This is a genomic window from Pseudomonas rustica (genome assembly GCF_018336155.1).
Lineage (GTDB): Bacteria > Pseudomonadota > Gammaproteobacteria > Pseudomonadales > Pseudomonadaceae > Aquipseudomonas > Aquipseudomonas rustica.
Genome location: NZ_JAGYHF010000010.1, coordinates 1 through 230,686 on the forward strand (window position 1 = coordinate 1; position 230,686 = coordinate 230,686).

194 protein-coding genes, 4 tRNA genes and 3 pseudogenes are annotated in these 230,686 nt (G+C 59.2%); 116 read left to right on the forward strand and 85 right to left on the reverse strand.

The window, feature by feature from the left end:
- Positions 1-230 precede the first annotated feature (230 nt).
- On the forward strand, positions 231-2,123 hold the full coding sequence (mrdA, locus tag KFS80_RS19380; RefSeq protein WP_053122139.1) for a penicillin-binding protein 2: 1,893 nt from the start codon (positions 231-233) through the stop codon (positions 2,121-2,123).
- 12 nt (positions 2,124-2,135) lie between these two features.
- Here the strand turns inward: mrdA and KFS80_RS19385 are convergent, their stop codons facing one another.
- Positions 2,136-3,095, reverse strand: a complete 960-nt coding sequence (locus tag KFS80_RS19385; protein ID WP_212545611.1) for a LysR family transcriptional regulator — start codon at positions 3,093-3,095, stop codon at positions 2,136-2,138.
- A 155-nt stretch (positions 3,096-3,250) separates the two neighbouring features.
- Here KFS80_RS19385 and KFS80_RS19390 point away from each other — a divergent pair, with 155 nt between their 5' ends.
- The 3 genes from KFS80_RS19390 to KFS80_RS19400 are packed head-to-tail and all read left to right on the forward strand — an operon-like array spanning position 3,251 to position 6,230.
- A complete protein-coding gene (locus KFS80_RS19390) occupies positions 3,251-4,552 on the forward strand; it encodes an MFS transporter (protein ID WP_212545612.1) in 1,302 nt (433 codons plus the stop codon).
- A complete protein-coding gene (locus tag KFS80_RS19395) occupies positions 4,549-5,304 on the forward strand; it encodes a class II aldolase/adducin family protein (RefSeq protein ID WP_212545613.1) in 756 nt (251 codons plus the stop codon). Before KFS80_RS19390 ends, KFS80_RS19395 begins: the two co-directional genes overlap by 4 nt.
- Positions 5,301-6,230 (forward strand): 2-hydroxyacid dehydrogenase, encoded by a 930-nt coding sequence (locus tag KFS80_RS19400; RefSeq protein WP_212545614.1) that lies wholly within the window; start codon positions 5,301-5,303, stop codon positions 6,228-6,230. The genes KFS80_RS19395 and KFS80_RS19400 overlap by 4 nt, the downstream gene beginning before the upstream one ends.
- On the opposite strand, the gene KFS80_RS19405 is transcribed toward KFS80_RS19400, so the two are convergent.
- Positions 6,224-7,159 carry a LysR family transcriptional regulator gene (locus KFS80_RS19405; RefSeq protein ID WP_212545615.1) on the reverse strand — a complete coding sequence of 312 codons (936 nt, stop codon included), beginning with the start codon at positions 7,157-7,159 and terminating at the stop codon, positions 6,224-6,226. The genes KFS80_RS19400 and KFS80_RS19405 overlap by 7 nt on opposite strands.
- A gap of 159 nt (positions 7,160-7,318) precedes the next feature.
- Here KFS80_RS19405 and KFS80_RS19410 point away from each other — a divergent pair, with 159 nt between their 5' ends.
- The 3 genes from KFS80_RS19410 to KFS80_RS19420 all read left to right on the forward strand — a co-directional run bounded on the left by KFS80_RS19410 (position 7,319) and on the right by KFS80_RS19420 (position 11,061).
- Complete coding sequence (locus KFS80_RS19410) at positions 7,319-8,629, forward strand: MFS transporter (protein ID WP_212545616.1); 1,311 nt, start codon at positions 7,319-7,321, stop codon at positions 8,627-8,629.
- Between the two features lie 22 nt (positions 8,630-8,651).
- Positions 8,652-9,881 carry a Zn-dependent hydrolase gene (locus KFS80_RS19415; protein ID WP_212545617.1) on the forward strand — a complete coding sequence of 410 codons (1,230 nt, stop codon included), beginning with the start codon at positions 8,652-8,654 and terminating at the stop codon, positions 9,879-9,881.
- Between the two features lie 154 nt (positions 9,882-10,035).
- Positions 10,036-11,061, forward strand: coding sequence for a histone deacetylase family protein (locus KFS80_RS19420; RefSeq protein WP_212545618.1), 1,026 nt, complete (start codon positions 10,036-10,038; stop codon positions 11,059-11,061).
- 116 nt (positions 11,062-11,177) lie between these two features.
- Here the strand turns inward: KFS80_RS19420 and KFS80_RS19425 are convergent, their stop codons facing one another.
- Positions 11,178-11,582 carry a lysozyme inhibitor LprI family protein gene (locus KFS80_RS19425; RefSeq protein ID WP_053122119.1) on the reverse strand — a complete coding sequence of 135 codons (405 nt, stop codon included), beginning with the start codon at positions 11,580-11,582 and terminating at the stop codon, positions 11,178-11,180.
- A gap of 51 nt (positions 11,583-11,633) precedes the next feature.
- Positions 11,634-11,924, reverse strand: coding sequence for a hypothetical protein (locus KFS80_RS19430; protein ID WP_156316170.1), 291 nt, complete (start codon positions 11,922-11,924; stop codon positions 11,634-11,636).
- Positions 11,925-12,066: 142 nt separating this feature from the next.
- Here KFS80_RS19430 and KFS80_RS19435 point away from each other — a divergent pair, with 142 nt between their 5' ends.
- Positions 12,067-12,555, forward strand: a complete 489-nt coding sequence (locus KFS80_RS19435; RefSeq protein ID WP_212545619.1) for an SRPBCC family protein — start codon at positions 12,067-12,069, stop codon at positions 12,553-12,555.
- Positions 12,542-13,357, forward strand: coding sequence for an aminoglycoside phosphotransferase family protein (locus KFS80_RS19440; protein ID WP_212545620.1), 816 nt, complete (start codon positions 12,542-12,544; stop codon positions 13,355-13,357). The genes KFS80_RS19435 and KFS80_RS19440 overlap by 14 nt, the downstream gene beginning before the upstream one ends.
- Positions 13,358-13,677: 320 nt before the next feature.
- Here the strand turns inward: KFS80_RS19440 and acnA are convergent, their stop codons facing one another.
- On the reverse strand, positions 13,678-16,419 hold the full coding sequence (gene acnA / locus KFS80_RS19445; protein ID WP_053122114.1) for an aconitate hydratase AcnA: 2,742 nt from the start codon (positions 16,417-16,419) through the stop codon (positions 13,678-13,680).
- Positions 16,420-16,641: 222 nt separating this feature from the next.
- On the opposite strand from acnA, the gene rlmM reads away from it, so the two are divergent.
- Both rlmM and tusA read left to right on the forward strand, forming a co-directional pair.
- On the forward strand, positions 16,642-17,715 hold the full coding sequence (gene rlmM / locus KFS80_RS19450) for a 23S rRNA (cytidine(2498)-2'-O)-methyltransferase RlmM (protein ID WP_212545621.1): 1,074 nt from the start codon (positions 16,642-16,644) through the stop codon (positions 17,713-17,715).
- A 169-nt stretch (positions 17,716-17,884) separates the two neighbouring features.
- On the forward strand, positions 17,885-18,136 hold the full coding sequence (gene tusA, locus KFS80_RS19455) for a sulfurtransferase TusA (protein WP_025111044.1): 252 nt from the start codon (positions 17,885-17,887) through the stop codon (positions 18,134-18,136).
- A gap of 134 nt (positions 18,137-18,270) precedes the next feature.
- Here tusA and KFS80_RS19460 read toward each other — a convergent pair whose 3' ends face one another.
- Positions 18,271-19,680, reverse strand: coding sequence for an MATE family efflux transporter (locus KFS80_RS19460; protein ID WP_212545622.1), 1,410 nt, complete (start codon positions 19,678-19,680; stop codon positions 18,271-18,273).
- Positions 19,681-19,887: 207 nt separating this feature from the next.
- On the opposite strand from KFS80_RS19460, the gene pdxB reads away from it, so the two are divergent.
- Positions 19,888-21,033, forward strand: a complete 1,146-nt coding sequence (gene pdxB / locus KFS80_RS19465; protein ID WP_212545623.1) for a 4-phosphoerythronate dehydrogenase PdxB — start codon at positions 19,888-19,890, stop codon at positions 21,031-21,033.
- 171 nt (positions 21,034-21,204) lie between these two features.
- On the opposite strand, the gene KFS80_RS19470 is transcribed toward pdxB, so the two are convergent.
- A complete protein-coding gene (locus tag KFS80_RS19470) occupies positions 21,205-21,384 on the reverse strand; it encodes a PA1571 family protein (RefSeq protein WP_053122106.1) in 180 nt (59 codons plus the stop codon).
- A gap of 258 nt (positions 21,385-21,642) precedes the next feature.
- On the opposite strand from KFS80_RS19470, the gene KFS80_RS19475 reads away from it, so the two are divergent.
- A complete protein-coding gene (locus KFS80_RS19475) occupies positions 21,643-23,430 on the forward strand; it encodes an ABC transporter transmembrane domain-containing protein (RefSeq protein ID WP_212545624.1) in 1,788 nt (595 codons plus the stop codon).
- Between the two features lie 127 nt (positions 23,431-23,557).
- Positions 23,558-23,887 (forward strand): Fic family protein, encoded by a 330-nt coding sequence (locus KFS80_RS19480; protein WP_338109619.1) that lies wholly within the window; start codon positions 23,558-23,560, stop codon positions 23,885-23,887.
- Positions 23,888-23,998: 111 nt separating this feature from the next.
- On the opposite strand, the gene KFS80_RS19485 is transcribed toward KFS80_RS19480, so the two are convergent.
- On the reverse strand, positions 23,999-25,927 hold the full coding sequence (locus KFS80_RS19485) for a transglycosylase SLT domain-containing protein (RefSeq protein WP_053122100.1): 1,929 nt from the start codon (positions 25,925-25,927) through the stop codon (positions 23,999-24,001).
- A 214-nt stretch (positions 25,928-26,141) separates the two neighbouring features.
- Between KFS80_RS19485 and KFS80_RS19490 the strand changes: the two genes are divergently transcribed.
- A complete protein-coding gene (locus tag KFS80_RS19490; protein ID WP_053122098.1) occupies positions 26,142-28,064 on the forward strand; it encodes an ATP-binding cassette domain-containing protein in 1,923 nt (640 codons plus the stop codon).
- A 190-nt stretch (positions 28,065-28,254) separates the two neighbouring features.
- Here KFS80_RS19490 and KFS80_RS19495 read toward each other — a convergent pair whose 3' ends face one another.
- Positions 28,255-28,692: a universal stress protein gene (locus KFS80_RS19495; protein ID WP_053122097.1), complete on the reverse strand. Its 438-nt coding sequence runs from the start codon at positions 28,690-28,692 to the stop codon at positions 28,255-28,257.
- A gap of 102 nt (positions 28,693-28,794) precedes the next feature.
- Here KFS80_RS19495 and KFS80_RS19500 point away from each other — a divergent pair, with 102 nt between their 5' ends.
- The 7 genes from KFS80_RS19500 to KFS80_RS19530 all read left to right on the forward strand — a co-directional run bounded on the left by KFS80_RS19500 (position 28,795) and on the right by KFS80_RS19530 (position 37,206).
- A complete protein-coding gene (locus KFS80_RS19500; protein ID WP_053122096.1) occupies positions 28,795-29,232 on the forward strand; it encodes a hypothetical protein in 438 nt (145 codons plus the stop codon).
- A gap of 528 nt (positions 29,233-29,760) precedes the next feature.
- Complete coding sequence (gene fadB / locus KFS80_RS19505) at positions 29,761-31,908, forward strand: fatty acid oxidation complex subunit alpha FadB (protein ID WP_212545625.1); 2,148 nt, start codon at positions 29,761-29,763, stop codon at positions 31,906-31,908.
- A 32-nt stretch (positions 31,909-31,940) separates the two neighbouring features.
- Positions 31,941-33,116, forward strand: a complete 1,176-nt coding sequence (gene fadA / locus KFS80_RS19510; protein ID WP_053122093.1) for an acetyl-CoA C-acyltransferase FadA — start codon at positions 31,941-31,943, stop codon at positions 33,114-33,116.
- 99 nt (positions 33,117-33,215) lie between these two features.
- Positions 33,216-33,452 carry a DUF1653 domain-containing protein gene (locus KFS80_RS19515; protein WP_007910467.1) on the forward strand — a complete coding sequence of 79 codons (237 nt, stop codon included), beginning with the start codon at positions 33,216-33,218 and terminating at the stop codon, positions 33,450-33,452.
- Between the two features lie 114 nt (positions 33,453-33,566).
- Positions 33,567-36,197, forward strand: coding sequence for a type I DNA topoisomerase (topA, locus tag KFS80_RS19520; RefSeq protein ID WP_053122091.1), 2,631 nt, complete (start codon positions 33,567-33,569; stop codon positions 36,195-36,197).
- 144 nt (positions 36,198-36,341) lie between these two features.
- Positions 36,342-36,866 (forward strand): DUF6586 family protein, encoded by a 525-nt coding sequence (locus tag KFS80_RS19525; protein ID WP_053122089.1) that lies wholly within the window; start codon positions 36,342-36,344, stop codon positions 36,864-36,866.
- Positions 36,867-36,972: 106 nt separating this feature from the next.
- Complete coding sequence (locus KFS80_RS19530) at positions 36,973-37,206, forward strand: hypothetical protein (protein ID WP_008082203.1); 234 nt, start codon at positions 36,973-36,975, stop codon at positions 37,204-37,206.
- 97 nt (positions 37,207-37,303) lie between these two features.
- On the opposite strand, the gene sulA is transcribed toward KFS80_RS19530, so the two are convergent.
- Complete coding sequence (gene sulA, locus KFS80_RS19535) at positions 37,304-37,777, reverse strand: SOS-induced cell division inhibitor SulA (protein WP_053122087.1); 474 nt, start codon at positions 37,775-37,777, stop codon at positions 37,304-37,306.
- Between the two features lie 10 nt (positions 37,778-37,787).
- The gene (gene lexA, locus KFS80_RS19540; protein WP_053122085.1) at positions 37,788-38,396 is read right to left on the reverse strand and encodes a transcriptional repressor LexA; all 609 of its coding nucleotides are present in this window, start codon (positions 38,394-38,396) and stop codon (positions 37,788-37,790) included.
- A 229-nt stretch (positions 38,397-38,625) separates the two neighbouring features.
- Between lexA and KFS80_RS19545 the strand changes: the two genes are divergently transcribed.
- From KFS80_RS19545 to KFS80_RS19560, 4 genes are all read left to right on the forward strand, one after another.
- On the forward strand, positions 38,626-39,333 hold the full coding sequence (locus KFS80_RS19545) for a TetR/AcrR family transcriptional regulator (protein ID WP_019648307.1): 708 nt from the start codon (positions 38,626-38,628) through the stop codon (positions 39,331-39,333).
- Between the two features lie 158 nt (positions 39,334-39,491).
- Positions 39,492-40,502 (forward strand): beta-N-acetylhexosaminidase, encoded by a 1,011-nt coding sequence (nagZ, locus tag KFS80_RS19550; protein WP_212545626.1) that lies wholly within the window; start codon positions 39,492-39,494, stop codon positions 40,500-40,502.
- A 12-nt stretch (positions 40,503-40,514) separates the two neighbouring features.
- On the forward strand, positions 40,515-41,252 hold the full coding sequence (locus KFS80_RS19555; protein ID WP_053122081.1) for an S-methyl-5'-thioinosine phosphorylase: 738 nt from the start codon (positions 40,515-40,517) through the stop codon (positions 41,250-41,252).
- Between the two features lie 9 nt (positions 41,253-41,261).
- The gene (locus KFS80_RS19560) at positions 41,262-44,555 is read left to right on the forward strand and encodes a DEAD/DEAH box helicase (RefSeq protein ID WP_212545627.1); all 3,294 of its coding nucleotides are present in this window, start codon (positions 41,262-41,264) and stop codon (positions 44,553-44,555) included.
- 170 nt (positions 44,556-44,725) lie between these two features.
- Here the strand turns inward: KFS80_RS19560 and KFS80_RS19565 are convergent, their stop codons facing one another.
- Genes KFS80_RS19565 through mfd form a run of 3 tightly spaced genes read right to left on the reverse strand, consistent with a single transcriptional unit; the run spans position 44,726 to position 51,454 of the window.
- Positions 44,726-47,416: a DEAD/DEAH box helicase gene (locus tag KFS80_RS19565; RefSeq protein WP_212545628.1), complete on the reverse strand. Its 2,691-nt coding sequence runs from the start codon at positions 47,414-47,416 to the stop codon at positions 44,726-44,728.
- A gap of 11 nt (positions 47,417-47,427) precedes the next feature.
- The gene (locus KFS80_RS19570; RefSeq protein WP_212545629.1) at positions 47,428-47,994 is read right to left on the reverse strand and encodes a CsiV family protein; all 567 of its coding nucleotides are present in this window, start codon (positions 47,992-47,994) and stop codon (positions 47,428-47,430) included.
- 10 nt (positions 47,995-48,004) lie between these two features.
- Positions 48,005-51,454: a transcription-repair coupling factor gene (mfd, locus tag KFS80_RS19575; RefSeq protein ID WP_212545630.1), complete on the reverse strand. Its 3,450-nt coding sequence runs from the start codon at positions 51,452-51,454 to the stop codon at positions 48,005-48,007.
- Positions 51,455-51,808: 354 nt separating this feature from the next.
- Here mfd and KFS80_RS19580 point away from each other — a divergent pair, with 354 nt between their 5' ends.
- Positions 51,809-53,272, forward strand: a complete 1,464-nt coding sequence (locus tag KFS80_RS19580) for a glyceraldehyde-3-phosphate dehydrogenase (protein ID WP_008082184.1) — start codon at positions 51,809-51,811, stop codon at positions 53,270-53,272.
- A 222-nt stretch (positions 53,273-53,494) separates the two neighbouring features.
- On the opposite strand, the gene tcuC is transcribed toward KFS80_RS19580, so the two are convergent.
- Complete coding sequence (tcuC, locus tag KFS80_RS19585) at positions 53,495-54,796, reverse strand: MFS transporter (protein ID WP_212545631.1); 1,302 nt, start codon at positions 54,794-54,796, stop codon at positions 53,495-53,497.
- Positions 54,797-54,869: 73 nt separating this feature from the next.
- Between tcuC and KFS80_RS19590 the strand changes: the two genes are divergently transcribed.
- Both KFS80_RS19590 and sthA read left to right on the forward strand, forming a co-directional pair.
- The gene (locus KFS80_RS19590; RefSeq protein ID WP_212545632.1) at positions 54,870-55,919 is read left to right on the forward strand and encodes an FAD:protein FMN transferase; all 1,050 of its coding nucleotides are present in this window, start codon (positions 54,870-54,872) and stop codon (positions 55,917-55,919) included.
- A gap of 197 nt (positions 55,920-56,116) precedes the next feature.
- Positions 56,117-57,511, forward strand: a complete 1,395-nt coding sequence (gene sthA / locus KFS80_RS19595) for a Si-specific NAD(P)(+) transhydrogenase (RefSeq protein ID WP_038362239.1) — start codon at positions 56,117-56,119, stop codon at positions 57,509-57,511.
- A gap of 42 nt (positions 57,512-57,553) precedes the next feature.
- On the opposite strand, the gene KFS80_RS19600 is transcribed toward sthA, so the two are convergent.
- Together KFS80_RS19600 and KFS80_RS19605 are read right to left on the reverse strand one after the other, a co-directional pair.
- On the reverse strand, positions 57,554-58,276 hold the full coding sequence (locus KFS80_RS19600; RefSeq protein WP_008087738.1) for a glycerophosphodiester phosphodiesterase: 723 nt from the start codon (positions 58,274-58,276) through the stop codon (positions 57,554-57,556).
- A gap of 14 nt (positions 58,277-58,290) precedes the next feature.
- Positions 58,291-58,872, reverse strand: coding sequence for a PilZ domain-containing protein (locus KFS80_RS19605; protein ID WP_212545633.1), 582 nt, complete (start codon positions 58,870-58,872; stop codon positions 58,291-58,293).
- A 94-nt stretch (positions 58,873-58,966) separates the two neighbouring features.
- On the opposite strand from KFS80_RS19605, the gene KFS80_RS19610 reads away from it, so the two are divergent.
- From KFS80_RS19610 to KFS80_RS19620, 3 genes are all read left to right on the forward strand, one after another.
- On the forward strand, positions 58,967-60,217 hold the full coding sequence (locus tag KFS80_RS19610; protein ID WP_053122066.1) for a lipoprotein-releasing ABC transporter permease subunit: 1,251 nt from the start codon (positions 58,967-58,969) through the stop codon (positions 60,215-60,217).
- Entirely contained in the window at positions 60,210-60,908 is a 699-nt protein-coding gene (gene lolD / locus KFS80_RS19615; RefSeq protein WP_420851054.1) for a lipoprotein-releasing ABC transporter ATP-binding protein LolD, read from the forward strand. The genes KFS80_RS19610 and lolD overlap by 8 nt, the downstream gene beginning before the upstream one ends.
- Before the next feature lie 63 nt (positions 60,909-60,971).
- On the forward strand, positions 60,972-62,216 hold the full coding sequence (locus KFS80_RS19620) for a lipoprotein-releasing ABC transporter permease subunit (protein WP_053122062.1): 1,245 nt from the start codon (positions 60,972-60,974) through the stop codon (positions 62,214-62,216).
- Positions 62,217-62,336: 120 nt separating this feature from the next.
- Here KFS80_RS19620 and KFS80_RS19625 read toward each other — a convergent pair whose 3' ends face one another.
- Together KFS80_RS19625 and KFS80_RS19630 are read right to left on the reverse strand one after the other, a co-directional pair.
- Complete coding sequence (locus tag KFS80_RS19625; protein WP_212545635.1) at positions 62,337-63,683, reverse strand: heavy metal sensor histidine kinase; 1,347 nt, start codon at positions 63,681-63,683, stop codon at positions 62,337-62,339.
- A complete protein-coding gene (locus KFS80_RS19630; RefSeq protein ID WP_212545636.1) occupies positions 63,683-64,363 on the reverse strand; it encodes a heavy metal response regulator transcription factor in 681 nt (226 codons plus the stop codon). The genes KFS80_RS19625 and KFS80_RS19630 overlap by 1 nt, the downstream gene beginning before the upstream one ends.
- Positions 64,364-64,527: 164 nt before the next feature.
- Here KFS80_RS19630 and copI point away from each other — a divergent pair, with 164 nt between their 5' ends.
- Positions 64,528-65,055: a copper-resistant cuproprotein CopI gene (copI, locus tag KFS80_RS19635; RefSeq protein WP_212545637.1), complete on the forward strand. Its 528-nt coding sequence runs from the start codon at positions 64,528-64,530 to the stop codon at positions 65,053-65,055.
- A 61-nt stretch (positions 65,056-65,116) separates the two neighbouring features.
- Positions 65,117-65,947 carry an NADPH-dependent 7-cyano-7-deazaguanine reductase QueF gene (gene queF, locus KFS80_RS19640; protein ID WP_159814267.1) on the forward strand — a complete coding sequence of 277 codons (831 nt, stop codon included), beginning with the start codon at positions 65,117-65,119 and terminating at the stop codon, positions 65,945-65,947.
- 144 nt (positions 65,948-66,091) lie between these two features.
- Here queF and KFS80_RS19645 read toward each other — a convergent pair whose 3' ends face one another.
- Together KFS80_RS19645 and KFS80_RS19650 are read right to left on the reverse strand one after the other, a co-directional pair.
- The gene (locus tag KFS80_RS19645) at positions 66,092-66,355 is read right to left on the reverse strand and encodes a DUF4404 family protein (protein WP_053122053.1); all 264 of its coding nucleotides are present in this window, start codon (positions 66,353-66,355) and stop codon (positions 66,092-66,094) included.
- Between the two features lie 109 nt (positions 66,356-66,464).
- Positions 66,465-67,085 carry an HAD superfamily inactivated hydrolase PcrP gene (locus KFS80_RS19650; RefSeq protein WP_212545638.1) on the reverse strand — a complete coding sequence of 207 codons (621 nt, stop codon included), beginning with the start codon at positions 67,083-67,085 and terminating at the stop codon, positions 66,465-66,467.
- Positions 67,086-67,281: 196 nt separating this feature from the next.
- Between KFS80_RS19650 and KFS80_RS19655 the strand changes: the two genes are divergently transcribed.
- A complete protein-coding gene (locus tag KFS80_RS19655) occupies positions 67,282-67,971 on the forward strand; it encodes an MlaA family lipoprotein (RefSeq protein WP_053122049.1) in 690 nt (229 codons plus the stop codon).
- Between the two features lie 53 nt (positions 67,972-68,024).
- Here KFS80_RS19655 and KFS80_RS19660 read toward each other — a convergent pair whose 3' ends face one another.
- A complete protein-coding gene (locus tag KFS80_RS19660) occupies positions 68,025-68,324 on the reverse strand; it encodes a PilZ domain-containing protein (protein ID WP_212545639.1) in 300 nt (99 codons plus the stop codon).
- Between the two features lie 273 nt (positions 68,325-68,597).
- On the opposite strand from KFS80_RS19660, the gene rssB reads away from it, so the two are divergent.
- The gene (rssB, locus tag KFS80_RS19665) at positions 68,598-69,779 is read left to right on the forward strand and encodes a two-component system response regulator RssB (RefSeq protein WP_053122045.1); all 1,182 of its coding nucleotides are present in this window, start codon (positions 68,598-68,600) and stop codon (positions 69,777-69,779) included.
- A complete protein-coding gene (gene rssC / locus KFS80_RS19670) occupies positions 69,779-70,261 on the forward strand; it encodes an anti-sigma factor antagonist RssC (RefSeq protein ID WP_042560140.1) in 483 nt (160 codons plus the stop codon). Before rssB ends, rssC begins: the two co-directional genes overlap by 1 nt.
- 213 nt (positions 70,262-70,474) lie before the next feature.
- Here the strand turns inward: rssC and tal are convergent, their stop codons facing one another.
- Together tal and KFS80_RS19680 are read right to left on the reverse strand one after the other, a co-directional pair.
- Entirely contained in the window at positions 70,475-71,401 is a 927-nt protein-coding gene (gene tal, locus KFS80_RS19675) for a transaldolase (protein WP_053122043.1), read from the reverse strand.
- Between the two features lie 202 nt (positions 71,402-71,603).
- Complete coding sequence (locus KFS80_RS19680; RefSeq protein ID WP_212545640.1) at positions 71,604-72,560, reverse strand: cellulase family glycosylhydrolase; 957 nt, start codon at positions 72,558-72,560, stop codon at positions 71,604-71,606.
- A 292-nt stretch (positions 72,561-72,852) separates the two neighbouring features.
- Here KFS80_RS19680 and KFS80_RS19685 point away from each other — a divergent pair, with 292 nt between their 5' ends.
- From KFS80_RS19685 to KFS80_RS19720, 8 genes are all read left to right on the forward strand, one after another.
- Positions 72,853-73,293, forward strand: coding sequence for a low molecular weight protein-tyrosine-phosphatase (locus KFS80_RS19685; RefSeq protein WP_053122039.1), 441 nt, complete (start codon positions 72,853-72,855; stop codon positions 73,291-73,293).
- A 39-nt stretch (positions 73,294-73,332) separates the two neighbouring features.
- Complete coding sequence (locus tag KFS80_RS19690) at positions 73,333-75,561, forward strand: polysaccharide biosynthesis tyrosine autokinase (RefSeq protein ID WP_212545641.1); 2,229 nt, start codon at positions 73,333-73,335, stop codon at positions 75,559-75,561.
- Between the two features lie 40 nt (positions 75,562-75,601).
- Positions 75,602-76,684, forward strand: a complete 1,083-nt coding sequence (locus KFS80_RS19695) for a glycosyltransferase family 4 protein (protein WP_053122031.1) — start codon at positions 75,602-75,604, stop codon at positions 76,682-76,684.
- Between the two features lie 15 nt (positions 76,685-76,699).
- Complete coding sequence (locus KFS80_RS19700; RefSeq protein WP_212545642.1) at positions 76,700-77,812, forward strand: polysaccharide pyruvyl transferase family protein; 1,113 nt, start codon at positions 76,700-76,702, stop codon at positions 77,810-77,812.
- On the forward strand, positions 77,809-79,041 hold the full coding sequence (locus tag KFS80_RS19705) for an MATE family efflux transporter (RefSeq protein ID WP_212545643.1): 1,233 nt from the start codon (positions 77,809-77,811) through the stop codon (positions 79,039-79,041). Before KFS80_RS19700 ends, KFS80_RS19705 begins: the two co-directional genes overlap by 4 nt.
- Positions 79,032-80,135: a hypothetical protein gene (locus tag KFS80_RS19710; RefSeq protein ID WP_053122025.1), complete on the forward strand. Its 1,104-nt coding sequence runs from the start codon at positions 79,032-79,034 to the stop codon at positions 80,133-80,135. The genes KFS80_RS19705 and KFS80_RS19710 overlap by 10 nt, the downstream gene beginning before the upstream one ends.
- A 12-nt stretch (positions 80,136-80,147) precedes the next feature.
- Positions 80,148-81,194, forward strand: a complete 1,047-nt coding sequence (locus tag KFS80_RS19715; RefSeq protein ID WP_212545644.1) for an acyltransferase family protein — start codon at positions 80,148-80,150, stop codon at positions 81,192-81,194.
- Between the two features lie 207 nt (positions 81,195-81,401).
- The gene (locus KFS80_RS19720) at positions 81,402-82,532 is read left to right on the forward strand and encodes an SGNH/GDSL hydrolase family protein (protein WP_212545645.1); all 1,131 of its coding nucleotides are present in this window, start codon (positions 81,402-81,404) and stop codon (positions 82,530-82,532) included.
- A 111-nt stretch (positions 82,533-82,643) separates the two neighbouring features.
- Here the strand turns inward: KFS80_RS19720 and KFS80_RS19725 are convergent, their stop codons facing one another.
- Together KFS80_RS19725 and galU are read right to left on the reverse strand one after the other, a co-directional pair.
- Positions 82,644-83,054: a mannose-1-phosphate guanylyltransferase gene (locus KFS80_RS19725; RefSeq protein ID WP_212545646.1), complete on the reverse strand. Its 411-nt coding sequence runs from the start codon at positions 83,052-83,054 to the stop codon at positions 82,644-82,646.
- Between the two features lie 35 nt (positions 83,055-83,089).
- The gene (gene galU / locus KFS80_RS19730; RefSeq protein WP_042560129.1) at positions 83,090-83,923 is read right to left on the reverse strand and encodes a UTP--glucose-1-phosphate uridylyltransferase GalU; all 834 of its coding nucleotides are present in this window, start codon (positions 83,921-83,923) and stop codon (positions 83,090-83,092) included.
- A gap of 389 nt (positions 83,924-84,312) precedes the next feature.
- On the opposite strand from galU, the gene galE reads away from it, so the two are divergent.
- The 6 genes from galE (at position 84,313) to KFS80_RS19760 (ending at position 90,516) form a co-directional block, all read left to right on the forward strand.
- Complete coding sequence (gene galE, locus KFS80_RS19735; protein ID WP_212545647.1) at positions 84,313-85,329, forward strand: UDP-glucose 4-epimerase GalE; 1,017 nt, start codon at positions 84,313-84,315, stop codon at positions 85,327-85,329.
- A gap of 233 nt (positions 85,330-85,562) precedes the next feature.
- Positions 85,563-85,799, forward strand: a complete 237-nt coding sequence (locus KFS80_RS19740; protein WP_007910552.1) for a hypothetical protein — start codon at positions 85,563-85,565, stop codon at positions 85,797-85,799.
- Between the two features lie 90 nt (positions 85,800-85,889).
- A complete protein-coding gene (locus KFS80_RS19745; protein ID WP_212545648.1) occupies positions 85,890-87,005 on the forward strand; it encodes a polysaccharide biosynthesis/export family protein in 1,116 nt (371 codons plus the stop codon).
- A gap of 12 nt (positions 87,006-87,017) precedes the next feature.
- Entirely contained in the window at positions 87,018-87,683 is a 666-nt protein-coding gene (locus KFS80_RS19750; RefSeq protein WP_159815505.1) for a YjbF family lipoprotein, read from the forward strand.
- Complete coding sequence (locus KFS80_RS19755; protein WP_159815504.1) at positions 87,680-88,441, forward strand: capsule biosynthesis GfcC family protein; 762 nt, start codon at positions 87,680-87,682, stop codon at positions 88,439-88,441. Before KFS80_RS19750 ends, KFS80_RS19755 begins: the two co-directional genes overlap by 4 nt.
- On the forward strand, positions 88,438-90,516 hold the full coding sequence (locus KFS80_RS19760) for a YjbH domain-containing protein (RefSeq protein ID WP_053122006.1): 2,079 nt from the start codon (positions 88,438-88,440) through the stop codon (positions 90,514-90,516). Before KFS80_RS19755 ends, KFS80_RS19760 begins: the two co-directional genes overlap by 4 nt.
- 466 nt (positions 90,517-90,982) lie before the next feature.
- On the opposite strand, the gene KFS80_RS19765 is transcribed toward KFS80_RS19760, so the two are convergent.
- The 3 genes from KFS80_RS19765 to KFS80_RS19775 all read right to left on the reverse strand — a co-directional run bounded on the left by KFS80_RS19765 (position 90,983) and on the right by KFS80_RS19775 (position 94,434).
- Entirely contained in the window at positions 90,983-92,377 is a 1,395-nt protein-coding gene (locus tag KFS80_RS19765) for an undecaprenyl-phosphate glucose phosphotransferase (RefSeq protein ID WP_053122004.1), read from the reverse strand.
- 389 nt (positions 92,378-92,766) lie between these two features.
- Positions 92,767-93,417: a winged helix-turn-helix domain-containing protein gene (locus tag KFS80_RS19770; RefSeq protein ID WP_212545649.1), complete on the reverse strand. Its 651-nt coding sequence runs from the start codon at positions 93,415-93,417 to the stop codon at positions 92,767-92,769.
- 279 nt (positions 93,418-93,696) lie between these two features.
- Positions 93,697-94,434 carry a winged helix-turn-helix domain-containing protein gene (locus tag KFS80_RS19775; RefSeq protein ID WP_212545650.1) on the reverse strand — a complete coding sequence of 246 codons (738 nt, stop codon included), beginning with the start codon at positions 94,432-94,434 and terminating at the stop codon, positions 93,697-93,699.
- A gap of 572 nt (positions 94,435-95,006) precedes the next feature.
- On the opposite strand from KFS80_RS19775, the gene KFS80_RS19780 reads away from it, so the two are divergent.
- On the forward strand, positions 95,007-95,840 hold the full coding sequence (locus tag KFS80_RS19780) for an undecaprenyl-diphosphate phosphatase (protein ID WP_212545651.1): 834 nt from the start codon (positions 95,007-95,009) through the stop codon (positions 95,838-95,840).
- A gap of 49 nt (positions 95,841-95,889) precedes the next feature.
- Here the strand turns inward: KFS80_RS19780 and dusA are convergent, their stop codons facing one another.
- Entirely contained in the window at positions 95,890-96,885 is a 996-nt protein-coding gene (gene dusA / locus KFS80_RS19785; protein ID WP_212545652.1) for a tRNA dihydrouridine(20/20a) synthase DusA, read from the reverse strand.
- A 321-nt stretch (positions 96,886-97,206) separates the two neighbouring features.
- Positions 97,207-97,521: a thioredoxin family protein gene (locus tag KFS80_RS19790; RefSeq protein ID WP_212545653.1), complete on the reverse strand. Its 315-nt coding sequence runs from the start codon at positions 97,519-97,521 to the stop codon at positions 97,207-97,209.
- 632 nt (positions 97,522-98,153) lie between these two features.
- Between KFS80_RS19790 and KFS80_RS19795 the strand changes: the two genes are divergently transcribed.
- Complete coding sequence (locus KFS80_RS19795; protein WP_159815499.1) at positions 98,154-98,516, forward strand: DUF6124 family protein; 363 nt, start codon at positions 98,154-98,156, stop codon at positions 98,514-98,516.
- A 45-nt stretch (positions 98,517-98,561) separates the two neighbouring features.
- Here KFS80_RS19795 and KFS80_RS19800 read toward each other — a convergent pair whose 3' ends face one another.
- Positions 98,562-98,930, reverse strand: coding sequence for a DUF7079 family protein (locus tag KFS80_RS19800; RefSeq protein WP_212545654.1), 369 nt, complete (start codon positions 98,928-98,930; stop codon positions 98,562-98,564).
- A gap of 16 nt (positions 98,931-98,946) precedes the next feature.
- Complete coding sequence (pseH, locus tag KFS80_RS19805; RefSeq protein WP_212545655.1) at positions 98,947-99,498, reverse strand: UDP-4-amino-4,6-dideoxy-N-acetyl-beta-L-altrosamine N-acetyltransferase; 552 nt, start codon at positions 99,496-99,498, stop codon at positions 98,947-98,949.
- Positions 99,499-99,634: 136 nt separating this feature from the next.
- Between pseH and KFS80_RS19810 the strand changes: the two genes are divergently transcribed.
- Positions 99,635-99,850 (forward strand): hypothetical protein, encoded by a 216-nt coding sequence (locus KFS80_RS19810; protein ID WP_212545656.1) that lies wholly within the window; start codon positions 99,635-99,637, stop codon positions 99,848-99,850.
- A gap of 186 nt (positions 99,851-100,036) precedes the next feature.
- On the opposite strand, the gene KFS80_RS19815 is transcribed toward KFS80_RS19810, so the two are convergent.
- The 5 genes from KFS80_RS19815 to KFS80_RS19835 all read right to left on the reverse strand — a co-directional run bounded on the left by KFS80_RS19815 (position 100,037) and on the right by KFS80_RS19835 (position 104,980).
- The gene (locus KFS80_RS19815) at positions 100,037-100,822 is read right to left on the reverse strand and encodes a transporter substrate-binding domain-containing protein (RefSeq protein ID WP_212545657.1); all 786 of its coding nucleotides are present in this window, start codon (positions 100,820-100,822) and stop codon (positions 100,037-100,039) included.
- 138 nt (positions 100,823-100,960) lie between these two features.
- Positions 100,961-101,641, reverse strand: a complete 681-nt coding sequence (locus tag KFS80_RS19820; RefSeq protein WP_212545658.1) for a SinI family restriction endonuclease — start codon at positions 101,639-101,641, stop codon at positions 100,961-100,963.
- Between the two features lie 211 nt (positions 101,642-101,852).
- Positions 101,853-102,698 carry a copper resistance protein B gene (locus KFS80_RS19825; RefSeq protein ID WP_212545659.1) on the reverse strand — a complete coding sequence of 282 codons (846 nt, stop codon included), beginning with the start codon at positions 102,696-102,698 and terminating at the stop codon, positions 101,853-101,855.
- 11 nt (positions 102,699-102,709) lie between these two features.
- On the reverse strand, positions 102,710-104,407 hold the full coding sequence (locus KFS80_RS19830) for a copper resistance system multicopper oxidase (RefSeq protein ID WP_212545660.1): 1,698 nt from the start codon (positions 104,405-104,407) through the stop codon (positions 102,710-102,712).
- 102 nt (positions 104,408-104,509) lie between these two features.
- Positions 104,510-104,980 (reverse strand): hypothetical protein, encoded by a 471-nt coding sequence (locus KFS80_RS19835; RefSeq protein WP_159815491.1) that lies wholly within the window; start codon positions 104,978-104,980, stop codon positions 104,510-104,512.
- A gap of 165 nt (positions 104,981-105,145) precedes the next feature.
- On the opposite strand from KFS80_RS19835, the gene KFS80_RS19840 reads away from it, so the two are divergent.
- A complete protein-coding gene (locus tag KFS80_RS19840; RefSeq protein ID WP_212545661.1) occupies positions 105,146-105,811 on the forward strand; it encodes a ribonuclease T2 in 666 nt (221 codons plus the stop codon).
- 312 nt (positions 105,812-106,123) lie between these two features.
- Complete coding sequence (locus tag KFS80_RS19845; RefSeq protein WP_212545662.1) at positions 106,124-107,692, forward strand: sensor domain-containing diguanylate cyclase; 1,569 nt, start codon at positions 106,124-106,126, stop codon at positions 107,690-107,692.
- 156 nt (positions 107,693-107,848) lie between these two features.
- Here KFS80_RS19845 and KFS80_RS19850 read toward each other — a convergent pair whose 3' ends face one another.
- Positions 107,849-108,148, reverse strand: coding sequence for a hypothetical protein (locus KFS80_RS19850; protein ID WP_159815834.1), 300 nt, complete (start codon positions 108,146-108,148; stop codon positions 107,849-107,851).
- A 187-nt stretch (positions 108,149-108,335) separates the two neighbouring features.
- On the opposite strand from KFS80_RS19850, the gene KFS80_RS19855 reads away from it, so the two are divergent.
- Positions 108,336-108,776: a carboxymuconolactone decarboxylase family protein gene (locus KFS80_RS19855; protein WP_053121963.1), complete on the forward strand. Its 441-nt coding sequence runs from the start codon at positions 108,336-108,338 to the stop codon at positions 108,774-108,776.
- A gap of 150 nt (positions 108,777-108,926) precedes the next feature.
- Here KFS80_RS19855 and KFS80_RS19860 read toward each other — a convergent pair whose 3' ends face one another.
- The 3 genes from KFS80_RS19860 to KFS80_RS19870 form a co-directional block, all read right to left on the reverse strand.
- Positions 108,927-110,522, reverse strand: coding sequence for a DHA2 family efflux MFS transporter permease subunit (locus KFS80_RS19860; RefSeq protein ID WP_159815833.1), 1,596 nt, complete (start codon positions 110,520-110,522; stop codon positions 108,927-108,929).
- A complete protein-coding gene (locus KFS80_RS19865) occupies positions 110,519-111,628 on the reverse strand; it encodes an HlyD family secretion protein (protein ID WP_212545663.1) in 1,110 nt (369 codons plus the stop codon). The genes KFS80_RS19860 and KFS80_RS19865 overlap by 4 nt, the downstream gene beginning before the upstream one ends.
- Before the next feature lie 96 nt (positions 111,629-111,724).
- Positions 111,725-112,489, reverse strand: a complete 765-nt coding sequence (locus KFS80_RS19870; protein WP_212545664.1) for an AraC family transcriptional regulator — start codon at positions 112,487-112,489, stop codon at positions 111,725-111,727.
- 98 nt (positions 112,490-112,587) lie between these two features.
- Between KFS80_RS19870 and KFS80_RS19875 the strand changes: the two genes are divergently transcribed.
- The 4 genes from KFS80_RS19875 to KFS80_RS19890 all read left to right on the forward strand — a co-directional run bounded on the left by KFS80_RS19875 (position 112,588) and on the right by KFS80_RS19890 (position 117,988).
- Positions 112,588-113,715: an MFS transporter gene (locus KFS80_RS19875; protein WP_212545665.1), complete on the forward strand. Its 1,128-nt coding sequence runs from the start codon at positions 112,588-112,590 to the stop codon at positions 113,713-113,715.
- Between the two features lie 184 nt (positions 113,716-113,899).
- Positions 113,900-114,391: a sigma-70 family RNA polymerase sigma factor gene (locus KFS80_RS19880; RefSeq protein WP_212545666.1), complete on the forward strand. Its 492-nt coding sequence runs from the start codon at positions 113,900-113,902 to the stop codon at positions 114,389-114,391.
- Positions 114,392-114,479: 88 nt separating this feature from the next.
- Positions 114,480-115,463, forward strand: a complete 984-nt coding sequence (locus KFS80_RS19885) for a FecR family protein (protein WP_212545667.1) — start codon at positions 114,480-114,482, stop codon at positions 115,461-115,463.
- Between the two features lie 98 nt (positions 115,464-115,561).
- Positions 115,562-117,988: a TonB-dependent siderophore receptor gene (locus KFS80_RS19890; RefSeq protein WP_212545668.1), complete on the forward strand. Its 2,427-nt coding sequence runs from the start codon at positions 115,562-115,564 to the stop codon at positions 117,986-117,988.
- Positions 117,989-118,144: 156 nt separating this feature from the next.
- Here KFS80_RS19890 and KFS80_RS19895 read toward each other — a convergent pair whose 3' ends face one another.
- The gene (locus KFS80_RS19895) at positions 118,145-119,296 is read right to left on the reverse strand and encodes an MFS transporter (RefSeq protein ID WP_053121948.1); all 1,152 of its coding nucleotides are present in this window, start codon (positions 119,294-119,296) and stop codon (positions 118,145-118,147) included.
- A 246-nt stretch (positions 119,297-119,542) separates the two neighbouring features.
- Here KFS80_RS19895 and KFS80_RS19900 point away from each other — a divergent pair, with 246 nt between their 5' ends.
- A complete protein-coding gene (locus KFS80_RS19900) occupies positions 119,543-120,523 on the forward strand; it encodes a diaminopimelate epimerase (protein WP_212545669.1) in 981 nt (326 codons plus the stop codon).
- Positions 120,524-120,782: 259 nt separating this feature from the next.
- On the opposite strand, the gene KFS80_RS19905 is transcribed toward KFS80_RS19900, so the two are convergent.
- The 6 genes from KFS80_RS19905 to KFS80_RS19930 form a co-directional block, all read right to left on the reverse strand.
- On the reverse strand, positions 120,783-121,430 hold the full coding sequence (locus KFS80_RS19905) for a carboxymuconolactone decarboxylase family protein (RefSeq protein WP_053121944.1): 648 nt from the start codon (positions 121,428-121,430) through the stop codon (positions 120,783-120,785).
- 115 nt (positions 121,431-121,545) lie between these two features.
- Positions 121,546-122,781 (reverse strand): cytosine deaminase, encoded by a 1,236-nt coding sequence (gene codA / locus KFS80_RS19910; RefSeq protein ID WP_053121942.1) that lies wholly within the window; start codon positions 122,779-122,781, stop codon positions 121,546-121,548.
- 15 nt (positions 122,782-122,796) lie between these two features.
- Positions 122,797-124,068, reverse strand: coding sequence for a cytosine permease (gene codB / locus KFS80_RS19915; protein WP_212545670.1), 1,272 nt, complete (start codon positions 124,066-124,068; stop codon positions 122,797-122,799).
- A gap of 240 nt (positions 124,069-124,308) precedes the next feature.
- Positions 124,309-125,121 (reverse strand): alpha/beta fold hydrolase, encoded by an 813-nt coding sequence (locus tag KFS80_RS19920; RefSeq protein ID WP_212545671.1) that lies wholly within the window; start codon positions 125,119-125,121, stop codon positions 124,309-124,311.
- Between the two features lie 206 nt (positions 125,122-125,327).
- Positions 125,328-125,684 carry a 6-carboxytetrahydropterin synthase QueD gene (gene queD / locus KFS80_RS19925; RefSeq protein WP_007915588.1) on the reverse strand — a complete coding sequence of 119 codons (357 nt, stop codon included), beginning with the start codon at positions 125,682-125,684 and terminating at the stop codon, positions 125,328-125,330.
- A gap of 85 nt (positions 125,685-125,769) precedes the next feature.
- The gene (locus KFS80_RS19930; protein WP_212545672.1) at positions 125,770-126,849 is read right to left on the reverse strand and encodes a patatin-like phospholipase domain-containing protein; all 1,080 of its coding nucleotides are present in this window, start codon (positions 126,847-126,849) and stop codon (positions 125,770-125,772) included.
- Positions 126,850-127,093: 244 nt separating this feature from the next.
- Between KFS80_RS19930 and KFS80_RS19935 the strand changes: the two genes are divergently transcribed.
- From KFS80_RS19935 to KFS80_RS19950, 4 genes are read left to right on the forward strand one after another with little or no spacing between them, the layout of a single operon-like run.
- On the forward strand, positions 127,094-127,402 hold the full coding sequence (locus KFS80_RS19935) for a PepSY domain-containing protein (protein ID WP_053121932.1): 309 nt from the start codon (positions 127,094-127,096) through the stop codon (positions 127,400-127,402).
- Positions 127,402-127,713, forward strand: coding sequence for a PepSY domain-containing protein (locus KFS80_RS19940; protein WP_053121930.1), 312 nt, complete (start codon positions 127,402-127,404; stop codon positions 127,711-127,713). Before KFS80_RS19935 ends, KFS80_RS19940 begins: the two co-directional genes overlap by 1 nt.
- A gap of 3 nt (positions 127,714-127,716) precedes the next feature.
- On the forward strand, positions 127,717-128,385 hold the full coding sequence (locus tag KFS80_RS19945; protein ID WP_053121928.1) for a response regulator transcription factor: 669 nt from the start codon (positions 127,717-127,719) through the stop codon (positions 128,383-128,385).
- Entirely contained in the window at positions 128,382-129,695 is a 1,314-nt protein-coding gene (locus KFS80_RS19950) for a sensor histidine kinase (RefSeq protein ID WP_212545673.1), read from the forward strand. Before KFS80_RS19945 ends, KFS80_RS19950 begins: the two co-directional genes overlap by 4 nt.
- 746 nt (positions 129,696-130,441) lie before the next feature.
- Here the strand turns inward: KFS80_RS19950 and KFS80_RS27340 are convergent.
- Both KFS80_RS27340 and KFS80_RS27345 read right to left on the reverse strand, forming a co-directional pair.
- The gene (locus tag KFS80_RS27340) at positions 130,442-131,197 is read right to left on the reverse strand and encodes a methyl-accepting chemotaxis protein (RefSeq protein ID WP_420851058.1); all 756 of its coding nucleotides are present in this window, start codon (positions 131,195-131,197) and stop codon (positions 130,442-130,444) included.
- A 102-nt stretch (positions 131,198-131,299) separates the two neighbouring features.
- A pseudogene (locus tag KFS80_RS27345) lies at positions 131,300-132,826 on the reverse strand (PDC sensor domain-containing protein); the annotation flags it as partial.
- Positions 132,827-133,143: 317 nt separating this feature from the next.
- Here KFS80_RS27345 and KFS80_RS19960 point away from each other — a divergent pair.
- The 3 genes and pseudogenes from KFS80_RS19960 to KFS80_RS27355 all read left to right on the forward strand — a co-directional run.
- On the forward strand, positions 133,144-134,463 hold the full coding sequence (locus KFS80_RS19960) for a Na+/H+ antiporter family protein (protein WP_212545675.1): 1,320 nt from the start codon (positions 133,144-133,146) through the stop codon (positions 134,461-134,463).
- Between the two features lie 201 nt (positions 134,464-134,664).
- Positions 134,665-135,441, forward strand: a pseudogene (locus KFS80_RS27350) (cache domain-containing protein); the annotation flags it as partial.
- A gap of 312 nt (positions 135,442-135,753) precedes the next feature.
- Positions 135,754-136,347 (forward strand): annotated as a pseudogene (locus KFS80_RS27355) (methyl-accepting chemotaxis protein); the annotation flags it as partial.
- 207 nt (positions 136,348-136,554) lie between these two features.
- On the opposite strand, the gene KFS80_RS19970 reads toward KFS80_RS27355, so the two are convergent.
- Entirely contained in the window at positions 136,555-137,490 is a 936-nt protein-coding gene (locus KFS80_RS19970; RefSeq protein ID WP_212545676.1) for a LysR family transcriptional regulator, read from the reverse strand.
- A 112-nt stretch (positions 137,491-137,602) separates the two neighbouring features.
- Here KFS80_RS19970 and KFS80_RS19975 point away from each other — a divergent pair, with 112 nt between their 5' ends.
- The 3 genes from KFS80_RS19975 to KFS80_RS19985 all read left to right on the forward strand — a co-directional run bounded on the left by KFS80_RS19975 (position 137,603) and on the right by KFS80_RS19985 (position 139,696).
- A complete protein-coding gene (locus KFS80_RS19975) occupies positions 137,603-138,088 on the forward strand; it encodes a DMT family transporter (RefSeq protein ID WP_053121916.1) in 486 nt (161 codons plus the stop codon).
- Positions 138,088-138,546, forward strand: coding sequence for a DMT family transporter (locus KFS80_RS19980; protein ID WP_212545677.1), 459 nt, complete (start codon positions 138,088-138,090; stop codon positions 138,544-138,546). Before KFS80_RS19975 ends, KFS80_RS19980 begins: the two co-directional genes overlap by 1 nt.
- 982 nt (positions 138,547-139,528) lie before the next feature.
- The gene (locus tag KFS80_RS19985) at positions 139,529-139,696 is read left to right on the forward strand and encodes a metallothionein (protein WP_081730276.1); all 168 of its coding nucleotides are present in this window, start codon (positions 139,529-139,531) and stop codon (positions 139,694-139,696) included.
- Between the two features lie 23 nt (positions 139,697-139,719).
- On the opposite strand, the gene KFS80_RS19990 is transcribed toward KFS80_RS19985, so the two are convergent.
- Both KFS80_RS19990 and KFS80_RS19995 read right to left on the reverse strand, forming a co-directional pair.
- Entirely contained in the window at positions 139,720-139,995 is a 276-nt protein-coding gene (locus KFS80_RS19990; RefSeq protein ID WP_053121912.1) for a hypothetical protein, read from the reverse strand.
- A 37-nt stretch (positions 139,996-140,032) separates the two neighbouring features.
- Positions 140,033-140,260 carry a DUF6555 family protein gene (locus KFS80_RS19995; RefSeq protein ID WP_053121910.1) on the reverse strand — a complete coding sequence of 76 codons (228 nt, stop codon included), beginning with the start codon at positions 140,258-140,260 and terminating at the stop codon, positions 140,033-140,035.
- Positions 140,261-140,396: 136 nt separating this feature from the next.
- Between KFS80_RS19995 and KFS80_RS20000 the strand changes: the two genes are divergently transcribed.
- The 3 genes from KFS80_RS20000 to KFS80_RS20010 all read left to right on the forward strand — a co-directional run bounded on the left by KFS80_RS20000 (position 140,397) and on the right by KFS80_RS20010 (position 142,566).
- Positions 140,397-141,170 (forward strand): AraC family transcriptional regulator, encoded by a 774-nt coding sequence (locus tag KFS80_RS20000; protein WP_212545678.1) that lies wholly within the window; start codon positions 140,397-140,399, stop codon positions 141,168-141,170.
- A 235-nt stretch (positions 141,171-141,405) separates the two neighbouring features.
- Positions 141,406-141,579, forward strand: a complete 174-nt coding sequence (locus tag KFS80_RS20005) for a DUF1427 family protein (protein ID WP_082341460.1) — start codon at positions 141,406-141,408, stop codon at positions 141,577-141,579.
- A gap of 30 nt (positions 141,580-141,609) precedes the next feature.
- A complete protein-coding gene (locus KFS80_RS20010) occupies positions 141,610-142,566 on the forward strand; it encodes a quinone oxidoreductase family protein (protein ID WP_212545679.1) in 957 nt (318 codons plus the stop codon).
- A 146-nt stretch (positions 142,567-142,712) separates the two neighbouring features.
- Here KFS80_RS20010 and KFS80_RS20015 read toward each other — a convergent pair whose 3' ends face one another.
- Both KFS80_RS20015 and KFS80_RS20020 read right to left on the reverse strand, forming a co-directional pair.
- Positions 142,713-143,060, reverse strand: coding sequence for a DUF6124 family protein (locus tag KFS80_RS20015; RefSeq protein ID WP_212545680.1), 348 nt, complete (start codon positions 143,058-143,060; stop codon positions 142,713-142,715).
- A 293-nt stretch (positions 143,061-143,353) separates the two neighbouring features.
- Positions 143,354-144,322, reverse strand: a complete 969-nt coding sequence (locus KFS80_RS20020; RefSeq protein ID WP_212545681.1) for a nucleoside-specific channel-forming protein Tsx — start codon at positions 144,320-144,322, stop codon at positions 143,354-143,356.
- 526 nt (positions 144,323-144,848) lie between these two features.
- Here KFS80_RS20020 and KFS80_RS20025 point away from each other — a divergent pair.
- The 3 genes from KFS80_RS20025 (at position 144,849) to mnmH (ending at position 157,797) form a co-directional block, all read left to right on the forward strand.
- Positions 144,849-155,372, forward strand: a complete 10,524-nt coding sequence (locus KFS80_RS20025) for an autotransporter-associated beta strand repeat-containing protein (protein ID WP_212545682.1) — start codon at positions 144,849-144,851, stop codon at positions 155,370-155,372.
- A gap of 287 nt (positions 155,373-155,659) precedes the next feature.
- The gene (selD, locus tag KFS80_RS20030; RefSeq protein WP_212545683.1) at positions 155,660-156,694 is read left to right on the forward strand and encodes a selenide, water dikinase SelD; all 1,035 of its coding nucleotides are present in this window, start codon (positions 155,660-155,662) and stop codon (positions 156,692-156,694) included.
- Positions 156,694-157,797 carry a tRNA 2-selenouridine(34) synthase MnmH gene (gene mnmH / locus KFS80_RS20035; protein WP_212545684.1) on the forward strand — a complete coding sequence of 368 codons (1,104 nt, stop codon included), beginning with the start codon at positions 156,694-156,696 and terminating at the stop codon, positions 157,795-157,797. The genes selD and mnmH overlap by 1 nt, the downstream gene beginning before the upstream one ends.
- Positions 157,798-157,907: 110 nt before the next feature.
- Here mnmH and KFS80_RS20040 read toward each other — a convergent pair whose 3' ends face one another.
- Entirely contained in the window at positions 157,908-158,582 is a 675-nt protein-coding gene (locus tag KFS80_RS20040; RefSeq protein ID WP_053121884.1) for a hypothetical protein, read from the reverse strand.
- A 342-nt stretch (positions 158,583-158,924) separates the two neighbouring features.
- On the opposite strand from KFS80_RS20040, the gene KFS80_RS20045 reads away from it, so the two are divergent.
- Together KFS80_RS20045 and hemB are read left to right on the forward strand one after the other, a co-directional pair.
- Entirely contained in the window at positions 158,925-159,623 is a 699-nt protein-coding gene (locus KFS80_RS20045) for a glutathione binding-like protein (protein ID WP_212545685.1), read from the forward strand.
- Between the two features lie 225 nt (positions 159,624-159,848).
- On the forward strand, positions 159,849-160,823 hold the full coding sequence (gene hemB / locus KFS80_RS20050; protein WP_053121880.1) for a porphobilinogen synthase: 975 nt from the start codon (positions 159,849-159,851) through the stop codon (positions 160,821-160,823).
- A 125-nt stretch (positions 160,824-160,948) separates the two neighbouring features.
- Here the strand turns inward: hemB and KFS80_RS20055 are convergent, their stop codons facing one another.
- Both KFS80_RS20055 and KFS80_RS20060 read right to left on the reverse strand, forming a co-directional pair.
- Entirely contained in the window at positions 160,949-162,484 is a 1,536-nt protein-coding gene (locus KFS80_RS20055) for an FAD-dependent monooxygenase (protein ID WP_212545686.1), read from the reverse strand.
- Between the two features lie 616 nt (positions 162,485-163,100).
- Positions 163,101-165,305: a TonB-dependent receptor gene (locus tag KFS80_RS20060; RefSeq protein ID WP_212545687.1), complete on the reverse strand. Its 2,205-nt coding sequence runs from the start codon at positions 165,303-165,305 to the stop codon at positions 163,101-163,103.
- 271 nt (positions 165,306-165,576) lie between these two features.
- Here KFS80_RS20060 and KFS80_RS20065 point away from each other — a divergent pair, with 271 nt between their 5' ends.
- Positions 165,577-166,668, forward strand: coding sequence for a DUF1615 domain-containing protein (locus KFS80_RS20065; protein ID WP_212545688.1), 1,092 nt, complete (start codon positions 165,577-165,579; stop codon positions 166,666-166,668).
- Between the two features lie 70 nt (positions 166,669-166,738).
- Here the strand turns inward: KFS80_RS20065 and KFS80_RS20070 are convergent, their stop codons facing one another.
- The 4 genes from KFS80_RS20070 to KFS80_RS20085 form a co-directional block, all read right to left on the reverse strand.
- Positions 166,739-167,179: a hypothetical protein gene (locus KFS80_RS20070; protein ID WP_212545689.1), complete on the reverse strand. Its 441-nt coding sequence runs from the start codon at positions 167,177-167,179 to the stop codon at positions 166,739-166,741.
- Between the two features lie 213 nt (positions 167,180-167,392).
- Positions 167,393-168,085: an anti-sigma factor gene (locus tag KFS80_RS20075; RefSeq protein WP_212545690.1), complete on the reverse strand. Its 693-nt coding sequence runs from the start codon at positions 168,083-168,085 to the stop codon at positions 167,393-167,395.
- Positions 168,082-168,618: a sigma-70 family RNA polymerase sigma factor gene (locus KFS80_RS20080; protein ID WP_212545691.1), complete on the reverse strand. Its 537-nt coding sequence runs from the start codon at positions 168,616-168,618 to the stop codon at positions 168,082-168,084. The genes KFS80_RS20075 and KFS80_RS20080 overlap by 4 nt, the downstream gene beginning before the upstream one ends.
- A 144-nt stretch (positions 168,619-168,762) precedes the next feature.
- Positions 168,763-169,284 (reverse strand): DUF3455 domain-containing protein, encoded by a 522-nt coding sequence (locus KFS80_RS20085; protein ID WP_053121866.1) that lies wholly within the window; start codon positions 169,282-169,284, stop codon positions 168,763-168,765.
- Positions 169,285-169,485: 201 nt separating this feature from the next.
- On the opposite strand from KFS80_RS20085, the gene KFS80_RS20090 reads away from it, so the two are divergent.
- Entirely contained in the window at positions 169,486-170,109 is a 624-nt protein-coding gene (locus KFS80_RS20090; protein ID WP_212545692.1) for a glutathione S-transferase N-terminal domain-containing protein, read from the forward strand.
- Positions 170,110-170,248: 139 nt separating this feature from the next.
- Here KFS80_RS20090 and KFS80_RS20095 read toward each other — a convergent pair whose 3' ends face one another.
- Positions 170,249-170,689, reverse strand: coding sequence for a CBS domain-containing protein (locus KFS80_RS20095; protein ID WP_053121863.1), 441 nt, complete (start codon positions 170,687-170,689; stop codon positions 170,249-170,251).
- Positions 170,690-171,054: 365 nt separating this feature from the next.
- Between KFS80_RS20095 and KFS80_RS20100 the strand changes: the two genes are divergently transcribed.
- On the forward strand, positions 171,055-173,415 hold the full coding sequence (locus tag KFS80_RS20100; RefSeq protein ID WP_212545693.1) for a DNA polymerase II: 2,361 nt from the start codon (positions 171,055-171,057) through the stop codon (positions 173,413-173,415).
- On the opposite strand, the gene KFS80_RS20105 is transcribed toward KFS80_RS20100, so the two are convergent.
- The 3 genes from KFS80_RS20105 to KFS80_RS20115 all read right to left on the reverse strand — a co-directional run bounded on the left by KFS80_RS20105 (position 173,380) and on the right by KFS80_RS20115 (position 176,264).
- A complete protein-coding gene (locus KFS80_RS20105) occupies positions 173,380-173,850 on the reverse strand; it encodes a DUF1810 domain-containing protein (protein ID WP_053121859.1) in 471 nt (156 codons plus the stop codon). The genes KFS80_RS20100 and KFS80_RS20105 overlap by 36 nt on opposite strands.
- Positions 173,851-173,875: 25 nt before the next feature.
- Positions 173,876-174,697 carry an aldo/keto reductase gene (locus KFS80_RS20110; RefSeq protein WP_212545694.1) on the reverse strand — a complete coding sequence of 274 codons (822 nt, stop codon included), beginning with the start codon at positions 174,695-174,697 and terminating at the stop codon, positions 173,876-173,878.
- A gap of 418 nt (positions 174,698-175,115) precedes the next feature.
- Positions 175,116-176,264, reverse strand: coding sequence for an aldose epimerase family protein (locus KFS80_RS20115; protein ID WP_212545695.1), 1,149 nt, complete (start codon positions 176,262-176,264; stop codon positions 175,116-175,118).
- Positions 176,265-176,601: 337 nt separating this feature from the next.
- Between KFS80_RS20115 and KFS80_RS20120 the strand changes: the two genes are divergently transcribed.
- The 3 genes from KFS80_RS20120 to KFS80_RS20130 all read left to right on the forward strand — a co-directional run bounded on the left by KFS80_RS20120 (position 176,602) and on the right by KFS80_RS20130 (position 179,732).
- Positions 176,602-177,351 (forward strand): hypothetical protein, encoded by a 750-nt coding sequence (locus KFS80_RS20120; protein WP_212545696.1) that lies wholly within the window; start codon positions 176,602-176,604, stop codon positions 177,349-177,351.
- A 169-nt stretch (positions 177,352-177,520) separates the two neighbouring features.
- Positions 177,521-178,735: an MFS transporter gene (locus KFS80_RS20125; RefSeq protein WP_053121850.1), complete on the forward strand. Its 1,215-nt coding sequence runs from the start codon at positions 177,521-177,523 to the stop codon at positions 178,733-178,735.
- Positions 178,736-178,946: 211 nt separating this feature from the next.
- Positions 178,947-179,732, forward strand: coding sequence for a sulfite exporter TauE/SafE family protein (locus KFS80_RS20130; protein WP_053121848.1), 786 nt, complete (start codon positions 178,947-178,949; stop codon positions 179,730-179,732).
- Positions 179,733-180,047: 315 nt separating this feature from the next.
- On the opposite strand, the gene KFS80_RS20135 is transcribed toward KFS80_RS20130, so the two are convergent.
- Complete coding sequence (locus tag KFS80_RS20135; RefSeq protein ID WP_212545697.1) at positions 180,048-180,518, reverse strand: GNAT family N-acetyltransferase; 471 nt, start codon at positions 180,516-180,518, stop codon at positions 180,048-180,050.
- Positions 180,519-180,726: 208 nt separating this feature from the next.
- Here KFS80_RS20135 and KFS80_RS20140 point away from each other — a divergent pair, with 208 nt between their 5' ends.
- Positions 180,727-181,293, forward strand: coding sequence for a DUF4174 domain-containing protein (locus KFS80_RS20140; RefSeq protein WP_212545698.1), 567 nt, complete (start codon positions 180,727-180,729; stop codon positions 181,291-181,293).
- 115 nt (positions 181,294-181,408) lie between these two features.
- On the opposite strand, the gene KFS80_RS20145 is transcribed toward KFS80_RS20140, so the two are convergent.
- The 3 genes from KFS80_RS20145 to ampC form a co-directional block, all read right to left on the reverse strand.
- A complete protein-coding gene (locus tag KFS80_RS20145; protein WP_212545699.1) occupies positions 181,409-184,987 on the reverse strand; it encodes an ATP-binding protein in 3,579 nt (1,192 codons plus the stop codon).
- 3 nt (positions 184,988-184,990) lie between these two features.
- Entirely contained in the window at positions 184,991-185,614 is a 624-nt protein-coding gene (locus tag KFS80_RS20150) for a response regulator transcription factor (RefSeq protein WP_159815634.1), read from the reverse strand.
- Positions 185,615-185,999: 385 nt separating this feature from the next.
- Positions 186,000-187,154, reverse strand: a complete 1,155-nt coding sequence (ampC, locus tag KFS80_RS20155; protein WP_420851059.1) for a class C beta-lactamase — start codon at positions 187,152-187,154, stop codon at positions 186,000-186,002.
- A 172-nt stretch (positions 187,155-187,326) separates the two neighbouring features.
- Between ampC and KFS80_RS20160 the strand changes: the two genes are divergently transcribed.
- Positions 187,327-188,199 carry a LysR family transcriptional regulator gene (locus KFS80_RS20160; RefSeq protein WP_212545701.1) on the forward strand — a complete coding sequence of 291 codons (873 nt, stop codon included), beginning with the start codon at positions 187,327-187,329 and terminating at the stop codon, positions 188,197-188,199.
- A gap of 219 nt (positions 188,200-188,418) precedes the next feature.
- Complete coding sequence (locus tag KFS80_RS20165; RefSeq protein ID WP_053121836.1) at positions 188,419-188,649, forward strand: hypothetical protein; 231 nt, start codon at positions 188,419-188,421, stop codon at positions 188,647-188,649.
- Positions 188,650-189,017: 368 nt separating this feature from the next.
- Here the strand turns inward: KFS80_RS20165 and trhP are convergent, their stop codons facing one another.
- Positions 189,018-190,355 (reverse strand): prephenate-dependent tRNA uridine(34) hydroxylase TrhP, encoded by a 1,338-nt coding sequence (gene trhP, locus KFS80_RS20170; RefSeq protein WP_212545702.1) that lies wholly within the window; start codon positions 190,353-190,355, stop codon positions 189,018-189,020.
- A 193-nt stretch (positions 190,356-190,548) separates the two neighbouring features.
- Between trhP and KFS80_RS20175 the strand changes: the two genes are divergently transcribed.
- On the forward strand, positions 190,549-191,610 hold the full coding sequence (locus tag KFS80_RS20175; protein WP_159815807.1) for an AI-2E family transporter: 1,062 nt from the start codon (positions 190,549-190,551) through the stop codon (positions 191,608-191,610).
- Here the strand turns inward: KFS80_RS20175 and KFS80_RS20180 are convergent.
- The 3 genes from KFS80_RS20180 to KFS80_RS20190 all read right to left on the reverse strand — a co-directional run bounded on the left by KFS80_RS20180 (position 191,607) and on the right by KFS80_RS20190 (position 192,665).
- Positions 191,607-191,789 (reverse strand): hypothetical protein, encoded by a 183-nt coding sequence (locus KFS80_RS20180; RefSeq protein ID WP_212545703.1) that lies wholly within the window; start codon positions 191,787-191,789, stop codon positions 191,607-191,609. The two genes, KFS80_RS20175 and KFS80_RS20180, sit on opposite strands and share 4 nt — an antisense overlap.
- A 103-nt stretch (positions 191,790-191,892) precedes the next feature.
- Positions 191,893-192,087, reverse strand: coding sequence for a hypothetical protein (locus tag KFS80_RS20185; RefSeq protein ID WP_053121828.1), 195 nt, complete (start codon positions 192,085-192,087; stop codon positions 191,893-191,895).
- Between the two features lie 224 nt (positions 192,088-192,311).
- Complete coding sequence (locus KFS80_RS20190; protein WP_212545704.1) at positions 192,312-192,665, reverse strand: hypothetical protein; 354 nt, start codon at positions 192,663-192,665, stop codon at positions 192,312-192,314.
- 257 nt (positions 192,666-192,922) lie between these two features.
- Between KFS80_RS20190 and KFS80_RS20195 the strand changes: the two genes are divergently transcribed.
- Both KFS80_RS20195 and KFS80_RS20200 read left to right on the forward strand, forming a co-directional pair.
- Positions 192,923-193,741, forward strand: a complete 819-nt coding sequence (locus KFS80_RS20195; protein ID WP_053121824.1) for a shikimate 5-dehydrogenase — start codon at positions 192,923-192,925, stop codon at positions 193,739-193,741.
- Positions 193,742-193,943: 202 nt separating this feature from the next.
- A complete protein-coding gene (locus KFS80_RS20200) occupies positions 193,944-194,462 on the forward strand; it encodes a cupin domain-containing protein (RefSeq protein WP_212545734.1) in 519 nt (172 codons plus the stop codon).
- A 137-nt stretch (positions 194,463-194,599) separates the two neighbouring features.
- Here KFS80_RS20200 and KFS80_RS20205 read toward each other — a convergent pair whose 3' ends face one another.
- Positions 194,600-195,247: a YceH family protein gene (locus KFS80_RS20205; RefSeq protein WP_159815548.1), complete on the reverse strand. Its 648-nt coding sequence runs from the start codon at positions 195,245-195,247 to the stop codon at positions 194,600-194,602.
- Between the two features lie 126 nt (positions 195,248-195,373).
- Between KFS80_RS20205 and KFS80_RS20210 the strand changes: the two genes are divergently transcribed.
- On the forward strand, positions 195,374-195,883 hold the full coding sequence (locus tag KFS80_RS20210) for a DUF1993 domain-containing protein (RefSeq protein ID WP_053121818.1): 510 nt from the start codon (positions 195,374-195,376) through the stop codon (positions 195,881-195,883).
- A 317-nt stretch (positions 195,884-196,200) separates the two neighbouring features.
- Here the strand turns inward: KFS80_RS20210 and sstT are convergent, their stop codons facing one another.
- Positions 196,201-197,430: a serine/threonine transporter SstT gene (gene sstT, locus KFS80_RS20215; RefSeq protein ID WP_212545705.1), complete on the reverse strand. Its 1,230-nt coding sequence runs from the start codon at positions 197,428-197,430 to the stop codon at positions 196,201-196,203.
- Between the two features lie 337 nt (positions 197,431-197,767).
- Between sstT and KFS80_RS20220 the strand changes: the two genes are divergently transcribed.
- On the forward strand, positions 197,768-198,931 hold the full coding sequence (locus tag KFS80_RS20220; RefSeq protein ID WP_212545706.1) for an MFS transporter: 1,164 nt from the start codon (positions 197,768-197,770) through the stop codon (positions 198,929-198,931).
- Here KFS80_RS20220 and nhaR read toward each other — a convergent pair.
- Positions 198,926-199,825 (reverse strand): transcriptional activator NhaR, encoded by a 900-nt coding sequence (gene nhaR / locus KFS80_RS20225; protein ID WP_212545707.1) that lies wholly within the window; start codon positions 199,823-199,825, stop codon positions 198,926-198,928. The genes KFS80_RS20220 and nhaR overlap by 6 nt on opposite strands.
- 234 nt (positions 199,826-200,059) lie before the next feature.
- On the opposite strand from nhaR, the gene KFS80_RS20230 reads away from it, so the two are divergent.
- A complete protein-coding gene (locus tag KFS80_RS20230) occupies positions 200,060-200,302 on the forward strand; it encodes a hypothetical protein (RefSeq protein ID WP_212545708.1) in 243 nt (80 codons plus the stop codon).
- A gap of 30 nt (positions 200,303-200,332) precedes the next feature.
- Positions 200,333-201,082 (forward strand): TerC family protein, encoded by a 750-nt coding sequence (locus tag KFS80_RS20235; RefSeq protein ID WP_053121808.1) that lies wholly within the window; start codon positions 200,333-200,335, stop codon positions 201,080-201,082.
- 170 nt (positions 201,083-201,252) lie between these two features.
- Here the strand turns inward: KFS80_RS20235 and KFS80_RS20240 are convergent, their stop codons facing one another.
- A complete protein-coding gene (locus KFS80_RS20240) occupies positions 201,253-201,420 on the reverse strand; it encodes a hypothetical protein (protein WP_212545709.1) in 168 nt (55 codons plus the stop codon).
- Positions 201,421-201,654: 234 nt separating this feature from the next.
- On the opposite strand from KFS80_RS20240, the gene KFS80_RS20245 reads away from it, so the two are divergent.
- The 3 genes from KFS80_RS20245 to KFS80_RS20255 all read left to right on the forward strand — a co-directional run bounded on the left by KFS80_RS20245 (position 201,655) and on the right by KFS80_RS20255 (position 202,841).
- A complete protein-coding gene (locus KFS80_RS20245) occupies positions 201,655-202,326 on the forward strand; it encodes a peptidase C39 family protein (protein WP_212545710.1) in 672 nt (223 codons plus the stop codon).
- An 89-nt stretch (positions 202,327-202,415) separates the two neighbouring features.
- The gene (locus KFS80_RS20250) at positions 202,416-202,622 is read left to right on the forward strand and encodes a DUF6021 family protein (RefSeq protein ID WP_053121804.1); all 207 of its coding nucleotides are present in this window, start codon (positions 202,416-202,418) and stop codon (positions 202,620-202,622) included.
- A gap of 12 nt (positions 202,623-202,634) precedes the next feature.
- Positions 202,635-202,841 carry a hypothetical protein gene (locus KFS80_RS20255; protein ID WP_212545711.1) on the forward strand — a complete coding sequence of 69 codons (207 nt, stop codon included), beginning with the start codon at positions 202,635-202,637 and terminating at the stop codon, positions 202,839-202,841.
- 207 nt (positions 202,842-203,048) lie between these two features.
- On the opposite strand, the gene pbpG is transcribed toward KFS80_RS20255, so the two are convergent.
- Complete coding sequence (pbpG, locus tag KFS80_RS20260) at positions 203,049-203,987, reverse strand: D-alanyl-D-alanine endopeptidase (protein WP_159815552.1); 939 nt, start codon at positions 203,985-203,987, stop codon at positions 203,049-203,051.
- A 230-nt stretch (positions 203,988-204,217) separates the two neighbouring features.
- A complete protein-coding gene (gene folD, locus KFS80_RS20265; RefSeq protein ID WP_053121798.1) occupies positions 204,218-205,072 on the reverse strand; it encodes a bifunctional methylenetetrahydrofolate dehydrogenase/methenyltetrahydrofolate cyclohydrolase FolD in 855 nt (284 codons plus the stop codon).
- A gap of 276 nt (positions 205,073-205,348) precedes the next feature.
- On the opposite strand from folD, the gene KFS80_RS20270 reads away from it, so the two are divergent.
- From KFS80_RS20270 to KFS80_RS20315, 10 genes are all read left to right on the forward strand, one after another.
- Positions 205,349-205,425, forward strand: a tRNA-Arg gene (locus KFS80_RS20270).
- A gap of 32 nt (positions 205,426-205,457) precedes the next feature.
- Positions 205,458-205,533 (forward strand) — tRNA-His (locus KFS80_RS20275).
- 57 nt (positions 205,534-205,590) lie between these two features.
- Positions 205,591-205,675, forward strand: a tRNA-Leu gene (locus tag KFS80_RS20280).
- Positions 205,676-205,750: 75 nt separating this feature from the next.
- A tRNA-His gene (locus tag KFS80_RS20285) sits at positions 205,751-205,826 on the forward strand.
- Between the two features lie 400 nt (positions 205,827-206,226).
- A complete protein-coding gene (gene tig / locus KFS80_RS20290) occupies positions 206,227-207,537 on the forward strand; it encodes a trigger factor (protein WP_053121796.1) in 1,311 nt (436 codons plus the stop codon).
- A gap of 92 nt (positions 207,538-207,629) precedes the next feature.
- Positions 207,630-208,265: an ATP-dependent Clp endopeptidase proteolytic subunit ClpP gene (gene clpP / locus KFS80_RS20295; protein WP_007951559.1), complete on the forward strand. Its 636-nt coding sequence runs from the start codon at positions 207,630-207,632 to the stop codon at positions 208,263-208,265.
- Between the two features lie 112 nt (positions 208,266-208,377).
- On the forward strand, positions 208,378-209,661 hold the full coding sequence (clpX, locus tag KFS80_RS20300; protein WP_053121794.1) for an ATP-dependent Clp protease ATP-binding subunit ClpX: 1,284 nt from the start codon (positions 208,378-208,380) through the stop codon (positions 209,659-209,661).
- A gap of 163 nt (positions 209,662-209,824) precedes the next feature.
- Positions 209,825-212,221 (forward strand): endopeptidase La, encoded by a 2,397-nt coding sequence (gene lon / locus KFS80_RS20305; protein WP_053121792.1) that lies wholly within the window; start codon positions 209,825-209,827, stop codon positions 212,219-212,221.
- Positions 212,222-212,369: 148 nt separating this feature from the next.
- Positions 212,370-212,642, forward strand: a complete 273-nt coding sequence (locus KFS80_RS20310; RefSeq protein ID WP_008077714.1) for an HU family DNA-binding protein — start codon at positions 212,370-212,372, stop codon at positions 212,640-212,642.
- 230 nt (positions 212,643-212,872) lie between these two features.
- Positions 212,873-214,729 (forward strand): SurA N-terminal domain-containing protein, encoded by a 1,857-nt coding sequence (locus tag KFS80_RS20315; RefSeq protein ID WP_212545712.1) that lies wholly within the window; start codon positions 212,873-212,875, stop codon positions 214,727-214,729.
- Between the two features lie 598 nt (positions 214,730-215,327).
- Here KFS80_RS20315 and KFS80_RS20320 read toward each other — a convergent pair.
- Positions 215,328-216,533, reverse strand: a complete 1,206-nt coding sequence (locus KFS80_RS20320) for an MFS transporter (protein WP_212545713.1) — start codon at positions 216,531-216,533, stop codon at positions 215,328-215,330.
- Positions 216,534-216,651: 118 nt separating this feature from the next.
- Between KFS80_RS20320 and KFS80_RS20325 the strand changes: the two genes are divergently transcribed.
- The gene (locus KFS80_RS20325; RefSeq protein WP_212545714.1) at positions 216,652-217,560 is read left to right on the forward strand and encodes a LysR family transcriptional regulator; all 909 of its coding nucleotides are present in this window, start codon (positions 216,652-216,654) and stop codon (positions 217,558-217,560) included.
- Between the two features lie 84 nt (positions 217,561-217,644).
- Positions 217,645-218,520: a DUF2242 domain-containing protein gene (locus KFS80_RS20330; RefSeq protein ID WP_212545715.1), complete on the forward strand. Its 876-nt coding sequence runs from the start codon at positions 217,645-217,647 to the stop codon at positions 218,518-218,520.
- Between the two features lie 590 nt (positions 218,521-219,110).
- Here KFS80_RS20330 and KFS80_RS20335 read toward each other — a convergent pair.
- From KFS80_RS20335 to KFS80_RS20345, 3 genes are all read right to left on the reverse strand, one after another.
- Positions 219,111-220,151, reverse strand: a complete 1,041-nt coding sequence (locus tag KFS80_RS20335) for an AraC family transcriptional regulator (protein ID WP_212545716.1) — start codon at positions 220,149-220,151, stop codon at positions 219,111-219,113.
- A gap of 3 nt (positions 220,152-220,154) precedes the next feature.
- Entirely contained in the window at positions 220,155-221,285 is a 1,131-nt protein-coding gene (locus KFS80_RS20340; RefSeq protein ID WP_159815340.1) for a carbon-nitrogen hydrolase family protein, read from the reverse strand.
- A gap of 100 nt (positions 221,286-221,385) precedes the next feature.
- Positions 221,386-222,306 (reverse strand): LysR family transcriptional regulator, encoded by a 921-nt coding sequence (locus KFS80_RS20345; protein WP_053121776.1) that lies wholly within the window; start codon positions 222,304-222,306, stop codon positions 221,386-221,388.
- Between the two features lie 151 nt (positions 222,307-222,457).
- Here KFS80_RS20345 and speB point away from each other — a divergent pair, with 151 nt between their 5' ends.
- The 5 genes from speB to KFS80_RS20370 all read left to right on the forward strand — a co-directional run bounded on the left by speB (position 222,458) and on the right by KFS80_RS20370 (position 230,564).
- Complete coding sequence (gene speB / locus KFS80_RS20350; RefSeq protein ID WP_212545717.1) at positions 222,458-223,456, forward strand: agmatinase; 999 nt, start codon at positions 222,458-222,460, stop codon at positions 223,454-223,456.
- A gap of 23 nt (positions 223,457-223,479) precedes the next feature.
- Positions 223,480-224,988, forward strand: coding sequence for an aldehyde dehydrogenase family protein (locus KFS80_RS20355; protein ID WP_212545718.1), 1,509 nt, complete (start codon positions 223,480-223,482; stop codon positions 224,986-224,988).
- A 109-nt stretch (positions 224,989-225,097) separates the two neighbouring features.
- Entirely contained in the window at positions 225,098-226,666 is a 1,569-nt protein-coding gene (locus KFS80_RS20360; protein ID WP_053121770.1) for a purine-cytosine permease family protein, read from the forward strand.
- A 2-nt stretch (positions 226,667-226,668) separates the two neighbouring features.
- On the forward strand, positions 226,669-228,357 hold the full coding sequence (gene betA / locus KFS80_RS20365) for a choline dehydrogenase (RefSeq protein ID WP_212545719.1): 1,689 nt from the start codon (positions 226,669-226,671) through the stop codon (positions 228,355-228,357).
- Positions 228,358-228,524: 167 nt separating this feature from the next.
- Positions 228,525-230,564, forward strand: coding sequence for an NADPH-dependent 2,4-dienoyl-CoA reductase (locus KFS80_RS20370; protein WP_159815334.1), 2,040 nt, complete (start codon positions 228,525-228,527; stop codon positions 230,562-230,564).
- The last annotated feature ends 122 nt before the right edge of the window (positions 230,565-230,686 follow it).

The following is a 230,686-nucleotide window of genomic DNA, read 5'->3' on the forward strand; positions in this document are numbered from 1 at the left end:
AAGATTAAATTCCGAAACCCCAATTGCGAAAGCAGTTGGGGTTTTGTTTTGCCCGCAGGAAAAGTTTTCACGACGCGTTGGGACCGTTCCAACCGTCGCAAGACCTTGCCATTGGAGAAAAACGTTCTGAAGTGACCGGGCAGTTTTTGGTATGGTGCAGCTCGTTTTTTAACGGACTGATGTCATGCCCAAGGAACGGCATTAATTTATGTCAAAGAGTTGCTGTAGAAATGCCTGAACCTATCCCGATCAAGGATCACGAAAAAGAGACACGTCTGGTCAACAAACGGTTGATCGCCTGTGCTCTTTTCGTCTTTGCAGTCAGCTGTGCTCTGGTGGTGCGCCTGTACATCCTGCAAGTGGTCGAGTTCGATTACCACTCGACCATCTCCGAAAACAACCGCGTCCACGTCTTGCCGATCCCGCCCACACGCGGCCTGATCTACGACCGCAATGGCGTGTTGCTGGCTGACAACCGTCCCAGTTACAACCTGATCATCACCCGCGAACGCGCCACCGACGTCAATGAAGAGCTGAATGAGGTCATCAACCTCCTGCACCTGCCAGCCGAAGACCGCACGGTGTTCGACAAGGCGATGAAGCAGTCGCGTCATCCGTTCACGCCGGTGACACTGTTCTATGAATTGACCGAAGAACAGATCGCCGTTCTGGCAGTTAATGAGTTCCGCCTGCCCGGGCTCGATGTTGAACCGCAGTTCGTCCGCCACTACCCACTCGGTGCGCATTTCGCCCACTCGATCGGCTACGTCGGCCGTATCAACGAAAAAGAATCCAAGACCCTCGATTCGGTCGAATACCGCGGCACGCAATCCATCGGCAAGACCGGCATCGAGCGTTTCTACGAAGCCCAGCTGCACGGCCACGTCGGCTACGAAGAAGTGGAAACCAACGCCCAGGGCCGAGTGCTGCGTGTACTCAAGCACACGGATCCGGTACAGGGTAAAAACATCGTTCTGAGCCTCGATGTTCACCTGCAAGAAGCCGCTGAGGCGGCACTGGGTGATCGTCGCGGTTCCGTAGTAGCGCTCGACCCGGCTACCGGTGAAGTGTTGGCCATGGTCAGTAACCCGAGTTTCGACCCGAACCTGTTCGTGACCGGCATCAGCTCCAAGGAATATTCGGCGCTGCGTGATTCTATCGACCGGCCGCTGTTCAACCGCGTGCTGCGCGGCCTCTACGCGCCGGGGTCGACCATCAAGCCGGAAGTGGCTATCGCCGGTCTCGATGCTGGCGTCGTGACGCCGCAAACCCGCGTCTTCGATCCGGGTTACTACCAACTCCCGGACTTCGATCACAAGTACCGCAACTGGAACCACAGCGGCGACGGCTGGGTAGACATGGACGCCGCGATCATGCGTTCCAACGACACCTACTTCTACGACCTCGCGCACAAGCTTGGCATTGATCGCCTGCACGACTACATGGCGATGTTCGGCCTTGGCGAAAAAGTCTCGCTGGACATGTTCGAAGAGTCGCCCGGTTTGATGCCGTCGCAAGCCTGGAAGCGCGCCACCCGCCGCCAAGCCTGGTTCCCGGGTGAAACCGTGATCCTCGGTATTGGCCAGGGCTACATGCAAGTCACGCCGCTGCAACTGGCTCAGGCCACAGCACTCATCGCCAACAAAGGCGTGTGGAACCGTCCACACCTGGCGAAAACCGTCGATGGCGTTGCGCCGGTCGATGAGAACCCGATGCCGAACATCCTGCTCAAAGACCCGCGCGATTGGGAACAGGTCAACCACGGTATGCAGATGGTGATGCACGATGCGCGAGGCATTGCTCGTGCAGCAGCGGCCGGTGCGCAGTACCGCATCGCTGGCAAGAGTGGTACGGCGCAGGTGGTGGCGATCAAGCAGGGTGAGCGTTACAACCGCGAGAAAACCCTCGAGCGCCATCGCGACAACGCCTTGTTCGTCGGCTTCGCGCCGGCCGAGCATCCGAAAATCGCGATTGCAGTGATGATCGAAAACGGTGAGGCCGGTGGCCGAGTTGCAGGTCCTGTGGTGCGGCAGATCATGGACGCCTGGCTACTTGATCAGGATGGCCATCTCAAGCCGCAATACGCGGCGCCAGCCAAGGCGCCGGGCGATCCGCACGTTTGATCGATTACAGCTTCACAGCACAGGCTCACGCAAGCTGAGCATGTGCTGGAAGCTGTCGAGGAACACGGTCTCGGCCTGAGTCATCTTCTGCTCGCGATTCCACAGCAGCTCGATATCGAAATCCACTACGCCGTCCTCCGGTGGTAACCGCCAGAGCAGACCTTGCTCGACATCGCGCCGCACCAAGTGCGTCGGCAGACAACCGATGCCGAATCCGGCGCAGATCAATCGGTATATCTCTTCAAAACTGGTGGAAGACGCCACGATCTTGCCGGTGAACCCTTGCTGATCGCGAAACAGCGTCAACGGCGATAGATTGCCGCCGAGCTGATCACTGGTGAAGCTGACGAAGTTCTCCGCCGCCAATTCCTCAAGCGACAGATTCTGTTGCCCGAACAACCGATGGCGCTGCCCGCAAAAGTACGCGTAGGTCTCGCGAAACAACACCCGCCGTTCAAGCCGTGGTTGCGCGAGACGACATAGGCCAACGCCCACCGTGGCAGTTTTTTGCAGCAGTGAACTGATGATGTTCGAGCTGCCCATCACCTCGACTTCCAGCTCGATTTTCGGATGGGTTTCATGGAAGTCAGCCAGAAACTCATCGTAGTGCCGCGCCTGCACACCGCTGACCGTGAGGATGCGGATCTTGCCGACCACGTCATCATGGCGATGCTCGATGACTGTACCCAGTCGTGAAATATCGCCATAAATATCCGCCGCGATACGCAGGACTTCCTCGCCGGTTTCGGTCAGATCGAAGCGCCGTCCGCTGCGCGCAATCAGCACACATTCCAGTTGTTCTTCGAGACGTTTCAACGCCTGACTCACCGCCGATTGGGTGATGTGCAAGCGCGCAGCGGCGCGGCTCATGCTGCCTTCCTGGCCGATTACAAGGTAGGTGCGCAGCAGATTCCAGTCCAGCCGATCATTGAGAAAGCGCCGACCGACCCAAGGGTTGGAAGAGGACATCAAACACTCCATGTAGTAGCAGAGCTAATACTAGCGTTAAGTTTTTGAAAATTGACTAATCCTGTCACGGAAGCGATAAAGCCCACAAGCGCCACAGAGCGTGACCGTCAGCCGCCTGAAACCTGCCCAAAAAAACGATAAATACACAGGGTCCTTGCATGCACACCACCGCTCAGCCGCGTCGCGCCGCGGCCGCTGCCTTCATTGGCACGACCATCGAATTCTACGATTTCTACATCTACGCCACTGCCGCCGCACTGGTGCTTGGGCAAGTGTTTTTCCCCAGCGAAGATCCGGTCACCAGCACGCTCGCAGCCTTCGGCAGCTTCGCCGTCGGCTTCATCGCCAGACCGATGGCCGGGATGGTTTTCGGTCATTTGGGCGACCGTCTCGGGCGCAAGAAAATGCTTCTGGTGACGATGGCGCTGATGGGCCTGGCGACTGCCGGTATCGGCTTGCTGCCGAGCTATGCCAGCGTCGGCATATGGGCGCCGATCGGTTTGATCGTGTTGCGCCTGATCCAAGGGATTTCCGTTGGTGGCGAGTGGGGCGGGGCAGTGTTGATGGCCAGCGAACATGCGCCGGCCAAGCGCAAAACCTTTTACGCATCCTTCGCTCAACTCGGCAGTCCTGCCGGATTGTTGTTGGCCTTGATCGCCCTCCGCCTCGTCACTTCGCTGGAGCCGGAAGAGTTTCTCGCCTGGGGTTGGCGTCTGCCGTTTCTCGCCAGTGGCGTGCTGATGATGGTTGGTTTGATGATCCGTTCCGGCGTGCATGAATCGCCGGAATTCGCCAAGGCCAAAGAGAACAACGAAACCTCGAAATACCCGGTGAAAGACGTGATCCGTCAGTGCTGGCGGCAGATTCTGTTCGCGGCGGCTGCGGTGACCATTGGCTCGGCCGGGTTCTTTTTCACCAACACTTTCATGATCACCTACGTCACCCAATACCAGGGCATTTCGCGGGCGACGATTCTCGACTGCCTGTTTCTGGTCACGGTGATTCAACTGCTCTCGCAACCGCTGTCGGCGCTATTGGCCGAACGCATTGGCGAAGGCCGCTTCCTGACGCTGGTTGCGTTGCTGTGCATGGTCACGCCATACCCGATGTTCCTGCTGGTCGGCACGCAAAACATCTTGCTGATGACCCTCGGCATCGCCGTCGCGGTGGTGATCCTGTCGGCGCTGTACGCAGTGATTGCCGGCTACATGACTCAGGCCTTCCCGGTGCATCTGCGCTACTCGGGGATTTCCATCGCCTATCAATTGAGCTGCGCGCTCGCCGGCGGCACCACGCCTTTGATCGGCACGCTGCTGGCCAGCAAATTTTCCGGGCAATGGCTGCCTCTGGCGGTGTTCTTCACATTGCTCTCGACCGTGTCGCTGATCGGTGTCTGTGGCCTCGCTCGGCTGCGTGCCGCGCCGGTCGTTCTGCATTCCAACAAAGAGGTGTATTCGTGAGTAAACCTGCCCACATCGATCCGATCGAATGGCAAGCCCGCTGTGAGCTCGCCGCGCTGTATCGCTTGATCGCGCATTTCCGCATGACCGACTTGATCGACACGCACATCACCCTGCGTATTCCGGGGCCGGAGCATCATTTTCTGATTAACCGCTACGGGGTGATTTTCGACCGCATGCGTGCTTCGGATCTGGTGCGCATCGATCAGGATGGCAACATTGTCGACCCTGAATATGCGGGTCATCGGGTCAACGCCGCAGGCTTCGTCATTCACTCGGCGATCCACATGGCGCGCCCGGATCTGAACTGCGTGATCCACACGCACACCGCCGCCGGGATGGCCGTCGCTGCGCAAAAACAAGGCTTGCTGCCGATCAGCCAACACGCGCTGAAGTTCTACGGAAAACTCGCTTATCACACCTACGAAGGCATCGCGCTGTCGCTGGATGAACGCGAGCGTTTGATCGCCGACCTCGGCCCGCACCGCGCGATGATTTTGCGCAATCACGGTTTGCTGGTTGGTGGCTCGGGCGTGGCTCAGGCCTTTCAGGAAATCCACTTTCTCGAGCGCGCCTGTCAGGCGCAAGTGCAGGCATTGGCCGGTGGTTCGGAGCTGCATTATCCGTCCCACGAAGTCTGCGCGCACACCTCTGAACAGTTCGACCGCGATGAACAGGACAACATCATCGACCTGGCCTGGGCGGCCGCTTTGACCCTGATCGAATCCCAGCGCGAGTCTTATCTGTCATGAGCACCGTTGCACTGTTGTCCCGCGACTTGCTGTTGCTCGAGCAATTGCAGGCTGCGTTTGCACGCAGCGCGCCGCACCTCACGGCAGTGCCGGCCGATGACCCGCGAGCGCTTGATGCACAGATCGCGGCGTGCTGGTTTCCGCTGCCGGGCAGTCTCGCCGCGTTGCCCAATCTGCAAGTGATTCACTCGGTGGCTGCCGGTATCGATCATCTGGAGCACGATCCGTCGTGCCCGGATCTGCCGGTGTGCCGGGTGGTCGATCCCGGTCATCGGCAAGGCATGACCGAGTATGTGCGTTGGGCGGTGATTCACTTTCACCGGGGATTTGATCAGGTGCTGCAACAGCAAAAACGCCAGCACTGGGAGCGCCCGCAGCAACGCCCGGCGAGTCAATTCAGGATCGGGATCATGGGCCTGGGATCGCTCGGCAGCGCCATCGCCGAAGATCTGGCTAACGCGGGTTACGACGTTCGCGGCTGGGCGCGAAGTACCAAGGATCTGCCGGGTGTGCAGACCTTCGCCGGCTCGAAACCCTTCACGGCGTTTTTGCACAACGTGGAGCTGCTGATCAACCTGTTGCCACTGACCCACGAGACGCGCGGCATCCTCAATCAAACCGCGTTAGAACACCTGGCCAACGGCGCAGCACTGGTCAATGTCGGACGCGGCGCACACCTGAATATCGAGGATCTGCAACAGGCGCTGCAAACAGGGAAACTGCGCGGCGCGCTACTCGATGTCTTCGATCAGGAACCGTTACCCAGCGACCATCCACTCTGGACAACCGCCGGTGTAACGATCACCCCGCACATGGCCTCGGCAGCTTCCCACAACTGTATCGCCGAGCAGATCGCGGAGAACTTCCGACGACTGAATTCGGGGGAAGAGCTACTCAACAGCGCCGACAGAACGCTGGGTTATTGATCCGCCAGGCACGCCTGCAAGCGTTCGATAAACAGCGTCTCGGCGCGGCTCATGCGCTGGTCGCGGTTCCACAGTAAATGGATGTCGACATCGGCAATCCCTTCGTGAGGCGGCAGTCGCCAGAGCAATCCCGCCTCAACGTCGGCCGCCACCACATGCTCCGGCAGACAACCAATCCCGAACCCGGCGATCACCAGTCGTCGGACTTCCTCCAGGCTCGGCGAGGACGCGACGATGCGTCCGCTGAAACCCTGCTGATCCCGAAAAATCGTCAACGGCGAGAGCATTCCGCCAATTTGGTCGCTGGTAAAACTGACGAAATTCTCGCGCTGCAAATCGCCTTCGCTGACGTCCTCGCGACCGAACAATTCATGGTGCTTGCCGCAGAAAAACGCATAGCGCTGCCGCAGAAACAAACGCTGTTCGAGACGCGGTTGCGGGCGGCGATTGAGGCTCAGGCCGAGGGTCGCGGTTTTCTCCTGCAAGGCGCTGACGATGTCGGAACTGCGCATCACATCGACTTCCAGATCCACCCGTGGGTACTGGCGATGGAAGTCGGCAAGAAAGTCATCGAAGCGCTCGGAAAAGATCCGGCTGATGATCAACAGGCGCACTTTGCCGATCACTTCGTCGGCCGGTTGTTCGAGCAATCCGCCGACTTGTGAGACCTGTCCGTAAATCTCGCCAGCGAGTTCGAAGATCTGCTCGCCGACTTCGGTCAGGGCAAAGCGCGGGCCACGCCGGGCGATCAGTTGCCGACCGAGTTGTTCTTCCAGACGCTTGAGTGCCTGGCTCACCGCCGGTTGCGTCAGGTGCAAACGGGCGGCGGCGCGGCTGATGCTCAGTTCCTGACCGATCACGCGGAAGGTGCGCAACAGGTTCCAGTCCAGACGATCATTCAGCAAACGTTGTACATCGCGCTCAGCCATCGTGGCCTCGATTATAAGTTGGCGTAATAGTAAGAATAATAAATAGAAAATTGACTAATCATAGCCCCGGGACGATAAATCACTCCCAGACAGGCACCGCCAGAGTGCCTCGCCCCAGCGTTTTCCTCCTGCCAAAAAAACAATCAAAGGAGCCCGACCATGAAGCCCCAAGCTTCCAACCAGCCGCGCCGTGCGGCAGCCGCTGCCTTTATCGGCACCATGATTGAGTGGTACGACTTTTACATCTACGCCACCGCCGCCGCGCTGGTGTTCGGCGCGTTGTTTTTCCCTTCCGATGATCCACTGTTCAGCACCATGGCCGCCTTCGGCACCTTCGCCGTGGGCTTTTTTGCGCGGCCGTTGGGCGGGATCATTTTTGGCCACATCGGCGACCGCATCGGCCGCAAGAAATCGCTGATCATCACGTTGCTGATGATGGGCGTGGTCACCGTGTGCATCGGTCTGCTGCCGACCTACGCCCAGATCGGCGTGGCCGCGCCGGTGCTGCTGATTCTGCTGCGCGTCGTCCAGGGTATCGCCGTCGGTGGCGAGTGGGGCGGGGCGGTGTTGATGGCCGGCGAACACGCGCCGAAGGGCCGGCGCAACTTCTTCGCGTCCTTCGCCCAACTCGGTAGCCCGGCGGGTTTGATCCTCTCGCTGCTGGCATTCAGCGCGGTGACCCGTTTGCCCGAGGAAGACTTGATGAGCTGGGGCTGGCGTCTGCCGTTCCTCGCCAGTGCGTTGTTGCTGCTGGTCGGTCTGGCGATTCGTCTGGGCGTGAATGAGTCGCCGGAGTTCCTCGCCAGCCGCGAGAAAGCGAGCAAGGAAACCCGTAAGGAACAAGCGCCGGTGATGGAGGTTCTGCGCACCGCGTGGCGCCCACTGTTGCTGTGCATCGGCGCCAATACGCTGGGCATCGCTGGAGTGTATTTCACCAACACCTTCATGATCGCCTACACCACTCAGCAACTGGCGCTGCCGCGTTCGTTGATTCTTGAATGCCTGTTCGTCGTTGCGATCATTCAGTTTTGCATTCAGCCGCTGGCGGCATGGACGGCGGAGAAGATCGGCGCCACGCGGTTCCTGTGTCTGGTGTCGTTGCTGGCGATGGCCTCGCCGTATCCGATGTTTGTTCTGGTGAGTTCGGCGCAGGCGCCGCTGATCATTCTCGGCATCGCACTGGCGGTGGTGTGCATGGCGTCGTTTTACGCGGTGATCGCCGGGTACGTCAGCGGCATGTTCGAGACCCGCGTGCGCTACACCGCGATTTCGCTGGCCTATCAGATTTGCGGCGCGGTGGCCGGTGGTCTGACGCCGCTGATCGGCACCATGCTCGCGCACAAATTCACCGGTCAGTGGTGGCCGCTCGCGGTGTTCTACAGCCTGATCGCTGCGGTTTCGCTGATCTGCGTGTTGTCCCTCGCACGCCGCCATGCCAGCGCTCATCGCGCGGAAGTGGCCTCAATCTAATCTCGGATTCCAGGAGCACCTCATGTTGAAGATCAATGGCGAACGCCTGTGGGCGAGCCTGATGGCGATGGCCGAAATCGGCGCAACCGCACGCGGTGGCAGCTGCCGTCTGGCGTTGAGCGATGAAGACAAAGCAGGCCGCGAACTGTTCGCCCACTGGTGCCGCGAGGCGGGCATGACGCTGAGTGTCGATGCCATCGGCAACCTGTTCGCCCGCCGCCCAGGCACCGATCCGAACGCGGCGCCAGTGATGATGGGCAGCCACCTCGACACCCAACCGGAGGGTGGCCGCTTCGATGGCGTTTACGGCGTATTGGCCGGTCTGGAAGTGGTGCGCTGCCTCAATGACCAGAACATCAAAACCCGCAAACCGCTGGAAATCGCGGTGTGGACGAATGAGGAGGGCGCGCGGTTTACCCCGGCGATGTTCGGCTCGGCGGTGTTCACCGGGATCATGGATTTGCAGGCCGCACTGGCGGTGCGCGACGCCAACGGCATCAGCGTTGCCGAAGAGTTGCAGCGCCTCGGTTACGCCGCTGACCGTGCCTTGGGAGGTGCGGTGGATGCCTATTTCGAAGCGCACATCGAGCAAGGCCCGATCCTTGAAGACAACGCGAAAAGCATCGGTGTGGTCACCGGTGGCCAAGCGATCCGCTGGCTCGATGTGCGCGTCGAAGGCATGGCCGCGCATGCCGGCACCACGCCGATGCCGTTGCGCAAGGATGCCTTGTACGGCGTGGCACGGATGATTCAGGCGATTGAAGAACTGGCGGCGGATTTCGCTCCCGAAGGGCTCACCACTGTGGGCGAACTGAGCATCAATAAATCCTCGCGCAACACCATTCCCGGGCTGGTGAATTTCACCGTCGATTTGCGTCATCACCGTGACGACGCTATCGCCGCGATGGAACAACAAGTGCGCGCACGTTTGCAGGCGATTGCTGATGCGCGGGGGTTGAGCGTGACGATCACCCCGCACTGGATCAGCCCGGCCACGCCGTTCGACGCCGATTGTGTGGCGGCGGTGCAATCGGCGGTGGATGCGCTGGGCTACGCTCAGCAATCGATTGTCAGCGGCGCCGGGCATGACGCGATTCTGCTAGCGCGATACTGCCCGACCGCGATGGTGTTCATTCCGTGCGTCGGCGGCCTGAGCCATAACGAGGCCGAAGACGTGCTGCCTGAGGATGTGCGCCAAGGCACCGATGTGCTGCTCAACGCCGTCCTGGCCCGCGCTGAAATATCCCGGTAATCCCCAATCTCCATGTGGGAGCGGGCTTGCTCGCGATGGGGCCGTGTCAGCCACCATCAACGTCAAATGACAGACCGCTATCGCGAGCAGGCTCACTCCTACAGTTGAAATCGGTCATTTTGAAGATTTGTATTAACTGACAGGAATCCATCCCATGCGCAGTTTTTTCCACCCAGAACAATTGCTCCACCATCCACGCAGCTACTACTCCCGTGGCCAGATGCGCACGCCGCAGGAAGTCCCCGAACGCGCGCAGCGTCTGGTGCAGGCCGCGCACAATCTGGGCTTCAACGTCGAGCAACCGACCGACGCCGGACTCGCGCCATTGCTCGCGGTACACGGCGCGCCGTACCTGACATTCCTTCAGGAAGCCCACGCCCGATGGAAGGAAATCCCCGAAGACTGGGGCGATGAAGTCATGTCGAACATCTTCGTCCGCGAACCCAATGCCCTGCGCGGCATCCTCGCGCAGGCCGCACGCTATCTCGCCGACGGCAGTTGCCCGGTCGGCGAGCAGACCTGGCGTTCGGCGTACTGGTCGGCACAAAGCGCAGTGGCGGGCGCGCAGGCGTTGATCGATGGCGAACCGGCGGCGTACGCGCTGTGCCGCCCGCCGGGACACCATGCGCGTGCCGAAGCCGCCGGTGGTTTTTGCTATGTGAACAACGCGGCGGTGGCGGCGCAGGTGTTGCGTGACAAGTTCGCCAAGGTCGCGGTGCTCGATACCGACATGCATCACGGTCAGGGCATTCAGGAAATATTCTACGACCGCGATGACGTGCTCTACGTCTCGGTGCATGGCGATCCGACCAACTTCTATCCGGGCGTGGCCGGGTTTGCCGAAGAACGCGGTGCGGGCGCGGGGGAGGGCTTCAATCTCAATCTGCCGATGGCGCATGGTGCGAGTGAAGCGGATTTCCTTGGGCAACTGGATGTGGCGTTGGCGGCGGTGCGTAAGTTTGGTGCCGAGGTGCTGGTGCTGTCATTGGGGTTCGATATTTATGAGCTGGATCCGCAGAGCAAAGTGGCGGTGACGCGTGAGGGGTTTGCCACCTTGGGTGAGCGGATTCGCGAGCTTGGGTTGCCGTGTTTGATTGTGCAGGAGGGTGGATATCACCTGGAGAGTCTTGAGGATAATGCTCGGGCGTTTTTTGTGAATGGTGAGGTTTGGCAGATCTGATATTTGGGTTGTTTGACCGATAGTCTTCGCGAGCAAGCCCGCTCCCACATGTTGAAATGCATTCCAATGTGGGAGCGGGCCTGCTCGCGAAGAGGCCCTCACAACCGCCGCAAAACTCAGGCCCCCGGCACCGGGCAACTCATGTCACCTTCCTCACACTTCAAATACTCCTTCAGCGCCTCAACCCGCACGTTGGTCACACTCGTCAGGCAATTGCTGTAAATCAACGGATACACACTCCCGCCCGTCACCCCGGATGCCGAAAACTTGCACTCCGCATCACGAAACCCGACCCACGCCCGCTGCGCGCTGACCAAAAGCTTCTTCGCATCAGGGTTGTCCTTCAAGCGTCCGGTAATCTGCTGATACACCGTGTTCAACTCTTTATCCGCCGCTTTGAAATCCTGCCCGGCGCACTGATTCATCGTCGCCTGATCGCTGGCGTTGGCGCAGTCGACGGCGGCGTGGGCGAGGGAGGGGAACAGGAAGGGGGTCAGGGCTAGCAACAGGCGTGGGGACATTTGCGGTCTCACTTTTGGTATCAGGAATGCCACGCATTGTAGCGATCAAGATTAACTGCCGCTGTAACCGCGCAGGCGCATGCAGTCATTGGTCAGGTCGATCTGTTTCTCAGCCACCACAATGCCATCGCCCACTCCGGCACCGACTGCCGCTGACATGCTTTTGTCCGACGGGGCGCTGCTGTAACTGGCGGTTGCCGATTTGGCCTGGTATTGGCACTCGGCTTTATCGTGATCGATGGTCGCTTGGGTCGCACCGGGTTTGCTCCAGTGATCCACGGAAGTCACGCAAGCGGACAGCGCCAGCAAGGCAGTCCACAGAACGAGGTGCATTAGCCGCATGTCGGTCTCCCGATATCCGTTGGATTGACCCTTGAGTCTAGACGCAACTTCGCGTGGCACCGGTGACCAAATAGCTCCTTGATACAACTTCACATTGGACATGTGGTCATACAAGCCTAGTGTTCAGAACAGGAGGTGACGTATGAAACCAGTACCCAATAGTTTCGAACGCAAGATTTCGCTGAAGGCGCCGCGTTCTCATGTCTGGCGTGCATTGGTCGACGCCGAGGCGTTTGGCCAGTGGTTTGGCGTGGCGCTGGAGGGCAGGCGGTTTATTGCCGGTGAATGGACGCAAGGGCAGGTCACGTATCCGGGTTATGAACACGTGTTGTGGAATGTGCTGATCGAGCGGGTCGAGCCGCAGCAGTTGTTTTCGTTTCGCTGGCACCCGTATGCGGTGAATCCGAAGATCGACTATTCCCAGGAACCGACCACATTGGTCAGGTTCGAGCTGCAGGATTACGAGGACGGCACACTGCTCAAGGTTTCCGAGTCAGGTTTCGCGCATATCCCCGATATTCGCCAGAAAGAGGCTTATTTCATGGACAGCCGCGGCTGGGAGGAGCAACTGAGCCGACTGGAACAGTTCCTGACCGAAAGTGCCAAGGCCCGAGCGCGTGACGGTGGCTGACATTTTCCAACCGTGGCTGCAGCGTTGGTCATTGGTGCCGGACGGCGAGCCGATCATCACTCTCGGCAGTCTTTTGCTGCCGGTGCGCCACGGCGATACCCCGGCGATGCTCAAAGTGGCGATGGATGCCGATGAAAAAATCGGCAACCATCTGATGTCCTGGTGGGACGGCAATGGCGCCGCGCAGGTGCTGGTGCATCACGAGGAAGGCTTGCTGATGGAGCGGGCCATGGGCCGGCGTTCGCTGATGCACATGGCGCTGAATGGCGAGGACGACGAGGCCAGCCGGATTCTGTGTGCGGCGCTGGAGCGGCTGCATGCACCGCGCGCGACACCACCGCCGCCGTTGGTGGAGCTGGGGCCGTGGTTTGCTTCGCTGCGAATCGCTGCGGCCCAGCATGGCGGTCTCTACGGCTTAAGCCTGGAAACGGCAGAAACATTGCTCGCCAACCCGCAAGACGTGGTGGTGTTGCACGGCGACATGCATCACGACAATGTGCTGGATTTCGGTGAGCGTGGCTGGTTGGCCATCGACCCGAAGCGGGTCACGGGCGAGCGCGGTTTTGACTACGCCAATTTGATCTGCAATCCCGATCTGCCCTCAGCCACCAATCCCCAACGTTTTCGCCGACAGCTTGAGGTGATAACCGACGCCGCCGGGCTGGATCGCCAAAGACTGCTGCAATGGGTGCTGGCGTTCGCCGGATTATCCGCCGCATGGTTTTTGGAAGATGACGCACTCGAGCAGGCCTCAGGGCAGCTGAAAGTTGCGCAGATCGCCACTTCCATGCTCGACGCCTGACACGTCTAAGGGTTTTCGGAAGGGTCGCTATGGCGAATGTCCTACACGCGATGGTAGCTATGTCGACTATTGCCGATTGGATCCCACGGTTAATCTAGCCACATCAACTGAGACACAGGGAGTGTTTCAGGATCACGGATGATCGACCATTTGCAAGGATCGCTGCCGACAGGGAGTCGATAATGGTCTTGGGAAAAACCCGCTTCGGCGGGTTTTTTTTTGCCCTGTAGGAGCTGCCGCAGGCTGCGATCTTTTGATCTTGATCTTAAAATAAGATCAAAAGATCGCAGCCTGCGGCAGCTCCTACATGGGGTTCAGCGTTATGAGGCGATTAGTTGGCGCAGGACGTAATGCAGGATCCCTCCCGACTTGAAGTACTCCACCTCATTCAATGTATCGATCCGGCACAGCACCTCAATTTTCTCCTGACGCCCATCTTCGCGCGTAATCACCAACGGCAAATTCATCCGCGGCGTCAGTTCAACCCCGGTCAAACCCTTGATCTCAAAAGTCTCCTTGCCCGTCAGATTCAGACTCTTGCGGTTCTGATCAAGCTTGAACTGCAGCGGCAACACGCCCATACCCACCAGATTGGAACGGTGAATCCGTTCAAAACTCTCGGCAATTACCGCTTTCACGCCCAGCAGATTCGTACCCTTGGCCGCCCAGTCACGACTTGAACCGGTGCCATATTCCTGCCCGGCAATTACCACCAGCGGCGTGCCCGAAGCCTGATATTTCATGGCCGCGTCGTAAATCGCCAGTTTCTCGCCGGTCGGAATGTAGATGGTGTTTCCACCTTCTTCACCGCCAAGCATCTCGTTACGAATACGGATGTTGGCGAAGGTGCCGCGCATCATCACTTCGTGATTGCCGCGCCGTGAGCCGTAGGAGTTGAAGTCCCGCGGTTCTACGCCTTTTTCACGCAGATACTCGCCGGCGGGGCTGTCAGCCTTGATGTTGCCGGCGGGGGAGATGTGGTCGGTGGTCACCGAGTCGCCGAGCAACGCCAGAACGCGAGCGCCTTTGACGTCTTTGATTTCCGGCAACGGCCCGGAAATGTCGTCGAAAAACGGTGGATGCTGGATATAAGTCGAATCGTCCTGCCAGACATAGGTGGCGGCTTGCGGCACCTCGATGGCTTGCCATTGCTCATCACCGGCGAACACCTCGGCGTATTCCTTGTGAAACATCGCGGTGTTGACCTGGCTGACCGCGTCGGCAATTTCTTTGCTGCTTGGCCAGATATCTCGCAAGTACACCGGATTGCCTTGCTTGTCCTCGCCCAGCGGTTCGCTGCTGATGTCGCTGCGCACGCTGCCGGCCAAGGCATAGGCGACCACCAGCGGCGGCGAGGCCAGCCAGTTGGTTTTCACCAACGGATGCACACGACCTTCAAAGTTGCGGTTGCCGGACAGCACCGAGGCGACGGTGAGATCGGCTTTCTGGATGGCTTTTTCAATCGGCTCGGGCAACGGCCCGGAGTTGCCGATGCAGGTGGTGCAGCCGTAGCCGACCAGCGAAAACCCGAGCTGGTCGAGGTATTGCGTCAGCCCGGCAGCCTTGTAGTAGTCGGTAACCACTTTCGAGCCCGGCGCCAGCGAACTCTTCACCCATGGCTTGCGGGTCAGGCCTTTTTCCACGGCTTTTTTCGCCAGCAGACCGGCCGCCATCATCACGCTCGGGTTGGAGGTGTTGGTGCAGGAGGTTATTGCCGCGATCACCACCGCACCGTTTTTCAGACGATAGGTGTGGCCTTCGTATTCATATTCGGTTTCGCCGACCAGATCGGCATTGCCCACCGCCACGCCACCACCGCCCTCACTTTCCAGGCGTCCTTCATCTTTACTGGTGGGTTTGAATTGCAGATCGATAAAGTCGCTGAAGGCTTGCGGCACATTGGGCAGCGACACGCGATCCTGCGGACGTTTCGGCCCGGCCAGACTCGCTTCGACGCTGCCCATGTCCAGCGCCAGGCTATCGGTGAACACCGGTTCCTGACCGGGCAGACGCCACAGGCCCTGAGCCTTGGTGTACGCCTCGACCAGTTTCACCGTTTCCGGCGGACGCCCGGACAGACGCAGATATTCCAGCGTCACGTCGTCGACCGGGAAGAAACCGCACGTCGCGCCGTATTCCGGGGCCATGTTGGCGATGGTCGCGCGGTCAGCCAGCGGTAAGTCAGCGAGGCCGTCGCCATAAAATTCGACGAATTTGCCGACAACACCTTTCTTGCGCAGCATCTGCGTAACCGTCAGCACCAGGTCAGTGGCGGTGATGCCTTCTTTTAGTTTGCCGGTCAGTTTGAAGCCAATCACTTCCGGAATCAGCATCGACACCGGTTGCCCGAGCATCGCCGCTTCCGCCTCAATCCCGCCGACGCCCCAGCCGAGTACGCCGAGGCCGTTGATCATGGTGGTGTGGGAGTCGGTGCCGACCAGTGTGTCCGGGAAGGCATAGGTGCGGCCGTCTTCATCCTTTGTCCACACGGTGCGGCCGAGGTATTCAAGGTTGACCTGGTGGCAGATGCCGGTGCCCGGCGGGACTACGCTGAAGTTGTCGAAGGCACTCTGGCCCCAGCGCAGAAAGGCGTAACGCTCGCCGTTGCGCTGCATTTCGATATCGACGTTCTGCTCGAACGCGCTCGGCGTGGCGAATTTGTCGACCATTACCGAGTGGTCGATCACCAGATCCACCGGTGACAGCGGGTTGATCCGCTGCGGGTCGCCGCCGGCCTTGGCCATCGCCGCGCGCATGGCGGCGAGGTCGACCACGGCGGGAACCCCGGTAAAGTCTTGCATCAATACGCGGGCAGGGCGGTACTGGATTTCCCGATCGGAGCGACGCTCCTTGAGCCACGCGGCAATCGCCTTGAGGTCAGCGCCGGTGACAGTTTTTTCATCTTCCCAGCGCAGCAGGTTTTCCAGCAGGACTTTCAACGACATCGGCAGCTTGTCCAGATCGCCCAAGCTTTTGGCGGCATCCGGCAGGCTGAAATAGTGGTAGGTCTTTTGGTCAATCTGCAGTGTTTTGAGGGTCTTCAGACTATCGAGGGACGGCATTACGATCACTCCTTTGAATCCGCACGGCTACGGATTGAGGGGACGGGCAGAGCTATCAACGTAGCCCTGTTTTCATTAGCTGGCTAATAACTGGACTCTATGGGCAAGTCCAAGGTTCCGACATCGGCTATCATGCGCCGGTTTTCGTGACAGGCTTTGCTTCAACGCAAGGCTTGAGCATCGCGCAGGGGCCGAATGATCGCCCGCTGCCCAGGAGTAAGAATGAACACCCTATTCATGCATTGCCGGCCAGGCTTCGAAGGCGAAGTCTGTTCGGAAATTTCCGACCTCGCCGCCCGGCTCAACGTGGCCGGTTACGCCAAGGCCAAAGCGGCCACTGCCTGCGCCGAGTTTGTCTGCACCGAAGAAGACGGCGCCGAGCGCCTGATGCGCGGCCAGCGTTTCGCCGAGCTGATCTTCCCGCGCCAATGGGCGCGCGGCGTATTTATCGATCTGCCGGAAACCGACCGCATCAGCGTGATCCTTGCGCACATGGCCGATTTCCCGGTGTGCGGCAGCCTGTGGCTGGAAGTCGTCGACACCAACGATGGCAAGGAACTGTCGAACTTCTGCAAGAAATTCGAAGGCCCGCTGCGTAAAGCGCTGACCGGCGCCGGCAAACTGGTCGACGACGCGAGCAAGCCGCGCCTGTTGCTGACCTTCAAAAGTGGCCGAGAAGTGTTTCTGGGTATGGCGGACGCTGGCAACTCGGCGATGTGGCCAATGGGCATTCCGCGCCTGAAGTTTCCGCGCGAGGCACCAAGCCGTTCGACGTTGAAGCTGGAAGAAGCCTGGCACCACTTTATCCCGCGTGATCAGTGGGAAGATCGTCTGCACAGTGACATGACCGGTGTCGACCTTGGCGCGGCGCCGGGCGGCTGGACCTGGCAACTGGTCAATCGCGGCATGCTGGTGACGGCGATCGACAATGGCCCGATGGCTGAAAGCCTGATGGACACCGGTCTGGTGCAGCATTTGATGGCCGACGGTTTCACCTTCAAGCCCAAGCAACCGGTGGACTGGATGGTCTGCGACATCGTCGAAAAGCCTGCGCGTAACGCGGCGATGCTCGAAGAGTGGATCGGCGAGGGGCATTGCCGCGAAGCGGTGGTCAACCTGAAGTTGCCGATGAAGCAGCGTTATGCCGAAGTGAAGCGCTTGCTTGAGCGCATCGCCGATGGCTTCAAGGCGCGCGGGATCAAGGTCGATATCGGCTGCAAACAGCTGTACCACGACCGCGAAGAAGTGACCTGCCACCTGCGCCGTCACGACATCAAAAAAACCAAATCCCGCTGATTCTCCCTGTAGGAGCTGCCGAAGGCTGCGATCTTTTGATCTTGTTTTTGAAGATCCAGATCAAAAGATCGCAGCCTTCGGCAGCTCCTACATAGGGTGCGGTTTAACGCTATAGATGACCGAACACCCGGCATTGCGCGACAATGCCGGCCAGTTTCAGGAGTAAATCATGAGTGAAATGATCGATACCCCGGTCGACGGCACCCTCGACGCCACCGGCCTTAACTGCCCGGAACCGGTAATGATGTTGCACCAGCACATCCGTGACCTGGTGCCCGGCGGCCTGCTCAAGGTGATTGCCACCGACCCCTCGACCCGTCGCGACATCCCCAAGTTCTGCGTGTTTCTCGACCATGAACTGGTCGGCCAACACGAAGAGGCCGGCACGTATCTGTACTGGATTCGCAAGAAACACGCGTAACCGCCAGGCAAACGCAAAACCAAATGTGGGAGCGGGCTTGCTCGCGAATGCGGTGTACCAGTCACCATGAATATCGACTGTTACACCGCATTCGCAAGCAAGCCCGCTCCCACATTTTTACCTTGCGTCAGGCCTTAACCTGCCGAACGACTGATCCGAATACGCTTGCGCGCACTGCGCGTCAGGCGGATCGACAACATCAACGCCGCGCAGCTCAGGCCGACGATCAAACCCTGCCACAACCCGCTCGGGCCGCGCGGCTCGCCGAGCCAGTCGGTCAGGCCGAGGGCGTAACCCACCGGCAAACCAATGCCCCAATACGCAAACAGGGTCAGAATCATGGTCACCCGAGTGTCCTGATAACCGCGCAGCGCGCCGGCGGCAGTAACCTGAATCGCATCGGAAAACTGGAACAGCGCCGAGTACACAATCAGCATCGCCGCAATGTGAATCACCGTCGGGTCGGCGGTATAAATCGCCGCAATTGGCTCGCGCAGTAACAACATCATGCTCGCCGACAAACAGGCGTAGGCCAGCGCGGTGCCCATGCCGACGCCAGCAGCAAAACGCGCTTCACGCGGCTCTTCACGGCCCAATGCCTGACCGACCCGTACAGTCACGGCCATGCCCAGCGAATACGGAATCATGAACACCAGCGAGCTGACGTTCAGCGCAATCTGATGCCCGGCCACCACCGTGGCGCCGAGGCTGCCGATCAACAGAGCGATCACCGCAAAGATGCTCGATTCGGCGAACACCGCAATGCCAATCGGCAAACCAATCGCCAGTAAACGCTTGATCACCGCCCACTGAGGCCAGTCGAAACGGCTGAACAGTTCGCTCGAACGATAGGCCGGCGCCCAGCGCTCATAACCGGCCAGACCCAGCGCCATCACCCACATCACGATTGCCGTGGCCCAGCCGCAGCCGATGCCGCCCATCGCTGGCACGCCGAAGTGGCCATAGATGAAGATGTAGTTCAGCGGAATATTCAGCGCCAGACCGCACAGACCCAGCACCATCGCCGGGCGGGTTCGGCCGATGCCGTCACTGGTGCAACGCAGCACGTGATAAAACGCCACCGCCGGCAAACCACTGGCGATGCCGTGCAGGTATTGCATGCACGGGCCGATCAGCTCCGGGTCGACCTTCATCAGGTGCAGCACTGGTTCGGCGGCCACCAGCATCGCAGTCGCAATCAGGCCAACCACCAACGCCAGCCACAACGCCTGACGCACGATCGGGCCGATCTCGCTGTGCTTGCCGGCGCCAAAGCGCTGGGCGACTTTCGGCGTGGTGGCGAGCAGGGTGCCGGTCATTAACAGAAACACCGGCACCCAGATCGAGTTGCCCAGTGCCACTGCCGCCAGATCCTTGGGCCCGACGCGCCCGGCCATCACCGCATCGACGAAGCCCATGGCCGTGGTCGCCAGCTGCGCGATGATGATCGGCATCGCGAGGGCGAGCAGGTTTTTGAACTCCAGACGAATCCGCGCGGGGCGGGTCAGGGAGACGGCGACAGGTTGGTCAGTTACAGAATTCACAGGCAAAGCGTCCACAAAGGTTGATGCGCAAGGCGCCGCATTCTACGCCGCTGACGTTACAGTCAGGAAAAATCCTCTGTTGCGGATTTGTAATCGGGTAGGAGCTGCCGCAGTCTGCGATCTTTAGGTTTTTAAGATCACCATCAAAAGATCGCAGCCTGCGGCAGCTCCTACAGTTAAACTGCCGATCCGCCCAAGGAGCCCGCCATGCTGATTGTTGCCGACGAAAATATCCCGCTGCTCGATGCCTTTTTTGCCGGTTTCGGCGAAATCCGCCGGGTGCCGGGCCGTTCCATTGACCGTGCGACGGTCGAGCAGGCCGATGTGTTGCTGGTGCGTTCGGTGACCAACGTCAACCGTGCGCTGCTTGAAGGCAGCAAAGTGCGTTTTGTCGGCACTTGCACCATCGGCACCGATCATCTGGATCTGGAGTATTTCAACGAGGCCGGTATCACCTGGTCCAGCGCACCCGGCTGCAATGCCCGGGGCGTGGTCGACTATGTGCTCGGCAGCCTGATGACCCTCGCCGAAATCGAGGGTGTCGATCTGACTAAACGCACTTACGGGGTGATCGGCGCCGGTGAGGTTGGCGGGCGCCTGATCAATGTCCTCAAGGGCTTGGGCTGGAACGTCAAAGTCTGCGATCCACCGCGTCAGGCAGCAGAGGGCGGCGATTACGTCAGCCTCGAACAGATCATCGAGCAGTGCGACGTGATCAGCCTGCACACCCCGTTGACCCGCAGCGGTGACGGCGCGACCTGGCATCTGTTCGATCAGCAGCGTTTGCAGCAACTCAAACCCGGCACCTGGCTGATCAACGCGGCGCGCGGCCCGGTCGTGGATAACGCGGCCCTGCGCGAAGTGCTGCTGGAACGTGAAGACCTGCAAGCAGTGCTGGATGTCTGGGAAGCAGAACCAGAAGTCGATGTCGAACTGGCCGAACTCTGCGTGCTGGCAACACCGCACATTGCCGGCTACAGCCTTGATGGCAAGCAACGCGGCACGGCACAGATCTATCAGGCGTACTGCGAGTTCATCGGCCAGCCTGCGAGCATCCAGCTCAGCGACTTGCTGCCGGCACCGTGGTTGTCGGAAGTTTCCCTGCACGCTGACAGCGATCCGTCGTGGGCGTTGGCGATGTTGTGCCGTGGCGTGTACGACCCGCGCCGCGACGATGCGGATTTCCGCCGCAGCCTTGTAGGCAACGTCGTTGAGCAGCGTGCGGCGTTTGATATGTTGCGCAAACAGTATCCGGTGCGGCGCGAGATTGAAGGGCTGAAAGTGCGGATTGAAGGGGCGTCGCCAGTGTTGGCGAAAATAGTGGCGGCGCTGGGTGCAATCGCAATCCCGTAACCTCACATAACCCCTGTAGGAGCTGCCGAAGGCTGCGATCTTTTGATGTTGTTTTTTACAAGCAAGATCAAAAGATCGCAGCCTTCGGCAGCTCCTACACGATCCGTCGGCGAATCCCAGCCAGAAAAAACCCGGCCAAAATGGGGCCGGGTCAGGAAGACGGTGGCTATATCACTCTTGTTCGGCAGGCTTGACCAATCGCTTCTCCAGTTCGCTGCACGCTTGCTGGATCATGTCTTCAGTGATCGGTACTTCACGCCCATCCTTATCAATAATCGAGCAACCCAGAGGTTGGCCGGGCTTGGTGCGGATCACTTCAATCTTGTCATCGCTGCTGTGTTGCAAGGACATGGCCTGTCTCCTCATCAGGTTATTCGCCAAGGTTAAAACTGCCACGTGACCGGGCTGTTACAACGCCCTGCGGTCTGTCGGCGGCGGCATCTCCACTCAAACAGAAATGACCGCTCGTCTCAACCCGAACTTTAGACCAATAGCCTCTAGGCTCTAGTCGTCACGGGCATATTTAACCTGACTCATTGTGATTTACAGAGTTCCACCCCATTTCAATGACTAGGCTGGCCCTATTCATCTGCGCAGATGTGAACCCGAATGATCTCGATGCTTTCCTCCCGACACCGACGCGCCCTGCGTCTGACCAGCCATTTTCTTGTGCCCTATCGTTGGCAGGCCTTTGGCGCGCTGCTCGCATTGATCGTCACTGCCGGCATTACCTTGTCGATGGGGCAGGGCATCAAGCTGCTGGTCGATCAGGGTTTCATGACCCAGTCGCCGCATTTGCTCAACCAGTCGATTGGCCTGTTCATGCTGTTAGTGGTCGGACTGGCGATCGGCACCTTTGCCCGGTTTTATTGGGTGTCGTGGATTGGCGAGCGGGTTGTCGCGGACATTCGTCGACAGGTGTTCAACCACTTGGTGTACCTGCATCCGGGGTTTTATGAGGACAATCGCAGCTCGGAAATCCAGTCGCGCCTTACCGCTGACACGACATTGCTGCAGTCGGTGATCGGCTCGTCGCTGTCGCTGTTTCTGCGCAATCTGCTGATGGTCATCGGTGGCGTCGTGCTGCTGTTCATCACCAACCCCAAACTCACCAGCATCGTGGTGATCGCGCTGCCGCTTGTAGTCGCGCCGATCCTGATTTTCGGCCGCCGTGTGCGCAATCTGTCGCGCCAGAGTCAGGATCGCATTGCCGACATTGGCAGTTACGTCTCCGAAACCCTTGGCCAGATCAAAACCGTGCAGGCCTACAACCATCAGGTGCAGGACGAGCAACGCTTTGCCTCAACGGTCGAGCAGGCCTTTGAAACGGCGCGTAAACGCATCTTCCAGCGTGCGTGGCTGATTACCCTGGTGATCGTGCTAGTGCTCGGCGCGGTCGCGGTGATGTTGTGGGTCGGCGGCATGGACGTGATCGCCGGGCGAATTTCGGCGGGTGAACTGGCGGCGTTTGTGTTCTACAGCCTGATCGTCGGCAGTGCTTTCGGCACACTGAGCGAAGTGATCGGCGAGCTGCAACGCGCTGCTGGCGCTGCCGAACGCATCGCCGAACTGCTGCGCTCGGAAAATATCATCCAGCCGCCCACCTCCGGGTTGGTGACGTTGCCTGAGCGCGTGCGCGGCGAGCTGGAGCTGCGGGATGTGCGTTTTTCCTATCCCTCGCGTCCAGAAAGCTACGCCGTCGATGGCTTGAATCTGACCGTCCGCGCGGGCGAAACCCTGGCGCTGGTAGGGCCGTCCGGCGCCGGGAAATCCACGGTGTACGATTTGTTGCTGCGATTTTACGACCCGCGCGAAGGACAAATTCTCCTCGATGGCGTGCCCTTGACCCGCCTCGATCCTCTGGATTTGCGCCGCTGCTTCGCCCTCGTCTCGCAAACGCCCGCGCTGTTCTTTGGCAGCGTCGAGGAAAACATTCGTTATGGCTGCCCGACGGCCACGCTGGAGCAGGTCAAGGAAGCCGCGCGAATCGCCCACGCCCACGATTTCATCGAACAAATGCCAGACGGCTACCAAACCCACTTGGGCGACGGCGGCCTCGGTCTTTCCGGCGGCCAACGCCAACGTCTGGCCATCGCCCGGGCGCTGCTGGTGGACGCGCCAATCCTGCTGCTCGACGAAGCCACCAGCGCCCTCGACGCGCAAAGCGAACACCTCATCCAGCAAGCCTTGCCGAGCCTGATGCACAACCGCACGACGCTGGTGATTGCGCACCGTTTGGCCACAGTGAAAAACGCCGACCGGATCGCCGTGATGGATCAGGGCAAATTGGTCGCGGTAGGGACACATCAGGAATTGATTGCCAGTAATCCGCTGTATGCACGGCTGGCGGCGTTGCAGTTTAGTGATGGTCAGGAAACGTCTAAACAACACCTATGAATGATGAGCGCCCGTAGAAAATGTTTGGAGGGGACATGAGTGGTTACCAACCGCCGTTGAACCTGAACACTCGAATGGTTGCTGTGATCGCTAACATCAGCGAGCAAATCGGTCGGAAGCGGATCGGATGGCCGAATCGACACCCTTCGTCGAGTACATGCTTCAAGCCTTAAGTCTTGCGCTGCAAGAAGCAATCAGCAATGAGCCTTCAACCGACCAAGTAACCGACCAAGTAGCGATGTTGCTCGGCGTATTTGATGGGGCTGATCAACTGAGCGTAAACGAGCTCATGAGTAGCCTCGGGCTGGCTCACAAGGCAACCTTTCGCGCGAACTATCTGAAACCCGCACTGGCTATTAAATTGATTGAAATGACCGACCCCGATTCGCCCAGGAGCCCAGTACAAAAGTATCGCCTGACTGAACGGGGCAAAACGACAGCCCCCACATTCAGGTAGGAGCTGCCGAAGGCTGCGATCTTTTGATCTTGCTCCAAACAAAATGCCCGCATTTTCATGCGGGCATTTTTTTCAGGTCAAAAGATCGCAGCCTTCCGCAGCGCCTACAGGTCATTGGTCGTCGAAGTAGCGCTCATGCCAATCCACCAGCGGCTGTGGCGAGTTGAGTTTCTGCCCGTAGATCACCGAGTACGACAGAACGTTTTGCACGTACTGGCGGGTTTCGTCGAACGGGATGCTTTCCACCCAGACGTCGAAGCTCAGGTGATCGGCGCCGCGCAGCCATTGGCGCACACGACCGGGGCCGGCGTTGTAGGCGGCGGAGGCGAGGACGCGGTTGCCGTTGAACTGGCTGTGCACCTGGCTCAGATAAGCTGCGCCGAGCTGGATGTTTTTGTCCGGATCGAGCACTTGTTGCGGCGAGGCCAGCGGAATGCTGAATTTGCGCGCGGTTTCCTTGGCGGTGGCTGGCATCAGTTGCATCAGGCCGCTGGCGCCGACGCCGGAGCGGGCGTCGTCCATGAAGGCGCTTTCCTGACGAGTGATGGCGAATACCCAGCTTGAATGCAGGCCGCGCACCTTGGCTTCACGTACGAGAGTTTCGCGGTGGGCCATCGGGAAGCGGATGTCCAGGTCGTCCCAATACTGCGCCTGACTGATGGTGCGGATCGCCGGGAAATACCATTTCAGGTCATAAGCCAGTTTTGCCTGCGCGACCATTTCGTCACGATTGAAATGACGGCTGACGTGGTACCACTCGCGGCGACCGTCGACGATCTGCCCGCGCGCATGGAATTCCAGCGCACGGCGTACGCCAGGCGTGTTGCGCACCTTGTTGATCAGCGCCTGGCTCAGCACCAGCGGCTTGTTGTTCAACGAATACGGCGATTGCGAGCGGTCGGCGGCGAGGAAACCGTAGAAGTCACGTTCACGCGCCAGATTTTTGTACAGGGTCTGTGCTTCCGGGTTCTGCGGTTGCGCCAGTTCCAGACTGCGCGCCTGCCAGTAACGCCAGCGGTTGGTGGTGGCCAGATCCTGCGGCAGACGTTTGGTCAGTTGGTAAGCATCGTCCCAACGCGCCAGACGCAACAGCAGACGCAAACGCCATTCGGACACGGTGTTGTCACGCAGTTCCGGGTCGTATTTGGTCATCACGTCCAGCGCGCGGCTGTCGAAACGCCGGGCCAGGGTCAGGCCGATTTCCCGGGCGATCGCGACTTTTTCATCGCGGGAGAAATGCATGCTGCTGGCGTAACCGTCGAGCAGCGCCATGGCCTTGTCCGGATCCTGACGGGCGAGGCGGCGCAGGCCGAGGCTGACCACGTCGGACATCGGCTCATCCGCTGGAGTGAAGCGCGACGGTTGGTTGAGCAGCTCGGGTTTCTGCGCGACATCGACCAGCAACCGCCCGCGCGGGGCGAGGGTGGTCAGGCCGTTAACGAGGCTGTTGGCGAGCGGATAGTTGCGCGCCTGAGCGGCGAGTTTGGTGCGCTCCCAGCGTTTCTGTTCGGTCAACTGGCCGTCAGCGGCCCAGATGCCGAACAGCGCATCACACGCGGCGGGCTGCGATTTGCCGGTCAGCCAGAGCTTGTCGGCATTGGCATAACCTTCGGATTTTTTGTCGTGGGTGATCTGGTACTGCGCATTCAGGCAGTCCAGTTCGGTGAAGTTGAGCTTCGGGTCGTAGTACTTGACGAAGGTCGCCCAGTCGCCACGGTCGGCGAGCCAGCGCAACCAGCGCAGCTTCATCCAGTTGGCCTGGGGCAGGTCACCGTGCTCGGCGAGAAATTTCTCGATTTCCTCGTTGCTTGCGCTTTTCAGGCGCGCGGTCAATTCGTCGTAAGCCAGATACGGTTCCAGCGGATAATCGGCCAGGGCCTGGCTGTAACGGAAATACGGGCCGGTGTCGCCTTTCGCCAAGGCGCGCTTGGCTTCATCGTAATACTGGCGTTGGGTGGACAGATCCACCGCCTGGGCGGATTGAACGGCAGCGGCGGTAAGTAGCAAGCAGGACAAAACACTGAAAAGGCGACTGCGCATGAGACATCCGGGCAGAGAAATCATGACAAGTGCCGACCTCGGTCAGCACTGAATTGTCTGTAGCTTAGCCTTTTGCCAGCGAGCGGCGAAAGCTTTGCGGGCCTCGCAGCACAAGTTCGCAACAATTGTTGTGCAGAGTGCTTCGACAGACAAATTGCCGGCCTGCTGGAGCCCTAAGTCAGGTAGAATGCGCGCCCGGTTTTTGGAGAAGCTCATGACCCTGCTCAAATTCAGCGATGTGTCCCTTGCGTTCGGCGCTATGCCGTTGTTGGACAAGGTGTCCTGGCAGATCGCCCGTGGTGAGCGGGTGTGCATCATCGGCCGCAACGGCACAGGCAAGTCCAGCATGATGAAGCTGGTCAAGGGCGATCAAAAGCCTGACGACGGCTCCGTGTGGCGTGCCCCCGGTCTGAAAATCGGCGAATTGCCGCAAGAATTGCCAGTGGCCGACGATCGGACGGTGTTCGACGTGGTCGCTGAAGGCCTGGATGGTGTGGGCGCATTGCTCGCCGAGTACCATCATTTGGCGCAGAACTGCGTCACTGAAGAAGACCTGAACAAGCTGATGCACGTTCAGCAAGACCTCGAAGCCCGTGATGGCTGGCGCTTGCAGACGTTGGTCGACAGCACCCTGAGCCGCCTGCAACTGCCGGCCGACAAGACCCTCGCCCAGTTGTCCGGCGGCTGGCGTCGTCGCGTGCTGCTGGCGCAGGCGCTGGTGTCCGAACCGGATCTGCTGCTGCTCGACGAACCGACCAACCACCTGGACATCGGTGCGATTGCCTGGCTCGAAGAAGCGCTGAAAGATTTCCAGGGCGCCGTGCTGTTCATCACGCACGACCGTTCCTTCCTGCAAAACCTTGCCACGCGCATCCTCGAACTGGATCGCGGCGGCCTGATCGACTGGAACGGCGACTACGCCAGTTTCCTCGTGCACAAAGAAGCCGCGCTGGCCGCTGAAGAAACCGCCAACGCGCTGTTCGACAAGAAACTGGCCCAGGAAGAAGTCTGGATCCGCCAGGGCATCAAGGCGCGCCGCACCCGTAACGAAGGCCGCGTCCGCGCCCTGAAAGCTTTGCGCGTTGAGCGCAGTGAGCGTCGTGAGCGCACCGGCAAGGCCAATATTCAGTTGGACACTGCCGACAAGTCCGGCAAGCAGGTGATGGTGCTCGAGAACGTGAGTTTCGCTCACCCGGGCGGCCCGTTCCTGATCAAGGATTTCTCGATGGTGCTGACGCGCGGCGACCGTATCGGTCTGCTCGGCGCCAACGGTACCGGCAAGACCACGCTGCTGAAACTGATGCTCAGCGGTCTGCAACCGACCAGCGGCAAAGTGGAAGAAGGCACGCGGATCGACGTGGCCTACTTCGATCAGTTGCGTCATCAACTGGATCTGGAAAAAACCGTTATCGACAACGTTGCCGAAGGTCGCGACTTCATCGATATCGACGGTCAGAGCCGCCACGTCCTGAGCTACCTCGGCGACTTCCTGTTCAGCCCGCAGCGTGCCCGCACGCCGGTCAAGGCGCTGTCGGGTGGTGAGCGTGCGCGTCTGTTGCTGGCCAAACTGTTCAGCAAACCAGCCAACCTGCTGGTGCTCGACGAACCGACCAACGACCTCGACGTGGAAACGCTGGAGCTGCTTGAAGAAGTGCTGCTGACGTTCAACGGCACCGTGCTGATGGTCAGCCACGACCGGGCATTCCTCGACAACGTGGTCACCAGCACCCTGGTCTTCGAAGGTGAAGGCAAGGTGCGTGAATACGTCGGTGGCTATCAGGACTGGATCCGTCAGGGCGGCTCGCCGCGTCTGCTGGGCGTGACTGAAAGCAAATCCGGCAAGGCTGACCTGAATTCGGCAGTGGTAACGGCTGAGCCGGCTGCGGTGGCTGAACCTGCCGCTACCGCCCCGGCGGCCAAGAAGAAGCTGAGCTACAAGCTGCAGCGCGAGCTGGAAGCGTTGCCGGGCGATATCGACGCCAAAGAGCAGCAGATCGCTGCGGTGGAAGCTGAAATGGCGGATGCCGGTTTCTATCAGCGTCCTGCGGCTGAGACGGCCAAGGTGATTGCTTCTTTGGAGCAGTTGCACGCTGAGCTGGATGCGTTGATGGAGCGTTGGGCCGAGCTGGATGCCTGATTGATCCCGTAACAAAAAAGCCCGGCGCTCAGTGATGAGCGCCGGGCTTTTCATATGTAATGCGATCTATCGGTCTACGCAGATCAAATGTGGGAGCGGGCTTGCTCGCGAAAGCGGTTTAGCATTCAACATGTCTGTCGACTGTTATAACGCTATCGCGAGCAGGCTTACTCCTACAGGGTGCAGTGTTTCAGCGTTTGACCAGGTGGACGGCGAGCACATCGCAAGGCGCACCGTGCAGTACGTCGTTCGCAGTGGAGCCGAGCAACAAGGCCAGACCATGACGACCATGGCTGCCAACCACAATCAGATCGCATTGCTGTTCCTTGGCGAAGTGGTGGATTTCCTGACGTGGCTGGCCATAGGTCAAATGGCAGTTGGCGCCTTCGAGCTCGGAGTATTTGAGCTTCAGGCGCTCCAGGCGCTCCTTGGCCTGATCGAACTGCTGTTGTTGCAGTTGTGACAGATCCATCGGCACGTCGCCGCCGAACGCCATGGCCATTGGTTCGACAATATGCACCAGCGACAGCTTGGCACCGTTGCTCACCGATAGCTCGCGGGCGCGGTGAATCACAGGGTCGCACTCTTCAGTCAGATCTACGGCGACCAGGATATGGGTGTAGGGCATGAGGTGCTCCTCGTGACGGTTCAATATTGTTAAGTATGGCTGGTTTCAAGCGCATTGGTTCCGAAGTGGAGCAATGGCTCATCAAAAATCGGGAGTAGAGATATGACGGTCTGGTTGGTGGTGTCAATCCTGTTGGTGGTTTTGAGTCCGCTGGCGTGGTTGCGTCCATCGCGTGCACAAAGCGGTCGCATCGCCCTGCGCATGGAGGCGCGCCGCATCGGTCTGGCCATGCAACTGGCGCCTCAGGAGTGGCCGCACTGGATGGCGCAAGAGCCGCCGAGCCCGTGCGCGCAATATCATCGGCCGCGCCGTGGCAAGCAGCCGGCGTGCTGGACGTATTGGCAGAAATCGCCGGGTGCGTGGGTCAATCAGTGGCAGGAAGCCTGCGAAGATCCGGCGCTGCTTAATCATTTCGAAAAGTTGCCGGGCAACGTTTTCAAAGTCGAAGCCGACAAGCAGATGATCGCCTTGTATTGGGGTGAGAAGGGCGAAGCCTCGGTTTTGCTGGATATCGACGCGACTCTGAAAGCGCTGGCATGACGCACGGACTTTTCCCACTGCAACGGTGGGGATCGTCCGTCAGACGCGCATTAAAAAGCCCGACATGATTCATCGGGCTGGGTTGGCCAGGCAGGCCGGTAAATCTTTTTACAACGAATCTCGCTTGCAGCGCTCAGCGCTTTTCCCTGTAGTCCAGCCAGCGTAGCCTGTTAAACAAGGCTCGGCGCTAATTAGGGCGACTTTTCTAACTATTGATTCTATGAATGGCTTCTTATGCAGGCGCGTGTTGCCGGTCTGCGTGGTGCGGAAATGACCGCAAAGTCGCATTTCAACCCGTATTTTGGGCGATTGACAATTGTCGGAAATTCCGTGAAGGTGACGTACCCAAATCAAACGGGCGTATGAATTGAGCGTTTGTCTTACTGACCGCTCCTACAGAATCCCGACTATCGCGTTGGCGGGTGTGCCGGGTGAATGGGTATCAGCAGTGACGAAGAAGCGTCCTGCCAAACCATTCGCTTGCGTCCGACGTGTACTGTTCAGCTTCCATATCGTGGAGATCAGTTGATGATTTACGAAGGTAAAGCCATCACGGTTAAAGCTCTTGAAAGTGGCATCGTCGAATTGAAATTCGACCTCAAGGGTGAGTCCGTCAACAAGTTCAACCGTCTTACCCTGAACGAACTGCGTCAGGCCGTAGACACCATCAAGGCAGATGCTTCGATCAAGGGCGTGATCGTCAGCAGTGGCAAGGACGTATTCATCGTCGGCGCCGACATCACCGAATTTGTCGAGAACTTCAAGCTGCCGGATGCCGAGCTGGTTGCTGGCAATCTCGAAGCCAACAAGATCTTCAGCGATTTCGAAGACCTCAATGTTCCAACCGTAGCGGCCATCAATGGCATCGCTCTGGGCGGCGGTCTGGAAATGTGCCTGGCGGCTGACTATCGCGTCATGTCGACCAAAGCCAAGATCGGTCTGCCGGAAGTCAAACTGGGCATCTACCCAGGCTTCGGCGGCACCGTGCGTCTGCCGCGCCTGATCGGTGCCGATAACGCTATCGAGTGGATTGCCTCCGGCAAGGAAAACCGCCCTGAAGACGCGCTGAAAGTCAGTGCCGTCGACGCTGTGGTTGCTCCGGAAAAACTGCAGGAAGCGGCTCTTGAGCTGATCAAACGCGCCATCTCCGGCGAGTTCGATTACAAGGCCAAGCGTCAGCCGAAGCTGGATAAGCTCAAGCTGAACGCCATTGAACAAATGATGGCTTTCGAAACCGCCAAAGGTTTCGTTGCCGGTCAGGCTGGCCCGAACTACCCGGCGCCGGTTGAAGCGATCAAGACCATCCAGAAAGCTGCGAACTTCGGTCGTGACAAGGCTCTGGAAGTCGAAGCTGCCGGTTTCGTCAAACTGGCCAAGACCTCTGCTGCGCAGAGCTTGATCGGTCTGTTCCTGAACGATCAGGAATTGAAGAAAAAGGCCAAGGCCTACGACGAAATCGCCAAAGACGTGAAGCAGGCTGCCGTACTCGGCGCAGGCATCATGGGTGGCGGTATCGCTTATCAGTCGGCCTCCAAAGGTACGCCGATCCTGATGAAGGACATCAACGAGCACGGTATCGAGCAGGGTCTGGCCGAAGCCGCCAAATTGCTGGTTGGCCGCGTTGATAAAGGTCGCATGACCGCTGCGAAAATGGCTGAAGTCCTCAACGGCATTCGCCCAACCCTGTCCTACGGCGACTTCGGTCACGTCGATCTGGTTGTCGAAGCTGTTGTCGAGAATCCGAAGGTCAAGCAAGCCGTATTGGCTGAAGTTGAAGACAAGGTCAAAGAGGACACCATCCTCGCGTCCAACACGTCGACCATTTCCATCAGCCTGCTGGCGAAAGCCCTCAAGCGTCCGGAAAACTTCGTCGGCATGCACTTCTTCAACCCGGTGCACATGATGCCGCTGGTGGAAGTGATCCGTGGCGAGAAGTCGAGTGAGCTGGCTGTTGCCACCACTGTTGCTTACGCCAAGAAAATGGGCAAGAACCCGATCGTCGTCAACGACTGCCCGGGCTTCCTGGTCAACCGCGTACTGTTCCCGTACTTCGGCGGTTTCGCCAAACTGGTCAGCGCCGGTGTGGACTTCGTCCGTATCGACAAGGTCATGGAAAAATTCGGCTGGCCAATGGGCCCGGCATACCTGATGGACGTGGTCGGCATCGACACCGGTCACCACGGTCGTGACGTAATGGCTGAAGGTTTCCCGGATCGCATGAAGGATGACCGTCGTTCGGCCATCGACGTGCTGTACGAGGCCAAGCGTCTGGGTCAGAAAAACGGCAAGGGCTTCTACGCCTACGAAGCCGACAAGAAAGGCAAGCAGAAGAAAGTCGCCGATCCGTCGGTACTCGAAGTGCTCAAGCCGATCGTTTACGAGCAGCGCGAAGTCACTGACGAAGACATCATCAACTGGATGATGATCCCGCTGTGCCTGGAAACCGTGCGTTGCCTGGAAGACGGCATCGTTGAAACCGCCGCCGAAGCCGACATGGGTCTGGTCTACGGTATCGGTTTCCCTCCATTCCGTGGCGGTGCACTGCGCTACATCGATTCGATCGGTGTTGCCGAGTTCGTTGCCCTGGCTGACCAGTACGCTGATTTGGGCGCGCTGTACCACCCGACCGCGAAGCTGCGTGAAATGGCCAAAACCGGCCAACGGTTCTTCGGTTAAGCGTCCCAACTTTTGAGCGAGAGTGAAATTTTATGAGCTTGAATCCAAGAGACGTCGTGATTGTCGACTTCGGTCGTACTCCGATGGGCCGCTCCAAGGGCGGCATGCACCGCAACACCCGCGCCGAAGACATGTCGGCGCACCTGATCAGCAAACTACTGGAACGCAACGTCAAGGTCGATCCGGCGGAAGTCGAAGACGTGATCTGGGGCTGCGTCAACCAGACCCTGGAGCAGGGCTGGAACATCGCGCGCATGGCGTCGCTGATGACCCAGATCCCGCACACTTCGGCCGGCCAGACCGTCAGCCGTCTGTGTGGCTCGTCGATGAGCGCGCTGCACACTGCTGCGCAAGCGATCATGACCGGTAACGGTGACGTGTTCGTGGTTGGTGGCGTCGAGCATATGGGCCACGTGAGCATGATGCACGGTGTCGATCCGAACCCGCACATGTCGCTGTACGCGGCGAAAGCCTCGGGCATGATGGGTCTGACCGCTGAAATGCTCGGCAAAATGCACGGCATTACTCGCGAGCAGCAAGATGCTTTCGGCGTGCGTTCCCACCAGTTGGCCCACAAGGCCACCGTGGAAGGCAAGTTCAAAGACGAAATCATCCCGATGCAGGGCTATGACGAGAACGGTTTCCTGAAACTGTTCGACTATGATGAAACCATTCGTCCGGAAACCACCCTGGAAAGTCTGGCGGCCCTCAAGCCTGCCTTCAATCCAAAGGGCGGCACCGTGACTGCGGGTACTTCGTCGCAGATCACCGATGGTGCTTCGTGCATGATCGTGATGTCGGCGCAGCGCGCACAAGATCTGGGTATCCAGCCAATGGCGGTTATCCGTTCGATGGCAGTGGCAGGTGTGGATCCGGCAATCATGGGCTATGGTCCAGTTCCGGCAACACAAAAAGCCTTGAAGCGTGCCGGTCTTGGCATCAACGATATCGACTTCTTCGAGCTCAACGAAGCTTTCGCTGCACAGGCTCTGCCAGTGCTGAAAGATCTGAAAGTACTCGACAAGATGAACGAGAAGGTTAACCTGCATGGCGGCGCGATCGCCCTGGGTCACCCGTTCGGTTGCTCCGGTGCCCGTATTTCCGGCACCTTGCTGAACGTGATGAAGCAGAATAGCGGCACCTTCGGGGTAGCCACTATGTGCATTGGTCTCGGCCAAGGCATCTCCACCGTCTTCGAACGCGTTTAAGCGTCTCGTCGATGGAAGCCGGGGCCAAGTGCCCCGGTTTTTGTTTTTCTGGATTTATTTTTGTTTTTATTTTGAAAAAATTTGAGTGAGGGCCAAAACATGCCGATACAACCTGGGCTCTACCAACATTACAAAGGTCCGCAGTACCGTGTATTCAGTGTTGCGCGGCATTCGGAAACCGAAGAAGAAGTGGTCTTTTACCAAGCCCTGTATGGCGATTACGGCTTTTGGGTACGCCCCTTGAGCATGTTTCTCGAGTCGGTCGAGGTTGACGGCGAGCAGGTGCCACGCTTTGCTTTGGTGCAGGCCGAACCGAGCCTTTTTTCCAAGGCGTAAGGCGAGTGCGCACAGAACCCTGTGCTTGACCTCACCTTGTATCAACTATATATAGCGGTGCCGCGTCAGGCGCCAACCGCCTTTCACTTCTAGAATTCAGGAATTTTCTGATCCATGGGCAAATCGCTGGTCATTGTGGAATCCCCGGCTAAGGCCAAGACCATCAACAAGTATCTGGGTAACCAATACGTGGTGAAGTCGAGTATCGGCCATATCCGAGACCTGCCCACCAGCGGTTCGGCTAGCGCCAGCAAAGAGCCAGCCGCCAAGCGCGGCAAGGCTGCTGCGGGCGAAGGTCCGGTGCTCTCGCCGAAAGAGAAGGCGCGCAAGCAGCTCGTCTCGCGTATGGGTGTCGATCCCGATCATGGCTGGAAAGCCAAGTACGAGATCCTCCCGGGTAAAGAGAAGGTCATCGAAGAGCTGCGCCGGCTCGCCAAAGATGCTGACACCATCTATCTCGCAACCGACTTGGATCGCGAGGGGGAAGCCATTGCCTGGCACCTGCGCGAAGCCATCGGTGGTGACGACAGCCGCTACAAGCGCGTGGTGTTCAACGAAATCACCAAGAAGGCGATTCAGGAAGCGTTCTCCAAGCCGGGCGAGCTGGACATCGATCGTGTCAACGCTCAGCAGGCGCGTCGGTTCCTCGACCGCGTTGTCGGTTACATGGTCTCGCCGCTGCTGTGGGCGAAGATCGCCCGTGGCCTGTCCGCTGGCCGCGTGCAATCTGTAGCCGTGAAGCTGGTCGTGGAGCGTGAGCGCGAAATTCGTGCGTTCAACCCGGAAGAGTATTGGGAAGTGCATGCCGATCTCGGCACCACCAAAGGCTCGACCGTGCGTTTCGAAGTGGCTCGCGAAAAAGGCGAAGCCTTCAAGCCGCTGAACGAAGCCCAGGCCACGGCCGCGCTGGAAAAGCTCAAGGCTTCCAGCTACAGCATCGTCAAACGCGAAGACAAGCCGACCAGCAGCAAGCCTTCGGCACCGTTCATCACGTCGACCCTGCAACAGGCTGCGAGTAACCGCCTGGGCTTCGGCGTGAAGAAAACCATGATGATGGCCCAGCGTTTGTATGAAGCCGGCTACATCACGTATATGCGTACCGACTCGACCAACCTCTCGGCCGATGCCGTGACGATGGCGCGTGCTTACATCGAAGACGAGTTCGGCAAGAAGTACCTGCCGGAAACGCCGAACGTCTACAGCAGCAAGGAAGGCGCACAAGAGGCTCACGAAGCGATTCGTCCTTCCGACGCCAACACCATTCCAAGCAAGCTGGCGGGCATGGAGCGCGATGCAGAGCGTCTCTACGAGCTGATCTGGCGCCAGTTCCTGGCTTGCCAGATGCTACCGGCCCAGTACCTGTCGACTACCGTCAGCGTCGGCGCTGGCGATTTCGAGCTGCGCGCCAAGGGCCGCATCCTCAAGTTCGACGGTTACACCCGTGTCATGCCGCAAATTGCCAAGCCGGGCGATGATGACGTTCTGCCTGATATGGCGCAGGGCGACGTGATGAAGCTGATCAAGCTCGATCCGTCGCAGCACTTCACCAAGCCGCCGGCGCGTTACTCCGAAGCCAGCCTGGTGAAAGAAATGGAAAAACGCGGCATCGGTCGTCCTTCGACTTATGCGGCGATCATTTCGACCATTCAGGATCGCGGTTACGTGACCCTGCACAACCGTCGTTTCTATTCGGAAAAGATGGGCGACATCGTTACCGAGCGTCTGTCGGAGAGCTTCTCGAACCTCATGGACTACGGTTTCACCGCCGGCATGGAAGAGAATCTCGATGACGTGGCACAGGGCGAGCGCGACTGGAAAAACGTGCTGGACGAGTTCTATGGCGACTTCAAGAAGAAGCTCGAAGTAGCCGAGAATCCGGAAAACGGCATGCGTGCCAACCAGCCGGTGATGACCGACATTCCGTGCACGACCTGCGGCCGTCCGATGCAGATTCGTACCGCATCGACCGGCGTGTTCCTCGGCTGCTCGGGCTACAGCCTGCCGCCGAAAGAACGCTGCAAGGCCACCGTCAACCTGGTGCCGGGCGATGAAATCGCTGCGGACGATGAGGGCGAGTCGGAGTCGCTGGTACTGCGCGGCAAGCATCGTTGCCCGATCTGCAGCACAGCGATGGACGCTTACTTGCTCGACGAGAAGCGCAAGCTGCACATCTGCGGTAACAACCCGGATTGCGCTGGCTACGAAATCGAAGAGGGCAGCTATCGCATCAAGGGCTACGAAGGTCCGAGCCTGGAATGCGACAAGTGCGGCAGTGAGATGCAACTCAAAACCGGCCGTTTCGGCAAGTTCTTCGGTTGCACCAACCCCGAGTGCAAGAACACCCGCAAACTGCTGAAAAGCGGTGACGCGGCGCCGCCGAAGATGGATCCGGTGAAGATGCCTGAGCTGAAATGCGAAAAGGTCAACGACACCTACATCCTGCGCGACGGTGCCTCCGGCCTGTTCCTCGCGGCGAGTCAGTTCCCGAAAAACCGCGAGACCCGTGCTCCGCTGGTGATCGAGATTGTGCCGCACAAGGACGAAATCGATCCGAAGTACCACTTCCTCTGCGACGCGCCGAAGAAGGATCCTGATGGTCTGCCAGCGGTTATTCGCTACAGCCGCAAGACCAAGGAGCAATACGTGCAGACCGAAGTCGACGGCAAGCCTACCGGTTGGAAGGCTTACTACGACGGCGGCAAGTGGACGGTTGAAGACAAGCGTACGAAGGCCAAGGCCGAGTAAGCGTTAGTCCGATACTGAAAAGGCCGCATGCAAACCCTCGGGTTTTCATGCGGCCTTTTTGTTTTCTGCTTGCGGTGGGATCGGCTGATCCACGACACTGTCCGGCCTGTGTGAAGCAATTATTTCGTTGTGGAGAGCGCCGTCATGGCTCACGAACTCTATACCCGTACCAATCAGAAGATCTATTTCGCCGGCCTGTCGCTGGAAGCCCTGGCTCGCGCTGAAGAAGGGCGGGCGATGAATTCTCTGGCGCTGATTCAGGCCGGGCGTGAATCGGCGTTGTTCCACCTCTATGGCGCCCTGTTGGGCCTTTGTCATGAGATTGCTGGCTTCTATCGTCTACCTCAGGCCAATGCGCCACGGGCAGAGATGCTGTTGACGCGCGAAGTGCTGGAGTCGATAGCGATTCCCGAAATGGCTGAAATGGTCGAATTGGCGGGTAATCCTGAAACCTGGCTGGCGAAATTGTTGGCGGCGCATTCGGCACTGTTTCAGCCTCCGCGGGTGCCGCATAAGCCGAAGGGCGACGTGACCCAGCCGCTGATTCAGGCGATCAATCTGGATGAAGAAGAGGCGCCAGAAGAGTTGAGCCGAGAGGAGCTGGAGAGCTGGCGGCAGAATCTGAAAGGCTTGGCGATTCGTTTTCGTGAAGGATTGAACGAGTGCTGAGACTGATTGACGCGGTGGCAATCTGAAACATGCTGCTGGTCAAGATCCCGAGCGAATCCTGAATGATGTCTATATAATCCCTGCCTTTCGTGGAGAACAGACCTATATGCCAACGTCCTTTCTAGAGATTGTCGAGTTACCAGACGGCCGAATCGAACTGCGCAGGGCTGAGGACGAAGGTTCTTTGGTGACTCTGGATTTCTCCGAGGATGCCAAGACTTTCCTTCAGGGTCAGCACGTGGAAATCGCCAAGGCGATGTTGAGCGTCGGCGTGCAGATGGCCGGCCGGATGATTGAAGGTGAGTTTGATAAGGAAGAGGGGCCACGGGTTCTTCACTGATCCCTGCCTGCTTTTCGTTTTTATCGGTACCGCTTCAGATCGGCTTCTCTGTCCTTGGAGAAGCCCTGCGCTTCACACAGCGCATTTCACCTGCGAATCAACCCAAGCGAATGTTCAGGCTTTGAGCGTCGCCCGTGCGGGCCGCGCTGATCAGTTGCTGACGTGAGGTTGTGTTCAGCGGGTTGAGCCAGGTCACCACTGTGTGACTGCGGCCCAGACGCAATGCCTCGCACGCCAACTGCTGAGCACTTTGCGTGCCGCGCGGTTGCAGCAGCAGAATACGTTCGCGGTTCAGGCCGGCATCGCGCAGCCAGGTTTGTGTCAGGCTGGCAGGCGGCGCGATCAGCGTCAGCCAGCGAGCGTCCTGATCCTCGCTCAATTCGCGAAGGATCGGGGCGAGCAGGTTCAGGCAGTTCCCGGCCGCACCGCGCAGAGACAGCTCACTGAATACTTCAGGTTCGGCATTCCATTCACGCTCGACCACTTCCTTGAGGATCGGCGCCATCGGTTGCGCCAGAAACGCTTCGAATAAAGGCAGTTGTGTTTGCTGAGGTGTGTGTGGGAACTGCATAAAGCCTCCTTTAGCGGCGGATAACGCCGACACTCAAGCCTTCGATCACCAGTTCCTGATCTTTCAGGTCGACTTCGATAGGGGCGAACTCAGGGTTTTCGGCCATCAGCCAGACTTTGCTGCCTTCACGCTTGAAGCGTTTGACGGTCACTTCATCGCCGATACGGGCGACAACCACCTGGCCATTGCGCGCTTCGCGGGTGGTGTGGACGGCCAGCAGATCACCGTCGAAAATGCCGATGTCCTTCATGCTCATGCCGTGCACGCGCAACAGATAGTCGGCACGCGGGTGGAAGAAGGCGGGATTGATGTTGCAGGACTCTTCGATGTGCTGCTGAGCGAGGATCGGCGCACCGGCAGCGACACGGCCAATGACCGGCAGGGTAGAGTCGTCAGCCTTGGCTTCGAAGCCAGGGATGCGAATGCCACGAGAGGCGCCCGGGGTCATTTCGATGGCGCCTTTGCGGGCCAGCGCCTTGAGGTGTTCTTCTGCCGCGTTAGGCGACTTGAAGCCCAGTTCCTGAGCGATTTCCGCACGGGTTGGCGGATAACCGTTGTCTTCGAGGCAACGTTTGATAAAGGCCAGAATCTCGGCTTGGCGTGGCGTCAGCTTTAGCATAATGATCGCTCTGTCTTTTTATACAGTGACTGGGATTATATACAGTGAAACGCTCTTGGCAATGCCCGTTTTTTTGCCTGCCGCCGGACGGTCGGCAGCACTGCTTATAAAAGCGTCGGGCTTGTGTGGTTAAATAGCTGACCGACCATTCCCAAAACGAACTGGCAGGCTTGACAAGGCATAGGCTGAAACGTATGTTTCAAACAAGTGTTTGTCAGGCGGAGTAGCCATGGCCCAGTCGGAAACCGTTGAACGCATTCTTGATGCTGCCGAGCAGTTGTTCGCGGAGAAAGGTTTCGCGGAAACCTCATTGCGTTTGATCACCAGCAAGGCTGGCGTCAACCTGGCAGCAGTGAACTATCACTTCGGTTCGAAGAAGGCCCTGATACAGGCGGTTTTCTCGCGCTTCCTCGGGCCGTTCTGCCTCAGCCTCGATAAAGAGCTGGAGCGCCGTCAGGCCAAGCCTGAGAACAAGCCGACCCTCGAAGAACTGTTGGAAATCCTCGTCGAGCAAGCCCTCGTGGTGCAGCCACGCAGCGGTAACGACCTGTCGATTTTCATGCGTTTGCTCGGCCTCGCGTTCAGCCAGAGCCAAGGCCACTTGCGCCGTTATCTGGAAGACATGTACGGCAAGGTATTCCGTCGCTACATGTTGCTGGTCAACGAAGCCGCGCCGCGTATTCCACCAATTGAACTGTTCTGGCGCGTGCACTTCATGCTCGGCGCTGCGGCGTTCAGCATGTCCGGTATCAAGGCGTTGCGGGCGATTGCCGAGACCGATTTCGGCGTTAACACTTCCATCGAACAAGTCATGCGCCTGATGGTGCCGTTCCTCGCCGCGGGCATGCGCGCAGAAACCGGCGTCACCGACACGGCCATGGCCACCGCGCAACTGCGTCCGCGCAGCAAGTCAACGCCGGTCGCCGCCAAGGTTTAACCGCGCACGGGTGGGCGCGGCAGCTTGTATCCGCTAAGCTAGCCGCCCATGCCGACTCTCGTTCTGAACCCGATCCAAACAGAAATTGCCGACCTGCCGAGCACTGCTCACGGTAGCGATTTTCTGCGCATCGGGTTTTTCGTTTTCAAGGAATCTCTATGACTGCTGGCCTGCAAGGCTCGTTGATGGTGGACGTCGCCGGTACCTGGCTGACGGCCGAAGATCGCCAATTGTTGCGTCAGCCCGAAGTGGGCGGCCTGATTATTTTCGCCCGTAACATCGAACATCCGCGCCAGGTGCGTGAGCTCAGCGCCGCGATCCGCGCGATTCGCCCGGATCTGCTGCTGGCGGTGGATCAAGAGGGCGGTCGTGTGCAGCGTCTGCGTCAGGGCTTCGTGCGCCTGCCGGCCATGCGTGCCATCGCCGACAACCCGGATGCCGAATACCTCGCTGAACAATGTGGCTGGATCATGGCCACCGAAGTGCTGGCGGTCGGCCTCGACCTGAGTTTCGCCCCGGTACTCGATCTCGATTACCAGCGCAGCGCCGTGGTCGGCACCCGTTCCTTTGAAGGCGATCCCGAGCGCGCCGCAGTCCTTGCCGGGGCATTTATTCGCGGCATGAACAGCGCGGGCATGGCGGCCACCGGCAAGCACTTCCCTGGTCACGGTTGGGCCGAAGCCGATTCCCACGTGGCGATCCCGAATGACGAGCGCAGCCTCGACGAGATCCGCGCCAACGACCTCGTGCCGTTCGCCAAACTTAGTAAGCAACTGGCCGCGATCATGCCGGCGCACGTCATCTATCCGCAGGTCGATTCGCAGCCAGCCGGTTTCTCCCGCCGCTGGTTGCAGGACATCCTGCGCGGCGAGTTGCAGTTCGACGGCGTGATCTTCAGCGACGACCTGTCGATGGCCGGCGCTCACGTGGTCGGCGACGCCGCCAGCCGCATCGAAGCCGCATTGACTGCAGGTTGCGACATGGGCCTGGTGTGCAACGACCGCGCCGCTGCCGAACTCGCCCTTAGCGCCGCGCAACGGATGAAGGTCAAGCCCTCCGCCCGAATCGCTCGTATGCGCGGTCAGGCCATTGCCAGCACCGAATATCGCCAGGATCCGCGCTGGCTCACCGCCATCGGCGCGCTCAAAGACGCTCAACTGATCGATTAAGGATTTTTCGTTATGACCGTTTACGCAATCATCGGTGGCACCGGCCTGACTCAACTCGAAGGCCTGAGCATTCGCCAGTCGCTGGCAGTCGACACACCTTACGGCGCGCCATCGGCCGAAGTGCAGATCGGCGAATACGCCGGCAAGGAAGTGCTGTTCCTCGCCCGTCACGGCCACCCGCATCGCTTCCCGCCGCACAAGGTCAACTACCGCGCCAATCTGTGGGCGCTGAAGCAGGCCGGCGCCGAAGCGATCATCGCGGTGAATGCCGTCGGCGGGATTCATCCGGCGATGGGCACCGGGCATTTCTGCGTGCCACATCAGATCGTCGACTACACCAGCGGCCGCGAGCACACCTATTTCGCCGATGATCTGGAGCACGTCACCCACATCGACTTCAGTTTTCCCTACAGCGAACCGCTGCGTCAGCAATTGATTGCCGCCGTGGCTGCTGAAGGTTGCGAGTTCAGCGACCAAGGCGTTTACGCCTGCACCCAAGGCCCGCGTCTGGAAACCGTGGCCGAAATCGTGCGTCTGGAGCGCGATGGCTGCGACATCGTCGGCATGACCGGCATGCCGGAAGCCGCGCTGGCGCGTGAGCTGGATCTGGATTACGCCTGTCTGGCGCTGGTGGTGAACCCTGCGGCGGGCAAGACCACTGAAGTGATCACCATGGCCGAGATCGAGCAGGCGCTGCATGACGGCATGGGTAAGGTGAAGTCGACATTGGCGCGGGTGTTGGCCGGCTAAGGGCTGCCCATGAGCGTTTTCATCGAGCGGCTCAAGTCGTCGGCCTGGACTCAGGAATTCACTAGCAGCGCGCTGGCCAAGGCTCGCGCTTATGCCGCCGATGATCGAGTAGAGATCATCGAGATCGATGACAGAAAGATCGAGGCGTTCTGCGTCGGTTCGCAAGATCAGGCGTATGAACAAACCATTTACCTGTCCGAAGATCGGCTGGGCTCCGTCAGCTTGCGTTGCCTGTGCACCTGTCCTGTCGCTATCGACTGCAAGCATTGCGCTGCGGTGCTTTATCACCTGCAGGGCAGTGATCATAGTGCGTCTGAAAGTGACGCACAGATCCCGCTGGGTCGGGCGCTGGAACATTGGCTTTCGACAATTCCGGTGCCGGCCAAGCCCGCCGTAGAGGGCGCGCAAACCGCAGGCACGCGCCTGTTTTACAAGCTCAAGCCAACGTCAGTGAGCGGCAAGTGGCTGCTCGATATTTTCAAGGTTTCCCAGCTCAAGAGCGGCGAGTTACGCGAAGTCAAACCGATGTATTCGCTGGCGGAAATGCTCATGCGTCAGCCCGGCTACCTGTCCGAGCTGGATCTGCGCGTCGCCAGGCTGCTGGTTGCCATGCACTCGCACCACGCCTATTACAGCGGCTATCCGCTGGAAGGCAGCAGCGGCGCCGAACTGCTGGACATGCTCCTGCGCACCTCGCGGCTGTTCCTCGATTTCGAAGATCTGCGCCCGTTGGTGGCGGGGGCGAAACGCACCGGCCAGTTCGCCTGGGCCGAACAGGCCGACGGCGGCTTCCGCGCGCAGTGGAGCAGTGCCGAGGCTGCGCAGGAAACTGTGCTGGCGCTGGAGCCGCTTTATTACCTGGATCGTGATCAGCGGCAGATTGGCCCTCTGTTCAATGAACTGGAAGAAAAACTGGCCAGTCATTTGACGCTGGCGCCGGACGTTCCGGCGCGTCAGGCCATGCAGTTCAGCCATCGCATGAGCACCGCAACGAGAATCCCGCCGCCACACCAACTGACCGAACGAGTCATCGACGACGTACTGCCGCAGCCACAACTGACCCTCGTCAGCGGTCGGGAGCGCTCGCGCTGGGAATACGTTCTGGAGCACCGCGCCGCCCTGGTGTTTACCTACAACGGCCAGCCGACGGTGGATCGCAATCCGGAAGTGATGATCCTCAACGGCACCGAAACCCAGCGCATTCAACGCCAGCCTGCGGTGGAAAAGCAGCTGCGCCAGATCCTGCAAAAGCACGGCTTCAAGAAAGCCACCCGCAAGAGTTCGCTGGATCGTCGCGGCGAGATGTTTACCTTGCCGGATGATTCCGCCTGGCTCGGGTTTATGCACGAAGGGCTTGCCACCCTGCGCGCCTTGAACTGGCAAGTCGAGATTAGTGACGGCTTTCATTTCAATGTACAGCCAGTCGAGCATTGGTACGCCGAGGTCGAAGAAGAGGCTGGGCATCAGTGGTTTGATTTGCAATTGGGTATCGTCGTCAATGGCCAGCGCTACAGTTTGCTACCGATCCTTCTGCACTTGTTGCGCACCCAGCCGCGCTTGCTTGACCCGGTCAATCTGGCACAACGCAGCGATGATGAAAAACTCCTGATCGAACTGAAGCCCAGCGGCTTTGGTGACTCTTCGGGCGCCAAGGTCGCGCTGCCGCTGAGTCGGGTCAAACCGCTGATGGCGACGCTGGGCGAGTTGTACCTGGGCGGTCATCAGGGCGATGCACTGCGCTTGAGTGTCCCGGATGCCGCGCGCTTGAGTATGCTCGATGGCGTACCGCTGGATTGGCAGGGTGGCGAGCGGCTGCGCACCTTCGCCAAGCGATTGCAGAATTCCAGTCACACCCACGTCGCTGCGCCGGCCGGTCTTAACGCGCAACTGCGCCCGTATCAGCTTGAAGGCCTGAACTGGATGCAGACCCTGCGCGAGCTTGAGGTCGGCGGCATTCTCGGCGATGACATGGGGCTGGGCAAAACCCTGCAAACCCTGGCGCATCTGCTCACGGAAAAACACGCCGGTCGCCTCGATTGCCCGGCTCTGGCGGTGATGCCGACCAGCCTGATTCCAAACTGGCTCGACGAGGCCGAGCGATTCACCCCGCAGTTGAAAGTATTGGCGCTGCACGGCACGGGACGGCAGAAAGATTTCGCTAATCTGGCCGAGTACGATCTGGTGCTGACCACTTACGCGTTGCTGCCGAGGGATCTCGAGGTTCTACAGCCGCAGCTGTGGAGCGTGCTGATTCTCGACGAAGCGCAGAACATCAAAAATCCGATCAGCAAAGCGGCGCAAGCGGCCCGTGATCTGCAGGCCCGTCAGCGCTTGTGCCTGAGCGGCACGCCATTGGAAAACCACTTGGGCGAGCTGTGGTCGCAGTTTCATTTCCTCATGCCCGGCTGGCTTGGCGACAGCAAATCCTTCAATCGCGATTACCGCACGCCAATTGAAAAGCACGGCAATGTTCAGCGCATGCAGCACCTGACGGCACGGATCAAGCCGTTTTTGTTGCGTCGCAAAAAGGATCAGGTCGCCACCGAGTTGCCACCGAAAACCGAAATCGTCCATTGGGTCGATCTCAGCGACGGCCAGCGCGATGTCTATGAAACGGTTCGCGTCGCAATGGACAAAAAAGTCCGCGACGAGATTGCCCGCAGTGGCGTGGCGCGCAGTCAGATCATCATTCTCGATGCCTTGCTCAAGCTGCGGCAGGTTTGTTGCGACTTGCGCCTGATCAAGATGCCAATGACAGCCAAGGCACTGCGTTCCGGCAGTGGCAAGCTGGTCAGCCTGATGGAAATGCTTGAAGAGTTGCTCGGCGAAGGTCGCAGAATCCTGCTGTTCTCGCAGTTCACCTCGATGCTCGCTTTGATTGAGGAAGAATTGCAGCAACGGGACATTGCCTATTCGCTGCTGACCGGCGACACCACGGATCGGCGCACGCCGGTCAAGGATTTTCAGGGCGGCAAGGTGCCGCTGTTTCTGATCAGTCTGAAGGCGGGCGGTACCGGTTTGAACCTGACTGCTGCGGACACGGTGATCCACTTCGACCCGTGGTGGAACCCGGCAGTGGAGAATCAGGCCACCGATCGCGCGTATCGCATCGGGCAGAACAACCCGGTGTTTGTTTACAAGCTGATTGCCCGTGGCACGGTGGAGGAGAAGATACAGGCGTTGCAGCAGGAGAAGGCCGCGTTGGCCGGGGCGGTGCTTGAAGGTGGGACGACGGGTGGCTGGAAGCTTGAGCAGAGTGACATCGAGGCGTTGTTTGCGCCGTTGCCTGTTTCCAAGAGTTGAGCCTGGGTTTTAACTGTTAGACCGAGGTGCCCCTATTCGCGAGCAAGCCCGCTCCCACATTGGATCTGTGGCGTTCACCAATCCAGTTTTTACAGGGATCTTGTGAATGCCAAAATTCTAATGTGGGAGCGGGCTTGCTCGCGAAAGCTATCTAACAGGCGACAAAAATCTTAACGCTTATCGAGCTTATCCGGCAGCGGCGCAAACAGCGCTTCAATATCATCACTCTGCAACTTCCAGTCCCCAGCCCTACGCCCATCCAGCACGCCTGCCGCCAAGTCGGATTTTTCCTTTTGCAGGTGCTGAATCTTCTCTTCCACCGTGCCCCGAGCAATCATCTTGTAAACGAATACCGGTTTCTCCTGACCAATTCGATACGCCCGATCCGTCGCCTGATTTTCGGTCGCCGGGTTCCACCACGGGTCGTAGTGAATCACCGTGTCCGCTTCCGTCAGGTTCAGACCAACACCACCGGCCTTCAGGCTGATGAGAAAAATCTGACGCTTACCGCTCTGGAATTCCTTCACCGGTGTACGCCGATCGCGGGTCTGGCCGGTCAAAAGCGCGTAGGAAACATTACGCTTTTTCAGCTCTTGCTCGATCAAGGCCAGCATCGAGGTGAACTGCGAAAACAGCAAAATCCGCCGTCCTTCCTCGAACAACTCCTCAAGCATTTCCATCAAGCTGTCGAGCTTGCCTGAGGTGCTGCCGCGAGCGGGCAGGGTGGCATCGTTGACCAAGCGCAAATCACAGCAAACCTGACGCAGCTTGAGCAGCGCCTCAAGAATGATGATCTGACTGCGCGCCACGCCTTTGCGGGTGATCTCGTCGCGGACTTTCTTGTCCATCGCCAAACGCATGGTTTCGTACACATCGCGCTGCGCTTCGTTGAGATCGACCCAATGGATGATCTCGGTTTTCGGCGGCAGCTCGGTGGCGACCTGCTCTTTGGTGCGGCGCAGCAGGAACGGTTTTATCCGACCGTTGAGGTGCTGAAGTCTGACCTCACTGCCGCGCTTTTCAATCGGCACACGGTAATCGGCGTTGAAGCTTTTCACGTCGCCGAGCCAGCCCGGCAGCAGGAAGTGAAACAGCGACCACAGCTCGCCCAAGTGGTTTTCCAGCGGCGTACCGCTCAGGCACAGACGCTGGCGTGCGTTGAGCTCGCGCGCGGCTTGAGCGGCTTTGCTGTTCGGGTTTTTGATGTACTGCGCCTCATCCAGCACCAATACATGCAGCGGCTGCTTGGCCAGACGTTCGACGTCTTTGGGCAGCAGCGCGTAGGTGGTGAGGATCAGGTCGAAATCGGCCAGATTATCGAAATGCTTTTTGCGCGTGGCCCCGTACAGCGCGACCACTTTCAGCTGCGGGGTGAAGTGTGCCGCCTCATCCAGCCAGTTTGGAATCAGACTGGTCGGCATCACCACCATGCACGGGCGATCCAAACGTCCGGCATTTTTCTCGCTGAGAATATGCGCCAGGGTCTGTAGGGTTTTACCCAAACCCATGTCATCCGCAAGAATCCCGCCGACTTCCAGTTGCCGCAGCGATTGCATCCAGCTCAGGCCTTCGAGCTGATACGGGCGCAGCGTCGCGTTCAGTCCTTCCGGTGCTTCAGCGCTGAAATCACGAATGTCGCGCAAGCGTTGAGCAAACGTGCGGATCTGCTCGCCACCCTCCCACAGCAGGGGCAGGCCTTCCAGAGAATTGAGTCGTGTCGCGTCGGCCTTGCTCAGGCGCAGGGTGGTTTCGCCCGGCTCCTGCAAATAGAACTCGCCGAGCGTCATCAGCACAGGTTTCAACCGACCCAGCGGCAATGCCACCTGCAGCGGCCCGTGCTCGATATTGCGTTGCGGCACGTTGACCAGAATCAGCTCGTCATCGCGACGGCGCGCAAGGCGTTCCGGATTGAGAATTTCGGCGTGCGAGCGCATCAGGTTAAGCAGGATCGGCAGCAGACTCAGGCGCTCACCGTTGACGATGATCCCCAGTTCCAGATCAAACCAGTCACGCTCCGGCGCCTGCTCGACCGTGGCGTACCAGTCATCCACGGCAGTCAGGTCAAAGCCAAACTCCTCGTCGATCTGCAATTCCCAGCCTTGGGTGCGCAGCTTCGGCAAATCGTTGAGGGTAAACGTCAGCCAGGCGCTGTCGTTGACCATTTCATACAGCTCGCCCGCGCTTTCCGGCAGCGCTTTGCTCTGGCGGGTAGCAATACGAAAGCCGAGGATTCGTAACTGTTCGCGGTAGGACTGTTCGACTTCCGGATGGCGTTTTATCCGCAGGGTCTGGGTTTCCTGACGGATCAGGATGTCGCTGTTTTTCTGCCCGCTGACGTACTCATCCAGATAGCTGAACGACAGCGCCGCGCGGTGCTGAATGTAGCGCTGCATCTTGCCGTTGCGCGGTTCGAAAGCGCTGAACTCGACACTGGCCAGCCACAGGCGCGGCATCGGCTGCACATTGTCGACCAGCACTTGCGGCGGTGCTTTAGGGCCACGATTCTCCAGCACGGCTTGAAGTTTCTCCAACAGCTCGGCGTCTTTGGCAGCGGCGGGGTAGTCGAGGGTTTCCTGCACTTTCAGCAACACTGCCGCGCAATGTTTGCAGTTGCTGCGAACCGGGCAGGTGCAGCCGGCATCGACCAGCAGCAGAGTGCCTTTGGCTGACTCGCGAAGATGAATCGTCTGACGGTAAACGTTACCGCCAGAGCCTTCGCAACTGGCGGTGATCGTTGCATCGCCGACCTGGGCGATGCGTACCCGGTTTTCCAGGGCGTAGCGGCGGCCACGCTCCAAGCTCTGTTCCTTGAATCGGCTGACCCAGGAGGGCGCCAACGGTTTACTCAGCGGCGGGTTCATAAGGACTTCGATCAGTCCGGAATCGCTTCAGGCGCTTCCCGTGGCGCAGGCGCGGTCAGGGAAGTGATCTTGATCAGCAGCGCCAGATGGCCGTTGTCGAGATAGTTGAGTTGGCCGTTCTTGGTGTGGCTGTCCTGTTTCAGGCGTTCACTGGCGGTGACCAGGCCATTGGTGTCGATCTGATTGACCCAGAAATCGGCAGCGACGTCAGTGAAGCGCCCGAGCTTCATCTCCAGCGTGCCCTCGATCGGGAACTGGCCGTATTGCTCCTGACCGTCGCTGACCGCGACTTTCGCCGGTGCTTCGCCGAGGGTTTGCTGCCAGGCCTTGTGCATCAGGACTGTGTAGTCGCCACTGGCGGTGAGTTTAGTCACCACGTCATTCAGTGCCGGGGTGCGCTTGCTGTCGTCGGCCAAACGCTGGGCGCCGGCGGCCCAGTCTTCCGGCGCGGCACGGCTGACGATGGCCGGCACGGCGTTCTGGCGCACCAGAATCATTTCGACCTGATACAGGTCATCGGCAAAAACCGAAGGTGCTACCAGGGTGAGTAGCAAAGTCAGCGAGCGAAACAGGCGCATGCGGCGTCCTTTAAACAGATTTCGGGAGGAGGCGCTCAAACAGCGCCTCTACAGTATTAAAGCGCTCTTCCGGGCGTTCCATCGGCACCTGGAACTTGAACATCGTGGCGCCTTCGAATTTGTAGCGTTTTGGCTGGCTCTGAATCAGCTTGATCAGTGTCATCGGATCGACCTGCGTCTGCGCTTCGAACTCGATGCGCCCACCTTGCGGGCCGCCATCGACTTTCTTGATGCCCAACTGCTCAGCCTGCAACTTCAACGCCGTGATGCGCACCAGATTTTTCGTCGGTTCCGGCAACAAGCCGAAACGGTCGATCATCTCGACTTGCAGATCCTTCAAGCCTTCCTCGTCGGTCGCCGAAGCAATGCGCTTGTACAGAATCAGGCGCGCGTGAACATCCGGCAGGTAGTCTTCCGGAATCAGCGCCGGCACCCGCAAATTGACCTCCGGGCCACCGCCGAGCGGTTGATCGAGGTTCGGTTGCTCGCCCTTGCGGATCGATTTCACCGCGCGTTCGAGCATTTCCATGTACAGCGTAAAACCGACGGCTTGAATCTGCCCGCTCTGGCCATCGCCAAGCAGTTCGCCGGCACCACGGATTTCCAGGTCGTTGGTCGCCAGCACGAAACCGGCACCGAGATCCTGAGTATTGGCGATCGCTTCCAGACGCTTTTCCGCGTCCGAAGTGATTTGCTGGCGCGGCGGTGTCAGCAGGTACGCATATGCCTGGTGGTGACTACGGCCAACGCGACCACGCAACTGGTGCAGTTGCGCCAAGCCGAATTTGTCAGCGCGCTCGATGATAATGGTGTTGGCGCTCGGCACGTCGATGCCGGTCTCGATGATGGTCGAAGCGATCAGCACGTTGAAGCGCTTGTGATAGAAGTCGCTCATCACCTGTTCGAGTTCGCGCTCGCGCATCTGTCCGTGGCCGATGCCGATACGCGCTTCCGGTACCAGTTCGGCGAGGTCGGCGGCGCATTTCTCGATGGTTTTCACATCGTTGTGCAAGTAGTAAACCTGGCCGCCGCGCAGCAGTTCGCGGAGCAGGGCCTCTTTGACCGTGCTCTTGTTCTGCTCCATGACGAAGGTGCGCACCGACAGGCGTCGCGCCGGCGGTGTGGCGATGATCGACAGATCGCGCATGCCCGACACCGCCATGTTCAGCGTGCGCGGAATCGGCGTGGCGGTCAGCGTGAGGATGTCGACTTCGCTGCGCAGGGCCTTGAGCTGTTCTTTCTGACGCACACCGAAACGGTGCTCTTCGTCGATGATCACCAGCCCGAGGTTTTTGATTTTCACGTCGTCGGACAGCAACTTGTGCGTGCCGATGACGATGTCGATCTTGCCTTCCGCCAGATCGGCGATCGCTGCGTTCACTTCCTTGGCCGATTTGAAGCGGCTCATCACTTCCACGCTCACCGGCCAGTCGGCGAAGCGGTCGCGGAAGCTGTTGTAGTGCTGCTGGGCGAGCAGGGTGGTCGGCACCAGAATCGCAACCTGGCGGCCACCGTGGACGGCGATGAATGCCGCGCGCATGGCCACTTCAGTCTTGCCGAAACCGACGTCGCCGCAGACCAGACGATCCATCGGTTTCGGCGCGAGCATGTCGGCGCGCACGGCTTCGATGGTGGTTTGTTGATCCGGGGTTTCTTCGAACGGGAAACCGGCGCTGAACGTCGCGTAATCGGCTTTCGGGTCGGCGAACGCATAACCTTCGCGAGCGGCGCGGCGAGCATAGATGTCGAGCAACTCAGCGGCGACGTCACGTACCTGTTCGGCGGCTTTGCGTTTGGCTTTCTGCCAGGTTTCCGAGCCGAGACGGTGCAGCGGCGCTAGCGCATCATCGCTGCCGGTGTAGCGCGCGATCAGATGCAGGTTGGCCACCGGCACGTAGAGCTTGGCGTTTTCGGCGTATTCGAGGGTAAGGAATTCGGCGGCTTGATCGTCGATTTCCAGAATCGTCAGGCCGAGGTAGCGACCGACACCGTGATCGATGTGCACCACCGGCGCGCCTTCGCGCAGTTCGGTGAGGTTTTTGATCACTGCGTCGTTGTTGCCGTCGGCACGCTTCTCGCGACGGCGACGCTGCATGACGCGTTGACCGAACAGCGGACTTTCGGCGACCAGTGCCAGCGCCGGATCATCCAGCATCAGGCCTTCGTCGAGCGGGGCAATGGTGATCGCCAGACGATCCTTGCTCGCAACAAAGTCCGGCCAGCTGTCGACAGTTTTTGGTCGCAGCTTCAGACGTTCGAGCAACTCCAACAGGACTTCGCGACGGCCCGCGGATTCGGCGGTGAACAGCACGCGTCCGGGGAACTCATCGAGGAAGCCAGCCAGCGCGGCCAGCGGTTGCGTGGCTTTGGCTTCGATCGCCAGATTCGGCAGGGCTTGCGCGGGGAAGCGCTCGCGACCAGCGCCGCTTTCGACGTCTTGCTGACTGGCAACCACACGCGGCCAGCTCTTCAGACGGGCGAAGCAGTCTTCCACCGGCAGGAATAATTCGGCGGGTGGCAATAAAGGACGCGATGGATCGACGCGGCGCTCTTCGTAACGGTTGCGTACGTCGTTCCAGAAATTCTCCGCCGCTTGCTCGATGCCCGGCAGCGAGAACACTTGCGTGTCTTGCGGCAGGTAATCGAACAGCGTCGAGGTTTCGTCGAAGAACAGCGGCAGGTAGTACTCGATACCGGCCGGGGTAATTCCGCTGCTCAGATCCTGAAAGATCGGGCAGCGACGGAAGTCGACGTCGAAACGCTCGCGAAAGCGCGCCTTGAAGCGGGTGACTGCGTCTTTCTGCAACGGGAATTCACGCGCTGGCAGCAGCTTGACCGAGTCGACCTTGTCGATGGAGCGCTGGTTTTCCGGATCAAACGTGCGCAGGGTTTCGATTTCGTCATCGAACAGGTCGATGCGATACGGCAACTTGCTGCCCATCGGAAACAGGTCGATCAGCGCGCCGCGCACGGTGAATTCGCCGTGCTCATACACCGTGTCGACGTAGCGATAGCCGCTGGCTTCGAGCCGCGAGCGCATCTGCTCGACGTCGAGCTTCTGACCGACATCCAGCACCAGGCTGCTACCGAGCAGGAATTTGGTCGGCGCCAGACGGTGCAGGGCGGTGGTGATCGGCACCACCAACACACCGTGTTCCAGTTCCGGCAGCCTATATAAGCTGGCAATGCGCTGGGAAATGATGTCCTGATGCGGCGAGAACAGGTCGTAGGGCAGGGTTTCCCAGTCGGGGAAATGCAGAACGGGCAAATCCGGGGCGAAGAAACTCAGCTCCTGTTCCAGTCGTTCAGCACTCTGGCTGTCGGCGGTCAGTAGCAGGGTGAAGCGCTTGGCAGCGCTGGCAGCCTCGGCAATCGCCAGACTGAGGGCAGCGCCGGGCAAATTGCCCCAATGCTGTTTACCTGCCTCGGCAGGGAGTTGCGGTAGACGCAGAACGGGCACGGAAGGTTGAGCTCCAGGCTTTGCGACAAAGTCGGTAATTGTAGCGGCGTCGGGTGTCGCCTGTCAGTTGCAGACTACGTCTATCTTCACTGTTTTGGCGAAATGTAGTGGTAACCATAAAAACGAGCACTTTTTTAGTGGTTATGTAGTGCCGAAATTGGCTCGTGTTACGGAGGGTTACAGACATCGTCTAACAGTCGACGAAAAATTGACTGCGCTGGAAGCCGCGTATTTACTGGGCTGGCGCGGGGCGTGATTTTTTTGAAAGGAATTTTGTTACCGATTTCGCGACAAGCGCGCATTGCTGAATGAGGTTGTGGGCGGCATAATGTAGCCCCTTTTTTCTGCCCCTACATGTGGAAGGTTACCGTGACTCAGAAGCCCGACCAGTGTCTTGGTGAATGGATCGACCGTGAAGCACTCGCAGAAGCGATGATCCCGCTTATCGGTCAGCTCTACCGCAATAACAACGTGGTGAGCTCGATCTATGGCCGCAGCCTGATCAACCAGTCTGTCATCGCGATTCTCAAAGCTCACCGCTTTGCGCGCCACCGTTCTTCCGACGACAGCGAACTCTCCGTCCACGAAACATTCCCACTGCTTAAGGCCATGAGCGAGCTCAAGCTCGGCGCGGCTTCGGTAGATCTGGGCAAGTTGGCGTTCAAATTCCGCAACGAAGGCAACGGCCGCAGCGCCGAGCAATTTGTTCGTGAAGAAATGGCTGATGTGGTTGGCCAGCAAAACGCTTCCGCACGTAAAGGCACCGACGTTGTGCTGTACGGCTTCGGTCGTATCGGCCGTCTGCTGGCGCGCATCCTGATCGAGAAAACCGGTGGTGGCGACGGTCTGCGTCTGCGTGCCATCGTCGTGCGCAAAGGCGCCGACAACGACCTGACCAAACGCGCCAGCCTGCTGCGTCGCGATTCGGTACATGGTTCGTTCAACGGCACCATCACCATCGACGAAGAAAACAACACCATCACCGCCAACGGTAACCTGATCCAGGTGATCTACGCGAAGAACCCGACTGAAGTGGATTACACCCAGTACGGCATCAAAGACGCGCTGCTGGTGGACAACACCGGTGTATGGCGTGACGCTGATGGCCTGGGCCAGCACTTGCAGTGCCCGGGTATCGACCGCGTTGTTCTGACTGCGCCAGGCAAAGGCAAGCTGAAGAACATCGTTCACGGCATCAACCACGGTGAAATCACCGCTGATGACAAGATCGTCTCCGCTGCTTCCTGCACCACCAACGCCATCGTGCCGGTGCTGAAAGCTGTGAATGACAAGTTCGGCATCATCAACGGTCACGTCGAAACCGTTCACTCGTACACCAACGACCAGAACCTGATCGACAACTTCCACAAAGGCGATCGCCGTGGTCGTAGCGCCGCGCTGAACATGGTGATCACTGAGACCGGTGCTGCCACCGCTGCTGCCAAGGCCCTGCCTGAGCTGGCCGGCAAGCTGACCGGTAACGCGATCCGCGTTCCAACGCCGAACGTGTCGATGGCCATTCTCAACCTCAACCTTGAGAAAGCCGCCACCCGTGAAGAGATGAACGAGTACCTGCGCTACATGGCGCTGCACTCCGATCTGCACAAGCAAATCGACTTCGTCAATTCCCAGGAAGTGGTTTCGACCGACTTCGTGGGCTCGCGCCACGCCGGTGTGGTCGACGCTGAAGCGACCATCGTTCAGGACAACCGCGTTGTTCTGTACGTCTGGTACGACAACGAGTTCGGTTACAGCTGCCAGGTTATCCGCGTGATGGAAGACATGGCTGATGTGAATCCGCCAGCGTTCCCGCGCTAAGCGATAGCTGCACATGAAAACGCCCCGACTTTGGTCGGGGCGTTTTTGTTTGGGGAAGATCAAAAGATCGCAGCCTTCGGCAGCTCCTACAGGAGATCGCATTTGATTCTGTAGGAGCTGCCGAAGGCTGCGATCTTTGCTTTACGCCCTCTTCGGGAGCAAGCCCCCTCCCACAATTGGAATGCATTCTCCTGTGAGAGGGGGCTTGCTCGCGATGGCGTTCTATCGGGCGCCGCCAGGGATGGCTGCTTGCGCCGTGCGCAGTTCATGCTTGTTACCACGAAACAGCACCAACGTTGCAATCAACCCGAGTACCGCCGCGCCACTCAGCCAGATCCCCGGCGCAGCCTTGTTATCCAGCACATGAATCAGGTACGTGCACGCCGCCGGGGTAAACCCGCCGAACGTCGCCGTCGCCAGGCTATAGGCCAGCGAGAACCCGGTTGTACGTACTTCCACCGGCATGATCTCGGTCAGCGCCACCACCATCGCGCCGTTGTACGAGCCGTACAGGAACGACAACCACAATTCGACGATCAGCAAATGGCTGAAGCTCGGATTCACCACCAACCACGACAGCGCCGGGTACGCGGTCAGAGTCGCCAGAATAGTCGCCGCCAGCAGTAGGGGTTTACGTCCAATCTTGTCGGACACCGCACCCATCACCGGCAGCCAGAAGAAGTTCGACAGCCCAATACACACCGTCACCAGCAACGCATCGAAGTCCGACAAGTGCAGCTCGGCCTTGCCGAAGGTCGGGGTGTACGCGGTGATCAGATAGAAGGAAACCGTAGTCATCACCACCAGCGCCATGCCAGCGATAACGATGCCAAAGTTCTGACCGATCGAGCGGACAATTTCCCGCAGGGTAGGGCGATGTTTCCGCGCCTGGAATTCCGGGGTTTCTTCCAGCGAACGACGAATGACGAAGATCACCGGCACAATCATGCAGCCGATCAGGAACGGCACGCGCCAGCCCCAATCACCCATTTGTTCCGGACTCAGCCAATGATTGAGGCCGACGCCGAGCAAACCGGCGAACACCACCGCCGCTTGTTGGCTGGCGGACTGCCAACTGACGAAAAAGCCCTTGCGGCCCGGTGTGGCGATTTCAGCCAGATACACCGACACGCCGCCCAACTCCACGCCCGCCGAGAAACCTTGCAGCAAGCGGCCAAACAGCACCAGCAAAGGAGCGGCAACGCCGAGGGTGGCGTATCCCGGAACACAGGCAATCAGCACCGTACCGGCGGCCATCAATGCCAGCGTGATGATCAAACCCTGGCGACGGCCATGACGGTCAATGTAGGCGCCGAGGAAGATCGCCCCCAGCGGTCGCATCAGGAAACCGGCACCAAAAGTCGCCAACGACAGCATCAGCGAAGCGAAGGCACTGTCAGTCGGGAAGAAGGTTTTGGCGATGGCCGTGGCGTAGAAGCCGTAGACCATGAAGTCGAACATTTCGAGGAAGTTACCGCTGACAACGCGAAAGATCGCTTTGCCTTTGCCCGTGGAAGTGGACATTTTTAGATACTCTTTATTGGATTTTTAGAAGCGCGTTGCATCCGTTGGGAGCGAGCGGGCCCTTTGATTCATAATGGCCGGCGCTGTTTTGCGGGGAGATGAAGAATTGTTCACTGGACGGTTTGTAGGGTTCGTGGTTTTAGCGGCTTTTTTGGCGGCCTGCGGCGAGGGTGAGTCGATGGAAAGCTTTGGCGGGCCAACCATGGGCAGCACGTATTCGATCAAGTACGTGCGTCATGCGGGTGATGCCGATTCCGCGCAAGTTCGCAGTGAAGTAGAAGGGATCCTCGCCGAAGTCGACCAGCAGCTGTCCACTTACCGCAACGATTCCGACATCGAACGTTTCAACGCTTTGCCCGCCAATAGCTGTCAGACAATGCCCGCGTCGGTACTCGAATTGATCCGCGTCGGCGAACAACTGTCAGCGCAAAGCGAAGGTTCCTACGACCTCACCGTAGAACCGCTGATGAATCTCTGGGGCTTCGGCCCGCAAGGTCGCGAAGAGAAAGTCCCCGATGCTGCCGCACTGGCCGAGGTGATGCAGCGGGTCGGTCATCAGCATCTGCACATCAATGGTGATCAGTTGTGCAAGGACGCGGCAGTCGAGGTCGACTTCAATAGTATCGCCGCCGGTTATGCCGTCGACACCATCGCCGCAAGGCTCGACGCGCTGGGCATCCACGATTACCTCGCCGAAGCCACCGGCGAACTCAAGGCAAAAGGCAAAAAGCTCGACGGCTCCCCGTGGCGCATTGCTCTGGAAGAACCCCGCGACGATCAACAGATCGCCGAGCGCATCATTGATGTCGACGGCTACGGCGTTTCGACCTCTGGCGACTACCGCAACTATTTCCTGCAGGACGGTCGGCGCTATTCCCACACCTTCGATGCCCGCACCGGCGCACCCGTCCTACACGACTTGGCCTCAGTCACGGTAATTCATCCTTCAGCGTTGATGGCCGATGGACTATCGACGCTGTTGCTTATTCTCGGCCCCGAAAGGGCTATGGACTATGCCGAAAAACATGACATCGGTGCATTCTTGGTGATTCGTGCCGATACAGGTTTCGTCATCCGCACCAGTCCGGCGTTCGAACGCCTCAGTGGCAAAAAAACTGACTGAGAACAATACGAAAGCTGGCGTTGTAGTGCAGGCAAAAGTAGCCTACGACGCGACCAAGGGTTAATGTGCGCGGCGTTGACGCTTCTATAGACTGTGTCCGGGTTCTTGATTGACCCCCAATTGTTCCTTCGCGCCGCCGTTCGGCGTGATTTAGCCGTAGGTGCTGCTGGCACCGCGGCCTGTTCTGAGGAGTACGCATGGCTGTCTACAACTACGACGTGGTGGTACTGGGTTCCGGCCCGGCGGGAGAAGGCGCGGCAATGAACGCCGCCAAAGCAGGGCGCAAGGTCGCGATGGTCGACAGCCGTCGTCAGGTCGGCGGCAACTGCACCCACCTCGGCACCATCCCGTCCAAGGCACTGCGTCACTCGGTGCGGCAGATCATGCAGTTCAACACTAATCCTATGTTCCGGGCGATCGGCGAGCCACGCTGGTTCTCCTTCCCGGACGTGTTGAAAAGCGCCGAGAAAGTCATTTCCAAACAAGTCGCCTCGCGCACCGGCTATTACGCCCGTAACCGCGTCGACGTGTTCTTCGGCACCGGCAGCTTCGCCGACGAGCAAACCATCGAAGTGGTCTGCGCCAACGGCGTGGTCGAAAAACTGGTGGCCAAGCACATCATCATCGCCACCGGTTCGCGTCCTTATCGCCCGGCCGACATCGATTTCCACCACCCGCGTATCTACGATAGCGACACCATCCTCAGCCTCAACCACACCCCGCGCAAACTGATAGTTTACGGCGCTGGCGTGATTGGTTGCGAATACGCGTCGATCTTCAGCGGTCTGGGTGTACTGGTTGAGCTGGTCGATAACCGTGGTCAGTTGCTGAGCTTCCTCGACTCGGAAATCTCCCAGGCGTTGAGCTACCACTTCAGCAACAACAACATCACTGTGCGCCACAACGAAGATTACGATCGCGTTGAAGGCGTCGACAACGGTGTGATCCTGCACCTCAAATCCGGCAAGAAGATCAAGGCCGACGCCTTGCTCTGGTGCAACGGCCGTACCGGCAACACCGACACGCTGGGTCTGGAAAACATCGGCGTCAAGGTCAATAGCCGTGGCCAGATCGAAGTCGACGAGGCTTACCGCACCTGCGTACCGAACATCTACGGTGCCGGTGACGTGATCGGCTGGCCGAGCCTGGCCAGTGCCGCCCACGACCAGGGCCGTTCGGCCGCTGGCAGCATCGTTGATAACGGTAGCTGGCGCTTCGTGAATGACGTGCCGACCGGCATCTATACCATTCCGGAGATCAGCTCGATCGGCAAGAACGAGCAGGAGCTGACCCAGGCCAAAGTGCCGTACGAAGTCGGCAAGGCGTTCTTTAAGAGCATGGCGCGTGCGCAGATCGCCGGCGAGCCGCAAGGCATGCTGAAGATCCTGTTCCACCGTGAAACCCTGGAAGTGCTGGGCGTGCACTGCTTCGGTTATCAGGCGTCGGAGATCGTCCACATCGGTCAGGCGATCATGAGCCAGCCGGGCGAGTTGAACACCCTGAAGTACTTCGTCAACACCACGTTCAACTACCCGACCATGGCTGAAGCCTATCGGGTAGCGGCGTACGACGGCCTCAACCGGCTTTTTTGACGGGCTCCGGCCGGTGGCCTGAGCCGGCCGGGGAGACCGATTTCAGCAATTCTCGAGCGTGGCAGTGGCCAAACCGGGAAAGTCTGTAATCAGGCTGTCAACGCCGAAGTCGGCGAGTCTGCGCATCAGCGCAGGCTCGTTGACGGTCCACACCGACACATGCAGCCCCTGACGCTGCGCCTTCTGCAGGCGTTCCGGCGTACACAGCGTCCAGTTCAGCGCAAGAATCTCGCAGCCGTAACTAGCCGCGACCTTCAACGGGTCGAGCCAGGCGTATTCGGCGACCAGTCCGCGTGACACATCCGGCACCAGATCCAGCGCCGCTTTCAGCACTTCCCGCGAACTCGAGGTGATCGTCACCTTGTCGAGCAGGCCATGTCGCTGAGCCATTTCACGAATCGCCAGCACCGTGGTTGCGGCGCGCGTGCGTGAAGCGCTTTTCACCTCGAGCTGCCAGTGCTCGAAATCGCATTGCTCGAACAATTCTTCCAGCGTCGGAATCGGGCATGGCTTGATCCAGCCCGGGCCACCCTTGCGCGCGTCGTAAGTCACCAGTTCGGCGGCGGTGTGCTCGACGACTTTGCCGCGCCGATCCGTGGTGCGCTTGAGGGTCGGGTCGTGGATGACCATCAACTCGCCGTCCTTGGACAGGTGCAGATCGAGTTCGCAACGGCGCACGCCGTGCTTGAGACATTCCTGAAAGCTGCTCAGGGTGTTTTCCGGTGCTTCGCCCTTGGCGCCGCGGTGGCCGTAGATGAGGGTCACGGTTCTTCCTTAAATTAAATGCCTGATTCGTTCTGTTCGCGGGCCAGACGTCGTTCCTGGGCCTGCTTCTGCAAGATATAGCGGGCGAGCAATTGGCGCTGGGCATCGGTCAAGTGTTCGAACTCGGTGCCGACGTCGAATCCGTTGCCCTTGGGGTCGCAATGGGTGACGCGGGCGCGCAGCAGCAGCCCCAGCGCTTGCGGCATCAGCACCAGTTTCACCGACACGTGGGCACCAGCGGCGATTGGTGTCGGGTGCTGAAAGTCGATCCCGCCTTCGGAAATGATCACCGGTTGCGGCTCGCCGATCTGGCCGAGCACGGTCAGGGCGACCACCTGGCTGAGCAGGTCGATGCGTTTGTTCTGGGATTTCAGGAACGCGGCGATGGCGCGGTCGCGCTCGCTGATCTGGCGCAACAAGTGCTGCGACTCGAATTCGCTCAGGTGCAGTTCGCTGAGCAGGTTGAACAGCGGGGAAGCATCCTGCAACACTTCCTGGCCTGCGGCTTCGGGAGCGGACAGGGGCCGAATTTCCAGTGCGATCGTGTCCTCGATACGGTAGTATTCGCGGCGATCTTCTTCATCTAATGTCGACATGGCGAACCCATGGTAGCGGCGGTGGGCTGAGTGTAAAGCTGGTTATCGACCCCCGCCACAAGGACGTTCCTTTTCCCTCCGAACAAGCCCCGACATGTTCAGACCTCTCTTCGTATTTATCGGCACGCGTTATACCCGTGCAAAGCGTCGCAATCATTTTGTGTCATTCATTTCCCTGACTTCGATGATCGGGCTCGCCCTTGGCGTGGTCGTGATGATCGTCGTGCTGTCGGTGATGAATGGCTTCGATCATGAGATGCGCACACGCGTGCTGGGCATGGTGCCCCACGCGACCATTGAATCCACTGAGCCGATCAACGACTGGCAAAGCCTGGCCACCAAGGTCAAGCAGAACCCGCAGGTGACGGCGGTTGCGCCGTTCACCCAGATGCAGGGCCTGCTGACCAACAACGGTCAGGTCTCCAAGGTGTTGCTCAATGCCATTGACCCTGCGCTCGAACGCAAAGTGTCGATCATCGACAACTTCATGAAGCAGGGCAAACTCGACGATTTGACGCCGGGCAGCTTCGGCATCGTCATCGGCGACAAGGCCGCGACCAAGCTGGGCGTCGGCATCGGTGACAAGGTCACCTTCGTCGCGCCGGAGGTCAGCGTGACCCCGGCCGGGATGTTCCCGCGCATGAAGCGCTTCACCGTGGTCGGCATTTTCCATGTCGGCGCCGGCGAGCTCGACGGCTATCTGGGCGTCACCAACCTGCAGGATCTGGCGAAGATGCACCGCTGGAAGCCTGATCAGGTGCAGGGCATCCGCCTGAAGTTCGACGATCTGTTCCAGGCACCGCGTGTGGCGTGGAACATCGCCCAGCAACTTGGCGAAGACCATTACTACGCTCGCGACTGGACGCGCACCCACGGCAATCTGTATCAGGCGATCCGCATGGAAAAAGCCATGATCGGCCTGCTGTTGCTGCTGATCGTCGCCGTTGCCGCGTTCAACATCATTTCCACGCTGGTGATGGTGGTCAACGACAAGAAGGGCGACATCGCCATTCTGCGCACCTTGGGCGCAACGCCGGGCACGATCATGCGCACGTTCATGGTGCAAGGCACGGTGATCGGTGTAGTCGGCACGGCGATTGGCGCGGTGGTCGGGATTTTCGCGGCGCTCAATGTCAGCGCGGCGATTTCGGCACTGGAAGGGCTGATCGGCCACAAATTCCTTAATGCTGACGTGTATTTCATTGATTATCTTCCGTCGCAGGTGCAGAGCCAGGACGTGGTCATGGTCTGCGCGGCGGCGTTGGTTCTGAGTTTCCTCGCCACCCTGTATCCAGCCTGGCGTGCCGCGCGCACCCAGCCGGCGGAGGCGCTACGTTATGAGTGAGTCGGGCATGAGTGAACAAGCAATCTTGAGCTGCCGCAACCTGGGCAAATCCTACGAGGAAGGCCCGGAGTCGGTAGAAGTGCTGGCCGGTCTGCAACTGGAGTTGCACCCGGGCGAGCGTGTGGCGATTGTCGGCACCTCGGGTTCGGGCAAAAGTACTTTGCTCAACCTGCTCGGTGGACTGGATACGCCGACCAAGGGCAGCGTCTGGCTCGACGGTGAAGAATTGTCGGCACTGAGCGAGAAGAAGCGTGGCCTGCTGCGTAACCGCGCGCTCGGTTTCGTTTACCAGTTCCACCATTTGCTGCCGGAATTCACCGCGCTGGAAAACGTCTGCATGCCGCTGCTGATCGGCAAGACGCCGATCCCGGAAGCGCGTCAGCGTGCGACCGCTTTGCTGGAGCGCGTCGGCCTCGGCCATCGCCTTGAGCACAAACCCTCGGAACTGTCCGGTGGTGAGCGTCAGCGTGTCGCCATCGCTCGCGCTCTGGTGAACAAGCCAGGCCTGGTGATGCTCGACGAGCCGACCGGCAACCTCGACTCCCACACCGGGCAGGGCATTCAGGATTTGATGCTGGAACTCAGCACCTCGATGCGCACCGCGTTCCTGGTGGTGACTCACGACATGAACCTGGCCCGCCAGATGGATCGCGTACTGCACCTGCAAGAAGGTCGCCTCACGCCTATCTGATTGGTTGAAACCCGACACCTGAAAAGGCGTCGGGTCTTTTATTTTTATACGGTGCCCCAGCGAATGTTCAGACCGTTATCGATCTTTATCGGCACGCGCTATACCCGCGCCAAGCGCCGCAATCGCTTTGTTTCGTTCATTTCGATGACCTCGATGATCGGCCTCGCCCTCGGCGTGCTCGCAATGATCGTGGTGTTGTCGGTGATGAACGGCTTCCAGCGCGAAATGAGCTCGCGCATCCTTGGCATGGTGCCGCACGCGACCATCGTTGGCGTCAAGCCGATTGATGACTGGCAGCCAGTGGCCGCCGCCGCGATGAAAAATCCCGAAGTGACTGCCGCTGTGCCGTTCACCGAAATGGAAGGCATGCTCTCCTATAAAGGCATGATGCAGCCGATCCAGATCAGCGGCGTCGATCCTGCGCAGGAAGGCAAGGTCTCGATCGTTGCCCAGCACATCGTGCAGGGCCGTCTCGATGCGTTGAAACCGGGCGAGTTCGGCGTGGTGATCGGTGAAATCACTGCGCGACGTTTCCGTCTCAACGTCGGCGACAAAATTACCCTGATCGTCCCGGAAGTCAGCACCGCGCCGGGTGGCATCACCCCGCGCATGCAACGGCTGAACGTGGTCGGCGTGTTCAAGGTTGGCGCTGAACTGGACGGCTCGATGGGCCTGATCCATGTCGCCGATGCTGCGACCATGCAGCACTGGGAACCGAATCAGGTACAGAGCGTGCGTCTGGCAGTCAAAGACCTGTACGCGGCGCCGAAAGTCTCCGCAGACATCGCCGCCAGTCTGGGCGCCGAGTTCAAGGCTGATGACTGGACGCACACTCAGGGCAGCCTGTTCAGTGCGATGAAAATGGAAAAAACCATGATTGGCCTGTTGCTGCTGATGATCGTCGCGGTGGCGGCGTTCAATATCATCGCGACGCTGATCATGGTGGTGAACGACAAGGGCGCGGACATCGCGATCCTGCGTACCATCGGCGCGACGCCCCGGCAGATCATGGCGATTTTCATGGTGCAGGGCACGGTGATCGGCATTGTCGGTACGATCATTGGCGGCGTGTTGGGCGTGATTGCGGCGTTGAATGTCAGTCAGATCGTCGGCTGGATCGAGCGAGTCAGTGGGCAGCACATCTTTAGCTCTGACGTGTACTTCGTCAGCAATCTGCCGTCGGAATTGCAGGGTGGGGACGTGCTGTTGATCTGCTCGGCGGGTTTCATTCTGAGCTTTCTGGCGACGGTGTATCCGGCGTGGCGAGCGGCGAAGATCGAGCCGGCTCATGCCCTGAGATATTCGTAAGCGATCCCAAGCTCGTTCCCACGCTCTGCGTGGGAACGCCTCAACGGACGCTCCGCGTTCGGCTCTGGAAGGGACGCGGAGCGTCCCCGGGCGGCATTCCCACGCAGAGCGTGGGAACGATCAGCTTCGAGGCAACTCAATCACAAACCGCGTCCATCCCGCCTCTGATTCGCAACGAATCTGCCCCCCATGCGCGCGAACGATCGACTGAGTAATCGCCAACCCCAACCCCGCGTGCTCACTGCTGCCTTCCTGCCGCGCCGGATCGGCCCGATAAAATCGGTCAAACAGCCGTGGCAACAACTCCGCAGAAATCCCATCCCCAGTGTTTTCAACCGAAACCCGCACAGCACCCGGTAATTCAGCGATCCGCAAACTCACTGAGCCCGCCGCCGGGGTAAACCGCAACGCGTTATCCAGCAAATTCGACAAGGCCCGCCGCAACATATTGCGATCCCCTTCGATCTGCGCGTTACCCTCACGGCTCAGCGTGACGCCGGCGTCCTCCGCCAGCGGCGCAAAAAACTCCAGCAACACATCGGTCTCATCCGCCAATTCCAGCGGCTCACGCTTGGGCATCAGCAAACCGTGGTCAGCCTTGGCCAGGTACAACATGTCGTTGACCAGTTGCGCCATCCATTGCAGTTCTTCGAGGTTGCTGTGCAGCGCTTCGCGGTAGTCCTCGATCGGCCGAGGGCGGGTGAGGGTGACTTGGGTGTGAGTGAGCAGGTTCGACAGCGGCGTGCGCAGCTCATGGGCGATGTCAGCCGAGAACGCCGAGAGTCGCTGAAACGAATCGTCGAGACGGCCGAGCATGGCGTTGAAGCTGTGGGCCATTTCCGCAAGCTCTGGCGGCATTTGCGCTTCCGGCAGTCGGGCATTCAGCGATTGTGCAGAAATCCCACGCGCCACCGCGCTCATGCGCCGCAATGGATGCAATCCGCTACGCGCTGCCCACGCGCCGAGCAACGCCGTGGCCAGTGCCGAGAGGCCGACGGTCAGCCAGATCAAATGCTGCATGCGTTGCAGGAAATGTTGGTGATGGGTGATGTCGAGCAACAGGCTCAAGTGCGGCGAATCGGCTTTGTCCGGGTAGAGCGGGGCATTGAGCACGCGGTAATCGGTGCCGTCAGTGCTGATCGTCGACAGCCCGTTTTGCGACGGCAAATCCTTGGGGATCTGCGTCGAACTGTCGTACCAGCGTTGGCCGTCAGCACCGGTGATGCGCAGCGACAAATCGGCCTGACGGCTGAGCTCATCCGCCAGTCGCGCTTCACGCTGAGCCGGCTGAACGTCCTGCAGCGCGCGGCGCAGGCCAATCAGTTTGCCATCCAGTTGTTGCTGGTCGAGCTCAATGAAATGCGCCTCGCTGGCGCGGTTGAACAGCACCCCGGCGAACAGCGAGACCACCGCGGTGCAAGCGGCGAACAACAATGCCAGGCGCGAACTCAGGGACAAACGGCGCATCAGACGCTGCGCTCTTCAAGCACGTAACCCATGCCGCGCACGGTGTGGATCAGTTTCTTGGGGAATTCGTCGTCGATTTTCAGACGCAAACGGCGGATCGCCACTTCGATGACATTGGTGTCGCTGTCGAAATTCATGTCCCAGACCTGTGAGGCGATCAGTGATTTCGGCAGCACTTCGCCTTGGCGACGCAGAAGCATTTCCAGCAGGGCGAACTCTTTGGCGGTCAGGTCGATGCGCTGGCCGCTGCGTTCTACACGACGGCGGATCAGATCCAGACGCAAGTCGGCGAGTTGCAGACTGGTTTCCTGTGGCGTGGCACTGCCACGACGCAACAGACTGCGCACCCGCGCCAGCAACTCGGAGAAGGCGAACGGTTTGACCAGATAATCGTCAGCACCGAGTTCGAGGCCGTGAACCCTGTCCTCCACCGCGTCTTTAGCCGTGAGAAAAAGTACCGGTGTGTCCAGTCCGGCACTGCGCACCGCTTGCAGAATCTGCCAGCCACTGCGACCGGGCAGCATCACGTCGAGGATCAGCAGCGCATAATCACCGCTCAATGCCAGTTGCTGGCCGCTGTTGCCGTCGGCCACCAGTTCGGTATTAAACCCGGCCTCGGTCAGGCCCTGTCGCAGGTATTGGCCGGTTTTCGCTTGGTCTTCGACGATCAACAGTTTCATGGGCGACTCGGGTTATTCGGGGATGATTCAGTGAAGGCTTTATACCGTGAGAGCACGCGTGAGGCGCCAACCTGACAAAGTTGTAATCTGCCTGTCAGGTTGATGCCAGTGCGGGCCGGCTAAAGTTTCCCACAGGCTGAACCTTATCTTGTTGGAGAACGATCATGTTTTTACGCCAATCCCTGGCCTTGTGTTTGTTGGCGTTGAGCTCGCCGGTATGGGCGGCCCCCGCGCACACCTACGACTTCGGGCAGCCAGCGCCCGCCGCCAAAGCCACGCGCAGTGTTGAAGTGGTGCTGAACGACATGTCGTTCGACCCCAAGGCGATTCAGGTCAAGGCCGGTGAGACCGTTCGTTTTGTGCTGGTGAATAAAGGCCAGTTGCTGCACGAATTCAACCTCGGTGACGCAGCGATGCATGCCAAACACCAGCAGGAAATGTTGCAGATGCAGCAAAGCGGCATGCTTTCGCCTACCGGCATGAAAGAAATGTCCCACGACATGGCCGGTATGGATCACGCCGCGATGGGCCACGGCATGAAGCATGACGACCCGAACAGCGTGCTGGTTGAACCGGGTAAAACAGCGGAATTGACCTGGACGTTCAGCAAGGCGACGAGCCTGGAATTTGCCTGCAATATTCCGGGGCATTATCAGGCGGGGATGGTGGGTAAGTTGACTGTCAGTCAGTAACCACTCAAAGCCGCGCGCAAAGGCTGGTAGAATCCGCTGATTCTTCAGTCAGGTTTCCGCCATGCATCCCGCAGCCGAACATTCGCCGCTGGGCAAGTCCAGCGAATACATCGCCACTTACACGCCGTCCTTGTTGTTCCCGATTCCGCGCACTGCGAAGTGGGCGGAGCTGGGCCTGACCGCCGAGACCCTGCCTTATAAAGGTGTGGATTTCTGGAACTGCTTCGAGCTGTCGTGGTTGTTGCCGTCGGGCAAACCGGTGGTGGCGATTGCCGAGTTCAGCATTCCGGCGGATTCGCCGAATATCATCGAGTCGAAGTCGTTCAAGCTGTACTTGAACTCGTTGAATCAGACGCCGTTTGCTGACGTCGCCACGCTGGAAGCGACGCTGGTCAAGGATCTCTCGGCCGCTGCCGGGAAACCTGTGGGCGTGCGGGTGCGCAGTTTGAAAGACGTTGAAGCCGAAGGCGTTGTGGCGTTGCCGGGCGTGTGCATCGATGATCTGGATATCAGTGTCAGCAACTATGAGCATCCGCGCCCGGAGTTGCTGCGTTGCGATGAGTCGCGGATCGTCGAGGAGACTGTTTACAGTCATCTGCTTAAATCGAACTGCCCGGTGACCAGTCAGCCGGACTGGGGCACGGTGGTCGTGGAATATCGCGGCTCGGCGCTGGATCACGCCAGTTTGCTGGAGTACATCGTGAGTTTCCGTCAGCACTCGGACTTTCATGAGCAGTGTGTGGAGCGGATCTTTCTTGATCTGCAGCGACTGTTGAAGCCGGAGAAGCTGACGGTGTTTGCGCGGTATGTGCGTCGTGGTGGTCTGGACATCAACCCGTATCGCAGCACTGAAAGCGTACAACTGCCGAACGACCGGCTCGTGCGACAGTAAGATCAAAAGATTGCAGCCTTCGGCAGCTCCTACCTTTGGAATGCACTCCCCATGTAGGAGCTGCCGAAGGCTGCGATCTTTTAAATGTCAGAAATGAAAAAGCCCTGCCAGTGATGGCAGGGCTTTTTTATGTATCAGGGGAAATCAGATTCCCATGCTACCCAGCGCATTGACGATATTGCGCAGGGTGCCGGCGATGGCCGGGTGTTCGACTTCGAAGCGCTCGACCGCCAGGTTCACGCCATCGGCGATGCTGGCGTCCTGAGTAGCGTTCTCCAATTGGATTTCAGACTCGATTTGCGCCATCAACACGCGCAGATCTTCACGTTCGGCTTCCGACAGTGGCGGATTCTGCTCCAGTTGCTCGCGCAGGGTTTCGAGCTGTTTTTGCAGTTCTTGGGCCGGCATTGGTGTTTTCCTTTTATCGAGAGGCACTGGCATTGACCGCAGCCGCGCGCCAAAGGTCTGTGGCTGACCTTTAGATTAATCCACTCTCGTTCAAACTGCATGATCCCGATCAGGGCTTTTCGCCTTTGAGGCGGCGCAGGCTGATGTCAGCGAGGCAGGTGTCGAGCTCGCCCAAGTGATCGATCACTGAATGCACGCCAAGCCCGAACAATTGCACCGTTGCTTTGCCCCGCAGTTGTTCGCGTTCTTTTTGCGTCAGCGCTTGCCATTCACTCGGCGCCAGACCGCACAGTGAACCGCAGGAGGCGAGGCCGATCGTCCATAACCCGGCGTTCAGCCCGGCTTGCAGCAAACGAGGTTCGCCGCTGACCAGCACGCAGCCATCGAGCCGATCGACGTTGAGTCCCATCAATGCTTGCCAGCAAGCATTCGGCGCAGGCCATGGATTGTTTGTTGCTGAATGTTGCGAAGGTTTGATCCACTCCGGTAAAGCGGCCGACAGCGGTTTCGCGAGGGCAGGGGGCAGCTCATCGATCCATGCGCAGGGGATTTTACGGCGCTGCAGGCTGAGCAGGCTATCGAGTGCGCCGGGAGTTGTTTCAGCGTGCTCCGGGTCGCTGCCGCCAAGCTGCCGCGCACGTGCGCCGAAATCCACCAGACAGCCACTGAGCCCGAACAGCACGGCGGTCAGGCTGGGTGTGGCGAGCGGTAAGGTTTCGGCCTGTGACATGGAAGCGTCCCTGAAATAGCGTCAAGGCTAGGGCGCGACAATGACAGTTGGATGACAGGGCTTGCGGAAGGGAATGAAGGAAACTTCCTACATACAGTCTCATGCCAGACTGCCCAAAATGCCGATTGCGCTTATACTAGCGTTCTTACGCGTGGCCTCAGCTGCCCGTGCCAGAATCAAATCCAAGGAGTTTTCTATGCGCTGGAGCAATCCTCTCGCTCAGCTTTGTGTATGCGCCAGTGTCATGCTGGTTCCGTTCGCCGCCAACGCTGCGACGGAAGAAGACCCTTGGGAAAGCGTTAACCGTCCGATCTTCCAATTCAACGATTTCGTTGATACCTACGCGCTGAAGCCGCTGGCACAGGGTTATCAGTTCGTGACGCCGCAGTTCGTTGAAGACGGCATCCACAACATGTTCCAGAACGTTGGCGACGTCACCAACCTGGCGAACAACATTCTGCAAGCCAAACCGGCTGCCGCTGGCGTTGATACGGCGCGTCTGATCTTCAACACCACTTTCGGTCTGCTCGGTTTCTTTGATGTCGGTACGAAAATGGGCCTGCACCGCAGCGACGAAGATTTCGGCCAGACCCTCGGTTACTGGGGCGTGAGCAGCGGCCCGTACGTGATGCTGCCGTTGATGGGCCCGAGCACCCTGCGTGACGCGCCGTCCAAGTACGTCGACAGCTTCACCGGCATGTATCGCTACATCGACGACGTCCCGGCGCGTAACTCGATCTTCGGTCTGAACATCGTCGACACCCGCGCCAGCCTGCTGTCGAGCGAGAAGCTGATCAGCGGCGACAAGTACACCTTTATCCGCAACGCTTACCTGCAGAACCGCGAGTTCAAGGTGAAAGATGGCCAGGTTGAAGACGATTTTTAATCTCGACCTGTAGAACAAGAAGGCGACCCTCGGGTCGCCTTTTTTGTGTGCGCTTATTTCATCTTCAAAATGGTCAGGCCGAGCTTCTGAGCGCCGCCATCTTGTGCGCTGACCCAGACCACTTCGGTCTCGGCCTCAAGGCCCGTGAGCGCTGCATGGTCGGAGTCGATCCGCACGCGCAAACGGTCGCCGACCGCGAATTGTCTGGGTGCTTCGACCTGCATTCCACTGCTCGAGAGGTCGATGCACACCCCTGAAACCTCATCACCCTCATGAATCAACACGACATCGGCATCGACTCGCATGCGGATGAAATCGCGCTTTTCGCTGTAGTCCCGACCGGTTTGACTCATGCCTTCGTCCTTCCATTGGGTTACGGTTTGAGCTGTTCTTATAACTCCCAGTGATTTGACAAGTAAAGTCGTCAAGCGACCATCGGCGCATGCTTGAAACGCTCTGCGGATGGGAGTACCGTCTGCGCCTTAGAAGGGCACCTCTGAAGTAACTGCGTTTCGGCCTATGCTCGAAAGCGGTGCAACAGAGAGGCTAGAAAGCGAATCCAGTAGTCCGCGCAGGGTTGTTACCTTGCCCACTACGCCAACCTAATTCTGGCGCCGTTTGCCCACATGCCAAAAACCAGTGCCACGCTGCTGATAATCGATGATGACGAAGTAGTGCGCGCGAGCCTCGCGGCCTATTTGGAAGACAGTGGTTTCAGCGTCCTGCAGGCCAGCAACGGCCAACAGGGTCTCAAGGTATTCGAGCAAGAACAGCCCGATTTGGTTATCTGCGATCTGCGCATGCCGCAGATGGGCGGACTCGAATTCATTCGCCAGGTCACCGAGCGTTCACCGCAAACGCCGATGATTGTGGTATCGGGTGCCGGCGTGATGAACGACGCGGTCGAGGCCTTGCGCCTGGGCGCGGCGGATTACCTGATCAAGCCTCTCGAAGATCTGGCCGTGCTCGAGCACTCTGTGCGCCGGGCCCTCGATCGTTCGCGTCTGCTGCTGGAAAACCAGCGCTACCGCGAGAAGCTGGAAAAGGCCAACCGTGAGCTCGCCGCCAGCCTGAATCTGCTCCAGGAAGACCAGAACGCCGGTCGCCAGGTGCAGATGAACATGCTGCCGGAAAGTCCGTGGAGCATCGACGAGTTCAAGTTTGCCCACCAGATCATCCCGTCGTTGTACCTGTCGGGTGATTTTGTCGACTATTTCCGCGTCGACGAGCGCCGGGTTGCGTTTTACCTGGCGGATGTTTCCGGGCATGGCGCCTCTTCAGCCTTCGTCACGGTGCTGTTGAAGTTCATGACCACGCGCCTGCTGTTCGAATCCAAGCGCAACGGCACATTGCCGGAATTCAAGCCTTCAGAAGTCCTTGGTCATATCAACCGGGGGCTGATCAGTTGTAAGCTGGGCAAACACGTCACAATGGTCGGTGGAGTCATCGACGAGGAGACCGGTTTGTTGACCTATAGCATCGGCGGTCATCTGCCTTTGCCAGTGTTGTACACGCCTGACAGTGTTCGTTATCTCGAAGGGCGCGGTTTGCCGGTGGGCCTCTTTAATGAAGCCACCTATGAAGACCACGTGCTTGAGCTGCCGCCGACGTTCAGCCTGACGCTGATGTCCGATGGCATTCTGGATCTATTGCCAGAACCCACGCTCAAAGAAAAAGAAGCTGCTTTGCCCCAACGGGTGAAGTCGGCGGGCGGCAGCCTGGATGGTCTGCGGCAAGTGTTTGAATTGGCCACGCTAGGGGAGATGCCGGATGATATCGCCCTGTTGGTGTTGAGCAGGAATCTTTAATGAGTACCGGTAGAATCCAGTTCGCCGAGCAGGACGGCACCTTCGTCCTGAAATTCGTCGGTGAAGTTCGCCTGACCCTGTGTTCGGCGTTGGATGCGACTATTGAGAAAATCTTCACCGCGCTGAATTTCAACGCGATCGTGATCGATTTGACCGAAACCCGCAGCATCGACAGCACCACCTTGGGCTTGCTGGCCAAACTGTCGATCCTGTCGCGGCAAAAGGTCGGCCTGCTGCCGACTGTCGTGACCACCCACGATGACATCACCCGTCTGCTGCAATCGATGGGGTTTGAGCAGGTGTTCAACATCGTCAACCACCCGGTGCCATGCCCGGAGTGCCTGGACGACCTGCCGGATCAGGATCAGTCGGAAGAAGTGGTGCGGATCAAGGTGCTGGAAGCGCACAAAATCCTCATGGGCCTGAACGATTCCAATCGTGAAGCGTTTCATGACCTGGTAAATGCTCTCGAAAGGCATTGATAGTTTGAGCTGAGGGTAGGGCGGCTGGCCCTATCGCGAGCAGGCTCACTCCTACAGGGTTCTTCATTAGCCACATAATCGCGATCACTCCACAGATCCCCTGTAGGAGTGAGCCTGCTCGCGATAGCTTCCGCAAGAACACCGAATATTTCCCAGCCATAAAAAAGGGCGAACCCTCACAGGTTCGCCCTTTTTGCATTTCAAACAATCAAATCACAGCTTAGCCTGCAACAGCGCTTCAAGCTTCTCCTGGTCGCGAGCAAACTGACGGATGCCTTCAGCCAGTTTCTCGGTGGCCATCGCGTCTTCGTTGGACAACCAGCGGAATTGCGCTTCGTTCAGGCTCTGACGGGCTTCACCGGCGTGACCTGGGGCCAGTTTGCGCTCCAGCTTGCCGTTATCCGCTGCCAGTTTGTCGATCAGATCCGGGCTGATGGTCAGGCGGTCGCAACCGGCCAGTTGCTCGATCTGATTGAGGTTACGGAAGCTCGCGCCCATGACCACGGTCTTGTAGTCATTGGCTTTGTAGTAGTTGTAGATGCGCGTGACCGACTGTACGCCCGGATCATCGGCGCCGGTGTAGTCGTTGCCGTTGGCCTTTTTGTACCAGTCGTAGATGCGGCCCACGAATGGCGAGATCAGGAACACGCCAGCGTCGGCGCAAGCTGCGGCCTGAGCGAAGGAGAACAGCAGGGTCAGGTTGGTCTGAATGCCTTCTTTTTCCAGCACTTCTGCAGCGCGGATGCCTTCCCAGGTCGAAGCGATCTTGATCAGTACGCGGTCGCGGCCAATGCCGGCCTTGTCGTACAACTCGATCAGGCGATGCGCGCGCTTGAGCACAGCGTCTTTGTCGAACGACAGGCGTGCATCCACTTCGGTGGAGATACGGCCCGGGATTACTTTAAGAATTTCCTGACCTACCGCGACGCCAAAACGGTCGCTGGCCAGGCCGACATCGCCCTTGCAGTCGCTGACGCAAGCGTTCAGCAACTCGGCGTAGCCGGAAATGGCCGCGGCTTTGAGCAGCAGGGAAGGGTTGGTGGTGGCGTCGACCGGTTTGACTCGGGCGATCGCTTCGAAGTCGCCAGTGTCGGCCACTACGGTGGTGAATTGTTTGAGTTGTTCCAGCTTGGAAGTCATGGGCGTGCTCTATCCTATGGGTCTGATGACATTACCCGAGCGCTGACGGTCACTCAAGGGCGTGGACGTGTATCGATGGCCCCTGCGGCAACAACCTGAAAACGATTGTTTGAAAGGTGGGGCGGGCTATCGATGAATACGATGCCAAAACAGCGCACAGGTTCAAAGCAACCGACCTGCGTACAGATCGGTTGCGCACGGACTACTCAGCGTTCAACAAAGATTCAACCGACAATCGCGCCGGTTTCGGCTGACCGTCAGAGGTCAACAGGCCGAAGTTCTTCTCGCGATCGTTACTGCCGGAATCACTGTTCTTCCATTCATAGATAGACGTCAGCGGGATCTGCAGTTTTTTAACATCGCCAATAAAGGCGTTGATCTTGCTCGCCTGACCGTCGGCGCCACCATTAGAGCTGAGCGCTGAGACACCCCACTCACTGATAACCCCCGGCAAATGGAAATTCTGCTGAATGAATGCCTGCGCGCTGCTGATCTGTGCGGCAGTCATGCCATACGGGTGATACGACACCGCGCTCAGGCATTTCGGGTATTCGCTGACGATGCGGTTCAGCGCCACGGTGGACGCGGAACCGGCGGTCGGCGGCCGCGCGAAGCCATAACCCACCAGTGGCGTCGCCGGCGGCTTGCCCTGCAACGTCTTGCACACCGAACTCATGAACGGCACGAACGTCGTGTCGAAATTGCCCGTCGGCCAGTAGGTCGGCAGATCCGGCTCGTTCCACAGCTCAATCGCCACCAGTTGCGCGCTGTAGGACGTTTCCAGGCTTGTCACAGCATTGGCGAACGCTTCGCCCGCCGTCGCCAGTTCGCTGCCTGACGAGGCAGGCAACGGCTTGATCGCACGCACCGTCAACAGCACCGGCAACCCCGCTGATCGCGCCGCCGCAAAGGCAGCGCTGACCTGCTGCTGATAGGCCTTGGCGCTCAGGCTGTCGCTCCACACACCGAAGCGCACAAAACTGAACCCGGCCGCTTTGATCTGCGCGGCATCGGCGGCGGTGAAGTTCTGGATCTTCACCTGCACGCCGATGGTCTTGGCGGGGAGGTTAGGGAACAGTTCACTGGCGTGAACCTGACTGGTGGCACCGAGCAGCGCCAACGTCAGCGCGCCAAGTTGTTTCAGAGGTGTCGATTTCATGTCTGCTCTCCCGAAGAGAAATGACAACTACGAAGAATGATCTCTTTTCTCAATTTTCGAGTGAGGTGATGGCACTTAGTGCGCGAATGTTATTTTTTGTCGGAAAACAATCAGCCGAAAATCACAGTTATTTTTAGTCCGCTAATAGTGGTTGGGCGCCTTTAAAACGCTGTGGTACTTAATGCTCCAGTACTAACAGGGCGATTCTATTTCTGAGTGCAGAAAGATCCACAGGGTTCATTGCAATCCTTTGGCATGTTGGCCGTTTGACATTACCCGGGAAAGTAAAACCTTGTTCAGAAAGATCCTTGTTGTGTGCGTGGGCAATATTTGCCGCAGTCCGACGGCAGAACTGTTGCTGCGTAACGCGCTGGCCTCGTCAGCGATCACCGTCACCTCCGCAGGCCTTGCGGCGCGGGTCGGCGAGGGTGTCGAAGCGTCGGCGCGTCAGGTGCTCGAAGATCACGGCCACAGTGCCGAAACGTTCAAGGCCCGGCAACTGACATCAGACATCGTCAATGAATCAGACCTGATTCTGGTCATGGAAAAACAACACGTTAATCAAGTACTGAAGATTGCCGCGCACGCGAGGGGCAAAGTGTTTCTGCTTGGCAAGTGGCAGAGCGAGCGCGAAATACACGATCCGTATCGTCAAGGTAAAGCCGCTTTTATCCATGCGCATGCATTGATTGAAGATGCAGTTAGTTCATGGGCGCAGCGCCTCGGGCATTGACGAATATTCTTCAGAACAGTGAATGGTAAGAACAGACTTATGCAGTTACCGTCCGTAATCGGCACCCGTGACAATGATCAAGACAGCATTGATCTGCTCGGCATCTTTGGCAGCCTGATCGATCAGAAATGGTTGATTGGCGCGCTCACCGGCGCGTTTATGGTCACCGGCATTGCCTATGCGGTTTTGGCCACGCCGGTGTATTCGGCGAACGCGCTGGTGCAGGTCGAACCGAAAAAGAACGACATGCTCGGTTTTTCCGACCTCAACAGCATGCTCGGCGGCCAATCGCCGTCGGTGACCGAGATCGGCATCATCAAATCCCGCGCAGTGATCGGCAAAACCGTCGACGACCTGCGCCTGGACATCGACGTCAGCCCCAACACCTTTCCGCTCATCGGCGGCTTTCTCGCCCGGCGTTATCGCGGCGAAACCGACAGCAGCGTCGCCGCGCCGCGTTTCGGCCTGAACAGCTACGCCTGGGGCGGTGAGCGGCTGGAGTTTGCCCGGCTCAATCTGCCGAAAGAACTGCTCGGCAAAAAACTCACGCTGATCGCTGGCGAACAACATCGCTTCCAGTTGCTCGATGACAACGACAACCTGCTGGCCGAGGGCGCGATGGGCGAAGCCTTTGCGCAGGATGGCGTGGAAGGCTTGATCACTCAATTGCAGGCCAATCCCGGCACGCGTTTCGAAGTGGTGCGCAATCCGCGCATCGTGACGATTCAGGGTTATCAGGATGCACTGGATATCTCTGAACAAGGCAAAGAGTCGGGAATCATTCGTCTGGCCCTCGCCAGTGCCGACGCGCCTGAAGCGGTGAAGATTCTCAACAAGATTGCCTCGCTCTACGTCGAGCAAAACGTACGCCGTACCTCGGCGGAAGCGGCGCAGAGTCTGGCCTTCCTGCAAAGTCAGTTGCCGCAGGTCAAACGTGATCTGGCCAAGGCCAGCGATGCCCTCAACGCCTATCAGACCCACGGCAAAACCGTGAACATTTCCCTGGAAACGCAATCGGTGCTGGGTCAGTCCGTGGCGCTGGAAACGCGGATTTCCGAGCTGAAAATGCAGCAGGCGGAAATGGATCGCAAGTTCACCAAACAGCACCCGGCCTATCGCGCGTTGATGAGCCAGATCGGTGAGCTGACCCAGCAGCAGAAGTCGCTGGAAGGCAAAGTCCAGGACTTGCCGGCCACCCAGCAAGAACTGCTCAACCTGACCCGCGATGTCGAAGTCGCCTCGCAGATCTACACGCAGTTGCTCAACAAATCCCAGGAGCTGGACATCGTCCGCGCCGGTGCGGTGGGCAACGTGCGTCTGGTCGATACGGCGGACGTTGACCTGACCAGCCCGGTCAAACCGAAGAAAGCCTTGATCGTGCTGATCGCCACATTCTTCGGCGCCTTCGTCGGTGTCGCGCTGGTGCTGCTGCGCAAATCCCTGAGCCGTGGGCTGGAAGGCCCCGAAGCCATCGAGCAACTCGGTTTGCCGGTGTACGCGTCGATTCCCTACAGCGCGCTGCAACAGGAAGAGGACAACAAAAAGGGCCGCGCCCGCGATGGCGTCGACAAACCGGCGTACCTGTTGGCGCTGCGTAATCCGACCGATCTGTCGATCGAGTCGATCCGCAGCCTGCGCACTTGCCTGCACTTCGCCGGGCTCGATTCGACCAACAACCGCATCATGATTTCCGGACCGAGCCCGCAGGTCGGCAAGACCTTCGTCTCGTCCAACCTCGCCGCAGTCATGGCCTTGAGCGGTCAGCGCGTGGTGCTGATCGATGCCGACATGCGCAAAGGGCATCTGCACAAAACCCTCAACACACCGATCAGCAACGGTTTGTCCGACCTGCTGGTGAAGCGCTGCAGCATCGATCAGGCGATCAACAAAGTCGAAGTCGACAACCTGCATTTCATCAGTCGCGGGCAGGTGCCACCGAATCCGTCCGAGCTGTTGATGCACGCGAACTTCCGCGAATTGCTCGCGCAACTCAGCGAGATGTACGACGTGGTGATCATCGATACGCCGCCGCTGCTGGCGGTGACCGATGCGGCGATTGTCGGCCGTGAAGCGGGCATCAGCCTGATCGTCACGCGCTTCGGGGTGAACCCGGCCAAAGAGATCGAGCTGACCATCCGCCGCTTCGCGCAGAACGGTATCGAGTTGAAAGGCGCGGTGTTCAACGGCGTCGAGAAGCGTGCCGCGAGCTACTACGGCAACGGCGGCTACGGCTATTACAACTACGAATACGCGTCCGACAAATCCTGAGTTTTGGCGATTGTCCTTTCCTGTTTGAAGTGGGTGAGTTGTGAAAAAAATACTGCACGTGGCAGAGACGATCAAAGGTGGCGTCGCAACCGTTATTCGGACGATTTCGGCGTCGCCGGAAGGCGATGCGGCCGACTATGAGTTGGTGTATCTGGTGCCGGAGGATCAGGCCAAAGAACTGCACGGCATCGGTGCGCAACAGATCCGCACCTTCCCGCGCACCGGGCGCAATGTGCCGTCGTTGCTGCGTTTCGCCTGGCGTCTGACGCAAGTGCTGCTCAAGGAAAAACCCGATGTGGTGCATTTGCACAGCACCTTTTCCGGGGTGATTGGCCGCTGCGTCTGCGTGCTGTTGCGTCCGTGGCGCAAACCGAAAATCGTCTACTGCCCGCACGCGTTTTCGTTTCTGATGGAAAGCTCGCCAATCAAGCAGAAGGTCTATGCGTGGATCGAGCGCGTGCTGCAAAAGGTCACCGACGTGATCATTTGCGTCAGCCAGTACGAACTCGATAAAGCCGCGCGCTTCGGCATCGAGCGCAAACGCATGAAGCTGATCTACAACGGCATTCATCACAAGGACGACGCGCCGAAAGCCGCGAGTCCCGAGCCGATTCATCTGCTGTTTGTCGGCCGTCTCGATTACCAGAAAGGCTTCGACGTGCTGCTCAAGGCCTTCGCCAATGTGCAGCGCAACGACCTGAAACTGACGGTGGTCGGCAGCGCGGTCAACGAGGATTCGGTGGAGTGTCCGCCGATGGATTCGGTTGAATACCTGCCGTGGGTCACGCCGAGCGAAGTGCAGGCGCTGTACCAGAAAGCCGATGCGTTGATCGTCCCGAGTCGTTGGGAAGGCTTCGCCATGGTGCCGCTGGAAGGCATGGCCATGGGGCTGCCGGTGATCGCCAGCAATTGCACCTCGCTGCCTGAGCTGGTCACGCACGGCGTGTCGGGCTACGTGTTTCCGTCCGGTGATCACCAGGCGCTGGCCGATGTGTTGGCGCAAATCCAGAAGCCGCGCTTGCTCGATCTCGGCAGCGAAGGGCGCAGCATCGTCCGCGAGCGTTTCAGCGCCGCGTTGATGATTCGCCAGACCTACGACCTGTATCGCGCTCCCACTTTTTAAGTAGAACTCAAGCATATGAACGTAACGATTTTGCATGGCTACAGTGCGTCCAACTCCGGTGACGGCCTGCTCGTCGATCTGGCCATTGCCTTGGTGCAGCGCAACTTTGGCGACGACACCGCGATCAGCGTGGTCGCCTCCGATCCGGATTCTTTCAGCTATCTGCCGCACCCGCGTTTCGACGCGCCGGTCATGGCGGCCAAGGGTCTGGGCCGGGTCAAGCAAGCGGTGTTTCTCAATCAGTCCTACGCCGGGTTGGCGGATCTGTTGCAGAAAACCGATCTGATCGTCGGCGTTGGCGGCGGCTACATGCGCTCGAAAAGCGCTTTCGAACACATCAAGTTGAAGCTCGGCCACGCCAAGCAACTGGAGACCGCGATCCTCAGCAAAGTGCCGTCGGTGTACCTGCCGCAAAGCATCGGCCCGTTCCATGGCGAGAGCAGCAAGATCGTCGAGCATTACGCCAACGCTGATGCGGTGTTCGTGCGTGACAACCGTTCCTCGGCGATTTTCGACGCTTGCGAAAACGTCTACCGCGCGCCGGATCTGGCGGTGCAATCGCTGGCGAGCAAAATCCTCCAGCAACCGAAGTTCACCCGTTGCGCTGCGTCGCCAGCCACGGTGTGCGTGGTGCTGCGCAAACCGCCGGAGTGGAGCAAGGACAAGAAGGTCGCCTACGTGGCCAATCTGAAGTTGCTGCTGCAACGCCTGAAGCAAAAAAGCAAAGTGGTCTGCGCCGTGCAGAGCGCTGTTCGCGGCAACGATGACGGTGCGTTCTATCGAGAACTCGGCATCACTGAAGACTTGTTGTCATTGAAGGCGACCATCGCTAAATACCAGCCCGATCTGGTGATTTCCGTACGTCTGCACGGCGCGATCGAATCGCTGCTTTCCGGCGTGCCGGCGTACCACATCAGCTATGAGCGCAAAGGCTTCGGCGCCTATCAGGACATGGGTGTCGAGGATTGGGTGATCAATGGCGGCGACATCGATGTCGACACCATCATCAGCACGGTTTACGCGCCGAACGCGCTGTCGAATTTCGGCCAGCGCCTGACCGATACCTGCCGTGAAATCGAAGCGAAAACCGTGGCCATGGACGAGATCATCAAGGGTGTCGTTCGATGATATTTCGGCTGCTGCTTCGCGGCGGAGCTTTGGGCGCGAAGTTTTTGCTGGTGTTGGCGATCACCCATTACCTCGGTTATGAGGCGCTGGGTTTTTACGGTGTGGTGGTCGCCGCGTCGTTGATCGCCTCGAAGTTTTACAGCGTCGGTTTCAGTTCCGAGATCAATCGCTTGATCAGCGTCGGCGGAAGTTCGCGCCGCGTGGTCGACAAGGTTTTGCTGTTGTACCTGGCGGTGGGACTGCTGCTGTCGGTGGTGACGGTGCTGATTTATTCACTGTTCCAGACCGTTGAAGCGACGGCGACGCTGATCCTCTGCGTAACCCTGGTTTTGCTCACCGAGCACCTGTCGTTCGAGATCAACTCGTTCGTGTTTTCCGCACAAAAAGCCACGGCCGGCGCACTGCTGTTTTTCATCAAGACCGGTCTGTGGGCGGTGTTGGCGGTGGGCGGGATGATGCTCGGCTGGGTGTCGGGGATTGCCAGTGTGTTGTGGTTGTGGGTCGCGGCGAATGTGCTGGTGATCGTCGCCGGATACTTGATCGTAGTGAACGTGCACAAGGGCCGCGAGAGCTCGACGCTGGCGACGGGTGCGGTGTGGAAGGCCGGGTTGCCGTTCTATCTCGGCACCGGTTTGATCGCGCTGAGTCAGTACGCCGAGCGTTTCCTGATCATCGATCTGGAGCCGTACGCCAGCCTCGGCAAATATGTGTACGCGTGGTCGGCGGCGAACACCTTGCAAGCCTTGTCGTATGCGGTGGTCGCGGTGGTTGGCATTCCGGTGTTGGCCAAGCGGTTTCAGGCCGATCAGCAGGCGTTTACGGTCAAGCAGTTGTTCGTCAATAAATGGGTCATGCGTTCGCTGGTGGTGTCAGCGGCGGTGGCGGTGGCGATTTATCTGTTCTTCAACGTGGTGCTCGATTACGTCGCCACCAACGTGCCGCGTCCGGACAATGCGATTCTTGGCGTGTTGATCTTTTCCTTCGCTTTGCGGGCGATTGGCGACATCGTCTGGGGCGGTTTGATTGCCTCGAAAAACAGCCGTGTCTCGCTTGCCAGCGCGGCGATCTGCCTGCTGGTTTCGGTGCCGGTCAGCTATGTGTTGATCAAGCATTATTCGATTTACGGCGCGGCGTGGGGCAATGTCTTCGCGATCATCGTGCAGCTCGGCGTTATTGCTGTTTTGACGCGCGTGACCGCTGCGAAAAAGGCTGCCGTGTCATGGGCCTGAAGCTGCCGTGCATCGAGTTTCGCGGCAAGCGACTCGATTCGTATGTGTCGTTCCTGATTCTGTTCACCGGGCTGTTTTTGTCGGTGGCCATGCCGCTGCTGATCCCTCGCGATCCGGGGCCGGATGCGATGACCTTGTGGTCGTCCTACGCGCGCGCCGACAACTGCAACTTCTGGAATCCGTTCTCGCCGGATCGCTCGTCCTACGAGTGTTCGGCATTCCTGCTGCGGCCCACCGGGATCAACCTGACCAATGCCTGGGCCTATGGCATGTTCTGCAATTTTTTCCTCACGGCGATACCGGTGGTGGTGTTCCGGCGCATGCCGCTGGCGATCTTCGGCACCCTGTGTCTGTGGGGCATCGTCCGCTCGTTTTTCCTTGAGAACCTGACCAAGGAAATCATTGTGTCGGTGGCGGTGTTGAGCATTTTGCTCAGCTCGCTGACGCGCAAATATCGTGGCGGATTCTTTCTCTCGGCAGTGATTTACGGCGTGCTGATTCGGCCCTACTGGATTCTGTTTTCACTGTCGTGGGTCGGCGTCTGCGTGATGAAAAAGTACGTATCACGCACGACTTTCTTCCTGATGTTGTTCCTGTTCTATCTCGCGGTGGCCATGGCGATTCAGCTGGCGCTGGGCTTCCCGGTGTCGTCGATTCGCGCCAGCAACAACGAACTGCGCACGGCGGGCGAGGAGGGCTCGAAGTCGCTGATCGTCTCGTGGCTCACCGGCAGCGACTTCGTTTCGCAAGCGCTGGACTCGATGATCATCTTCTTCCGCTTGTCGTTCCCGGTGGAGCTGATTCTGCTGTCCGGGCCGGGGCAGGTGATCTTCGTGGCGTTGATGATCATGACCGCGCTGCTGCTGTTCAAAGTCATCACTTCGACCGATTACAAAGGCGCGCCGATCCAGACCAAACCCAAGGAACTGATCGCGATTCCGCTGGCGTTTCTGTTGGTGCAGGGTTTGTTCGAGCCGGACTTCGGCTCTTTCGCCCGGCACTTTTCGATGGTGGTGCCGGTGCTGTTCGTGGGGCTGGGCTTGATGCTGCGGGCGAACAAACCGGTGCAGGTTGAATCAAGAATTCTGAATTGAGGCAGGTGCTTTATGTCGAGCAAGAAAAAGTCCCTGGAGATTGAAACCCTGCGCGGTCTGGCGTGCCTGCTGCTGGTGCTTTACCACGTCATCGGGCCGTTGGGCGGCGGGTTGAAGATCGATATCGGCTCGCCGTTCCGGGTGATCGCCGACTCGATGGTGTACGTGCGCATGCCGCTGTTCACCTTTATTTCCGGGTATATCTATTCGATCTACAAAATCCGTGGCAACGACTTTTCCGCGTTTTTCAGCGGCAAGGTGCGGCGCCTGATCGTGCCGTTGTTTTGCGTCGGTGTGCCGTTTTCGGTGCTGCAAGCGGTGGGGCCGGGAGTGAACAAGGACGTCGGCGTGATCGACGCGTTGCTGTCGTTCTGGGTGCCGATCAACCACTTCTGGTTTTTGCAGGCGGTGTTCATCATTTTCATGTTCGTCGGGTTGTTGGAATGGCGCGGGATGCTGCGTTCGGCGACGCGCTTGTATGGGTTGTTCGCGTTTGCGGCGCTGTTGTTTTTGCTGCCGCCGTTCAAGCTTGATGCGTTCGGGATTAACGGTGCGATCTACCTGCTGCCGTTTTTTGTTGCGGGGATGATCGGGCAGGAGAATGTCGAGGCGCTGAAGCAACGTTTCGCGATGATCGGGCCGGTGGTGTTTGTGCTGATTTCGCTGACGTTGCTGTATGTGGCGGCGCTGGATCGTGAGCTGATTGTTGATCGCCGCAGCTTGATTGGTTTGACGGTGGGGTGTGTGTCTTGCTTTGCGTTGTTGTCGAGTGGCATGCGCTCGAAGGCGTTGACCTGGTTGGGTGGGTATTCGTATGCGATTTTTCTGTTTCATGTGCTGTTTGCGGCGACGTCGCGGGTGGTGCTGGGGCGGTTGGGTGTGAAGGATGAGAGCCTGCTGGTGTTGGGTGGGTTGAGCGTTGGGCTGCTGGGGCCGGTGGTGTTGTCGATGGTGTTCAGCCGGTTTAATTTCACCTCGGTGTTGTTTCTTGGTGAGCGTGCGGCGGTGAAGAAACCTGTGGCGGTCATTGCCCCGGTGGTGCCGGTTCAGAATAGCTAGAAGCTTCGCGAGCAGGCCCGCTCCCACAGTGGATATCGAGATCTCCTGTAGGAGCTGCGGCACGCTGCGATCTTTTGCTGTTGCTTCTAAAGATCAAAAGATCGCAGCGTGCCGCAGCTCCTACAGGGGGATTTGGGTATGACGCCGATCCAGTGTGGGAGCGGGCTTGCTCGCGAAGGGGCCCTTACGGACGGAAGGAAATTTTGCATGTTGGCAGTGAATGACGCTCAACCCGTTGCAGCGTCGGTGGTTGAGGTGGGTGATGCGCGTGAGCGTTTTGCCCAGTGGCGTGAGGGCAAGGCCGGCAAGGTGTTGTCGGTCTCGGTGATCGGCGACAGTTACAGCGCCGGCCAGGATTTCTATCTGAACAAACTGGTGCAGCGCGTGGCCGGGGAAGTAGGTTTTGCCGGGCCTGGCTATGTCGGCTTCAATCACGGCGCTGCGCTGGGCGGCACGCATTTCAAATACACCCGCAGCAGTGAAAAATACTTCGGCGGGGACTGGACGGTTTCAGGTCTGGGCCAGGCGAGTCCGGACAGCCGCACGGTGAAGGGCCGGCCAGGTGCATGGCTGCAAGTCGACGCCAGCCCGACACCTGCGATCAACACCGCCGTTACTCAGGCTAAATTGCTTTACCTGGGCAATGGCGAACCTGCCGAGATCCGCTATCGCTGGTCAGCCTCAGAAGATTGGCAGCCGATGACGTTGGCAGGTTCTGGCGTTCAGGAAGCAACCCTCTCGGGTCTTCCGGCAGCAGCAGACTGGTCATTCAAACTGGAAGTTACCAAAGGCACGCCAACCCTGTTCGGCCTGTGGATGAGCAACGATCAGAACGGCGTGCGCGTCTCGAAACTCGCAGCGTCCGGCGCTGCATCCGCTGACTTCTATCACAACGATGCGCAATGGCAGACCCAGTGGAAAGCCGCTGTGTCGAAGATCCCTGCCGATGTTTACCTGATTATGCTCGGTGGCAATGATCAGGGGTTTGGCGTTAAACCCGCGCAGTATCTGCAGAACGTTCAAGGTCTGGTGGGCATGCTTCGCGAGATTCAACCGGCGGCGAGTATCAACCTGATCATGCGTCAGGACACCACACGTTCGAGCGCTTATCCGATGTCGGCGTATGCGCAGGTGCTTGAGCCTTGGGCGCGGGAGCAGCGGTTGGGTTACGCCAACCTGCAATGTGCATTCGGCCCTGACGTGAAGCGCTACGCTGCTGCGATGATCGGCCCGGACAAGATTCATCCGCTGCCGGCAACGGGCGGGAAGGTGATTGCGGATTACTTCTTCGGCTGGATCACTGGCGCCAACAATCGCTGCGCCGCCGCCCCACAATGATCGTTCCCACGCTCTGCGTGGGAATGCATCCTGTGACGCTCCGCGTCATCCGGCGCAGGGACGCGGAGCGTCCCGGGCGGCATTCCCACGCGGAGCGTGGGAACGATCAGGTCAGTCTTGCGTGAAGGCGTCGACTTGTTCGAGCAATTCCGCAAGCTTCTGCGGCATCAACCGCGCATCACAACGGGTTTCCACGTTGATGATGATCGCCGGGTCGTTGCAGCAAATCCGCACGCGGAAGCGCCAGTCGCTGAAGATCACTTTCAGCCCATCAGTGTCATCCATCTCCAGCGCCTGCTCGCCATAGCGCTTTTTCAAATGCGCGAGCAGCGGATACGGATCGCGCAGCGGCCGGCGAATATCCCCGGACGCCGGGAACACGCCAATCCGCTCCACCAGCAAAATCGTGCCCAGCCAGGTTTCGTTGGCGCTGGGCAACGGCTGATGGCGTGACAACCAACTCATCACCCCGAGGTTGCCCACCTCGCGTTCAATCTCTACGGAATGTTGTGCAATGTTCATGGTGGCCTGCCTGAAATGAAAAGGAGGGAGCCGTCTCAGCGGCCCTTGAGGTAGACGTTTTCGTAGCAGAAATTGGTCGCCTGCAAGTAACCCTCGGCGTCGCCGCAGTCGAAGCGCAGGCCCTTGAATTTGTAAGCCAGCACGCAGCCGTTCTGCGCCTGTTTCATCAACGCGTCGGTGATCTGGATTTCGCCGCCCTTGCCCGGTTGGGTGTCGGCGATCAGGTCGAAAATGTCCGGCGTGAGGATGTAGCGACCGATGATCGCCAGGTTCGACGGTGCGTCTTGCGGCGCCGGTTTTTCCACCATGTTGTTGACGCGGTAGATGCCGTCGGAAATCAGCTCGCCGGCGATGACGCCGTACTTGTGGGTCTGGTCGGCCGGGACTTCCTGAATCGCGACGATCGAGCAGCGGAATTTCTTGTACAGCTGAATCATCTGCGTCAGCACGCCGTCGCCTTCAAGGTTCAGGCACAGGTCGTCGGCCAGTACCACGGCGAATGGCTCGTCGCCAATCAACGGGCGACCGCTGAGGATCGCGTGGCCGAGGCCCTTCATTTCCACCTGACGGGTGTAGGAGAAGGTGCAGGTGTCGATCAGCTCGCGAGTGCCGGCCAGAAACTTCTCTTTCTCGGTGCCGCGAATCTGATGTTCAAGTTCGTAGCTGATATCGAAATGGTCTTCCAGCGCACGCTTGCCCCGGCCGGTGACGATGGCCATGTGTTGCAGGCCAGCGTCCCGTGCTTCTTCAACGGCGTATTCGATCAACGGCTTGTTGACGATCGGCAGCATCTCTTTCGGCATGGCTTTGGTGGCCGGCAAGAAACGCGTGCCGTAGCCGGCAGCGGGGAACAAACATTTACGAATCATAAAAGTATCCTGGACAGTCATGGAACACAGGCGACGCATGCAGGCCATTACTTCGGTCTGCAAGTTTCAATGATGATTGAAGGCTTACTTTAATACCTGAGTCAGGTTATTAATGGCAATTGTTCATGGGGATAAAAGCCGACAATGTTATGAGATGTCGGTGAGTGCGTGATTAGTTATTTTTAGTCGGTATCTGTTGATAGTGATTCGTGCACTTGCAGTGCTAATAAGTAGCGGGCAATACAGTGTGACCTGCAAAAATATTTATTGCCAGTCATTGAACTAGTTTTGTTTTCGGTTGTTGTCGTTCGTTTGTGTGGATTGCGACACATATCCATGCAGTCGGGCTTGACACGCTACTTGGCATTTATCAAATGACGGATCGCGCCATGAAGATTCTCGTGACCGGCGGTGCCGGCTATATCGGTTCGCATACCACACTTGCGTTGCTGGAAGCAGGTTATGAAGTTGTTGTGCTGGATAATCTTTGCAACAGCAGCGATGCGGCGTTGCATGCCGTAGAAGCCATCTGCGGCAAGAGTGCCTGGATGATTCGCGGCGATGTCTGTGATCGGGCCTTGCTCGACCGGATTTTCCGCGAACACAACATTGAGGCCGTGCTGCATTTCGCCGGTCTCAAGGCCGTGGGCGAAAGCGTGCGCAAGCCGCTGGAGTATTACGAAACCAACGTCAGCGGCAGCATCACGCTGTGTCAGGCAATGGCGGCGGCGGGGGTGTTTCGTCTGGTGTTCAGCTCGTCCGCCACGGTGTACGGCGAACCCGAGCAGATGCCCATTCGCGAAGATTTTCCTACCGGCAATCCGACCAATCCCTACGGCCAGTCCAAACTGATCGTCGAGAACGTGTTGCGCGACCTCAGCCAGGCCGAACCGCGCTGGAGCATCGCTTTGCTGCGCTACTTCAACCCGATCGGTGCCCACGACAGCGGGCAGATGGGCGAAGACCCCAACGGTATCCCCAACAATCTGGTGCCTTACATCAGTCAGGTCGCGGTCGGCAGCCTTCAAGAGCTGTCGATTTTCGGTAACGACTACCCGACGATCGATGGCACCGGGGTGCGCGATTACATCCATGTGGTCGACTTGGCGGACGGCCATCTGAAGGCGCTGCAATCGATTGCCGGACGCACTGGCATTCACACCTGGAACCTCGGCACCGGCGACGGCTACAGCGTCCTGCAAGTGCTCCATGCCTTCGAACAGGCCTGCGGGCAACCGGTGCCATACCGGATGATGCCGCGTCGTTCCGGCGATATTGCCGAGAGTTGGGCCGACGCCTCCAAGGCTGCCAAAGAACTTGGCTGGAAAGCCACGCGCAGTTTGCAGGACATGGTCACCGACACCTGGCGCTGGCAATCCATGCATCCCAATGGTTACTTGGAATGATGGCCATTTAAAGTCCAATGTTATTTTCAGTCAGGTTGTTAGATTCCGTCGGGAAATTACACTGGCAATGCCTTTTGCAAGTCCGTAGATATAAACCTGCCGTTCGACTTTTATCAGTTGGGTAAGACTGTGAAAGAACAACGGATCTTGTTCGCGCTATTTGCGGGCTTGAACGCTACCACCTCTAACACACGCCGGTTTTTTAACAGGCTGAATGTTAGAAAGGAGTTGTTATGAAAAAAGTGATGGCAGTTGCCCTGTTGACGATGTTGAGCAACTGGGCTGCCGCCGCTGAAGCACCGCTAACTGCGGTGACCAATGTAGGTGGCAACGTGGCGGCTTCTCAAGCGCCGGCAGCCAGTACTGCAATGGTCGCCAGTGCAGTCGCGGCGTCTAACAGCGGTGGCAGTGCCAACGGCGGTACCACCGGTACAACGGGTACCACCGGTACAACCGGCACGCATAACTAACAGGAAGTTCTGTTAGTGCAGTACAAGGTCGCCCGACGTGAGTCGGGTGACTTTGTTTTTGGATTCGCCCTTGAATAGCGTAGTGCCATTATGACTCGTAGTGTTTATCTTTTAATGTTGGCAAGTCTCGCTTTGCAAGGTTGCATGTTTTCCCCCGGTCAATACCTGAGCACCCAGGACATTACGCGTCAGGGTGCCAGTGAAAGCAGCCGGGTCGAGCTGATTCCGATCACGCCCAAGCTGATTGCCATGAACCGCGCCACGCAGAAACGTGAGTCGCTGCCGGCAGAGTTGTTGGCGACGTCCGCGGAATACCGCATCGGCAACAACGACGTGCTGTACATCACCGTGTGGGATCACCCGGAACTGACCGCACCGTCCGGCGCGCAACAACAGATCGATGCCAACGGCCGCCTGGTGCGCTCCGATGGCACGCTTTACTACCCGTTTATCAAGGAAGTTCAGGCCACCGGCCGGACTATCCAGCAACTGCGCTCGGACATCGAACAACGGCTGTCGGCGTTCATCGCCGAGCCGCAGGTGGATGTCGCGGTGTTGCGTTTCGCCAGCCAGAAAGTCGTGGTCACCGGTGCCGTCACCAAGGCTGGCCCACAAGCGATTTCCACCAACCCGCTGAGCGTGGTCGAGGCGCTGGGCACTGCCGGCATCGACACCAATAATGCCGACTTGTCCGGGCTGCTGCTCAACCGCAAGGGCCGGGTGTATCCGCTCAATCTGGATTCGCTCAATCAAGCGGATTCCGAGTTGCAGAACGTCTACCTCAAGGGCGGCGATCAGCTGTATCTGCCGTACAACGACAACAAGCGCATTTACGTGATGGGCGAGGTCAATCAGCCGCGCGCGTTGAGCTTCAAGACGGCGACGATGAACCTTTCCGACGTGCTCGGTTCGGTCGGCGGCTTGAGCCAGACCACCTCCAACGGCAACGCGGTGTACGTCATTCGCGGCGTGGAAAACCTCGATGTCGAGCCGGCAAAAATCTATCAACTCGAAGCCGAATCGCCGACCGCCATGGCGCTCGCTTCGCACTTCGAAGTGCGTCCTCAGGACGTTGTGTATGTCGGCCCTGCCAACGTGACTCGCTGGAACCGTCTGATCAGCCAACTGGTGCCGTCGGCATCGATTGTCGGCACTGGCGCTTCCGCTGCGAAGAACTGGAGCGAATACAGCAACAACAGCAAATAAGGCCGCCCGTTCGTGAAAATATTGAAAATCGGCGTCTGCCTGATGGCGGCCGCGTTGCTGTGCGGCTGTAACCCGCTGATGAGCGCGTCGCTGAACAACTTGAAGGCCGCGGTCGTCGGCCCGGATGAAGTCGAGGTGACGCCCGCCGAAGTGGCCGGGGTCAATTACCCGCAACTCAAACTGACCACACCGTCCGGCTCCGGCGTTTTGGCGCTGGTGCGCGAGCGCGAGGATCTGCAATTCTGGGTCGCTTCCGGCAAACAAGTGTTGTTGCTGCGCGATGGCCTCGCCGTGCGCAGCATTGGCCTCGGTCTGGAAGGCGATCTCGATGGCACACGCCTGGCTGACAACTCGCCGTTCAAACGAGGCCTGCATCAAGTGCCGGATGGTTTTACCACGCGGCGCTGGATCGATCTCTACAAGGGCCAGGAAGTGGGGGTGATCGTCAACAGTCGCTTCACCCGCCGCGCCACTGAAACCCTGACCATTCTGGACAAGGACTACGCCGTGCTGCGTGTCGACGAGCAGATTGATGCGCCGGCCATTGGTCTCAGTGCGACCAACCGTTATTGGGTCGATCCGCGTGACGGTTTCATCGTGCAGAGCGAGCAGCAACTCACTTCGCAACTGCGTGTGAAGCTCGTGCAACTGACCCCTGATCGCAGGCATTTGCCGTGAAGCGCCTGAGGGTTTTTTCCGCTTTTTTGCTGTTGATCGCCAGTGCGAGTCAGGCCGCCGTCATTGTCAGCGGCGATGTCGCCAACCCGGGCCCGGTCGAGTTGCCGGCGGGTGGGCGTTTGCTCGATGTGATCAGCGTTGCCGTTCCGAATGCCGAAGGTTATTGGCTGGCGGGCGGCTTGCTGCGCCAATCGCTGATCGAGCAGCAGACGCGGCTGAAGGTCGGCGTGCTGTTCGATCTCGATGTGCTGCGGCGCATGGCGTTGCTCTTCGACAGACCGAGCCGGGCGGCGCTGGCGCAGCGTGTTGCCGACGAGGTTCGGCAGATGCCGGTGACCGGGCGGCAGATTGCCGATCTCGATCCTGTGGCGCTGGAAGTCGGCTTCGCCCGCAACATCCGTCTCGACGATGGCGATCGGCTGATCTACCCGACACGCGTCGATGAGGTGGAAGTGGTCGGTGCTGTCGACGCGCCGTGTCACCTGCCGTATCAGCCGTTGCAGGAAGCTCGCGAGTACCTGCAAGGCTGTGCGATTTCCAGCGATGCCGAGGCCGATTATCTGTGGCTGATCCAGCCCAATGGCGCTTCGCAGCGCGTCGGTATTGCGCATTGGAATCGCGAGTCCGGGCACTTTCCCGTGGCCGGCAGCAAGATTCTGGTGCCGCTGAAAAATGATGATCTTGATCCGCCTATCCCTGAGCTGAATCAGCAGTTGGCCGAATTTATTGCCACGCAGCTGGCCGAGGTGGTTCGTTGAAGTTACGTTTTGCAGCTGTGTTGTTATTGCCCTGTGGTCTGGCTCATGCAGAGCCGCGCATTACCCAGAATGACTTCGGCGGCGCCGGTCTGTGGCAGACGCCGACCGCACGCATGGCCCCGGCCGGCGAGTTGAGCGTCAATGCCAACCGCACCGATCCGTACAGCCGCTACAGCGTTTCGTTGCAGCCGCTGGACTGGCTCGAAGGCTCGTTTCGCTATACCGCGATCACCAACCGGCCGTACGGCTCTGAGGCCCTCAGCGGCAGCCAAAGCTATAAGGATAAGGCGGTCGACGCCAAAGTCCGGCTGTGGCAGGAGAGCCACTGGGCGCCGGAAGTGGCGTTGGGCTTCCGGGATATCGGCGGTACCGGTTTGTTCTCCAGTGAGTTTTTCGTCGCCAACAAACGCTTCGACAATTTTGATTTCAGCGCCGGCATCGCCTGGGGTTACATCGGTAATCGCGGCGACTTCGACAACCCGTTGGGCTTCGCCAGTGATCGCTTCAAAACCCGTCCGGAAACCGAAGGCACCGGTGACGTCAACGCGGGTTCGTACTTTCGTGGTCGGCCTTCGCTGTTCGGCGGTGTGAGCTATCAGACGCCGTGGGATCGCCTCAGTCTGAAGCTCGAATACGAAGGCAACGATTACAAGAACGAGCCGAAGGACAACGAGATCAAACAGGACTCGCCGATCAACCTCGGCGCAGTGTTCAAAGTCACTGATTCGATCGACCTCAGCGCGGCGTGGGAGCGCGGTAATACGGCGATGTTTGGCGTGACTTTTCACACCAATTTCGTCAGCCGCAAAGCGCCGGCGAAGACCTACGACCCGACCCCGGAACCGCTGCCGGCGAAGGCACCGACCACGTCGATGGAGCAGGTTGACTGGGCCAACGTCTCGCAGCGCTTGCAGCAGAATGCCGGCTACAAAGTCGAGCGCATTGCCCAGCGCGATTCCGAGCTGATCGTGTATGGCGAACAGCAGCGTTACTTCCATTCGTCCAAGGCAGTCGGGCGTGCAAGCCGGATTCTCGATAACAGCGTCAACGACGATATCGACTGGTTTACCGTGGTCAACAAACGCTACGACCTGCCCCTGGAAGAAACCAGCGTGCCGCGCCAGACCTTCCGCGAAGTGATCAACAACGAGGAACCGCTGCAGTCGCTGCACCGCACCACCGAGATCAACCCAGCGATGCCACACAACGAGAAAACCCTCTACACCGAAGCGCCGCAGCATTTCAGTTACGGCGTCGGTCTGGGCTTCAAACAGAACGTCGGCGGCCCGGATGGTTTGCTCTATCAATTCAGTGCCGATGCGGATGCGGAATACCGCTTCAATCGCAACACTTGGTGGAGCGGTCTGCTCAGCGCCAATCTGGCGAACAACTTCGACAAATTCACCTACGACGCACCGAGCGGATTACCGCGTGTGCGCACGGATTTGCGCCAGTACCTGACCACCTCCGATGTGACCATGCCGCTGTTCCAGGTCAGCCACGCCGAGCAGTTGGATAAAGACCTCTACGGCATGGTGTACGGCGGTTATCTGGAGTCGATGTTTGCCGGTGTGGGCGGGGAGGTGTTATTCCGCCCGACCGGTGAACGCTGGTCGGTGGGCGCGGATCTGAACTGGGTGCGCCAGCGTGATTTTGATCAGGGTTTGGGTTTGCGTGATTACTCGGTGGTGACCGGGCATATCACCGGCTACACGGATCTGCCGTTTGATACGTTAGCAGCCGTCAGTGTCGGTCGTTATCTGGCGGGGGATTGGGGCGGTACGGTGGATATCTCTCGCGAGTTTTTCAACGGCGTGCGCTTTGGTGCGTGGGCGACGATCACCACGGCCAACAGCGCGGAATACGGTGAAGGTAGCTTCGACAAAGGCCTGTACCTGTCGATCCCGTTCGACGAAATGATGAGCATGTCGACCATGCGCCGCGCCAACCTGGTGTGGGCCCCGTTGACCCGAGACGGTGGCGCCAGACTGAGCCGCAGCTTCCAGCTGCACTCGATGACGGATAGCCGGGAAGGGGACATGTTCTATCGCAACTTCGAGAAAATCACCGAGTAACCCGTGATCTTTGTGGGAGCAGAGTTTGCTCGCGAAGGCGTCCGCACATCCAGCACCGATGTTGCCTGACCCACCGCTTTCGCGAGCAAGCTCACTCCCACAATGATCTGTGGCATTCCCACTATCCCGTGATCAACACAAATCCCCTGTTGGAGCCGAGCTTGCTCGCGAAGGCGTCGGCACATTCAACATTGATGTTGCCTGACTCACCGCTTTCGCGAGCAAGCCCGCTCCCACACTGATTTGGGGTATTCCCACTATCCCGAGACCAACACAAATCCCCTGTGGGAGCGGGCTTGCTCGCGAAGGCGTCGGCCCATTCAACATTGATGTCGCCTGAATCACCGCTTTCGCGAGCAAGCCCGCTCCCACAAGGGATATTGGCCGAACCGAAAATCCCGATTCCAGCCCAAATCCCAGACACAAAAAAGGGGACTTTCGTCCCCGTGCATTTGCGCAACCGGCCTCAGTAAATATCCTTCGACAACAACGTAAACGGTGTCTTCACCAGGATCTTCAGATCCAGCCACAACGACCAGCTGTTGATGTACTGCAGGTCAATCTCGACACGCTTCTGCATCTTGTCGATCGTGTCCGTCTCGCCCCGGCAGCCGCTGATTTGTGCGAGCCCGGTGATCCCCGGTTTAATCCGGTGGCGTGCCATGTACGCGAGGATTTTCCCCGAGTAGAAGTGGTTGTGCGCCACCGCATGTGGACGCGGCCCGACCAGTGCCATATGCCCTTGCAGCACGTTGAACAGCTGCGGCAATTCATCCAGCGAGGTGCGACGGATAAAGCGTCCAACCGCAGTAATGCGCGAGTCGTTACGGCTGGCCTGTTTCACTTCGCGGTCGTCGTGCACGCTCATCGAGCGGAATTTCCAGACCTTGATCACCTTGCCGTTCCAGCCATGGCGATCCTGCTTGAAAAACACCGGCCCCGGCGAGTTGAGCTTTACCGCCAGCGCGATGATCAGCAGGATCGGGCTCAACGCGATGATCGCCAGCAACGCCACGGTTTTTTCAACCAGACTTTTGCTCAACGCAGCGGTAGGGCGACTGGTCAGCGGGCTTTCGTTCAAGTAGATCGCCGGCAGACCATCCACCACTTTTACCGAGTGATTGAGCAGCGTCAGCGCGTTCAGATCCGGCACCCAGACCACATCAACGTTGGCGCCGAGCAAATCGACATACATCGCCTCGATCTGCGCCGCTTCGCACAGCGGCAGCGTGATGTACAAACGGCGGATGTCGTGTGCTTCGATCAGCTCCAGCAATTGCTCCTGAGCGCCAACGACGCGCGGTGCATCCGAGGCCAGAGCGGGCAGGGTGCCGTTGCTCACCAGTCCCACCAGCGGCAGGTTTTCCGAGAGGCTGAGCTTCTTCGCCAAGCCCAGCGCCAGTTCGCCAGTGCCAACGATCAGCGTCTTGTGCTCACTTTTACGCGAGCGCTGGTAGTACTTCGAAAACGCATGCAACGGTGCGTACAAAAACGCCTGACCGAGGAAGCCGTACACGGCCCAGCTCAGAATCACCTGCCGCGAAAACAACTCGTCGGCCTGGCAGACAAACGCGATGCAGGCCAGCGCTGCCATGGTCATCGACCAACCCATGAACAACCGACCCAACCCGGTCAGGTAGTTGTCGCGTTTGCGATAAACACCGCTAAACGTATAAGCCGGCACCGAAGCCAAAACCGCCAGGGTTGCGCACATCCGGTAATAGAACGCGACGCTTCCTGTGTGCTGTTCAGCCAGTACGAACAACAGCGTTACAACGAAGCCCTGCGCCAGCGCCCATTGGCCCCAAAAGGTCAGTCCCTTGAGGCCCGTGCTTCGATTGATACTAAGAGAAAGATCCATACGATATCCCCAAAAGACGTCCATTCAGGTTTCAACAGTTGAAATCCGAGTTGTTAAACAGGCTTATTGTTTTTGTTGTAGCGAGTGTCCTGAGGTAACAACGCCGATAGGTCGAACTGTCGTCAGTCAATAGACTAAGTTATTGGCGATAAGGGTGTCTGACGAGTTCTAACAAGATGGCACAGTGCCAACTTTTAAATATTTAAAAGCTGATTGTTAGAAAAGGTCGAATAGCAGGGGGTGAATAAAGGATGTCGTATTTGTTACTGTTGGAGGGGTGGAGGCAGGGAGTGTTAATTAAAGGAGGGAGTTGAAACCAAACAGAGTGCTCTTGTTGTTTTTGTAATCGCACTTTTATCTGTTTATCTGGTCTGGGCGGTCGGCTGTGTTTAGGCGACGACTTCCTGGATGAGGCAATAACCACGGTTTCTGACCGCGCGGAACAGTCGTTCACCCTTACTGGCCATTTTGAACTTGTCTTGCAGGCGGCTCAGGCACATCTCCAGACCGCGATATTGCTCCGGCTCTCGGCCGATGCTCAGAATCAACTCGTCTCGACTGACAACCCGTTCTTCATGGCTGAGCATTTTTTTGACCAGTGCTGTTTCAAGTCCGGTGAGACTGATCTCGACATCGTCTTTGACGAGTGCGCCTTGATCGTTGTCCAGATGCCAGGTTTCGTTGCCAGGCGTATCGTCAGCATTGGCGGGAATTAGCTCGCCGGTTACCGATGGATTGCTCTGAAAGGGATTAGCGATTTGCGCGGCTCGCCATTCGGATTCGAGGGTGGCGATGATTTTCTGGGTGTCATATTCAATCGTGCGTGCGACGTTCTTTCGACTAACGCTTGGGTATGTGAACTCCATCACAGTCGGGGCGGAAGAGGGCGAAGCGGAGCCTTCAATAAACATTTGTGCCTGAGACGTGCCAAATGAATTGAAGCGTTCACTGGACAGAATGCTTTCCAGTTCACGTTGCGACGTTGTGCTATTAGTCACGACAACAAAATATTTTCTTGGGAGGGTTGTACTAGTTTCCATGTCTCTCTCCTGAATACACACCAAAATTGGCTAAAAAGGGTCAATCGGCAGGCGAGCAATGACTTCCTCGGAAGTAATCGATAGGCAGGGTCTGGGCCCAATGATGGCCCTCGATAAGTTCCACTCGATCTGCTGCTATGTTATGGAGTTATTGTTATGGTTAGTGTTGTCGCGCTCATTCAGTCGCTGGATTTCTAATAGGCGTGCAGTACAGATAAAACGATAGCGTTGCATGGGACGATCCTTCGTACGTATGCAAAAGGGATGGCTGCCCTTGAGTCAGGCAGTCGATATCAGACCCCGCAGCAGGCGATAGCCATGGCCGCGGATGCTCTGAATCGCGTTGGTACCATACATGTCCTTGATTTTTCCACGCAAGCGGCTGATCGATTTCTCCAGCGCTCGAGGGTCGTAGAAATTGGGGTTGAGGCCCATGATGTTGGCAATTTCATCATGGCTCAGAATGTGGTTATGAGTTTGCGCAAAGGCTTCGAGGATCTTCATTTCGGCAAACGAGATATCAAGTTTCTGGCGGGAGCCCATCAGGCAAATGCGCGTCGGGTCGAGTGTCAGATTGATATCGCGTTGCCACTCTTCACTGTTGAAGAACTCGGCAAGCAACTCGGCGCTGTCCTCAGAGAGGGTATTGAGTTTGATACAAAAGTCAGCGCCGGCCAGAAAATACTTGATCTTGTTGAAGGCGCCGCGCCCAGTGATCACTGCGCAAATGATCGGTTTCAAGTTGTCGCTGCGAACGCTTTGCACCAGCGCAAGATTGTCTTCGAGGGCCTGAGGGCTGTCGATGACCAGGAAAATGGCGCGATACCCAGAATAATCATTCTGCAGAAATGAACGAGTGTACGAGTCGACCTCTAGTGCCATATCGCTACGCACATGCCTGGCCACCAGCGTTCTAAAATGTTCGGCCACGCCACGGGTACGACCCAAAGTGAGAACACCGGGGTCGTCGTTTTGCGGGCGCGGACTTCTAGTCGCTAAGTTCCCAGAGAGCATCATGCATTGACTCGAATTAAGTGCTGACATCGGGATGTTAAAGCACCGGTTCTCATCTGTGACTGACAATTGGTAACATTCACGCACTTTTTAGACGTGGCTCCCGAGTTTTCTAACAATAATTAAGCTTTTCAAGCTTTTAGTTGATTTTGTCAGGTAGGTGAACTAGCACTTAGATGGTGGCGATATGCAATGGTGCCACTATTTTGAATCGCTGGCCATCGCTTTGTTAATGTCCAATTGCCATTGTTTGGCCATCTGCGTGAATGTGAGATTCATCACACTTTATTGGCTGGACTAACTTTTTGCCACTAAGCCCCTAAATATTGTCTGCGTAGTTCGTCGTCCGACGATTACTAACATGGCTTGAGTGTGGCATTTCATTAGACCTATTCTTTCGGGATCAAAAGATCGCAGCCTTCGGCAGCTCCTACAGGGGAATGCATTTCAAATGTAGGAGCTGGCGAAGGCTGCGATCTTTTGATCTTTCATTTTGGCCAATTGTTTAATTGCAGATACTCAAGCCCTGAGTGTTATTACCCGGTCGCTCACACGAGCGCTCTGACGGAGGATTAATGGATTTCTGGACTTTTTTCCAGGTGTTGATATTGGGTGCGGTAGAAGGCCTGACCGAGTTCTTGCCCATCTCCAGTACCGGCCACCAGATCATCGTCGCCGACCTGCTCGACTTTGGTGGCGAACGCGCCATGGCGTTCAACATTATTATTCAACTGGGTGCCATCCTCGCCGTGGTCTGGGAGTTCCGCCCGAAGGTCTTCGAAATCATCAAAGGCCTGCCCACTGAGCGCAATGCACAACGCTTCACCGTCAACTTACTGATCGCCTTTCTACCCGCCGTTGTACTCGGCGTGCTGTTCGCCGACACCATCCACCATTACCTGTTTAACCCGATCACCGTCGCCGTGGCGCTGGTGGTGGGGGGCGTGGTGATGCTGTGGGCCGAACAACGCAGTCATGTGATCAGCGTCGAGCACGTCGACGACATGCGCTGGTCTGACGCGCTCAAGGTCGGTTTCGTACAGTGCCTGGCGATGATTCCCGGCACCTCGCGTTCCGGCTCGACCATCATCGGCGGCTTGCTCTTCGGCCTGTCACGCAAAGCCGCTACCGAGTTCTCGTTCTTCCTCGCCATGCCAACCATGGTCGGCGCCGCCGTGTATTCCGGCTACAAATACCGCGACTTGTTTCAGCCCAACGACCTGCCGGTGTTCGCGCTCGGCTTCATCACCGCGTTCATCTTCGCGATGATCGCCGTGCGCGGTTTGCTCAAGTTTATTGCCAACCACAGCTATGCCGCGTTCGCGTGGTATCGGATCGCGTTTGGTTTACTGATTCTGGCGACGTGGGCGTTTGGTTGGGTCAACTGGACAGCGGCAGCGGCGGGGTGAAGGTCAAGCCAGGCGGATCAAACCGCCTGGTTGAAACTGGGGGAGGGCATCAACGCCCTTCAAGCAACTCGGCGGCTTGATCCAGCAACGCCAGCGGATCCTTGGCCTTGTGAATATCCACCGACAACAACTGACGGAATTTACGCGCCCCCGGGAACCCCGTGCCCAGGCCCAGCACATGCCGCGTGATGTGATGCATCGCGCCGCCGGCCGCCAAATGCTCGGCTATATAAGGACGCAATTGCGCCAACGCCTCAGCCCGACTGATCACCGGCGCCGAACTGCCGAACAACTGCTGATCCACCTCCGCCAGCACATACGGATTGTGATAAGCCTCGCGCCCCAACATCACGCCGTCGAACGTCTGCAAATGCTCATGGCAAGCCTCCATCGTCTTGATCCCGCCGTTCAGCACAATTTCCAACTCCGGAAAATCCGCCTTCAACTGCGCCGCCACGTCATAACGCAACGGCGGAATGTCGCGATTCTCCTTCGGCGACAACCCCTCCAGAATCGCAATCCGCGCATGCACGGTAAAACTCGTGCACCCGGCATCGCGGACGGTGCCGACGAAATCGCACAGCTCTGCGTAACTGTCGCGACCATTGATGCCGATGCGGTGCTTGACCGTTACTGGAATTGACACCGCGTCACGCATGGCCTTGACGCAATCCGCCACTAACTGTGGGTGACCCATCAGGCAGGCGCCAATCATGTTGTTCTGCACACGATCGCTTGGGCAGCCGACGTTGAGGTTTACTTCGTCGTAACCGTGCTCTTGCGCCATGCGTGCGCAGGCGGCCAGGTCGAGGGGAACACTACCGCCGAGTTGCAACGCCAATGGATGCTCGGCTTCGTTGTGACGGAGGAAACGTTCGTGATCGCCGTTGAGGAGAGCGCCGGTAGTGACCATTTCTGTGTAGAGCAGGGCGTTCTTCGACAGGAGGCGTAGGAAGTATCTGCAATGCCTATCGGTCCAATCCATCATGGGTGCGACGGAGAAGCGGCGGGAGAGTGGGGCAGGTGCTGCGGTGATAGGGGACATTGGCGATTCTGGATTGGGTGGGGCTGGGAGGTGGGGAGTTTATCAGGATTGGGCTATTGGGGCTGAGTCGACTCTTACGAGCGGTTGTTCGATCGCTCGAGGCGAGCAGAACTCCTCCTCCCCATATTTTAGAGTTTCGGCATCGGGTTAACGTATGCATTGGGGATGTGCGATCCAAACATCATCCCATTTATTTTTTCTACAAAGGGCTTTGTTATCGGTTGTCGGGGTTTATGAGTGAAATAAAAGCGTGGAGCGTCAATCTCTAAGAAGCATGTAAGTGTCGTTAAGTTTTGAAGTTCGTTTCAGAGCGTCCGAACATTAGAGATTTGCCGCGAGTGTTGATTTAATTTTTTCTACGTCTGCACCTTCGATTCTCGTTATGATATTGCCATCCTTGAATAGAATAACTGTTGGCATAGCCAATATTGAATACTGCGCTACAATGCTCTGGCTTATGTCAACATCTACTATGCAAAGTTCAAGGCGAGCAATGTAAAAATCTTCAAGCATATGAAGCCTCGGGGCGATCGCCTTGCAGGGGCCACACCATTCAGCAGTGAAAAAGACGAGTACGGGTGTGGTAGATTTTAGAACTTTGGCTGCAAAACTTTCATCGTCGCAATAAATGCTCATTATGATCTCTCTTTGGCTGTAAAGTATCGAGCTGTAGCAGCTGTCTTTTTTGTAATGGTGGCAATTATTTGTTTTTTGAAACGGGTGGGCAACTGTCAGAAATTACAGTTTTTTATATTTATTAGGAATAATGGTTATTCAATTTTGGCGAGGAGGGGGGCGAGATTTTACAATCGCGACCTGTGCCGACAAAGAATAGACGGAGAGGGGGCGATTTTATCGAGTGGTTCTTTTCCTGCAAATTAATGGCAAAGCCTGATTATGAGTTAAACAGCGAATTTCACAGTCGTTTACTGATGTCTTATGTCAATAGCTTTTGCCTACAACCTCTTGCGCCATCCCCTACACGTAAGACAGAATCCGCCGGCTTGTGCGTCTAGACCGCAGGTTCTATCGTCCTTAGGTCACTGAGAACCAGTGATCGGGTTTGGTAGCCCGTCTCCGTCAGAAGCACAAGACTACTGTCTTGCGAGGGCGTTTCTCGTCTTCGTTTTATGGTGGTCATGCGCGGGGCATCTTTGGATGCGCCGGGGTTCCTGACGACCGGTCTACCAACCTGCGTATGGCCTCCACCCCCTCGTTTGGTAGCGAGAGTGATGGCTCCTTTTCGTTTATCCGTCAGGAGTTTCACCATGTTCAAACCAACACCGAATCCACCCCCAACCGTTCCCGCATCCCCCTACGAATCTCTCGATTCAAAAAAACTCCACGAAGCCGCCGAACGCGCGCTCGATCATTATCTGCTCCCCGCCGACCGCATCATGGCCAGTGCCAATCAGCCTGAACGCATGTACCTCGCCAATCCGAAGTACGACACCGAGTCCCTGTTGGCGAACGCCAGTGAAACGTTGGGCTCAGCCTCGGAAATGCTCATCAACTTTGCCGCAGGACTAGGTTCCTCGCATCGCAAAACCGCGCTGGGTATTGCGCAGGTGGTGATGTTGGGGGAGTTGGCGGTGAATCAGGCGTTGGATAACGTTGAAGTGAAGGTGTAAAGCACATCCCTCTGTGGCGATGGGGTTCCGGTGCCACAGAGGGAGTCAGTTCGATTGTTTGAGGTGAGCGGAAAGCTCTTCCCAGGCTTCTCTATAGCTATATCGCAACCGGGCGGTGTGCAACTTATGCAGTTGTCGCCGAATCCAGCTGTTCTTGTTTGCGAGCAGCATCTGTTCGATGTCCCGGTTTAAGGAGTCGGGTTCGAAACCTGTCCAGATTGGCGGAAGTACGCATTCCAGGTTCCCGGCGCAGACGACGGCAACTTCCGAATATAAAATCTCTTTGATCTGTTCCGGATCGTAGTCTTCGACTTGTCTGGCGATGTAGGCAAATTCAACTGCGGTGTCGACAAAGATCCACGACAACGCCTCTCTGATTTTGTATAGATCGTCCGGGCTCAGTTCACGTTTCAAAATCCGGCTCCCGGCGTTAAACGGCGCTGATTCGGTCGATCACCGGCGCCAGCGCTGGACGCTTGTTTTGCCATTCCTCTTTGGTGATTCCCAGCAGGACAACGTCGATCCGAGCGCCATCGCGCAGGATGTTCTGTCGCCGAACACCTTCCACCTCAAAGCCAAACTTCTGGTGCATCTTCACCACCGCCGAGTTCATCGCCAGCACTTCGCAATTCAGCTTCTCCAGACCTGCGACACCAAATGCGTAATCGAGCATCCAGAACTCCACCACACTGCCCAGCCCTTTACCCTGCAATCCGACATCCAGATAAAACGCCCAATCCGCCGTTTTCTGCAGAACGTTGATCGCGTTCAACGAAACAACCCCAACCGCTTGCTCATCCTTGATCACCACAAACACTTGCTGGCGCGCGTTTCCATTTAAGGAGGCGAGCCAGTTAGCATGTTCCTGTTCGCTGATTTCGTGCGAGGTGTACATGTATTTGCGCACGTCCGGCTGGTTGCGCAGGGTGCGAACGTGGGCCTGAATGGCGGGGCTGGCTTCGGTGAGGGGGAGGAATTGCATGGGGATGTCCTTGTCGGGCGGAGGGTCGATTCTGAACCGCTGCTGTCGATCGGCAAAGTTTCATGTAAACGCGTGCGGGGCGGGCCTAGGATGTTGGCACAAGATCGTCGTTTTTCATCCCGAGGGGAATCGTGCCATGCGCCTGAATGTTGCCAAAGTGCTGTTGGTTACCGCTGTTGTTTCGGTTCTGAGTGCTTGTTCGGGGGCGGGTGGGTTGACCACGACCCGTTGTTTTTCTACTGATTGTCAGTCGCCGGATGGGCGCAATAATGCGACGACGTTGAAGTTTGGCGGGAACAGTATTGGCAGTAGTTTGAATCAGTACAGTTCCGGGATGTTGCATGAGGATTGATGGGGGAGCACATAACTTGTGGTGAAGAATTTATACCCGATGGACTGCAAAGCAGTCCCAGACTTCTTTGACATAAGAAGCAAGGGCCGCTTCGCGACCCATCGGGGATAAATCCCCTCGCCACAGGGTTTTGTGTGAGTCACAAGATCATGTGTGAGGCACAGGGTTAGTGTCAGGCATCATTAATCATTGCGGTACGGCAATCCATTCGCTCAGCGTTTGCTGGTATTTGCCGGTGGCTTTGCTCAGGTGCAGCCATTGATCGACGTACTGTTTCCAACTGATGTCATCGCGTGGCAGTAAATAAGCCTTCTCGCCGTACTGCATATATTGATGCGGATTCACTGCGCACAGCCCCGGTTTGAGTTTCTGTTGATACAGCGCTTCCGAGGCGTCGGTGATCATTACGTCGGCCTTGTTGTCGAGCAGTTGCTGGAAGATCGTCACGTTGTCGTGCAACGCCAGTTGCGCCTTGGGCAGGTAGGCGTGGACGAAGGCTTCGTTGGTGCCGCCGGCGGGTTCGACGAGGCGCACGTTGGGCTGGTTGATCTGTTCGACCGTTTGGTACTTGCTCACCTCTGAGCAGCGCACCAACGGGATCTTGCCGTCGGTGTCGAGGGTGTTGCTGAAGTAGGCTTTTTTCTGCCGCTCGAGCGTTACCGAAATGCCGCCCATGCCGATGTCGCATTTGCCGGCCTGCATGTCGGGCATCAGGGTTTTCCAGGTGGTCTGCACCCATTCGACTTTGACGCCGAGGCTGTCGGCCAGCGAGCGGGCCATGGCGATGTCGATGCCTTCGAATTCACCGTCGGGGCGTTTGAAGGTGTAGGGCTTGTAGTCGCCGGTGGTGCAGACGCGTAACTGGCCTTGTTGCTGGATGCTGTCGAGGTGCGAAGGGGACGGCTCGGCTTGAGCGCCGGCGGCCAGGCTCAGCATGCTGCAGAAGATTATCGTGCTTTTTATGGTTTTCATACTTGAAGGACTTCTGTGCTGGGAACTGCCCAGAAGTGTAACCAAGCTTTATCGGCCTGGGCACTCATGACACCTTGAGTTGAAAAAGCGACCCGGCGGATCGCCTTCCGGACTGACACAGATATCCTTCAGCGCGTTTTATATTTTGCTGGAAGTCGTGATCTGCTGAATAACAAACTTCTGAAAACCTTCCTCGGACATTTTTTCTGCCACCTGTTCATCCGGGAATCTGTGCCAGTTGAAACCTTCTTTTTTAGCGAAGGAACGGTGCCATTTTTGAATCTCGGTTCCTTCGCGCACTGAGCGTGAGGCAGAGTTCTCCGAGTTGTCGCGGTTCTTTATTTGGAGGATCGTCCAGCTGTTAGAGCCATCGTCCGAACGCTTGATGAAGTCGGCTTTTTTAGTGGTGTATCCGGAGCATTGAACCCACCCGGCGGGTTCAGCATTTTCGGCTATGTAGTCTTCGAGCAGGTCGCCGGTCAGGTTTTCAGCACCCATTGCCAGTGAATGGGCCGCTTGCATTTGTTGTAACTGGTCTGCTGAGTAGTTTCCATGTGAGCCCAGAATCACCGAAATAATAGGATCCTGAATGGTTTGCGGCGGTTTCAATTGTTTGGTGGCGCGGCCATCGGAGAACCTTTGAGCCAGTTTCTCAATGTAAGCCGAACTGCCAAGAGGAGCGGTTTTGGTAGCTTTGGGAGCGAATTCGGGATTAGTGGACAGAAAATCAATCACGGTGGTGTACGGATCCACCAGATTCGGATTGATCTCCTCCATGGCAGAGCGGGCAATTTCCAAGGCGTTATCTGGGAACGACATTCGATGCGACTACATTGGCTGAAGTTGGACGATTGATATCACCTTGATGGCTCGCTGTAAATTGCACGAAGGGTTACGTAACCCCACGTACACCATGAACTGTAGCGCGCTGTTGATAAGCTCTTCCCTTGATTTACTTCAGTCCGTTGCCGAAAAAAGGGTGATTCTCAATGTGCGCATGTAAGACCTCGGTATCGTTTTTTAAGGAGTTTTAAAACCACATCCGCACGCCAATCACCAGGCGCGCTTCACTGCGATCCTCGCCTTCTTCGCGGGCGTAATCGGCGGTGTTGCCATACGTGCGGTTCCACGTCACACCGATGTATGGGGCGAATTCGCGGCGGATTTCATAGCGCAAACGCAGGCCGGCTTCGCTGTTGGAGAGGCCGGATCCGATGCCGCGTTGCGGGTCGTTTTTGCCGTAGACGTTGAGTTCGGCCGTCGGCTGCAGGATCAGTCGATTGGTCAGCAGGATGTCGTAGTCGCCTTCAAACCGAATCGCGCTCTGGCCACTTTCGCCGATAAACGCCGTGGCTTCGGCCTCGAAGTTGTACAGCGCCATGCCCTGCAAACCGAACGCCGCCCACGTCTGTGGCGCGCCGGGTTTGAAGTCCTGACGCACGCCGCTGACCACGTCCCACCACGGCGAAATCGCGTGGCCCCACAGCGCCTGAATCTCCGCGTCTTCGGTCTTGCCGTTGCTGCGTTCGCCTTCGGTGCGCAGCCACAAGCGGTCGATGTCGCCGCCGATCCAGCCTGATAAATCCCAGGCCAATGCGCTGCCCACATCGGCGTCCTGCCATTCAAGTTTGTCGGCGAGGAAGTAGCTGTTGATCGCGCTGTCGTGCACCTGATGGCCGCCGGGGCTGGTGTAAACAGCGGCGCGGTCGGCGTCGGTCAGCGGCGGGATCGGCGTGCGACTTTCGCTCGGCGCGGCGGGCTGCATCATGCCGTCGTCCATGCCTGACATCGTCGAGTGATCCATGCCTTGCATGTCACTGGCAGCCATCGCCGAACTACCGACGAGCAGCAAAGTAAACGCCGTGAATCGAGTCATGTTCGGCCCCCTCATTCTTCCACCCGCACTTCGCGAAACATGCCCATTTCCATGTGGTACAGGAGATGGCAGTGATAGGCCCAGCGGCCAAGCGCGTCGGCGGTTACGCGGTAACTGCGACGCGTGCCGGGCGGCATGTCGATGGTGTGTTTGCGCACCTGGAAGTCGCCGTTTTCGTCTTCCAGATCGCTCCACATGCCGTGCAGGTGAATGGGGTGGGTCATCATCGTGTCGTTGACCAGCACCAGCCGAATGCGCTCGCCGTATTTCAGGCGCAAGGGCTCGGCATCGGAGAATTTGATGCCGTTGAACGACCAGGCGAATTTCTCCATGTGGCCGGTGAGGTGCAACTCGACGGTGCGGCTCGGGTCGCGGCCGTCCGGGTCTTCGAAGGTGCTGCGCAGGTCGGCGTAGGTCAGCACGCGGCGACCGTTGTTGCGCAAACCGAGGCCGGGATCGTTGAGTTTCGGCGCGGTGGTCATGGCTTGCATGTCCACCAGCGAATTGTTTTTTTCGCTGTCGGGATGCGCCTGCATCGGGGCCATCGTTGAGTGATCCATGGCGCTCATGTCCATCGAGCCGTGATCCATGCCGCCCATGCCCATGTCGTCCATGCTCACCAATGGGCGCGGATCCAGCGCGGGCACCGCCGCCGAGAGTCCGGGGCGGGTGGCGAGGGTGCCGCGGGCATAGCCCGTGCGATCCATGGCCTGCGCGAACAGGGTGTAGACCTCGGCGTCGGGCTCAACGATGACGTCATAGGTTTCCGCCACGGCGATGCGCAATTCATCGACGCTGACCGGTTTGACGTGCAAGCCATCCGCCGCGACCACGGTCATTTTCAGCCCCGGAATGCGCACGTCGAAGTAAGTCATGGCCGAGCCGTTGATCAAGCGCAGACGCAGTTTTTCGCCGGGGCGAAACAGCCCTGTCCAGTTGGAATCAGGCGCGTGGCCATTCATCAGGAAGGTGTACGTGGCGCCACTGACGTCGGCGATGTCAGTGGGATTCATGTTCATTTCCGCCCACATCTTGCGATCGGCGACGGTCGCGCCCCAGCCTTTTTCGCTGACGTCGTTGATGAAGTCGCCGACCGTGCGTTTGTGGAAGTTGTAGTAGTCGGATTGTTTTTTCAGGGTATTCATCAGGCTGGCCGGGTCTTCGTCGCTCCAGTCGCTGAGCATTACTACGAAGTCGCGATCGTACTGGAACGGCTCCGGCTGTTTCGCGTCGATCACCAGCGGGCCGTAGACGCCGGCCTGTTCCTGGAGACCGGAATGGCTGTGATACCAATAAGTGCCGTTTTGCCGCACCTTGAATTGATAGACGTACACGCCACCCGGTTCGATGCCGTGAAAACTCAGGCCGGGCACGCCATCCATGTTCGCCGGCAACAAAATGCCGTGCCAGTGAATCGAAGTACTGTCCTTGAGCCGGTTGCGCACGCGCAGCGTCACGGTGTCGCCTTCACGCCAACGCAACAACGGGCCGGGTAGACTGCCGTTGATGGTCATCGCAGTGCGCGGACTGCCAGTGAAGTTGACCGGGGTTTCGCCGATGAACAGCTCGAACTCGCTGCCGTTCAGCTCATTGATCTGCCCGGGGCCATTCAGCGCCCAGACCGGCGCTCGCCACAGGCCGAGGCCGCCGAGCAAACCGCCGGCTGCGAGGCCTTTGACGAAGGTGCGTCTTGAAGTGTTGGATGGCATGCGCTGGAAGTCCCCGTTTGACACATGACGGGGAGGCTAACCAGCGCTGGCTTTCAGTTGGCTGAGGGCGGGATTACAGTTTTGACAGGTTGGGCGTTCGCTTCAAAGCCCCAAACCTTCCTGCACCACCAACAACAAATTGTTCTCGGTCAACGCAATCGCATCCAGCTGTTGCCCGGTTTCGATCGACTGCATCCACCAATGGCTTTCGCCGTGTTCATCAACAGTGCGCAGCAGAAAAGTGTCTCTGCCTGGCACGAGGATCTGAACCCGACCCGCACCATCCTCAGTAAACCGCGCAATCGGATCAAACGTAAGGCTGTGCTCATTGCCTTCGATCACCAATTGATCCACCGCGTAATCATGACTTTCGCCGTCCGGCGACGTTTCACACACGTGGGTCGGGTTGCGCCGGATCTTCAATCCGACTTCCGCCACGGGTTGCAACCACGCCTCGATGCGGTGGTACAGGCTGTCCACTTGTTTGGCCCAGCAATCGATCTCCAGCGTCGCGTCCGCTTGGGTGTGCCGGGTTTGCTTGAGCTTCGCGGCGAGTTCGTCTGCTTTACTCATTTCGGTTCCCTTGGTTTGATGTCTGCCTGTTAATCGTAGACCTTGCGGCGGCGTACGGCCTTGCCTTGCGTCATGCGCCGGCGCTGTCAGCGTGCCTCATTCCATACAAATCACGTCAGGTCAGCATCGAAAACCACGGGCGCAGGCGTCTCAGGGAGCGGGTACATGAAAAAGCTGTTTACAATTTTCGCGTTGATCGTGCTGACGGCCGGTAGCATCGGGCTGATCTCGTCACGTCAGTCGCCGAGCCATAAGGAGCGGCCGGAAGCAGTGGCGGGGGCGTTCGATTATTACTTGCTGACGCTGTCCTGGTCGCCGACGTTTTGCCTGACGCACAAGGACGACGCGCAGTGCTCCGGTAAGGGTTATGGCTTTGTTTTGCATGGGTTGTGGCCACAGTATGCGCAGGGCGGCTGGCCGCAATCGTGTCCGCCGCTGAGCAAGCTTTCGGCTGAACAACGTAGCAAAGGCCTGACGTTGTTCCCGACGCAGAAATTGCTTTATCACGAATGGCGCAAGCACGGCACGTGCAGCGGGCTCGGTGCGACTGGCTATCTTGATGCGGCGGACAAAGCGCTGGCGGCGGTGAACATTCCTGAGCAGCTTCAGCCGTTTGGTGATTCCTATTACTTTAAGGCGCAGGAAATTGCTGATCTGTTCCGTAAAAGTAATCCGAAGATTCCGGCTGATGGCATTGCGGTGATTTGCAGCGGGCCGGAGTTGGCGGAAGTGCGTGTTTGTCTGGACAAGGATTTGCGCTTTGCAGCGTGTGGCAAAGGGGTGAGGACGCAGTGCCGGAACGGGAATATTCGGGTGCCACCGAAGCGTTGAGGCCATCTGTGGTGAGGGCGCTTGCTTCTGCTTGAGTGCTCAGCGCTCATGAGATTTTTTGGGGCCGCTGCGCAGCCCATCGGGGATAAATCCCCTCGCCACAGGGATTTGTGTGATGTCTGGCACTTCAGAATGGATTAACCGTAAAGAAGCAATCGAAAATAAATCTGCCAACAGCGATCATCCTAATTCGCAGCACGCCGATACAACGGGGCGGGATCGTGGCGTTTGCCCCGAGCACCCCGGTGGACTACGCTCAGACCGTAAGGGTTTCGGGCCTACGCCCTTGTCGTACCTGCCCAGGACACGCTTTTGCCTATTCCCATTCACGATCCGCAACAGGCTCCCGGCGCGCTGAAGCGCCTGCCACTGCGTAAAGCGGCTGTGCTGTTTATCGTTGCGGTGTGCCTGTGTCTGTTCGGCTTGCTCTACCTGCAACTGGAGCAGTCGCGGCGTCAGGATCTGGCCGTGGCGAAAGTGGCATCGAGCAACCTGACCCGGGCGATGGCGCAACAGGCCGAGGACACGTTTCACTCCGCCGATCTGGTGATGACCAGTCTGGTCGACTGGATTGAGGACGACGGCTACGGCGCGACGCAGAAGCCGCGTTTGCAGAAAACCTTCGCCCGGCGCGTGCAGCAGATGGGGCAGTTGCACGGCATCTTTTTCTTCGACAAACAGGGCCAGTGGATCATCACTTCGTTCGCCGATTTGCCCCGTGGCAACGGCGTGGCCGATCGCGATTACTTCAAGTTTCATCAGCAGAATGAATCGACGCTGGCGCACATCGGCCCGGCGATTCGCAGCCGTGAGAACGGCGAATGGATCATCCCGATCTCGAAACGCGTCAATGACCACGCCGGCAATTTTCAGGGTGTGCTGATGGCCGGGATCAAGATGGCGTACTTCGATCAGTTCTTCAAAAGCTTCAGCCTCGACGACAACGGCATCATGTTCCTCGGCCTGACGGACGGCACGCTGTTGGCGCGCCGACCGTTTGAAGAAAACCTTATTGGTACGTCGCTGGCGCAGGGGCGGATTTATCAGAAGTTGCTGCCGGAAGCCCAGTCCGGCACGGCGATGATCAGGTCGGTGGTCGATGACGTCGTGCGTTTGTATGGCTATCGGCAACTGGGGTCGTATCCATTGGTGGTCGCGGCGGCGTCGTCGCGCGACACGATTCTCAAGGGTTGGTATGAGCGCGCGTTTCAGTCCAGCGTGATCATTGCGTTGGTGATTTTGGGCGTCGGGCTGTTCGGCTGGGTGTTCATCCATCAGGTGCGCAACGGCGAGCGCATCGAGAAAAATCTGCGCCGGGCACAACTCGCGCTGGAGCAGATCGCGACCCACGACAGCCTGACCGGACTGGCCAATCGGCGCTTGTTCGAACGTTCGCTGGAAATTGAATTTGCCCGTGGCGCGCGGCAGGTGAGTCCGGTGAGCCTGATCATGCTCGATATCGATTTCTTCAAGCGCTACAACGATGCCTACGGCCATGTCGCCGGTGATCATTGCCTGATGCAAGTGGCGCAAGTGGTCAAGACCTGCTGCCAGCGCAAGGCCGATCTGGCGGTGCGTTATGGCGGGGAAGAGTTTGCGGTGTTGCTGCCGGACACGGACATCAACGGCGCGTTGGCAATTGCCGGGCAGATTCGCCGCAGCGTGATCGATAAACACATCATCCACAGCGGCTCGCCCACCGGGTATCTGACGGTGAGCCTGGGTTGTTATGCGTTTATTCCTAGCGGCAATGACAGTCTGGAAACGTTCATCCACCGCGCTGATGCGGCGTTGTATCAAGCGAAAAATGCCGGGCGCAATCGCGCGGCGGTGTTATCGCTGGACGGCGGAATCGCCGAACTCATGCGCTCCGATCGCTAATCCCCAAATCAATGCACAACCCCCTGTGGGAGCGGGCTTGCTCGCGAAGGCGTCGTCTCAGATAAACAATTTCTACCTGACACACCGCCTTCGCGAGCAAGCCCGCTCCCACAGGGAATCTGCGTCAATGGCTCACCACGGATGGCTCTTGTTCGTTCAGCCGCCTGTGCCACCGCCCGCACCGCCAGTCCCGCCGCCGGCCGAACCGGTGCCGCCGCCCGCGCCTGAGCCCGAACCGCTGGAACCGCCATTGGTGCCGGTGCCCGAACCTGCACCGTCCGAGCCGTTGCCGCCAGAAGGCGCGCCTGGTGTGTTATCCGGTGGCATGGTCGAGCCGCTAGTGGCGCCGGATTTGGTGCCAGTGGCGTCAGCGCCATCATTGGCCGCGAAGCTGGCGGCCGAGGCCGTGGCGAGCAGGCCGGCGAGCATTAATGAAGTGAAAGTGCGCGTCTTCATGGTACGTCTCCAAAAAGGGGATTTACCTGATATTGGTCTGACGCGCTGAAGCGTTGGTGCCGGTCGGCTGACCAGCGGTCGATCTCGTGGCTAAGTGGCCTACTGTTCTTCTGGAATATTGGCTATTTGCCGAACCCCGCGCCGGGACTAACGTAGTCACACATTCACTTGCCCCCGGATATTCACCATGAAAGCTCGTACCGATTTCTACACCGCTTCCCCGGACGCCCTGAAAGCGATGATCGCCCTGGAAACCGCCGTGTCCAAACTGCCACTGGAAAAGACCCTGGTTGAACTGGTCAAGCTGCGCGCTTCGCAAATCAACGGCTGCGCCTTCTGCATCGACATGCACACCGCCGATGCAATCAAGGGCGGCGAAACCCCGCGTCGTCTGTTCGCCGTGACCGCATGGCGTGAAGCGCCGTTCTTCAGCGACCGCGAACGCGCTGCGCTGCTGTGGACTGAATCGCTGACCCAACTGAGCCTGACCCACGCACCGGATGAAGATTACGAAGTCGTCGCGGCGCAGTTCACCCCGAAAGAACTGGTCGACCTGACCGTGGCAATCAGCACCATCAACAGCTGGAATCGCCTGGCCGTCGGCTTCCGCAAAACCCCGCAAGCCTAACTATCAACACATAACCCCCAACACATAACCCCTGTGGGAGCGGGCTTGCTCGCGAAGGCGGTGTGTCAGGTACAACAATGCTGACTGACACACCGCCTTCGCGAGCAAGCCCGCTCCCACAGGGGACAGTGCAGGCGCCCCGAATTCTGATCAATGCCCATCCGCACTCGGCGCGGCCGGTGGTTGTACCTTGCGCATCAAGGGCACCATCGCCGTGGCGATGACGAAGCAGACCATGATCATCAGGAAGGTGTCGCCGTAGGTTTGCGTTTGCGCCTCGCGGTACGTCAGCAACCACAACTGGCGCAGGCTGGCGGTGACGCCGACGTCACCGCTCTGGCCCAGCGTGGCGAAGTTGCCGCCGACCTGCGACAGCCACTGATTCATCGCCTCATTGCTACTGTTCAGATGCTCGGCCAACCGCGTGAAATGCAGGTTGGTACGGTCATTGAGGATGGTCGCGCACGCCGCAATCCCAATCGCTCCACCCAAATTGCGCATCAGGTTGAACAGGCCCGAGGCATGCTTCAAGCGTGCTGGCGCCAACCCTCCCAAGGTCAATGTCACCGCCGGCGGCACCGCCAGTTGCTGAGCAATTCCGCGCAGTGCTTGCGGCAGCATCAATTGCCCCGCGCCCCAGTCGTGGGTGATCGGGCTGAATTCCCACATCGACACCGCGAACAACCCCAACCCGACCATCATGATCCAGCGCAGATCGACGCGATTGGCGAGAAAGGCGTACAGCGGAATTGCCATGATCTGGAACACGCCAGTGGAGAAAACCGCCAGACCAATGTCCAGCGCGCTGTAGCCGCGCACCCGGCCGAGAAACAACGGCGTCAGGTAAATCGTCGCGAACAGGCCGATGCCGGTGACAAAGGAAAAGAAGCAGCCGAGGGCGAAATTGCGATCCTTCAAGGCGCGCAGATCAACGATCGGATTGGCCACGTGCAACGTGCGGCCAATGAAGGCCAATCCGGCGAGCCCGCTGATCCACGCCGTGGTCAGAATCGTCTGGTCGCTGAACCAGTTCCAGCGCGGGCCTTCTTCGAGGGTGTATTCGAGGCAGCCGAGAAACAGCGCGAGAAAGACCATGCTCAGATAGTCCGCGCCCTTGAGCAGCGACAATTCCGGTTGGTCGATTTTCACCAGCATCGGCACCGCCACGGCGACGAAAATCCCCGGCACCAGATTGATGTAGAACAGCCAGTGCCACGACGAAATATCGGTGATCCAGCCGCCAATCACCGGGCCCATGGTTGGCGCCAATGAGGCGACCGCGCCAATGGTGGCCGCTGCGATTACTCGCTGTTTGCCGGTGAAGAAAAAGAACGCGGTGGTGAACACCAGCGGAATCATTGAGCCGCCGAGAAAACCTTGCAGGGCGCGAAAAGCGATCATGCTCTGGATGTTCCAGGCGATGCCGCAGAGCAGACTGGCGAGGGTGAAACCGACTGCCGACGCGCAGAACAACCACCGCGTTGAGAACACGCGCGACAGCCAGCCCGACAAGGGAATCACGATGATTTCGGCGATCAAATAACTGGTCTGCACCCACGCGGTTTCATCGGTGCCGGCGGACAATCCACCGCCAATATCGCGCAACGACGCGGAGACGATCTGGATGTCGAGCAACGCGATAAACATGCCGATGCACATCGTCGCGAAGGCGAATACCTTGGTCGCGGTGGCCATGTCCGCCGCGTTGAACGGTTGCGCAGGGGCGGCGAGGGTGGCGGCGCTCATGGCGCGACGGCCACGGCGCTGGTTTCAGGCTGGGCGCGGGTGTCGACTTCTGCTGTCACTGACAGCCCCGGGCGCAGGTGGCCGAGCACGCCGTCCGCCGGGTCGAGGAGGATGCGCACCGGCACCCGCTGAACGATTTTGGTGAAGTTGCCGGTGGCGTTTTCCGGCGGCAACACGCTGAACTGCGAGCCGGTGGCGGGAGCGAGGCTGTCGAGACGACCGTGGAATTCCTGACCGGACAGCACATCGGCGCGGATGCTTACGCGTTGGCCGGGTTTCATCCGCGCCAATTGGTCTTCCTTGAAATTGGCATCGACCCACAAGCCGCTGGCCGGCACCACCGACAGTTGTTGCGAACCGGCCTGCGCATAAGCGCCAACTCGTGCACGACGGTTGCCGATCACGCCATCCACCGGCGCACGCAGTTCGGTATAGCCGAGGTTCAACTGCGCCAGATCACGTTCGGCGCGAGCCTGCTGAAGGGCGGCGCGGGCCTGTTGTTTTTGCGTATCGATCACCGCGAGTTGGCGTTGCGCGGCGAGCAGTTCGGCCTGGGCGCGGGCGCTCAAGGCTTGCGCGGTTTTGAAGGTTGCGTCGGCGCGTTGCGCACTTTCGACCGACACGGCATTGGTCGTTACCAGGCGTTTGTAGCGGGCGTTGTCATCCCGCGAACGCGCGGTTTCGGCGCCCGCCGCATCGATGCCGGCGCGGGCCTGGCCGATCACTGCTTGCTGCAATTGTTCCGTGGCGTCGAGGTTGGCCAGCAGCGCTTCTTCAGCGGCGACGGCGCCTTCGCTTTTCGCCAGATTGGCGCGGTAGTCGCGCGCGTCGAGACGGATCAGCACATCGCCGGCCTTGACGTGCTGGTTGTCGCTGACCAGCACTTCGTCGATGTAACCGGCGACTTTCGGCCCGATCACCGTGACGTCGCCACCGATGTAGGCATCGTCGGTTTCTTCAAGAAATCGCCCGGCGCCCCACCAATGCACGGCGTAGACGCCGGCGAAAATCAGCGCGAGTAAACCGACGCCCGCAAGCAGCACGCGTCTAAGCAGGGGAGGTTTGGCCTTCACCGCAACAGGTTCGAGGGTGGGCATGCTGGTCATGGCGGAATACCTGCGCAAATGGTTCGTTATTACGGCCGTAATATGACGCAGGTAATATTTGCTGGCAATTTATTTCGGATGCCGATCGTCAGTTGTTTATTTGAGCCAGTGTCCGGGTGTGCTGCCAGTCATTGATTTGAAGAAAGCGATAAACGCGCTGTCGCTGGCGAAACCCAGTTCGAACCCGCAATAGCTGAGGCTGCGCCCGGTGGCGAGCAATTCCATGGCGCGCATCAACCGCCATTGCTGGCGCCATTGTTGATAGCTCATGCCGGTTTCGCGCTGGAAGATCCGCCCGATAGTACGGCTGCTGGCGCCGATCTGTTGTTCCAGCATTTGCAACTCTGGTGGCAGACGCTCGGGCGTATTCAGCAGCGGCGCCAGACGCTTGTCCCGAGGCAGGGGCAATAGCATCGGTTGCTGCGCCGCTTCGGCGATTTCGCTCAGGCACAGACCGAGTAAATGGGCGAACTTGCCCTGTTGCCAATCAATGTCGAAATCCGCTGTTGCGATCGGCTCCAGCACGGCGCGCAGCAATGGGCTGACTTCGATCACGCAGACATGCTGCGGCAGCTCGGCGCACAGTTCGGCAGTCAGGTAGATCGAACGGTAATCGACACTGTGCTGCATCACCGCGCGATGACTCACGCCCGGCGGAATCCACGCCGCCCGCGACGGTGGCAACAGGCACAATTGCTGGGCGAGGGTGATGCGCGTGCAACCCTGACGGGTGAATAGCAGTTGCCCGCGTTGATGTTGATGCAGGCCGGAATCGTGATCACCCAGGGTCGCGGCGATGCCGATCACCGGCGCGCGGTAACTGTCAGCGTCAAACGTTGCGTGAGCATCGAGCCAGGCCATGGGTTGTCCGATTTCAGCGATAAGTTGGCAGGATTCGGATAATACGCCAGTCGCCGCTTCTTAAACTCCTCTGCGGTTTACTTGAGGAGTCACGAAGTATGAACAACAGAAATCTGTTGCTGCTGGCAATCGCGCTGCTGATGTTTCCGCAGATCGCGCAAACCCTGTACAGCCCGGCGCTGGGCGATATCGGCCGGGTGTTTGACGTCGGCCCCGAAGCGGCGGCGCAAACTTTATCGGTGTATTTCCTCGCGTTTGCCGTAGGCGTGGTGGTGTGGGGGCGGTTGTGCGATCGCATCGGCCGGCGTCCAACGATGCTTGCAGGGCTGGCGATCTATGCATCGGCGACGGTGATCGGCTTGCGGGTTGGCAGTTTTACCGGGTTGTTAGCGGTTCAGGCGGTGGCGGCGTTTGGTGCGGCGGTCGGCTCGGTGGTGACGCAAACCGTATTGCGCGACCGCTTTAAGGGCGCGGAACTCGCGCAGGTTTTTTCAATAATGGGCATCGCGTTGGCCGCCAGTCCGGCGATCGGTTTGTTCAGCGGTGCCAGTCTGGTGCAGGCCTTTGGTTATCGCGGTGTCCTCGGCGCTTTGCTAGTGCTTGCCGTACTGCTCTTGCTGTGGAGTATGTACACCCTGCCGGAAACCCGGCCGGAGCAACTGCCGCCGGTGAGTCTGATTGAAACCCTTGGGCGCATGTTGCGTGACCTGGGTATCTGGCGTTCGGCGTTGTGGATTGCCTCGTTCAATGTGGCGCTGTTCAGTTATTACAGCCTCGCGCCGTTCCAGTTTCAGCGGCTGGGCTTGAGTGACACGTTGTTCGGCTACAGCGGCGTGATCCTCGCGCTGGGCTCGGGGTTTGGCGCGTGGTTCAACAAGCGTTTGTTAAAGGCCGGGGTCGCAGCGATGCAGTTGATTCGCCTCGCGGCTGTCAGCGGTTTGCTCGGTGGTCTGGGCGTTTGGTGGTTGCAGGACAGTGCGGCGTTTGTGCTGCCGATGTTGCTGATCGTGCTGGCGTTCGGTATGGCGATCCCGAATATTCTGGGGATGGCGCTGGTTGATTATTCAGATCGATTGGGTACCGCCGGGGCGTTGTTGGGGCTGTTCTATTACCTGTTGATTGGCGCGGGGTTGATGCTTGCCGGTTGGTCTCAGGCGCTTGGCGAAACCTTGATTGCGTGCAGCGGCCTGGCGTTGCTCCTGACAATAAAGTCAGCCGCTAAATGATCACTTTGTAGGAGCTGCCGAAGGCTGCGATCTTTTGATTTTGTCTTTTAAAGCAAGATCAAAAGATCGCAGCCTTCGGCAGCTCCTACAGGGGGAATGTACGCAGGCAACGGAATGAATTGCCGGGGTTAATAGGAAGCATTACTATTCACGCCCCTTTCCTCAGCACGCCGCCCATACCCCCATGCGTCCCCGCAGACCCGGCTTTTTCGAGCATTACGAAGAGTTGATCGGCACCTGGACTCGTCGCCTGCGTAACCGCGCGCAGGCCGAGGATCTGGCGCACGACACCTTTGTGCGGGTGCTCGAATCCGATTCAGCGGCGGTGCAGCAACCTCGGGCGTATTTGCATCAGACCGCACGCAACATCGCGGTCGACGGTTATCGGCGTGAGGATCGGCGGGGTGCCATGGAGTCGGAGGCGATCGATCACAGTGCGTCGTCGTCCGGCGACCCGGAGCATTACATGCATGCGATCCAGCTGGCCGACTCCATCGAGCGGGCGCTGAGCGAGCTGCCGGTCAATTGCCGGAAAATTTTCGTCTGGCAGAAGATCGAAGGCCTGACCCAGGCGGAAATCGCCGAACGCCTGGGCCTGTCCAAGAACATGGTCGAAAAGTATATGATCCGCACCCTGCGGCATTTGCGTGATCGCCTGGACGGGTTGCAGTCGTGAATGGGCGCAATGGCGAAAAGATCGCAGCCTTCGGCAGCTCCTACAGGGGGCTGTGTGTCTTTATATTCCCGGCCGGACAGGACATTCCATGATGGATACTCGTGATTGCGCGTGCGGGCAAACAACGGTGCGCGATGATGCGGCTCGCTGGTTTGTGCGTTTGCAGGAGCCGGTGGTCAGTGCCGACGAGCAGCAGCGCTTCGACGCCTGGCTGAATGAGCATCCGCAGCACCGTGACGAATTCCAGTTGCTTCAGGGGCTGTGGACGGCCGCTGATTTGTTGCCGGCGCCACGCCTCAAAGCTTTGGTTGAAACTCCACCGACGCGCCGCGAACGACGTCCGTTGTTACGTTATGCCGTGGCCGCGAGTGTGGTGGCAGTGGCGCTCGGCCTCGGTCTGTTCAGCGGTTTGAATCATCCGGGCGGTTACAGCGCCGAATTCAGCACCGCGTTGGGCGAGCGCAAACACGTAGCGCTGCCGGACGGTTCGGTGATCGATCTGAACAGCCGTAGCCGCTTGCAGGTGCGCTTCGAAAACGATCGGCGGTTGATCGAATTGAGCGAAGGCGAGGCGATGTTCAGCGTCGAGCACGATACCTCGCGACCGTTCGTGGTCGAGGCCGGCAGCGGCAAGGTCACGGTCACCGGCACCCGTTTCGATGTGCGCCGCGACGTCACGCAAACCCGCGTGGCGGTGGAGCAGGGCACGGTGAAAGTGCAGGGCCACAATGCGCCGGACAACGACTTCATCAGCCTGACCGCAGGCCTCGGTACCTACGTCGATGCCCAAGGCAAAGTCGCTGCCGCCTATGCGGTCAACCCAGCAGAACTCACCGCTTGGCGCAGCGGCAAACTGGTGTTCAACAACGCCAGCCTCAGCGAAGTGGCCGCGGAAGTGTCGCGTTATCGCGAGAAGCCGCTGACCGTCAGCAACCCTGCGGTGGCCAGTCTGCGCCTGACCAGTGTGTTCAAATCCGACAACACCGAAGCCTTGCTCAAAGCCTTGCCGAGCATCCTGCCAGTGGCCGTTCGCACCCATGCGGATGGCAGTCAGGAAATAATTTCAAAATAAAATTCAGGTTTTTTTCGAGTTCATCGTCTTCCTGTTCAACTGCAACTGGTTTGCATTAACAGCCGCACACTCTTGCGATCCACAGGACTACGTTCGACGTGAAAACCACCACTGCCCACAATAAAAAATCCCCTTGGTTGCCGCTGGCCCTCGCGCTCGCGGTCAATGCTGCGATGCCGCTGGCGTTTGCCGGTGAAGCGATTCATATCCGCGCCCAGCCATTGGGTCAGGCGCTGAGCGAACTGGGCCAGCAAACCTCGCTGCAAGTGTTTTTCAGCCCTGATCTGGTCGCCGGCAAACAAGCCCCGGCCGTCGATGGCGACATCTCCCCGGAGCAGGCGCTGCGTCAGTTGCTGCAAGGCAGCGGTCTGGATTATCAGATCAACGAAGGCTCGGTAACGCTGTCGCCCGCAGCAACTTCCGCTGCGACCAACGGCCCGCTGGAACTGGGCGTGACCGACATCAAAGTGGTCGGCGACTGGCTCGGTGATGCCAACGCCGCCGTGGTGCAAAACCACCCCGGCGCGCGCACGGTGATTCGCCGCGAAGCCATGGTCGAGCAGGGCGCGATGAACGTCAGCGACGTGCTCAAGCGTGTGCCGGGCGTGCAGGTGCAGGATTCCAACGGCACCGGCGGCAGCGATATTTCGTTGAACGTTGGCGTGCGTGGTCTGACGTCGCGCCTGTCGCCGCGCTCCACGGTGTTGATCGACGGCGTACCGGCAGCTTTCGCGCCGTACGGTCAACCACAACTGTCGATGGCACCGATTTCCTCCGGCAACCTCGACAGCATCGACGTGGTTCGTGGTGCCGGTTCCGTGCGTTATGGGCCGCAAAACGTCGGCGGCGTGATCAACTTCGTTACCCGCGCGATCCCGGAAAAAGCCACCGGTGAAATCGGCACCACCCTGGAAACCACCCAGTACGGCGGCTGGAAACACATCGACACCGCGTTCCTTGGCGGCACGGCCGACAACGGCATGGGCGTGGCGTTGTTGTATTCCGGCGTGAATGGCAATGGTTACCGCGAGCGCAACAACGGCAACGACATCGACGACGTGCTGCTCAAGACTCACTGGGCGCCGACCGATCAGGATGACTTCAGCCTCAACTTTCACTACTACGACGCCAGCGCCGACATGCCCGGCGGTCTGACGCAGAAACAATACGACGACAAACCGTACGACTCGGTGCGCGATTACGACCAATTCAGCGGCCGTCGCAAAGACGTGTCGTTCAAGTGGATTCGCCAGATTGACGAGCGCACCCAGGCCGAAGTGCTGACCTATTACACCGACAGTTTTCGCGGCAGCACCATCGCCGCCCGCGACCAGAAAACCCTCAGCTCGTACCCGCGTTCCTACTACACGCTGGGCATCGAGCCTCGGGTATCGCGGGTCTTCGATGTCGGCCCGACCAGCCAGGAAGTCAGCGTCGGTTATCGCTATTTGAAAGAGGCGATGCACGAGCAATCGAGTCGTCTGGCGCTGGTCAACAATCAGCCTGTCGTAACGCCGACGTCTGACGGTCATGTGTTCCAGGATCGCACCGGCGGCACCGAGGCCAACTCGGTCTACGTCGATAACAAAATCGACGTCGGCAACTGGACGATCACGCCGGGTATTCGCTTCGAACACATCAGCACTGACTGGCATGATCGCGCCGTGCTCGACACCGCCGGCAAACGCGTGCCGGAGAAAAACCGCAGCATCGAAAGCAACGAACCGCTGCCGGCGCTGAGCGTGATGTATCACCTGTCGGACGCGTGGAAACTGTTCGCCAACTACGAAACCTCGTTCGGCAGCCTGCAGTATTTTCAGCTGGGGCAGGGCGGTTCGGGTGATCAGACCGCCAACGGTCTGGAGCCGGAAAAGGCCAAGACCTACGAAATCGGCACGCGCTACAACGACGATGTGTGGGGCGGTGAAGTGACGCTGTTCTACATCGACTTCGATGACGAACTGCAATACATCAGTAACGATGTTGGTTGGACGAATCTTGGCGCGACCAAGCACCAGGGACTTGAAGCGTCGGTGCATTACGACATGGCGGCGCTGGATCCGCGCCTTGATGGTTTGACCGCCAATGCCGGTTTCACTTACACCCGCGCTACGTATGAAGGCGAGATTCCGGGCTTCAAGGGCCGTGATCTGCCGTTCTATTCGCGTCAGGTGGCGACGGTGGGTTTGCGTTACGACATCAACCGCTGGACGTACAACATCGACGGCTTTGCCCAGTCGAAACAGCGTTCGCCGGGTACCGGTGTCAACGCCGATGGCAGCTTCAACGGCAACTACATCACCGAGGGCACGGCGGACGGGCAGTACGGCGACATTCCGGGTTACGTGACCTGGAACGTGCGTGGCGGCTATGACTTCGGGCCGCAGGTGTCGAATATGAAGTTGGGCGCGGGGGTGAAGAACATTTTCGACAAGCAGTATTTCACCCGCTCCAGCGATAACAATTCGGGGATGTATGTGGGCGCGCCAAGGACGTTCTTTGTGCAGGCCAGCGTTGGGTTTTAAAGCATAAGATAACTGATCGTTCCCACGCTCCGCGTGGGAATGCAGCCCGGGACGCTCTGCGTCCAAAAGCGGACGCGGAGCGTCCATTGAGGCATTCCCACGCAGAGCGTGGGAACGATCTCATGTAGGAGCTGCCGCAGGCTGCGATCTTTTGCTTCAGACTTTCAAGACTTTCCCGCCAATGGCCACAGCCACCAACAGCACCGCCATCAGCCCAAAGGCAAAGCTCAAACTGCTGGCGTGCGCGACAAAGCCAATCACCGCCGGCCCCGCCAAAATCCCCGCATAGCCCAACGTGGTAATCGCCGGCACCGCGATGCTTTCCGGCATCACCGTCTGTTTGCCCACCGCCGTGTACAGCACCGGCACGATGTTCGAGCAACCGGCGCCGACCAGCGCATACCCGACCAATGCCGCTTCCCAACTCGGCGCGAACGTCGCCAGAAACAAACCACCCGCCGCCAACAAACCGCCAAACAGAATGATCCGCGTGGCGCCGACGATCCGCACAATCCGGTCACCCATCAAGCGTCCCGCCGTCATGGTCAGCGCAAACGCTGCATAACCCAATCCGGCATAGGCCGTGTCGATCCCGCGTTCCTGCGCCAGAAACACCGCGCTCCAGTCCAGCGCCGCGCCTTCGGTGAGGAAGACTATGAAGCACATCCCGCCGATAAACAGCACGATGCCGTGGGGGATGGCGAATGCCGGGCCCGAGCTTTCACTGCCGTAAGGCAGCATGTGCGGCACGCATTTGCACAGCGCCGCGATCAGCACCACGACCACCACCAGCATCGCGGCGAGCGGCGTCAGGCCGAGGCCGAGCAGGGCGCTGACGCCCGCCGCACCGACGATCCCGCCGAGGCTGAACAAGCCGTGAAAGCCGGACATCATGTTCTTGCCGCTGGCGCGCTCGACGATCACCGCTTGCAGATTGACCGTCGAATCCACCGTGCCGAGGCCGGCGCCGAACATGAACAACGTGGCGACCAGCGCAGGGATCGATGAGACCGTCGCCAGCAACGGCAACGCTGCACAGATCAACAACGTGCCGCCCGTGGCCACGCGCCGACAGCCGAAGCGCGTAGCGAGAATCCCCGCCAGTGGCATTGCCAGAATCGAGCCGACGCCCAGACACAACAACAGCAAACCCAACGTGCCCTCATCGAGCCCGGCGCGCGCCTTGGCGTACGGCACCAACGGCGCCCACGCCGCGATGCCGAGCCCGGCGATGAAAAAGGCGATGCGCGTGGACATCTGTTGCAGGCGTCCGGGGACGAAGGTGGCTTGGGCGTTGAGGCTGGTCATATCGATCCTTGGCAAAAAACTTCGCGTCCCCGAAGGACAGTGATACGGCGTCGAGGTTCGATCGCCAGTGTTCGGGTACATGCAGACGACATCCTACCCTGTGGGAGCGGGCTTGCTCGCGAAGGCGGTCTCACAGGCAAAAAAAATGTCACCTGACACACCGCCTTCGCGAGCAAGCCCGCTCCCACAGGAATTGTGTTAGCCGTTAGAGTGAGTGCTTCAACACGGTGAGCATAGAGGCGAGTGATGACGCAGTTTTATGATGCGCGGGGCAATATCTACGGTGTGGTTTCGCCGCAAGCCTTGCGCGAGGCGGGCATTGAACTGCCTGCCAGCGCTGCCGAATGCGCATCCTTGCGCCAGTTCTGGACTGAGGCCGCTATCAAACGCTGCTGCGACTGGCCCGATGGCCAGCGCCCAGCCAACAGCAAATCCCACCGCAGCGACGGCCTGCTGATCGGCCCGTTCCAGACTTCGCCGCCGTTCGATGTGCTGATCGTCAACACCGACGGCACCCTCGCCGAGCGCAGTGGCAACGGTCTGACGATTTTCTCCCAGGCAGTGACCGAGCAAGGATTGCTGCCGGAGGAGGGCGCGTTGTTGCGCGTTCATCACGACAAAGGTGACGCGGTGGAAACGTCGGTGAAGCCTGCCGACGTCGCAGGTGTGCAAGGCTTCTGGCTCGATCTCGGTCAAGCGGATTTCGGGCCGTGCGCGGTGGGTGCGCAGAACGTTGAAAGTGTTGATTTCAATAGCCGGGAGGTCAGCAGAATTCAGCCATTGGCGGCACTTGATCCGACCTGGGAGCACAGCCAATTTGTGCGCATCGGCAATCCACATTGCGTGACGCTGCTTGGCGACAAGTCGGCGTTGCCGAGTAACGAACAGATGCGTGAGTCGCCACTGAATGAAGGCCTGACCCAGATCGCCTACGCCATGCCGACCGGCGTTGGCGACCCGTGTCCGGCGGGCGTCAATCTGCAATGGGCGGCACGCGATTCCGAGCAACGCATCGTCGCGCGAGTCTTCGAACGTGGCGAAGGGCCGACGGCGTCATCAGGCACCAGCGCCAGTGCGGTCGCATGTGCGGCATGGCGGGTGGGTTGGGTTGAAGCAGGAGAAGTGCAGGTGGTCATGCCCGGCGGCACAGCACCCATTTTGCTGGAAGCAATCGACGGCGCGCAGGTGCGCGTCAGGTTGTTTGGTACGGCGCGGTTGATCGGCTGAACTCGAAACCGCCATCGCTGGCAAGCCAGGCTCCCACAGGGTTTTGTGCTGAACACAAACACCAGTCCAAATACATAACCCTGTGGGAGCGAGCTTGCTCGCGAAGGCGGTATGTCAGTCACGTTGATGTTGAATGTGCGGGCCTATTCGCGAGCAAGCTCGCTCCCACAGTGAATTCAGGTGCACACAAATAATGTGTTCACCCCAAAACCCTGTGGGAGCCTGGCTTGCCAGCGATGGGGCCCGCCAGGACACCTCGTCAGTGGGCCTTGAACAACGTCACCGACACCACCTGCTCACCCTGCACCTCCAACCGCAGCAATGCGCGGGGCGACGGCTCATCCTCGAAACATTCAACAATCACCGCGTGCGCCGAACTGGCCTGCAATGCCAGCTGCCGCGCATGTTTCAACAGGCGTTTCACCGCTGCACTGACCGGCATCGGCGCGTGCCCGCCGCGCACTTGCTCACAGAATTCCAACGCGATTTCACGGGGTGTCGGTGCCGGCGGTGATGCCAACCCAGACTCGTCGAACAGCCGATTGAGTTGTTCCGCCGCACTAACCGCCCGCGGAAACCCCGCGAATGCCGAGGCCTGCAACAGCACCTCAGTCATTTCACCGGGGGCCAACCCCGAGGCCAGCCCTGTCTTCAGATGCACACTCAATGGCGGGCCGACCATCCCTGACGCCACGATGGCGGCAAACGACACCGCTTCCCGCAGGCGCGGATCGAGGCCCGGGCGCGCGTGCAAATGCCCATAGACCACGCCAACCGCCAATTCACCCAGCGCGGGCACGGTGTGAAACAGCGCATCGAGCCGAGCGCCGCCGTCGGGTACAAGTTCGGTAAACGTCTGTCGGCCTTCGTGGTACAGCGAGGCCATGGGCGAGGGTGTGTGGTTCATTGGGAAATCCTCAAGAAAATGAGGATGGCGGCTGATCAACTACGCACAAACTTCAGCATGAAGGAGCATCCATCGCAGGGGTTGCCGGCGTCATTGCGACGCCGGTTTCTTCACCTTAGACGAACTCCACCACCGGCATCTGCCGTTTCATCAGCACTTTGCCGGCGCGAATCGAATACAGCGGCAAACCCTGACTGCGGATCACCTCATAATCACTGTCCGCCGACAGAATCAGCAGGTTCGCCGGACGCCCCTGTTCCAGCCCATAACGCTCGCCCAGATGCATCGCTTTGGCGCTATTGTCGGTGACCAGATCCAGCGCACTTTGCAGGTTGCGATAGCCGAGCATGTGGCAGATGTGCAGCCCGGCCTCAAGCACCCGCAGGATGTTGCCGTTGCCCAGCGGATACCACGGATCGACGATGGAATCCTGACCGAAACACACGTTCATCCCGGCTTCAAGCAACTCGTTCACGCGGGTCACGCCACGGCGTTTCGGGAAGTTGTCGAAGCGTCCTTGCAGGTGGATGCTTTCGGTTGGGCAGGAGACAAAACTGATCCCGGAATGCCCGAGCAGACGGAACAGTTTCGCGCAGTAAGCGTTGTCATAAGAACCCATCGCCGTGGTGTGGCTGGCGGTGACGAGGGCGCCCATGTCGCGGCTGCGTGCTTCTTCGGCGAGTACTTCGAGGAAGCGTGAGTGCGGGTCGTCGGTCTCGTCGCAATGCACGTCGACCAGGCAACCGGTGCGCTCGGCCAGGTCCATCAGAAACTTCACCGAACTGACGCCCTGATCGCGGGTGTATTCAAAGTGTGGAATGCCGCCAACCACGTCAGCACCCATGCGAATCGACTCTTCCATCAACTCGCGGCCATTGCGGAACGATTCGATGCCTTCCTGTGGGAACGCGACGATCTGCAGGTCGATCAGGTGACGGCTTTCTTCGCGCACTTCGAGCATGGCTTTCAGTGCGGTGAGTTGTGGATCGGTGACGTCGACGTGGGTGCGCACGTGCTGAATACCGTGCGCGGCGAGGGTCTGGATGGTTTTCTTGGCGCGGGTCTTGGTGTCTTCTTCGGTGATGGTGACCTTGCGCTCGCCCCAGCACTCAATGCCTTCGAACAGCGTGCCGCTCATGTTCCAGCGCGGTTCGCCGGCGGTGAGGGTGGCGTCGAGGTGAATGTGTGGCTCGACGAAGGGCGGCACCACCAGATTGCCGCCGGCGTCGAGGTCGTCGGGGCCCAGCGTCGGCGCTTCGGTCTGCCGGGCGATGCTGCGGATCAGGCCGTCTTCAAGGTGCAATTCGTGCAAACCTTCCTGGTTGCGCAAACGGGCGTTGATGATGTGCATCAGGCGAATCCTTTTTTATAAGTCTTGTAGTGGCGCGGCCGCGCTGCGAGCGCCGAGCGCGCCGGTGACGATGACATACGTTAACGCGGCAGCGGCGATGCCTACCAGCGGCGCAACCCATGGCGAGCTGAACGCGGCGACGGTGCCGACCGCGTAAGCCCCGAGGCCCGGCCAGTTGAACGCCGGCAACCGTGCGTCGGCCAGGCGTGGATAGTGCCCGCGCCAGCGGTAGAAAAAGTCGGCCATGATCACCCCGCCAATCGGCGGAATCACCGTGCCGAGCAGAATCAGGTAGGGCACCAGCATGTCGTACATACCGAGCAGGGCGAGCAGGGTGCCAATCACCGCGCCGGCCAGGGTCACGGTCTTGCGCCGTCCGGTGCGCAGCAGGTTGCAACCGGCGACGGCGAAGTTGTAGATGGTGTTGTCCTGGGTGCTCCAGATGTTCAGCAGCAGCATGGCCATCGCGGCCATGGCGAAGCCTTGCAACAGCAGCACTTCAACCACGTCCGGCTGCTGATAAACGATGGCGCCGTACGCGCCGATCAGCACCATCAAACCGTTGCCGATGAAGAAACCGATCAGGCTGGCCAGCACCGCGACACGCGCCGAGCGCGAGAAACGCGTCCAGTTGGTCGCTTGCGTCGCGCCGCTGACGAAGGTGCCGAACACCAAAGTAATCGCCGTCGACCAGTCCAGCGAACCGCTCGGCACGACGCTGAGCAATCCTTGGAAACCGCCAACTTTCACTGTCGCCACCCACATCGACAGCATCAGCAGCAACATCATTGCCGGCACCGCGATGTACGACAGAATCTCCAGCCCGCGATAACCGACGTAAGCCGTGGCACAGAACACCAGACCGAACAGCACCATCAAGCCAAGCACCGTGCCTTGATCCAGATCGAAGTATTTGCCGAGCACCACCGCAGCCGTCGCGGTGCCCCAGGCGTACCAGCCAATCTGGGTGAAACCGAGGATCAGGTCGCTGAGTTTGCTGCCCACTTCACCGAAGCAAAAACGCCCCATCAACACCGAATTGAGGCCACTCTTGAAGGCGATGTAACCGAGGCCTGCCGCGTACAAACCGAGTAGCAGGTTGCCGACGATGATCACCGCCATCATCTCGCCGAAACTGAACGCCACGCCTAGCTTGCCGCCGGCAAACATGGTCGCGGTGAAAAACGTGAAGCCCAGTAACACCATCGCCGTAGAGGCCAGGCCTTTGCGCGCGTGCATCGGGACTTCGCTGAGGGGGTAATCGTTGCCGGGATCGTTCTGCGTCATGGGGCGGTCCTTGCTGGAGAGAGGGAGACGCGGGGGAGGGTTGCAGTGGTCGTGCCATGTTCCGGTTGGCGCGGGTTATGTATAGACGAGTCGCGTCAAACGGCGCGAAAACAGTGCACCCGAACACACCAAAGCCCAATGTAGGAGCTGCCGAAGGCTGCGATCCTTTGATTTTGTTTTTTAGAAGCAAGATCAAAAGATCGCAGCCTTCGGCAGCTCCTACAGGGGATTTGTGGTGGGTCAGAGGAAGCGCATCAGCGCAGCGACGATGGCTTCGGGGGCGTCTTCCTGGACGAGGTGGCCGGCGTTGGGAATCGGGTGGAATTGTGAGCCGGGGATTATCTTGTGCAATGCACGGCCACGCTCGATGGGAATCCACTGATCGTCTTTGCCCCAGAGAATCTGTACCCGACAACGGATCGTCGGGTACAAACTTTCGGCCTCACGGGTATAGCGCTCATCCATCTGCGCAATCTGCCGATAGAACGCCGCTTGCCCGGGATCGCCGAGCCACGGCTCAACGTAGGGCGCGAGTTCGTCGTCGGGAATCGCCCGGTGAATCGCCCCGCGAATGTAGGTCGGCACGACGGCGCGCTGGATGTAATCGGGCAGACCGCTAAATGCCGCTTCATGCTGGCGAACATGCTGCACAAACGGCGAGCCCCATGGCGTCAGCGCCACCGGATCGATCAGCGTCAGGCTGCGGTAATCCTTGCCATTGAGCAGGTGAGTGCGCAGCGCCGTGGCACCGCCAAAGTCATGGGCGACCACGTCGGGATTTTGGATGTTCCAGTGATCGAGCAACTGCGCCAACAACTGGTTTTGCACACCGAGGGAGACATCGGCGGCAGGTTTCGCGGAGCGTCCATAACCGAGCAAATCGAAGTAATACACGCGGTGCGTGGCAAAGAAGTGCGGCGCGATCCGATGCCACACGTAAGACGAGAAAGGTGTGCCATGCACGAACACCAGCGGCGGGCCATCGCCACGTACGGCATGGCGCACTGAGTGACCGTTGAAGTCAAAGACCTGATCCAGCAGCCAGTCTGTCATGGGCCTGTCCTCTTGGCGGGTGGGGAGCCAAAAAGCATAGGCATAAAAAAACAGCCGTGAAGGCTGTTCTTGAACATCAACGCTATTCCCCTGTGGGAGCGGGCTTGCTCGCGAAAGCGGAGTGTCTGTCACATCAATGTCGATGTTCCGACGCCTTCGCGGGCAAGTCCGCTCCCACAGGGTTTTGCAGTGTTCTCAGGCTCGGGTTACTCGCCGCGATAGATGCAGCCGCTGGTGCACGTCTCGTGAATACGGATCGCGCTGAGTTCTGGCAGCAACGGCTTCATTTCATTCCAGATGAATTTGGCCAGTACTTCGCTGGTCGGGTTTTCCAGGCCAGGAATGTCATTCAGGTAGTTGTGATCCAGACGCTCGTACAACGGCTTGAAGATCGCTTTGATTTCCGAGAAATCACGGATCCAGCCAGTGTGCGGATCGAGGTCGCCGCTCAGGTGAAGCGCCACTTTGAACGAGTGACCGTGCAGACGTCCGCACTTGTGGCCGTCCGGGACGTGCGGCAGGCGGTGGGCGGATTCGAAAGTAAATTCCTTGAAGATTTCCACGGTATTTTCGGCTCTGTTCAGATGGTGTTCGCCGCAGCGATTCGGGCAGGCGGCGAGTTTACCAGCTTGTGTTTGGCCGTGCTGACTAAAGGGTCAGCAAGCGCTCGGCGAGGCGACCGTTGGCAGTCAGTTCGAGAAACTCATCGCCCAGACGGCGGCTCTCGTCCATCGCCGCGTGCCAGTATTTCTGCCGGCTCGTTGCATCGCCCATGAAGCGTTTGAAGTCGTTACGATCGGGCAGTTTGCCGTAGGGCAGGCGCGCCAGGTATTCCTTCGACGGCGCGAGCAACAGCACGTCCTGCAAGCGCTGCACCGAGGCTTTGCGCCACGGCAGGGTCTTGTCGAACCAGCCCGGAATCACCCGGTCGGTGAAGTGCGGATAAAGCACGATGCCGTCACCGCTGTAGGGCAGATCGAGGTGATAGTCGAGCAGACCGCCGTCGCGGAAGGTGCCAGCCCCGGCGCCCGGCAGATCGCGCACGCCTTCCATGACCATCGGGATCGACCCCGAGGCCAGCAGCGCCTGACGTAAGTTGCCGGCATTCAGTGCGACGAAGCGCGACGGGAAATCGTCGAGCGCATTCACCGGCGGGGCGAGGCGCGGATCGTGGATGATCAGCCGTTCGAAGTGCCGCGACAGTCGCGCACGACCGCGCAGGTTATCGGCGATCACCGAACCCAGCGCCAGACCGAGGCGACCGCGATGGTCATCAGCGAGACGCCCCTGGCTTTTCACCACCATGATGTTCAAGCGGTAATGCGCGTTGTCGAGGATGCTCGCGTCGCGGCCATCAAGCAGGTCATTGAGCATGCGCTGCGAGCTCTGACTGATCTCGGCCATGGTCACGCCTTTGTTGAAATTCTGCTCGGCGTAGAGCGCGCCGAGGCGGCGGATGCCTGCGGCGGCGTCCGGCAGGCAAGCGCTGGCGAAGCGCCAGGAACCGACCGAGGCGCCAATCAGCGAACGCTCACGCGGCGCACTCGGCAGCCATTCACCGAACAGCGCCAGATCCAGCCCCTGAATCCCCAACGCCTTCGGCCCACCGGCCGCACCGGGCAGGGTGCCGACGTCAGCGGCGTTCAGACCCTGCGCGCGAATCCGCGCCATGGCCCGTGGGCCGGCCTTGAGGGTGAGGGCGGGGAACTTGATGTGGATGGCGGTCATACCGGTCTCGATCGTTAGCAAGCGAACAATTATAAGCACATGTTACAGAATCCTGTAGGAGCTGCCGAAGGCTGCGATCTTTTGATCCTGGCTTTTTAAAAACAAGATCAAGAGATCGCAGCCTTCGGCAGCTCCTACAGGAGATATTTCAGGGAGGGAGAATGATGGCAATTCAGTTTCAGTTAAGTTCATCTGGTTAAGGTGCCGACCGTGAGCAATACATAAAAAATACGGAGACACCCTTTTGAAAACCCTGACTGCCCTGTCCATTTGCGCGATCATCGGCTTCACTGCCAGCATCGCCCACGCCCGCGATCTGGGCCCGGATGAAGCCCTGCGCCTGCGCGACGCTGGTACTATCGTTTCCTTCGAGAAGCTCAACGCAACCGCGCTGGCCAAACATCCGGGCTCGACGATCACCGAAACCGAGCTGGAAGAGGAGTACGGCAAGTACATCTACCAGGTCGAAATGCGTGATCCGCAGGGTCTCAATTGGGATCTGGAATTAGACGCGGTGACCGGGCAGGTTCTCAAGGATCATCAGGATACGTAATGAAGCTTAATGTTCGCGCCACCAGCCGCACGGCGCTGGCGCTGGTAGTTTTTTGCTCGGCGGCGATGGCCCGCGACCTCGATCAGGACGAAGCGCTGAACCTGCGTCGCCAGGGCGTCATCCTGCCGCTGGAGCAAGTGCTGCAGCAGGCGATGGATCGTTATCCGGGCGCCAAACTGCTGGAAGTCGAGCTGGAAGAGAAACATGACGTCTACATTTATGAGGTCGAGTTGCTTACCGTCGAGGGTGTCGCCCGTGAGTTGCACCTCAAGGCCGAAACCGGTGAATTAGTGAAAGACAAGGAAGATTGATCGATGCGTTTGCTTTTGGTGGAAGACCACGTACCGCTGGCCGACGAATTGCTCGCCGGTCTGCAACGCCAAGGCTACGCAGTCGATTGGCTGGCGGACGGCCGTGATGCGCTGTATCAGGGCAGCAGCGAGCCGTACGACCTGATCATCCTCGACCTCGGTCTGCCCGGTGTGCCGGGGCTTGAGGTGCTGGCGCAGTGGCGCGCGGGCGGTCTGGCGATTCCGGTGTTGATCCTCACGGCGCGTGATTCCTGGGCCGAACGCATCGAAGGCCTGAAGGCCGGCGCCGACGATTACCTGACCAAACCTTTTCATCCCGAAGAGCTGTTCCTGCGCATACAGTCGCTGCTGCGCCGCTCCAAGGGCCAGTCCAATCAGGCGACGTTGCAAGCCGCCGGCCTGCATCTGGACGAGGGCCGTCAGTGCGTGGTGCGCGACGGCACCGACATTCAACTGACCGCCGCCGAGTTTCGTCTGCTGCGCTATTTCATGCTGCACCCCGAGCAAATCCTTTCCAAAAGTCACCTCGCCGAACACCTCTACGACGGTGAAACCGAGCGCGATTCCAACGTACTCGAAGTCCACGTCAATCACCTGCGCCGCAAGCTCGGCAAAAGCGTGATCGAAACCCGTCGCGGCCAGGGTTACCTGTTCGGCGGGCAGGCTTCATGAGGTCAATCCAGCGCCGCTTGAGCCTGGGTTTGATCAGCGTGATGGTGATCGTCGGTCTGGTGCTGGCGCAAACCAGTTTGTGGTTGTTCGAAGTGGGTTTGCAGCGCTACCTCGAAGCCGGCCTGCGCGACGACAGCGAAACCCTGTTGGTGGCGCTGGTGCGCGGCCCCATGGGGTTGCAGCTGGATGAGCGGCACTTGTCGCCGGCGTATCAGCGACCGTTTTCCGGGCATTACTTCCGTATCGATTTTGCCGACAGCCACTGGCGTTCGCGATCGCTGTGGGATCAGGATCTGCCGCTGCTGGATCAGCCCGGTCTGCACAGCAACTTGCAACTGGGCCCGGACGGTCAGCGGTTGCTGGTGCTGCGTTCGGACTATCGGCGTCTGGGCCAGTCGATTTCGATCAGCGTTGCGCAGGATTACACGCCGGTCAGCGACAGCTTTCAGCGCATGCGTCAGATTGGCCTCGGTCTGGGGTTGGCGGCGTTGCTGCTGATTCTGTTTTTGCAGCGACTCACGGTGCGCCGCGCACTGAAGCCGCTGGAAAAGGCTCGCGAGCAGATCGCGCAATTGCAGCAGGGCCAGCGTTCGCAACTCGACGATCAAGTGCCCGTTGAATTGGAACCGCTGGTGGCGCAGATCAACCATTTGCTTGCGCACACCGAGGACAGTCTCAAGCGTTCGCGTAATGCCTTGGGCAACCTTGGGCATGCGTTGAAAACGCCGTTGGCGGTGCTGTTGAGCCTGGCGTCGAGCGAGAAACTCGATGCCCATCCCGAGCTGCGCAAGATTCTTCTCGAACAACTGGAACAGGTGCAGCAACGGCTCAATCGCGAGCTGAACCGCGCACGATTATCTGGCGATGCGTTACCGGGTGCGTTGTTTGATTGCGATGCCGAACTGCCGGGGTTGCTGGCGACGCTGAACATGATTCATGGCGAGCATCTGGCGTTAAGTTATGTCGCGCCGGCGGGATTGCAGTTGCCGTGGGATCGTGAGGATTTGCTGGAGCTGCTGGGCAATCTGCTCGACAACGCCTGCAAGTGGGCGGATGCCGAGGTGCGTTTGAGCGTGGTCGAAACGGCTGAGGGATTTGCCCTGAGCGTGGAAGATGACGGACCGGGGATTCCTGAGGAGCAGCGCGCGCAGGTATTCAGTCGGGGAGCGCGGCTGGATGAACAGACGCACGGGCATGGGTTGGGGCTGGGGATTGTGCGCGATATTGTTGATACGTGGGGCGGGACGCTGATGTTGATGGAAAGCGAGTGGGGCGGGCTGAAAGTGTTGATTGAACTGCCTCGGCGGTGAGGCTTTCAGAAGCCCCTCACCCTAACCCTCTCCCGGAGGGAGAGGGGACTGACCGAGTTGGATTGCCGAGGTACGCCGACTTGGGATATCGAGTCGAACTCAGGTTTTGAAAAGCAAAAGCCCCTCACCCTGGCCCTCTCCCGGAGGGAGAGGGGACTGACCGAGTTGGATGGCCGAGATACGCCGACTTGGGGTATCGAGTCGAACTCAGGTTTTGAAAAGCAAAAGCCCCTCACCCTGGCCCTCTCCCGGAGGGAGAGGGGACTGACCGAGTTGGATTGCCGAGGTACGCCGACTTGGGATATCGAGTCGAACTCATGTTTTGAAAAGCAAAAGCCCCTCACCCTGGCCCTCTCCCGGAGGGAGAGGGGACTGACCGAGTTGGATGGCCGAGATACGCCGACTTGGGGTATCGAGTCGAACTCAGGTTTTGAAAAGCAAAAGCCCCTCACCCTGGCCCTCTCTCGGAGGGAGAGGGGACTGACCGATTTGGATGGGCGAAGTACGCCGACTTGGGATATTGAGTTGAACTCAGGTTTTGAAAAGCAAAAGCCCCTCACCCTAGCCCTCTCCCGGAGGGAGAGGGGACTGACCGAGTTGGATGGCCGAGATACGCCGACTTGGGGTATTGAGTCGAACTCAGGTTTTGAAAAGCACATAGATCGGCTCCCTTTCCCCTCTACCCCTTGGGGGAGAGGGCTGGGGTGAGGGGGAAAGGATTTACCTGACACCCCCAAAATCCCGGGTCACACCCGAAACTGATCCATCAAACTCTGCTGCTGATTCGCCAGGCTGTTCAGCGACTGACTCACCCGCGCCGACTCATTCGCCTGCCCCGACAACGATTCCGTCACATCGCGAATCGTCGCCACGTTGTTGTTGATCTCCTCCGCCACAGCGCTCTGTTCTTCCGCCGCACTGGCGATCTGCAGGTTCATGTCGCTGATCACCGTCACCGCGTCGCCGATCTGGCGCAGCGCAGTCACCGCTTGGCCAACCTGTTCAACACTGCCCTGCGCCTGACGATGGCTGTTGCCCATCGAACCGACCACTTCCTGCGTCCCGGTCTGCAGTTGTTCAATCACCTGACGGGTTTCTTCCACCGACTCCTGCGTGCGGCGCGCGAGGTTGCGCACTTCATCGGCGACCACGGCAAAACCACGTCCAGCTTCACCAGCGCGTGCCGCTTCGATCGCGGCGTTGAGGGCCAACAGGTTGGTCTGCTCGGCAATGGCACGGATGGTTTCCAGTACGGCGCCGATTTTCTCGCTGTTCGCGGCGAGGCCCTCGACCTGCACCATCGCCGCGCTCATGTCGGCGGCGAGGGTGTCGATGCTCGCGGTGGTGCGGTCGATCATGGTCAGGCCTTGACGGGTGGCGCGATCGGCGTCCTTGGCGGCTTCGGCAGCTTGCGCAGCACTGCGCGCGACGTCTTGTGCGGTGGCGCTCATTTCGTGGGACGCGGTGGCAACCTGATCGACCTGACGGTATTGCTGCTCCATGCCGGCGCTGGTCTGGGTGGCGATGGCCGAGGACTGATCGGCCGTGTTGCGAGCGTCCTGCACCGAGCGTTTGACGTCGGCAATGATCGGCTGCAATTTATCGAGGAAGCGGTTGAACCAACCGGCCAATTGACCGAGTTCATCCTTCTTGTCGTAGGCCAGGCGGCGGGTCAGATCACCTTCACCGCTGGCGATGTCTTCGAGCATGTGCGCCACACCGAGGATCGGTTTGGTCACGCTGCGCGCCATCAGCCACACCAGCAGCAGGCCGATCAGCGCGGCGAGCACGCCGAGACTCAGCTCAATCAACGTGCCTGAGGTGTTGCTCGCGTCCAGTTGTTGCTTGAGCGCTTCGGCGCGGCTGACGAGGACTTTTTCCGGCACATCAAGCAGCACGCCCCACGACGGGCCACCGGGAATCGGTTGGAATGGCGAGAGTACTTTCAACTGGCCGTTGCTGTGCAGGCTGGTGACGTTGCTGTTCGAGGCCAATAGCCGCAGCAGCTCAGCGCCGCTGGTTTTGTCGATCGCATCCAGACGCTGGCTGAGTTTCCCAGCGTCCGGGCTGTAACCGGCGAGCAGGCCGGCGGGGCTGATGATGCTCACGGCGGTCTGGCCGTCATAGAGCTTCTTGCTCGCGCTCTGGCTGGTGGCTTGCAGGCTGTTGAGGTTGATGTCGACCGACAGCGAGGCGATGACTTTGCCATCCACCACCAGCGGGAACACGATGCTGGTCATCAGCACGTTGTGGCCGTCGATCACGTAGAAGTACGGTTCGATCACGCAGGGTTTGAGTGTGGTGCGCGGGCAGGTAAACCAGGCATTGGCCGCCTGGCCGGAGGGGCCGGTGCTGGTGTCGGCCATGTCGCTTTCCGGCAGCGCCATCGAGGTCACCTTGCCAGGCGTCGGTTGCGACCAGTACAGGGCGAAGCGGCCCTTGTCGTTGCTGCCCAGTTCGGCCTGGTTGGCGAACAATTCGTCCTTGCCATCCAGCGCATTGGCTTCGAACACTAGCGACAGGCCGAGCAGATCGGGGTTGGCTTGCAGCGCGGATTTGACCTGACGGGTCATGTCTTCGCGCAAGTCGAAGGCGTCGAGGAAACGCTTCTCGGCCTGTTCACGGAGGAACAACACCTGGCGCGAAAAACCGTGGCCGTATTGATAGGCGTCCATGAATTGTTGGCGAATGCCCGCCGATTGCACTTCGCCCTGGGACTCGATGCGCGCCTGCGCCGACTCGGTGAGCATCTCCATGCTCGAAGCTTTCACCAGTGCGGAACTGTGCTCCATGCGATACAGCGAAAGACCCACCAACAGGGTCACGATACCGGCCAGGCAAAGGCCGGCGAGCAGGGTGATTTTCCATTGGATGGAAAGTTGTCTGAGCGACATGGAGACGTCCTTATTCGATAAATATCTGCGACTTTGCACTGTAACGGCCGCAAATCGGCTTTCTTTATCCCTGAAACACAATATGACTAATTGCCACAGGCCATGGCTGAAACACCTTTTTGGGGCAAACACAAAACCTGTGGTGAGGGGATTTATCCCCGACCGGCTGCGCAGCAGTCGCAAAACCTGCAAATGCGCTGTGTCTGTAAGAATGCAGGGGGCGGCTTCGCCACCCATCGGGGATAAATCCCCTCACCACAAAGTTTGTGCCTGGCCCCGGATATTGATCGTTCCCACGCTCCGCGTGGGAATGCAGCCCGGGACGCTCCGCGTCCCAAAGCGGACGCAGAGCGTCCATTGAGGCGTTCCCACGCAGAGCGTGGGGACGATCAAGGGTTGTGAGTAGCCTTCGATGTTTTGACACCGCCGCCACTCTGCGGCACAGTGCGCGCCCTTCTAATAAGACCCTCTTTGCAAATCCGCCGGTTTAGCGTTGGCGGACTCATTCTGTCTGGCGGTCGGTTGTCCACCGCAGTGTTTTTTGAGGTAGTGAAATGAATGCAGTCATAGCGGCGGTCGGCGTCATGCTGATTCTCAGCCTGTCGCGCGTGCACGTGGTGATCGCTTTGATCGTCGGCGCGCTGGTCGGCGGCCTGACCGGTGGTTTGGGTATCGACGCCACGCTCAAGGCGTTCAACAGCGGCCTGGGCGGCGGCGCGACCGTGGCGTTGTCCTACGCGTTGCTCGGTGCTTTCGCCGTGGCGATTGCCAAATCGGGCCTGGCCCACGCATTGGCCGACAAGGCGCTGGCGATGGTCGATCGTCAACATTCGAGCGGTGGCGGCAGTGTCAAATGGCTGCTGATCGGTCTGTTGTGGGTGGTCGCGATTGCTTCGCAGAACATCCTGCCGATCCACATCGCCTTCATTCCACTGCTGGTGCCGCCACTTCTATATGTACTGACCAAGCTGCAACTCGACCGCCGCTTGATCGCCTGCGTCATGACCTTCGGTCTGATCACGCCGTACATGGTGTTCCCGGTCGGCTTCGGCAACATCTTCCTCAACCAGATCCTGCTGGCCAACGTCAGCAAGGCCGGCGTCGACATCAGCCAGATCAATGTCATGCACGCCATGGCTATTCCGGCGCTGGGCATGGTCTTCGGTCTGTTGGTGGCGGTGTTCTTCAGCTACCGCAAAAAGCGCGTTTACGATCTGGAAAAAATCGAGCAGGTCGAACAGGTCAGCGTTGCCTACAACCCGAAAACCATCGGCATTGCCGGTCTGGCGATTGCTGCGGCGTTCATCATTCAGTTGCTGCTCGACTCGATGATTATCGGCGCGCTCGCCGGTTTTCTGATCTTCTCGGCGTCGGGCATTGTGAAGTGGCGTGAAACCGACGACCTGTTCACCGAAGGCATGAAGATGATGGCGATGATCGGCTTCATCATGATCTCGGCCTCGGGATTTGCCGAAGTGCTCAAAGCCACCGGCGAAGTGCGCACGCTGGTCGAAAGCGCAGCGGCGTGGATCAATCACAGTCGGGCGATTGGCGCGTTGTTGATGTTGCTGGTGGGCCTGATGGTGACCATCGGGATCGGTTCGTCGTTCTCGACGGTGCCGATTCTGGCGGCGATTTTCGTGCCTTTGTGCGTGCAGCTCGGCTTCAGCCCGATGGCGATCGTGTGCATCGTCGGCACCGCCGGGGCACTGGGCGATACCGGCTCGCCAGCGTCGGACTCGACACTGGGGCCGACCTCCGGTTTGAACGTTGACGGGCAGCATCACCATATCTGGGACACCGTGGTGCCGACGTTCCTGCACTACAACCTGCCGCTGCTGGCGTTCGGCTGGGTGGCCGCGATGGTTCTCTAAGCACCACAAATCCCAACTGTGGGAGCGAGCTTGCTCGCGAAGGCGTCCTGTCAGTCACCGTCATTGTTAACTGACACAGCGCATTCGCGAGCAAGCCCGCTCCCACAGGGGGAATGCGGTGAGCCTCACGATTCAACTTTTGCTTTTGCGTGCCGTTAAAGCCTTTAACCACGCCAATAAAACCAAAAGAGTGAGCCCCCAATGCGCCTGAGCCTCAAGGCTAAAGTCCTGTCCCTCGCCGTCCTCCCGGTGCTGCTCTTTGCGCTGGTCATCAGCCTGACCACGCTGTTCATCCTTCAGCAACAGGCGCACAACGAGGTCGAGCAGACCCGCGAGCGCCTGCTCGGCGACGCCAAAGCCACCCTGCAAAGTTACGTCGCCGTGGCCATGACCACGATCAAACCTCTCTACGACGCTGCCGCCCCCGGCGATGACGCGGCGCGCGCGCAGGCGATCAAATTGCTCTCGGGGATTCGCTACGGCAAGGACGGCTACTTCTTCGGCTACGACTCCGAGACCGTGCGCCTGTTCAAGGCCAACGACCCGGAGGGCGTGGGCAAAAGCTTTAAGGACAACCGCGACCCGAACGGCGTTTACGTCAACCAGGGCCTGGTGAAAGTGGCGAAGGACGGCACGCACTATTTGCAATACAGTTCGCCGCTGCCGGGCAATGCGCAGGTGCTGGTGCCGAAACTCGGCTACACCGAATACCTGGCGAAGTGGGACATGGCGGTCGGTACCTCGGTCAACCTCGACGGCATCGAGGCGCAAGTGGCGCTGGTGCAAACGCAAGTGCAGGAACGCATGCAAGGCGTGGTGCTGAGCATCGTCGGCGTCGCGGTGGTGGTGCTGTTGGTGATCGCGGCGGCGGGCATGCTGCTGGCCAATACCATTTTGCGTCCGCTGACGCTGATGAAGGCCAACCTCGATGACATCGCGGCGGGCGAGGGCGATCTGACCCGTCGTCTGAACATCACCAGTCAGGACGAACTCGGCGAACTGGCCGGTTCGTTTAACCGCTTCGTCGACAAGATTCACGGACTGGTGCGGCAGATCACCGAGATGACCACGCAACTCACCGGGCTGGTGACGCAAGTCTCGGATCAGGCGCAGCGCTCGGATCAGGCGATGGAGCGCCAGCGTCACGAGACCGATCAGGTGGCAACGGCGATCAACGAAATGTCCGCCGCCGCGCAGGAAGTGGCGAAGAGCGCGCAGAACGCCGCCGTCGCTGCCCAGCAGACTGATGAAGAAGGCCAGAGCGCCAAGCGCGTGGTGGCGGGCAGCATCAAACAGATTCATGCGTTGGTCGATGACATCCGCAGCAGCGGCGTGTCGCTGGACAGCTTGCAGCAGGACGTGAGCTCGATTGTCGGCGTGCTCGGGGTGATTCGTTCGATTGCCGAGCAGACCAACCTGCTCGCACTGAACGCGGCAATCGAAGCGGCGCGGGCCGGTGAGGCCGGGCGCGGGTTTGCCGTGGTGGCGGATGAAGTGCGCGCGCTGGCCAGTCGTACGCAAATCAGCACTCAGGAAATTCAGGGGATGATCGATCGCTTGCAGGCCGGGACGCAGTCGGCGGTGGAAGCGATGCGCCGATCCAGTGAGGCGGGCGACGGCACGTCGGCGCAGGCCAATCAGGCTGGGGCTTCGCTGGACACGATGGCGTCGTTGATTGCGACGATCAACTCGATGAACGCGCAGATTGCCAGCGCGGCAGAAGAGCAGACGGCGGTGGCGGAAGAGATCAATCGCAGCGTGCACCAGATTGCGGTGGCGGTGGACAGCGTGGCGGATGAGACGCAGTTGGGGGCGCAGACTTCGCGTAGTTTGGCGGATCTTGGTCAGCGGCTGGGCAAACTTGTCGGCCAGTTTCGGATTTGAAGCTTTAAGAGCCCCTCACCCTAGCCCTCTCCCGGAGGGAGAGGGGACTGACCGAGTTGTCTTGCGTTGTACATCGACCTGAGAAATCGAGTCGATTATGGATTCACAGCAGGGCTTTCAGGTCGATGCATGCCTGCAATATCCCGCAATCAGTTCCCTCTCCCTCGGGGAGAGGGCTAGGGTGAGGGGCTCTTGATCTTCAACCCTTCAAGTCCGATCCCAATAAGGCACTTCGCCGAAGCATTCGATGAAGAAGTCGATAACGGTGCGCACCTTCACCGACAAGCGCCGACTCCCCGGCCACAGCACCGCAATCTGCTGCGGCTCCAGACTGTTCGACACCTGATACTCGCCCAACACCGGCACCAACGTGCCTTCGCGTACCGCCTCGCCAATCAGCCACGACGGAAACATCACCAGCCCCAATCCCTGTTCGGCGGCTTGGGTGAGGGTGTCGGCGTGGTTGCCGGTGATCGGGCCTTTCACCGAGTACGGCGCCCAGTCCTGCCCGTCGCGACGGAAGAACCAGCGCTGCAGTCCGGCCGCGCCTTTGTACGCCAGGCACTGGTGTTGCGCGAGATCGTCGGGGTGTTGCGGGGTGCCGTGGCGTTTTAGATACGCCGGGCTGGCCGCGACCTGAAAGCGGTGCGGTGCCAGAATCCGCGCTTGCATGCTGGAGTCATGCAGTGGGCCGATGCGGAACAGCAGATCCGCGCCTTCTTGCAGCGGATCGACGTAATGGTCGGTCTGCTGAATATCCAGTTGCAGCTTCGGATAGCGCGCGCACAACTTGCCCAGCCACGGCGTCAGATGGCGCTGGCCGAACACCACCGGGGCGTTGATGCGCACCAGGCCGGTGGGTTCGCTTTGCTGTTCCTGCAACGCCTGTTCGGCTTCTTCCAATTGCACCAACACCAGCCGCGCGTGATGGCCGAGCATGCGCCCAGCCTCGGTCGACGTGACGGCGCGGGTATGGCGGTAGAGCAATTGCTGATTCAGCGCTTGCTCCATCAAATGGATCTGCCGCGAAATCGAGGAGGGCGCCACGCCTTCGCGACGGGCGACTTCGGAAAAACTGCCGTGATCGAGCACGGCCACAAACAGTCGCAGCGCTTTGAATCCGAGTTCGTTTAGGCCATACATGGTCTGTCCTGCTGTGCGTGTTGCGCAAAGGTGTTGTCCGGATGCTCCCATTTATCGCACAGCAACGCCAGCCGATAATCCGCGCCATTGTTGACTGGGCTGGATTGTATTTATGCAAACGTTGGATGAAGTGAGTGTTGCGCCGCCGGTGGCCAAACCGGGGTTGCGCTTGTTGTTGCTGCCGCTGGTGATTCTGGCGGGGATGGGTTTGTCGGTGGAGGCGGGTTTGCTCGGGCCGTTGGGTGCGCAGGTCGGGCATTTGTGGGCGACGTTGAGCATCTTCGGGGTGGGCTCGGCGATTCTGTTTTTGCTGCTGTTGTTTGCGGGGCCACAGAAAGGGCCGGCGCTGAACACGCTGCCGCGCTGGCAGTTGATCGGTGGTTTGCTCGGGCCGATTTATGTGGTGGTGCTGACCCTGGCCACGCCGCACATTGGTATCGCCATGACGATGATCGCGATTCTTTCCGGGCAGGTCGGCAAGAGTGTGTTGATCGATCATTTCGGCTGGTTCGGGGCGACGCGCAAGAAGGTCAACGGTGAGCGTTGGTTGGCGCTGCTGTTGATTGTCGCGGCACTTGTTTTGATTGCGCGGGGTTGATGATGAATCTGATTATTTTGTTGGCTGTGGTGGTGGCGGCGGGTGCGATATTGAGTGTTCAGGCGGCGATCAATGGGCGCTTGGGGGAAACCGTTGGTGTGTTGCGCAGTAGTTTGTTGACGTTTGCTGTGGGTGCGTTGGTGACCGGGTTGTTGATTTTGTTTTTTGAACCGGCGCATGCGGTGGGGTTGTTGGATGTGCCGAAGTGGCAGTTGAGTGGGGCGCTGTTTGGGGTGGTTTATATGATTGTCATGGTGGGCGCGGTGCCTCGTGTGGGGACGGCGGTGGCGACGGTGGCGGTGATTGTCGGGCAGTTGGGGATGGGGATGTTGATTGATAATTTTGGCTGGTTCGGGAATCCGGCGATTGAGTTGTCGGGGAGTCGGGTGTTGGCGATGGTGCTTTTGGCGGGGGCTTTGGTGTTTATGTATCGGAGTAGTGTGCGTAGCTCTGATTGATTGTGGTTTTGGGGTTGTGGGCATATCCGTTGCTGCGGTGATGGCTGATTATGGTTCCGCCCTTACGGCGGGTCACTTTTGGCAAACGCCCCAAAAAGTAACCAAAAGGTCTGTGCCCTGACGTTCGGCCCGCTCGCTGGGGCTCGGGGTTCCTTCGCTGCGGGATCGATCCGGGGGGGCAGCGCCTACGGTTTGCTTCGCTGCACCTCCTCTCGCTGTGTTTGGCTGCGCCAAACGGTCGCTACGCTCCCACCCCCCGGATCAATCCCTCCACTCAGCCTGCCCACGGGCTCTAAGATCAAAAGCAGGCGAGCTGAGACTCGGCCTATTGAGTGGTGAAGAGCGGGGCGCACACGGCTTTTTGATTTGCGTTGGATTCGCCCCTCACCCCAGCCCTCTCCCGAGGGAGAGGGGGCCGATTGGTGGGTTTTTCAGAATGTGTGTTCGACTCGGTATCCCAAGTCGGCGTATTTCGCCCAAACACCCCGATCAGTCCCCTCTCCCTCCGGGAGAGGGCTAGGGTGAGGGGCTCTTGATCTGGCTTTTGCTGTGGCTCTTGATCTGGCTTTTGATTTTGGCCCCCATCGGCAGGCCGAGCGTAGGTGTTCATCCGGGGTAGGCGCGCAGCGCCGTGCGGCGTAGCCGCATACATCGAGAGGAGGTGCAGCGAAGCAAACCGTAGGCGATGCCCCCGGATGGACACCGTAGCGAGGGAACACTGAGCCTCAGCGAAGTGCCGTACGCCGGGGGCCAAGCCTTTTGCTTACTTTTCGGCGTCTGGAAAAGTGAGTCGCTGTAAGAGCGAAACCGCCAGAAGCCCCACCCGCAGCAACGGATATGCCCCCAAAACCCCAAACCCCCAAAACCCCCAAAACCCCAAACAAGCAAAATCAAAAGATCGCAGCCTTCGGCAGCTCCTACACTGGTAATCACGGCTTACCTAAAAGCCCCAGACAACCACCACCCCAAGGAGTCTGCCCCCATGCCCGATAGAAAATGCGATTGCCCAAACTGCAAATGCACCATCAAAGAAGGCGATCATGCCTACGCCGTACACGGCAAACACTACTGCTGCGAAGCCTGCGCCCACCACCACAAAGGTGGCGAAGAATGCTCAAGCAAAGGCTGCCACTGCGCACATCCCAAATAAACACAGGCAAAAAAAAGTGGAGCCTAATCAGGCTCCACTTCCAATTTCAGACTTTCATCATCCAGCCGCTCGGTATGCCGCACCGTGCCTTGCAATCGCCGCCCCTCAACCCGAACCACCACGGTTTTCGCCTGGTCGAGGTCTTCCGGTAACGGCGCTGGCACTCTCAGGGCGAAGCAATACGGATCATCGTCGACCGCTTCCAGACCCACGCGGCAATCCACGCTTTTGGTGATACGCCCAAACAAGGTGTCGAGGCCGTAGTCCAGATGCGCCGGGCTGCTGCTGAAATCGATCATGGTTGCATTCCCCCGAATGTTCGCGTGCAGGCTGAGCTTAGCTGGTCGGTCGCCAGACGACGTTTTCCACGCCGAATTTTTCCGCCATCGGTTTGCTGGTCTTCTGTACTTTTTCACGGCCAAAGCGCGGAATGCGACCCACGCCGGCATCGCAACTCGCCCAGTGCCACGCCTCGGTGTTGTCCATTTTGTCCGAGCGGATAATGAACGACTTGGCTGTGCCGTGAAGGGTGTACTCGATGACGTAGAGTTTTGCGTTGTTCATAAAGCCGGTATTCCTCCCTGTGGTAATAGAGGGATCGTTGAGCACCGGGAAAATTCATTCGGATTGTCCGACGGTATCTATCGTTGGCGGGGTTTCGGGCGACTGGTTACCATGGCGGTTCCGCCAACCCCAATGAATGCTCACCATGGCCCTCGCCACGCCCCCCGATTTCACTGACATCGATGTGCCCGTGCAACCGCTGGCGCGCACGTACCCGCGCGGGTTGTTTATCGAGCCGCATGAGCATGACTGGGGGCAGTTGCTGTACGCGATGAGCGGGGTGATGTGGGTCGAGACGCCGCATGAAGCGCTGGTGGTGCCGCCGCAGCGCGCGGTGTGGTTGCCGCCCGGGGTGCCGCACGGGATTCGCGTGGTGTCGGATTTGCAGATGCGCAATATCTACCTGCGCCCGGCGCTGGCGGCGACGCTGGATCAGACGGTGCAGGTGATCGAGGTCGGTGGTTTGCTGCGCGAGTTGATCGTCGGGCTGGTGGAGCAGGGCGACAGCGGTGAGCCAGCGTATTACGAGGCGCTGGTTGGCTTGGCGCTGCTGGAGTTGCAGCGCGCAAGGCGTTCGCAGCTGAAAATCCCGATGCCGGATGATTCCGATCGGCGCCTGATGAATCTTTGCCAGGCGGTGATGGCCGCGCCGTCGCTGGAGATCCCGTTCGAACAGCACGCGGAAAACGCCGGGGCCAGCGTGCGCACGTTGGCGCGATTGTTTAAGGACAGTCTGGGCATGGGCTTCGCCGAGTGGCGGCGACAGGTACAACTGGCAACGGCGGTGGCGGAGTTGATTCAGGGTGTGGCGGTGAGCGTCATCGCCCGCGAACTCGGCTATTCCCCGAGCAGCTTCAGCGACATGTTCCGCCGCGAACTGGGCGTCGCCCCGTCACAGTTCACCCTGTAACGACGCTATTTCCTGAACCTGCACAAAGCCTGTAGGAGCATGGCTTGCCAGCGAAAGCGGAGTGTCAGCAATATCAATGTTGGCTGAATGGACGCCTTCGCTGGCAAGCCATGCTCCTACAAGGTTTTGTGGTGATTTCGGCAGGTTTGTCCGAAATTCAGAAGTCCTTGGCCGACGCCATCCATCCCGCCTCCCTACACTCTGCCCATTCCTTTCAAACGGCAGAGTTCTCCCCATGAACTACCTGATTTCGCTGGCCATCGGTCTCGGCGTTGGCCTGTTGTACGGTGCGCTCGACTTCCGTTCTCCCGCGCCGCCGGCCATCGCGCTGGTCGGTCTGCTCGGCATGCTTGCGGGTGAGCAGCTGTGGCCAATGGGCCGGCAATGGGTCGCCGCTTGGTTGTCCTGAATCTTCTTTTCTCCTTCGGTGAATCACTCCATGAAAGCACTGCAATTCGATAAAACCGGCGACCTGTCCTCCCTGCGCTTCGTCGACGTGCCGACTCCGGTGGCCGGCGCCGATGAAGTCCTGGTGCAGATAAAAGCGGCCGGGCTCAATCCCAGCGACGTGAAAAATGTGCTCGGACGTTTCCCCTACACCACGTTGCCACGGATTCCCGGGCGCGATTTTGCCGGTGTCGTGGTCGAAGGCCCGCCAGCGTTGATCGGTCAGGAAGTCTGGGGCACGGGCCGTGAGCTGGGCTTTTTCGCCGACGGTTCCCACGCGCAATTCGTCAAACTGCCGGCCAACGGTGTCGCCCTCAAGCCGTCGCGTCTGAGCTTCACCCAGGCCGCCAGCCTTGGCGTGCCGTACACCACGGCGTGGGATGCGTTGGAGCGCAGCCTCGTCAAAGCCGACACGCGTTTGCTGGTGATTGGCGGCGGTGCGGTCGCCACAGCGGCATTAGCGCTGGCCAAAGTGCGCGGTGCAAAAATCCTGGCAGCGGCGCGTCGCCCGGAGCAGGTGAGCGAGTTGCACGCGCAGGGCTACCAGACGATTCAACTGGATAAACCTGAAGACCTCGGTGCGCAGGTCAACGCGGTTTATCAGGGCGGCGCCGAAGTGATCTTCGACACCACCGGTTTCTGGCTGCCCGCTTCGGTGGCGGCGCTGGCAATCTTCGGCCGAATCGCAATCATCGCCGCACCGGTAGACGGCCAGGTGCAACTGCCGGCACTGGCGTTGTATCGCAAGGGCGGTTCGGTGGTCGGCGTCAACACATTGCTCTACGGCGTTGAAGCGTGCGCAGCGATGTTGAACCAGTTCGGCCAACTCTTCGACGAAGGCTCGCTGCCGTTGCCGCAAGGCCTGGTCGAATCACCACTGGCCGAAGGCCTGGCGCGCTACACCGAAGTCAATCAGGGCGGCGGCGACAAAATCATCCTGATTCCCTGATCCGTAAAAATATCTCTCAAACATCGCAATCCCCCCCTGTGGGAGCGGGCTTGCTCGCGAAGAGGCCGTGTCAGTCAACAGAGATGTCGACTGACAGACCGCATTCGCGAGCAAGCCCGCTCCCACAAGGGTTGCAGTGTCTGGAATTACGCGGGCGCTTCCAGATTATCCAGCGCCCGATTCACCGCCAGTTCCCCGAGCATCACCACCTGCTGAATCCCCAGCAACGTGTGGCGATACGGCGTGTCGAGCGCCGCGGCAAAATCACTGAGCATCACACTCGCCGAAGCCATCGACTCACAAGCGTGGGCCAGCAGATCTTCGGTTTTGATGTTCGGCGCGATGACGAACATCAGGCTCGGCAAACGCGGATCATCGTGAGTCGCGCCGGGGCAAAGGTAATGATCGAGCGCGCGTTCGGCGGCGTCGTGGAGTTTGCGTGAATGGGGGGATTCGTAGGGGGACGTGGTGTCGGTGGGTGTTGGTTTCAACATGATGTAGCTCCTCGATTGTTGGAGCCTCGATTGATCCGGGCTGCGAAACCCGATCGCTGATTCGTCAACGACCCCCAAACGATAAGGCCCGTCCCCAAGGCGCACAAGCCGGCGGATTCTGGCGTAGCTGTAGGCAATGGCGCAAGGTTGTGTAGCCTTGGAGAGTTTCTGCAGGTGTCTGTTAAACATCAGTGTTTAACATCAAAAGATCGCAGCCTTCGGCAGCTCCTACAGGGGGAACGCGAATTCTGTGTAGGAGCTGCCGAAGGCTGCGATCTTTTGATCGGTGTCCCTTAAAACTGGTAGCCCACGCCAGCGTAATACCCCCAGCCATTCGAGCGTGCGCGGAAGTTGCCGTCGCCAAAATTCAGCTCACTGCCGTCTTCCCAATTGCCGCCATTGTGGAAATACCGGCCCACCAGCGTGAAGCGCAAATGCGTGAACGAGTACAGCAACACGTTAGTCGCCACCGTCGCATTCGCGGTGCGGGCGGGGTTGTCTTTGTGGATGTCGGAGCCGAAGTCGAAGTTGGTGAAGCCGATGTAGGTCAGTGAGGCGCCGTTGCTGAATTTGTCGATGGGCACGATGTATTTGAGTTGCGCGCGGTAGCCGTCCCAGGAATATTCGTTGCTCGCGCCGTAGTTTTCCCACTGATAACGGCCGTAGAGGTTGGCTGACAGGTTGACCCGCGAGTGCGTGTCGATGTCGGTGCCGAAACCGCTGTAGAGGGTGTTGGCGCGGTTTTCCTTGCGGCTGCCGTGGTCGTAGATCCAGTCGAACGCGACGTACCATTCCTTGAACGGGCCGATGGCCAGGCTGCGGCCGGCGAGGTAGTCGATGGAGATGCGCGGTTCGTGTTCCATGAACAGCGGCGAGCCGTGATCCCACACGCCTGTGTCGTGGCTGTTGCCGATGTTGAAGATCTTCGGGACGTCGACGTAGCCGTACAGCTCGAACGGGCCTTTGCGGCCGAAGTACTCGTATTCCAGATAAATGTCGTCAGCCGGTTGCGGGCCGAAGCTGATGTCTTTGCTGCCAATCAGCATCAAGTCCTGGTTGTACCAATCCGACAGGTACGCGCCTTTTTTCGGCGGGCTCGCTTCCGGGCTGAGGGCTTCGCCTTGAGCGGATTCTTCCGGCAGAACGGGCGGAGCGGGTTGGGCGAAAGTGCTGTGGCTGAGAAGTCCGGTAACGCCGGTCAGTAGCAAGGAAACAGTCAGCGTGCGCGCAAACGGAGCGCGAGGGGGGAGTGCGGCGTGCATTCAAAGTCCTTTTTTGCAGATCAAGGCCCGGCGTTCTGCGGGTCTGTAGGGTTTTGTTACGAAAATGCCGTGATTGACGCTGCGCAAACGTTTGCACAAGGCGTACCAATTATTTCAACGGGCTGAAATGTTGGGGGTTTTGCGGGTTTTTTTGACGGAGTGGTCAACTGAGGGGCGCGCCACAAATTCATGCTTGGAATATGTCTTGTGGCGAGGGGATTTATCCCCATTGGCCTGCGCAGCGGGCCCTCTTTTTTTGGGGGCCGCTGCGCGACCCAACGGGGATAAATCCCCTCGCCACAGGGGTTCTTCTACTGATTCGGAAAGGTGGAAAGGCTTAATCCAGACTGCTCTAGCACCAAAGTATTAATGCCATTTAACCAATGCCCCATCGCAGGGCATCAACTAGCGTGTGTCAGGAATAGAACGGTTTTGTAATGACCGTCGCAGTCTTGATTCGCGTGTCGAATAAGCCGCTGCTTGTCCACGCCGTCAAGGAAGAATCTGGCCATACAAGGAGTAGCCCGTGGAAGCAAGGTTTGGTGTCGCCCTCGTCTCGCGTTTTTCCCCTCTTTCCCTTGCTGTGCATTTGAGCGTCGCCGGACTGTTGTTCGGCGGGGTGAGCGCGCCTGCGCTGGCCACGTGCTCCACGGCCGGTTCAATCGTGACGTGTACGGGTGTGCCGCCATTGCCACTGGTTCCCAACGACTTCGCCAGTGCCACTAACAATCTGACGGTCAACGTCAACAGCGGCGCGCAGATGAACGCGACCCTTGGCGGCCATGTGATGGATTTGACCGGGGTCAACATCACCCTGAACAACTCCGGCACGATCGACCCGGCAGTCCTCGGTCTGGTCTCGGTTTTGAGTGGCGGGGCATTCATCGGCAGTGGCGCTACCAGCACGGTCAGCGTGCTCAACAACGCTGGCGCGATCATGCGGGGCACCGGGATGTTACTGGGGCTCAACCTGACGAGCATCGACGGCCTGGCCCTTTCGGTTAACAACGCGGCAACCGGCACCACCAGCATCACCAACAACGGCACCATCACCTCGACCGGACTCTCGATCGGCGGCATCACGTTGGCGGATACCCCGGTGATCGGCGTCTATGGTGGTTCACAAGTCAACATGACCAACAGCAACACCGGCGTCATCAACGGCCGAATCGCATTCGAAACGTCGGCGGCGGGCAACACCTTCTCTAACTCCGGTGCGATTACCGGTGGTGTGTCGATGGGCGCGGCGAGCACCAACACTTTTACGGCAGTGACCGGTTCTTCGGTGCAGGTTGATGATGGTGTACAGATCAGCGTCGGCCTCGGCGGTCTGGTTAATATCAACCTGACCTTTGCGCCAACCGGCACGGTCGATGGCGGTGCGGGCGGCACCAACAGTCTGATCTTGCAAAATACTGGCGGCGTCGGCGGCGGTATCACCGGGACTGGCACGGCATCGAGCGCCACCTACGTCAACTTCAACAATCTGACGATCAACAGCGGCACCTGGACGTTGCAGGGGCCATTAGTCAGCGGCGCAACCACGCTCAATGGCGGTATCGCGAACTTCAATAACAACGCCACCTTCGGCAGCGGTGTGCTCACCTCCAATGGCGGGATTCTGCAGGCCAGCAATGCCGGGTTGAATATCAGCAATCTGATTTCCCTCGGTGCTGGCGGCGTCACGGTACAAGGCGGCAATGCCACCACCCTGAGCGGGGTGATTTCCGGCAGCGGTGGTTTCACCAAGGCCGGTACCGGCCAACTTAACCTCGGCGCCGCCAACACCTATCTGGGCAACACCACGCTCAATGGCGGCACGGTGCAAGTCAGCAATAATCTGGCATTCAGTGCCGGCACCCTCAACGTCACCGGCGCGACAACCCTGAGCGCACCGGGCACGATCAGCCTGGCCAACGCCATCAGCCTCGGCGGCACACTGACCGCTGGCGGTATCGGCGCACTGACCCTCGGCGGTTTGATCAGCGGCAGCAGCGGCTTGACCAAAACCGGCACCGGCAGCCTGACCCTCAGCGGCGCCAACGCTGGTTTCACCGGCACCACCACCCTCAGCGCCGGCAGCCTGCTGGTGACCAACAACAACTCGCTGGGCAGCGGTGTATTGAACACCGCCGCCGGCACCAGCCTCGACAGCACCGCCAACGTCACGCTGGCCAATAACATCGGCATGACCGGCGCGCTCAACGTGCTCGGCAGCAATGCCCTGACCCTCGGCGGCGTGTTGAGCGGAACCGGCGGCATCACCAAATCCGGGACTGCCAGCCTGACCCTGACTGGCAACAACACCAACAGCGGCAACACGCTGCTCAATGCCGGCAGCCTGCTGGTGGGCAGCAATACCGCGCTGGGCACGGGTGCGCTGAATACAGCCGCCGGGACCACGCTGGATGCGACGGCGGCGGTGACCCTGGCCAACGCCGTCGCGGTGACCGGGGCGCTGACCGTTGGCGGCACGCAGGCACTGGGCCTGAGCGGTATCGTCAGCGGCGCCGGCAACTTGATCAAAAACGGCACCGCCAACCTCAGCCTCAGCGGCAACAACACCTTCTCCGGCGGCACCGCGCTCAACGCCGGCACATTGATTGTCGGCTCCAACACCGCGCTGGGCACCGGCGCATTGACCACCGCAGCGGGCACCACTCTCGATGCCAGCACGGCGGTCGCACTGACCAACGCAGTTTCGCTCGGCGGCAGTTTGAACGTCGGCGGCAGCGCCAACCTGAGCCTCGGCGGCGTCGTCAGCGGCAGTGGCGGGCTGACCAAAAACGGCGCGGCCAATCTGATTCTCAATGGTGCCAACACCTTCCTCGGTGCCATTGCGCTGAACGCCGGCACGATTACCGCAGGCGCCAACGCGGCGCTGGGCAGCGGCAATATCACCGTGGGCGGTGTGGCTACGCTCGACAGCAATGCAGCGGTAACGCTGAACAACGCCGTCATTCTCAACAACAGCCTGGGGATCGGTGGCAGCAACGGATTGACCCTCGGCGGCGTGATCAGCGGCGCCAGCCAACTGGTGAAAAACGGCGCCGCGAATCTCACGCTTAACGGCAGCAACACCTACAGCGGCGGCACCACGCTGAATGCCGGCAGCCTGACCGTCGGCAACGGTGCAGCACTGGGCACGGGCGCCTTGTCGGTAGAAGGTGCGGGCACCCTCAACAGCAGCGCTGCCGCCACCCTGAACAACAACGTGATTCTCAATGCCAACCTCACCGCCGGCGGCGCTAACGCGCTGACCCTCGGCGGGGTGATCAGTGGCAGCAACGGTCTGATCAAAACCGGCGCTTCGAGCCTGACCCTCAACGGCAATAACACTTACACCGGCACCACGGCACTGAACGCCGGCTCGCTGATCGTCGGCTCCAGCACCGCCCTCGGCACCGGCACACTGAACGCCTCGAACGGCACCACCCTCGATGCCAGCGCCGCCGCGACGCTTGCCAACAACGTCAACCTCTCCGGCACTTTGACTGTAGGCGGCACTAATGCGCTGACTCTTGGCGGTGTCGTCGCCGGTATCGGTGGATTGACCAAGAACGGCGCTGCCGACCTGATCCTCAACGGCGCCAACACTTATTTTGGCAACACCGTGTTGAACACCGGCAAACTGACCGTCGGCAGTAACACCGCGCTGGGCTCCGGCACATTAAACGCGGCGGCCAACACTTCGCTGGACGCCAACACGGCCGTCAGCCTCAACAACGCCGTGGCGCTCGCCGGTGCCTTGAACATCGGCGGCACGGCGAATATGACCCTCACCGGTCTGGTCAGCGGCGCCGGCAGTCTAGTGAAAAACGGCGCGGCTAATCTGATTCTCAACGCCGCCAACAACTACCTCGGCGGCACCACGCTGAACGCCGGCACCTTGACCCTCGGCAACAGTTCGGCAGTGGGTTCTGGCGCATTGACTGTCGCTGGCGCCGCAACGCTGGACAGCAACTCGCCGCTGGTCAGCCTCAACAACGCGGTCGCATTGAATGCGGCGCTGACCGTGGGTGGCACGCAGAACCTCACCCTCGGCGGCGTCACCAGTGGCACCGGCCAACTGATCAAGAACGGCGCGGCCAACCTGACCCTTAACGGCAGCAACACGTTCAGCGGCGGCACCACGCTCAACGCAGGCACGCTGACTCTGGGCAATGCCAACAGTCTCGGCAGCGGCGCATTGGTCGTCGGTGGCGCGGCAACGCTGGATAACAGCGCTTCGTTCGGCATCGGCAATGCCATTACCCTGAATGCCGGACTGACCGTTGCCGGCAACAATGATTTGAGCCTGAACGGCATCATCGACGGCGCCGGCAGCCTGACCAAAAACGGTCTGTCGGATCTGACACTGGCGGGCAACAACGCCTTCACCGGCGCGCTGAATATCGTCTCCGGCAGCGTCACCACGCTCAGCAACAGCGCGCTAGGCAACACCTCCGGCGTCAACATCAGCGCCGGCGCCGCGCTGAATCTGGGCAGCAACGCCAGCCTCGGTGCGCTGACCGGCAGCGGCAGTGTGCAACTGACCGGCAGCAACCTGCTGACCGTCGGCAGCGGCAATGTCACCAGCACATTTGATGGTGATCTCAGCGGCAGCGGCGGTTTGGTCAAAGTCGGCACCGGCACCCTGAACCTCACCGGTATCAATGGGATTACCGGTAACACCGCGATCAACGGCGGCATCGTCGATCTCAGTGGTTCGCTGGGCAGTGCGCAAGTCAACGTCAATACCGGCGGTACCCTCACCGGCACAGGTTCGGCGATTGGTAGCGTCAACATTAATAGCGGCGGCCATCTGGCCTTGTCGTCGGGCAACCAACTGTCTGCCAGTGCGTTGACTCTCGCGGCCGGCAGTAACGTCGATGTCGCGTTGGCAACACCGTCGACCACGTCGCTGATGAATGTCGGCGGCAACCTCACCCTCAACGGCAATCTCAATGTTACTGACGCGGGTGGTTTCGGTGTCGGCGTGTATCGCCTGTTCAACTACACCGGCGCGCTGACCAATCTGGGGCTGGACGTCGCCAGCGTGCCGGTCGGCTACGCTCTCGGCGATCTGGTGGTACAGACCGGCGTGGCCAATCAGGTCAACATTCAGGTGTCGGCGCCGAATTCCAATATCCGCTACTGGGACGGCAGCCAGACCATTGCCAACGGTGTGGTCGACGGTGGCAGCGGCACGTGGAATGCGGTTGGCACCAACTGGACTGACGCCAATGGCTTAGTCAATCAACCATGGGCCGGCGACTTCGCTGTGTTCCAGGGCACCGCCGGCACCGTGACGGTCAACGGCACGCAAGCGTTCACCGGCATGCAATTCCTCACCGATGGCTACAACGTGGTTAACGGCGCGGCGGGGCAACTCACGGCGGTCAACGGCACTGGCGGCACGACTTCGTTGCGCGTCGATCCGGGCGTCACCGCGACGATCAACGCCGACATCAATGGCAGCGGCATCCTCAATAAATTCGACAGCGGCACTTTGGTGCTGGGCGGTGCTAACACTTATACCGGTGGCACGCAACTGGACGGCGGCAAAATTATCGTCGGCAGCAACACCGCGCTGGGTACCGGCACGCTGACGGCAACTGCCGGCACGCAACTGGACAGCAACGCGGCGGTGACGCTGGCCAACGCTGCGACATTGAATGGCAACCTCACCGTGGTCGGCAGCAATGCGCTGACCCTCAATGGCGTGATTGGCGGCACTGGCGGTCTGATCAAAACCGGCACAGCGAATCTGACCCTTGGCGGCAACAACGCCTTCCTCGGGCCGGTAGCGCTGAACGCTGGCGGGCTGATTCTGGCGTCGAACTCGGCGCTCGGTTCGGGCACTTTGAATGCGGCGGGCGGTACCACGCTGGATGCGAGCACGGCAGTGTCGCTGAACAACGCGGTCAATCTGGCCGGCAATCTCGGCATCGTCGGCACGGCGGATCTGACCTTGGCCGGTACGCTGAACGGTGCAGGAAGCCTCAGTAAAAATGGCGCGTCGAACCTGACCCTCAGCGGCAACAACAACTTCCTCGGCGGCACCACTCTCAATGCCGGCACCCTGACCGCCGGCAGCAACTCGGCGCTGGGTCTGGGCAACCTCACCGTCGCCGGTGCCTCGGCGCTGGACAGCAACAGCGCGCTGAGCCTGGGCAATAACGTCGTGCTCAACGCCAACCTGAGCAACACCGGCAGCAACAACCTGACGCTGGCGGGTGTAGTCAGCGGCGCGGGCGGACTGATCAAGGACGGCGCGTCTAATTTGACCCTCAATGGCATCAACACTTTCACCGGCGGCACCACGCTGAACGCCGGTACGCTGACCCTTGGTACCGGCGGATCTCTGGGCAGCGGCGTGCTGACCGTGGCCGGTGCTTCGACCCTCGACAACTCGGCGCCACTGGTGCTGGCCAACAACCTCAACGTCAACGCGAATCTGGCGCTGGCCGGTAACAACAACCTGACCCTCGGCGGTGTGATCGCCGGCGCCGGCACGCTGACCAAAAACGGTCTGGCCGACGTGACTTTGAGTGGCAACAACACCTTCAGCGGCACCTTCGATGTGGCGTCCGGCAGCCTGACCACGCTGAGTGGTGCGGCGCTGGGCAACAACGCCACGGTCAATCTCGCGGGTGGCGCGGCGCTGATTCTCGGTGCATCGGGCAGCCTTGCCAGCCTCACCGGCAGCGGCACTGCGCTGATCGGCACTGGCAATACGCTGAGCCTCGGCGGCAACAACATCAGCAGCACCTTCGCCGGCATCCTCAGCGGCGACGGCGGGCTGAGCAAGCTCGGCACCGGCACGCTGACCCTCAGCGGCATCAGCGACCTGACCGGCGACACCAACGTCAACGCCGGTACCTTGCAGGTCGACGGTTCGCTGGCCAGCGGCAATGTGCTGGTCAACAACGGCGGCACCCTCGGCGGCAGCGGCACGTTGACGGGAGCCCTGACGGTGGCCGATGGCGGTCATCTGGCGGGCGTCACCGGCAGTACGCTGAACGTGGGTTCGCTGCTACTCAACGGCAACTCTAACTTCGACGTTGGCCTCGGTACACCGGTCTCCGGCGGCGGCAATGCGCTGGTCAATGTCGGCGGTAACCTGACTCTCGACGGCACCCTCAACGTCAGCGACATCGGTGGTTTCGGCAGCGGCGTGTATCGCCTTATCAACTACACCGGCGGCCTGACCGACAACGGCATGCTGATCGGCACCGTGCCGGGCAGCGTCACCCCCGGCGATTTGACCCTGCAAACCGCGCTGGCCAACCAGATCAATCTGCTGGTGACCGCGCCGGGCGTCACCGTGCAGTTCTGGGACGGCAATCAATTGATTGCCAACGGTTCGGTCGAAGGAGGCAGCGGTACATGGGGCACTGGCACCACCAACTGGACCGATGTCAACGGCACGACCAATCAGGCCTGGACCAACAACTTCGCAGTGTTCCAGGGCGCGGCGGGCACCGTCACGGTCAATGGTGCGCAAACCGTCACGGGGCTGCAATTTGTCACCGACGGCTACAGCCTGCAAAACGGCACGGCCGGTTCGCTGAACCTGGTCAACGGCTCTTTGGGCAACGCCACTGTGCGTGTTGACCCGAACGCCACCGCGACCATCGGCGTAGCGCTCAACGGCGCCGGCACGCTGGGTAAATACGACACCGGTACGCTGGTGCTCAACGCGGCCAACGGTTACACCGGCGGCACGGCGCTTAACGGCGGCAAGATCGTCGTGGGCAACGACGCAGCGCTCGGCACGGGCGTATTGACCGCCGCCGACGGCACTGCGCTGGACAGCAACGCGGACATCAGCCTCGCCAACGATGTGCTGCTCAACGGTGGCTTGAACATCGCTGGCTCTAACGCCTTGACCCTCGACGGTGACGTCAGCGGCAGCGGCAGTCTGATCAAGTCTGGCACTTCGAGCCTGACCCTCAACGGCAACAACACTTACAGCGGTGGCACGCAACTCGCCGACGGTTCGCTGGTGCTGGGCAATAACAGCGCCATCAGCAGCGGTGCCTTGAATGTGACCGGCAACGGCACTCTCGACAGCACCTCGGCGCTGCAACTGGCCAGCGCGATCAACCTCGGTGCGCAACTGACCCTGGCCGGTAACCAGGACACCACGCTGCTCGGCGCGATCACCGGCACCGGCAGTGTGCTGAAAAACGGCACGGCTGATCTGACGCTCAGCGGCGCCAACACTTACAGCGGTGGCACCACGTTGAACGGCGGCAACACCTTCGGCGACACCAGCAGCCTGCAAGGCGCGATCGTCAACAACGCGACGCTGACCTTCGAGCAAAACGCCGATGGCAGCTACACCGGCAACCTCACCGGCACTGGCGAGCTGAACAAAACCGGCACCGGCCAATTGCTTCTGACCGGCAACAACGGCTTCACCGGCAACACCTCGGTGCAGGCGGGCAACCTCAGCGTCAACGGCGTGCTCAACAGCGCCAACGTCGCGGTGGCCAGCGGTGCCAGTGTTGGTGGCAGCGGCACGCTCGCCGGCAACGTGCAACTGGCCGACGGCGCAACATTGCTCGGTGGCGGCGCAGCGGCGCCATTGTCGGTCGGTGCGCTGAGCTTGTCCTCGGGCACTAACCTGGACTTCAGCCTGGGTTCGGCGGCGAGTTCCACCACCGTGGTCAACGTCGCCGGCAATCTGACCCTCGACGGTACGCTGAACATCAGCAACGCCGGCGGCTTTGGCACCGGCGTCTATCAACTGTTCAGCTACGGCGGCAGCCTGACCGATAACGGTCTGGTCTACGGCAGCTTGCCGGTTCCACTGGATAACCTGACGCTGCAAACCGCGATTGCCAACCAGATCAACCTGCTGGTGCAAAACGCCCCGGGTGAAGTGCAGTTCTGGAACGGCGGTAAAACCAATCCGGACGGCACAATCGGTGGCGGCAGCGGTGTGTGGGGCCCGGACACCAACTGGACTGACCCGACCGGTACTCAGGCGCAAGGTTCGACCGGTCAATTCGCGGTGTTTGGCGGCACGGGTGGCACGGTCACCGTGGTCGGCAATCAGCAATTCACCGGCATTCAGTTCCTTGCCAACGGCTACAACCTGACACCGGGTGCGGGCGGCACGCTGACCCCGGTCAACGGTGCTGACGGCAGCCTCGCACCGGTGCGGGTCAATGCCGGGGCCAGTACCGAAATCGCCGTGCCACTGGTGGGCACCGGGGGTATCGAGAAACTGGATTCCGGCACGTTGATTCTCAGTGGCGCGAATACTTACAGCGGTGGCACTACCATCAGCGGCGGTACGCTGATCGGTAACACCACCAGCCTGCAAGGCAACATCCTCGACAACGCTGCGTTGGTGTTCCAACAGAATGTTGACGGTCGTTTCAATGGGACGCTCAGTGGCAGCGGATCGATTGCCAAGCGTGGTGACGGCACGCTGTTGTTGACCGGTAATCAACCATTCAGCGGCACGGTGGCGGTGGATCAAGGTGTGCTGCAAGTGGGCAGCCGCGATGCGACGGCTTCGCTCGGTGGCCAGGTGACCGTGGCCAACGGTGCAGGTCTGAGCGGCAACGGCAGCGTCGGCTCGGTCGTCAACCACGGTGTGGTGGCGTCGGGCGGCGAGGCGGGCAATCTGAGCGTCGCCGGCAACCTGACCAACGCCGCTGATGGTGTGCTGGCCCTGACGGTCAACTCGCCAACCGCCACGCCGTTGGCTGTCGGCGGTACGGCGGCACTGGACGGTGGTCTGCAAGTGACAGCATTGGCGCCGTTCACGGGCGCCACCACTTACACGCTGATCACGGCGGGCGGTGGTGTCACTGGCACCTTCAGCGCAGCGGATCTGCCGCAATACGCCTTCCTCAGCACCGCGCTGGTGTATGACGCCAATGCGGTGAACCTGGCGGTCAGCCGCAACGGCAACTCGTTTGCCGATGTCGCCGCCACCGGCAACCAAAGTCGTACTGCTACCGCGCTGGACAACAATGGCCCGGCCGGCGCCGAGTTGCAGAACCAGATCATCAACCTCAGCGTGGCCGGTGCGCGCAATGCCTTCGACAGTCTGTCCGGGGAGATTCATGCCAGCACCGCCAGCGCGATGCTTGAGGATTCGCGTTACGTGCGCGAGGCGGTCAACGATCGCATGCGCCAACCGTCGTGCAGCGCTGCGGATGATCCACGCCGCGCGCTGGCGCCAAGTGACAACCAGCTGAGCAGCAACGGTTGCCACGGCGAAATGGTCGGCTGGGCGCGCGCACTCGGCGCCTGGGGTGAATCGGATGGCGACAGCAACAGCGCCAGCCTCGATCGCAACCTCAGCGGCTTCATGCTCGGCACCGACAAGCAACTCGACGATTCGTGGCGCGTGGGCATGGCGGCCGGTTACACCCGCAGTGACCTCGATGCCCATGATCGTCAGTCGGATGCCACGGTCGAAAGCTACCACTTGGCGGCGTACCTCAACTCGCAGTTCGATGCACTGGCGGTGCGCCTCGGCGCGGCGTACAGCTGGCACGACATCGAGACCAAACGCGACGTCAGCGTCGGCAGCTACAACGATCGTCTGGAAGCCAACTACGACGCGCGCACTGCGCAGGTGTTCGGTGAAGTCGGTTACACCGTCGAAGCGGCCGGCATCGCGCTGGAGCCGTTCGCCGGTCTGGCATACGTCAACTACGACAGCGACAAGGCCAAGGAAAAAGGCGGGGTAGGGCGTCTGAAGGCGGAAGCCGATCAGGACATCACCTTCTCCACCCTCGGCCTGCGCGCCGGTAAAGTCATCACCCTGGCCAACGGCGGACAATTCACCCCGCGCGCGGCCATCGGCTGGCGCCATGCCTTCGGCGACACCAAACCCGACGCTGACCTGACCTTCATCGACGGCGGCGCCTCGTTCAGCACCCAAGGCGTGCCGATCGCCAAGGACAGCGCGATCGTCGAAGCAGGCGTCGACTTCCAGATCAGCCCGACCGGCAAACTGGGCATTGGTTATTCGGGACAACTGTCGAATGACAACAATGACCATGCGATGACGGTGAGCTTTAGTCTGGGTTTCTGATTAGGGTTGAAGCACCTGTTTAACCGCCCGAAAGGGCGGTTTTTTTTGGTCCGCCACAAGGGTCAGGTCGTACCCCTGTGGCGAGGGGATTTATCCCCGTTGGGTTGCGAAGCAGCCCCAAAACCATTCACCTCGGTGTGTCAGAAAAATTTGGTGTCTGGATTTGGGCCTGCTGCGCAGGCCAGCGGGGATAAATCCCCTCGCCACAGGGGCCTTCACAGACGCCGCAAAATCTGCGGCCCCGCGCTCTGCTAGAATCCGCCCCATTCACTGCCAGAGATTCCCACATGAGCGAGCCGATTCGTCTGACCCAATACAGCCACGGTGCCGGTTGCGGCTGCAAGATTTCCCCGCAGGTGCTGGAGGTGATTCTCGCCGGCAGCGGTGCGCAGAACCTTGATCCGAAACTGTGGGTCGGCAATGCCTCGCGTGATGACGCGGCGGTGTACGAGATCGATGCCGAGCGCGGTGTGGTCTCGACCACTGACTTTTTCATGCCGATCGTCGACGACCCGTTCGATTTCGGCCGCATTGCCGCGACCAACGCCATCAGCGATATCTACGCGATGGGCGGCGATCCGTTGATGGCGATTGCGATCCTCGGCTGGCCGGTCAATGTGCTGGCGCCAGAAGTGGCACGCGAAGTGATTCGTGGCGGCCGCTCGGTGTGCGACGCGGCGGGGATTCCGTTGGCGGGCGGGCATTCGATCGATGCGCCAGAGCCGATTTTCGGACTCGCCGTTACGGGGCTCGTGGAAAAACGCCACATGAAGCGCAACGACACTGCCACCGCCGGTTGCCTGTTGTACCTGACCAAACCGCTGGGGATCGGCATCCTAACCACCGCCGAGAAGAAGGGCAAATTGCGCGCTGCTGATGTCGGCGTGGCCCGTGACTGGATGTGCACCTTGAACAAACCCGGCAGCCGCTTCGGCAAACTCGCCGGCGTTACGGCGATGACCGACGTCACCGGTTTCGGCCTGCTCGGCCATCTGGTGGAAATGGCTGACGGCAGCCAACTGACCGCGCGCATCGCTTACGATCAAGTGCCGCGTCTGGACAGCGTCGAGTACTACCTCGATCAGGGCTGCGTGCCCGGTGGCACGCTGCGTAATTTCGACAGCTATGCGAGCAAGGTCGGCCGCGTGCAGGAGCTGCACAAACGCGTGCTGTGCGACCCGCAAACCAGCGGCGGTCTGCTGATTGCCGTGACGCCTGAAGGCAATGACGAGTTCCTCGCCGTCGCCGCCGAACTGGGTCTGAACCTGGCGCCGATCGGCGAACTGGTTGAGCGACAGACGAACGCAGTCGAGGTGATTTGATGCTCCGCGACTGCACCGACTATCACGATATTTTCCTCAACGACCGGCCGCTGATGGATGCCCGCGCGCCGGTCGAGTTTCACAAAGGCGCGTTTCCCGGCGTGATCAATTTGCCGCTGATGAACGACCTCGAACGGCAGAAGATCGGCACCTGCTACAAGCAACACGGCCAGCAGGCAGCCATCGAGTTGGGCCATCAATTGGTGTCCGGTGCGGTGAAGGCCGAGCGCATCCAGGCCTGGGCCGATTTCGCCCGGGCCCATCCTGAAGGGTATATCTATTGTTTTCGCGGTGGCCTGCGTTCGCAGATCACTCAGCAGTGGCTGCATGATGAGGCGGGCATCGACTATCCGCGCGTCGGCGGTGGTTACAAGGCGATGCGCAACTTCCTCATCGACACCACTGAGCAAGCTATCGCGCAGTGCGATTTCGTCTTGCTGGGCGGCATGACCGGAACCGGTAAAACCGAAGTGTTGCTGCAGTTGCGCAACGGCCTCGATCTGGAAGGCCACGCCAATCATCGCGGTTCGAGTTTCGGCAAACGCGCCACCGGGCAGCCATCGAACATCGATTTTGAAAACCGTCTGGCCATCGACATCCTCAAGAAGCGTGCTGCCGGGATCGAGCAGTTCGTGCTCGAGGATGAGAGCCGGGTGGTCGGCAGTTGTGCTTTGCCGCTGCCGCTGTATCAGGGCATGCAGCAGTACCCGATGGTCTGGCTGGAAGACAGTTTCGAAGATCGCGTCGAGCGGATCCTGCGTGATTACGTGGTGGATCTGTCGGCGGAATTTGTGGCGGTGCACGGGGAGGAGGGGTTTACCTTGTTCTCGGAGCGGCTGCTGGAAAGCCTGAACAATGTGCAGAAGCGTCTCGGTGGCGAGCGGCATCGGCGCTTGCTGGTGTTGATGGAGGGGGCGCTGATCGAGCAGGGGCGTAGCGGGTCGGTGGATCTGCATCGCGGCTGGATCGAAGGGATGCTGCGCGAGTATTACGACCCGATGTATGTGTTTCAGCGCGAGAAGAAGGGCGGGCGGATTGAGTTTGCCGGTGAGAGCGGGGCGGTGATTGAGTATTTGCGGGGGCGGGTGAGTCAGAAAGGATGAGGTTGTAGCAGCTGGCCCCTTCGCGAGCAAGCTCTGCTCCTACAAGGTTTACGCAAATTCTGTAGGAGCAAAGCTTGCTCGCGAAGAGGCCAGATCAGGCACAACAAAACTCAGGTCGGACAAGTTTCCTTGCCATGATCCAGCCCCTGCTTGTAGCTATGGCTCTGCAAACTGGCCTTGCCGTTGTGCCAGGTCAACGTCAGCACATACAACGAATCGAAATCATCGCCCGACCAGTCATCGGTAATGCTTTGCTTACCGCCCACCGCGTTGCCCGCGACTTTATTGATCAGTTCCGGCAAATAACCGTGTGACCAAGCCGTGTAGATCGTCGAGTTGTGATACTTGTCGGCAGTCAATTCGCGGGCCAGATCGCTGGTGTCATTGGCGGAAAACTCGATGTTCACCGGCAGACCGAGCTTGATCGCCGCCGGGCTAATGGTCATCAGCGGGCGAATGTAGCTGTAAGAGTTATCCAGCTCGCCTTCCTCGACATTGCGCGTCGGATTGGCGGCGAATACGTAATCGGCCTTGCCGAATTTTTCCGGGAGCAGGGTCGACAGATCGATGGCGCGGTTCAGGCCCTGGCAGTTGAGCTGGCCGAGGCCGCCCTCGGGTTTTTCCGCGTGGCGCAGGAACACCAGGGTCTGCGTACCGTCCGCCGGTTGCGCGCGACTTTCACTGGATTCAAGCGACAGGAACAGCGCACTGACCGCCATCAACGACGGCAGGATCATGTACGCGCGATGTTTGAAATGTTTGGCGAAACGCATAAGGTTCGTCATCAAATAAAAGGTTCTTCAGCATGTCCGGTTAAGGCTGACAAACCTTTACACCGCGGGCTTCCAGCGCCGGGTGTGTTCCCTGTCGTAGTGCGCTTCCATTGCGAAAGGCTTAGCTCAGAGTCCTCTGAACCCGATTTGGTTCGATTTTCTCGAGTGCGCAGCACTCTAACGGCAACCACGAATGGCTTGGTGGAAGGTTAACGACAGAATGTTACGGTTGATGTAGGAGCTGCCGAAGGCTGCGATCTTTTGACCTTGCTTGAAGGCTCAAGATCAAAAGATCGCAGCCTGCGGCAGCTCCTACATTATGATCAGGCTTTCATTTGTGACTGGATGCTTCTCATGACCGATCTGTCCGCGTTCCCGATCACCCAGAAATGGCCGGCGCAGTACCCTGACTGGATTCAGCTCTATTCCCTGCCGACCCCCAACGGCGTCAAGGTCTCGATCATGCTCGAAGAGATCGGCCTGCCTTACGAGCCGCACCGCGTGGGTTTCGACACGCAGGATCAAATGTCCCCCGAGTTCCTGTCGCTGAGCCCGAACAACAAGATCCCGGCGATCCTCGACCCTCACGGCCCGCAAGGCGAGCCACTGCCATTGTTCGAATCCGGCGCGATCCTGATCTACCTCGCCGATAAGAGCGGCCAGTTGTTGGCTCAAGAAGGCGCGCTGCGCTATGAGACCATCCAGTGGCTGATGTTCCAGATGGGCGGTATCGGGCCGATGTTCGGTCAGTTGGGTTTCTTCAACAAATTCGCCGGCAAGGATTACGAGGACAAGCGTCCGCGCGATCGTTACGTCGAGGAAAGCAAGCGTCTGCTTAACGTGCTCAACGGCCGGCTCGAAGGCCGCGACTGGATCATGGGCGAGCGCTACACCATCGCTGACATCGCCACGTTCCCGTGGGTGCGTAACTTGATCGGGTTTTATGAAGCCGGAGATTTGGTGGGCATTCAGAACTTCCCGAATGTCACGCGCGTGCTGGAGAAATTCCTCGCCCGCCCGGCCGTCGTCCGCGGCCTGACCATCCCCTCCTGACACCCCTATCCCCTGTAGGAGCTGCCGAAGGCTGCGATCTTTTGATCTTGTTAACAATCAACATCAAAAGATCGCAGCCTTCGGCAGCTCCTACAGGATCCGGGATTATTGCGTACCCGGTAACGCTCTCTTGATTGATCCAGGTTTGTACCTCACCCCCCGCAAGGCATAAGCTTCGCCCCCTACGACTTTCGTCTCATCTGCCGTTTTTTCAGGAAAGGCCCCATGTCCAGTCAGTTCCCCGAAGCACGTCCCCGCCGTCTGCGCCGCAATGCGAGCCTGCGCAGTCTGTTCCAGGAAACCGAATTCAGCCTGAACGACCTGGTGTTGCCGATCTTCGTCGAAGAAGAAATCGACGACTTCGTGCCGATCAAAAGCATGCCCGGCGTGATGCGCATTCCCGAGCGCAAACTGGCCAGCGAGATCGAGCGCTATGCGCGCGCCGGCATCAAATCGGTGATGACCTTTGGTGTGTCGCATCATCTGGACGGCAACGGCAGCGACACCTGGCGCGAAGACGGTCTGGTTTCGCGCATGTCGCGCATCGCCAAAGACGCTGTGCCGGACATGATCGTGATGTCCGACACTTGCTTCTGCGAATACACCGATCACGGCCACTGCGGCGTGATGCACAACCATGAAGTCGACAACGACCAGACCCTGATCAACCTCGGCAAGCAAGCCGTGGCCGCTGCCAGCGCTGGCGCTGATGTGATCGCGCCATCGGCGGCGATGGACGGTCAGGTGCGGGCGATTCGTCAGGCGCTGGACGCGGCCGGTTTCACCCAAATTCCGATCATGGCCTATTCGACCAAGTTTGCTTCGGCGCTGTACGGCCCGTTCCGCGAGGCCGGTGGCAGCGCGCTGAAGGGCGACCGCAAAAGCTATCAGATGAACCCGATGAACCGCCGCGAAGCACTGCGTGAATCGCTGCTCGATGAGCAGGAAGGTGCCGATGCGCTGATGGTCAAACCGGCCGGTGCGTACCTGGACATCATCCGCGACATCCGCGAAGCTTCGAACTTGCCGTTGTCGGCGTATCAGGTCAGCGGCGAGTACGCGATGATCAAGTTCGGCGCGCAGGCGGGGGCGATTGATGAAGATCGTGTGGTGCGCGAAAGCCTGGGCGCGATTAAACGTGCGGGTGCGGATTTGATCTTCACCTACTTCGCGATGGACCTGGCCCTGGCCGGGATCTAAGCAACAGCGCAAATCAAAACTGTGGGAGCGGGCTTGCTCGCGAAGGCGTCGTGTCAGTCAGCATATCGAGTGCTGATACAGCGCTTTCGCGAGCAAGCCCGCTCCCACATTTGATTTGTGCTGTGTCAGGGGCAGTTGAAGTAGGGCCGGATGCCGTGATCGCGGAAGTAGCGCTCAATCACCTTCGGATCCGCGCTGTTATCGGCAATCGCCACATAGGTATCCGGGCGCAGCAGGTAAAAACCGTTGCGCCCCAGTCCCGCCGTTTCAAACGCCGGGCGCCAGTCGAACACATGCAGCGGCAGATGATGTTCGTTGCACCAGGCGATCATCTCGTCGCTGGTGTCGCCGTACACATGCACCTGCCAGCACGGCTGGCGCAACGGTTCGTAATTATCCCCCTCACCATCATGCGCCCACGGCAAGCGATCGCCGCCGTGCACATGGCCGGCCACGCCTTGGCTCAGCGGCATGCCGCGATAGTTGAGAGTGACTTGTGAAACCGTGCGAAAGAGGAATTCGCGACTGGCCTCGAATGAGGCCATTTTCGGGATCACAAACGGTGCCAGCCGTGTGCGCAGCAGGTCGGCGAGACGCCCCTCGGCGGTGACGAAACTGAAAACTTTATCGGTCGTCGACACCAGTTTGCGGGCGAAGGCGATGCGTTCGGTTTCGTAAGTGTCGAGCAACTCCTGCGTGGCCGCGCCGCTGAGCACCGCCGCCAGTTTCCACGCCAGATTGATCGCATCGCCGATGCCGGTGTTCATGCCTTGCCCGCCAGCCGGGCTGTGCACGTGCGCGGCATCGCCGAGCAGAAACGCCCGACCACCGCGAAAGTGCTCGGCGACGCGGTGATGCACGCGATAGGTGGAGAACCAATGGACATCTTCAACATGGACGTTCAGATGTTCGATGGCGCGGCTGCTGACGTCGGAAAACTCCAGCGTCTCCGCGCGCTGCGCCCGCTCATCACGTACGGTGCCGATCAACCGCGCGCGGCCTTCGCCGGCCAGTGGGAAGACCGCGAGAAAATCTGCCTCGTCGAGATCGATGTGCAACTCGCCATTCATCGCCGGGCCGCTGGCCTGCACATCCGCGACGTAGAAAATCTGCTGATAAGTACCGCCGGGGAAACCGGCGTCGAGGGCTTTGCGCACCACCGAACGGGCGCCATCGCAGCCGGCCAGATAACAGGCCTGGCAGATCTCCTGCTCGCCATCGGGCAGGCGCAAATGCGCGGTGAGACCGTCGCCGTTCTCAGTGAAACTCTCCAGCGTGGTGTTGCGCTCGACGGTGACGCCGTAGTCTTCGAGGCGTTCGATCAGCAGTTTTTCGTGTTGATCCTGCGGGAAGATTTCGACGAACGCATAGGGTGTCAGGCCTTCGCCGATACGGTTCAGCGGCAGCTTGGCAACGGGTTTGCCACTGACCCAGAAATTCGCCGCCGCGACTCGATGGCCGTTGCGCACGATGGTGTCGGCCAGATCCAGTTGCCGGTACAACTCAAGTGTTCGCGCCTGCACCGCCAGTGCCCGTGAGGTGGTGCCGGGGGCCGAGGTTTTGTCGATGATGCGCACGCGTACGCCGAGTTTGCTCAGCCACAGGGCCAGCACCAGACCGGTGGGGCCGGCGCCGGTGATCAATACGTCGCTGCGGTGCATGAGAGAGTCCTCTGCATGGGGTGCAGCAAGTATGGATCAGAAGGAGAGGGTGGCCAGTGAATTGGTCAGATGGTCGGTGTTCGGCTTGGGGGCTGTTGCGTGGCGTAGATCCGGGCCCCTCACCCCAGCCCTCTCCCGAGGGAGAGGGAGCCGATTTTTGGGCTTTTCAAAGTATGTGTTCAACTCGGTGGCACACGTCGGCGTACCTCGAAAAAACACCTCGGTCAGTCCCCTCTCCCTCCGGGAGAGGGCTAGGGTGAGGGGCTGATTTGTGTGTTTCCCAAGGCCTGAGTCCGACTCGGTATTTCAGGTCGCCGTACCTCGCACAAACACCGCGGTCAGTCCCCTCTCCCTCCGGGAGAGGGCCAGGGTGAGGGGCTGATTTGTGTGTTTCCCAAGGCCTGAGTCCGACTCGGTATTTCAGGTCGCCGTACCTCGCACAAACACCGCGGTCAGTCCCCTCTCCCTCCGGGAGAGGGCCAGGTTGAGGGGCTGATTTGTGTGTTTCCCAAGGCCTGAGTCCGACTCGGTATTTCAGGTCGCCGTACCTCGCACAAACACCTCAGTCAGTCCCCTCTCCCTCCGGGAGAGGGCTAGGGTGAGGGGCTTTTCAGGCTTAGAAATCAATCGTCCCCGACAACTTCGCCACACGCGGTTCACCCTGCGTCAGGTAACCGCCCTGAGCCGATTCCCAGTACTTCTTGTTCGCCAGGTTCTCTACACCCAAACGCAACGTCACGTCCTTCTCCGACACCTTGAACGCATACCGCGCGCCCGCATCGAAACGGTTCCACGTCGGCAGGCTCAGGTTGTTCGCCGCATCCGCATACTGCCCACCGGTACGCAGCATCCGCGCATTCAGCGCAACACCTTGCAGACCCGGCACATCCCAATCTGCACCCGCGTTGAACTGGAACGTCGGCACGCCAATCGCCCGGTTGCCGTCGTTGGCGCCGTTCTGGGTGTTTTTCAGTTCGGTGTCCATCAAGGTCAGGCCGCTGATCAAACGCAAACCGCTGATCGGCTCGCCGAAGACGTTCATTTCCACGCCTTTATTGACCTGCTCGCCTTCACGCACGTAGGTGCAGTTGTCAGCATCGATGATTTCGCAGTAACCGTCGCTCGGTTGCTCGATACGGTAAACACCCAGGCTCGCGCCATACGTGCCCATGTCGACTTTCACCCCAGCCTCGGTCTGCTTGGAACGCGCCGGTGCGTAAACCTCGTTGCCGTTGGTCACGCGGAAGCCGCCGCTGCTGGTTGGCGACGTCGGGCCCTGCGCCAGACCTTCGATGTGGTTGGCGTAGAACGACACGTGATCCCACGGTTTAAACACGATGCCGTAAACCGGCGTGGTGATCGATTCGTCGTAGCTCGAAGAGCGCGGGCCGCTGCCGTAGCTGGCGTAGCTGTAACCCTGTACGACCAGTTGCTGACGACGCAGGCCAGCGGTGATCAGCAGGCGATCATCGAAGAAGCCGAGGGTGTCGGACAGCGCGAGACTGCGGTTAAAGGTCTTGCCGACGATGCCCGGATCGCTGTTGTCGCCACCGGCGAAGTTGCCGACCGGCGATGGTGTTTGCACCGGGTGATAGATGTTGTTGGCGTATTTGGTCAGGTCGAAATCGTAGGCGCTGCGTTGTTCTGTCCAAATGCCGGTCAGGCCGAAGTTGAGCTTGTGGCTGACCGCGCCAGTGTCGAATTTGCCGTTGAGGCCGGCCATGACGCTGGTGTTGTCTTCGTCGTGGGGGATGAACGAACCGGTGGTGAACGAAGCACCGTTGTTGCCAACCAGCGTGGTCGAGTTGTAGCGGCCGACTTCGCGGGTGTGCTTGGCGCCGCCGGCAGCGTAGGCAGTCCAGTTATCGTTCAGATCGTATTCGGCGCGGAGCATGCCGAAAGTGTCTTCGATGTCGGTGTAGCCCCACTTCGGCGCGTAGTTGGTATCAGCCGATGGCGCGTCCGGAATGTGCGTGGCAGTGCCGAGGTTGACCGAGTTTCGGCCACCGTTGACGCGCTCTTTCTGGTAGGCGAATTCGCCGGACAGGCGCAGGGCATCGCCGCGATAATCGAGGCCGATGGCGAACAGTTTCGAGCGCTGGTTTTCGTGATCGATACCGGTGTCGCCTTCGCGCTGCGACAAGTTGATCCGCGCGCCGAAGCGGTTGTCTTCACCGAAACGCTGGCCGATGTCGAAGTGCTGGCCGACGCGACCTTCGCTGTTGATGTCGGTGGTGAAGCGACGCAGCGGCTCGTCGCCGGCGCGTTTTGGTTGCAGATTAACGCCGCCGCCGATGCCCGAACCGGTCGGGGTCACGCCGTTGATAAAGGCGTTCGGGCCTTTGAACACTTCCACACGTTCCAGGGCATCGGTGGAAATGATCTGCCGTGGCAGCACGCCGTAGAGGCCGTTATAGGAAATGTCGTCGCCATTCAGCGGCAGGCCACGAATCATGAACACCTGCGACTGGTTGGAAAAACCCGACGCCTGTCGTACCGACGAATCGTTGAGCAGCACGTCGGCGACGTCTTCGGCTTGCTGATCCTGAATCAGTTGTTCGGTGTAGGACGCGGCGCTGAACGGCACGTCCATCATGTCCTGATTGCCCAACACGCCGAGCTGACCGCCACGCGCGACCTGACCACCGCTGTAAACCGGGGGCAGGGCGTTTGGCGTTGGGGCTTGGGCATTGATGTTGACGTTGTCGAGCACCAGCTCTTTATTGTCAGCTTCGGCGGCGTGAGCGGTAACGGTCAGGGAGCACAGCAGGGCGAGCAACGTCGGGCGGAACGGGACGGCGAGTCGGGCTGGAGCGGGCATTGTTGTACCTGGAGGCGCACGGCCGGTGAGAAAAGTTAGGGCGGCGCGGGAACTCCTTGCGCAAATGCGACTCCAGGTGCAAATGATAGGTTTTCTCAGTCACGTTTTGCAATCAGTTTGTCAGTACTCCCCATAACACCCGTAGGAGCTGCCGAAGGCTGCGATCTTTTGATCTGGTTTCTTAAAATCAAAGTCAAAAGATCGCAGCCTGCGGCAGCTCCTACACGGATTGTGTATGGTGATCGCGGCTCAACGGACTGGAAGGAGCGCCATGCACACCCCTCGATTACTGATCACCCTCGCCGCCATGCTGGTGCTGGCCGGTTGCGCCAGTCAGCGCAGCGACGAACCTGCACCGCGTGCGCCGAATGAAGTGAAGGCCGAAATCGTTCGGCTGATGCCCGCTAAAATCGCCGATCGCCAAGGCTGGGCCACCGATATCTATGCCGCTTTCGCCGCGCAGAACATCAGCCCGACCACGCAGAATCTCTGTTCAGTGCTGGCTGTGGCCGAGCAGGAATCAACCTTTCAGGCCGACCCCACCGTGCCGGGCCTGGGCAAAATCGCCCGCGACGAAATCGACCGTCGCGCCGGCAAAGTGCACATTCCCAGCCTGCTGGTCAGCGGCGCGTTGCAAGTCAGCTCAACCAATGGCAAGACTTACAGCGAACGCCTCAACGCCGCGCGCAGCGAGAAGGAGTTGAGCGCAATCTTCGACGACTTCATCGGCAGGGTGCCCATGGGCCGCACGCTGTTCGGCGGCTTCAACCCGGTGCACACCGGCGGGCCGATGCAGGTCAGCATCGAATTTGCCGAGCAACACGCCAAGGATTATCCGTACCCGGTGGACGGCACGATTCGCCGCGAGGTGTTCAGCCGTCGCGGCGGCATGTATTTCGGCATCGCGCATTTGCTCGGTTACCCGGTGAGTTACCGCGAGCCGCTGTATCGCTTCGCCGATTTCAATGCCGGTTGGTACGCTAGCCGAAATGCTGCGTTTCAGAATGCGGTGAGCCGCGCTTCGGGCATTCCGCTGGCGCTGGACGGCGACCTGATTCGTTACGACTCGATCATGCCCGGCAGCACCGAACTGGCGGTGCGCACCCTCGGCAAATCGCTGGGTATGCGTAACCCAACCATTCGCGATCAACTGGAGAAGGGCAAAACACTGGAGTTCGAAGAGACCAAACTCTATCAACGAGTCTTTGAACTGGCAGAAAAAGCCGAGGGTAAAACGCTGCCGCGTGCGGTGTTGCCGGGGATCGTCCTGCAAAGCCCGAAAATCACCCGCAAACTCACCACCGCGTGGTTCGCCAAACGCGTGGACGAGCGTTACAAGCGCTGCATGGCCAAGGCCGGCTAAATCAAGCAGACATAAAAAACCCGGCTGCGGGAGCCGGGTTTCTCTGGGTTGTTGCGATGACGCGAGTCATTCAGACCGCGCGGCGTTCAAGCAGACGATCAGAGCCACCTTCAGCGACGGTGTTGCCTTGCAGACGATCCGAGCCATCAGCGGCGACGGTGTTGCCTTGCAGGCGATCGGAACCATCAGCGGCGACGGTGTTGCCTTGCAGACGATCCGTACCATCAGCGGCGACGGTGTTGCCTTGCAGACGATCCGAACCATCAGCGGCGACGGTATTGCCTTGCAGGCGATCGGAACCATCAGCAGCGATGGTGTTGCCTTGCAGGCGATCCGAACCATCAGCGGCGACGGTGTTGCCTTGCAAACGATCCGAGCCATCTGCCGCAACAGCGTTCTGGTACAGACGATCCGAGCCGTCGGCGGCGATCATCGTGTGGGCCGGGGTAGCGGCGAAAGCGTTAACGGCGAAGACCGAGAAAGCGATGCTGAGAAGAGTTTGGCGTTTCATGAGGGTGTGCTCCGGGGTGTTGTTGGTTGGTATGGAGCTGATGTTACGCCGGGGATTTTTTATGAGAACTTCATTGACGTGATGGTGAACATCGACAGCAATGATGGTTGAAACACACCCGTGTAGGAGCTGCCGAAGGCTGCGATCTTTTGATCTTGATTTGAAAGCGCAAGAGCAAAAGATCGCAGCCTTCGGCAGCTCCTACGTGGGACTTCAGAGGACTTTTACTGCGCGGCCAATCGCCTGAATCGGCCCGGTCGGTTTGCCGATCGGCGAGCCATTGGCGCCTTCCAGCGTCAACTCGAACAACTGATTCGGCTGCAGCGGCGGCAGTTTATCCAGCGGTACCCGCAACGCCTCGCCCGGTTTGACCAAGCCCAGCGACACCGGGCCTTGCCAGCCATCAGCCTTGGTCCAGAACTCCAGCGCCTTGTCCGCCGGCACCTCGACCACACCCAGCGGAATCAATTGAATCTCCCGCGAGTCGCTCGCCTGAATCACCCAGCCTGGCGCTTTGTCCTGCGGCGCCACCAGCACCACCAGATAACTCGGCTTCGGCGTGGTCTGGGTCAGCAACATCGCGCCCAACACCAACGTCGCCGCCAGACCGGCAGCACTCAACCCGCGCCACAACGGCAACAGATTCCACCAGGACGTTGCCGGCGCTGTCTGCGTCAGCCGATCCATACTACGTTCGATCCGCCGCCACAGCTGCGCCGAGGGTTGCTGCGGCTCGGCAAGATCCGTCAGCTCCAGCAAACGCCGCTCCCAGGCGTCCACGGCGGCGCGCAAATCGGCGTCATGCTGCAGACGTTGTTGCACCTCGATGCGCTGCTCGGCCGACAGGGTGCCGAGCACATATTCGCCGGCCAGTTCATCACGATCCTGCGCCGATTCAATGGTCATCCCATGCACTCCCGCAGCGCAGTGAGGCTGCGTTTGATCCAGGCTTTGACGGTGCCCAGCGGCGTGTCGAGGCGCGCGGCAATCTGCGCGTGGCTGTAGCCGTCGACGTAGGCGTGAAGGATGCAGTGGCGGCGCTGCGGCTCCAGTTGTTCGAGGCAACGGTGAATGCGCGCCGAATGCGCGTGGGCGTCGAACGCATCCTCGTCGTGCGCAGGCATTTCATGGTCGTCGTTGAACGGCGTTTCCCGCGCCTGATTGCGCAACTGATTCAGCGCCAGATGGCGGGTCACGCTGAACATCCAGCCGCGCGCCGAACCGCGCGCCGGATCAAAACCCGCCGCACCGTTCCAGATTTTGATAAAGGCTTCATGGACGATGTCCTCCGCCAGCGCCGTATCACGCACCAGCCGCTTGGCCACACCGAGCAGACGCGGTCCTTCCTGCACATACAAATCGCGCAGGGCCGCACGCTCGCCCCGGGCACAGGCGGCGAGGCGGGCTTGGTAATCGAACTCGGATTCGGCTAAAGGCATGTCGTGCAATCTAGCTCACATTCCCCAAAACAACACAGAACCTTGTAGGAGCCGAGCTTGCTCGCGAAGGCGGTATGTCAGTTGACCCATGCTTCACAGACCTACCGCTTTCGCGAGCAAGCTCGGCTCCTACAAAAGCATGGATCAGTTCGCCGCCCAGAAAATGTAATCGGCCTGATACTTCACCACTTCCTGCTTGCCCTTGTTCGCCGCCGTGCATTCACTGCCCGGCGCCACGCCGCCTTTGAGCGCAACGCGCTGGATATAACTCACACCACTCATCGCGCCTTTGCCTTCAGCCGGGTTGGCCTTGACCAGTTGATAAGGCAGGTTCCCCGGTGTTGACGGCGCCACGGCCAGTTGCGTGCCGGTGACTTTCGAACCGTCCTTGGCCTGCCACGTAGCCGGCGGGCCGAAATAAGTGCCGACCTGCTTGCCGCTGCGATCATTGAGCACCGCTTTCGGGCCAACGAACGTCCACTCGGTCTGCCCGGCGGCGTTGGGTTTGTCGCGGCATTCATAAGTAATCTCGCCAACCCCGGTGGTTTCCATGGCGATCTTGTGGCCGTCCGGGACTTTGATCGCGTCGGGATAACTGCTTTGGGCGAAGGTCGTCGAGGTGACGGCGAGCAAACCGGTGAAGCCAATCAGTTGGGTGATGTTCATCAGGTGTTCTCCGAAAAGGGTAAACCGCTGGCAGCCGAGGAGGGCTGTTACAGGGACTACCCGTGGCGGAGCGGTTTGGATGCAGTGCCTGAAAAATAAATTTCAAACACCCTGAAGCCCCACTGGGCAGGGAGGTAGACCCAAAGGCTGCAAATGCACTACAACTGAAGTGGGCGGATAACCAATCGAAAGGGGGGAGCTATGTATCAACTCTACGGACATCGAAATTCCGGCGCAGCCGCCATCGAAGCGGCACTGGAGTTGTGCCAGATCGCCTATCGCTTCATCGATATCGAAGCCAGCAGCGAGGCCGCTGAGGCGCTGGCCAAACTCAATCCGCTGAAACAGATCCCGACCCTGCAATTGCCCGACGGCAGTGCGCTGACCGAAAGCGCGGCGATTCTGATTCACCTCGGCCTGACCTTTCCCAAGTCCGGTTTGCTGCCAGTCGAGGCCGCCGAGCGCGACCAGGCGATTCGCGGCATGGTTTATATCGTCAGCAATTGTTACGCAGCAATTGGCGTGATCGACTACCCCGAACGCTGGCTATTGATGCCCGACGAAGCGTCGCGACAGAACCTGATGGCGGGTGCCCGTGAGCGATTGCACTGGAGCTGGGAAGTGTTCGCCGACCAGTTCTCCGCCGAGCTGTACCTGGACGACGAAACGCCGGGTGCGCTGGATGTGTTGGCGGCGGTGGTAACCCGTTGGGCGGGGAGCCGCGAGCATTTGCGTCAGACGCGGCCGGGGTTTTACGCGTGGCTGCAACGCATTGACCGGCACCCGGTACTGGCCCCGGTGTTCGCCCGGCATTGGCCTGCTTGAACCTGGCGCAAAACCAGAATGTGGGAGCGGGCTTGCTCGCGAATGCGGTGGGTCAGTCGACAGATAAATTGACTGACCCACCGCATTCGCGAGCAAGCCCGCTCCCACAGGGGATTTTTGGCAACTGGCCGAAAGTGGATTACTCGCCGCGAATGTACTGCTCCAGCTGTTTGATCAGCTCAGCCTGCTCGGCAATGGCTTCCTTGACCAGGTCACCAATCGACAGCAGCCCGATCAACTTGCCATCCTGCACCACCGGCAAATGGCGCAGACGCTTGTCGGACATGATGCCCAGGCACGTGTCGACGGTCTGGTGCGTATCGACGGTGATTACCGGCGAGACCATGATGTCGCGCACCGGCGTGCCCACCGACGAACGGCCATGCAGCACCAGCTTACGGGCGTAATCGCGCTCACTGATGATGCCCAGCACTTCATCGTTCTCCACCACCAGCAAGGCGCCGACGTTTTTCTCGGCCATCTTCATCAGCGCTTCGAGCACCATGTGATCAGGTTTGATCTGGTGCACTTCCTGATTTTTCTGATCTTTGAGCTTGAGCAGTTGGGCGACGGTCTTCATGGCGGTTACTCAGGTGTTGTCGTTGTTATCCAAGCATCGTAGACCCTGAGGCGCAGGGCAAGGTGACAAAGCGGCAGATAGCACGCAAAAAACGTCATTTCCCGAAAAAAAAGCCCGAACACACAACCATTTTTGGAGGGAATCTCTGTGGCGAGGGGATTTATCTGTGGCGAGGGGATTTATCCCCGTTGGCCTGCGCAGCAGGCCCGCTTGTAAGTCAAAAGCGGGGCTGCTTCGCAACCCAACGGGGATAAATCCCCTCGCCACAGAGAACATGTTCAGCCTGAGAGCTTCTAAACCATAGACCCGGGGGTGAACGCGGCAGCGTAGAATGCCATCCTGTTTGATACGTTGAGGTTGCAGTGGTGGATTTACCGCAGGGCTTCGTCCTGACCCGGCATTGGCGTGATACGCCGGCCGGCACCGAAGTCGAGTTCTGGTTGGCGACCGACGCCGGGCCGCGTCGTGTGCGTTTGCCGCATCAGCCGTCGGTGGCGTTTATCCCCGCTGAACAGCGCGAGGCGGCCGAACGCTTGCTGCACGACGAAAAGAACGTCGAACTGCGCCCCTTGGCCCTGCAGGACTTCGAACATCGTCCGGTGCTCGGCCTGTATTGCCAGCAACACGGCCAGTTGATGCGCCTCGAAACCGCGCTCACCCGCGCCGGCGTCGACGTTTACGAAGCCGACGTGCGCCCACCGGAACGCTACCTGATGGAGCGCTTCATCACCGCGCCGGTATTCTTCAGCGGCACAGCGGACGCCGACGGCACCTTGCTCAACGCCCACCTCAAACCCGCACCGGATTACCGACCGAAACTGCGCCTGGTCTCCCTCGACATCGAAACCACCGAAAATGGCGAGTTGTATTCCATCGCCCTCGAAGGCTGTGGCGAGCGTCAGGTGTACATGCTCGGCACCCCGAATGGCGACGCCAGCATCGTCGACTTTGATCTCGAATACTGCGACTCGCGCACCGTCATCTTGAAAAAACTCAACGACTGGTTCGCACTGCACGATCCCGACGCGATCATCGGCTGGAACGTCGTGCAGTTCGACCTGCGCATCCTTCACGAGCACGCACGGCGCCTCGGTGTGCCGCTGAAAATCGGCCGTGGCGGCGAAGAAATGCAGTGGCGTGAGCACGGCAGCCGCAACCACTACTTTGCCTCCGCAGCGGGGCGGTTGATCATCGACGGTATCGAATCCCTGCGTTCGGCGACCTGGAGTTTCCCCTCGTTCAGTCTGGAGAACGTCGCGCAAACCCTGCTCGGCGAGGGCAAGGCCATCGACAACCCGTACCAGCGCATGGACGAAATCAACCGCATGTTCGCCGAGGACAAACCGGCGCTGGCCAAGTACAACCTCAAAGACTGCGAACTGGTCACGCGGATCTTCGCCAAAACCGAGTTGCTGACTTTTCTGCTGGAGCGCGCCAGCGTCACCGGATTGCCGGCGGATCGCAGCGGCGGCTCGGTCGCCGCGTTCACCCATTTGTACATGCCATTGATGCACCGACAGGGTTTTGTCGCGCCGAACCTCGGTACCAACCCGCCGCAGGCCAGCCCCGGCGGCTTTGTCATGGATTCGCAACCGGGCCTGTACGAATCGGTGCTGGTGCTCGATTACAAGAGTCTGTACCCGTCGATCATCCGCACTTTTCTGATCGATCCTGTCGGCCTTATCGAAGGCTTGCAACACCCGGACGACGCTGACTCTGTACCGGGTTTCCGTGGCGCGCGCTTCTCTCGCACCCGTCATTGCCTGCCCTCGATCGTCTCGCGCGTTGCCGAGGGGCGCGAGACCGCCAAACGCGAGCACAACGCGCCGCTGTCGCAAGCGCTGAAAATCATCATGAACGCCTTTTACGGCGTGCTCGGTTCCAGCGGTTGCCGGTTTTTCGATACGCGGCTGGCCTCGTCGATCACCCTGCGCGGTCACGAAATCATGCTGCGCACGCGCAAGTTGATCGAAGAGCAGGGCCACGCGGTGATCTATGGTGACACCGATTCCACCTTCGTCTGGCTGCGTCGCCAGCATGGTCAGGAAGAAGCGGCAAAGATCGGTCAGGCGCTGGTCAAGCACGTCAACGACTGGTGGCGCGAACATGTACGCGATGAATATGGCCTGGAAAGCGCTCTCGAACTGCAATTCGAAATCCACTACAAACGCTTTCTGATGCCGACCATCCGTGGCGCGGAGGAGGGCAGCAAGAAGCGCTATGCCGGCCTCGTCACCCGCGCCGACGGCAGTGATGAAATGGTCTACAAAGGCCTGGAAACCGTGCGCACCGACTGGTCGCTGCTGGCCCGGCAATTTCAGCAGGAGTTGTACGAGCGGATCTTCCAGCGCAAGCCGTATCAGGATTACGTGCGCGACTACGTGCGCAAAACCCTCGCCGGTGAATTCGATGATCGGCTGATCTACCGCAAACGCCTGCGCCGCACCCTCGACGACTACGAACGCAACGTGCCGCCTCACGTGCGCGCGGCGCGGCTGGCTGACGACTACAACACGCAGCACGGTCGGCCACGGCAATACCAGAACGGCGGCTGGATCAGTTACGTCATCACCTTGGCCGGCCCCGAGCCGCTGGAAGTGCGCCGCGCGGCCATCGATTACGACCATTACATCACCCGCCAGCTGCAACCGGTGGCGGACGCGATTCTGCCGTTTGTCGACGACGATTTCTCAACCCTGATCGGTGGGCAACTGGGCCTGTTTTGAGTCGAGCAGTTGCAGCGTCCATTCATCGAGAATGCCGTGGAAGTAGCGCTCCAGCGCCTGCGCGAACAGGCTGTCGTCGGCGCTGAACTGGGCGAACAGCGTCATCGAAGAATGAAATTTCAGGTCATCGGGATGACCGAAAATCTCCGCGATTGAACGCTGGCGCACGTTCAGCACCAACTGCGTGCAGGTGCGCAAGCGGGCGCCGAGCAGTTCATGGTCGAGGTAGGCCTGCGCTTCTTCGGCCGAACCGATGGCGTAGCGTCGGGACATTTCACTGCCGCCCAAACCGGCGAACTGCGGGAAGACGAACCACATCCAGTGGCTGCGTTTGCGGCCGTCTTCGAGTTCGCGCTGCACCCGCTCGAACACCGAGTCTTGGGCCAGCACAAAACGTTGCAGGTTGAACGGGTCGTTCTGATCCGTGCTTCTCATCGCGAAGCCCTCGCCAGTCGGCGGCTCAGACCATGGCCAGCCGCTGCTTGCGTTGTGGCGCTTGAAACACCTGATCCAGCGCCGCCAGATCCCCGGCCTCCAGTTGCAGCTGCGCCGCTTGTGCATTGAGTTGCACGTGTTCGGGTCGCACAGCCTTGGGAATCGCAATCACACCATCCTGACGCAGAATCCACGCCAGCGAAACCTGCGCGGGGGTGACGCCGTGACGAGCGGCAATCTGTTTCAGCACCGGTTCCGCCAGCATCGCGCCGCCCTGACCGATCGGGCAGTAAGCCATCAGCGGCATACGCTGGTGCTGGCACCACGGCAGCAGATCGAATTCGATACCGCGCTCTTCGAGGTTGTAGAGCACTTGATTGGTGGCGCAGGCGGAACTGGAGAGTTCTTCGAGGTCATCGACGTCGAAATTGGAGACGCCCCAACGGCCGATCTTGCCTTCTTCGCGCAGACGTTCGAAGGCTTCGACGGTTTCTTCCAGCGGATACTGGCCGCGCCAATGCAACAGATAGAGGTCGATGTAATCAGTGTCGAGCCGCCGCAGACTGCGCTCGCAGGCTTGCGGGATGCCTTTGCGGCTGGCGTTATGCGGGTAGACCTTGCTCACCAGAAAAATTTGATCGCGCAGACCGGCAATCGCTTCGCCGACCACCGATTCGGCACCGCCCTCGGCGTACATTTCGGCGCTGTCGATCAGGGTCATGCCCAGCTCGATCCCCATGCGCAACGCCGCCACTTCACGCTTGTGCGCCGAACGGTCTTCGCCCATGCGCCAGGTGCCCTGGCCAATGACTGGAACCTGCACACCGGCCAATTCGAGGGTACGCATTCAAACCTCCTATCTGAAAGAGTCGATACCTTTAAGTGGGCAGCAGGATAGCCCAGGGGTTCCGAAAGCTTGCAGATCAGGCGCTTTTATCGATCGTTCCCACGCTCTGCGTGGGAATGCATCAATGGACGCTCTGCGTCCGCTGTTGGGACGCGGAGCGTCCCGGGCTGCGTTCCCACGCGGAGCGCGGGAACGATCAAATGTAGGAGCTACGGCACGCTGCGATCTTTTGATCTTCGCTTTTACTTGGCGGAGAACTTCAACACCACGCTGTGGTTGTAAGTCTGCCCCGGATCCAAACCATTCAGCGCGGAGTATCAGGCAAATCCGGTTGTCTGGTTTTGGGCCCGCTGCGCAGGCCAACGGGGATAAATCCCCTCGCCACAGGTAACTCAACTCATCACAGGGGGGAGGCGGGTTATTTTGCGGTGAATTTCAGTATCACGCTGTGGTTGTAAGTCTGCCCCGGATCCAGTCGCGTGCTCGGGAAGTTCGGCTGATTAGGCGAATCCGGATAGTGCTGCGTTTCCAACGTAAACGCGCCCCAGTGCGGATACACCTTGCCGCCCTTACCCTTGACCGTGCCATCCAGGAAGTTGCTGGTATAAAACTGCACACCCGGCTCGGTAGTGAACAACTGCAAATGCCGCCCCGACTGTGGATCACTCACCTCAGTAGCAACTTTGGCGGTATCGCCCTTGGTATCCAGCGCCCAGTTGAAATCAAATCCACCCTGTTTCGGCTCAGCAAATTTCAGTTGCTCATGATCAGCCTTGATGTGCGTGCCAATCGCGGTAGGTTTGGTGAAGTCCATCGGCGTGCCCGCGACAGGCGCGAGTTCACCGGTCGGGATCAGTTTGGCCGTCACCGGCGTGTAATGGCTGGCGTACAGGGTCGCGACCTGCTTGAGAATGTCGCCATTACCGGCGCCGGCGAGGTTGAAGTAACTGTGGTTGGTCAGGTTGAGCACCGTCGGTTTGTCGGTGTTGGCCTTGTAGTCGATGCGCAGCTCGTTGTTGTCGGTGAGGCGATAGGTGACCTCGGTGGTGAGGTTGCCGGGAAAGCCCATTTCGCCGTCCGCCGACAGATACGTCAGGGTTACGCCGACCGAATCCTTGTCCTTGGTTTCCTGGGCTTTCCAGACTTTCTTGTCGAAACCCAAGGTGCCGCCGTGCAACGCGTTGCTCTTGTCGTTCTGCGGCACTTGATAGCGTTTGCCATCGAGTTCGAACGCACCTTCGGCGAGGCGATTGCCGAAACGGCCAATGGTCGCGCCGAAATACGCGGTGCCTTTCTGATAACCCTGCACATCGTCGAAGCCGAGCACGACGTCATCGAACTTGCCGTGTTTGTCCGCCACCAAGAGCGATTGCAGGGTCGCGCCGTAAGTGATGACGGTGGCTTGCATGCCGTGGCTGTTGCGCAGGATGTATTGCTCGACGGGCGTGCCGTCATTGGTTTTGCCGAAGGCTTTGTGCTCGGCGCTGAGGCCGGCGGCATTGGCGGAAAGGGTGGCGATCATCAGGGACAGTCCGAGGCCGGAGAGCAGGTGTCGGGATTGAAGCATGGTTGACCTTCCTTTTTGTTGTTGTTTTCAAAGCAGCGCGGATTCCCCTGTAGGAGCTGCCGAAGGCTGCGATCTGTTGATCTTTATAAAAGCAAAAGATCGCAGCCTTCGGCAGCTCCTACAGGTGTTCAATAGTCATGCTATTTGTGGTTTTGCAGAATATTTATAGTGGATTAATCGTTTATTGCAAAAGTAAAAGTCAGACTAGTGTGTGCGGCAATCAGCGCCGAAGGTCGGATCAACGCTCGCACACTGCACTTTTTCGAATTTCCCGGCTCTATCCATGGCCAGGATGCGGTGACCCCCGCCGCACAGGAATGTGCCTGTTCGAGACTACATGCCGAGATTTTTTCAGCTGATTGCCGATTTTTTTCGCCGACCGTGCCTGCCGCTCGCCTGTCTGTCATTGCTGTTATTCAGCGGTTGCAGCCATCAGGACGGCAACGGCTTTTTCGCGCAGATGCGTGACGGCCAGCCGCAGGAATTCATGCAGACCAGCGTCGACCGCATGGCCACGCTGGCAATGCGCGACAACCTCAACAGCCTCTACCGCCTGATGGGCAAGCTGTACCTGCGCAATCCAGAAGAGCTGAAAAAATCGGGGTTCCTCAGTATCAGCGTGGCGGTGAAACAGGTGCGTCTCGCTGTTGAACAGCAGCAGCCATTACCGGTGCTCGGCGGAAGAAAGGATCTCGCGGCGCTGAGCTACGCGATGAGCCCGGAGTTTCGCGGTGACCGCGTCGGCGCGTTTATTTATGCGATCGGCAGCATGTTGGTGACGGCCCACGGCAATCGCACCGAGTTCTACATGACCGATGCGATCAATCCGACCTTCGTCCACAACGCCGCGCGCAACATCGAAAAAGCCACGTGGATTCTGTCGCAACGGCAGAACAAGGACGGCCAGCCATTGCTATTCTCCAATGAGATTTCCGAGGAGGGCAGCAACCTCAGCTTTGCCACCGAGTTCGGCAAAATCGTCGCGCGGCTGGATCTGATCACGCAGATGCTTGATGAGCGCTACCGGCGGATCGGCCTGAATTACGCGCAGAGCCTTCTATTCCTGAATTTCCTCCCCGTTCAATAAGCGCTCTCACCCCTGTAGGAGCTGCCGAAGGCTGCGATCTTTTGATCTGTTTTTGAAGGTCAACGTCAAAAGATCGCAGCCTTCGGCAGCTCCTACAGGGTAGAGTGGCGGTCGGATTGTTTGTATACAATCCACCGTCAACTTTGACTCAAAGGGAGCTGCACCCGTCATGACCGACCCCGCAAGCGCCGATTTCACTCGCGTTGACCGCGCCGTCCGCTCGGACAAATTGCCTTATGCCGCGTTGCTGGCGTTCGCCATGACCGGTTTCATCGCCATCCTCACCGAAACCCTGCCAGCCGGCCTGCTGCCGCAAATCGGCGCCGGGCTCAATGTCAGCGAGGTGCTCGCCGGGCAACTGGTGACGCTGTACGCGCTGGGCTCGATTGTCGCGGCGATTCCGCTGACCGTCGCCACGCGCGGCTGGCCTCGGCGACGGGTGCTGTTGATGACCGTCGGCGGTTTTCTGGTGTTCAACACCGTCACTACGTTTTCCAGCCATTACGGCCTGACCCTCGCGTCGCGGTTTCTCGCCGGCATGGCGGCGGGGCTGTCGTGGGGGATCATGGCCGGCTATGCGCGCGGCATCGTGCCGGTGCATCAACAGGGCCGAGCGCTGGCGATTGCCATGCTCGGTACGCCGGTGGCGCTGTCGCTGGGTACGCCAGCGGGAACATGGCTGGGTAATCTGATTGGCTGGCGTGCTTCGTTCGGGATCATGTCGGCGCTGGCCCTGGTGCTGGCGGCGTGGATTGTGATCGCGGTGCCGGATCGTCCGGGGCAAACCAGCGAAGAACGCCTGCCGCTGCTCGAATCGTTGCGTCTGCCGGGTGTGCGACCGGTGCTGTTCGTGGTGCTGACGTGGATGCTCGGGCACAACATTCTCTACACCTACATAGCGCCGTTTCTGATGCAGGCCGGGCTGGCCGAACGGGTTGATCTGGTGTTGCTGGTGTTTGGCCTGTGCTCGCTGGTGGGCATCTGGATCATCGGCATGCTGGTCGATCGCTGGTTGCGTTGGCTGACGTTGATCAGCCTTGCGGTGTTTGCCGTGACCGCGCTGGTGTTGGCGCTGCTGGCGCCGTCACCGTGGCTGATTTACACGTGCATGGCGGTGTGGGGCTTGTCCTTTGGCGGCTCGGCGACGTTGCTGCTGACCGCGGCGGCGGACTCGGCGGGCGATCACGTCGACGTGGTGCAAGCGATGCTGACCACGTCGTGGAACGTGGCGATTGCCGGCGGCGGCTTGTTTGGTGGCTTGCTGCTGGATCGAGCGGGGGCGATGTCGTTTCCGTGGGCGCTGCTGATTCTCTCGCTGATTGCGCTCGCCACCGTTTGGATCAACAGCAACCACAGCTTCAAACCGGGCCGCCGCCAGCACTGACAACGCAGTCTCTCTGTAGGAGCTGCCGCAGGCTGCGATCTTTTGATGTGCGGTATTGAAAAACAAGATCAAAAGATCGCAGCCTGCGGCAGCTCCTACAGGGGGAATGGTGGGTTGCGGTATAACGATAGACCGCATTGATATATGTGGTTATAAGAAAAATCGCTATGCTGCGGGCCAGATTTTTCCTGTCGTTTTTGTGGACGGTTTAATGGAATTGGCAAATTTCGGCCTGGTGATTGCCGGGCTGGTGGTGGGGTTTATCGTCGGCATGACCGGTGTCGGCGGCGGTTCGTTGATGACGCCGATCCTGCTGTGGTTCGGCATCAACCCGGCAACAGCGGTGGGCACTGACCTGTTGTACGCCGCCATTACCAAATCCAGCGGCGTGCTGGTGCACAAAAAGAACAAGAACATTGACTGGGCCATCACCGGCTGGCTGACCCTCGGCAGCGTGCCGGCGGTGGCGATGACCTTGTGGTTCCTCAGCACCCTGCACACCGCGCCGGATGCGATGAACGCCATCATCAAACAAGCCTTGGGCTTTGTGTTGTTCGCCACCGCGCTGGCGATCTTCTTCAAAAAACGCCTGCTCGCATTCGCCCACAAACGCGCCGGCGGCAACTACAACCCGAGCGGTTCGCGCCTGAACGTGTTGACCGTGATCACCGGTCTGATCCTCGGCACCATGGTTGCGCTGACCTCGATTGGCGCGGGTGCGCTCGGCACCGTGGCGCTGTTCATTCTTTACCCGCTGCTGCCAACCCGTCGTCTGGTCGGCACCGAAATCGCCCACGCCGTTCCGCTGACATTGGTGGCGGGCCTCGGTCACGCGAGCATGGGCAACATGGATTGGGGTGTGTTGGGCTTTCTGCTGATCGGCTCGTTGCCGGGCATCTGGCTCGGCAGCCACCTGACCGGACGCATTTCCGACGAAGTCCTGCGCCCGTGCCTGGCGACGATGCTGGTGTTGATCGGCTACAAGCTGGCGTTCTGATCAACCCGATTTTTGGAATGGAACAAAATTGTGGTGAAAGTCACTTACCTGTGGCGAGGGGATTTATCCCCGTTGGGCTGCGAAGCGGCCCCATTCGGTCTCCCGCATTTTTGCTGATACACCGCATGTGCTGGTTTTACGACTGCTTCGCAGCCGAACGGGGATAAATCCCCTCGCCACAGAAACCCCGCTAACCACAAGTTTTTGTGCTGCTGAATATCCCTTTGTAGGAGCTGCCGAAGGCTGCGATCTTTTGATCTTGATCCTAAAAAAAAAGATCAAAAGATCGCAGCCTTCGGCAGCTCCTACAGGTTTTTATGACGGGTTTTGAATGGTGTATTTCATCACCGTCACCGGCAATTCCTCGTACACCATTTCCTCAATCACCTCCCATCCCAACCGTGCATACAGCGATTGCGCGGCATCGGTGTACAGATACAACTCCTTCACCCCCAGCGCCGCCGCTTCTGCAACCACACGGTTAACCAGTTGCGAAGCGATCCCGCGCCCGCGTTCTTCAGCTTTCACATAAACCCCGGCCAGCCAGGGCGTCAGGTTCGGGCGCAGCTTCAGATCGTTTTCAATCAGCAACGCGCCGCCGAGCAAGCGCGAACCTTCAAGCGCCACCACAACGCTGGGGATCGCGCCTTTGCCGCAGGATTCGCGCATGTGTTCAACACGATCCTGGACAGTCTGGCCCGGGCGAAACTCGCCCCACTCCTGGAAGTTGAGCGTGGCCAGTTCTTCAATCAATTCGGCGTGATCGCACAGGTAATCAATGTGCATGCGGGTGAACTCCATTTCGGTGGTTGATCCAACACCCTAATGCGGTCATAAAAGGTAATCAAATCTGCCTTGCGATCGTGTCTGTGATGTTGCGCAATGTCGGCCCTGACCTAAGCTTCTGACAAGGCGACACCTATTTGCCAGATAGCCCCGGAACAATCGCCACGATGCGCAATCATTAGAGCGTGGATATTAAAAGGAGATGCGCATGCTCATCAGGTCACTGACCCTGACACTCTTGCTGGCGATTGCCGGCCCTCTGTTCGCCGCTGACAACGATTCGCCGATTGCCGGCGACATGGGCCGCGCCCGACCGCTGATCGTGATCGCACAAAGCACCGTTGACCCCGTGTGGGTCGGCCTGAAAAAGTCGCTCGACGATCCTGCCAACAAAAAAGGCGTCGCCGATCGCAACATCAAGGTTTACACGATCCTCAACATGTCCGGCCAGCTCGATGGCAAAGACCTCGGCCAGCAGGACACCATGGCGCTGCTGCGCTCGCTGAAGCTGGGCGCTGGCGCGTATCCGAAAGTGTTCCTGGTGGGCAAGGACGGCGAGACCAAACTGTCGGCGTCGGGGGATGAAGCGAAAGCGGTGGATTTGAAGAAAATTTTCGACACCATTGATGCCTTGCCGGCGACCGAGAAAGACATCGCGCCACCGTCCGTGGCAACCACACCGGCAGCCGCAGAACCGGCCGCAAAAGGTGCAAAAGGCACCAAGCCGGCCAAGCCTGCAAAACCCACCAAGCCACCGGAAATGCCGGATGACTAACTAAAGTCAACGCAAATCCCCCTGTAGGAGTGAGCCTGCTCGCGATAGCGGCATGTCAGTTGATACATGTGTTGACTGATACACCGCTATCGCGAGCAGGCTCACTCCTACAGTTTTAAGCTGCGTGTTCTTGTAATGCTGTCTGCAAGCGCTTCATCTCTTGCACGAACCCCTCATACAATCGATGCGCCTCCTGCTGAGTCGTGCTCGACTTGCACTCCACCTCCAGTTGCTCACATGCCGCAATCAACGGCGTCGCATGAATAATCCGCGCACTCCCGAGAATCTTGTGGCAACGCCGCGCCATGCCTTCAAAATCCCCCGCCGCAAATAGTGCTTCCATCGCCTCGACATCCTGCTGATTGGTGCGTAACACCGTCTCCAGCAATTGCCGGGTCAGCCCCGGATCGCCAGCGGTAATGTCGCTGACCTTGGACGGATCAAAACACGCCGCGCTAGCCTGACGTTCACGTTCGGATTCACGCAGATAACGCTCCAGGGCACTGCGTGTCAGCGGTTTGAACAGGCAGGCGTTCATGCCCGCGTCGAGACAGCGGCGGGTTTCCTCAGGCTGCGCATTGGCGGTCAGCCCCAGCACATGAGTCGGCGTGCGCCCCTCGGCGGCTTCGATGGCGCGCAACTGGCGGGTCATTTTGTCGCCATTGAGCAGCGGCATATTGCAGTCGGTGATCAGATAATCGAAAGATTCTTCGCTCCACAGGCGCAACCCTTCGAGACCGTTTTCGGCGCAGGCCACGCGCATCCCCAGCGATTCCAGTTGCCGCTGCAGCACCACCCGATTGAATTCGTGATCCTCGACAATCAGCACATGCCGCGACGGCAGCGGTGGCAGATCTTCAGCCGCCATCGTCGGCAGGGTTTGTGTCTCGGTGTGCAATCGGGTGCTCAGGTTGAGGGTAAAGCACGAGCCGAGCCCCGGCTCGCTTTCGCAGGTCAGTTGCCCACCCATCAACTCGGTCAATTGCTGACAGATCGACAACCCCAGCCCCGTGCCAATCTGTGTTTCGCTCTGGCCGTCAGCGAATTGGGTGTACGGCTGAAACAAGCGCTGGCGCTGTGGCTCGTCCATGCCGATGCCACTGTCGCGCACCGCCAGGTGCAATTGCACCAGATCGCGGTGAGTCAGCAGGCTCAGCTCAACGCTGACCGTGCCTTGGGCGGTGAACTTGATCGCGTTGCTCAGCAGGTTGGAAAGAATCTGCCGAAAGCGCAGCGAATCCAGTTCCACCGCTTGATCGGCATCGTCGGTGATCAAGGTCAGTTCGATGTTTTTCTGCTGCGCGAGGCTGGCGAACGCCTGCACCACGGTGCGCGCCAGACGCTCGGGATAGCAGCGGCTGCTGCGCAATTCGAACTGGCCGGCTTCAAGTTTGGTCAGGTCGAGAATCTCGCCGATCAATTCCATCATGCCGCCGGCCGACTTCTGCGCGATGTCGATCAACTCGCCATCGCCGGTGCGCTCGGGATGACGATTGCGCAGCAGTTCGAGCACGCCGATCAACGCGCTCATCGGCGTGCGGATCTCGTGGCTCATCACCGCCAGAAAATGGCTTTTGCCACGGTTCGCCGCCTCGGCTTGATGTTTGGCGGCGAGCAAGGCGTGTTGCAGATGCTGTTGTTCGGTCAGGTCGATCCAGCCGCCAATCACACCGGTCATTTTGCCGTCGGAGTCGCGGTAGGGCAGGGCCCAGTGGTAGATGTGGAAGGTGTGGCCCTTGACCGAGAGCGGGAAATTGTCGAACGACGGCTCGCCGCTTTCCAGGGTGGCGCGGTGGATGCGTTTGTAGTTGTGGGCGTTATCCAGCGGCAGCACGTTGGCCTCGATCAGGCCTTTGTGCAGCACCTGCTCAAGCTCCACGCCCATCACCTGCAAATAAGCGCGGTTGCAAGTGAGCAGCAGGCCTTTGCGGTCGCGCACGTAAATCGGGTGCGGCGTGCCATCGACCAACGCCTTCATAAACAGCAACTGATCGCTCAAGGCTTTTTGCGCTTTGAGACGCTCGGCGATTTGCCGGCGCAGGCCGAGGTTCCATGCGATAAAACCGAGCAAAACGGCCACCAGCACCATCGCCGCACGCAGAATCCAGCGCTTGTATGTGCTCCAGCCGTCCTCGCCGTTTTGCGGGTTTTGCCAGCGATTGGCCAAATCGCTGAACTCGCCGGGAGCGATGTCGAGCATGGCTTTGTCGAGGATCGAAATCAGCGTGGCGTTGTGTTTGCCGGTGGCGAAAGTGATCAGCGCCGGTTGGGTGCCGAGCACCGAGTCGATTTGCAGGCGTCCACGAAAGTAGCGATCAATCAGATAAGCCGCGCCCATCTGCGGCTGAATCACACCCTCGACCTGGCCCTCGGCGAGCAGTTCGTAAGTCTCGATCGACGTATCGACTTCGACTGCGCGCAACTCCGGCCATTCCCGCGCCAGCCAATGCGCGGCTTCCGAGCCCTTGATGATTGCTACCGGCCGGCCTTTCAGACCGCTCATGCCCTCGCGGTTGGGCTTGACCCGTGTAACCAGTACAAACGGATTGACCACGTAGGCGCGGGAGAACTTCAGATCCTTGTGCCGGCGCTCGCTGTAAGTCAGCGCCGCGATCAGGCTGGGTGGATCGCGTTGCGCACGACGGGTCATGGCGTCCATCGAAGTGATTTTCTTCGGCTGAAACGCGAGGCCCGTGCGGTCGTTGATCAGCTCGAGCAAATCGGCGGACATGCCGCGCATTTCGCCTTCGGTATCGAAGAAGCTGAACGGCGAATACATGTCGTTGGCCAGCACCTCGACAATTGGATGGTCCTTGATCCACTGCTGTTCGACCGGCGTCAGTTGCAGACGGCCGTAACCGAGTTTCGGGTTGGAACCGATGCCCCAGCGCCGGGCGATTTGCGCGCGTTCCGCCGGAGAGATTTTTGCCAGAACGTTGTTGAACAGGTTGAGCAACTGCGCGTCTTCGCGCTGCATGGCGAAGCTGAAACCCAGGCCTTCGGAGTCGCGCTGAATGGTCTGTTTGAGGCTCTGCTGGTAACTGCGTTCGAGCAGGTATTGCGCGGAAATCGCGTCGGTCAGCAGCACCTTGTTTTCGCCATAAGCCACCAGGCCGAGGCCGTAGGGTGTCGACTCGACCGCCTCACGGGGATGATCGGGAAACAGCGCGGCGACGCGACCCGGGATCATCCAGTCCGAATCGAAGAGAACGGTGGTGTCCTTGGGCAGCTGATTGTTCGCCCAGTGGGTGCCGAAACGACTGACCAGCACCGCTTGATCGTACGCATAGGCCGCACTCATGCGCAGTTCGCTGTACTGGTTTTCCAGATGATTGATGCGTGGCACCACATCGATGTCGCCACGTTGCAGGGCGGCAAGCGCCTCGGCCTGATTGGCGAACCGTTCGATCTGTACCCGCAGGCCCAAGGTGCGAGCGATGATGTCGAGGTAATCGGCGGACAGACCTTGGTATTCACCACCGTCGGCGGTGATGTCGAGCGGAGGGCGATCCGGCAGATAGACCCCGGCGCGCAACACGGCTTTTTGCGTCAAAAAATGCCGTTGCGTGCTGCTCAGGGGCAGGGTTTGTTGATTGCTGGTCGCGCGGCTGAGCAGGCTCAGCGTGTCGGCCTGAGCGTTGAGTGCCAGCCAGCCGAGGCAGAGAACAGCGAGCAGTTGTCTGAACCGGTTCATCGCTCAGACCAGATGATTGCGTTTGGCGAACTCGACCAGATCAAGCAGCGTGTGGGTGTCGAGTTTTTGCATCAGGCGGGTCTTGTAGGTGCTGATGGTTTTGTTGCTGAGCAGCATGTCGTTGGCGATCTGCATGTTGGTCTTACCCTGCGCCAGACCGTGCAAGACTTTGAGCTCGCGGCGGGTGATGGTGTCGATGCGCTTGGCGTCGTCCTGGGTGTATTCACTGTGATTGACCGAATCCAGCGTCCCCGGCGGAAACCAGCGTTCGCCATTGGCCACGGCTTTCAGTGCGGTGAGAATCTCCCTCGGATCATCGCCCTTCGACAGATAACCCGCCGCCCCGGCGCGCAGGCATTGCGTGGCGTAGGCCATACTTTTCAAACCGGTGTGTACCAGCACGTGCGCCGTACTGCCGCCGATGCGCAAACGGTCGATCACCGCCATGCCGTCGAGTTGCGGAATGTCCAGATCCAGCACAATCGCATCGGGCTGCAGCTCGAACGCCTTGCTCAAGGCATCGACGCCGTTGTCGCATTCAGCCACCACGACATGGCCCTCGCGCGCGAGAATCATCGCGATTGCCATGCGCACCACAGCGTGATCATCGACCAGCAGCACTTTCATCGATCAGTCCTCAAGCCCGGTTTCAGCATAGCCCGCACGCCGGGAAGAGCACGGCGCGGGCGCGACCGCGAAAAAAGAGCGCGATGCTACTTGGTTTGAGGGGGGATGCAAGAAAAGAGGGTAGTCACGGGCTACCCCAACCTCCTGTGGCGAGGGGATTCATCCCCGTTCGGCTGCGCAGCAGTCGCAAAACCATTGCATGCGGTGTGTCAGTAGAAATGCAGGGTATGGATGGGGCCGCTGCGCAGCCCAACGGGGATAAATCCCCTCGCCACAGGGGATTAGTGTCACTAGGGGATCAGTGTCACCAGGGATCGGTTTCACAGGGGATCAGTGTCACTAGGGATTAGTGTCACTAAAGGGACCACAGGTTTGGTGCCTGCCTTTATCGAGTAATTGCACTCAGGATCGTGTGCGCAATCTTCACCCGTTCCGCATTCGGGTAGTTCTTGTTCGCGAGGATCACAATGCCGACATCCTTCGATGGCACGAACGCCACGTACGCGCCGAAGCCTCCGGTTGCGCCGGTTTTGTTGTACAGCACGTTCTGCGGCTCGGGTTGCGCCGGGGTCAGCCAGTGCACTTTGCGCGCCTGCAACGCCATCGGGTTCGAATTGCCGTTTTGCAGTTTTTCCAGACTGATCGGATAGGCGTAACGCTCCCAACCCAGACCCTGGGTCATGTCACCGACGGTGTAGTAACCGGTGTGCGTGGCGGCGACGGCTTGTTGCAGGGGCTGTTTCAGGCTGGCCGGTTTCAGGTTCGCTTCGACGTACCGCAGCAGGTCGGCGGCGCTGGTTTTGATGCCGTAGGCTTCAGCGTCCAAGGCGCCGGGGCCAACACGCACCGGTTGGTCTGCGCTGTTGTAGCCTTGGGCGTAGAGGTTGGCTTCGGACTCGGGCACGCTGAGGAATGTGTGCTGTAAACCGAGTTTTGGCAGCAGGATTTGGGTCATCGCCTGATCAAACGACTGACCGAGGCTCTTCGCCGTCAGATAACCAAACAGTCCCAGACTTGGATTGGAATACAGGCGATGGCTGCCCGGTGGATACACCGGTTTCCACTGCTGGTAATAGCTGAGCATTTTGTCCGCCGAATCGGCTTCAGCGGGGAACTGCAACGGCAGACCACCCGCGCTGTAAGTGCCCAGTTGCAGCACGCTGATGTTGTCGAATGCGCTGCCGTGCAGCTCAGGCCACAGCGAGCTGGCCTTGCTCGACAGATCCAGTTTGCCCGTCGCCTGCGCATAACCGGCCAGCGTCGCAGTGAAGGTTTTGCTCACCGAACCGATTTCAAACAGAGTGTTTTCGCTGACCTTCAGCCCGCTGTCCTTGTTGGCGACGCCGTAGTTAAAGTAATGCGCTTGGCCATTAACAGTCAGGGCGATGGCCAGGCCTGGAATGTTCTGCTGCTGCATCACCGGCGTAACGGCAGCGCTGACCAAGGCTTGCAGTTGTGCATCGGTTGGCGCAGCAGCCGAACAGGCAGCCGCGCCGAAGCAAAGTCCAAAAGCGCTGTAGGAAAAGAGTTTGCTCGGCATGATTGAACGCATAAATGAACCACTCTCCATGAGTGTTGATTATTCTATCCCGCTACACTGCGGACGATTTCCCGTTCGGGCGGCTGATCAGCGCGGCCAATTTAGGCAGTCCGGCGCCAATCGACAAACGATGAAATCTCGCATGAGTCATTAGAAAAATTTGGGACTGGGCATGATTCGACCGCAATTGCCGCTGAACGCACTGCGCGCATTCGAAGCTTCGGCGCGCCATCTGAGCTTTACCCGCGCGGCGGTGGAGTTGTGTGTGACCCAGGCTGCCGTCAGCCATCAGGTCAAAAGCCTTGAGGCGCAACTCAACGTAACCCTGTTCAAACGCCTGCCCCGTGGGCTGATGCTGACCGGCGAGGGCGAAACGCTGTTGCCGGTCTTGAGCACGTCGTTTGATCACATCGCGCAAATTCTTGAACGCCTCGCCGACGGCCAGTACCGCGAAATGTTGACCGTGGGCGCGGTCGGCACGTTCGCCGTGGGCTGGCTGTTGCCGAGGCTGGCGGACTTCCGGGCGAAACATCCGCTTATAGATTTACGGCTGTCGACTAACAACAATCGCGTGGATGTCGCGGCGGAAGGGCTGGATTACGCGATCCGCTTCGGCGCGGGAGCGTGGCATGGCATCGAGGCGACACGCTTGCTCGACGCGCCGCTGTCGGTGTTGTGCGTGCCCGAGATCGCCCGGCAACTGCACACACCTGCGGATTTGTTGCAGCAGATGTTGTTGCGTTCCTATCGCACCGATGAATGGCCGGAATGGTTTCACGCGGCGGGCATGGCCACCCACGCAGCACCGCCGCAGAGCATCGTGTTCGACTCGTCGCTGGCGATGATGGAAGCGGCGTTGCAGGGCAGTGGAGTGGCATTGGCGCCACCGCTGATGTTCGCCCGGCAACTGGCGGCGGAGGCGATTTGTCAGCCGTTCGCGATTGAAATCACCACCGGCAGTTATTGGCTGACACGTTTGCAGTCACGCCCGGAAACGGCGGCGATGCTGGCGTTCAAATCATGGCTGCAACACGCGGCGGCCTGACACAAATCCCCCGTGTGGGAGCGGGCTTGCTCGCGAAAGCGGTGTGTCATTCAGGTCGTCGGTGACTGACCCACCGCTTTCGCGAGCAAGCCCGCTCCCACACGGGATCACCACAAGTCAGCTCCTCGCGCCGTTGGTCTGTTCGATAGCACCCGTCGTGCGCCACCGTTTCCAACGTGTACGACCCGGGCTTTCCGGGCCTCCTTGGTGAGGTGTGTCATGGCTAACGATCTGCTGTTTCAGGGTGGTGTACTTCCAACCGATCCAACCCAACCGGTGCCCGGTACTGATGAGCCGACACTCGGAGATCATGATTCACCGATGGGCATGCCACCAGGGCGCGATCCGCTGAGCGATGGCGACCGGCCTGACGACTGGAAGGATCCGGCTGCCGACGACGATGTGCCGCCAGCGGATGAGCCAACGCCGTTGTCGGATGATCGCCGTTAACTGATGGGGTGTTTGTCCCGGCCCCATCGCGAGCAAGCTTTGCTCCCACAATGAACAGTTGCATCACCACTGACTTGTAGGAGCCGAGCTTGCTCGCGAAGGCGGCATCAGCCCCAACATCCATCAACGATCAAACCCAACAGTCCGCACCATCACTCCTGCCGCTCACCCAACCCCACCCACGCCAGATACGTGAGCAGTACACCCGGCGCGAGAGGCGTTTGTGGCGATGTTGCGGGAGGAATTCACTTAGGCTTTTGATCTCCGTAGGAGCTGCCGAAGGCTGCGATCTTTTGACGTTGCCTGTAAAAAAGATCAAAAGATCGCAGCCTTCGGCAGCTCCTACAAGGGGGGCGTTTGCAGGGCTTTCAGGCCACCGCCAAATCCCGCATCAACAAGCCAAAGCGCAAATCCACCGCATCCGGAATCGGCAAATACACCGTGTGCCCATCCCCCGGCGCCACCTCGATCGCGCCGCCCTGAGCGTTGTGCAACTCATGCAGATCAAAGTGAAAGTTGCCCTTTGGCGTCATCAATTCCAGATGATCACCGACCGCAAAGCGGTTCTTTACCTTGACCTCAGCCAGCCGATCACGCCGCTCCCCGGTCAATTCGCCGACAAACTGCTGACGCTCCGACACCGAGCTGCCGTGCAGATAATTCTGATACTCGTCATGCACATGCCGGCGCAGAAAACCTTCGGTGTACCCGCGCTGGGCCAGTGACTCCAGATCCGTCATCAAACTGCGATCGAACTCGCGCCCGGCCACCGCATCATCAATTGCCCGGCGATACACCTGCGTGGTGCGCGCGCAATAGAAGTGCGATTTCGTCCGACCCTCGATTTTCAGCGAATGCACGCCCATGCGCGTCAACCGCTCGACATGCTGCACCGCGCGCAGATCCTTGGCGTTCATGATGTACGTGCCGTGCTCATCCTCGAACGCCGGCATCAGTTCATCCGGGCGATTGGCCTCCTGCAACAGAAATACCTGATCGGTAGGCGCGCCAATACCAAGGGTGGGCTCGGGCTCAAAGGTCTGCACGATCTCGCCGAGCTGATTTTCCGTGGCTTGCTGCGCCGAGTATTTCCAGCGGCAGGCGTTGGTGCAGGAACCCTGATTGGCGTCGCGCTTATTCATATAGCCCGACAACAGACAGCGCCCGGAATAAGCCATGCACAACGCACCGTGGACGAAAACCTCCAGCTCCATGTCCGGCACCTGCTCGCCAATCTCGCCGATCTCTTCCAGCGACAATTCCCGCGACAGAATGATCCGGCTCAGCCCCTGCTGCTGCCAGAACTCCACGCTCGCCCAGTTCACAGTGTTGGCCTGCACCGACAGGTGAATCGGCATCTGTGGGAAGTGCCGACGCACCAACATGATCAGCCCCGGGTCGGACATGATCAGCGCATCCGGCGCCATCTCGATCACCGGCGCCAGATCCTTGAGGAAGGTTTTCAGTTTGGCGTTGTGCGGCGCGATGTTGACCACCACGTAGAAGCGCTTGCCCTGCGCCTGCGCCTCACGAATGCCCAGCGCCAGATTGGCGTGATCGAACTCGTTGTTGCGCACGCGCAGGCTGTAACGCGGCTGGCCGGCATACACTGCATCGGCACCGTAGGCGAAGGCGTAACGCATGTTTTTCAGGGTGCCGGCGGGAGCCAGCAACTCGGGCGCGGCGAGGGGCAGGGTAGGCGTCATGGCAAGGTCGGTCGCAAAAGCCCGGCAGGGTAGTGCAGACGTCGGTGCGGGTTATTGATCTGCGTCTACATTTGTGCGGCCGACGGCTCCGGCCAATCCCCAACTATGCTCAATAAATAAAGATGGCACTCGCGCGCGCGCCGGCTGACTAAGCATCGGGGCGTGCATGGCGCCTGACTGACATGGACCGGACATGAACGCAAAAAGTCTTCAATTCAAATCGCTGACAGTGCTGCTGCTGTTGGTCACCGTGGCCTTTATCTGGATTCTGTTGCCGTTCTACGGCGCGGTGTTCTGGGCGGTGATTCTCGGGATTCTGTTTGCGCCGATGCAGCGCCGCATACAGGCAAAATTCGGCTGGCAGCGCAACTTCACGTCGCTGTGTACGCTGAGTATCTGTCTGGTGATCGCAATTTTGCCGGTGATCATTCTCAGCGTGTTGCTGGTACAGGAAGGCGCGACGGTCTACAAAAACATCGAAAGTGGCGAGTTGGACATCGCCGCGTATCTGGCGCAGTTCAAACACAGTTTGCCGCCGTACTTTCAACATTTGCTCGATCGCTTCGGCATGGGCGAGCTCAACGGTTTGCGCGAGAAAATCGTCAAAGCGGCGATGCAGGGCAGCCAGGTACTGGCCAGTCAGGCCTTCAGTTTTGGCCAGGGCACGTTCGAGTTTGTGGTGAGTTTTTTCATCATGCTGTACTTGCTGTTCTTTTTCCTGCGCGACGGTGCCGAACTGGTGCGCAAAGTGCGCATCGCCGTGCCGCTGGAGGAAAACCACAAACGTCGCTTGCAGCTGAAATTCAACCGCGTGGTGCGGGCGACGGTGAAGGGCAACCTGGTGGTGGCGATCACGCAGGGCGCGTTGGGCGGGGCGATTTTCTGGTTTCTCGATATCCCCAGCGCGTTGCTGTGGGCGGTGTTGATGGCGTTTCTGTCGCTGTTGCCGGCGGTGGGCGCGGGGATTGTCTGGGCGCCAGTGGCGGTTTACTTCCTGCTCAGCGGGATGATCTGGCAAGGCGTAGTGCTGGGTTTGTTCGGGGTGTTTGTGATCGGTCTGGTGGATAACGTGTTGCGACCGATTCTGGTCGGCAAGGACACACGCATGCCCGATTACATGATTCTGATCTCGACCCTTGGCGGTCTGGCCGTGTTTGGCCTCAATGGTTTCGTGATCGGTCCGTTGATCGCTGCGCTGTTTATGTCGAGCTGGGCGCTGTTCATTGAGACCAAGCCGAAAGTTCAGTTGCCTTAAGCGTGGAACGGCGCGCTGGCGAGTTTCTCAGCCTGCGCCTGAGCGGCTGGCAATGAAGCGAGCGGGCCGCTGATCGGTTCGCCGTTGCGCATCAGGTACCAGCAGGCAAGCAAACCCGACGCTCTGAGCGAGGCGGGAACGGCGCTGCCGATAACGGACATGATTTGAACCTGAGCCATGACAAGTACCTCCATCAATCTGTGGAGCTACCTTAGGGACTCGACGGTTTAACGGACAATCAACGTTTTCGATAGTGGTCATTGACGCCAATGAGGTTTGGCGTCAGTCCACCACTTGATCGAGCATGTGCATGACTTCGCGCTCGTTGAGCAGGCCCTTGTGCACCAGATTCTCTGCCAGTAACGAGAGGAACTTGGCGCAGCGGTGACCTTCCAGGTGCTTGAGTTCGGTGAGGGTGTTGTACACCTTGCCCGAGGTGCATAAACCGACAATGCGGTGAGGGTTCTGTGTTGGCATGGCTCGTCCTTGTTTTTATCAACCTGTTGTTTACGGACGGATTCAGCTTGCGGTTCCGTCATGACAAAAAGATGACCGTTGTGTGTTCAGCTTCAACGATTCCTGATTGATCATGACGACTTTAGCCTTTGAAACTGTCCTCACAGCGACCTTGACGAGATTTTTTCAGACGATGGCCGACAAACGGTCAAAAAAAAGCCCCGCTTGAATAGCGGGGCTTTGGTTTACCAGTGACCGTAATGCGGAGGATACGGACGACCGTAATAGCCGCGTGGTGGCCCGTAATACACCGGGGCCGGCACGTAAACCGGTTGTTGCACATAAACCGGCGCCGGTTGGTAGTAGACCGGTGGCGGCGGTTGTTGCACATACACCGGAGGCGGTGCGGCATACACCGGCGCTTGCTGCACGTACACCGGACGGTTCTGGTTGATAAGCGCCGAGCCAATGATGGCCGAGCCAACGATTGCGCCAAACACCGCAGGGCCTTGCCAGTAATTGCCACCGTGGGCTTGCGCTTGCCCCGTAACAGCAAAAGCACCGATCAACAGGGCCACTATGGGGAGTTTACGAATCATGATAATTCCTCGGTTCTTCAACCCGTCGTCCAGGCCTGCAATAGGCTCATGAACGTCACGGGGATACTTCTAAGACAGCGAAATTCTGAAATTCAGCACAGCCGCCAGGTAAATTTTGTGTAAGGTCTGTACCGGTTTCTTTACCGGGCATTCGACCCTTGTGGCGAAGCCTGTGCAGACACGTCGATATGATCGAACAGACCCGATGGAATGGCTAATCCCGTCCATCCGAAAGTGCGTTTAGAAGGAGAAGTTTCATGCAGATGAACCCGAACAAAGACACCCAACTGTGCATGTCCCTGTCCGGGCGCCCCGGCAACTTCGGTCTGCGGTTTCACAACCACTTGTATGAGCAGTTAGGCCTGAATTTCTATTACAAGGCGTTCAGCAGCCAGGATCTGACCGGCGCTGTCGGCGGCATTCGTGCCTTGGGCATCCGTGGTTGCGGCGTGTCAATGCCGTTCAAGGAAGCCTGCATTGCGCTGGTCGATGAGCTGGATGCGTCGGCGGCGGCGATTCAGTCGATCAACACCATCGTCAACACCGCCGGGCATCTCAAGGCTTACAACACCGATTACATCGCCGTGGCGCAATTGCTGGAAACCCACGCCGTGCCGAAAGAATCGACATTCGCCCTGCGCGGCAGCGGCGGCATGGCCAAAGCGGTGGCCAGTGCCCTGCGCGATGGTGGATACAAAAACGGTCTGATCGTGGCCCGTAATGAACGCGCCGGACGTGCGCTGGCGGACTCGCTCGGTTATCGCTGGCAGGCAGAATTGGGCGATGAACGGCCTCAGATGCTGATCAACGTGACGCCGGTGGGCATGGACGGCGGGCCGGAGGCGGGGCAACTGGCGTTTGAGCCTGAGGTGATCAAAGCGGCGCAGACGGTGTTTGATGTGGTGGCGATTCCGTCGGAGACGCCGTTGATCGTGCGTGGTCGCGCGGAGGGTAAGCGGGTGATTACCGGGTTGGAAGTGATCGCGATTCAGGCGCTGGAGCAGTTTGTGCTGTACACCGGGGTGCGGCCGAATGAGGAGCAGTTTGCGGCGGCGGTGGCGTTTGCGCGTAGCTGACCGGGTTTGATAGTGGCTGGGCGGGCCTCTTCGCGAGCAGGCTCGCTCCCACATTTGATTCTCGTCATGCCGGGATCCTGTGTTCACTGAAGATCCCCTGTGGGAGCGGGCTTGCTCGCGAATGCCGCGACGCGGTGTCAGATCCTGTTTGCCTATACTCCCTCCTCAGCAAACACAGATAAAAACCATGACCGAGGCCCCCATGCATCCGCCCATCCTCAACCTGCATCAGGTCGAACTCGAACCCTTGCCCGAAGCCCTCGCCCCTGAAGGCGAAACCGCGGGCCGCTATCAGCAACGCATGGCGCGGGTCGGTCAGCAGCTTGGCTCACAGAAACTCGGCTATCGCCTCTACGCCTTGCCACCCGGCATGCGCGGCAGTCCGTTTCACAGCCATCGGGTCAACGAGGAAATGTTCTACGTGGTGGCCGGGGAGGGCGAGGTGCGCCTTGGTGCCGAGCGCTTTCCGATTCGCCAGGGTGATGTGATTGCCTGTCCACCGGGTGGGCCGGAGAAGGCGCATCAGATCATCAATACCAGTCAGGCTGAATTGCGTTATCTGGCGGTGAGCACCCAGCAGCAGCCGGAGATCTGTGAGTATCCGGATTCGAATAAATACGCGGTGATGGATAACTTTGCGGTCGATGCCGAGGGCAATGCCTCAGGTTTCGTCGCCGTGGCGCGGCAGGCGGATGGCGTGGATTACTGGGACGGCGAATAGCCCACAGATCCTGAATTGGATGACTAATCCTCTGTGGGAGCGGGCTTGCTCGCGAATGCGCTGGATCAGTCAAATCACCTTTGAATGACACACCGCATTCGCGAGCAAGCCCGCTCCCACAGTTTGATCTGCGTTGGTTATTCGAGGCGGGCCAGGCGCTCTTCCAGCGCGGCAATGCGTGCTTCCAGCTCTTCGATACGCTCAAGCGAAACACCGCCACTCGCACCGCGTTCCTGCGGATTACTCCGCGCCGCCAGAATCGCCTCGATATCCGCCGGATCGCCCAGCGCATGGGTATAGCGATCCTCGCGCTGCCCGGCCTGACGTGGAATCAACACCGCCAACCCGCGCGCGATCAGGCGCTCAAGTTGATGCACCACCTGCTCGGCATCTTCGAAATCGTGCATGCGGCCGCTGCGGGTCAGCAGTTCGTTGACGGTTTGCGGGCCGCGCAGAAACATCAAACCACTGAGAATCACCTGCGCCGGCACCAGTTCCAGCGCCTTGTCGACCTTGTGCTCCCAGCGGTCGGCGCGGCTGCCCATGACCAGTTTGGCGAAACCGCGACCTTCGAGTGCGCGCAGGCTTTGGCCGACCTGGCCCTGGGTCAGGTTCATCACCGGTTCGCGGCTGGTTTTCTGGTTACACGCCGTGACCAGCGCGTTGAGGGTCAGCGGATAGGTTTCCGGGCTGGTCGCCTGTTTCTCGATCAACGAGCCGAGGATGCGGATTTCCGTGGCGTTGAGCCGTGGCTCGTCGAAGGTGGATTCTGGTTCTGTGGTCATCGCGCGTTCCCTCTGCAGTCGAAGCCGCCTAGCCTAATCCTTGCCAAACAAAAGGCAAGCCGTGTGGTCGTCAAAGCATGGCTATAATCGCCTCCTTGTTCCACCCAGCCACCACACGAGACTGCCATGACCATTTCCCTGTACGCCGCATCCGTCCCGGTTTTTCAACAAATGCTCAACGCCCTGAGCGATGTGCTGAAAAAGGCTGAAGCCCACGCCACCGAGAAAAACATCGACCCGAACGCGTTCCTGCAAGCGCGTCTGTTCCCGGACATGTTCCCGCTGACCCGTCAGGTCCAGATCGCCGTCGACTTCGCCAAAGGCGTTTCCGCGCGTCTGGCTGAAGTCGAACTGCCGAAATATGACGACACTGAAACCTCCTTCGCCGAGCTGCAAGCCCTGATCGCCAAGGTCTTGGCCTTCATCGGCGAGATCAAGCCAGAGCAGATCGATGGCAAGGAAGGCATCGAAATCGTCACCCGTCCCGGCACGCCGAAAGAGAAGCGCTTCAGCGGTCAGTCGTACTTGCTGACTTACGGCCTGCCGCAGTTCTTCTTCCACGTCACCACCACTTATGCGCTGCTGCGTCATAACGGTGTGGAAGTGGGCAAGCGCGATTACATGGGCGCTTTCTAAGCGGCCAGAAGCCCCTCACCCTAACCCTCTCCCGGAGGGAGAGGGGACTTGACGGAGTTGTTTGTTCGAGCTGCACCGACCTGAAATATCAAGTCGAACACTCGTTTTGAACAGCACACAAATCAGCTCCCTTTCCCCTCGCCCCCTTGGGGGAGAGGGTTGGGGTGAGGGGGAAAAGATCTCCGCCACAAAAAAGCCCGCCAAGGTTCACACCATGGCGGGCTTTCATTGGCAAGCAAAATCAAAAGATCGCAGCCTTCGGCAGCTCCTACATGGAGCCTTTGTAGGAGCTGCCGAAGGCTGCGATCTTTTGATCTTCAAGCGCGTTGGGCTTTCTCTTCTTCACCCAGGCAAGCCGCAGCGGTAAACAGCACGTCCGTCGACGAATTCAACGCCGTCTCCGCCGAATCCTGCAACACGCCAATAATGAAACCGACCGCCACCACCTGCATGGCAATCTCGCTCGGAATCCCAAACAGGCTGCACGCTAGCGGAATCAACAGCAACGAACCACCCGCGACACCCGAAGCGCCGCACGCGCAAATCGCCGCGACCACGCTCAGCAGAATCGCCGTCGGAATGTCCACGGCAATGCCCAGTGTGTGTACCGCCGCCAGCGTCAGCACGGTAATGGTGATCGCCGCGCCGGCCATGTTGATGGTCGCGCCGAGCGGGATCGACACCGAATACGTGTCTTCATGCAGGCCCAGACGCTTGCTCAATTCCAGATTGACCGGAATGTTCGCCGCCGAGCTGCGGGTGAAGAATGCGGTGATACCACTTTCGCGCAGGCACATCAGGGTCAGCGGATAAGGGTTGCGACGCAGTTTCCAGAACACGATCAGCGGGTTCATCACCAGCGCCACAAACAGCATGCAACCGAGCAGCACGGCCAGCAGGTGCGCATAACCGATCAGCGCGCCGAAACCCGAGGTCGCCAGCGTCGACGCCACCAGACCGAAAATACCCAGCGGTGCGAAGCGAATCACCACGCGCACGATCAAGGTCACGCCGTTGGACAAGTCACCGAGCACTTCACGAGTGGTGTCGCCGGCATGCCGAATCGCCACGCCCATGCCGATCGCCCAGGCCAGAATGCCGATGAAGTTGGCTTCGATCAGCGCCTTCACCGGGTTTTCCACCACGCTCAACAACAAGCTCTGCAGCACTTCACCAATACCGCCCGGCGCCGTCACCGCAACGTTTTCGGTGGACAGCACCAGATGCGATGGAAACGCCATGCTCGCGACCACGGCCACTACGGCAGCGGCGAAGGTGCCCAGCAAGTACAGGAACAGAATCGGGCGGATATGGGTTTCCTGACCGTGCTTGTGGTTGGCGATCGAGGCCATCACCAGCACGAACACCAGAATCGGTGCGACGGCTTTCAACGCCGAGACAAACACTTTGCCGATGAACGCTGTGTCTTTCGCGACTTCCGGGGCGAACAGCGCCAAAGCGATACCGGCGATCAGGCCGATGAGGATCTGCGCGACGAGGCTCAGGTTCTTCAGGCGTTGCAATAGAGAAGGGGAGGAAGCAGTCATAACGGCATCTCTGATTTTTTATAGGCGCAAGGTTGAGTGACCGCGCTGGCAAATTCGGGGGCAGACCAGCGTCACGAACCGAAAGGGTGAGGCGATATCAACGCCGTTAAACGGGCGGTTGATCAGGGGTGTACGTTTTTCAGGGCGCGGACTTTATCACAGCGTAGGCGTTATCCTTCAGGCGTGTGACGATCTGCCACCCGATTGGCGGGCAAAGTCGGCAGGTTTGTGCAAGTCACTGCGGACACACTCTGTTAAGATTGCGCATCCTAATTTTAAAGTTCTGCCAGCGGGCCCTCGGGTCAACGCTGGTGTCGTCGTTTTGCTGGAGTTACCCATGCTGTTACCCATCCTTCTGTTGTCCGCCGCCGGTTTTACGGTGCTGACCACGGAATTCGTCATCGTCGGCTTGCTGCCGGCGATCGCTCGCGACCTTGAGGTCAGCATCCCGCAGGCCGGGCTGCTGGTGACGTTGTTCGCCTTCACGGTGGCGCTGTTCGGGCCATTCCTTACCGCGTATTTCGCGCGATTCGAACGACGCAAGTTGTTCATCAGCATCCTGATCATGTTCGGCATCGCCAACACCGTGGCAGCATTGGCGCCGAATATCTGGGTGATGGCGTTTGCCCGATTGATCCCGGCCCTTGGTTTGCCGGTGTTCTGGGCTTTGGCCAGTGAAACAGCGGTGGACATCGTCGGCCCGGATTTCGCCGGTCGCGCGATTGCCAAGATCGGTTTCGGCATCGTCTGCGCCACGGTATTCGGCATTCCGGTCGGCACGCTGATTTCCGATGCGTTCGGCTGGCGCAGTGCCTTCGGCATTCTGGCGGTGATCGCGTTTGCCAAGGCTTTGCTGCTGTTTGTGTACCTGCCGAAAACCAGCCTGCACCAGCATCAGGTCAGCTTCGCGTCGCAATTCAAGATCCTGCGCAGCCCGCTGATGATCGGCCATATCGCCCTGTCGATTCTGGTGTTCAGCGGCATGTTTACCGCTTACACGTATCTTGCCGACATCCTCGAGCGCCTCGCCGGTTTCAACGGCACTGTGGTCGGTTGGTGCTTGATGGGCTTTGGTGCGGTCGGGCTGATCGGCAACTCGCTGGGCGGTCGCGCGGTCGATAAACATCCGCTGGGCGCGTCGGTGTTGTTCTGCGCATTCATGATTGCCGGCATGGTCTCGCTGGTGCCGAACATTCATTCGCCAGTGGGGCTGGCGGTGGCGATGGGTATTTGGGGTATTACCCAGGCAGCATTGTTTCTGGTCAGCCATGTGCGCCTGATGAAAGCCGCACCAGAAGCACCGGCCTTTGCTGCCTCGTTGAATATTGCCGGGGCCAATCTGGGGATCGGCCTGGGCGCCATGGTCGGTGGCCGGGTTATCGACGGTGCAGGTCTGGGCTTTCTTGGCTTTGCGGCTGCCGGTTTCATCCTGCTCTCGGTGTTCCTCGCCATGGTGTTGATGACGCTGAAGCCGCGCGAAGTCTGCGCCGAAGCGTCATAACGCGGTAAACAGCTCGCGTCGGGCACCTTCGGTAATCGCAACGATGCCGGGGTGCTTGACCTTGCGCTCCACCGAAATGGCGTAGAACGACTCGGTCACCGCGTCGGTCTGGCCAATCAGCTCGACGCCGTATTGGCGCTTCACTTCATCGGCAATCACGCTCGGGCCAATAAAAATCCCGCTGCCGGATTGGCCGAAGGCCTGCATCAAGGCACTGTCATCAAACTCCCCAACGATTTGCGGCTGAATCTGCTGCTCGGCAAACCAGCGTTGCAAACGGCTGCGCACCACGGTTTCGGCGCCGGGAATCAATAGCGGCGCACCGTGCAGGCTGCGCGGGAAATCCTGACCGTACTTCGCCGCCAGTTCGGCGGTGGCGAAGAAACTGATCCCGCATTCCCCTAGCTTCTGGCTGTAGCCCTTAATGTCGAGGTGCGAGGGCATCGGGCTGTCGGAAATCACCAGATCCAGACGCTGGATCGCCAGGTCGGCGAGCAAACGTTCGAGTTTGTCCTCACGGCAGGTGATGCGCAGCGGTTCGCTGAGCTCCATGGTCGGCGCGATCAGGCGATAAACGATGGATTTCGGCACCACGTCCGCCACGCCAACGCGGAACAGGATTTGCTGTTCGTTGGGTTGCGCGCGCAGCATCAGCTCCAGTTCGCCACCGAGTTGAAACATCTGCTCGGCGTAGGGCAGGGCCTGACGCCCGGCTTCGGTCAACTCCAGTTGACGACCCACGCGCCGAAACAACTCTATGCCGTAGGTTTGTTCGAGCAGGGAAATCTGCCCGCTGATGGTCTGTGGCGTCAGGTTCAGCTGCTCGCACGCACGCACGATGCTGCCGGTCTTGGCCACGACCCAGAAGTAATGCAGTTGTCGGTAATTGAGCATCCGCCGCGCCCCCGTGTAGGAGCTGCCGAAGGCTGCGATCTTCTGATCTTGCTCTTAAAAAAACATCAAAAGATCGCAGCCTGCGGCAGCTCCTACATTGAATAGTGTATGAGTTCGTAAAAACCGAAGTATAGCCGCTAAAAATACGAATTTTCCTGAAGTGTTCACCTCCCTAGAATGCCCAGCCATCGACGGCCGGTCTGTGAGCCTGTCTGTTCATTCGAAGGAAGCCTCATGAAATTCAAAAGCACTGCACTGTTGATTGCGTCTTTACTGGTTCTGGCCGGTTGCGATCAAGCCGAAAAAAGCGCTCAGCAACTGATGGGCAAAGCCGCCGAAAGCGCCAAACAGGCGATCGACGACACCCATAAAGCTGCCGAGCAAGCGCTCAGCGATGCCACCGGCGGGCTGATCGAGAAAAAAGAAACCCCGGAAAAAGACGCGGAAGAATCCGAATCTTCCTCCAATACCATCTAATTTAGTCACACGAAGAGTCAGGACTGACCCATGGAATATTTGTTAGAACTCGCCGCCAGCCCTACCGCCTGGGTTGCTTTGGCCACACTGGTGGTGATGGAAATCGTGCTCGGCATCGATAACCTGATCTTTATTTCGATCCTGACCAACAAGCTGCCTAAGCAGTACCAGCAGAAGGCCCGCCGCATCGGTATCGGCATGGCGTTGATCCTGCGTCTGGCGCTGTTGAGCACCATCGCGTTTATCGTGCAGTTGACGGAACCTGTGATCGACATCCTCGGCCAGGCCTTCTCCTGGAAGGACATGATCCTGATTGCCGGTGGTCTGTTCCTGGTCTGGAAAGCCACGACCGAGATCCATCACAGCATGGATCCGGCACCGGAAGATCCAAAGTCGGCCACGTCGACCGTGACTCTGGGCTTTGCTGCTGCGATTGGTCAGATCCTGTTGCTTGATATGGTGTTCTCGATCGACAGCATCATTACCGCGGTCGGCATGACCGAACATTTGCCGATCATGATCATCGCGGTGGTGGTGTCGGTACTGGTGATGTTGCTGGCGGCTGATCCGCTGGCCAAGTTCATCAACGACAACCCGACTGTGGTGATGTTGGCCCTGGGCTTCCTGATCATGATCGGTATGACCCTGATCGCCGAAGGCTTCGGCGCCCACGTACCGAAAGGTTATGTGTACGCGGCCATGGCGTTCTCGGCGGGTATTGAGGTGCTGAACATGTTGTCGCGTCGTGCCAAGCAGAAGAAACTTGCTGCGCAGGCGTAACCGCTAACCATGCAAAAGGCCGCCTGAACTTCATAAGTTCAGGCGGCCTTTTTGCTTCCTGTAGGAGCTGCCGAAGGCTGCGATCTCTTGATCTTCAACGTCAAAAGATCGCAGCCTTCGGCAGCTCCTACAGAGTCCAATTGCGTTTTCTTTCCGAAAAATCCCTTGGGTCAGTGCGCGGTCGCGTGACGGGTGGGTTGTTTCTCGACTTTCTCAACCTTCGAAGGCTCAACCGGATGATGGTGCCGCCGCGAAATCCGCAACACCCCCCACAGCATGGCCGCCGCCACGGCCAGCCAACCGGCAATCAACATCACAATGGTCATGGTCAGGCTCATCAGTGCCTCCTCTTTGCCCTGCGTCGGGCTCACACTTTTTCAATTCGCTCTGTTTCACTGACAGTCTAGTTGCCCGGGTGTTACACGCTATTGACCAAAGGTCGGTGATGACCAATCACTTTGCTCTATGCAATCGCAGCCCCTGCGGTTTAAGGCTATACCGCAGCGGTTTGCCGCCCTATGATCGGTGACCTTGCCGGAACACGATGACCGGCGTCTGAACAGAGAGCAACGATGGTGCAGGTATTTTCTCGAGTGTGTGCGGCGCTGTTGGTGGCTGGCTGCGTGGCTGCATTGACGGGGTGTGCGGGCAGTGTGGCGCCGGAGGTCAAGCGCTTGCCGGAGCGTGTCGAACTCAGTGGCAGGTTCTATCGGGGGCAGGCCTTCCAGAGCGGGCCGCAGGTATTGGCCAGTCTGCTTTCGCAGCAGGGCGTGGTGATCACCCCGGGTTTGCTGGAAAAACCGTTGCATGTGCCGGGCGCTGAAGACAAGTTGCAGCAGAACATTCAAAACCTTGCCCGTGAATACGGCATGGTCGTCTATCCACTGGACAGCGATCTGCCCGCGCTGCTGACTCAGGTGGCGGCCGGTTACCCGGTGATGGTGCGTTTCAGCGAAGGCTCGGCGTTCTGGGCGGAACCGCGTTACGCGATCCTTTCCGGCTACGACCGCAATAAACAGAAAGTCCTGCTGCGTGCCGGCATGAACCGTCGCGAGTTGATGGACTTTGCCTCCTTTGAATCAGCTTTCGAAAAATCCGGCGGCTGGGCAATTCTGATTCAAAAACCGACGCAGATTCCCGCTGCGGTGGATCGTGCGCGTTGGCTCAAAGCGGCCGATGAACTGGCGCAGGCCGGTCAGGAAAACGAAGCGGCGCAGGCGAAAAAGGCCTTGGCGGCGCACTAGTTCTCCGTTCGTCATCTGCCGGGCACGTCTGTGTCCGGCAAGCCTCTTACCTCTATAACCCGATTTCGCGGGTGAATCAGGAGGCAAGCATGGCAGAGTCCACATCCCCTAAAGGCCCGCATTCATCCGAGCATTCCTCGGGTGATGACCTGGGTTTCGATCCCGATTCGCCGGATCTCGACGACCCGCAAGTCGATCCCGTTGGCCCGGCCAAAGCGCCGAAAGACGTGAAGCCCGGCGACGACGACAAAAAACCGGCCAAACCCTACGATCCGTTAGCCAATCTGAAACCTTGATGCGAGGTGCGTATGAGTACCGATTCAAGCTTCGATGATCAAAAACCTGACAGCGTACCGACGACGCCTGAGCCTGAAGTTGATCCAGTGCTGGATCCGGACAGCCCGCTGCGCGATCCGCTGGCCCGACCGAATGTGCTGACGCCGGATCTGGAGCATGATCCGAGCAAGGGGGATGGCATACCTGATGATGAACAGATGCCATTGCCGAATGATTGAGGTCTCTCAGATTAGTGAGATCTAAATGTGGCGAGGGGATTTATCTGTGGTGAGAGGTTTATCTGTGGCGAGGGGATTTATCCCCGATGGGTCGCGAAGCGGCCCCCGCTTTTGATTTAAAAGAAGGGCCTGCTGCGCAGTCCATCGGGGATAAATCCCCTCGCCACAGATAAATCCCCTCACCACACGTAGCGTAAATCCAGTGTCCTACTTCGAAGCCTCAACCACGCCACTCTGGCGATTCTTCAGGTTCTTGTCGGCCTTGTACTGCTGTGCCACCGCCGGAACGTTAGCGCTGCGCCCAGTCTCAACCCAGCTACGAATCCGGCTCGCATCGGCAAAATGCGTGTACTTGCCGAACGCATCCAAAATCACCAGTGCCACCGGGCGATTGCCCATGCGCGTCACCAATACCAGGCAGTGACCAGCAGGATTGGTAAAGCCGGTTTTAGTGATCTTGATGTCCCAGTCAGCCTTGTTGACCAAGTGGTCGGTGTTACGGAAACCCAGGGTGTAATTGGGTTTACGGAACGACACGGTCTTTTCCTTGGTGGTCGTCAGTTCAGTGAGGATCGGGTGCTTGCTCGCTGCGACCAACAACTTGCTCAAATCGCGCGCCGTGGAAACGTTGCGCTCGGACAAACCGGTCGGCTCGACGTAGTGAGTGTTGGTCATGCCCAGCGCCTTGGCCTTGGCGTTCATCGCCGCGATAAAGGCTGCATAACCGCCCGGATAATGATGCGCGAGGCTGGCGGCGGCGCGGTTTTCCGAGGACATCAAAGCGATCAGCAGCATCTCGCGGCGCGGCAGTTCACTTTTCAGTTTGACTCGGGAGAACACGCCCTTCATCTCTGGCGTGTTTTTGATGTCGACATCGATCCATTCGTCCATGTTCTGTTTGGCTTCAACCACCACCAGGCCAGTCATCAGCTTGCTGACGGAAGCGATCGGCACGATCACGTCAGGGTTGCTGGAATAAATGACTTTGTTGGTCTGCATATCCATGAGCAGGGCGCTGCCGGAAGCGATCTTCAGGGTCGAAGCGTCACGCGGGGCAGCGGTGGTTTCCGCAGCGTTGATCGTTGGCGTGATGAATGTGCCTGTGAAAGCAAAAAACAGGCTCAGAATCGAAAGACGAATTTTCACGCGGGCGAACTCATAAAGGTTGGATATTCCGTTAGTTTGTAACGGGTTATTTCTTCAAAGCGTCGCATTCTAGGAGTATGGCTGAAGATCTGTCGATGGTTGTTTGAGTGACCTGAAAATCTCGTGAAAAGGCCTGTAAAAAGAGGGGTTTCCGGCGAACGGTTATAGTTTTTTCTCGAATACGAAAAACCCCGCACGGGGCGGGGTTTTGATGCTGCGAAAAAACCGTCTTAAGCGTGCAGGGTTTCTGCTGCGTAGAGGGTGTTTTCCAGCAGGCAGGCACGGGTCATCGGGCCAACACCGCCCGGGACTGGCGTGATCCAGCCAGCGCGGGGCAGGGCGGTTTCGTAAACAACATCGCCGACCAGTTTGCCGTCGTCCTGACGGTTAATGCCGACGTCAACGACGATCGCGCCTTCCTTGATCCATTCGCCCTTGACCAGGCCCGGCTTGCCGGCGGCCACGACCACCAGATCAGCACGGCCGACGTGGCCGGCCAGATCCTTGGTGAAGCGGTGGGTCACGGTCACGGTGCAACCGGCCAGCAACAGTTCCATCGCCATCGGGCGACCGACGATGTTGGAAGCGCCAACGACCACCGCGTCCAGACCATAAAGATCAACACCGGTGCTTTCCAGCAGGGTCATGATGCCTTTAGGCGTGCACGGACGCAGCAGCGGGATGCGCTGGGCCAGACGGCCGACGTTATAAGGATGGAAACCGTCGACGTCTTTGTCCGGGCGGATGCGCTCCAACAATTTGGAGGCGTCCAGGTGCTCAGGCAGCGGCAGTTGCAGGAGGATGCCGTCGATCGCAGGGTCGTCGTTGAGGCGATCGATCAGATCGGTCAACGCTTGTTGCGTGGTTTCGGAGGGCAGGTCGTAGGCTTGAGAGAGGAAGCCGACCTCTTCACAGTCTTTACGCTTGTGCGAGACATAAACCTGAGAGGCAGGATCGCTGCCGACCAGGATCACCGCGAGGCCGGGAGTGCGCAGGCCTTGCTGGCGACGCTCGGCAACTCGTTTGGCGATCTGCTGGCGCAGGCTGGCGGCGATCGATTTGCCGTCGATTAGTTGTGCAGTCATTGCGCGTGATTAACCATCGAGAGGGGAAAAAAAGAGAACGCATTCTCGCATGTCGGGCGGTGAGGGCAAAGGCGCTTGGTCAGCAAATTCCCCTAACTCCTTTAATTAAATGAATTTTTTTCAAAAAGGATTTGACGACCTTCGGAGCGCTCTATACTATTCGTCGCACTTGTCGGGCACAGCCTAGCACTGGTTAAGAAGGTCGAGCAGGATTACGGTTTTGCGAAGACTGGAAAGCACTTAGTTTGTAGTTCTTTTAGAGTACAGATTAATAAGGCGCCCGTAGCTCAGCTGGATAGAGCATCCGCCTTCTAAGCGGATGGTCGCAGGTTCGAGTCCTGCCGGGTGCGCCATTAGGCAGCTTTGGCACAAGTAACGCGATATGGTGGGCGTAGCTCAGTTGGTAGAGCACGGGATTGTGACTCCCGTTGTCGTGGGTTCGATCCCCATCGTCCACCCCATATTTCGAAAGGCGCCAGATGTAACAGTCTGGCGCCTTTGCTTTAAAAGCTTCATCCGCGGATGTGGTGGAATTGGTAGACACACTGGATTTAGGTTCCAGCGCCGCGAGGCGTAAGAGTTCGAGTCTCTTCATCCGCACCAAACAAGCTTCATTCATGCCGTTGGCTTGATGAGGTTCAACAAAGAAGTTAAACGGCTTTTTTGTTACGCAATATGGTGGGCGTAGCTCAGTTGGTAGAGCACGGGATTGTGACTCCCGTTGTCGTGGGTTCGATCCCCATCGTCCACCCCATATTTCGAAAGGCGCCAGATTTAACAGTCTGGCGCCTTTTTTGTTTTAGCGGTTTGAGAAATCGGCGACCGCGGTTTTCGGGTCGCAGGGCAGGGCGTTTCGTCGTATTGATGTTTCTGGATGATGCCGCGCTGCCCGCCGGTCTTGCTTGCAGGGTCGGCCGTCAGGGAATGATCGGCATCCCTTCTATATATAGAAGAGGTTGCCGCAGAGCCTTGGCGTGATTGGTTGTATTCGCCTGTGGTGCGCGATGCATTCGTGTATTCGCACCGATAAATTGCCTGCTGTTTTTTTACCCGTTTTCAGTAGGGTGACTTCTTGAGTTTGACCCACTAGAATGCATGCCCTTGATTCTGGGGTCGGAAACGGCCGGCTAACGTCTGTGCAACGAGGAATATCCATGCAAGTTTCTGTTGAAAATACTACTGCTCTTGAGCGCCGCATGAGCGTCACCGTGCCGGCTGAGCGCATTGAGAGCCAGGTCAACAAGCGTCTGCAGCAGACTGCCCAAAAGGCCAAGATTGCTGGCTTCCGTCCAGGCAAAGTGCCAATGAGCGAAATCAAGCGCCGTTTCGGTGCTGATGCTCGTCAGGAAGCTGTCGGCGACGTGATCCAGTCCTCCTTCTACGAAGCTGTGGTTGAGCAGAAGCTGAACCCGGCCGGTTCGCCATCGATCGAGCCTAAGTCGCTCGAAGCTGGCAAGGACCTGGAATACGTTGCAGTGTTCGAAGTGTTCCCGGAGTTCACCGTTGCTGGCTTCGACGGCATCACCGTTGAGCGCCTGAGCGCTGACGTGGCTGACGCTGACCTGGACAAAATGCTCGACATCCTGCGCAAGCAGAACACCCGTTTTGAAGTGGCCGATCGCGCTGCCCAGAACGAAGACCAGCTGAACATCGATTTCGTTGGCAAGGTCGACGGCGAAGTATTCGCTGGCGGTTCCGCCAAAGGCACTCAGCTGGTACTGGGTTCCGGCCGCATGATCCCGGGCTTCGAAGAAGGTCTGGTTGGCGCTAAGGCTGGCGAAGAGCGCGTTCTGAACCTGACCTTCCCAGAGGACTATCAGAACCTGGACCTGGCTGGCAAAACCGCCGAGTTCACCGTGACCGTCAACACTGTGTCCGAGCCTAAGCTGCCTGAGCTGAACGAAGAGTTCTTCGCTCAATTCGGCATCAAGGAAAGCGGCATCGACGGTTTCCGCACCGAAGTTCGCAAGAACATGGAGCGTGAACTGCGTCAGGCGATCAAATCCAAGGTCAAGAATCAGGTAATGGACGGTCTGCTGGCCACCAACCCGATCGAAGTGCCTAAGGCTCTGCTGGCCAACGAAGTTGACCGTCTGCGCGTGCAGGCTGTTCAGCAGTTCGGCGGCAACATCAAGCCTGATCAACTGCCGGCCGAGCTGTTCGAAGAGCAAGCCAAGCGCCGCGTTGTGCTGGGTCTGATCGTTGCTGAAGTGGTCAAGCAATTCGACCTGAAGCCTGACGAAGCTCGCGTTCGCGAAATGATTCAGGAAATGGCTTCCGCTTACCAGGAGCCTGAGCAGGTTGTGTCGTGGTACTACAAGAACGAGCAGCAACTGAACGAAGTGCGTTCGGTTGTGCTGGAAGAACAAGTTGTGGATACTGTTCTGCAGAAAGCTAGTGTGACCGATAAGTCGGTCTCTTACGAAGAAGCAGTCAAGCCGGTAGAAGCTCCACAAGCCGACTGATTGTTTTTGCGTTAAGAAATACACACATAAGCCAGCTTTCGAGCTGGCTTATGCGTATTCAAGACATAACTATTTGGGAGTGACTGCAGAGCATGTTCCGTAATTCGTATATTCAGCAGAACTCTGATATCCAGGCCGCAGGCGGCCTGGTCCCGATGGTTGTCGAGCAGTCCGCTCGTGGCGAACGCGCCTACGACATCTATTCGCGCCTTCTCAAGGAGCGAGTGATCTTTCTGGTTGGGCCGGTAGAGGACTACATGGCCAACCTGATCTGTGCGCAACTGCTGTTCCTTGAAGCGGAAAACCCGGACAAGGACATCCATCTCTATATCAACTCCCCGGGCGGTTCGGTAACGGCTGGCATGTCGATCTACGACACCATGCAGTTCATCAAACCCAATGTGTCGACCACCTGCATCGGTCAGGCCTGCAGCATGGGCGCGTTCTTGTTGACCGCCGGTGCACCTGGCAAGCGTTTCTGCCTGCCGAACTCGCGTGTGATGATTCACCAGCCACTGGGCGGTTTCCAGGGCCAGGCATCGGATATCGAAATCCATGCCAAGGAAATCCTCTTCATCCGCGAGCGCCTGAACACGCTGATGGCCAAGCACAGTGGGCGTACCCTTGAAGAAATCGAGCGTGATACCAACCGCGATAACTTCATGAGTGCAGAAGCTGCGAAGGAATACGGCTTGATCGATGAAGTGATCAACCAGCGCCCAGCTTAAAATAAGCAACTCAAAATAGGCTTGGTCGGCGAGTCTGTTCGCCAGCGGGCTTGAAAAAGCCCGCAATAGCCTTCATCTTGTGTTGCAAGCCTATCGGATTTGGATCGAACGAATGACTGACACCCGCAACGGCGAGGACAACGGCAAGCTGCTCTATTGCTCCTTCTGTGGCAAAAGCCAGCATGAAGTGCGCAAATTGATTGCCGGCCCCTCGGTCTTTATCTGCGACGAGTGCGTCGACCTGTGCAATGACATCATCCGCGAGGAGGTGCAGGAAGCACAGGCCGAGAGCAGCGCGCATAAATTGCCTTCGCCTAAAGAAATCAGCGGCATCCTTGATCAATACGTCATTGGTCAGGAGCGTGCGAAAAAGGTTCTGGCCGTAGCGGTGTACAACCACTACAAGCGCCTTAACCAGCGTGACAAAAAGGCTGACGACGTCGAACTCGGCAAGAGCAACATCCTGCTGATCGGCCCGACAGGCTCCGGTAAAACCCTGCTGGCCGAAACACTGGCCCGCTTGCTGAACGTTCCGTTCACCATCGCCGACGCAACCACCCTCACCGAGGCGGGTTATGTAGGTGAAGACGTCGAGAACATCATTCAGAAGCTGTTGCAGAAGTGCGATTACGACGTAGAGAAAGCCCAGATGGGTATTGTCTACATCGATGAAATCGACAAGATTTCGCGCAAGTCCGACAACCCGTCGATCACCCGGGACGTTTCCGGTGAAGGCGTGCAGCAGGCCTTGCTCAAGTTGATCGAAGGCACGGTCGCTTCCGTACCGCCGCAAGGTGGCCGCAAGCATCCGCAGCAGGAATTCCTGCAGGTCGACACCCGTAACATCCTGTTCATCTGCGGTGGTGCGTTCTCGGGTCTGGAAAAGGTTATTCAAAACCGTTCCACCAAAGGCGGCATCGGTTTCAACGCAGAAGTGCGCAGCAAGGAAGAAGGCAAGAAAGTCGGTGAATCCCTGCGTGAAGTCGAGCCTGACGATCTGGTCAAGTTCGGTCTGATCCCGGAATTCGTCGGTCGTCTGCCGGTACTTGCGACGCTGGACGAGCTCGACGAGGCTGCGCTGATGCAGATCCTCACCGAGCCGAAAAATGCTCTGACCAAACAGTATGCCAAGCTGTTCGAGATGGAAGGCGTCGATCTGGAATTCCGTGCTGACGCGCTGAAATCCGTCGCCAAACGTGCCCTGGAACGCAAGACCGGTGCTCGTGGCCTGCGCTCGATTCTCGAAGGTGTATTGCTCGACACGATGTATGAAATCCCCTCGCAGTCTGAGGTGAGCAAAGTCGTGATCGATGAAAGCGTGATCGAAGGCAAGTCCAAGCCACTGTATATCTACGAAAACAGTGAGCCGGCAGCCAAGGCAGCACCGGACGCGTAAGCGTCCACCCTGCCGCAACAAAGAAGGGGCCTTCGGGCCTCTTTTTTTTTATGGCATTTTTTACATCCGCTTTGCGCTTGTTTTTTTTCAAGGCAGCCCCCATCTTGGTTTCAAGCTCAATTCCATCTGAATACGGCCATATGGCCGCCGTAGAGGCGAAATCATGAAGACAACCATCGAATTGCCTCTCCTGCCATTGCGTGATGTCGTGGTTTATCCGCACATGGTTATCCCACTGTTCGTGGGGCGCGAGAAATCCATCGAAGCCCTCGAGGCCGCGATGACGGGCGACAAGCAGATCCTGCTGCTGGCCCAGAGAAACCCGGCTGACGACGATCCCGGTGAAGACGCTCTCTATCGCGTAGGTACCATCGCTACCGTTCTGCAACTGCTCAAGCTGCCTGACGGCACTGTCAAAGTGCTGGTCGAGGGTGAGCAGCGCGGTACTGTCGAACGTTTCAGCGAAGTTGACGGCCACTGCCGCGCTGAAGTCTCGCTGATCGAAGAAGTCGACGCCGCCGAGCGCGAATCCGAAGTGTTCGTGCGCACACTGCTGTCGCAGTTCGAACAATATGTGCAGTTGGGCAAAAAAGTCCCGGCTGAAGTCCTGTCGTCGCTCAACAGCATCGATGAGCCGGGTCGTCTGGTCGACACCATGGCCGCGCACATGGCGCTGAAAATCGAGCAGAAGCAGGAAATCCTCGAAATCATCGATTTGTCGGCCCGGGTCGAGCACGTTCTGGCGCTGCTGGATGCCGAGATCGATCTGCTGCAAGTCGAAAAACGCATTCGTGGCCGCGTCAAAAAGCAAATGGAGCGCAGTCAGCGCGAGTACTACCTGAATGAGCAGATGAAGGCCATTCAGAAAGAACTCGGCGACAGCGACGAAGGCCACAACGAAATCGAAGACCTGAAAAAGCGTATCGACGCTGCCGGTCTGCCGAAAGACGCGTTGGCCAAAGCCACGGCCGAGCTGAACAAGCTCAAGCAAATGTCGCCGATGTCCGCTGAGGCCACCGTGGTGCGCTCGTACATCGACTGGCTGGTGCAGGTGCCGTGGAAGGCACAGAGCAAGGTACGCCTTGATCTGGCGCGCGCTGAAGACATTCTCGACGCCGACCACTACGGCCTCGAAGAGGTCAAGGAACGCATCCTTGAATACCTCGCCGTGCAAAAACGTGTGAAAAAAATTCGTGGCCCGGTGTTGTGCCTGGTCGGTCCTCCGGGCGTGGGTAAAACCTCGCTGGCCGAGTCGATCGCTCACGCCACCAACCGTAAATTCGTACGCATGGCCCTCGGTGGTGTGCGGGATGAAGCGGAAATTCGTGGTCACCGCCGGACTTACATCGGTTCGATGCCGGGAAGATTGATTCAAAAGATGACAAAAGTGGGCGTTCGCAACCCGCTGTTCCTGCTCGATGAAATCGACAAAATGGGCAGCGACATGCGTGGCGATCCGGCGTCGGCGTTGCTGGAAGTGCTCGATCCAGAGCAAAACCACAACTTCAACGATCACTATCTGGAAGTCGATTACGACCTCTCGGATGTGATGTTCCTGTGCACCTCGAACTCGATGAACATCCCGCCGGCGCTGCTCGACCGCATGGAAGTCATCCGTCTGCCGGGCTACACCGAAGACGAGAAGATCAACATTGCCGTCAAATATCTCTCGCCAAAACAGATCACCGCTAACGGTCTGAAGAAGGGCGAGATTGAATTTGATGAAGAAGCGATCCGCGACATCATCCGTTACTACACCCGCGAAGCCGGTGTGCGTGGCCTCGAACGTCAGATCGCCAAGGTCTGCCGCAAGGCTGTGAAAGAGCACGCGCTGGAAAAACGCTTCTCGGTAAAAGTGACAGCTGATTTGCTGGAGCATTTCCTCGGTGTGCGTAAATTCCGCTATGGTCTGGCCGAGCAACAGGATCAGATCGGTCAAGTGACCGGCCTTGCCTGGACTCAGGTTGGTGGCGAATTGCTGACCATCGAAGCCGCTGTCGTGCCGGGTAAAGGTCAACTGATCAAGACCGGTTCGCTGGGTGATGTGATGGTCGAATCGATCACCGCAGCCCTGACCGTCGTGCGCAGCCGTGCCAAGAGCCTGGGCATTCCTGTGGACTTCCACGAGAAGCGCGACACGCACATTCACATGCCGGAAGGCGCGACCCCGAAAGACGGTCCTAGCGCCGGTGTAGGCATGTGCACGGCCCTGGTGTCGGCATTGACCGGCATTCCGGTGCGCGCTGATGTCGCCATGACCGGTGAAATCACCTTGCGCGGTCAAGTGCTGGCAATTGGTGGTCTGAAGGAAAAACTGCTCGCGGCACACCGCGGTGGAATCAAGGTTGTGATTATTCCTGAAGAAAACGTACGTGATCTCAAGGAGATTCCGGACAACATCAAGCAGGATCTGCAGATTAAACCGGTTAAATGGATTGACGAGGTCCTGCAAATTGCGCTGCAATACGCGCCGGAGCCCTTGCCGGATGTGGCTCCGGAGATAGTTGCCAAGGATGAAAAACGTGAGTCTGATGCTAAGGAAAGAATTAGCACGCATTAGTATGCTTTTGCCTGGGTGGCTTCCTTGACAGCTTTTTAGAGCCCTTGTTATAAAGCGGCTCTTAAGTGTCTGTAGGCCATTCAGCACTCGTTTTTGCTTTCACCAAAAAACTTAGAATCATCTCAAAATAGATATAAGGGGACTTAGAGTGAACAAGTCGGAACTGATTGATGCTATCGCTGCATCCGCTGATATCCCGAAAGCTGCTGCTGGCCGTGCGCTGGACGCTGTAATCGAATCCGTCACTGGCGCTCTCAAGGCTGGCGACTCCGTTGTTCTGGTTGGTTTCGGTACGTTCTCCGTAACTGATCGTCCAGCTCGCGTTGGTCGTAACCCACAGACCGGCAAGACGCTGCAAATCGCTGCTGCTAAAAAACCAGGCTTCAAAGCCGGTAAAGCACTGAAAGAAGCGGTTAACTAAGTTCGTTACAAGTTTTTACCCATCCGGGTCGGGGTCATCCCTGACTTGGCAGCGGAGCGGTAGAGCAGGTCGCTGAAACAGGCGCCTGTAACGCCGGGATCGAGGGTTCGAGCCCTGTCCGCTCCGCCAGTTACGAGAAGGCGCATCCTCGGATGCGCCTTTCTTCTATCCGGATTCTACCCACGCTCCACGGTTGCCTAATTTGAAGTTCAACCGTTTCTGGGGGACGCATGCTGCAGAATATCAGGGACAATTCACAAGGCTGGATTGCCAAGACCATTATCGGGGCCATCATTTTGCTGATGGCTTTGACCGGTTTCGACGCCATTTTCCAGGCCACGACTCACAAGAACGAGGCGGCCCAGGTCAATGGTGAAGAGATCAGCCAGAACGAGCTAAGTCAGGCGGTTGATATGCAACGCCGTCAGCTGATGCAACAGCTGGGCAAAGATTTCGACGCTTCGCTGCTCGATGAAAAAATGCTTCGCGAATCGGCCCTCAAGGGTTTGATTGATCGCAAGCTGCTGCTGCAAGGCGCAGAACAATCGAAGTTCGCTTTCTCCGAAGGCGCTCTGGATCAGGTGATCCTGCAAACCCCTGAATTCCAGGTGGACGGCAAGTTCAGCTCCGATCGTTTCGACCAGGTGATCCGTCAACTGGGCTATAGCCGTATGCAATTCCGCCAGATGCTGGCTCAGGAAATGCTGATCGGCCAACTGCGTGCCGGTATCGGCGGCAGCGGTTTCGTCACCGACGCTGAAGTGTTGGCCTTTGCCCGTCTGGAAAAACAGACCCGCGATTTCGCCACCCTGAGCGTCAAAGCCGACCCAGCCTCGGTCAAGCTGACTGACGATGAGGTCAAGGCTTACTACGACGAACACGCCAAAGAGTTCATGACCCCGGATCAGGTGATCGTCGATTACGTTGAGCTGAAGAAGGCTTCGTTCTTCGACCAGGTCACCGTGAAAGATGAAGACCTGCAGGCGGCGTATCAGAAAGATATCGCCAACCTGTCGGAACAGCGTCGTGCCGCGCACATCCTGATCGAAGTGAACGACAAGACTACTGAAGCTCAGGCTAAAGCGAAGATCGAAGACGTCCAGGCGCGTTTGGCCAAGGGCGAGAAATTCGAAGCGCTGGCCAAGGAGTTCTCGCAGGATCCGGGTTCGGCCAACAATGGCGGTGACCTCGGTTTCGCAGGCCCTGGCGTCTACGACCCAGCCTTCGAAAAAGCCCTGTACTCGCTGAACAAGGATCAAGTCTCCGAGCCGGTTCGCACCGATTTCGGTTACCACCTGATCAAGCTGCTAGGTGTTGAAGCGCCAGAAGTGCCAACCCTGGCCAGCCTGAAAGACAAACTGACCCGTGATCTGAAAGCCGCGCAGGTTGAGCAGCGTTTCGTCGAGGCGACCAAGCAACTGGAAGACTCCGCGTTCGAAGCTTCCGACCTGGCCCAGCCAGCGGCGGATCTGAAACTGACCGTGCACACCTCCAAGCCGTTTGGCCGTGAAGGTGGCGAAGGTCTGGCGGCCAACCGTGCTGTGGTGACTGCTGCATTCAGCACTGAAGTGATTGATGAAGGCGCCAACAGCACCGCCATCGAGCTGGATCCGGATACCGTGGTTGTGTTGCGTGCCAAGGAACACCTGAAGCCTGCGCAATTGCCTCTGGAAAGCGTGAACGTGGCTATCCGCGCTCAGTTGACCAAAGAGCACGCCAGCGCGGCTGCCAAGACTCAGGCCGAGAAGCTGATTGCTGATCTGCGTGAAGGCAAAGCGGTTGATGCGCAGAACTGGAAAGTTACCGAAGCGGCCACTCGTGCGCAGGAAGGTGTTGATCCGGCGGTTCTGCAGGCGTTGTTCCGTATGCCGAAGCCGGCTGCCAAGGACAAGCCTACGTTTAGCAGTGTGACGCTGCCGGACGGTAGTTTGATGATTGTGCGTCTGAATGGCGTGAATGAAGCGGCTGCACCGACTGAGGAAGAGAAGGCGCAGTACCGTCGCTTCCTGGCGTCGCGTGAAGGTCAGCAGGACTTTGCGGCGTATCGTAAGCAGTTGGAAGCTCAGGCTGAGATCAAGCGGTTTTGATCGTTGACTGAGTTTTAGAGAAAGCCCTGACGTGAGTTGGGGCTTTTTTTTTGGTTGGGGGGTTGGGTGTATATCCGTTTTGGGGTGATGGCTGCTGTTGGTTCCGCCCTTACGGCGGGTCACTTTTGGCAAACGCCCCAAAAGTAACCAAAAGGTCTTCGCCCTGACGTCCGGCCCTCGCTAAGGCTCGGGTTCCTTCGCTCCGGGTTCATCCGGGGGCATCGCCTACGGTTTGCTTCGCTGCACCTCCTCTCGATGCTTTCCCCGTATGAATCCCTCCACTCAGCCTCCCGACGGGCTCTAAGATCAAGATCAAAAGCAGGCGAGCTGACACTCGGCCTAGTGGTTAGCTTGGGTTCGCTGCGATTTCATGTAGGAGCTGCCGAAGGCTGCGATCTTTTGATCTTGCTTGTGTAGGAGCAGAGCTTGCTCGCGAAGGCGGCCTTGTACTCAATCCCTGTGGGAGCTGGCTTGCCAGCGATGGCGGCCGACCAGACAACGATTATCTAACCGCCGACCTCCAGTCCCACTGTGGGAGCTAGCCTGCTAGCGAAGGCGCTCGGTCAGCCAGCAAAAGTTTAGATGCCCGCTATCAAACCTATCTGGTTCGCGGAAATCCATGGATTTTAGCTGTAACCGTGGCATACAGACTCATCAGCAACAACGCGACCACAATCCACGGAAACGCTCCAACCCCTAAATTATCCAGCAACAATCCTCCCGCCAATCCCCCACCCGCAATTCCGACATTCCACAATGTGACTAGCATCGATTGCGCTGTATCTGCAGCATCCTTCGCCGTTTTCGCCGAGGCTGTTTGCAGCAGCGAAGGCATCGCACCAAATGCGAGGCCCCAAACTGCCGTAGCGATATAGATCACGCCGGCGGACTCGCGCCACAAACCCAACGCAATCGCCGACAGCATGAACAGTGCTGCGCTGATCAGTACCAATTCGCGTAGCCAGCGATCAATCAGGCTGCCGACGATCCACAAGCTCAGCACCGACGCCAGGCCGAATACCAGCAGCACGCGGTCAACTGAGGTATCGAGTCCGGACGGTTTCAGGAACGGGGCGATGTAGGTGTAGAGCAGGTTGTGTGCAACGACGTAGGTTAAGGTCACGAACAGCACCGGTCGTACGCCCGGGAGAATAAATACCTTGCGCAATGGCAGACGTTTTCCTGCGGGTTCTCCGGCGAAGTCGGGGACTTGCCAGCGTACCCAGATCACTAGCAGCCCGGTCAGGGCGGTCATGATGGCGAAGCTCAGGCGCCAGCCGATCAAGGTGCCGAGCAGGGTGCCGGCCGGGATGCCTAGGGACAGCGCGATGGGAGCGCCGAGCATAGCGACGGTGATGGCGCGGCCTTGCAGGTGGGGGGCGACCATGCGGCTGGCGTAGCCGGCGAGTAGTGCCCAGAGCAGGCCGGCGAATATGCCGGCAATCAGGCGTGCGATCAGGGTTAGCCAGTACAGCTCCGAAAGGGCGGTGATGCTGTTGGCGATGGCGAAGCCGCCGATGGCGGAGAGCAGCAGGGGGCGTCGGCGCCAGCTGCGGGTGGCGAGGGTAAGTGGAATGGCGGCGAGTATTGAGCCGATGGCGTACATCGTCACCAGTTGTCCGATCAGTGCCTGGGAGACGTTCAAGCCGCTGCTCATTTGCGGCAGCAGGCCGGCGGGCAGGGCTTCGGTCATTACGGTGATGAACCCGGCGGTGGCCAGGGCCAGCAGGGCGCCGAGGGGTAAGCGTTCGCGTTGCTGGAGCGAAGCTTCAAGTGGGCGGCAGGCGAGTTGTGCGTCGTTCATGAGCATTCATCCGTGGGCAAAGGTCAACGAGTGCACAGGGTAGGGCGCTGCGACTTGGCGAAAAACAGGTTAAGGTTCCGAACATATCGGACACGGATGTCTTGAATCGGGAGGGTGTATGGATCGCCTTGGCAATATTGCGGTGTTTATTCAGGTCGCGGAGACGCGCAGTTTTACCGAGGCGGGGCGGTTGACGGGTGTGTCTTCGTCGGCGGTTGGTAAAAGCATTGCGCGTCTGGAGGCGCGGCTGGGGGTGCGCTTGTTTCATCGCACCACGCGCAGTATCACGCTGACCAGCGAGGGAGCATTGTTCCTACAGCGTTGCCGTAAAATTCTGGCGGATGTTGAGGCTGCAGAGTTCGAACTGTGTGATGCCGCTGCGCAACCGCAGGGAAAATTGCGTATCAGCGTGCCGCAGGTGTTGGGTCTGGTGATGCCGGTGATGACTGAGTTCATGACGCTGTACCCGCAGATTGAACTGGATCTGGATTTGACCGATCGCATGGTCGACGTGGTTGAAGAGGGTTTCGATGCCGTGATCCGTACCGGCAAACCGCGTGACTCGCGGTTGATGGCGCGGTCGTTGGGCGAATTTCGGATGGTACTAGTTGCCAGTCCCGCTTATCTGCAGCAGCGGGGTACGCCGCAACGGCCCGCCGAGCTGGCCGATCACGCCTGTTTGCGTCACATCTTTCACGCCACTGGCAAACTCGAGCCGTGGCCGCTACGGCGTGAGGAGGGTGCAGATGAGCCGAAATTGCCGACCCGGCTGGTGAGTACGTCCATTGAAGCGGTGAGCCACGCGGCGCTGGCGGGGATGGGCATTGCCTGCCTGCCGGATTTCATGAGCCGCGACGCGGAATCGCAGGGGTTGCTGCATCGGGTGCTGGATGCGCATCTGCAACATGTCGGGCAGTTCTGGGTGTTGTGGCCGTCGAGTCGCCACGCCACCGCGAAGTTGCGGGTTTTCATCGATCATTTGGCGTTGCGACTTTTTCCGGTAAATGAAGGTCGGATAGAGTTGTAACTGTTTCAAGACACTAATCCATACGGCGCGGGTCAGCGATCTGTTGCACAATACGCCCCGGACTGTTTTCCCCCAGGATGTTTAATGTTGATTTCCACTCCCTTGCGTGTTGTCGGTTTGGCGTTGTTGGTGGCTGCTGTCGCCGGCTGTTCGAAAGACAAGCCGATGTATGAGCATGAGAATTTCGACGATTCCGGCATGTTTTCGCGTAATTACCCGGTCGCCGACACCGCCAGTTGCGAAGCCGCACGGCGTGCGTTGCTCAGCCAGGGTTACATCATCACCAGCAGCGACCCGAAACTGGTCAGTGGCCACAAGAGCTTCCAGCAGACCGGCGATACGCACTTGGAGATCAGCTTCAACGTGGTCTGCGCCGAAGACAGCAGCGGCAAACATCACGCGACAATGTTCGCCAACGCCCTGCAGGATCGCTATGCACTGAAGAAGACCAACAACTCGGCCAGCCTCGGTGTTGGCGTGCTGGGCTCGGTGTCGATGCCGATCGGCTCGTCGGACGACTCGATGGTGAAAGTCGCCAGCGAGACGGTGATTTCGCAGAAGTTCTACGAGCGTTTCTTCACGTTGGTCGAGCAGTTCCTGCCGGCGGATGCGAAGAAAGCGGCGCACATCGAAGAGAAGCCGAAGGCTGATCTGGGCGTGCCTGAGCCGAAACCCGTGGCTGCGCCATTGGCGCCGGTGCCGGCGGCAGAAACCGCTCCAGCCCCGACGCCTGCTCCGGTTGCGACGCCTGCACCTGCTGCAGAACCGGCGCCGGCACCAGCCGAAGTTGCCCCGGTCAGCTCTGAACCTGTTGCCCCACCTGCGGAGTCCGCGCCAATCACCCCGGCTCCAGTCGCAGAACCCGCGCCAACGCCGGAAGTGATCACGCCACCGGCCAATCCAACAGACATTCCGCCACCGTCCGAGCCAATCCCGGCGATGCCAGCCTCCGGCCAGTAATCCAGAACCGAGCCGTATCCCCTGTGGGAGCGGGCTTGCTCGCGAAAGCGGTGTATCAGTCGATAGCTTTATTGACTGACACGGCCCCTTCGCGAGCAAGCCCGCTCCCACAGTGGTTTTTAGTGTGGCCAAAGGTTGCGTGATACTCCGCTGACCGCCGGCATCCGAACCAATCCCGGCGATGCCAGCCTCCGGCCAGTAATCCAGCTCAAACTTCTGTAGGAGCAAGGCTTGCCCGCGAAGGCGTCAGACCAGTCAACATAAAAAGTGTTGGCTGGTCTGACGCCTTCGCGGGCAAGCCTTGCTCCTACGAGGTTTTTGGGTGGCATAAGAATTCGTTACATTCCGCTGACAATAATCCCGCGATAAATTCCTGACCTGCTGCTACGTTTTATCCATGAAGGGCGCGTTTCATTTTTTCTTCACACGGGCACTTTATGCTCGGGGCATGGGTCGATTGATCAGGCCATTTTTCAGAGAGCAGTAGGGGGGATTACGCAATGGATGACTATCAAGAAGAGCTGCTCGAATTTCACGCCTACGAACTGGATCAGCCTGAACCTGCTGAAGACGCTACCGAGCTGTAAGCGTCACGCGGTTTTACGGTGACTGCGGCGGAATTCGCCCGGTGTCTGGCCGCTCCAGCGTTTGAATGCGCGCTGAAAGGCTTCGGCTGAGGCAAACCCCAGCAGGTAGGCGATTTCACCGAACGCCAGTTCCGTGTCGCGGATGTACGTCATCGCCAGATCACGGCGAGTGTCATTGAGGATCGCCCGAAACTGTGTGCCTTCCTCGGTCAGTTTGCGCCGCAACGTCCAGGTCGGCAGTTTCAGGCGCGCCGCCACTTCTTCCAGATCGGGTTCCCGGCCACCATTCAATAATGGCCCCAACAACTGCGTGATGCGTTCACGCAGGCTGCGGGTGCGGGTCAGTTGTTCCAGTTCTCGCTCACACAATTGCAGCAAGTGCCGCCAGGTGCTCGGGCAGTGTTCGGGGTTACGTTGGGCGAGGCTGGTCAGGCTCAGGCGCAATTGATTACGCTCGGCACCTAACTGAATCGGGCATTCACCCAGCACGCTGTAAGCGTCGCGATAATCCGGCGCGTCGAACTCGATCTCGATGCGCTCGGCGCGCAGCGGTTCACGGCTGACACTGGCGAGCTGATGCAGCCATCCAGCGATAATCGAATCCACCACAAAACGGTTGTAGGCGTTGTACGGGCTGATCGAATAGAAACGCAGCCACGCGCCATTCGCGTCTTCGTGAAAACTCGATTGGCCACGATAGTTGGAGCCGTACAGCGGTTCGAAACGAATCAGGCAACGCGCCGCTTCACGCACGGTCGGCGCTTGTGCGGCGGTGACGCCCGCCAATCCGGCCTGACTCAAGCGACTGAGCTGGCCCATACGCAAACCCAACGCCGCATCACCGGTCAGTTGAATCGCCGCATGGCCCAAACGCATGTAGCGCGGAATCGATAACCGCGCGCCAGCCTCGGCCAATCGCGCAGCATCCAGACCGTACTGCTCGAGCAAGGGCAGCGGATCGGCGTCATGACTGCGCACGGCATCGGCGAGGCTGTGCACGAAACCCACCGATAAATCGCCCAGACGCATCGGCTGCGGTTTCATGGCTTACAACCAGACGTTCAGCAAACGTGCGCCACGGGCCTCGCCATCGGCGAACTGTTGGCCGTTGCTGCTGAGGAAGCTCTGCCCCGAACTCAACTTGTCCCAGAACTGCCCGCGCAGGAACACGCTCATGCCGGCCAGCGCGTTGTTGGCGGGCGGTTGCGCGGTGAGGGTCAGGCGATGCCAGGCTTGGCCTTCGCTGACTTCGCCGGGTTTGAGGCTGACTGAGCTGGGTGTACTCGAACCCTTGTAGCCGCCCCACGGTTGATCCCACACGTTGTGACCGACGACAAACGCCGGCACCGCCACCAGTTGCGCGCCTTGCGCGTCGAGCTTGCGGTAGTTGTCCGGATACCAGCTGTCGCTGCCAATCAGGATGCCGAGGCGACCGGCCGGGGTGTCGACGACGTTGATGGCGTGTTGATCTTCGCCTTCAAGCACATCACGTTGATCGAAGATCGGGTGCATCTGCCGTTGTGGCTGGCCGAGCGGCACGCCGTCACGACCAAACACCACGCTGCTGTTGAACAGCGCGCCGCTACCGGGTTTGAGTTGACCGTCACGAATACTCGGCTCTGGCAGCACGATGGAACCGGCCACCAGCGTCACATGAAATTCCTTGGCCAGACCGCCGAACAGCGCCTGGTAATCCTTGGCCATCGACTTGGACTTCATGCGCAGATGCGCGTCGTTCAGTCGGTTGCTGCCCTTGGCCGTCAGCCACGCACGGGCAAACAACAACGGATTGCTCGCCGCCAGCCAGTTCATCGCTTCGGTGAGCGTGGGCGCCTGATACAGCTCGTCTTTTTCGCCGCTGATCATCAGCCAGGTGCCGACGTGCTCGGGCAATACGACGATTGTCTTGTCATTCAACAAGCCTTGATCCTGCGCTTGCTGAAGATACGCGGCGAGCTTGCGGTGCAGGCGCTCGGGGCTTTGATAGTCGGTGGGGTAGAGTTCGGGCTGGATGCCCAAGAGATTGCCACGGTCGGCGGGTGTGCCTTGATCGACCGCGAGTTTGATTCGCAGATCCGACAGGTAATGTCCCGCCGGGCGGTCTGCCGCCCACATGGCGTAGGAAGCAAGGACGGCCACAAGGGCCATGGAAAATGTCAGGTACAGAAGTTTGCGCATGAATTCCAACAGAACCGGGTGCATGGTGTGACGCGGGTCGATGATACCTCAATAGTGCCGGGCGAGGGCGCAGGCACGGGGCCATGCCTGCGCCTGACACTCATTGCAGAGCGCCGACGGCGTGGTGCGAACAGGCTGCCAGATCCTCGAGAAACGCTTCGAGAATGGGTGGCGGCGCGATGCCGCGCCGGGTGATCACGTCGAACGGCGAGACCAGTTGCAGGCTGTCCGGGGCCAATTGGTGCATCTCGCCGGTCTTGACCCATTGTCGGGCGAAATGGGCCGGCAGGAAGCCCAGGTAGGCACCGGAGATCAGCAGGATCGCCAGCGCCTCGATGTTATCCACCGTGGCCGCCGCTTTGCTCACGCCCAGGTGCTCAAGATCGTATTGCTGCATGTAACCGCGCACGACAATGCGACTCTCGGTAATCGCCTCGAGCAGTTCCGCACCTTCGGCCTGGCTGCCATACAGCGGATGGCGGCGCCCGCAATACAAGCCCAGCGCTTCCTGATACAGCGGCGTGTGCAGCAGGCCCGGCACGTGGATCGGGAAATGGCCGATGGCCAAATGCAGTCTGCCGTCGAGCACGCGTTCTTCGAGTTCGGCGGGGGTGCCGACGTACACATTGAGATGCACGTCATGGCCGCGAGAAACGAAACGCTGCGTCGTACGTGGCAGCGGCGAGTCGGGGTCGGTGATGGTGGTGTCGATGATGCCGAGGTTGAGCTTGCCGCTGATGTGCTGCTTGAGCACGTCAGCGTCCATGCAGAAATTCTCCACTGCCGACAAGAGGCGCTGGGTCGCTTCATGAATGGCCACGCCTTGCTCGGTCAGGCGAAAACCGCCGCGTCCGCGCTGACAAAGCTTCACCCCAAGACGGGTTTCCAGATGCGACATCTGTTCGCTAATGGTCGACTGGCCGGCATTCAATGCTGCCTGCGCTGCGGAAAAGCCGCCGCAACGAACAATCGTGGCAAACACCCTGAGCAACTTCAAATCGACATCGTGCAGCTGAATCACCTGGAACCTCCCGCGTGTGGATGCATCGGTAATGCCGATATGAGTATCTGATGTTTGGCATTTTTTCCACGAAAACCTGCGCCCATAGTCACTGCAACGACGGTCGCCTTGCAGTCCGCCGAGCCGATAACAACAAGTGGAGAGGCTTGAAATGTCCAATAACGGTTATGAATCCGGGCGCCTGAACCTGCCTTTCGTGGGGCATTGCACCTTCGGCAAATCACCGGTGTGCACCGACTGGGACGCGCTCGATGCCGATGTCGCAGTACTCGGCGTGCCCAACGACATGGGCACGCAATGGCGCTCCGGCGCACGTTTCGGGCCACGCGGTATACGCGAGGCGTCGACGCTGTTCTCCTTCGGTCACGCCGGTGCCTACGATCACGAAGATGACGTGATGTACCTGACCGCCGCCGATGTGCGCATGGTCGACGTCGGTGATGCCGACATCGTCCACACCGATATGGTCACCAGCAATCTCAACACCGAATACGCGGTGCGCAAGATCCTCGATGCCGGTGTCATGCCGGTGGTGCTTGGCGGCGATCACTCGGTGCACGCGCCGGTGATCAAGGCATTCGAGGGACGCGGGCCGATTCACATCATTCACTTCGATGCGCACCTGGACTTCGTCGATGAGCGTCACGGCGTTCGTTACGGCCATGGCAACCCGCTGCGCCGCGCCTCGGAAATGAACCACATTGTCGGTATGACCCAAATGGGCATCCGCAACGTGTCCTCGTCCAATCGTGATGACTACGAAGCAGCCCATGCGGCGGGTTCGATGATCCTCTCGGTGCGCGACGTACGCCGCCTCGGGGTGGAAGGCGTGTTGGCGCTGATCCCGCAGAACATCAACTACTACATCACCATCGACATCGACGGTTTCGACCCGTCCATCGCCCCCGGCACCGGCACGCCGAGCCACGGCGGTTTCCTCTATTACGAAGTGCTGGAAATCATTCAGGCGCTGGCCAAACGCAGCCAGGGCAACATCGTCGGCATGGATCTGGTGGAAGTGGCGCCGGTGTATGACCCGACCGGCATGACCTCGATTCTGGCCGCGCAACTGTTGCTGAACAGCATCGGTTTCATCTTCCACGAACGGGCCAAAGTGCGCGCCGCCGACAGCGTTGCCACCCCCGCCTGAGCCGTCCGGCAGAGAGAATAAACATGGACACGATCGTCAAACAGTACCTGCAGAAATTCGGTGTATCCGAAGCAACGCAAACCTTCCTTGGCAAGGCGCAGAAGTTGTTTATCGGTGGCACGTTTGTCGATGCCAGCGACGGGCAAACCGCTGATGTCATCGAACCGTCGACCGCCGGCCTGATCACGCGGATTCCGATGGGCACCGTCGAAGATCTCGATCGCGCAGTGCAAGCGGCGCGCGCGCAGTTCGACGGCGGTGCGTGGCGCCAGGCAAAACCGGCAGAACGCGAACGCTTGATCCAGCGTCTGGCCGATCTGATTGAGCAGAACGCCGACGAACTGGCAGAAATCGAATCGATCGACATGGGCAAGTCCGTGGCCTTCGCCAAGGACGTCGATATTCAGGGCACCGTCGACACCCTGCGCTACTTCGCCGGGTGGGCGACCAAACTTCACGGGCGTACGGTCGAGCCTTCGCTGCCCGGCAATTATCTGGCGTATACGCGCAAAGAAGCGGTGGGCGTGGTCGGCGCGATCGTGCCGTGGAATTTCCCGCTGCAAACCATGGCCTGGAAACTCGGCGCGTCGCTGGCCGCCGGTTGCACGGTGGTGGTCAAACCGGCCGAACTGACCTCGCTGTCGGCGTTGCGTTTTGCCGAACTGGTGAAGGAAGCCGGGATCCCCGACGGCGTCATCAACATCGTCTGCGGGCGCGGCACCGTGGTCGGCGCGGCGATGGCCTCGCACCCGGGCATCGACAAATTGACCTTCACCGGCTCGACGCCGGTCGGCCGTACAGTCGGGCGTGCAGCCGTCGACGAAATGAAGCGACTGACGCTGGAACTCGGCGGAAAATCCCCAGTAATCGTCTTCGCCGATGCGGACATTCCGGCGGCGGCACAAGCGGTCGCCAATGGCGTGTTTTTCAACTCGGGACAGGTCTGTGATGCCGGCACTCGCGCCTATGTGCATCGCAGCGTCTACGAACAATTCCTCGGTGAACTGATTGCCTACACGCGCACATTGAAGATCGCCCCGGGGCTGGATCCCGACTGTTTTATCGGCCCGTTGGTCTCGGCCGTGCAACAGCAGCGCGTGCGCGATTACATCGAGACCGGCAAGCAGGAGGGCGCCGAACTGGTCTATGGCGGCCAACTCATTGAAGGCCCTGGCTTCTTTGTAGAACCGACGATTTTTGCCCATTGCCGCAACGACATGCGCATTGTTCAGGAGGAGATTTTCGGCCCGGTGCTGGTGACCGCGCCGTTCGACGATGACGAAGAAGCGCTGGCGCTGGCCAATGACTCGGCGTTCGGTCTCGCAGCGGCGCTGTATTCCAATGATCTGGGCAAGGTACACAGCCTGATTCCGCGTTTGCGGGCCGGTTCGGTTTACGTCAACGCCCATGGCACCCTCGACCCGTCGATGCCGTTCGGTGGCTACAAACAGTCCGGATTCGGCAAGGATCTCGGCGCCGAGCAACTCGACTATCTGCTCGAAACCAAAGCGGTCTGGATCACGCTGCCCTGACCCGGCAGGCCTCAAGGAGAACGCACTGAACAACCCCTCTCCACGGGGGAGGGGCAACCCGAAAGGATGCCGTTACTTCGTCATGATCTTCCAACAATAAGAGCCCATCATGAACATAGAAGCCAAAGCCGCTCCTGGTGTGTCACTCCTCGGCGACAAACCTGTCGTCGAGGGTCATTCGATCGATTTCATTCCGGAAAATGAACGCACCGACAAGTTATCGAGTCAGGGGCCGTTCTGGTTTCTGGGCAACTTCACTTTCTTCACCATGACCATCGGTTTCGTTGGCCCGAGTGTCGGGCTGACCGCGCTCTGGACGACGCTCGCCGGCACGCTGGGCATCATGTTCGGCACACTGTTCATGGCGTTTCATGGCTCGCAAGGCCCGCACCTTGGGTTGCCGCAAATGATCCAGTCGCGGGCGCAGTTCGGTTATCGCGGGGTGATTCTGGTGCTGCTGGCGACGCTGTTTGTGTTCGCCGGTTTCAACATCGTCAATCTGGTGTTGATGATGCAGGGCATGCACACGCTGTTCGGTTTCGAGCCATGGTTGGTTGCCGTGGCAGTGACGATCCCGGCGGCGATTCTGGCGATCCTCGGCCATGACTGGATGCACCGCAGTTTTAAATGGGCGTTGTGCCTGTCGATTCCGTTGTACGGTCTGGTGACGTTGGCCGTGCTGATGGGCTGGGTGCCGGATGCGCCGCTGCCCGTGCTCGCCGCCGGGGACATCGCGCCACCGCCACTGGGGTTTAACTGGACCGGTTTCATCGCGCAGTTTGCCGCCGCCGCCAGCTACAACATCGCTTACGCGCCTTACGTCTCGGACTATTCGCGGTATCTGCCGAAGAACACCTCCAGCGGCAAGCTGATTGCCGTGGTGTTTGTCGGCGCCTCGTTGTCCGGCGCGTGGATGATTTCCGTGGGCGGCTGGCTCGCCGATCACCTGCATTCCACCGACGTGCTGGTAGCGCTCGGACAGGTCGGCAATGTGATGTCGCCACTGGTTGGCACGGCCGTGGTGGTGATCACGATTCTGGCGATCCTGCCGGTGATTGCGATGAACATCTACAGCGCCAAACTGACCACGCTGACGTGCGTCGACTCGATCAAAAAAATCCAACCCACACGCAAGGCACGGGTGCTGGCGATCACCTTCGTGATCCTCCTGCAATTGGGCGTGGCGCTGAGTATTCAAAGCACGGGCAAAGGTTTGTCGGTGTTGGGGATTTACCTGGTGGTGATGCTGTACTTCCTGGTGCCCTGGACGTCGGTCAACCTCACCGACTACTTCTTTGTGCGCAAGGGCCGCTACGCCATCCCGCACTTCTTCATGCCCAAGGGCAACATCTACGGCAGCTGGGGCCTGCGCGGCATCGCCGCGTACGCCATCGGGTTTGTCGCGATGATCCCGTTTTTCTACATCTACGACGGCGTTGAACAGCGCGAGGTGTATGTCGGCCCGCTTGCCAGAGCGCTGGGCAGCATCGACATCGCCTGGCTGGTCGGGCTGATCGTTTCGGGGCTGGCGTATTACTGGTTCAGCCGCTCGATCGACCTGGCGAGTGAAGAAACTGTGATCCGCCAGATCGAAAAAACCTCTCCGCAATACACCACCGGCGACTCGCTGACGCGACGCGTGTCGCCTGCAATCAAGCCATCGACGGCCGGGAGATAAGCATGGCTACGCAAAAATACGACTACATCATCATCGGTGCCGGCTCCGCCGGTTGTGTGTTGGCCAACCGCTTGAGCGAAGACCCGGACACCTCGGTGCTGGTGCTGGAATTCGGTGGCAGCGATCGCAGTGTGGTGATCCAGATGCCGAGCGCTTTTTCGATTCCGATGAACACCAAAAAATACAACTGGCGCTATGAAACCGAACCGGAGCCATTCCTCAACGGACGGCGCATCCATTGCCCGCGCGGCAAGGTGCTGGGTGGTTCTTCATCGATCAATGGGCTGGTCTACATTCGCGGTCACGCCTGCGATTTTGACGAGTGGGAATCCCTCGGTGCGCAAGGCTGGGGCTACCGCAATTGCCTGCCGTATTTCAAACGTGCCGAGCACTATGAAGCAGGCGGCGACAACTATCGCGGGCAGACCGGGCCGTTGCACACCACCAACGGCAACCACATGAAAAATCCGCTGTACGGCGCGTGGGTGCAGGCCGGCGCCGAGGCGGGTTACATCAAGACCGACGACTGCAACGGCTACATGCAGGAAGGTTTCGGCGCGATGCACATGACCGTGAAAAACGGTGTGCGCTGTTCAACGGCCAACGCCTATTTGCGCCCGGCGATGGAGCGCCCGAACCTCACCGTGATCACCCACGCGATGACCCGGCAGATCCTCCTCGACGGTAAACGTGCGGTCGGCGTCAGCTATGACCACAACGGCCAGACGCATGAAGTCTATTGCCGGCGCGAAGTAGTGGTTTCGTCCGGGCCAATCGGCTCGCCGCACCTGCTGCAACGCTCCGGCATCGGCCCGGCCGACGTGCTGCGCAAGGCCGGCATCGAGGTGCGCCACGATCTGCCCGGTGTCGGTGAAAACCTGCAGGATCACGCCGAGGTGTACATCCAGTTCAGTTGCAAGGAACCGGTGACCCTCAACAGCAAAATGGATCCGCTGAGCAAATTGCTCATCGGTTTGCGCTGGCTGCTGTTCAAGGATGGCCTCGGCGCGACCAACCATTTCGAGGCTGGCGGGTTTATCCGTTCGGACAAGGGTTTGCGCTGGCCGGACATCCAGTTTCACTTCCTGCCGGCGGCCATGCGTTACGACGGCAACAAGCCGATCAAGGGCCATGGCTTTATGGTGCTCACCGGGCCGAATAAGCCCAAAAGTCGCGGCTATGTGCGCGCACGCTCGGCGGATCCGTACGAGCATCCGCAGATCCAGTTCAATTACCTGCAACGCGAAGAAGACCGCGAAGGTTTTCGTCGCTGTATCCGCCTGACCCGGGAGATCATCGGCCAGAAAGCCATGGATCGTTTCCGCGACAGCGAAATCGCCCCCGGTGTTTTGGTTAACAGCGACGAAGACCTCGATGCCTTCGTTCGCGAAAACCTCGAAAGCACCTATCACCCGTGCGGCTCCTGTCGAATGGGCGAGGACGCACTGGCGGTGGTGGATTCCGAACTGCGCGTGCACGGCCTCGATGGATTGCGCGTGATCGATTCGTCGGTGTTCCCGAGCGAGCCGAACGGCAACCTCAATGCTCCGACCATCATGCTCGCCGAACGCGCCAGTGATCTGCTGCGCGGGCGGGCGATGTTGCCGCCGTCAGAGGCGCCGGTGGGGTTGGTGCAGGATTGGGAGAACAGCCAGCGCACATCGTTGCCGGGGCGCAATGTCCGGGTTTAGCTGTTCGAGTGATCCAGCGCCGACGTAGGTGGTGTGCATTTAGATCATTAAGTTGTCAGTTACGGTCATTGAGTGATCACGGTGCGGCTCTTAGTCTGTCGAACATGACTGACGGGGGACGCAGAGCTCCCGCAACTTTTCCGTGATTGCTCGTTGTGGAGTTACCGATGACCGCCGCTCATTACCCGCACCTGTTGGCCCCGCTGGATCTGGGATTCACCACGCTGCGCAACCGTACCCTGATGGGCTCGATGCACACCGGCCTGGAAGAAAAACCGGGCGGTTTCGAGCGCATGGCGGCGTACTTCGCTGAGCGTGCGCGCGGCGGTGTTGGCCTGATGGTGACTGGCGGGATCGGCCCGAATGACGAGGGCGGCGTTTATTCTGGTGCGGCCAAGCTGACGACCGAGGAAGAAGCGCTCAAGCACCGCATCGTCACCCGCGCGGTGCACGATGCGGGCGGCAAGATCTGCATGCAGATTCTCCACGCCGGTCGTTATGCCTACAGCCCGAAACAAGTGGCGCCGAGCGCGATTCAAGCGCCGATCAATCCGTTCAAGCCAAAAGAGCTGGACGAAGAGGGCATCGAAAAGCAGATCAGCGATTTCGTCACCTGCTCGGTGCTGGCGCAAACCGCCGAGTACGACGGCGTCGAAATCATGGGCTCGGAAGGTTATTTCATTAACCAGTTCCTCGCCGCGCACACCAACCACCGTACCGACCGTTGGGGCGGCAGCTACGAAAACCGTATGCGCCTGCCGGTGGAAATCGTCCGCCGTGTGCGCGAAGCGGTGGGCCCGAACTTCATCATCATTTTCCGTCTGTCGATGCTCGACCTGGTCGAGGGCGGCAGCACCTGGGATGAGATCGTCACCCTGGCCAAAGCCATCGAGCAGGCCGGTGCAACTATCATCAACACCGGCATCGGCTGGCACGAAGCGCGGATTCCGACCATCGCCACCAAAGTGCCGCGTGCCGCGTTCAGCAAGGTCACGGCCAAGCTGCGTGGTTCGGTGAGCATTCCGTTGATTACCACTAACCGCATCAACACCCCGGAAATCGCCGAGCAGATTCTCGCTGAAGGCGATGCCGACATGGTCTCGATGGCGCGACCGTTCCTCGCCGACCCGGACTTCGTCAACAAGGCTGCTGAAGGCCGCGCCGACGAAATCAACACCTGTATCGGCTGCAACCAGGCGTGCCTCGATCACACCTTCGGCGGCAAGCTGACCAGTTGCCTGGTCAACCCGCGTGCCTGCCACGAGACTGAGCTCAACTATCTGCCGGTGCAGCAGATCAAGAAGATTGCCGTGGTCGGTGCTGGCCCTGCCGGTTTGTCTGCCGCGACCGTGGCGGCCGAGCGTGGTCATCAGGTGACCTTGTTCGATTCGGCCAGCGAAATCGGTGGCCAGTTCAACATCGCCAAGCGTGTGCCGGGCAAAGAAGAGTTCTTCGAAACCCTGCGTTACTTCAAGCGCAAGCTGCAAACCACCAATGTTGAGGTGTGCCTGAACACTCGCGTTGATGTGGCGAAACTGGTTGAAGGCGGCTACGACGAAATCATCCTCGCCACCGGTATCGCGCCGCGTCTGCCGGCGATTCCCGGCGTTGAGAACGCCAAGGTGTTGAGCTACATCGACGTGATCCTTGAGCGCAAACCGGTTGGCAAGCGTGTCGCGGTGATCGGCGCGGGCGGCATCGGCTTTGACGTCTCGGAATTCCTCGTTCACGAAGGCGTTGCGACCAGTCAGGATCGCGCCGCGTTCTGGAAAGAATGGGGCATCGACACGAAACTGGAAGCACGCGGTGGCGTCGCCGGGATCAAAGCGGCGCCGCATGCACCGGCGCGTGAAGTGTTCCTGTTGCAGCGCAAGAAAACCAAGGTCGGCGACGGTCTGGGTAAAACCACTGGCTGGATTCACCGTACCGGTTTGAAGAACAAGCAAGTGCAGATGCTCAACAGCGTGGAATACCTGAGCATTGATGATGACGGTCTGCACATTCGCATCGGCGAAACCGGCGAGCCGCAATTGCTGGCGGTGGACAACATCGTGATTTGCGCGGGGCAGGATCCATTGCGTGAGCTGCACGATGGCCTGGTCGCGGCGGGGCAGAATGTGCACCTGATCGGCGGCGCGGATGTCGCGGCAGAACTGGATGCCAAACGCGCGATCAACCAGGGCTCGCGCCTTGCAGCTGAACTCTAAGCCCACCGCATAACCTGTGGGAGCGGGCTTGCTCGCGAAAGCGGTGTGTCAGGCACTACAAATGTTGACTGACACGACGCCTTCGCGAGCAAGCCCGCTCCCACAGGGGATCGTGAACACTG

Excerpts from the sequence above, each read along its gene's own strand:
- KFS80_RS19390 (WP_212545612.1), top strand. The coding sequence starts at position 3,251 with ATGCACACCACCGCTCAGCCGCGTCGCGCCGCGGCCGCTGCCTTCATT.
- KFS80_RS20235 (WP_053121808.1), top strand. The coding sequence starts at position 200,333 with ATGGAATATTTGTTAGAACTCGCCGCCAGCCCTACCGCCTGGGTTGCT.
- KFS80_RS20115 (WP_212545695.1), bottom strand. The coding sequence starts at position 176,264 with ATGCTTCAATCCCGACACCTGCTCTCCGGCCTCGGACTGTCCCTGATG.
- KFS80_RS20105 (WP_053121859.1), bottom strand. The coding sequence starts at position 173,850 with ATGAGAAGCACGGATCAGAACGACCCGTTCAACCTGCAACGTTTTGTG.
- KFS80_RS19545 (WP_019648307.1), top strand. The coding sequence starts at position 38,626 with ATGGCCCAGTCGGAAACCGTTGAACGCATTCTTGATGCTGCCGAGCAG.
- KFS80_RS19610 (WP_053122066.1), top strand. The coding sequence starts at position 58,967 with ATGTTCAGACCTCTCTTCGTATTTATCGGCACGCGTTATACCCGTGCA.
- KFS80_RS20135 (WP_212545697.1), bottom strand. The coding sequence starts at position 180,518 with ATGCACATTGATTACCTGTGCGATCACGCCGAATTGATTGAAGAACTG.
- KFS80_RS19995 (WP_053121910.1), bottom strand. The coding sequence starts at position 140,260 with ATGAACAACGCAAAACTCTACGTCATCGAGTACACCCTTCACGGCACA.
- KFS80_RS20370 (WP_159815334.1), top strand. The coding sequence starts at position 228,525 with ATGACCGCCGCTCATTACCCGCACCTGTTGGCCCCGCTGGATCTGGGA.
- KFS80_RS19620 (WP_053122062.1), top strand. The coding sequence starts at position 60,972 with ATGTTCAGACCGTTATCGATCTTTATCGGCACGCGCTATACCCGCGCC.
- KFS80_RS19855 (WP_053121963.1), top strand. The coding sequence starts at position 108,336 with ATGAAAGCTCGTACCGATTTCTACACCGCTTCCCCGGACGCCCTGAAA.
- KFS80_RS20085 (WP_053121866.1), bottom strand. The coding sequence starts at position 169,284 with ATGAACATCACCCAACTGATTGGCTTCACCGGTTTGCTCGCCGTCACC.
- speB (WP_212545717.1), top strand. The coding sequence starts at position 222,458 with ATGTCCAATAACGGTTATGAATCCGGGCGCCTGAACCTGCCTTTCGTG.
- KFS80_RS19960 (WP_212545675.1), top strand. The coding sequence starts at position 133,144 with ATGAATGCAGTCATAGCGGCGGTCGGCGTCATGCTGATTCTCAGCCTG.
- pdxB (WP_212545623.1), top strand. The coding sequence starts at position 19,888 with ATGCTGATTGTTGCCGACGAAAATATCCCGCTGCTCGATGCCTTTTTT.
- KFS80_RS19770 (WP_212545649.1), bottom strand. The coding sequence starts at position 93,417 with ATGGAAACTAGTACAACCCTCCCAAGAAAATATTTTGTTGTCGTGACT.
- KFS80_RS19975 (WP_053121916.1), top strand. The coding sequence starts at position 137,603 with ATGCAAACGTTGGATGAAGTGAGTGTTGCGCCGCCGGTGGCCAAACCG.
- KFS80_RS20065 (WP_212545688.1), top strand. The coding sequence starts at position 165,577 with ATGCACACCCCTCGATTACTGATCACCCTCGCCGCCATGCTGGTGCTG.
- KFS80_RS19530 (WP_008082203.1), top strand. The coding sequence starts at position 36,973 with ATGCCAACGTCCTTTCTAGAGATTGTCGAGTTACCAGACGGCCGAATC.
- KFS80_RS20205 (WP_159815548.1), bottom strand. The coding sequence starts at position 195,247 with ATGACCACAGAACCAGAATCCACCTTCGACGAGCCACGGCTCAACGCC.
- KFS80_RS19570 (WP_212545629.1), bottom strand. The coding sequence starts at position 47,994 with ATGCGCCTGTTTCGCTCGCTGACTTTGCTACTCACCCTGGTAGCACCT.
- KFS80_RS19710 (WP_053122025.1), top strand. The coding sequence starts at position 79,032 with ATGGGCCTGAAGCTGCCGTGCATCGAGTTTCGCGGCAAGCGACTCGAT.
- KFS80_RS20340 (WP_159815340.1), bottom strand. The coding sequence starts at position 221,285 with ATGCGCAAACTTCTGTACCTGACATTTTCCATGGCCCTTGTGGCCGTC.
- KFS80_RS20355 (WP_212545718.1), top strand. The coding sequence starts at position 223,480 with ATGGACACGATCGTCAAACAGTACCTGCAGAAATTCGGTGTATCCGAA.
- KFS80_RS20140 (WP_212545698.1), top strand. The coding sequence starts at position 180,727 with ATGCTCATCAGGTCACTGACCCTGACACTCTTGCTGGCGATTGCCGGC.
- KFS80_RS19590 (WP_212545632.1), top strand. The coding sequence starts at position 54,870 with ATGGCCGGCGCTGTTTTGCGGGGAGATGAAGAATTGTTCACTGGACGG.
- KFS80_RS19490 (WP_053122098.1), top strand. The coding sequence starts at position 26,142 with ATGACCCTGCTCAAATTCAGCGATGTGTCCCTTGCGTTCGGCGCTATG.
- KFS80_RS19885 (WP_212545667.1), top strand. The coding sequence starts at position 114,480 with ATGATGGATACTCGTGATTGCGCGTGCGGGCAAACAACGGTGCGCGAT.
- KFS80_RS20150 (WP_159815634.1), bottom strand. The coding sequence starts at position 185,614 with ATGAAAGTGCTGCTGGTCGATGATCACGCTGTGGTGCGCATGGCAATC.
- KFS80_RS20020 (WP_212545681.1), bottom strand. The coding sequence starts at position 144,322 with ATGCACGCCGCACTCCCCCCTCGCGCTCCGTTTGCGCGCACGCTGACT.
- KFS80_RS19500 (WP_053122096.1), top strand. The coding sequence starts at position 28,795 with ATGACGGTCTGGTTGGTGGTGTCAATCCTGTTGGTGGTTTTGAGTCCG.
- KFS80_RS20250 (WP_053121804.1), top strand. The coding sequence starts at position 202,416 with ATGGCAGAGTCCACATCCCCTAAAGGCCCGCATTCATCCGAGCATTCC.
- KFS80_RS19470 (WP_053122106.1), bottom strand. The coding sequence starts at position 21,384 with ATGTCCTTGCAACACAGCAGCGATGACAAGATTGAAGTGATCCGCACC.
- KFS80_RS19405 (WP_212545615.1), bottom strand. The coding sequence starts at position 7,159 with ATGGCTGAGCGCGATGTACAACGTTTGCTGAATGATCGTCTGGACTGG.
- KFS80_RS20160 (WP_212545701.1), top strand. The coding sequence starts at position 187,327 with ATGATTCGACCGCAATTGCCGCTGAACGCACTGCGCGCATTCGAAGCT.
- KFS80_RS19815 (WP_212545657.1), bottom strand. The coding sequence starts at position 100,822 with ATGAAAACCATAAAAAGCACGATAATCTTCTGCAGCATGCTGAGCCTG.
- KFS80_RS19605 (WP_212545633.1), bottom strand. The coding sequence starts at position 58,872 with ATGTCGACATTAGATGAAGAAGATCGCCGCGAATACTACCGTATCGAG.
- KFS80_RS19560 (WP_212545627.1), top strand. The coding sequence starts at position 41,262 with ATGAGCGTTTTCATCGAGCGGCTCAAGTCGTCGGCCTGGACTCAGGAA.
- KFS80_RS20165 (WP_053121836.1), top strand. The coding sequence starts at position 188,419 with ATGGCTAACGATCTGCTGTTTCAGGGTGGTGTACTTCCAACCGATCCA.
- KFS80_RS20010 (WP_212545679.1), top strand. The coding sequence starts at position 141,610 with ATGAAAGCACTGCAATTCGATAAAACCGGCGACCTGTCCTCCCTGCGC.
- KFS80_RS19875 (WP_212545665.1), top strand. The coding sequence starts at position 112,588 with ATGAACAACAGAAATCTGTTGCTGCTGGCAATCGCGCTGCTGATGTTT.
- KFS80_RS19565 (WP_212545628.1), bottom strand. The coding sequence starts at position 47,416 with ATGAACCCGCCGCTGAGTAAACCGTTGGCGCCCTCCTGGGTCAGCCGA.
- tig (WP_053121796.1), top strand. The coding sequence starts at position 206,227 with ATGCAAGTTTCTGTTGAAAATACTACTGCTCTTGAGCGCCGCATGAGC.
- clpX (WP_053121794.1), top strand. The coding sequence starts at position 208,378 with ATGACTGACACCCGCAACGGCGAGGACAACGGCAAGCTGCTCTATTGC.
- KFS80_RS20125 (WP_053121850.1), top strand. The coding sequence starts at position 177,521 with ATGACCGACCCCGCAAGCGCCGATTTCACTCGCGTTGACCGCGCCGTC.
- KFS80_RS19895 (WP_053121948.1), bottom strand. The coding sequence starts at position 119,296 with ATGACCAGCCTCAACGCCCAAGCCACCTTCGTCCCCGGACGCCTGCAA.
- mnmH (WP_212545684.1), top strand. The coding sequence starts at position 156,694 with ATGCTCCGCGACTGCACCGACTATCACGATATTTTCCTCAACGACCGG.
- pseH (WP_212545655.1), bottom strand. The coding sequence starts at position 99,498 with ATGCAATTCCTCCCCCTCACCGAAGCCAGCCCCGCCATTCAGGCCCAC.
- sstT (WP_212545705.1), bottom strand. The coding sequence starts at position 197,430 with ATGACTGCTTCCTCCCCTTCTCTATTGCAACGCCTGAAGAACCTGAGC.
- sulA (WP_053122087.1), bottom strand. The coding sequence starts at position 37,777 with ATGCAGTTCCCACACACACCTCAGCAAACACAACTGCCTTTATTCGAA.
- KFS80_RS20060 (WP_212545687.1), bottom strand. The coding sequence starts at position 165,305 with ATGCCCGCTCCAGCCCGACTCGCCGTCCCGTTCCGCCCGACGTTGCTC.
- KFS80_RS20090 (WP_212545692.1), top strand. The coding sequence starts at position 169,486 with ATGTATCAACTCTACGGACATCGAAATTCCGGCGCAGCCGCCATCGAA.
- KFS80_RS19555 (WP_053122081.1), top strand. The coding sequence starts at position 40,515 with ATGACCGTTTACGCAATCATCGGTGGCACCGGCCTGACTCAACTCGAA.
- KFS80_RS20110 (WP_212545694.1), bottom strand. The coding sequence starts at position 174,697 with ATGCGTACCCTCGAATTGGCCGGTGTGCAGGTTCCAGTCATTGGCCAG.
- hemB (WP_053121880.1), top strand. The coding sequence starts at position 159,849 with ATGTCCAGTCAGTTCCCCGAAGCACGTCCCCGCCGTCTGCGCCGCAAT.
- fadA (WP_053122093.1), top strand. The coding sequence starts at position 31,941 with ATGAGCTTGAATCCAAGAGACGTCGTGATTGTCGACTTCGGTCGTACT.
- KFS80_RS19970 (WP_212545676.1), bottom strand. The coding sequence starts at position 137,490 with ATGTATGGCCTAAACGAACTCGGATTCAAAGCGCTGCGACTGTTTGTG.
- KFS80_RS19865 (WP_212545663.1), bottom strand. The coding sequence starts at position 111,628 with ATGACCAGCATGCCCACCCTCGAACCTGTTGCGGTGAAGGCCAAACCT.
- selD (WP_212545683.1), top strand. The coding sequence starts at position 155,660 with ATGAGCGAGCCGATTCGTCTGACCCAATACAGCCACGGTGCCGGTTGC.
- clpP (WP_007951559.1), top strand. The coding sequence starts at position 207,630 with ATGTTCCGTAATTCGTATATTCAGCAGAACTCTGATATCCAGGCCGCA.
- KFS80_RS20240 (WP_212545709.1), bottom strand. The coding sequence starts at position 201,420 with ATGAGCCTGACCATGACCATTGTGATGTTGATTGCCGGTTGGCTGGCC.
- KFS80_RS20180 (WP_212545703.1), bottom strand. The coding sequence starts at position 191,789 with ATGGCTCAGGTTCAAATCATGTCCGTTATCGGCAGCGCCGTTCCCGCC.
- queF (WP_159814267.1), top strand. The coding sequence starts at position 65,117 with ATGCATCCCGCAGCCGAACATTCGCCGCTGGGCAAGTCCAGCGAATAC.
- KFS80_RS20040 (WP_053121884.1), bottom strand. The coding sequence starts at position 158,582 with ATGACGAACCTTATGCGTTTCGCCAAACATTTCAAACATCGCGCGTAC.
- KFS80_RS19880 (WP_212545666.1), top strand. The coding sequence starts at position 113,900 with ATGCGTCCCCGCAGACCCGGCTTTTTCGAGCATTACGAAGAGTTGATC.
- tusA (WP_025111044.1), top strand. The coding sequence starts at position 17,885 with ATGAGTGAAATGATCGATACCCCGGTCGACGGCACCCTCGACGCCACC.
- ampC (WP_420851059.1), bottom strand. The coding sequence starts at position 187,154 with ATGCCGAGCAAACTCTTTTCCTACAGCGCTTTTGGACTTTGCTTCGGC.
- KFS80_RS19840 (WP_212545661.1), top strand. The coding sequence starts at position 105,146 with ATGAAAAAGCTGTTTACAATTTTCGCGTTGATCGTGCTGACGGCCGGT.
- KFS80_RS20210 (WP_053121818.1), top strand. The coding sequence starts at position 195,374 with ATGACCATTTCCCTGTACGCCGCATCCGTCCCGGTTTTTCAACAAATG.
- KFS80_RS20185 (WP_053121828.1), bottom strand. The coding sequence starts at position 192,087 with ATGCCAACACAGAACCCTCACCGCATTGTCGGTTTATGCACCTCGGGC.
- sthA (WP_038362239.1), top strand. The coding sequence starts at position 56,117 with ATGGCTGTCTACAACTACGACGTGGTGGTACTGGGTTCCGGCCCGGCG.
- KFS80_RS20315 (WP_212545712.1), top strand. The coding sequence starts at position 212,873 with ATGCTGCAGAATATCAGGGACAATTCACAAGGCTGGATTGCCAAGACC.
- KFS80_RS20120 (WP_212545696.1), top strand. The coding sequence starts at position 176,602 with ATGCCGAGATTTTTTCAGCTGATTGCCGATTTTTTTCGCCGACCGTGC.
- KFS80_RS19625 (WP_212545635.1), bottom strand. The coding sequence starts at position 63,683 with ATGCGCCGTTTGTCCCTGAGTTCGCGCCTGGCATTGTTGTTCGCCGCT.
- KFS80_RS20130 (WP_053121848.1), top strand. The coding sequence starts at position 178,947 with ATGGAATTGGCAAATTTCGGCCTGGTGATTGCCGGGCTGGTGGTGGGG.
- KFS80_RS19930 (WP_212545672.1), bottom strand. The coding sequence starts at position 126,849 with ATGACCGCCATCCACATCAAGTTCCCCGCCCTCACCCTCAAGGCCGGC.
- rlmM (WP_212545621.1), top strand. The coding sequence starts at position 16,642 with ATGAACACCCTATTCATGCATTGCCGGCCAGGCTTCGAAGGCGAAGTC.
- KFS80_RS19430 (WP_156316170.1), bottom strand. The coding sequence starts at position 11,924 with ATGCGGCTAATGCACCTCGTTCTGTGGACTGCCTTGCTGGCGCTGTCC.
- rssB (WP_053122045.1), top strand. The coding sequence starts at position 68,598 with ATGCCAAAAACCAGTGCCACGCTGCTGATAATCGATGATGACGAAGTA.
- KFS80_RS20335 (WP_212545716.1), bottom strand. The coding sequence starts at position 220,151 with ATGAAACCGCAGCCGATGCGTCTGGGCGATTTATCGGTGGGTTTCGTG.
- KFS80_RS20195 (WP_053121824.1), top strand. The coding sequence starts at position 192,923 with ATGCAGATGAACCCGAACAAAGACACCCAACTGTGCATGTCCCTGTCC.
- KFS80_RS19945 (WP_053121928.1), top strand. The coding sequence starts at position 127,717 with ATGCGTTTGCTTTTGGTGGAAGACCACGTACCGCTGGCCGACGAATTG.
- KFS80_RS19765 (WP_053122004.1), bottom strand. The coding sequence starts at position 92,377 with ATGGATCTTTCTCTTAGTATCAATCGAAGCACGGGCCTCAAGGGACTG.
- KFS80_RS20325 (WP_212545714.1), top strand. The coding sequence starts at position 216,652 with ATGGATCGCCTTGGCAATATTGCGGTGTTTATTCAGGTCGCGGAGACG.
- KFS80_RS19485 (WP_053122100.1), bottom strand. The coding sequence starts at position 25,927 with ATGCGCAGTCGCCTTTTCAGTGTTTTGTCCTGCTTGCTACTTACCGCC.
- mrdA (WP_053122139.1), top strand. The coding sequence starts at position 231 with ATGCCTGAACCTATCCCGATCAAGGATCACGAAAAAGAGACACGTCTG.
- codB (WP_212545670.1), bottom strand. The coding sequence starts at position 124,068 with ATGACGCAGAACGATCCCGGCAACGATTACCCCCTCAGCGAAGTCCCG.
- KFS80_RS19780 (WP_212545651.1), top strand. The coding sequence starts at position 95,007 with ATGGATTTCTGGACTTTTTTCCAGGTGTTGATATTGGGTGCGGTAGAA.
- KFS80_RS19645 (WP_053122053.1), bottom strand. The coding sequence starts at position 66,355 with ATGCCGGCCCAAGAACTGCAAAAACAGCTCGAAACCCTGCGCGAGCAA.
- lolD (WP_420851054.1), top strand. The coding sequence starts at position 60,210 with ATGAGTGAGTCGGGCATGAGTGAACAAGCAATCTTGAGCTGCCGCAAC.
- KFS80_RS19650 (WP_212545638.1), bottom strand. The coding sequence starts at position 67,085 with ATGTCACAGGCCGAAACCTTACCGCTCGCCACACCCAGCCTGACCGCC.
- trhP (WP_212545702.1), bottom strand. The coding sequence starts at position 190,355 with ATGACGCCTACCCTGCCCCTCGCCGCGCCCGAGTTGCTGGCTCCCGCC.
- KFS80_RS19825 (WP_212545659.1), bottom strand. The coding sequence starts at position 102,698 with ATGACTCGATTCACGGCGTTTACTTTGCTGCTCGTCGGTAGTTCGGCG.
- KFS80_RS20055 (WP_212545686.1), bottom strand. The coding sequence starts at position 162,484 with ATGCACCGCAGCGACGTATTGATCACCGGCGCCGGCCCCACCGGTCTG.
- KFS80_RS19775 (WP_212545650.1), bottom strand. The coding sequence starts at position 94,434 with ATGATGCTCTCTGGGAACTTAGCGACTAGAAGTCCGCGCCCGCAAAAC.
- fadB (WP_212545625.1), top strand. The coding sequence starts at position 29,761 with ATGATTTACGAAGGTAAAGCCATCACGGTTAAAGCTCTTGAAAGTGGC.
- KFS80_RS20005 (WP_082341460.1), top strand. The coding sequence starts at position 141,406 with ATGAACTACCTGATTTCGCTGGCCATCGGTCTCGGCGTTGGCCTGTTG.
- KFS80_RS19660 (WP_212545639.1), bottom strand. The coding sequence starts at position 68,324 with ATGAGTCAAACCGGTCGGGACTACAGCGAAAAGCGCGATTTCATCCGC.
- folD (WP_053121798.1), bottom strand. The coding sequence starts at position 205,072 with ATGACTGCACAACTAATCGACGGCAAATCGATCGCCGCCAGCCTGCGC.
- KFS80_RS19435 (WP_212545619.1), top strand. The coding sequence starts at position 12,067 with ATGAAACCAGTACCCAATAGTTTCGAACGCAAGATTTCGCTGAAGGCG.
- tal (WP_053122043.1), bottom strand. The coding sequence starts at position 71,401 with ATGACTTCCAAGCTGGAACAACTCAAACAATTCACCACCGTAGTGGCC.
- KFS80_RS19420 (WP_212545618.1), top strand. The coding sequence starts at position 10,036 with ATGCGCAGTTTTTTCCACCCAGAACAATTGCTCCACCATCCACGCAGC.
- KFS80_RS19495 (WP_053122097.1), bottom strand. The coding sequence starts at position 28,692 with ATGCCCTACACCCATATCCTGGTCGCCGTAGATCTGACTGAAGAGTGC.
- KFS80_RS20230 (WP_212545708.1), top strand. The coding sequence starts at position 200,060 with ATGAAATTCAAAAGCACTGCACTGTTGATTGCGTCTTTACTGGTTCTG.
- KFS80_RS19950 (WP_212545673.1), top strand. The coding sequence starts at position 128,382 with ATGAGGTCAATCCAGCGCCGCTTGAGCCTGGGTTTGATCAGCGTGATG.
- KFS80_RS20220 (WP_212545706.1), top strand. The coding sequence starts at position 197,768 with ATGCTGTTACCCATCCTTCTGTTGTCCGCCGCCGGTTTTACGGTGCTG.
- KFS80_RS19410 (WP_212545616.1), top strand. The coding sequence starts at position 7,319 with ATGAAGCCCCAAGCTTCCAACCAGCCGCGCCGTGCGGCAGCCGCTGCC.
- KFS80_RS19940 (WP_053121930.1), top strand. The coding sequence starts at position 127,402 with ATGAAGCTTAATGTTCGCGCCACCAGCCGCACGGCGCTGGCGCTGGTA.
- KFS80_RS20175 (WP_159815807.1), top strand. The coding sequence starts at position 190,549 with ATGAACGCAAAAAGTCTTCAATTCAAATCGCTGACAGTGCTGCTGCTG.
- KFS80_RS19795 (WP_159815499.1), top strand. The coding sequence starts at position 98,154 with ATGTTCAAACCAACACCGAATCCACCCCCAACCGTTCCCGCATCCCCC.
- KFS80_RS19700 (WP_212545642.1), top strand. The coding sequence starts at position 76,700 with ATGAACGTAACGATTTTGCATGGCTACAGTGCGTCCAACTCCGGTGAC.
- KFS80_RS19580 (WP_008082184.1), top strand. The coding sequence starts at position 51,809 with ATGTGGAAGGTTACCGTGACTCAGAAGCCCGACCAGTGTCTTGGTGAA.
- KFS80_RS20145 (WP_212545699.1), bottom strand. The coding sequence starts at position 184,987 with ATGAACCGGTTCAGACAACTGCTCGCTGTTCTCTGCCTCGGCTGGCTG.
- KFS80_RS19680 (WP_212545640.1), bottom strand. The coding sequence starts at position 72,560 with ATGAAATCGACACCTCTGAAACAACTTGGCGCGCTGACGTTGGCGCTG.
- KFS80_RS19745 (WP_212545648.1), top strand. The coding sequence starts at position 85,890 with ATGACTCGTAGTGTTTATCTTTTAATGTTGGCAAGTCTCGCTTTGCAA.
- KFS80_RS19820 (WP_212545658.1), bottom strand. The coding sequence starts at position 101,641 with ATGTCGTTCCCAGATAACGCCTTGGAAATTGCCCGCTCTGCCATGGAG.
- KFS80_RS19740 (WP_007910552.1), top strand. The coding sequence starts at position 85,563 with ATGAAAAAAGTGATGGCAGTTGCCCTGTTGACGATGTTGAGCAACTGG.
- KFS80_RS19690 (WP_212545641.1), top strand. The coding sequence starts at position 73,333 with ATGCAGTTACCGTCCGTAATCGGCACCCGTGACAATGATCAAGACAGC.
- acnA (WP_053122114.1), bottom strand. The coding sequence starts at position 16,419 with ATGCCGTCCCTCGATAGTCTGAAGACCCTCAAAACACTGCAGATTGAC.
- KFS80_RS20080 (WP_212545691.1), bottom strand. The coding sequence starts at position 168,618 with ATGCCTTTAGCCGAATCCGAGTTCGATTACCAAGCCCGCCTCGCCGCC.
- KFS80_RS19850 (WP_159815834.1), bottom strand. The coding sequence starts at position 108,148 with ATGAAGACGCGCACTTTCACTTCATTAATGCTCGCCGGCCTGCTCGCC.
- KFS80_RS19905 (WP_053121944.1), bottom strand. The coding sequence starts at position 121,430 with ATGAACCACACACCCTCGCCCATGGCCTCGCTGTACCACGAAGGCCGA.
- KFS80_RS19830 (WP_212545660.1), bottom strand. The coding sequence starts at position 104,407 with ATGCCATCCAACACTTCAAGACGCACCTTCGTCAAAGGCCTCGCAGCC.
- KFS80_RS20075 (WP_212545690.1), bottom strand. The coding sequence starts at position 168,085 with ATGACCATTGAATCGGCGCAGGATCGTGATGAACTGGCCGGCGAATAT.
- KFS80_RS19705 (WP_212545643.1), top strand. The coding sequence starts at position 77,809 with ATGATATTTCGGCTGCTGCTTCGCGGCGGAGCTTTGGGCGCGAAGTTT.
- KFS80_RS20330 (WP_212545715.1), top strand. The coding sequence starts at position 217,645 with ATGTTGATTTCCACTCCCTTGCGTGTTGTCGGTTTGGCGTTGTTGGTG.
- KFS80_RS19415 (WP_212545617.1), top strand. The coding sequence starts at position 8,652 with ATGTTGAAGATCAATGGCGAACGCCTGTGGGCGAGCCTGATGGCGATG.
- KFS80_RS20190 (WP_212545704.1), bottom strand. The coding sequence starts at position 192,665 with ATGATTCGTAAACTCCCCATAGTGGCCCTGTTGATCGGTGCTTTTGCT.
- KFS80_RS19810 (WP_212545656.1), top strand. The coding sequence starts at position 99,635 with ATGCGCCTGAATGTTGCCAAAGTGCTGTTGGTTACCGCTGTTGTTTCG.
- KFS80_RS20360 (WP_053121770.1), top strand. The coding sequence starts at position 225,098 with ATGAACATAGAAGCCAAAGCCGCTCCTGGTGTGTCACTCCTCGGCGAC.
- KFS80_RS19720 (WP_212545645.1), top strand. The coding sequence starts at position 81,402 with ATGTTGGCAGTGAATGACGCTCAACCCGTTGCAGCGTCGGTGGTTGAG.
- KFS80_RS20200 (WP_212545734.1), top strand. The coding sequence starts at position 193,944 with ATGCATCCGCCCATCCTCAACCTGCATCAGGTCGAACTCGAACCCTTG.
- KFS80_RS20015 (WP_212545680.1), bottom strand. The coding sequence starts at position 143,060 with ATGTTGAAACCAACACCCACCGACACCACGTCCCCCTACGAATCCCCC.
- lon (WP_053121792.1), top strand. The coding sequence starts at position 209,825 with ATGAAGACAACCATCGAATTGCCTCTCCTGCCATTGCGTGATGTCGTG.
- KFS80_RS20070 (WP_212545689.1), bottom strand. The coding sequence starts at position 167,179 with ATGAAACGCCAAACTCTTCTCAGCATCGCTTTCTCGGTCTTCGCCGTT.
- KFS80_RS20045 (WP_212545685.1), top strand. The coding sequence starts at position 158,925 with ATGACCGATCTGTCCGCGTTCCCGATCACCCAGAAATGGCCGGCGCAG.
- tcuC (WP_212545631.1), bottom strand. The coding sequence starts at position 54,796 with ATGTCCACTTCCACGGGCAAAGGCAAAGCGATCTTTCGCGTTGTCAGC.
- KFS80_RS19990 (WP_053121912.1), bottom strand. The coding sequence starts at position 139,995 with ATGATCGATTTCAGCAGCAGCCCGGCGCATCTGGACTACGGCCTCGAC.
- KFS80_RS19515 (WP_007910467.1), top strand. The coding sequence starts at position 33,216 with ATGCCGATACAACCTGGGCTCTACCAACATTACAAAGGTCCGCAGTAC.
- KFS80_RS20320 (WP_212545713.1), bottom strand. The coding sequence starts at position 216,533 with ATGAACGACGCACAACTCGCCTGCCGCCCACTTGAAGCTTCGCTCCAG.
- KFS80_RS27340 (WP_420851058.1), bottom strand. The coding sequence starts at position 131,197 with ATGGAGCAGCAATACCGTCAGGTCGATCAGGTTGCCACCGCGTCCCAC.
- nagZ (WP_212545626.1), top strand. The coding sequence starts at position 39,492 with ATGACTGCTGGCCTGCAAGGCTCGTTGATGGTGGACGTCGCCGGTACC.
- KFS80_RS20000 (WP_212545678.1), top strand. The coding sequence starts at position 140,397 with ATGCTCACCATGGCCCTCGCCACGCCCCCCGATTTCACTGACATCGAT.
- KFS80_RS19655 (WP_053122049.1), top strand. The coding sequence starts at position 67,282 with ATGCGCTGGAGCAATCCTCTCGCTCAGCTTTGTGTATGCGCCAGTGTC.
- betA (WP_212545719.1), top strand. The coding sequence starts at position 226,669 with ATGGCTACGCAAAAATACGACTACATCATCATCGGTGCCGGCTCCGCC.
- KFS80_RS19835 (WP_159815491.1), bottom strand. The coding sequence starts at position 104,980 with ATGAGTAAAGCAGACGAACTCGCCGCGAAGCTCAAGCAAACCCGGCAC.
- KFS80_RS19985 (WP_081730276.1), top strand. The coding sequence starts at position 139,529 with ATGCCCGATAGAAAATGCGATTGCCCAAACTGCAAATGCACCATCAAA.
- copI (WP_212545637.1), top strand. The coding sequence starts at position 64,528 with ATGTTTTTACGCCAATCCCTGGCCTTGTGTTTGTTGGCGTTGAGCTCG.
- dusA (WP_212545652.1), bottom strand. The coding sequence starts at position 96,885 with ATGTCCCCTATCACCGCAGCACCTGCCCCACTCTCCCGCCGCTTCTCC.
- KFS80_RS19475 (WP_212545624.1), top strand. The coding sequence starts at position 21,643 with ATGATCTCGATGCTTTCCTCCCGACACCGACGCGCCCTGCGTCTGACC.
- KFS80_RS19715 (WP_212545644.1), top strand. The coding sequence starts at position 80,148 with ATGTCGAGCAAGAAAAAGTCCCTGGAGATTGAAACCCTGCGCGGTCTG.
- KFS80_RS19920 (WP_212545671.1), bottom strand. The coding sequence starts at position 125,121 with ATGACAGACTGGCTGCTGGATCAGGTCTTTGACTTCAACGGTCACTCA.
- rssC (WP_042560140.1), top strand. The coding sequence starts at position 69,779 with ATGAGTACCGGTAGAATCCAGTTCGCCGAGCAGGACGGCACCTTCGTC.
- KFS80_RS19900 (WP_212545669.1), top strand. The coding sequence starts at position 119,543 with ATGACGCAGTTTTATGATGCGCGGGGCAATATCTACGGTGTGGTTTCG.
- KFS80_RS19525 (WP_053122089.1), top strand. The coding sequence starts at position 36,342 with ATGGCTCACGAACTCTATACCCGTACCAATCAGAAGATCTATTTCGCC.
- KFS80_RS19425 (WP_053122119.1), bottom strand. The coding sequence starts at position 11,582 with ATGTCCCCACGCCTGTTGCTAGCCCTGACCCCCTTCCTGTTCCCCTCC.
- KFS80_RS20255 (WP_212545711.1), top strand. The coding sequence starts at position 202,635 with ATGAGTACCGATTCAAGCTTCGATGATCAAAAACCTGACAGCGTACCG.
- KFS80_RS19725 (WP_212545646.1), bottom strand. The coding sequence starts at position 83,054 with ATGAACATTGCACAACATTCCGTAGAGATTGAACGCGAGGTGGGCAAC.
- galE (WP_212545647.1), top strand. The coding sequence starts at position 84,313 with ATGAAGATTCTCGTGACCGGCGGTGCCGGCTATATCGGTTCGCATACC.
- KFS80_RS19480 (WP_338109619.1), top strand. The coding sequence starts at position 23,558 with ATGGCCGAATCGACACCCTTCGTCGAGTACATGCTTCAAGCCTTAAGT.
- KFS80_RS19870 (WP_212545664.1), bottom strand. The coding sequence starts at position 112,489 with ATGGCCTGGCTCGATGCTCACGCAACGTTTGACGCTGACAGTTACCGC.
- KFS80_RS20095 (WP_053121863.1), bottom strand. The coding sequence starts at position 170,689 with ATGAAGACCGTCGCCCAACTGCTCAAGCTCAAAGATCAGAAAAATCAG.
- codA (WP_053121942.1), bottom strand. The coding sequence starts at position 122,781 with ATGCACATCATCAACGCCCGTTTGCGCAACCAGGAAGGTTTGCACGAA.
- topA (WP_053122091.1), top strand. The coding sequence starts at position 33,567 with ATGGGCAAATCGCTGGTCATTGTGGAATCCCCGGCTAAGGCCAAGACC.
- KFS80_RS19860 (WP_159815833.1), bottom strand. The coding sequence starts at position 110,522 with ATGAGCGCCGCCACCCTCGCCGCCCCTGCGCAACCGTTCAACGCGGCG.
- galU (WP_042560129.1), bottom strand. The coding sequence starts at position 83,923 with ATGATTCGTAAATGTTTGTTCCCCGCTGCCGGCTACGGCACGCGTTTC.
- KFS80_RS20245 (WP_212545710.1), top strand. The coding sequence starts at position 201,655 with ATGGTGCAGGTATTTTCTCGAGTGTGTGCGGCGCTGTTGGTGGCTGGC.
- KFS80_RS19630 (WP_212545636.1), bottom strand. The coding sequence starts at position 64,363 with ATGAAACTGTTGATCGTCGAAGACCAAGCGAAAACCGGCCAATACCTG.
- KFS80_RS19400 (WP_212545614.1), top strand. The coding sequence starts at position 5,301 with ATGAGCACCGTTGCACTGTTGTCCCGCGACTTGCTGTTGCTCGAGCAA.
- KFS80_RS19790 (WP_212545653.1), bottom strand. The coding sequence starts at position 97,521 with ATGAGCATTTATTGCGACGATGAAAGTTTTGCAGCCAAAGTTCTAAAA.
- nhaR (WP_212545707.1), bottom strand. The coding sequence starts at position 199,825 with ATGCTCAATTACCGACAACTGCATTACTTCTGGGTCGTGGCCAAGACC.
- KFS80_RS19980 (WP_212545677.1), top strand. The coding sequence starts at position 138,088 with ATGATGAATCTGATTATTTTGTTGGCTGTGGTGGTGGCGGCGGGTGCG.
- lexA (WP_053122085.1), bottom strand. The coding sequence starts at position 38,396 with ATGCTAAAGCTGACGCCACGCCAAGCCGAGATTCTGGCCTTTATCAAA.